This window comes from Varibaculum cambriense, assembly GCF_022133705.1.
Taxonomy (GTDB): domain Bacteria; phylum Actinomycetota; class Actinomycetes; order Actinomycetales; family Actinomycetaceae; genus Varibaculum; species Varibaculum cambriense_A.
On record NZ_JAKNHJ010000002.1, the window covers coordinates 1 to 177,800 of the forward strand.

At 52.9% G+C, this 177,800-nt stretch carries 149 protein-coding genes, 1 tRNA gene and 1 CRISPR repeat array; of the genes, 102 read left to right on the forward strand and 48 right to left on the reverse strand.

Annotated elements, in window-relative coordinates:
• Window positions 1–144 precede the first annotated feature (144 nt).
• The 4 genes from L0M99_RS00930 to L0M99_RS00945 all read right to left on the reverse strand — a co-directional run bounded on the left by L0M99_RS00930 (window position 145) and on the right by L0M99_RS00945 (window position 4,229).
• The gene (locus L0M99_RS00930; RefSeq protein ID WP_024059522.1) at window positions 145–435 is read right to left on the reverse strand and encodes a WXG100 family type VII secretion target; all 291 of its coding nucleotides are present in this window, start codon (window positions 433–435) and stop codon (window positions 145–147) included.
• A 217-nt stretch (window positions 436–652) separates the two neighbouring features.
• The gene (locus L0M99_RS00935; protein ID WP_024059521.1) at window positions 653–1,786 is read right to left on the reverse strand and encodes an HD domain-containing protein; all 1,134 of its coding nucleotides are present in this window, start codon (window positions 1,784–1,786) and stop codon (window positions 653–655) included.
• Window positions 1,787–1,884: 98 nt separating this feature from the next.
• Window positions 1,885–3,525: a sensor histidine kinase gene (locus tag L0M99_RS00940; RefSeq protein WP_024059520.1), complete on the reverse strand. Its 1,641-nt coding sequence runs from the start codon at window positions 3,523–3,525 to the stop codon at window positions 1,885–1,887.
• Complete coding sequence (locus L0M99_RS00945; RefSeq protein ID WP_024059519.1) at window positions 3,525–4,229, reverse strand: response regulator transcription factor; 705 nt, start codon at window positions 4,227–4,229, stop codon at window positions 3,525–3,527. Before L0M99_RS00945 ends, L0M99_RS00940 begins: the two co-directional genes overlap by 1 nt.
• Before the next feature lie 148 nt (window positions 4,230–4,377).
• Here L0M99_RS00945 and L0M99_RS00950 point away from each other — a divergent pair, with 148 nt between their 5' ends.
• From L0M99_RS00950 to L0M99_RS00985, 8 genes are all read left to right on the forward strand, one after another.
• Window positions 4,378–5,229: a pantoate--beta-alanine ligase gene (locus tag L0M99_RS00950; RefSeq protein ID WP_024059518.1), complete on the forward strand. Its 852-nt coding sequence runs from the start codon at window positions 4,378–4,380 to the stop codon at window positions 5,227–5,229.
• Window positions 5,230–5,279: 50 nt separating this feature from the next.
• Window positions 5,280–6,821 carry a lysine--tRNA ligase gene (gene lysS, locus L0M99_RS00955; protein WP_024059517.1) on the forward strand — a complete coding sequence of 514 codons (1,542 nt, stop codon included), beginning with the start codon at window positions 5,280–5,282 and terminating at the stop codon, window positions 6,819–6,821.
• A gap of 76 nt (window positions 6,822–6,897) precedes the next feature.
• Window positions 6,898–8,085, forward strand: a complete 1,188-nt coding sequence (locus L0M99_RS00960) for a cobalamin-independent methionine synthase II family protein (RefSeq protein ID WP_024059516.1) — start codon at window positions 6,898–6,900, stop codon at window positions 8,083–8,085.
• A 19-nt stretch (window positions 8,086–8,104) separates the two neighbouring features.
• Window positions 8,105–9,289 (forward strand): mannose-6-phosphate isomerase, class I, encoded by a 1,185-nt coding sequence (gene manA / locus L0M99_RS00965; RefSeq protein ID WP_024059515.1) that lies wholly within the window; start codon window positions 8,105–8,107, stop codon window positions 9,287–9,289.
• Entirely contained in the window at window positions 9,289–10,065 is a 777-nt protein-coding gene (locus L0M99_RS00970) for a TIGR03089 family protein (protein WP_024059514.1), read from the forward strand. The genes manA and L0M99_RS00970 overlap by 1 nt, the downstream gene beginning before the upstream one ends.
• Window positions 10,066–10,194: 129 nt before the next feature.
• Complete coding sequence (locus tag L0M99_RS00975; RefSeq protein WP_022864340.1) at window positions 10,195–10,488, forward strand: WhiB family transcriptional regulator; 294 nt, start codon at window positions 10,195–10,197, stop codon at window positions 10,486–10,488.
• 4 nt (window positions 10,489–10,492) lie between these two features.
• Window positions 10,493–13,930 (forward strand): glycosyltransferase, encoded by a 3,438-nt coding sequence (locus L0M99_RS00980; RefSeq protein ID WP_024059513.1) that lies wholly within the window; start codon window positions 10,493–10,495, stop codon window positions 13,928–13,930.
• Entirely contained in the window at window positions 13,927–15,255 is a 1,329-nt protein-coding gene (locus tag L0M99_RS00985) for a DUF5719 family protein (protein WP_024059512.1), read from the forward strand. Before L0M99_RS00980 ends, L0M99_RS00985 begins: the two co-directional genes overlap by 4 nt.
• Window positions 15,256–15,336: 81 nt before the next feature.
• Here L0M99_RS00985 and L0M99_RS00990 read toward each other — a convergent pair whose 3' ends face one another.
• On the reverse strand, window positions 15,337–15,687 hold the full coding sequence (locus tag L0M99_RS00990) for a metallopeptidase family protein (protein ID WP_238127504.1): 351 nt from the start codon (window positions 15,685–15,687) through the stop codon (window positions 15,337–15,339).
• Between the two features lie 131 nt (window positions 15,688–15,818).
• Here L0M99_RS00990 and L0M99_RS00995 point away from each other — a divergent pair, with 131 nt between their 5' ends.
• The 6 genes from L0M99_RS00995 (at window position 15,819) to hpf (ending at window position 22,554) form a co-directional block, all read left to right on the forward strand.
• Window positions 15,819–16,286 (forward strand): DUF3499 domain-containing protein, encoded by a 468-nt coding sequence (locus tag L0M99_RS00995; RefSeq protein WP_038109249.1) that lies wholly within the window; start codon window positions 15,819–15,821, stop codon window positions 16,284–16,286.
• Between the two features lie 104 nt (window positions 16,287–16,390).
• Window positions 16,391–17,074 carry an MtrAB system response regulator MtrA gene (gene mtrA / locus L0M99_RS01000; protein WP_038109247.1) on the forward strand — a complete coding sequence of 228 codons (684 nt, stop codon included), beginning with the start codon at window positions 16,391–16,393 and terminating at the stop codon, window positions 17,072–17,074.
• Window positions 17,075–17,080: 6 nt separating this feature from the next.
• Window positions 17,081–19,057: an MtrAB system histidine kinase MtrB gene (gene mtrB, locus L0M99_RS01005; protein ID WP_024059508.1), complete on the forward strand. Its 1,977-nt coding sequence runs from the start codon at window positions 17,081–17,083 to the stop codon at window positions 19,055–19,057.
• Complete coding sequence (locus L0M99_RS01010) at window positions 19,054–20,838, forward strand: LpqB family beta-propeller domain-containing protein (RefSeq protein ID WP_238127472.1); 1,785 nt, start codon at window positions 19,054–19,056, stop codon at window positions 20,836–20,838. Before mtrB ends, L0M99_RS01010 begins: the two co-directional genes overlap by 4 nt.
• Before the next feature lie 529 nt (window positions 20,839–21,367).
• Window positions 21,368–21,736: a ComF family protein gene (locus L0M99_RS01015; RefSeq protein WP_238127473.1), complete on the forward strand. Its 369-nt coding sequence runs from the start codon at window positions 21,368–21,370 to the stop codon at window positions 21,734–21,736.
• A 149-nt stretch (window positions 21,737–21,885) separates the two neighbouring features.
• On the forward strand, window positions 21,886–22,554 hold the full coding sequence (hpf, locus tag L0M99_RS01020) for a ribosome hibernation-promoting factor, HPF/YfiA family (RefSeq protein ID WP_024059505.1): 669 nt from the start codon (window positions 21,886–21,888) through the stop codon (window positions 22,552–22,554).
• A gap of 162 nt (window positions 22,555–22,716) precedes the next feature.
• Here hpf and L0M99_RS01025 read toward each other — a convergent pair whose 3' ends face one another.
• Both L0M99_RS01025 and L0M99_RS01030 read right to left on the reverse strand, forming a co-directional pair.
• Entirely contained in the window at window positions 22,717–24,159 is a 1,443-nt protein-coding gene (locus tag L0M99_RS01025) for a threonine/serine ThrE exporter family protein (protein ID WP_024059504.1), read from the reverse strand.
• 125 nt (window positions 24,160–24,284) lie between these two features.
• Entirely contained in the window at window positions 24,285–25,883 is a 1,599-nt protein-coding gene (locus L0M99_RS01030; protein WP_238127505.1) for an aspartate:alanine exchanger family transporter, read from the reverse strand.
• Between the two features lie 379 nt (window positions 25,884–26,262).
• On the opposite strand from L0M99_RS01030, the gene L0M99_RS01035 reads away from it, so the two are divergent.
• The 6 genes from L0M99_RS01035 (at window position 26,263) to ilvD (ending at window position 34,107) form a co-directional block, all read left to right on the forward strand.
• Window positions 26,263–28,047 carry an acetolactate synthase large subunit gene (locus tag L0M99_RS01035; RefSeq protein ID WP_238127474.1) on the forward strand — a complete coding sequence of 595 codons (1,785 nt, stop codon included), beginning with the start codon at window positions 26,263–26,265 and terminating at the stop codon, window positions 28,045–28,047.
• Window positions 28,048–28,052: 5 nt separating this feature from the next.
• Window positions 28,053–28,565 (forward strand): acetolactate synthase small subunit, encoded by a 513-nt coding sequence (gene ilvN / locus L0M99_RS01040; protein WP_024059501.1) that lies wholly within the window; start codon window positions 28,053–28,055, stop codon window positions 28,563–28,565.
• A gap of 2 nt (window positions 28,566–28,567) precedes the next feature.
• On the forward strand, window positions 28,568–29,593 hold the full coding sequence (ilvC, locus tag L0M99_RS01045; protein ID WP_024059500.1) for a ketol-acid reductoisomerase: 1,026 nt from the start codon (window positions 28,568–28,570) through the stop codon (window positions 29,591–29,593).
• Window positions 29,594–29,816: 223 nt separating this feature from the next.
• Window positions 29,817–30,872: a 3-isopropylmalate dehydrogenase gene (locus tag L0M99_RS01050; RefSeq protein ID WP_024059499.1), complete on the forward strand. Its 1,056-nt coding sequence runs from the start codon at window positions 29,817–29,819 to the stop codon at window positions 30,870–30,872.
• 107 nt (window positions 30,873–30,979) lie between these two features.
• Entirely contained in the window at window positions 30,980–32,137 is a 1,158-nt protein-coding gene (locus L0M99_RS01055; protein ID WP_024059498.1) for a branched-chain amino acid aminotransferase, read from the forward strand.
• A gap of 98 nt (window positions 32,138–32,235) precedes the next feature.
• Window positions 32,236–34,107, forward strand: a complete 1,872-nt coding sequence (gene ilvD, locus L0M99_RS01060; RefSeq protein WP_238127475.1) for a dihydroxy-acid dehydratase — start codon at window positions 32,236–32,238, stop codon at window positions 34,105–34,107.
• 140 nt (window positions 34,108–34,247) lie between these two features.
• Here ilvD and L0M99_RS01065 read toward each other — a convergent pair whose 3' ends face one another.
• The 3 genes from L0M99_RS01065 to L0M99_RS01075 are packed head-to-tail and all read right to left on the reverse strand — an operon-like array spanning window position 34,248 to window position 36,972.
• Complete coding sequence (locus L0M99_RS01065; RefSeq protein ID WP_024059496.1) at window positions 34,248–34,742, reverse strand: GtrA family protein; 495 nt, start codon at window positions 34,740–34,742, stop codon at window positions 34,248–34,250.
• Complete coding sequence (locus tag L0M99_RS01070) at window positions 34,739–36,334, reverse strand: xylulokinase (protein WP_024059495.1); 1,596 nt, start codon at window positions 36,332–36,334, stop codon at window positions 34,739–34,741. The genes L0M99_RS01065 and L0M99_RS01070 overlap by 4 nt, the downstream gene beginning before the upstream one ends.
• Window positions 36,334–36,972 (reverse strand): TetR/AcrR family transcriptional regulator, encoded by a 639-nt coding sequence (locus L0M99_RS01075; RefSeq protein ID WP_024059494.1) that lies wholly within the window; start codon window positions 36,970–36,972, stop codon window positions 36,334–36,336. Before L0M99_RS01075 ends, L0M99_RS01070 begins: the two co-directional genes overlap by 1 nt.
• 221 nt (window positions 36,973–37,193) lie before the next feature.
• Here L0M99_RS01075 and L0M99_RS01080 point away from each other — a divergent pair, with 221 nt between their 5' ends.
• The 5 genes from L0M99_RS01080 to L0M99_RS01100 all read left to right on the forward strand — a co-directional run bounded on the left by L0M99_RS01080 (window position 37,194) and on the right by L0M99_RS01100 (window position 44,045).
• Window positions 37,194–38,447 carry an SHOCT domain-containing protein gene (locus tag L0M99_RS01080; RefSeq protein ID WP_238127476.1) on the forward strand — a complete coding sequence of 418 codons (1,254 nt, stop codon included), beginning with the start codon at window positions 37,194–37,196 and terminating at the stop codon, window positions 38,445–38,447.
• A 3-nt stretch (window positions 38,448–38,450) separates the two neighbouring features.
• Complete coding sequence (locus tag L0M99_RS01085; protein WP_238127477.1) at window positions 38,451–40,001, forward strand: hypothetical protein; 1,551 nt, start codon at window positions 38,451–38,453, stop codon at window positions 39,999–40,001.
• A gap of 74 nt (window positions 40,002–40,075) precedes the next feature.
• Window positions 40,076–41,533 carry an aspartate aminotransferase family protein gene (locus L0M99_RS01090; protein ID WP_024059491.1) on the forward strand — a complete coding sequence of 486 codons (1,458 nt, stop codon included), beginning with the start codon at window positions 40,076–40,078 and terminating at the stop codon, window positions 41,531–41,533.
• A complete protein-coding gene (locus tag L0M99_RS01095) occupies window positions 41,530–42,576 on the forward strand; it encodes a class II aldolase/adducin family protein (RefSeq protein ID WP_024059490.1) in 1,047 nt (348 codons plus the stop codon). The genes L0M99_RS01090 and L0M99_RS01095 overlap by 4 nt, the downstream gene beginning before the upstream one ends.
• A 59-nt stretch (window positions 42,577–42,635) precedes the next feature.
• Window positions 42,636–44,045, forward strand: a complete 1,410-nt coding sequence (locus L0M99_RS01100; protein WP_024059489.1) for an aldehyde dehydrogenase family protein — start codon at window positions 42,636–42,638, stop codon at window positions 44,043–44,045.
• 88 nt (window positions 44,046–44,133) lie between these two features.
• Here the strand turns inward: L0M99_RS01100 and L0M99_RS01105 are convergent, their stop codons facing one another.
• Window positions 44,134–44,619 carry a beta-class carbonic anhydrase gene (locus tag L0M99_RS01105; protein ID WP_024059488.1) on the reverse strand — a complete coding sequence of 162 codons (486 nt, stop codon included), beginning with the start codon at window positions 44,617–44,619 and terminating at the stop codon, window positions 44,134–44,136.
• A 151-nt stretch (window positions 44,620–44,770) separates the two neighbouring features.
• Between L0M99_RS01105 and L0M99_RS01110 the strand changes: the two genes are divergently transcribed.
• The 4 genes from L0M99_RS01110 to L0M99_RS01125 all read left to right on the forward strand — a co-directional run bounded on the left by L0M99_RS01110 (window position 44,771) and on the right by L0M99_RS01125 (window position 47,594).
• Window positions 44,771–44,843, forward strand: a tRNA-Ala gene (locus tag L0M99_RS01110).
• 662 nt (window positions 44,844–45,505) lie between these two features.
• Entirely contained in the window at window positions 45,506–45,697 is a 192-nt protein-coding gene (locus tag L0M99_RS01115; protein ID WP_006681218.1) for a hypothetical protein, read from the forward strand.
• 565 nt (window positions 45,698–46,262) lie between these two features.
• Window positions 46,263–46,943: a GNAT family N-acetyltransferase gene (locus L0M99_RS01120; RefSeq protein WP_024059485.1), complete on the forward strand. Its 681-nt coding sequence runs from the start codon at window positions 46,263–46,265 to the stop codon at window positions 46,941–46,943.
• Window positions 46,944–47,096: 153 nt separating this feature from the next.
• Window positions 47,097–47,594, forward strand: a complete 498-nt coding sequence (locus L0M99_RS01125) for a PTS sugar transporter subunit IIA (RefSeq protein WP_038109233.1) — start codon at window positions 47,097–47,099, stop codon at window positions 47,592–47,594.
• Between the two features lie 301 nt (window positions 47,595–47,895).
• Here the strand turns inward: L0M99_RS01125 and L0M99_RS01130 are convergent, their stop codons facing one another.
• Window positions 47,896–48,717, reverse strand: a complete 822-nt coding sequence (locus tag L0M99_RS01130) for a hypothetical protein (RefSeq protein ID WP_024059483.1) — start codon at window positions 48,715–48,717, stop codon at window positions 47,896–47,898.
• A 152-nt stretch (window positions 48,718–48,869) separates the two neighbouring features.
• Between L0M99_RS01130 and L0M99_RS01135 the strand changes: the two genes are divergently transcribed.
• Window positions 48,870–49,193 (forward strand): hypothetical protein, encoded by a 324-nt coding sequence (locus tag L0M99_RS01135; RefSeq protein ID WP_024059482.1) that lies wholly within the window; start codon window positions 48,870–48,872, stop codon window positions 49,191–49,193.
• Window position 49,194: 1 nt separating this feature from the next.
• The gene (locus L0M99_RS01140; RefSeq protein ID WP_038109231.1) at window positions 49,195–50,304 is read left to right on the forward strand and encodes a VIT1/CCC1 transporter family protein; all 1,110 of its coding nucleotides are present in this window, start codon (window positions 49,195–49,197) and stop codon (window positions 50,302–50,304) included.
• Between the two features lie 5 nt (window positions 50,305–50,309).
• Here L0M99_RS01140 and L0M99_RS01145 read toward each other — a convergent pair whose 3' ends face one another.
• The 4 genes from L0M99_RS01145 to L0M99_RS01160 all read right to left on the reverse strand — a co-directional run bounded on the left by L0M99_RS01145 (window position 50,310) and on the right by L0M99_RS01160 (window position 55,114).
• Entirely contained in the window at window positions 50,310–51,119 is an 810-nt protein-coding gene (locus L0M99_RS01145) for a trimeric intracellular cation channel family protein (protein WP_024059480.1), read from the reverse strand.
• A gap of 338 nt (window positions 51,120–51,457) precedes the next feature.
• The gene (locus L0M99_RS01150; protein ID WP_024059479.1) at window positions 51,458–53,437 is read right to left on the reverse strand and encodes an MFS transporter; all 1,980 of its coding nucleotides are present in this window, start codon (window positions 53,435–53,437) and stop codon (window positions 51,458–51,460) included.
• 40 nt (window positions 53,438–53,477) lie between these two features.
• A complete protein-coding gene (locus L0M99_RS01155) occupies window positions 53,478–53,963 on the reverse strand; it encodes a MarR family winged helix-turn-helix transcriptional regulator (RefSeq protein ID WP_024059478.1) in 486 nt (161 codons plus the stop codon).
• Between the two features lie 359 nt (window positions 53,964–54,322).
• Window positions 54,323–55,114 (reverse strand): HNH endonuclease family protein, encoded by a 792-nt coding sequence (locus tag L0M99_RS01160; RefSeq protein ID WP_038109229.1) that lies wholly within the window; start codon window positions 55,112–55,114, stop codon window positions 54,323–54,325.
• A 94-nt stretch (window positions 55,115–55,208) separates the two neighbouring features.
• Here L0M99_RS01160 and hrpB point away from each other — a divergent pair, with 94 nt between their 5' ends.
• Window positions 55,209–57,869 carry an ATP-dependent helicase HrpB gene (gene hrpB / locus L0M99_RS01165; RefSeq protein ID WP_238127478.1) on the forward strand — a complete coding sequence of 887 codons (2,661 nt, stop codon included), beginning with the start codon at window positions 55,209–55,211 and terminating at the stop codon, window positions 57,867–57,869.
• 437 nt (window positions 57,870–58,306) lie between these two features.
• Here hrpB and pgm read toward each other — a convergent pair whose 3' ends face one another.
• Complete coding sequence (gene pgm, locus L0M99_RS01170) at window positions 58,307–59,977, reverse strand: phosphoglucomutase (alpha-D-glucose-1,6-bisphosphate-dependent) (protein ID WP_238127479.1); 1,671 nt, start codon at window positions 59,975–59,977, stop codon at window positions 58,307–58,309.
• Window positions 59,978–60,063: 86 nt separating this feature from the next.
• On the opposite strand from pgm, the gene L0M99_RS01175 reads away from it, so the two are divergent.
• A complete protein-coding gene (locus L0M99_RS01175) occupies window positions 60,064–60,666 on the forward strand; it encodes a nucleoside deaminase (RefSeq protein ID WP_238127480.1) in 603 nt (200 codons plus the stop codon).
• A 344-nt stretch (window positions 60,667–61,010) separates the two neighbouring features.
• Here the strand turns inward: L0M99_RS01175 and L0M99_RS01180 are convergent, their stop codons facing one another.
• Window positions 61,011–61,883, reverse strand: coding sequence for an N-acetylmuramoyl-L-alanine amidase (locus L0M99_RS01180; protein ID WP_024059473.1), 873 nt, complete (start codon window positions 61,881–61,883; stop codon window positions 61,011–61,013).
• 319 nt (window positions 61,884–62,202) lie between these two features.
• Between L0M99_RS01180 and L0M99_RS01185 the strand changes: the two genes are divergently transcribed.
• On the forward strand, window positions 62,203–63,705 hold the full coding sequence (locus tag L0M99_RS01185) for a CoA-acylating methylmalonate-semialdehyde dehydrogenase (protein WP_024059472.1): 1,503 nt from the start codon (window positions 62,203–62,205) through the stop codon (window positions 63,703–63,705).
• A gap of 14 nt (window positions 63,706–63,719) precedes the next feature.
• Here L0M99_RS01185 and pdxT read toward each other — a convergent pair whose 3' ends face one another.
• A complete protein-coding gene (gene pdxT, locus L0M99_RS01190) occupies window positions 63,720–64,289 on the reverse strand; it encodes a pyridoxal 5'-phosphate synthase glutaminase subunit PdxT (protein WP_024059471.1) in 570 nt (189 codons plus the stop codon).
• A gap of 32 nt (window positions 64,290–64,321) precedes the next feature.
• Window positions 64,322–65,236 (reverse strand): pyridoxal 5'-phosphate synthase lyase subunit PdxS, encoded by a 915-nt coding sequence (pdxS, locus tag L0M99_RS01195; protein WP_024059470.1) that lies wholly within the window; start codon window positions 65,234–65,236, stop codon window positions 64,322–64,324.
• Window positions 65,237–65,645: 409 nt separating this feature from the next.
• Between pdxS and L0M99_RS01200 the strand changes: the two genes are divergently transcribed.
• Window positions 65,646–66,512 carry a sugar phosphate isomerase/epimerase family protein gene (locus L0M99_RS01200; protein ID WP_024059469.1) on the forward strand — a complete coding sequence of 289 codons (867 nt, stop codon included), beginning with the start codon at window positions 65,646–65,648 and terminating at the stop codon, window positions 66,510–66,512.
• 252 nt (window positions 66,513–66,764) lie between these two features.
• Window positions 66,765–67,799 (forward strand): LacI family DNA-binding transcriptional regulator, encoded by a 1,035-nt coding sequence (locus L0M99_RS01205; protein WP_024059468.1) that lies wholly within the window; start codon window positions 66,765–66,767, stop codon window positions 67,797–67,799.
• 45 nt (window positions 67,800–67,844) lie between these two features.
• On the opposite strand, the gene L0M99_RS01210 is transcribed toward L0M99_RS01205, so the two are convergent.
• Window positions 67,845–68,936, reverse strand: coding sequence for a RelA/SpoT domain-containing protein (locus tag L0M99_RS01210; RefSeq protein WP_238127481.1), 1,092 nt, complete (start codon window positions 68,934–68,936; stop codon window positions 67,845–67,847).
• 69 nt (window positions 68,937–69,005) lie between these two features.
• On the opposite strand from L0M99_RS01210, the gene L0M99_RS01215 reads away from it, so the two are divergent.
• On the forward strand, window positions 69,006–69,452 hold the full coding sequence (locus tag L0M99_RS01215) for a Panacea domain-containing protein (protein WP_024059466.1): 447 nt from the start codon (window positions 69,006–69,008) through the stop codon (window positions 69,450–69,452).
• A 135-nt stretch (window positions 69,453–69,587) separates the two neighbouring features.
• Here L0M99_RS01215 and L0M99_RS01220 read toward each other — a convergent pair whose 3' ends face one another.
• From L0M99_RS01220 to L0M99_RS01230, 3 genes are all read right to left on the reverse strand, one after another.
• Entirely contained in the window at window positions 69,588–70,415 is an 828-nt protein-coding gene (locus tag L0M99_RS01220) for a MetQ/NlpA family ABC transporter substrate-binding protein (protein ID WP_024059465.1), read from the reverse strand.
• 180 nt (window positions 70,416–70,595) lie between these two features.
• Entirely contained in the window at window positions 70,596–71,336 is a 741-nt protein-coding gene (locus L0M99_RS01225; protein WP_024059464.1) for a methionine ABC transporter permease, read from the reverse strand.
• Entirely contained in the window at window positions 71,333–72,355 is a 1,023-nt protein-coding gene (locus L0M99_RS01230) for a methionine ABC transporter ATP-binding protein (RefSeq protein WP_024059463.1), read from the reverse strand. Before L0M99_RS01230 ends, L0M99_RS01225 begins: the two co-directional genes overlap by 4 nt.
• A gap of 337 nt (window positions 72,356–72,692) precedes the next feature.
• Between L0M99_RS01230 and L0M99_RS01235 the strand changes: the two genes are divergently transcribed.
• Window positions 72,693–73,997, forward strand: coding sequence for a TrpB-like pyridoxal phosphate-dependent enzyme (locus L0M99_RS01235; RefSeq protein ID WP_024059462.1), 1,305 nt, complete (start codon window positions 72,693–72,695; stop codon window positions 73,995–73,997).
• A 45-nt stretch (window positions 73,998–74,042) separates the two neighbouring features.
• Here L0M99_RS01235 and L0M99_RS01240 read toward each other — a convergent pair whose 3' ends face one another.
• The gene (locus L0M99_RS01240) at window positions 74,043–75,608 is read right to left on the reverse strand and encodes an AMP-binding protein (protein ID WP_238127482.1); all 1,566 of its coding nucleotides are present in this window, start codon (window positions 75,606–75,608) and stop codon (window positions 74,043–74,045) included.
• A gap of 425 nt (window positions 75,609–76,033) precedes the next feature.
• On the opposite strand from L0M99_RS01240, the gene L0M99_RS01245 reads away from it, so the two are divergent.
• The 3 genes from L0M99_RS01245 (at window position 76,034) to L0M99_RS01255 (ending at window position 80,495) form a co-directional block, all read left to right on the forward strand.
• The gene (locus L0M99_RS01245; protein ID WP_024059460.1) at window positions 76,034–77,125 is read left to right on the forward strand and encodes a 1,4-dihydroxy-2-naphthoyl-CoA synthase; all 1,092 of its coding nucleotides are present in this window, start codon (window positions 76,034–76,036) and stop codon (window positions 77,123–77,125) included.
• Between the two features lie 113 nt (window positions 77,126–77,238).
• Window positions 77,239–78,321: an o-succinylbenzoate synthase gene (locus L0M99_RS01250; protein WP_024059459.1), complete on the forward strand. Its 1,083-nt coding sequence runs from the start codon at window positions 77,239–77,241 to the stop codon at window positions 78,319–78,321.
• Window positions 78,318–80,495 carry a thiamine pyrophosphate-binding protein gene (locus L0M99_RS01255; protein ID WP_024059458.1) on the forward strand — a complete coding sequence of 726 codons (2,178 nt, stop codon included), beginning with the start codon at window positions 78,318–78,320 and terminating at the stop codon, window positions 80,493–80,495. Before L0M99_RS01250 ends, L0M99_RS01255 begins: the two co-directional genes overlap by 4 nt.
• Before the next feature lie 8 nt (window positions 80,496–80,503).
• On the opposite strand, the gene L0M99_RS01260 is transcribed toward L0M99_RS01255, so the two are convergent.
• Window positions 80,504–81,886, reverse strand: coding sequence for an isochorismate synthase (locus L0M99_RS01260; RefSeq protein ID WP_238127483.1), 1,383 nt, complete (start codon window positions 81,884–81,886; stop codon window positions 80,504–80,506).
• A gap of 397 nt (window positions 81,887–82,283) precedes the next feature.
• On the opposite strand from L0M99_RS01260, the gene rpsL reads away from it, so the two are divergent.
• The 21 genes from rpsL (at window position 82,284) to L0M99_RS01365 (ending at window position 98,906) form a co-directional block, all read left to right on the forward strand.
• The gene (gene rpsL, locus L0M99_RS01265; protein ID WP_022864284.1) at window positions 82,284–82,658 is read left to right on the forward strand and encodes a 30S ribosomal protein S12; all 375 of its coding nucleotides are present in this window, start codon (window positions 82,284–82,286) and stop codon (window positions 82,656–82,658) included.
• Window position 82,659: 1 nt separating this feature from the next.
• Complete coding sequence (rpsG, locus tag L0M99_RS01270) at window positions 82,660–83,130, forward strand: 30S ribosomal protein S7 (protein WP_022864283.1); 471 nt, start codon at window positions 82,660–82,662, stop codon at window positions 83,128–83,130.
• 21 nt (window positions 83,131–83,151) lie between these two features.
• Window positions 83,152–85,305, forward strand: a complete 2,154-nt coding sequence (fusA, locus tag L0M99_RS01275) for an elongation factor G (protein WP_238127484.1) — start codon at window positions 83,152–83,154, stop codon at window positions 85,303–85,305.
• Window positions 85,306–85,433: 128 nt separating this feature from the next.
• Complete coding sequence (gene tuf / locus L0M99_RS01280) at window positions 85,434–86,624, forward strand: elongation factor Tu (protein ID WP_024059455.1); 1,191 nt, start codon at window positions 85,434–85,436, stop codon at window positions 86,622–86,624.
• 493 nt (window positions 86,625–87,117) lie between these two features.
• Window positions 87,118–87,339: a type II toxin-antitoxin system RelB family antitoxin gene (gene relB, locus L0M99_RS01285; RefSeq protein ID WP_024059454.1), complete on the forward strand. Its 222-nt coding sequence runs from the start codon at window positions 87,118–87,120 to the stop codon at window positions 87,337–87,339.
• Window positions 87,336–87,602 (forward strand): type II toxin-antitoxin system RelE family toxin, encoded by a 267-nt coding sequence (locus tag L0M99_RS01290; RefSeq protein WP_024059453.1) that lies wholly within the window; start codon window positions 87,336–87,338, stop codon window positions 87,600–87,602. The genes relB and L0M99_RS01290 overlap by 4 nt, the downstream gene beginning before the upstream one ends.
• Before the next feature lie 61 nt (window positions 87,603–87,663).
• Window positions 87,664–87,882 (forward strand): hypothetical protein, encoded by a 219-nt coding sequence (locus tag L0M99_RS01295; RefSeq protein ID WP_238127485.1) that lies wholly within the window; start codon window positions 87,664–87,666, stop codon window positions 87,880–87,882.
• Window positions 87,883–88,398: 516 nt separating this feature from the next.
• Window positions 88,399–88,707, forward strand: coding sequence for a 30S ribosomal protein S10 (rpsJ, locus tag L0M99_RS01300; protein WP_022864279.1), 309 nt, complete (start codon window positions 88,399–88,401; stop codon window positions 88,705–88,707).
• An 11-nt stretch (window positions 88,708–88,718) separates the two neighbouring features.
• Window positions 88,719–89,387, forward strand: coding sequence for a 50S ribosomal protein L3 (gene rplC / locus L0M99_RS01305; RefSeq protein WP_024059452.1), 669 nt, complete (start codon window positions 88,719–88,721; stop codon window positions 89,385–89,387).
• A 2-nt stretch (window positions 89,388–89,389) separates the two neighbouring features.
• Window positions 89,390–90,034, forward strand: coding sequence for a 50S ribosomal protein L4 (rplD, locus tag L0M99_RS01310; protein WP_024059451.1), 645 nt, complete (start codon window positions 89,390–89,392; stop codon window positions 90,032–90,034).
• Between the two features lie 4 nt (window positions 90,035–90,038).
• The gene (rplW, locus tag L0M99_RS01315) at window positions 90,039–90,344 is read left to right on the forward strand and encodes a 50S ribosomal protein L23 (protein WP_024059450.1); all 306 of its coding nucleotides are present in this window, start codon (window positions 90,039–90,041) and stop codon (window positions 90,342–90,344) included.
• 14 nt (window positions 90,345–90,358) lie between these two features.
• On the forward strand, window positions 90,359–91,195 hold the full coding sequence (gene rplB / locus L0M99_RS01320) for a 50S ribosomal protein L2 (RefSeq protein WP_024059449.1): 837 nt from the start codon (window positions 90,359–90,361) through the stop codon (window positions 91,193–91,195).
• A gap of 14 nt (window positions 91,196–91,209) precedes the next feature.
• Window positions 91,210–91,491 carry a 30S ribosomal protein S19 gene (gene rpsS, locus L0M99_RS01325; protein WP_024059448.1) on the forward strand — a complete coding sequence of 94 codons (282 nt, stop codon included), beginning with the start codon at window positions 91,210–91,212 and terminating at the stop codon, window positions 91,489–91,491.
• Window positions 91,492–91,518: 27 nt separating this feature from the next.
• Window positions 91,519–91,887, forward strand: a complete 369-nt coding sequence (gene rplV / locus L0M99_RS01330) for a 50S ribosomal protein L22 (protein ID WP_022864273.1) — start codon at window positions 91,519–91,521, stop codon at window positions 91,885–91,887.
• The gene (gene rpsC, locus L0M99_RS01335; protein WP_238127486.1) at window positions 91,887–92,783 is read left to right on the forward strand and encodes a 30S ribosomal protein S3; all 897 of its coding nucleotides are present in this window, start codon (window positions 91,887–91,889) and stop codon (window positions 92,781–92,783) included. Before rplV ends, rpsC begins: the two co-directional genes overlap by 1 nt.
• Before the next feature lies 1 nt (window position 92,784).
• On the forward strand, window positions 92,785–93,204 hold the full coding sequence (rplP, locus tag L0M99_RS01340) for a 50S ribosomal protein L16 (RefSeq protein ID WP_024059446.1): 420 nt from the start codon (window positions 92,785–92,787) through the stop codon (window positions 93,202–93,204).
• Window positions 93,204–93,434 carry a 50S ribosomal protein L29 gene (rpmC, locus tag L0M99_RS01345; protein WP_022864270.1) on the forward strand — a complete coding sequence of 77 codons (231 nt, stop codon included), beginning with the start codon at window positions 93,204–93,206 and terminating at the stop codon, window positions 93,432–93,434. The genes rplP and rpmC overlap by 1 nt, the downstream gene beginning before the upstream one ends.
• Before the next feature lie 5 nt (window positions 93,435–93,439).
• Entirely contained in the window at window positions 93,440–93,724 is a 285-nt protein-coding gene (gene rpsQ, locus L0M99_RS01350) for a 30S ribosomal protein S17 (RefSeq protein WP_022864269.1), read from the forward strand.
• 301 nt (window positions 93,725–94,025) lie between these two features.
• On the forward strand, window positions 94,026–95,618 hold the full coding sequence (locus tag L0M99_RS01355) for an MFS transporter (RefSeq protein WP_238127506.1): 1,593 nt from the start codon (window positions 94,026–94,028) through the stop codon (window positions 95,616–95,618).
• Window positions 95,619–96,026: 408 nt separating this feature from the next.
• Window positions 96,027–97,226, forward strand: coding sequence for a Gfo/Idh/MocA family protein (locus tag L0M99_RS01360; protein ID WP_024059443.1), 1,200 nt, complete (start codon window positions 96,027–96,029; stop codon window positions 97,224–97,226).
• Window positions 97,227–97,316: 90 nt separating this feature from the next.
• Window positions 97,317–98,906: an MFS transporter gene (locus tag L0M99_RS01365; RefSeq protein ID WP_399336746.1), complete on the forward strand. Its 1,590-nt coding sequence runs from the start codon at window positions 97,317–97,319 to the stop codon at window positions 98,904–98,906.
• Window positions 98,907–99,178: 272 nt separating this feature from the next.
• Here the strand turns inward: L0M99_RS01365 and L0M99_RS01370 are convergent, their stop codons facing one another.
• Window positions 99,179–99,934, reverse strand: coding sequence for a sulfite exporter TauE/SafE family protein (locus tag L0M99_RS01370; protein WP_024059441.1), 756 nt, complete (start codon window positions 99,932–99,934; stop codon window positions 99,179–99,181).
• A 414-nt stretch (window positions 99,935–100,348) separates the two neighbouring features.
• Between L0M99_RS01370 and L0M99_RS01375 the strand changes: the two genes are divergently transcribed.
• Complete coding sequence (locus L0M99_RS01375; RefSeq protein WP_024059440.1) at window positions 100,349–101,476, forward strand: zinc-binding dehydrogenase; 1,128 nt, start codon at window positions 100,349–100,351, stop codon at window positions 101,474–101,476.
• 477 nt (window positions 101,477–101,953) lie between these two features.
• On the opposite strand, the gene L0M99_RS01380 is transcribed toward L0M99_RS01375, so the two are convergent.
• Window positions 101,954–102,184 carry a hypothetical protein gene (locus tag L0M99_RS01380; protein ID WP_024059439.1) on the reverse strand — a complete coding sequence of 77 codons (231 nt, stop codon included), beginning with the start codon at window positions 102,182–102,184 and terminating at the stop codon, window positions 101,954–101,956.
• A 394-nt stretch (window positions 102,185–102,578) separates the two neighbouring features.
• Here L0M99_RS01380 and L0M99_RS01385 point away from each other — a divergent pair, with 394 nt between their 5' ends.
• On the forward strand, window positions 102,579–103,382 hold the full coding sequence (locus L0M99_RS01385; protein WP_238127487.1) for an HAD-IIB family hydrolase: 804 nt from the start codon (window positions 102,579–102,581) through the stop codon (window positions 103,380–103,382).
• Here the strand turns inward: L0M99_RS01385 and L0M99_RS01390 are convergent.
• Window positions 103,372–104,781 carry a hypothetical protein gene (locus L0M99_RS01390; protein WP_238127488.1) on the reverse strand — a complete coding sequence of 470 codons (1,410 nt, stop codon included), beginning with the start codon at window positions 104,779–104,781 and terminating at the stop codon, window positions 103,372–103,374. The genes L0M99_RS01385 and L0M99_RS01390 overlap by 11 nt on opposite strands.
• A gap of 236 nt (window positions 104,782–105,017) precedes the next feature.
• Here L0M99_RS01390 and L0M99_RS01395 point away from each other — a divergent pair, with 236 nt between their 5' ends.
• Both L0M99_RS01395 and L0M99_RS01400 read left to right on the forward strand, forming a co-directional pair.
• Window positions 105,018–107,027 (forward strand): hypothetical protein, encoded by a 2,010-nt coding sequence (locus L0M99_RS01395; RefSeq protein ID WP_238127489.1) that lies wholly within the window; start codon window positions 105,018–105,020, stop codon window positions 107,025–107,027.
• Between the two features lie 117 nt (window positions 107,028–107,144).
• Complete coding sequence (locus L0M99_RS01400; protein WP_024059435.1) at window positions 107,145–108,332, forward strand: ADP-ribosylglycohydrolase family protein; 1,188 nt, start codon at window positions 107,145–107,147, stop codon at window positions 108,330–108,332.
• Window positions 108,333–108,414: 82 nt separating this feature from the next.
• On the opposite strand, the gene L0M99_RS01405 is transcribed toward L0M99_RS01400, so the two are convergent.
• The 3 genes from L0M99_RS01405 to L0M99_RS01415 form a co-directional block, all read right to left on the reverse strand.
• On the reverse strand, window positions 108,415–109,293 hold the full coding sequence (locus L0M99_RS01405; protein ID WP_024059434.1) for a polysaccharide deacetylase family protein: 879 nt from the start codon (window positions 109,291–109,293) through the stop codon (window positions 108,415–108,417).
• Between the two features lie 129 nt (window positions 109,294–109,422).
• Window positions 109,423–110,280 (reverse strand): 5'-methylthioadenosine/S-adenosylhomocysteine nucleosidase, encoded by an 858-nt coding sequence (locus L0M99_RS01410; RefSeq protein WP_024059433.1) that lies wholly within the window; start codon window positions 110,278–110,280, stop codon window positions 109,423–109,425.
• 12 nt (window positions 110,281–110,292) lie between these two features.
• Window positions 110,293–110,754: an S-ribosylhomocysteine lyase gene (locus L0M99_RS01415; protein WP_024059432.1), complete on the reverse strand. Its 462-nt coding sequence runs from the start codon at window positions 110,752–110,754 to the stop codon at window positions 110,293–110,295.
• 707 nt (window positions 110,755–111,461) lie between these two features.
• Here L0M99_RS01415 and nrdH point away from each other — a divergent pair.
• The 3 genes from nrdH (at window position 111,462) to nrdE (ending at window position 114,408) form a co-directional block, all read left to right on the forward strand.
• Window positions 111,462–111,710, forward strand: coding sequence for a glutaredoxin-like protein NrdH (gene nrdH, locus L0M99_RS01420; RefSeq protein WP_024059431.1), 249 nt, complete (start codon window positions 111,462–111,464; stop codon window positions 111,708–111,710).
• A 143-nt stretch (window positions 111,711–111,853) separates the two neighbouring features.
• Entirely contained in the window at window positions 111,854–112,267 is a 414-nt protein-coding gene (gene nrdI, locus L0M99_RS01425) for a class Ib ribonucleoside-diphosphate reductase assembly flavoprotein NrdI (RefSeq protein WP_238127490.1), read from the forward strand.
• On the forward strand, window positions 112,252–114,408 hold the full coding sequence (nrdE, locus tag L0M99_RS01430; protein WP_024059429.1) for a class 1b ribonucleoside-diphosphate reductase subunit alpha: 2,157 nt from the start codon (window positions 112,252–112,254) through the stop codon (window positions 114,406–114,408). The genes nrdI and nrdE overlap by 16 nt, the downstream gene beginning before the upstream one ends.
• Window positions 114,409–114,540: 132 nt before the next feature.
• On the opposite strand, the gene L0M99_RS01435 is transcribed toward nrdE, so the two are convergent.
• Both L0M99_RS01435 and nrdF read right to left on the reverse strand, forming a co-directional pair.
• Entirely contained in the window at window positions 114,541–115,317 is a 777-nt protein-coding gene (locus tag L0M99_RS01435) for an SDR family NAD(P)-dependent oxidoreductase (RefSeq protein ID WP_238127491.1), read from the reverse strand.
• A gap of 181 nt (window positions 115,318–115,498) precedes the next feature.
• Window positions 115,499–116,473 carry a class 1b ribonucleoside-diphosphate reductase subunit beta gene (nrdF, locus tag L0M99_RS01440; RefSeq protein WP_024059426.1) on the reverse strand — a complete coding sequence of 325 codons (975 nt, stop codon included), beginning with the start codon at window positions 116,471–116,473 and terminating at the stop codon, window positions 115,499–115,501.
• A 121-nt stretch (window positions 116,474–116,594) separates the two neighbouring features.
• Here nrdF and L0M99_RS01445 point away from each other — a divergent pair, with 121 nt between their 5' ends.
• Window positions 116,595–118,325 (forward strand): ABC-ATPase domain-containing protein, encoded by a 1,731-nt coding sequence (locus L0M99_RS01445; protein WP_024059425.1) that lies wholly within the window; start codon window positions 116,595–116,597, stop codon window positions 118,323–118,325.
• Window positions 118,326–118,696: 371 nt separating this feature from the next.
• Here the strand turns inward: L0M99_RS01445 and L0M99_RS01450 are convergent, their stop codons facing one another.
• The 3 genes from L0M99_RS01450 to L0M99_RS01460 form a co-directional block, all read right to left on the reverse strand.
• A complete protein-coding gene (locus L0M99_RS01450; RefSeq protein ID WP_024059424.1) occupies window positions 118,697–120,184 on the reverse strand; it encodes an amino acid permease in 1,488 nt (495 codons plus the stop codon).
• Window positions 120,185–120,551: 367 nt separating this feature from the next.
• Entirely contained in the window at window positions 120,552–121,031 is a 480-nt protein-coding gene (locus L0M99_RS01455) for a low molecular weight protein-tyrosine-phosphatase (RefSeq protein ID WP_278606081.1), read from the reverse strand.
• Between the two features lie 56 nt (window positions 121,032–121,087).
• A complete protein-coding gene (locus L0M99_RS01460) occupies window positions 121,088–122,527 on the reverse strand; it encodes a GuaB1 family IMP dehydrogenase-related protein (protein WP_024059422.1) in 1,440 nt (479 codons plus the stop codon).
• Window positions 122,528–122,701: 174 nt separating this feature from the next.
• Here L0M99_RS01460 and L0M99_RS01465 point away from each other — a divergent pair, with 174 nt between their 5' ends.
• The 3 genes from L0M99_RS01465 to L0M99_RS01475 all read left to right on the forward strand — a co-directional run bounded on the left by L0M99_RS01465 (window position 122,702) and on the right by L0M99_RS01475 (window position 125,276).
• Complete coding sequence (locus tag L0M99_RS01465) at window positions 122,702–123,232, forward strand: phosphoribosyltransferase (RefSeq protein WP_024059421.1); 531 nt, start codon at window positions 122,702–122,704, stop codon at window positions 123,230–123,232.
• 64 nt (window positions 123,233–123,296) lie between these two features.
• Window positions 123,297–123,797: a SprT-like domain-containing protein gene (locus L0M99_RS01470; protein ID WP_238127492.1), complete on the forward strand. Its 501-nt coding sequence runs from the start codon at window positions 123,297–123,299 to the stop codon at window positions 123,795–123,797.
• A gap of 87 nt (window positions 123,798–123,884) precedes the next feature.
• Window positions 123,885–125,276, forward strand: a complete 1,392-nt coding sequence (locus tag L0M99_RS01475; protein WP_024059419.1) for a serine/threonine-protein kinase — start codon at window positions 123,885–123,887, stop codon at window positions 125,274–125,276.
• 10 nt (window positions 125,277–125,286) lie between these two features.
• On the opposite strand, the gene hrpA is transcribed toward L0M99_RS01475, so the two are convergent.
• On the reverse strand, window positions 125,287–130,080 hold the full coding sequence (hrpA, locus tag L0M99_RS01480) for an ATP-dependent RNA helicase HrpA (protein ID WP_238127493.1): 4,794 nt from the start codon (window positions 130,078–130,080) through the stop codon (window positions 125,287–125,289).
• Window positions 130,081–130,770: 690 nt separating this feature from the next.
• Here hrpA and L0M99_RS01485 point away from each other — a divergent pair.
• The 6 genes from L0M99_RS01485 to L0M99_RS01510 all read left to right on the forward strand — a co-directional run bounded on the left by L0M99_RS01485 (window position 130,771) and on the right by L0M99_RS01510 (window position 137,984).
• Window positions 130,771–132,114, forward strand: coding sequence for an MFS transporter (locus tag L0M99_RS01485; RefSeq protein ID WP_238127494.1), 1,344 nt, complete (start codon window positions 130,771–130,773; stop codon window positions 132,112–132,114).
• A gap of 9 nt (window positions 132,115–132,123) precedes the next feature.
• Window positions 132,124–133,089 carry an acetyl esterase gene (aes, locus tag L0M99_RS01490; RefSeq protein WP_024059416.1) on the forward strand — a complete coding sequence of 322 codons (966 nt, stop codon included), beginning with the start codon at window positions 132,124–132,126 and terminating at the stop codon, window positions 133,087–133,089.
• A 70-nt stretch (window positions 133,090–133,159) separates the two neighbouring features.
• A complete protein-coding gene (caiA, locus tag L0M99_RS01495) occupies window positions 133,160–134,293 on the forward strand; it encodes a crotonobetainyl-CoA dehydrogenase (protein ID WP_024059415.1) in 1,134 nt (377 codons plus the stop codon).
• A gap of 9 nt (window positions 134,294–134,302) precedes the next feature.
• Window positions 134,303–135,514 carry an L-carnitine CoA-transferase gene (gene caiB / locus L0M99_RS01500; protein WP_024059414.1) on the forward strand — a complete coding sequence of 404 codons (1,212 nt, stop codon included), beginning with the start codon at window positions 134,303–134,305 and terminating at the stop codon, window positions 135,512–135,514.
• Window positions 135,504–137,084, forward strand: a complete 1,581-nt coding sequence (locus L0M99_RS01505) for an AMP-binding protein (protein ID WP_238127495.1) — start codon at window positions 135,504–135,506, stop codon at window positions 137,082–137,084. Before caiB ends, L0M99_RS01505 begins: the two co-directional genes overlap by 11 nt.
• A 21-nt stretch (window positions 137,085–137,105) precedes the next feature.
• Window positions 137,106–137,984: a MaoC/PaaZ C-terminal domain-containing protein gene (locus L0M99_RS01510; protein WP_024059412.1), complete on the forward strand. Its 879-nt coding sequence runs from the start codon at window positions 137,106–137,108 to the stop codon at window positions 137,982–137,984.
• 60 nt (window positions 137,985–138,044) lie between these two features.
• On the opposite strand, the gene L0M99_RS01515 is transcribed toward L0M99_RS01510, so the two are convergent.
• Window positions 138,045–138,677 (reverse strand): TetR/AcrR family transcriptional regulator, encoded by a 633-nt coding sequence (locus L0M99_RS01515; protein WP_024059411.1) that lies wholly within the window; start codon window positions 138,675–138,677, stop codon window positions 138,045–138,047.
• A 194-nt stretch (window positions 138,678–138,871) separates the two neighbouring features.
• Here L0M99_RS01515 and L0M99_RS01520 point away from each other — a divergent pair, with 194 nt between their 5' ends.
• From L0M99_RS01520 to L0M99_RS01540, 5 genes are all read left to right on the forward strand, one after another.
• On the forward strand, window positions 138,872–139,633 hold the full coding sequence (locus tag L0M99_RS01520) for an electron transfer flavoprotein subunit beta/FixA family protein (protein WP_024059410.1): 762 nt from the start codon (window positions 138,872–138,874) through the stop codon (window positions 139,631–139,633).
• 15 nt (window positions 139,634–139,648) lie between these two features.
• The gene (locus L0M99_RS01525; RefSeq protein ID WP_024059409.1) at window positions 139,649–140,518 is read left to right on the forward strand and encodes an electron transfer flavoprotein subunit alpha/FixB family protein; all 870 of its coding nucleotides are present in this window, start codon (window positions 139,649–139,651) and stop codon (window positions 140,516–140,518) included.
• 3 nt (window positions 140,519–140,521) lie between these two features.
• Window positions 140,522–141,817, forward strand: coding sequence for an FAD-dependent oxidoreductase (locus L0M99_RS01530; RefSeq protein WP_024059408.1), 1,296 nt, complete (start codon window positions 140,522–140,524; stop codon window positions 141,815–141,817).
• A gap of 1 nt (window position 141,818) precedes the next feature.
• Window positions 141,819–142,115, forward strand: a complete 297-nt coding sequence (locus tag L0M99_RS01535; protein WP_024059407.1) for a ferredoxin family protein — start codon at window positions 141,819–141,821, stop codon at window positions 142,113–142,115.
• Between the two features lie 69 nt (window positions 142,116–142,184).
• A complete protein-coding gene (locus tag L0M99_RS01540) occupies window positions 142,185–142,748 on the forward strand; it encodes a GNAT family N-acetyltransferase (RefSeq protein ID WP_238127496.1) in 564 nt (187 codons plus the stop codon).
• Between the two features lie 392 nt (window positions 142,749–143,140).
• On the opposite strand, the gene L0M99_RS01545 is transcribed toward L0M99_RS01540, so the two are convergent.
• Window positions 143,141–145,084 carry an OPT family oligopeptide transporter gene (locus L0M99_RS01545; protein ID WP_024059405.1) on the reverse strand — a complete coding sequence of 648 codons (1,944 nt, stop codon included), beginning with the start codon at window positions 145,082–145,084 and terminating at the stop codon, window positions 143,141–143,143.
• 372 nt (window positions 145,085–145,456) lie between these two features.
• Here L0M99_RS01545 and L0M99_RS01550 point away from each other — a divergent pair, with 372 nt between their 5' ends.
• From L0M99_RS01550 to L0M99_RS01590, 9 genes are all read left to right on the forward strand, one after another.
• Window positions 145,457–147,232 carry a sodium:solute symporter family protein gene (locus L0M99_RS01550; protein ID WP_024059404.1) on the forward strand — a complete coding sequence of 592 codons (1,776 nt, stop codon included), beginning with the start codon at window positions 145,457–145,459 and terminating at the stop codon, window positions 147,230–147,232.
• Window positions 147,233–147,246: 14 nt separating this feature from the next.
• Window positions 147,247–147,558: a hypothetical protein gene (locus tag L0M99_RS01555; RefSeq protein WP_024059403.1), complete on the forward strand. Its 312-nt coding sequence runs from the start codon at window positions 147,247–147,249 to the stop codon at window positions 147,556–147,558.
• A gap of 154 nt (window positions 147,559–147,712) precedes the next feature.
• Window positions 147,713–148,831, forward strand: a complete 1,119-nt coding sequence (locus L0M99_RS01560) for a phosphotransferase enzyme family protein (protein WP_024059402.1) — start codon at window positions 147,713–147,715, stop codon at window positions 148,829–148,831.
• Between the two features lie 99 nt (window positions 148,832–148,930).
• Window positions 148,931–150,640, forward strand: coding sequence for a hypothetical protein (locus L0M99_RS01565; RefSeq protein ID WP_238127497.1), 1,710 nt, complete (start codon window positions 148,931–148,933; stop codon window positions 150,638–150,640).
• Window positions 150,641–150,870: 230 nt separating this feature from the next.
• Window positions 150,871–151,815 carry a nucleoside hydrolase gene (locus tag L0M99_RS01570; protein ID WP_024059400.1) on the forward strand — a complete coding sequence of 315 codons (945 nt, stop codon included), beginning with the start codon at window positions 150,871–150,873 and terminating at the stop codon, window positions 151,813–151,815.
• Window positions 151,815–153,212 (forward strand): MFS transporter, encoded by a 1,398-nt coding sequence (locus L0M99_RS01575; protein ID WP_024059399.1) that lies wholly within the window; start codon window positions 151,815–151,817, stop codon window positions 153,210–153,212. Before L0M99_RS01570 ends, L0M99_RS01575 begins: the two co-directional genes overlap by 1 nt.
• A gap of 31 nt (window positions 153,213–153,243) precedes the next feature.
• Complete coding sequence (locus L0M99_RS01580) at window positions 153,244–154,236, forward strand: LacI family DNA-binding transcriptional regulator (RefSeq protein WP_024059398.1); 993 nt, start codon at window positions 153,244–153,246, stop codon at window positions 154,234–154,236.
• Window positions 154,237–154,263: 27 nt separating this feature from the next.
• Window positions 154,264–155,235, forward strand: a complete 972-nt coding sequence (locus L0M99_RS01585) for a ribokinase (RefSeq protein WP_024059397.1) — start codon at window positions 154,264–154,266, stop codon at window positions 155,233–155,235.
• Window positions 155,236–155,673: 438 nt separating this feature from the next.
• Window positions 155,674–156,426: a VIT1/CCC1 transporter family protein gene (locus tag L0M99_RS01590; RefSeq protein WP_024059396.1), complete on the forward strand. Its 753-nt coding sequence runs from the start codon at window positions 155,674–155,676 to the stop codon at window positions 156,424–156,426.
• Between the two features lie 216 nt (window positions 156,427–156,642).
• On the opposite strand, the gene L0M99_RS01595 is transcribed toward L0M99_RS01590, so the two are convergent.
• Entirely contained in the window at window positions 156,643–159,108 is a 2,466-nt protein-coding gene (locus tag L0M99_RS01595) for a DUF4143 domain-containing protein (RefSeq protein ID WP_238127498.1), read from the reverse strand.
• A 269-nt stretch (window positions 159,109–159,377) separates the two neighbouring features.
• Between L0M99_RS01595 and L0M99_RS01600 the strand changes: the two genes are divergently transcribed.
• The 7 genes from L0M99_RS01600 to L0M99_RS01630 all read left to right on the forward strand — a co-directional run bounded on the left by L0M99_RS01600 (window position 159,378) and on the right by L0M99_RS01630 (window position 166,401).
• The gene (locus tag L0M99_RS01600; RefSeq protein ID WP_238127499.1) at window positions 159,378–160,847 is read left to right on the forward strand and encodes a CRISPR-associated endonuclease Cas3''; all 1,470 of its coding nucleotides are present in this window, start codon (window positions 159,378–159,380) and stop codon (window positions 160,845–160,847) included.
• Complete coding sequence (gene cas3, locus L0M99_RS01605; protein ID WP_238127500.1) at window positions 160,750–161,943, forward strand: CRISPR-associated helicase Cas3'; 1,194 nt, start codon at window positions 160,750–160,752, stop codon at window positions 161,941–161,943. The genes L0M99_RS01600 and cas3 overlap by 98 nt, the downstream gene beginning before the upstream one ends.
• Before the next feature lie 199 nt (window positions 161,944–162,142).
• Window positions 162,143–162,343: a CRISPR-associated protein Cas5 gene (locus tag L0M99_RS01610; protein ID WP_337954200.1), complete on the forward strand. Its 201-nt coding sequence runs from the start codon at window positions 162,143–162,145 to the stop codon at window positions 162,341–162,343.
• A gap of 44 nt (window positions 162,344–162,387) precedes the next feature.
• Window positions 162,388–162,663, forward strand: a complete 276-nt coding sequence (locus L0M99_RS01615; protein WP_238127501.1) for a hypothetical protein — start codon at window positions 162,388–162,390, stop codon at window positions 162,661–162,663.
• A complete protein-coding gene (gene cas2e, locus L0M99_RS01620; protein ID WP_024059391.1) occupies window positions 162,663–163,067 on the forward strand; it encodes a type I-E CRISPR-associated endoribonuclease Cas2e in 405 nt (134 codons plus the stop codon). The genes L0M99_RS01615 and cas2e overlap by 1 nt, the downstream gene beginning before the upstream one ends.
• Before the next feature lie 71 nt (window positions 163,068–163,138).
• Window positions 163,139–165,729: a CRISPR direct-repeat array (repeat unit 28 nt; unit sequence AAATGCCCCGCACCTGCGGGGATGATCC).
• A 66-nt stretch (window positions 165,730–165,795) separates the two neighbouring features.
• Complete coding sequence (locus tag L0M99_RS01625; RefSeq protein WP_238127502.1) at window positions 165,796–166,020, forward strand: hypothetical protein; 225 nt, start codon at window positions 165,796–165,798, stop codon at window positions 166,018–166,020.
• Window positions 166,021–166,137: 117 nt separating this feature from the next.
• Window positions 166,138–166,401 (forward strand): hypothetical protein, encoded by a 264-nt coding sequence (locus tag L0M99_RS01630; RefSeq protein ID WP_024059389.1) that lies wholly within the window; start codon window positions 166,138–166,140, stop codon window positions 166,399–166,401.
• 438 nt (window positions 166,402–166,839) lie between these two features.
• On the opposite strand, the gene L0M99_RS01635 is transcribed toward L0M99_RS01630, so the two are convergent.
• The 7 genes from L0M99_RS01635 to L0M99_RS01665 all read right to left on the reverse strand — a co-directional run bounded on the left by L0M99_RS01635 (window position 166,840) and on the right by L0M99_RS01665 (window position 175,227).
• Window positions 166,840–168,255 (reverse strand): ATP-binding protein, encoded by a 1,416-nt coding sequence (locus L0M99_RS01635; protein WP_024059388.1) that lies wholly within the window; start codon window positions 168,253–168,255, stop codon window positions 166,840–166,842.
• Between the two features lie 217 nt (window positions 168,256–168,472).
• The gene (gene mnhG, locus L0M99_RS01640; RefSeq protein ID WP_024059387.1) at window positions 168,473–168,856 is read right to left on the reverse strand and encodes a monovalent cation/H(+) antiporter subunit G; all 384 of its coding nucleotides are present in this window, start codon (window positions 168,854–168,856) and stop codon (window positions 168,473–168,475) included.
• The gene (locus L0M99_RS01645) at window positions 168,849–169,199 is read right to left on the reverse strand and encodes a monovalent cation/H+ antiporter complex subunit F (protein WP_024059386.1); all 351 of its coding nucleotides are present in this window, start codon (window positions 169,197–169,199) and stop codon (window positions 168,849–168,851) included. Before L0M99_RS01645 ends, mnhG begins: the two co-directional genes overlap by 8 nt.
• Before the next feature lie 5 nt (window positions 169,200–169,204).
• Window positions 169,205–170,014, reverse strand: a complete 810-nt coding sequence (locus tag L0M99_RS01650) for a Na+/H+ antiporter subunit E (RefSeq protein WP_024059385.1) — start codon at window positions 170,012–170,014, stop codon at window positions 169,205–169,207.
• Window positions 170,007–171,719 (reverse strand): Na+/H+ antiporter subunit D, encoded by a 1,713-nt coding sequence (locus tag L0M99_RS01655; protein WP_024059384.1) that lies wholly within the window; start codon window positions 171,717–171,719, stop codon window positions 170,007–170,009. Before L0M99_RS01655 ends, L0M99_RS01650 begins: the two co-directional genes overlap by 8 nt.
• Window positions 171,716–172,144, reverse strand: a complete 429-nt coding sequence (locus tag L0M99_RS01660; RefSeq protein ID WP_024059383.1) for a Na(+)/H(+) antiporter subunit C — start codon at window positions 172,142–172,144, stop codon at window positions 171,716–171,718. The genes L0M99_RS01655 and L0M99_RS01660 overlap by 4 nt, the downstream gene beginning before the upstream one ends.
• On the reverse strand, window positions 172,144–175,227 hold the full coding sequence (locus L0M99_RS01665; RefSeq protein ID WP_238127503.1) for a Na+/H+ antiporter subunit A: 3,084 nt from the start codon (window positions 175,225–175,227) through the stop codon (window positions 172,144–172,146). The genes L0M99_RS01660 and L0M99_RS01665 overlap by 1 nt, the downstream gene beginning before the upstream one ends.
• A gap of 309 nt (window positions 175,228–175,536) precedes the next feature.
• On the opposite strand from L0M99_RS01665, the gene sucC reads away from it, so the two are divergent.
• The gene (gene sucC / locus L0M99_RS01670; RefSeq protein WP_024059380.1) at window positions 175,537–176,703 is read left to right on the forward strand and encodes an ADP-forming succinate--CoA ligase subunit beta; all 1,167 of its coding nucleotides are present in this window, start codon (window positions 175,537–175,539) and stop codon (window positions 176,701–176,703) included.
• A gap of 29 nt (window positions 176,704–176,732) precedes the next feature.
• Window positions 176,733–177,665: a succinate--CoA ligase subunit alpha gene (sucD, locus tag L0M99_RS01675; protein WP_024059379.1), complete on the forward strand. Its 933-nt coding sequence runs from the start codon at window positions 176,733–176,735 to the stop codon at window positions 177,663–177,665.
• Window positions 177,666–177,800 lie beyond the last annotated feature (135 nt).

A 177,800-nucleotide genomic window follows, 5' to 3' on the forward strand; every position in this document is an offset into this window, starting at 1 on the left:
CCCCCCCCCCCCCCCCCCCCCCCCCCCCCCCCCCCCCCCCCCCCCCCCCCCCCCCTTGTCTATCCATTTTGGGGTGCATGCGGGCTAATGCCCATTTCCGGCTCCATATTCGGGTTAATACCCAAGTTAACCCGCGGTTAGGTATTAACCGGCGAACATGGCGGCCGCCCCACTTTCAGCTTCTTCGTAACTTACAGAGGCAGCCTGCAAGGCCTGACCAATAGAATCTAAAGCCGCCTCCATCTGGGCTTGCGCCGCGCGCCAGCGAGTTGCGCAATCCGCAAAGGAGCTAGCAGCTGCCCCGGTCCAAGATCCTTGCAGAGCCTGCACTTGCGCCATCATGGCAGCGGCATCGGTGCGCAGTTGCCCGGCGATTGCTGCTGCCTGAGCTCCGGCTGCCGATACTTGCCCGGAATCTACATTGAACTGTGCCATCTTGGTTTCTCCTTAAAATAACTGATTGATTGGCTATCGCCCTCAATCTAGAACCTGACTAGCCCCGCTCAAACCTGCCCGATAATAGTTTCAGAAAACTAAATCCTTAGCTGATCCTGGGGACAAAATAATAGCCAGGGGCAGGGCTCATAAAGGTTGCCATCGGAAGATCGAATCATCTGGTGCCGGTAATTTTGGACGACCAGAAAAGTAATCCCTAAAATTCGGTCAGCGAATCCTCGTCATCAGCGGAAGAATACATGGTCTCTTCTACATCTTCATCTGTGGAGACGGTCGGTGTTTCTTCCTCTTCAAATTCTTCTTTCTCGGGTTCGGTGCGGCGATAATCGTCATTTTTAATAGTGACTTTCCGCATCGTAAAAGTGGAAAACTGGTCAGCCACATTTTCCATTGAAGAAAGACCATTTTCGCTATCATTATCGACATTTTCAGCTTGTAAGCGGGCGCTGCGCGCTTCCAGGTCTTTTCTCTCGGTCGCCGAAATCTTTCTTAGGGGAGTCGTTAAAGAACTCGGGTTTTCTCCCCCGTTTAGAATAGGTCGTCGCGCAACTGTCCGCGGGGATGCCCTCTTGATAACCACAGTCTCGGAAGTATCTGCGCTGCGGGTTTTTTCTTTACTGCGAGGACGCAGGCCGGAACGCTCTTTCCCGGAAGTATTCCCGGGGATCAACGTCGATAGCTTCGCGTATTCGCCCTCTAGATTTTGCCGGGCGGCATTTTCGTTACCGCTGCCCAAAGGAGAAAGAAAAATAGCATCGCGCGCCAATAACTTTGAGATTAGTGACCGGCGTAACCGCGCATAGCGCAGCGGTTCCATAGTGTCCATTTCCGCTTGCATTAACTGGCAATAGCCTCGGTAATCCTGAGGAGAAGCTCCCAGATACGACATGGAGGCGTCAACGAATACACAGGCGTCCAGATCATCGGGCGGTGGCTGGCGCCCTTCCAGCATTAAAATCAATTCCCCGACCCGGGTAGCCAGCTCTTTTGGTAGTCCCATTTCTGCGAGGCGGGTAAGCGCAAAATCAGCCGAGGCGGGATAGTTTTCGTAGTTAGTAGTGTTTTTTGCGCGTGTTTGCGACTGGGTAATTACTCCGTGATACCAGGCGGCAACCGTTAATACCGCTGGCTGTTGGGAAGTGTTCGTATAATGATCCAAACAGGTAAGCAGACGGATTAAATGGTTCTTGGTATGGAATTGGCGCCCGGCAGACTGCCACATTTGCAGCAGCTTATCCGCTTCTTTGCGCAATAGGGTATCGTCGGTGATCCCCAGCTCTCGCATAGCTTTGACGAATCCCGTCTGCAGCCAAGATGGCGCACCTGGCATAGCCTTCGTACCCCCGACGATTGAGTGTTGCAGTGGTTATCCTACGGCTAAAATCGCTTTAGAGAAAATACAATCAAAAACAGCCCCCGCAGCTGCAACTATGCTTCGATATTTTTCGGCATATCGGGCTGTGTGCTTCGCGTAGCTTTCTTTCCCGCGCCTTTCTTAAAAACTTTTGCGATTTTCTTACTCGCTTTTTTCTGGACGGCAGGAGGAGGTAGCGCCGGGAAAGACATTCGTATCGTTAGCCCCCCGCCGGCAGTGGGCAGCGCCTGGGCAGTTCCGCCATGCACCGCGGCGATAGCCGCCACGATCGAGAGACCCAGACCGGTACCGCCGGTTTGCCGCGAACGCGAACCGTCACGGCGGTAAAAGCGTCCAAAAATCTCCTCAAGTTCTTCTTCGGGAACTCCCTCGCCGTGATCACGTACTTCTAATACTGCTTCACCAGAGTTAATCCCGGCCAAGATTTCTACCGGTACCTGGGGGTTGGTGTAGCGTTCCACATTGCCGATTAGATTGGTCATCACTTGGGTTAGTTGATCGCGATCGGCTAACACCAGGGCGCTTTCCCCCTCATCTAACTCCAATGCGGAGCCATCTAGATGGAGTAAACTAATGTCTCGCTCTGGCGAAAGTGCCGATAAATCTAATGCTCCTGCCGCCGCTATCCGGTAAAGATCTACCGCCTCCATTTTTATTTTCCGTCCTTCGTCCAGACGCGCAAGCTTTAGTAGATCCTCTACCAGAAGTCCCATCCGGGTGGCTTCTGACTCGATTCGCCCCATAACTTCTTCCACCCGCTCGGGGGGTACCCCGCCCATTCTGTACAGTTCCCCGTATCCGCGGATGGCTGCTAAGGGGGTGCGTAACTCGTGAGAAGCATCAGAAACAAACTGGCGGACTTTTTGCTCGTTACGCTTTTGAGTAACAATAGTTTCTTCAATCCGAGAAAGCATAAAGTTGAGCGCAGAAGCCAGCGAAAGCACTTCTCCGGCACGCACCTGGGATAAATCAATACGTTCGTGCAGGTCCCCCGAGGCGATTTTCCCGGCAACCTCCTCCATTTGCCGCAGAGGGCGCAGGGAGACTTGCACTAATACATAGGCTAAAACCCCGCCGACCAAAATAATGATGAGCGAAGTGCCCAGAACGTTAATCCCGGTAGCGGTAACTGTTTGGGTAACGGTTTGCAGCGGCAGCGCCACTATTAAGGTCCCGGTGATCTTGGGGGTTTGGTCGCTACGAATTGGCAGCATAATGGCGCGCCAAGATGAAGAGGATTCGCCTGCGATCGTAAAGGGCTTTTCCCACTTGATGTCGCGGGAACGCTCTGCCAGCTCTAGAGCTTTAGAGTCTGGGCGTCCTCTATCTACCGCCGCGGCAGAAGAGGTAGCTTCGGCTACCTGTCCGGCGTAGTTGACTCTCACAAAATAATTGGTGGGCTGATTGCCTTGGAAAGTCCCTTTATCTAGTAGATCTACTAAATCGTTAGTTTTTATCCGCGAGGCGGTAGCCTTCAGATTGGAATCTATCTGCGCGGTCAAATGCGAATGCAAGATCCCGAGCATGGCGGCTCCAGTTCCGCCCAGCCCGCCAGCCAGCAGTGCCATGATAACCAGCACTAAACGCCAGGTGAGCGGGATTCGTTGCCAATAGGTACGGTGCTGCTTGCTGTCTTTTGGCGCCGGATTATCCGCAGAAAACTGCTCTGCTTTACCGGGGACTTCTGGGGTCATTAGTGCTTTCCGGTGCGAATCATGTAGCCGATGCCCCGGCGGGTGGTGATGATATCTCCACATGACCCCGGCACATCTAGTTTGCGTCGCAGATAGGAAATATACGATTCCACAATCGCCGCTTCGCCGTTCCAGTCGTATTCCCACACGTGGTCGAGGATTTGGGCTTTCGAAACTACTCGCCCTTCGTTAATCATTAGGTAGCGTAGCAATTTGAATTCGGTAGGGGAGAGGTCGATTACTTGGCCGGCACGCCGGACTTCATGAGCGTCCTCGTCTAAAGCAATATCGGCCACCCGGATGACCGCGTCTTCACCCGCAAGCCCCCGGGTGCGTCGGAGGATTGCGTTAATCCGTGCCACCACTTCCTCGAGGCCGAAAGGTTTGGTTACGTAATCGTCCCCACCTACGGTCAGACCCTGAACTTTATCACTCATGTCGTCTTTTGCGGTCAGGAAAAGAATGGGGGTGGTGAAGCCATTTTCGCGCAGGCGGCGAGTGACAGTGAAGCCGTCCACGTCGGGCAACATTACGTCTAATACGATCAAATCCGGATCGGTAGATTCGGCCTGTTTTATCGCTTCGGAGCCGTCAGCAGCCGTGAAAACTTCGAATCCGGTATAGCGCAAGGAAGAGGCTAACAAATCGCGGATATTGGGTTCATCGTCTACTACTAGTAGGCGAGCAGTGTCATTAGCAGTCATAGCAGGAATTATTACCGAGAAAACTGGATGATAGCTGAATAGACTCTGACAGCTAGGTGGGTAAAAGCTTAGGGCGGGCAGGTGTTAATCTCGGCTCTCGACAGGTAGAATCAAGCCAGCAACAACAAGATAACCTGAGGGAAATAGCGTGAATAAAGCGAAAGAACCGCTGGTAGTACATGATCGTCAAACCTTGGAGCGGGTAGAAAGAAATGCCGGAACCGTGGGGCTGGTGGTCACTCGCGGTAACTGGCATCCCGGGCATCAGGCTGCTTTTGCTGAGGCCAGCGGGCGGGTAGATACCCTGGTGGCCTCGGTTTATACCGATCCGGTAGGGCCAGCCTTTGAGACTACCTCCGATATGATTAGCGCTGCGGATTTAGAGTTAGCGGCGCGCAGTGGGGTAGATATTATTTTCGCGCCCTCAACTGAGGCTTTTTACCCTTTCGGGGCGGCACTAACGGTGTTAGACCCCGGGCAGATTATCCGCCAATATGAAGGTGCGCACCACCCTGAGCAGGCACGCGATCGCCTAACCCAATTGGTGAAAATGTTGGGTATCGTCCGTCCTCATAAAGTATTTATCGGGCAATGCGATGCCCAGTTTTTAGCGGCGGTGCGCCTGGTGGTGCGGGATTTGGATATTCCGGTATCGGTAGAGGCGGTTCCTACTTTCCGGGATTTAGATGGACTCACCGTTTCCCAGATCACCCAGGCTCTTTCCCCTACGCAGCGCGAGGATGCTACTTACTTCGCGAAAGCCCTATTTGCGGGAGTGCAGGAGGCAGCATCCTCAGGCTCTGGGGCGGCAGTGCTTGCGGCAACCCGGCAGGCTCTGGGGGAAAGCGGCGCCGAAATTGAGTATCTTGATTTGGTCGATCCGATTTCCTTCGAATCCTGGCAGGCAGATGGCCCCAGCACTGCCTGCCTAATCGCAGCGGTAAAGCTAGGTGACATCCGTTTGAGCGATAACCAGTTAGTGGTACTTTCCCGTCCTTAAACCCGGGTTTAAGCTAGCGAGATTGAACCGGTTAACCGCTCATAGCTAACATGGAATGCGTGAGTGAAGCTAATAACCAAAGTGTGCCGGAACAGATTCGTATTCGCGCTGACAAACGTCAGCGCCTGATTGATGATGGTCGCAACCCCTATCCCATCGCAGTACCTATTACTCATACCCTGAGCCAGGTGCGGGAAAAATACCCGAACCTAGCAGCTGGGGAAGAAACTGAAGACTTCGTGGGGGTCGCCGGGAGGGTAGTGTTTTCCCGTAATACCGGTAAGCTCTGCTTCGTAACTTTGCAGCAAGGCGATGGCACTCGCTTGCAAGCTATGCTTTCTGCCGCCCAAGTGGGTAAAGATTCCCTCAGTGATTACAAAGCCGATGTAGATCTGGGGGATCACCTGTTTGTTTACGGACGGGTAATTGCCTCCAAACGCGGGGAGCTTTCGGTCATGGCACAGCCTGGTGAGGACGGACAACCCGCCTGGCAGCTCACTTCCAAGTCATTGCGTCCGCTGCCGAAAACTTTTAAGACCGAGGACGGGCAAGAGGTTTCTCTGTCTGAAGACCAGCGAGTGCGTCACCGGGAAGTAGATATGATCACCCGGGAAGCTGCTCGCGAAATGGTGCGCACCCGCGCGAAGGTGGTGGCTTCCCTGCGCGAAACTTTATCCGGGCAGGACTTTATCGAAGTGGAAACCCCGATGCTGCAAACTCTGCACGGTGGGGCAGCTGCCCGCCCCTTCGTCACTCATATGAACGCCTATGACACTGACCTGTATTTGCGGATCGCCCCGGAACTATTCTTAAAACGTTGCCTGGTAGGCGGGATTGATCGGGTTTTTGAAATCAACCGCAATTTCCGCAACGAAGGTGCAGATTCCTCGCATTCTCCCGAGTTCACCATGCTAGAGGCTTACCAGGCCTACGGGAATTATCGCCAGATTGCCGAACTTACCCGCCAGCTGGTGCAAAATGCGGCGCAGGCTGCCCTGGGAACTACCGTCGCAACCTTGCCGAACGGAGAATCTTATGACCTGGGGGGACAGTGGGAATGGATTGACCTGTATGGTTCCCTATCAGCGGCTTTGGGGCAAGAAATTACTCCGCGTACCCCTCGGGAAGAATTGGTGAAACTGGCTAAGGAGCGCGAGATTGAAGTCGAAAAGTTCTATTCTCCCGGCAAAATCGTGGAGCTGCTATGGGAAGAGGAAGTCGGGGACGCGCTCTATGCTCCCACTTTCGTAGCGGACTTCCCTGAAGACACCTCCCCACTGGTGAAATCACATCCCGAAAAACCCGGCCAGGTGCAAAAATGGGATCTGTATGTGCGCGGATTCGAGCTGGCTACCGGCTATTCGGAACTGAATGATCCGGTGATTCAGCGTGAACGTTTTGAAGCGCAATCTCTTGATGCCGCCAACGGCGACCCGGAAGCTATGCAAGTAGATGAAGAATTCCTGCAAGCGATTGAAGCGGGAATGCCGCCAGCTGGGGGCATGGGAATGGGGCTTGACCGCCTGCTAATGGCGATTACTGGTCTGGGGATTCGCGAAACCATTACTTTCCCGCTGGTAAAGCGGATTTAAATAGTCTGGTTGCGGCGGAAATCCGCCGGCACCCTCCAAAAATCTTATTGTTAAGTAACTAGGGAAGGGGATAATAATGCCCGTAAAAACTACCCATGTGGGGTCACTGCCGCGAACTCCGCAGCTGCTAGAAGCCAATAACCTGATGTCCGCTGGGAAAATCAGCCCCCAGCAGTTCGAAGAAATTATCGAACGCGCCTCCGCGGAAGTGGTAGCCAAGCAACGCGAAATCGGTATTGATATTGTCAATGAGGGCGAGTACGGACACGTTACCTCGGGGGCGGTCGACTATGGCGCCTGGTGGAACTATTCTTTCTCTCGCCTGGGGGGACTTACCCAAACCGATGAGGATCGTTGGGCAAAAACCGAGGTTATTCGCTCCGAGCCCGGCAATATCCGGCTTACTACTTTCACTGACCGGCGCGACCGCAACCTATTTCGCGAAGCCTATGAAGATCCGGACTCGGGAGTTCTCGGTAATCGCAACTCCGTAGGTAACCCGGTGATTACTGGTCCGCTTAGCTATATCGGGGCTGACGCTGCTCGCCGGGATGTAAATCTGTTGCTCAAAGGGCTGCAAGCTAATGGCCTGGATGCTTCTTCCGGCTTTATCGCCGCTCTTTCGCCCGGATCTTGCGCGCGGGTAGATAACCGTTATTACCGCACCGATGAGGAAGTAGTCTGGGCATGTGCGGATGCGATGCGCCAAGAATATAAGATCATCACCGATGCCGGTCTCACGGTGCAGATTGATGATCCCTCTATCGCGGAATCCTGGGATCAAATCAACCCGGAACCTTCGCTAGAGGACTACAAAAAGTTCATCGGGGTGCGCATCGAGGCTCTGAACTGGGCGTTAAAAGATATTCCTACTGAACTTACCCGTTTCCACGTGTGTTGGGGGTCTTGGCACGGTCCACACACTACCGATATTCCCTTCGCCGATATTGTGGAGGACGTGTTGCGGGTCGATGCGAGAGGCTACACTTTCGAGGCCTCTTCGCCGCGCCATGCCCATGAATGGCGTATTTGGCACGAATACCAGTTGCCGGCGGACAAGGTGCTCATCCCCGGCGTGGTATGTCATTCCACCAATATCGTGGAACATCCTCAGCTGGTAGCCGATAGGTTGTCGCGCTACGTGGCGGCAGTTGGCCCGGAGCGGGTAATCGCTTCTACTGACTGCGGGCTAGGCGGGCGCCTGCATTCCTCAATCGCCTGGGCGAAATTAGAGTCCCTGGTGGCTGGGGCACAGCTGGTTTAAGGCCGGGAGGGTTTCTACCTTGCTGAGGCTTTCCGGAGCGGTTAAAGATTACGCTTGGGGATCTCTCCGCGCTATCAGTGATTTCACGGGGATTGATTTTGAGGGTCGGCGAGTGGCCGAACTCTGGTTTGGTGCTCATAGAGGAGCGCAGACTCTGGCGGAAGCGAGTCCCCTTTCGGAAGTAATTGCCGCCGATCCTGCGGGGATGCTAGGGGAAGATGTTTCGGCGCGCTTTGATGGGCAGCTTCCCTTTCTGCTGAAGATAATTGCTCCCGAGCAGCCATTATCTTTACAAGTACATCCGGGAAAACAGCGGGCAGAGGCCGGTTTCCAAGCAGAAGAAGAAGCGGGAATTCCTCTAGATAGTCCGCGGCGAAACTATCGAGATCGTAACCATAAGCCGGAAATGATTTTCGCGCTTACCACTTTCGAGGCCTTCGCTGGGTTTCGCGCGCCGCGTCGGGCTAAAGAAGTCTTAGACAATTTGAATGCCCCGCTAGCACGGGAAATGCTAGAAACTTTGCGTGCCTATCCCGGTTATCGTGGTTTACGGGCAGTGGCGCGTAAACTTTTGGCGCCCTTAGATGAGGAACGCCGAATTCAAATAGAGGCGGTAATCACCGCTTGTCAAGATCGCTTAGATCGAGGCACTTCCCCCTCGCTGAGGGTAGACCGCCAGGCAGTAGCGCTCGCGCGTACCTATCCTGGTGATCCGGGAGCCGTCTTATCCTTGCTGCTTAACCCGGTTACTTTACGGGCGGGGGAGGCGCTTTTTATCCCTACCGGCGCGGTGCATGCCTATGTATCGGGATTGGGGATTGAGATCATGTCTGCTTCCGATAATGTGTTGCGTGCCGGGCTTACCCCTAAACATATTGATGCCGGTGAGGCCTTGCGGTGTATGGATTTTCACGGCGCGCCCCCGGTACGGATCGCTCCGGAAATGAATGGGCGAGGCACTGGGATCTACTATGCGCCAGTGGATGATTTCGAACTTTCAGTGTCCGAGATAACTGGTGGGGAATGGATTCCGATTCCCGGTTTCGGTCCGCGAATACTATTAGGGGTCTGCGGTGATTTAGAAGTCGGAGTTGGCGGGGAAGTAGAAACTATCTGTACCGGACAAGCAATTTTTGTTTCTGCAGCTGAGGGGACAGTGCGCGTGCGAGGAAACGGAAAACTAGTGCAGGCGGGAGTACCGTAATGGAGATTAAATCTTTTTGGGATAACTCTTGGGTCAGTGCCCTGTTGGGTTACTCTTCTCCTTGCCTTACCTGGTACGGACAGGATCGTATAGAGCTCTCGGGGCAGGTAGTCAATAACTGGGTTACGAAGACTCAAAATCTTTTGGCCGGTGACCTAGCAGCCGAACCTGGCGGGGTTTTAGCTCTGGGATTGGGGCTTTCCTGGCGTGATCTCCTGTGGCGAATCGCCGGGTGGGGGTTAGGGCTCACGGTGAAGAATCTGACAGCTGATGCCCCTGGCAGTAAAGAGCTGGCAGATCTGATTGCAGATCCGGATCTGGTTGCCTGTGCAATCAGCGACCCGGCGGCCGGCTCTGGCTTTGTGGAAAGCGGAATTGAAACCTATCTTGTCAGCCTGTCTCCGCTGGCTTGGCGTTACCCGGAGGCTTTGCCCGCCGGATTACTAGACGGTAACCGGGAAGTGCTCGCTCAAGCTGATCAACTACTGTTCCCTTTACCTAGTGAAAACTTTGCGTTGGCAGATACCGATTTTCGGGTAAGCGTAGACGGAAAAGCAATCGCAGATTTTTCCCGCTGGTGTGAACAAAAGGTTCCGGGGCGCCGAATCTTGATCAAAGTAGCTGAGGATGCGACTCCACAATCCTTGGCGCTGGTGGTCGGGCAGATTTGGCGTTATCAGGGCGCAGCAGTAGTCCTAGAGCCAAATTGTGGGGAAATCGAGAAAATTTCTTCTGTGGAACATATTGCGGAATTTATTGAACTGAACTGCAGGTAGATAAGATTTCTAATCTTTAATAAGCGCAGATGCTACAAAAAATCTATACCATTTTTTTGGGTGACTTCCCCGAATGACACGCTTGTAGTTTATACTCTTATAGACACCTATTTTTGCGAGGAGATTAATATGTGGAACATTTTTGGCGAGGGACCCATCTCGTCTAATCCGCAATCCTGGCAAATTGGGCAGGATGACCAAGGCCCCCTCTCCTGGCAAGAACAAGCGTTATGTGCCCAAACCGACCCCGAGGCGTTTTTCCCCGAAAAAGGGGGTTCTACTCGGGAAGCCAAAGCGGTTTGTGAGCTCTGCGAGGTTCGCGATGAATGCCTCAGTTATGCCTTAGAAAATGATGAACGCTTCGGAATCTGGGGCGGTCTTTCAGAACGGGAACGGCGCAGATTGCGGCGCAATGTAGGGTAGCCCAGTGGCCTGTGCCTCTGAACCAACCGCTTCCTACCAGCATCCCAGCGTTCAGGTTTTTATCGCCACGCGGGGTCTTACTCCCTACCTGAAACAAACTTTAACCGCGCTGCGTGCATGCCGTTACCCCATAACCTCCTTGGTAGTCGTAGATACTGCCGCTGATACTACCCTCACTCCCGCTCAGCTGCGTCCCTATGCGCCTCTACATTATTCCCAGGTAAAAGCCAATAACTTGGGGCAGGCGGTACGCCTTGCCCGCGCCAACAATCTGGAGGCCGTCGACTATCTGTGGATGCTGCATGATGACTCTGCCCCTGACCCGGAATGTCTGGGGCAACTTGTCCAAGCGTTCGAGAACTCGACTACCTTGGGGATTGCCGGTCCGAAAGCCCTGGATTGGGATAAACCGGAAACGCTGGCCTCGGTAGGTATCCACGCTACTCGGGGCGGCGAGCGCCTTACTCCTTTCGATCCGGGCGAGGTTGACCAGGGGCAATATGACGGTATCAGTGATGTGCTGGCGGTAGGAACCGCAGGACTATTGATAAAAGCCCAGCTTTGGGATCGTTTGCGGGGTACTAACCCGCTGCTAGGAAAATTTACTGAAGGATTAGAACTGGGACGGCGCGCGCGCATGGCTGGCTACCGCGTTTGCCTGGTGCCAGCAGCCCGTATTTACCACGCGCAAGCCGGACTCTTCGGGTTACGCGAATATCTGGAGCATCAAGACTCCGCTAGTGGGATTGCCGATACCAGGAACGAAGATACCGAGGAGAAGCAGGATACAAAGTCTCCCGGAGTAGGCAACCAGGTGGAAACGCCAGCGGATAAGTCCGCGCCGCTAACGGAAAACCTGTTGACAGCGCAGGCGCCCTCATCACCAATGGGGAGCAGGCAGGAGGATCGACAAAAAGAGCGTATCCAAGGGGAAGAGGAAAACGCCACTGAGGATTACGAACAGCTGGACACTGAAGAGGATGGGCAGCCGGCAGAACCGGATTCTCCCGTTCCTCACCAGCCAGTTTACGTTTATGATCCGGTTCCGGTTACCCCACTGGTTCTAGAGGCTCCCCGGGAAAAAGAAAACTCCTATCCGGAGCGGCGCGCCGATAAGTACCTCTATCGTGCCCTAACTATCAGCTCGGTGCTTCTGCCATTATGGCTTTGTTTACTACCTCTAAAATCGCTGATGATAGCCCTGATGTGGGTGCTACGCTCTGCAGGTCAGCGAGCAGCAATAGAGCTCAAGGCGGCGAACCGAGTATGGGGATCGCTAGGGAAAATCCTGGCGGCGCGGCGGATTCAGCGGCGACAATCCCAGATCTCGCGGCGCGAACTTGCCCGCCTGGAAGTACCAGCTAGCAGGGTACGGGAAAACCGGCGTCTGATTCGGCGGGTAGACCGCGAAAGCGGACAGGAAGTGCTCAAACTAGGGACAGTAGCGAAATCCCAGTTGGACAAGGTAACTTGGCACGCCCAAATCATCGCGTGGCTACTCGCCCTCTTCTTCCTTAGTATTAGTCTTTTCGGGATGCGAGATTTCCTTGGTGGAATGCACGGAGGATTCTGGAGTGTTCTGCCCGGAAGCTGGCATGACTTTTGGATATTGGCAACCAACTCTTGGCGTACTTTTTCTACGGGGATTATCGGTCTCCCGGATCCGATTGCCTATCCGCTGCTGGCTATTACCGCGCCTTTCGCTATTTTCGGCATTGCTCCCACCACCGTATTGCGTTGGTTACTGGTTTTGTCCCCACTGGGCGCGGGAATGGGTGCCTGGCTGGCATCGGCAGCCCTAACCCGAGTAAATTCGGTGCGTGCCCTGATCGCTCTTAGCTGGGGCGCAGCGCTGCCGTTCTTGGTTAGTGTGCAGGCAGGAAATATTGCTGCTGTCCTCGGCCATGTCTTCCTTCCTCTGGCAGTATGGGGAATTATTTCGTTCTTTGACCTGCGACGTCCCTACCTGCTGGCGGGAGTGCTGGGAACAGAGACTTATCTACCAAACTATTCGCGCCGCCTCCCCGCCGGCCTTGCAGCGCTATCCCTAGTAGCGGTGAGCGCCGCCGCCCCCTGGCTGTGGTTAGCTGCCTTAGTGTTCGTACTAGTTTGCAGCCTGAGCGTAACGGTAAAGAAGCATTTACCCTGGCGGCGTAGCTGTGCTTACCTGGGAGGCGGACTAGCGATACTGGTTCCCGCCTTGGTAACGCTCTTACCGTCTTTTATTTGGGCGTTACGTACCCATAGCATGCGAGCATATCTATTCCTGACGCCCTCGGCGCCTACCCCAATAGTAATTCGCTCTCAGCTGCAGCTTTGGGGGCAAATACTATCTGGCGTTCCGTTATATCTTGGAATAGCTGCTCTCAGTTGCGTGGCAATAGCCGCGGGCGGAGCTTTATTTACCGGACGAGAGTTACTGGCCACCCGTATAGCGTGGGCATTTACCCTGGCAAGCGTGGTAATCGGAATGCTTGCGCTGACACAAACAGTGGCTCCCGGACAAAGTCCCTGGCTGCTTTCGGTATTTTCGGTAGCGCTAATGGGACTACTGGTGTCCACCTCGCTGGGATGGAGTGCGATCCAGCCTCCCAAACGGCTGCGTTACCTGCTGGCAAGCTTAGTTACGCTGGCGCTGGTACTTCCTCTGGCTACCATAGCTACCTGGGCGCTGCCCTCGGCGAATACTCCCTTGCAGGCCGGTTCTGACCGCTCACCAGTCGCGTTTTCGATTTTATCGGCATCGGAGAAACGAACCCGGATGCTGCTGATAGATAAAGACGGGGATCGCTACCAGGTGGCGATGCGCCGGGAAGCCGGACCGGGACTACTGGCCACCAACTGGCAGATTCGAACCCAATCCCCTGCCCAACACACTTCCCCCGAAAGTGGGGTGCTGGCGGCGCTAGTAGCGGGAAATGACCGCCAAGCTGCAACCAAGTGCGCAGATTTAGCGGTAGAACAGTTACTGGTTACTAAGCAAGCCGCCGCTGACGGACTGGACTCCAAACTCATCTCTTCCAGCTATTTTCATCCGGTAGCTACCAATGATGATTACAGTGTGTGGCGTCTGGACACTTCCAGTTTTATTCCCGCTCGCTCCGATGCGCGAGTGAGAATCGGTGACGGAAAGCGCCAAGAAACGGTTCCGGCAGCAGTGCTAAGTGCAAAGAAGTCTCTCGCGCCCTCCTCGAAGAAACGTGAGCTTTTACTGGCAGAATCAGCTTCGCCGGCCTGGAAAGCCCAAATAGCTGGGCGGGATCTTCAGGCTCGATCTAAGGGAGGGCTGCAAAGTTTTACTATTCCGGCCGGCGGGTCCGGAAATCTCCAAGTCTACTTCGCTAGTCCAGGACGTTATCTGGTGATAGGACTATTCCTGCTGGTTTACCTCGGTGCTGTAGCCACCTGCCTGCCGTTGGGGGACAGGAGGAAACAAAAATGAAAAAACCCGCCTTTAAATCTGTGGTTTCCCTGTTCTCGGCGCTAGCGATTCTGCTAGCTGCCTTGGCGCTTGCTTTGCTGATTCCCAAAACGCTTCCCGCCACCTCTAGTCCTAGTAATGGCGACCGCGAGGTGGCAGTTCCGGCAGGAATCCAGCAAGTTATCTGCCCGACTTTGCCCGGAGAGGGCGCGAAGGCCTGGGTGGAAGGGATCTCGGAAACGGGATCTGCGCCGCTAACCGATGCATCCGGGAACGCGCTGGCAAAGGACGCTGCTCACTCAGTGGGTAAATCTGGGTTGACACTACAGGTGAAACCAGTAGCAGGTAAAAATGCCGCTGCCTTGGGATATGTTAGCAGCAACGGGAAAGAGGACGAGAACGGATTTTTCGCGGGCCTGTGCGCTGCCCCCACTAATCGCGCCTATTTTCTGACTCCCGGCACTACCACCGGAAATGCTTCTACTTTGCATTTGCTTAACCCGTCCGGAGCGCCCCTTACTGCTCGGATTCAGATTTGGACGGAACAGGGTCCCTTGGCAGCTAAAGTCACGCAAAATATCCCTGCCCGCGCTAGCAGCTCTCTGGTTTTAGATGGGCAAGCTCCCGGGTATAACCGGCTCGGGGTGCTAGTAGAGGCCGAGGGGAAGGGGGTGAGCTCTTGGGTCAGTTCCACTTTGGCGACTGGAGCCCAAAAGGCTGGCGCTGTGCATTCGCCGGCTCTAGCCGCCCCTTCCCAAGAAGTACTGATTCCAGCAGCTAAAATTACTGGTAAATCCAGTTTGCGGGTGCTGAATCCCAGTAGGGAAGTGGCGAATTTGCAGGTATCCCTCCTGGATGTAAAAGGGGAAACCCCGGTGCCCGCCCCCAATAAGTTGCAGGTCGCTACAGGAGCAGTTTTCGATATTCCTCTGGCAGGAGTAAAAGACGGCCTGGCTGCGGTCAAGGTTAAATCAGATCAACCGGTAGTGGCCGCGGTCTTCGCCCCGGAGACCTATGCAAAGAAGGATACGCTGGCAGTTTATCCCTCTGTGTCGCCCAGTACTTCGGGAGCAGTGCTGAGTAATCAACAGGCGGCTAATCTGGCTTTCGAAAGCGGGAAAGAACAAAAAATTGTTTTATCTTCCGCCGGGAAAACCCAGGAGGTAGCGGTAAAACCGGGCGTGTTGACCTTAGTGAAAGTACCTGCGGGTGTTTGGCAATGGCAAAGTGAAAATGCGCTGCACGCCGGTCAGCTGGTGGGAGATCCTGCCGGAACTTTTCGAACTATTGGGGTCGGAAAAGCAGCTAGGGAAATAGCTGCGATTACAGTAAAAACTAACCCCTAGCCGCTAATAAGGGTCGCAATTGGGTAAATCCTGGCTAAAAGTATCCCAAATATACTGTTCGAAAAATTCTTGCGCTAATAACTAGAAGTATCCGGGGAATACCTCTTCGGGTAAACAGCCAATTTCAGTACTGAGGTGTTCCGCCAGCACCGCTTTAACTGCTTGTTCTAGTTCCTGACCGCTGCGACAACGCCACTGGATCGGCAAGCGGTAAACCACAATTCGAGTAGCCAGCTTCCCGCCCTTATCTGCGGGAAATAACCGTCCTAAGACCGCCTGTGGAGATTCCCAGTCAGCTGGATCCGAAGGAGGAATATCTTCCACCCCAAATTCGATACGGTTTACTACCTCATGCTTGCGGGCAGCCTGGGTAGCCAAATCCACTACCAGCTGATCAAATTTTTCCCGCCGCGTCCTCCAAGCTGGGATCATCGGCAAGAAAGTCACTCCTCGTGCTCCGCGCCCGTGGCGATCTCGCCTATTTCGTGTCAAACCCCTCACGAGAACGCACCTTACCGCGAGTTAGACTTGGGTTTTATTTCCCGCGCCGCTAACGTGCAATTGTGCGGGTAACTAGATCTTGTTCAAAAAATGGCTGCAACCAGGTGGCAGCCGCTACTTTAACCTATGTGTATAAGGATTCCACTGCTGTCCTTGGCCCCCTTGCTACCCAGGCAGAACCGCACGCCTATGATCTTTGCGCCGAACACGCAAACAATTTGACCGCTCCTCGGGGTTGGCAGGTTGTTCGGTTAGCCAGTGAGTTTACTCCTGCCGAGCCCAGTGATGACGATTTAGAGGCCTTGGCAAATGTGGTGCGGGAAGCTTCTAAGCGGCGACATCTTCCCACTGCGAAAGTAAATAAGAACTGGGATGGGCGGCTGAGCCCCGAAGCCACCAGCGGAGGCCGCGGACATGTAGGGCACGAGTACGATGCGAGCGTTAAACAGGGACTGACTGCGGAGCGTCGTAAAGTGCAAGAGCAGCGCCGCGGACATTTACGCCTCCTACCGGGAGGATTGCCGGATTAAACCAGCCAATAGGTTACACATAGATTCTACCGATCGAGCCTATAAATAAAGCAACAGTCTAGCAATAGCGCCAAAAAATGCATCGGCGTGGCACAATAGAATTCATGACCGTGAAAATTTTGGTAGTGGACGACGATGAGGCACTTGCAGAGATGGTGGGCATTGTGATGTCAACCGAGGGCTATAAGTCAGTGTTTTGTCATCACGGTGATCAGGCTTTTGATATTTTTCAGGAAAGTCAACCGGATTTGGTGTTGTTAGACGTAATGCTGCCCGGCAAAGACGGAGTGGAAATCTGCCGACAGATTCGCACCGTATCCGATCTGCCGATTATCATGCTCACCGCTAAATCAGATACAGCCGATGTGGTGGCAGGGCTAGAAGCGGGAGCCGATGACTATATCCCCAAACCTTTTAAACCCAAAGAACTGGTAGCCAGGATTAAAGCGCGGTTGCGGGGACGTACTAGCGAGGGTCAGGACGAGGACGTAGATCTGGGGGATCTTCATATCAACGTGGCGGCTCACGAAGTTTTCCGTGGCAATGAACGTATCGATCTGACTCCTTTAGAATTCGATTTATTGCTAACCTTGGCGCGCTCGCCGTGGAAAGCTTTTAGCCGGGAAGAATTATTAGAAGATATTTGGGGATACCGTCACGCGAATACTGATACTCGTTTAGTGAATGTGCACGTGCAGCGGCTGCGAGCCAAGATTGAAGAAGACCCGGAACATCCCAAGATTGTGCGCACCGTGCGAGGAGTTGGCTACCGTGCTGGAGGCAACTAGGCGGCTATGAGCAGCCAACCCCCAGCCCAGGAGGCAGCGGTCAAAGAATCATCCGGCAGCTTTTGGGGATTGCTGCGGGACAAACAATGGCGATCGGCTTTTAGCTACCTGGGAAACCAAGTCGCGAACTGGCCGATAGTGCGTTTTTTTCTGTCTTCGATTTCTGCGCGACTAACCGCACTAATGGCATTGGCCACCGCGATGATGATGATCATCTTGATTGTTTCCGTAACCTCGCATGTATCTAATGGGGTTTTTCAAAAACGTTTAAATATTGTGCTGCAAGATGCATCTTTGCGCACAGAAAGTTTGCAATCTGCTTTTGATGCCACGGTGACCGATTCCGTCAGTGGGGTACAAGATGCGGCCTATACCTTAATGTCAGATCAACGAGATGCCTTGACCGGTGCAGGCGGGGTAGGAGCGATGCTGCTGCGGGATCCAAATGAGACTCGCCCCCTAGCGATCAACGAAATTATTGACCCGGAACAACGCGTTTTAATCACTCCGCAGTTACGGAAAGCGGTTGAGCAAAAGGGCGGACTTCACTGGCAATCAGTGTCTTTGAAAAACTCGCAAGAGCAGAAAACTCCCGGTATCATTGTGGGTTCGCGAGTGTTTCTACCTGTGGTGGGTAGCTATGAATTCTATATGGTCTATTCCTTAGCCTATGAGCAACAAACCATTTATATGGTGAACCAGGTACTAATTTTTGGAACAGTGGTGCTGCTCGGGGTGTTAACAGTCCTGATGGCAGCGGTTTCTTATTCGACTATGGCGCCTGCGCGGCGAGCAGCAAAAGCAGCGCGCAAAGTCTCGGCCGGTAATCTGCAGATTCACCTGCCGGTACGCGGTAGGGATGAGTTAGCACAGCTATCCCAAGCGTTAAACGATATGGCCAGCTATCTGCGAGAACAGATTAGCGACTACGAAGAGCTGTCAACTTTACAGCAGCGATTTGTATCTGATGTTTCCCATGAGCTACGTACCCCGCTAGCCACTATTAGGATGGCGTCCGATTTGATTTATGATGAACGCGACCAGCTTTCGCCGACTAATGCCCGCTCCGCCACGATTCTGCACCGCCAAGTTGACCGTTTCGACAAAATGCTGGCGGATCTCATTGAGATTTCCCGAATTGATGCCTCCGTGGCCAAGCTTTCATTATCCGAGGTAAATCTGGGTTCTTTAGCGAGTGGAATTCTAGATTCTAATCGCACTCTCGCAGAAAACATGGGAGTAGAGGTAGTTTTAGAAACCTACGGGGATACCGTGGCGCAGGTAGATGAAACTCGCGTCAGCCGGATTGCCCAAAACTTGCTGGTGAACGCGATCGAGTTCGCGGAAGGTAAACCAGTGAAGGTTACAGTCGCCGGTTCAAAAACCGCAGTGGCTTTGCAGATCCGCGATCATGGTGCCGGTATGACTGACGCGGTTGCGCAACATGTTTTCGATCGTTTTTACCGGGCGGATCCTTCCCGTAAACGTACCACTGGCGGTACCGGCCTGGGGCTCGCAATTTCTGCCGAGGACGCGGCTTTGCACTCCGGATTACTCACGGTTTTATCCTGCCCCCAGCAAGGTTCTGCTTTTACTCTGCTATTGCCCCGCCAGCAGGGAGAAGAAATTGCGGATTTGCCAGAAGAAGTTGAAAACCAGGATTTGATTACCGCTCGCTCCCAGTGGGCTATCGACCATCCAGAAGACATTATTTTGTCGGAGGATCTAGAGGATACTGCTTTGGAAGTGCGCCACTTGGAGGCGAGTGACAGCCCTCAGCAGGAAATTCCCGTGAGTGCAGCAGACAGCCTACCCCGAATGCCGGCTGAGCTGCCTGCCGATATGAAAGAGTCAACTGCCGCTCAGCCATTGCCGCATATGCCAGCGCCCGACACGGTGATTGATGTTCAAGAGCGGATTAAGAATCTGGAAGGTGATGACGCTGCGCAAACCAGCCCGGAGGGAAAGGCAGAGACTCAATGAACTGGTTTAGTCGTGAGCTTCGGCATTGGGAAAAGCAATTGCTGCGGAGGTGGCGAAAAGATTTACCCGCGTCTTTGCGAAAGTCTGCTGCGTCCTCGAAAACCTTAAGAAATGGGAAAATCAGCGGGAGGAAGCGGCTTCGCTTGGGGATCCTGTGTACCTGCCTAGCTTTCACTTTGGCGGCTTGTGCATCCCTTCCTGACGCCGGGCCGGTGCATGAAGGCGAGGTGAATCCGGATTCTCGTAACCCGCTCGCCCAGTTGGCTACGGGACCGATTGATGGATCAACTCCCGAAAAACTACTGGCGGATTTCCAACAGGCCTGTGCCGCAGGTACTTACGATGACTATGGAATTGCTAAACAGTTCCTAACCTCTGGTACTCGTCGCAGTTGGCAACCGAAAACTCAAGTAACCGTGCTGAAACCGAAGACGGAACTAAAAATAGTTTTTGCTGATGGATCGAAATTGGCTACCGGAAGTGGACAACCGGTATTGCGGGTCAACAAAGTGGGAATGAGGCAGAGTTTCCGGCAAGAGGAAACCGTTAAATACGAGTTGACGAAGGAGGGCGGACAGTGGCGGATCAGTTCGCTGCCTGACGGAGTGGTGTTAACCAATACGGCGTTTAAGAATGCTTATTCGAAGCGAAACGTTTACTACTGGTCGAGTGATCATCGCTTTTTAATTCCTGATCCCCGGTGGGTGCCGCGTAAGAACATTGCCCAATACTTGCTGACGGCACTGTTTTCTGCCCCTACCATTGATCTTGAAGGTGCGGTGAGTGCGACAGAGCCGATCACCAAGATTCCTTCTAACTTGGTTACTATGCAAGGTCGCAAAGCCATGGTCGAACTGCCCGACACTTTGCGATTACGTTCTGAAACGGAAATGGCAAGGATATATCAGCAAGTAAATGCCACTTTATTGGGGATTGCTGGGATTGATGAGGTTACAGTTTCGCAAAACGGTAAAGCTCTACCGGATCCTGCTGAGCAGTCAGCCCCGGTAAAGAAACAGATGATGCTGGGGGTTAAGAATGGGGCAGTAATCGAGGAATCCGATACCCGCTCCGGGGTATTTACAACGGCACAAGACCTGGGCGGGGAAATTACTTGGCCTACTCCCGGGCCAGTCGGCACTGATTTCCAGGTAGCGATTCGCGGGGGCAAAGAACTGGTACGCTTGCAACGCGGAAAAGCCCCCCAGGTTCTTTACCGAGGCGAGAATCTGCGGGTTCCGCAAGTTGACCCTTGGGGCTGGGCATGGACTGGGGACGCTTCCAAACCCGGGGATATGGTGGCAGTAAATAGCCATTTTCAGGTGGCGCGAGTGAAAATCTCTGAGGGTGAAAACTGGAAAATCCCGTTTTTTGCGCTCAGTGCTCCCGGGGTACGCGGCCTAATCTTATGGCAGGTGGGATACAGTTTCCAAGGTAGAATGGCAACCGTGATCCGAGCAGAAGATGGCACCCCTACCCAGATAAAGGTGGGCAAGCTAGGTACCGATATCTTGTCTGAGGTAGCTTCGGCAGCTTGGATTGATTCGGGCCAGGTAGCAGTTCTACAGTCCGGAGGTAACCCGAAAATACAGGTGCTGGCGGTGAACTCGTACGATGAAACCTTTGAGGCGGCGCCGAAGTCTCAATACTTGGTGCCCAATCCTTCCAACGGGAATGTGCAGGTAGTTAACGAGCTAGGAACGCGGCTGGGGCATATCCAACAGTCGTGGCGAGTACTCGGAAATGGGGTTTCTTATCCCGCATTTGCGGCAAGCAGTTAGCGTTAACATCAGTTCGCGTCTAGTTTCAGATTTTTCTTAGCTTTGATGGTTTCAGGTGCTTTGGTTCCCAAGGCCAAGCGCTCCAAGTTTTCCAGAGAGAATTTTTTTCTGAAAACATCACTGCAGTTGAAGCTAGCAAGCTGTATCTATGGCAGACCATCTTCTTTCCAGCCATCCTCAAAAACTATCTACTCTAGTCGGAGCGCAGGTGGCTAAAACCTATCGAGATTTTTCTACCTTGATATTTCCGGAGAGTTGCCCCGGTTGTGGGCAGTTGGATACCCGGTTATGTGATCGGTGTAGAGGGATATTTTTGCGCGCTCCCATAACAGTTAGTGCAGCTATTCCCCTTGATGCAGGTATAAATGAGATTTGGACTCTCAGCGTTTACCGGGGTTCAGCTCGCAAAGTTGTATTGGCGATGAAGCACTCGCGATCTGCCTATTACCAAGAGCTACCACTCTTTTTTGGAGCGGCAGCCGGTAAGAGCCTCGCTGCCAGTTTTCGGAGGCCGGTTATAGTATGTCCTGTGCCGTCAACTTTTCGGTTTGGCAAAACTGCGATCTCTTCTACCGCTGGCAGGTTGGCTGCCGGAATTGCCTCCTCGTTGGAGGCCGAAGGGGTAGCAGTAGGGTTATCGGGCTTGTTAGAGCTCAAAGCAGGTAGTAAAAAGCAGGCGGGACGCAGTTTTGAGGAGCGGGTTCGCGGGCGGACAGGAAGTATGCGGCTGGCAGCGGGGGCAGATTTTGATTTTAGTAAGGAAGTGTTGCTAGTCGATGACGTGATTACCACGGGAGCGACCATTCGGGAGGCAGCTCGGGTAATAAATGGGGAACACGCACAGGTGAAAGCAGTGTTCTCATTTAGCGTAGCGGAAGGCAGCCTCAAAACCCCTTAATCATTCCCGGTAATGCGGTAAAATTTTGGTACTTGAAAAGCCCAAAGATGGGCGAAAGGGGGTGGTAGCTGCAATCACCGCGACCGGAATGATCCGGATCGCATCGATTCGGGATCTTTGATCCCCATACTGTGCCCTGGAGGACACCAATGGAAATTATCGTTGAAGCACGAAATGCTGAAATCCACCCCAATTTCCGCCAATATGCCGAGGAAAAAGTCGCTAAGGTTGAACAGTTTTATCCGCGAGTACAGCGGGTAAATGTGGAACTCACTCACGAACCAAATCAGCGGCAAGCAGATACTTCCGAGAAAGTGGAACTGACAGTTTTCGGAAAGGGGCCGATTATTCGCGCTGAGGCCAGTTCTTCTGACCGTTACGCCTCAGTAGATATTGCTTGTGGCAAACTATATGAGCGGCTGCGTCGCGCCCGTGACCGGGCTAAGGATCATCGTCGCCACCGGGATTCGCACCGTCAAGAAGAGCCTTTAAAGATTGAGGAACTCAATTTGAAAGATGCGGCGAAGGCGGTCACCCCGAAAGATGATGAGTTTTCTCCCGATATTGCGCGCGAGAGGAAAATCGGGGTAGCTGATGAAAGCCAATTAGGCGATTCTCCAGTGGTGGTGCGGCAAAAACTACACGAAGCATCAGTGATGACTGTTAGTGAGGCGCTCTACCAAATGGAACTGGTAGGACACCCGTTCTTCGTGTTCATCGATTCCGAAACCATGCAACCGTGCGCGGTCTATCACCGTCGTGGCTGGACTTATGGGGTTATTCGCCTGGATGCCACCGCGACTCCCCGGGAAAAATAGTCGCCGTAGTTGCCGATTATTTGCATTTAGTGACTAGTAGCTAGCTAGAACAGTTGGTTTTTAATCTATAGCCCGTGGCCTAGACACCTAGGAACAGGTAATAAATCCAGAAAATCAGGAGGGGGTCGCTGACGATCGTCAGCGACCCCCTCCAACTATTAGTCAGCGCATCTGGAAACGGCGATTGCCGTCATTCCACCCAGTTTTTTCCAACAGCCGGGGCTGCGCGGTATCACGGTCAATGCGCCAGCCGGGATCAGTGAGCATTCTAGAAATCGCTAGCCCCACTCCGATGGATAAAACCACAAAAAACACTTGGACAAGAGCGGCGGTGGCTTGGGGAATATCACCATTCGAAAGGTGAGTAATCGCGGCGTAGAGGGGCACTCCGGGAATCATAATCACCACTGCGGGCACTGTCAGTGAGGTACGGGAGAACCGGAAACCGCTGAGGCGAGAAATAAAATGTGCCACGATCCCAATAGTTAAAGCCGCCAGACCTACAGCTGCCTGCGGTAGCATTCCCTGTGACACCAGAAACAGTCGTCCCACATTGGCAAATCCCGCAACCAGGGCAGCGCAAATTGCCACTTGCGGGCGGATGGAAAACAGCACGGCGAAACCAAAAGAAGCCACCACCGAACAGGTAAATTGCAGCAAGTATAGAGCTACTCCGGTGACCGGGAAAGCCGTGGGTGGGTCAATATGCCACTGAAATAAGGTGGCAATCATCCAAACCGATATTCCGGCTGAAATCACCAACATAATAACGTAGGTCATGCGGGAAATCCCGGCTAGGAAATCCATTCTTACCAAGTCTAATATCGCGGTTACCAGCGGGAATCCTGGAACCAGAAACAATACTGCGGAAATAATTCCTTGCGGGTGGCCAACCGAAACCAGCCCAGTCAACACCAATGCTTGACTAACTCCCATGTAGATCAAGGAAGCAAGCAGACCACAAAGCATCCACACTCCAAAATGGTTGGCGTGACGTTTTAGCATCGCGCGGCGCAATATCTGTCCGCAAAGAGCCGCAATCGCCACCACTAAGCATTCGACCAGTCCGCCCCGGTTAAGGAAACAAAAGCCTGCGCAGGCAACCCCGGAGGCTAGGCAGTTAATAACGGCAGGATAAGGCGGCTTGCGGTGGACAATTTCGTCGATACGCTGTTGGGCGTCCTCCACTAGCAGCCCCGGTTTTAAAGCGCGTACAAACAGGCGTAAATCATCTAGTCGCGCAGCGTTAGTCCCGAATGTACGTTGCTCATGAGACTCAGTTCGGAAAGTTCCATGAGCATAAACCGAGGTGACTATCTCGGAAAAAGTTACTTGCGAGTGTTGCGCTTCAATCCCGACAGCGTTGGCCAGCCTGGCCATCGAAAATTTAACCAGATAGGCACTAGCACCCGCCGCTAACAGAGTGCGTCCCAGGTGGGTTACTACTCCAGATTGGGCAGCTAGCCGGTCGCGTAAGGCGCGAAGCTCGTCATGCTCGCTACCGTGGGGATTAAGAGTATCCCCTTTGGACTGGCGTAAAGCGTCGTCTGAGGAAGATTCGTGTCTGTCAGCACTGATGTTGTTTTGGGCGGATTCTTGCTTCATAAGATAATTATCTCCCCGCACCTCCGCAAGTATCCAGGACGAAAGAGTTAAATCAGGGGCGATAATTATTACAATGCGCCAGCCCGGTTAGGGCTGACGCATTGTAAAACTAAAGTATCGACAGGCTACAGACCACCGATGATTTGGGCGATTAGGATCTTACCCACCATCGCCAAGGGGTAAACCAGGGAGTAACCAAGCGCCACTCGCGGATCAAAGTTAGTGCGGTTATTCGCATAGGCGAGGACGGCCGGCTGAGTTTGCGCCCCAGCCAATAGACCAGATAGGCGGGTTCCACCCATCTTGAACGCGTAGCGCATCACGAAATACAAACCGAAGCCTACGGTGAGGGTAACTGCCATACCTACCAGTAGAATCCCTAGCCAAGCCCCGGAGGTAAAGGCTTTCATAATCTGTCCGCCAGCGTTATACCCGGCTTGTGCCAAGAACACCAGCAGACCAAACTCGGCAAGCACCTGACAGGCGGTATAAGGCAAAGCGGTGGGGAAGGGGCCGATCCGTCCTACTCGGCCAAATACCAGCCCTACTAGCAGCGTTCCAGCTGCAGAACCAATCGTGAAGTATTCGCCACTAGGAGTAAGGATGGGGAACTCGCCGATTAGCAGTCCCAAAACCATACCAATACCTAAAGCTACCGGGTTAATAGAGGTCAAACCGGTAGTAGAGTCCCCAAAGTACTTAGATAGCTCTTTAAGGTTCTTGGTGGGCGCCACAACCCGAACCCGGTCTCCCATCTGAAGTACCAGGTCAGCGCGCCCTAACATATCGGTGTCGCCACGCCGTACCCGCGACACAGTCGCTTGGTAACGTTCCTCCAGGCCAAGCTCCCCTAAAGTGCGTCCAGCCAGCTTCGGATCAGAAATAGTTATCCGGCGATAGTCCCAATCCCGCCGGTCGGCAGCAAGGGAAATAGAGGAATCATGCCCCAACTCAGAAACCACTTCAACTACCAAATTCTGCGGACCAACCACGGTCACCAGGCAGCCTTTACCGAGTTTAGTGTCGGCAGTGGGGCGCACAATCGGCCCGTCCTCGGTTTCCCGAAGCCGAGAAAACCGCACGTTTTCGCCAACATGGGCACGAATATCGCGCACCGAAGGGAGGTCATCCCGCTCAACTCGCACCGTGCGAGAAACCAAAGATGCGGGGCGGTCTTTATCGTTCTTGCCATAGTTGAGAGCTAAAGTAGCTACGATTAGCATTCCGAAAACGCCAAACAAGTAGGCAATGGAATAGGCAACTGTTGCCGACTGCTCATCACCTGAGGCCGCGCCGGCAGCAGCTAGAGCGGGGGTGTTAGTAATTGCGCCCGCAAAAGTACCGCCGATAGTGGCCGCATCCATTCCCGCGATTTTGCCTAGCAGGCAGGCAACTACGCCCCCGCCGGCTAACACCGCGAAAGTAGCGGCCATAATCCCTAAAGATTTCTTCAGAGAAGCAAAGAAAGAATTACCCGAGTTAATCCCGATAGCAAAAGCAAATAGAGCCAGACCGAGCTTTCCGAACTCATGCGGGAATTTGGAAACCATATCCACGCCATAGGAAGTGCCCCAGGCAGAGATCCCGATCGCTAGGAAGAGGACGGCAGCCGCCCCCAAACCGATTCCTTTGATCCGGAAATGACCCAGGTACATCCCGATCCCGATTAACCCGAAAAGTACAAGTACCGGCTGTTCTGCCAGGTATTGGAAGACTGTCTGCACGGTTCCTCCTTGTAAAGCCATACGACAGTATCCATCTTGTCATAGCCTCTCCTAGGACTGTCAGACCAAAGTCCATTTAAGAGGTGAAAATAGGGAGGAGTGGGTCACCATTACGGTGAAAATCGATACTTGTCCGGTAGACGAACTTAGCTTCGCGTATCAAAACGTGAGACGAAGCCCAGTGCAGAGGGTGTGGGACGTAGAGTTTAGCCTGTTATGACGAAACGAATTATTGAGCTAGTCGCCCTAGTACTGCTGGTACCAGGGAGGGCTAGACACGTCTAAAATCGTTTCGAGACGTAGCAAGCCCTAGGTAACAGCACCTAGGGCTTTTTTATTTATAAAAATCAAAGAAATATTTACCAGAACGGGGAAAACGATGAGCAACAAGGAGCAATCACCGGGCGCGGCGCCTCCTCCCAAAAGGATGAGTGGAGCGCGGGCAGTGGTCGCTACCCTGGAACGCCTGGGAGTGACCGATGTGTTTGGTTTACCCGGCGGGGCAATCATGCCGGTTTTCGATGCGCTCTATGACTCGCAGATCAACCAGATCGTTGTGCGTCACGAACAAGCCGCGGGACATGCGGCGGAAGGTTATGCACTCTCGAGCGGGAAAACCGGAGTAGCAATCGTAACTTCGGGGCCAGGAGCCACCAATCTGATGACCGCTTTGGCGGATGCCCATATGGATTCGGTGCCGCTGCTGGCAATCTCGGGGCAGGTGGCTGCCAGTGCTATCGGTACTGACGCTTTCCAAGAATCTGACGTAGTCGGAGTGTCGATGCCGATTACCAAACACAATTATTTGGTAACCGAGCCGGAAGAGATTCCGGTTACTTTGGCTAAAGCTTTCCATTTGGCCTCCACTGGCCGTAAAGGCCCGGTGCTGGTAGATATTGCCAAAAATGCCCAAGTTGGCGAACTTGATTTTTCTTGGCCGGTAACAGTGGATTTACCCGGATACAAGGTGCCGAGTAAACCACACGCCAAGCAAATAAAAGCCGCTGCGAAGTTGATGGCGCAGGCAGAGCGCCCCGTCCTCTATGTGGGTGGAGGAGCGCTGGCTGCCGAAGCGACGGCAGAGCTAAAGGAACTGGTGGAAGTTACCGATTTTCCGGTGGTGCTTACCTTGACCGCGCAGGGAGCCTTCCCGTCCTCGGATCCCCATTGTCTGGGAATGCCGGGAATGCACGGTTCGGTGCCGGCAGTGACCGCCTTGCAACGCGCCGACGTGATGGTGGCGCTAGGGACACGTTTCGATGACCGGGTAACTGGGTGCCTGGATGCTTTCGCTCCGGATGCGAAAGTGATACACGCCGATATTGACCCCGCCGAAATCTCGAAAAATCGAGTAGCGGATATACCGATAGTGGGAGACCTGCGGCAAACCCTACAGGGACTACTGCCGAAAGTTAAAGAGGAAATGCAGCGTAACCCGCGAGACATTTCCGGTTGGAAGCACCATTTGGATTACATCTGCGAGCGATACCCGCTTGCCTATGATGAACCAGATGACGGTCTCCTCCCCGCCCAATATGTGGTCAAACGGATCGGGGAAATGGTCGGTAAGGACGCCATTTATTGCACTGGCGTGGGGCAGCATCAGATGTGGTCACAGCAATTCTTGCCGCACGAAAACCCGCGCGGCTTCCTCACTTCCGCTGGTTTAGGGACGATGGGGGTAGCAATTCCCGAGGCGCTCGGAGCGCAAGTAGCTAACCCCGGGGCGCAAGTCTGGGCGATTGACGGGGACGGCTGTTTCCAGATGACCAATCAAGAACTCGCGGTCGCTACCTTAGAGAATCTACCGATTAAAGTGGCGATTATTAACAACTCGGTGCTGGGAATGGTGCATCAGTGGCAGGAACTATTCTTTGACTCGCGCTTTTCGGGCACCTTGCTACAAGACGGAGAGGGCGGAAAAGATATTCCCGACTTCGTGAAACTGGCAGAAGCCTACGGCGCGCTAGGTTTGCGGGCTCGCACCAAAGAACAAGTCGACCAGGTAATCGCGCAGGCCATGGAAACTAATGATCGCCCGGTGGTGATTGATTTTCGCGTCTCTACCGATTCCCAGGTCTGGCCGATGGTGCCGGCCGGGGAATCGAATAGCAATGTTATCTATGCAGGCGGGCAGGGCCCGGTCTGGGAAAATGAGGAGTGATAGTGATGGATAATCGCCACACCCTTTCCATCTTGGTAGAAAACCAGCCCGGCGTCCTCGCGCGGGTAGCTGCCCTGTTTACCAGGCGGGCTTTTAATATTCATTCCCTAGCGGTCGGAGAAACCGAAGAACCAGCGATTTCTCGGATAACCGTACAGGTAGATGCGGAAGATTTGCCTTTTGAGCAGGTAACTAAACAGTTAAATAAACTGATAAACGTGTTGAAAGTGGTGGAGCTACACCCCCAGGACTCGGTTACCCGCAAGTTTGTGCTGTTCAAAGTACAAGCGAATGCAGACAACCGTTCCCAAGTGCTACAGATAGTGGATCTATTCCGCGCTTCGGTAGTAGACGTCCACCGCGAATCCCTGGTTATCCAAGCTGCCGGGGTGCAATCCAAACTGGAGGCACTGATGGAGACCTTAGCGCCTTACGGTATCAACGAAATCGTGCAATCGGGGGCGGTCGCCATTGGCCGTGGCCCGCGTTCAATCACAGATCAACTAAAGGAGAAGTAACAATGGCTGAAATCTTTTATGACACTGACGCGGATATGGCCGCACTTGCGGGTAAGAAAGTTGCCATTATCGGTTACGGCTCGCAAGGTCACGCCCACGCCCTCAACCTGCGGGACAGCGGGGTGGAGGTAGTCGTGGGGCTGCGGGAAGGCTCGTCCTCGGTAGCTAAAGCTAAAGAGCAGGGGCTAGAGGTCAAATCGATTGAGCAGGCAACCTCCGAAGGGGATATCGTGATGATTCTTGCTCCCGACCAGGTGCAGCGGACGGTTTATGCGCAGCAGATTTCCCCGAATCTGAAACCGGATGCCGCGCTTTTCTTCGCCCACGGCTTCAATATCCGTTTCGGTTACATTCAACCCGGTGCTGGCCACGACGTATGTATGGTGGCTCCGAAAGGACCCGGTCACAAGGTACGTGCCTCCTACGAGGCTGGCTACGGTACTCCGGCAGTTATCGCGGTGGAACAGGACGAATCCGGTAACGCCTGGCAAGTAACTAAAGCCTATGCTAAAGCTCTGGGGGCAACTCGGGCAGGGGTAATTCAGACTACCTTTACCGAGGAAACCGAAACTGATCTTTTCGGGGAACAGGCAGTGCTCTGTGGCGGGGTATCGCACCTGATTCAAGCCGGTTTCGAGACATTGACCGAGGCTGGTTATCAACCGGAGATTGCCTATTTTGAGGTTTGCCACGAAATGAAACAGATCGTGGATCTGATCAACGAGGGCGGAATCACCAAGCAGCGTTGGTCCTGTTCGGATACCGCCGAATACGGTGACTACGTGTCGGGGCCGCGAGTGATTACCGATCAGACCCGCCAGGCTATGCGCGACATTTTGTCCGGTATTCGCGATGGTTCATTCGCGCGGCGTTTCATCGATGACCAAAACAATGGAGCTCAGGAGTTTAAACAGATGCGTGCAGCAGAAGAAGCCCACCCCATCGAGAAAGTAGGACGCGAACTGCGTGCCATGTTCTCGTGGAATCAAAGTGATGATGACTACCAGGAAGGGCAGGCACAGCGCTAAGGGCGGACTTCGCATGATGACCGTAGCTGCTGTAGCCGGTTCCCGAAAAGTGTTCGGGGGACCCCGGTGAGCCTTGCTTCGCTCGGCTCAAGCCCCCTCTCACATCTTTTCGGGAACCGGCCAGTGGTAGCTCGGGAACCTTGTTTACTGGGATAAGCAGGTAAAGGGAAATCAATCAGACGGATAGTCCGCCGCGTAGCGTTGAGGAAGGTTAGTAAGAACTGTGGAGAAAACCATTAAGCTCGCGGTTATTCCCGGGGACGGGATTGGCAAAGAGGTAGTGGCCGAAGGGCTAAAGGTCATGGACGCTGCCTTGACGGGTAGCGGAATCACGGTTGATAAAACCGAGTTTAATCTGGGGGCTGCTCGCTACCTGGAGACCGGAGAGATCCTGCCTGAGGCAGAGCTAGACAGGATTAAAAAGCATGACGCGATTTTGCTGGGGGCGGTCGGAGACCCCGCGGTTCCCTCGGGAGTGCTAGAACGCGGCTTGCTGCTCAAGCTACGTTTCAGTCTGGATCACTATGTGAATCTGCGTCCGGCTCGCTACTACCCAGGAGTCCCCACTCCACTGGCTAACCCCGGCGAGATTGACTTCGTGGTAGTGCGGGAAGGTACCGAGGGCTTGTACTGCGGTAACGGCGGGGCGATTCGGGTGGGTACCGATCAAGAAATCGCCACCGAAGTTTCCGTAAACACTGCCTTTGGAGTAGAGCGGGTGGTGCGTTTTGCCTTTTCCCAGGCTGCCAAGCGGCGCCAGCACGTTACCTTAGTGCATAAACATAATGTGCTGGTTCATGCCGGGCATTTGTGGAGACGAATGGCAGAGCGGGTAGCGGAAGAATATCCTAAGGTTACCTGGGATTACGCGCACGTAGATGCCGCTACTATCTACCTGGTGCAAGACCCGGGACGGTTTGACGTAATCGTTACCGACAACCTGTTCGGCGATATTTTAACCGACGAGGCAGGCGCGATTACCGGGGGAATTGGGCTGGCGGCCTCGGGAAATATCAACCCGGATCGTACCTTCCCCTCCATGTTTGAGCCGGTACATGGTTCTGCTCCCGATATCGCAGGTAAAGGGATTGCGGATCCCACGGCCACGATTTCTTCGGTAGCAATGCTGCTAGAAAACGAGGGTGCAGGGCAGCAGGCAGACAATATCCGCGCCGCGATCGCTGCCGATATGGAGGAGCGCGCCCTCGCCGCCGAGCAAGGTCAGCCTTTGCAGCGCAGTACCAGCCAGATTGGAGATGCGATTGCTGCCCGCCTCTAGGGTGGAACGAAAATCCGTACTCTGTTGAGAAAAATTGGTCACCCAGTGACCTTGAAAAAAATTTTAACCCCAGAATAGGCTTCCCAGGAGCCGGAAAGAACATAATCATGAGCGAGAATGGTTTAACCCATGTGCCAACCAAGTTAGAGGAAGCATCGCAGGTACCGCTGCCGAGCGCGGATGAATTGGCGGGGCGCTTTACTTTGCAGCCCAACCAGCATCCAGCCAGCGACAAAGAATACCGCGCGATTATGGATTCCTTGTCTTTTGGCAGAAAGTTCGGCGACCATATGGCGGTTGCTGACTGGAAAGCAGGTGAAGGGTGGAGCGGACACCGCGTCCAGGCCTTCGAGAACTTGAGTCTGTCGCCAGGAGCTGTAGTGTTCCACTATGGTCAAGAAGTTTTTGAGGGTCTAAAAGCCTATCGCCATAAAGATGGCTCGATCTGGGCTTTCCGTCCTCGTTATAATGCTGCGCGCTTGAATGCATCGGCGCGGCGTCTGGCACTACCGGAAATCCCGGAAGAGGACTTCGTAGCTTCGGTAGTTGATTTGGTGCGCGCCGATAAACGCTGGGTTCCCACCGCGCCAGGCACCTCTCTCTATCTGCGCCCCTTTATGATCGCAACTGAGCCCTACCTGGGGGTACATTCTGCCAGTGAAGCGAAATATCTGGTGATTGGTTCTCCGTCTGGCTCCTATTTCTCGGGTGGGGAAGCCAAAGGAGTCTCCATTTGGGTTGACCGCCACTACCATCGGGCAGGTCCCGGCGGAACTGGGGAAGCGAAATGTGGAGGCAACTATGCGGCCTCGCTGCTGCCCCAAAATATGGCGGCCGAAAAGGGTTATGAGCAGGTGTGTTTCTTAGATACCACCCACACCAACCTGGAAGAGCTAGGTGGCATGAACGTGTTCGTGGTGCGTAAAGACGGCTCGGTACATACTCCGCGCCTGACTGGCGTAATCCTGGAGGGTGGGACTCGCTCGGCAATCTGCCGGTTGCTGCGTGATAGTGGCACTCCGGTTTTTGAACGCGATATCTCCCTAGAGTCGCTGGTAGCAGATATTCGCTCCGGTGAAGTCAGCGAAGTATTCGCCTGCGGGACCGCGGCGGTAGTAACCCCGATTGGCCGGCTCGGCTCCGATGATTTCGAGGTGGAAGTGCCCTGCGGACCGGTCACCGCCAGCATTCATCAGCGCCTGGTAGACATTCAAAATGGGGAAGCGCCCGATCCTTACGGTTGGACGTATCAGCTTTGCGACTAGTTGCAGTGAGGGCGCCGGTTCCGCTGGTAGCAGCGGGATTGCGTACTCGTCCTCGTAACCATATCCCCACACCTGTAGACAAAACCTTTGGGAGAAAAATGGCTTATCCACTTCGTTCAAGAGCTTCCACTGCCGGTCGCAATATGGCAGGTGCCCGCTCACTGTGGCGCGCCACCGGCATGAGTGACAGTGATTTCGGGAAACCGATTATCGCCATTGCCAACTCTTTTACCCAATTTGTGCCGGGGCATGTACACCTAAACCAGGTGTCGCCACTGGTAGCGCAGGCAATTAAAGATGCCGGTGGGGTGGCAAAAGAGTTCAACACCATTGCTATTGATGACGGAATTGCCATGGGGCATCAAGGGATGCTCTATTCTTTGCCTAGCCGGGAGATTATCGCGGACAGTGTGGAATATATGGTGAATGCTCACTGTGCGGACGCCCTAGTCTGTATCTCTAACTGCGACAAGATTACGCCGGGAATGTTGATTGCCGCCATGCGGCTCAACATTCCGACGGTGTTTGTCTCCGGCGGTCCTATGGAGGCCGGGCGCGGAATCGACCCCAAAATGATTGTGGGACCGTCCCAAAACGGTCACGGCAACCTGATTACCGTAATGAATGCCACTGCTGACCAGGATATTTCCGACCAACAGCTGAGCGAGATTGAAAAAGCGGTTTGCCCCACCTGTGGTTCTTGTTCAGGAATGTTCACCGCTAACTCCATGAACTGCCTGACGGAGGCGCTGGGCTTGGCGCTGCCTGGAAACGGTTCTACCCTGGCGACGCATATTGCGCGCCGCGACCTGTTTACCCAGGCTGGCAAGCTCATCGTGCAGCTATGTGCGCGTTACTATGACCAGGAGGAGGACGCGGTTTTGCCCCGGCAAATTGCCTCTCGCGAAGCCTTCCTTAACGCCATGAGCCTAGATATGGCAATGGGGGGTTCCTCTAACACGGTGTTGCACCTGTTGGCGGTTGCCCGCGAAGCCGGGGTGCGTTTTGACCTGGAAGATATTGCCCGCCTGGGGCGCAGTGTCCCTTGTCTGTGTAAAGCGGCACCCAACCACAATGATTACCATATGGAGGACGTGCATCGTGCTGGAGGGATTCCGGCATTGCTGGGAGAACTTGACCGTGCCGGACTGTTAAACCGCGAGGTCACCTCGATCCATGCTCCCTCGTTAGAAAAATGGCTAGCCGATTGGGATGTGCGCGGCGGGTCTGCCACCGACCGGGCTGAAAAATTGTTTAAAGCGGCTCCCGGGGGAGTGCGCACCACCGAGCCATTCTCGACTACTAACCAGTGGAAAGACCTGGATACCGATGCGGTAAGTGGTTGTATCCGCGATACCGCTCACGCCTATTCCGCCAATGGGGGACTGACGGTTTTGCGGGGAAATCTGGCAGAAAAAGGCGCCATTATTAAAGCCGCCGGAATCGACAGCGACCTGTACCATTTCCGCGGTAACGCCATCGTGATGGAATCTCAGGAAGAGGCCATCGAGAAAATCCTAGACCATAGCGTTAAGCCTGGTCACGTGGTAGTGATTCGCTACGAAGGGCCAGCGGGTGGGCCGGGAATGCAGGAAATGCTGTACCCGACCTCCTTCCTAAAAGGGCGGGGTCTGGGCAAAAAATGCGCCCTCATCACTGATGGGCGTTTTTCGGGGGGCACCTCTGGGATCTCGGTGGGGCATATTTCTCCCGAGGCCGCTGATGGGGGCTTAATTGCCCTAATCGAGGACGGAGATGAAATCATGATTGACGTCAATACCGAATCCTTGACCTTAGAGGTTCCGGAGGCGGAGCTTAATCGCCGCCGCGAACAGATGGAGCAGCGTCCTCGCCCCTATACGCCGCGTAGCCGCAAACGCACAGTCTCGGACGCCCTGAAACTCTACGCTGCCTGCGCTCTCAGTGCCGACCAGGGCGGCGCGCGTGATGTATCCAGAGTGACCGGGTGACGGTCTCAAGTACCAGTAAATCTAGTACGTAAATCCGGGCTGGCCGGCAAAAAGTACTCGGGGGACCCCGGTGAGCCTTGCTTCGCTCGGCTCAAGCCCCCTCTCGCATCTTTTTGCCGACCAGCCCTGGTGTCGACGAGCTACTTACGTGCCAGGTCGTTAGTGTTTTCGGTGCCGCGGAACACTACCCACTTCCACCAGGCGAATTCGCCAATGAAATTAAGGATCATGGTTACGCCTTTGATGATGAAGTCGTTGACGCCTGCACTGGCAGCCAGCGCCCCGAGCCACATAGTGATGGGGATAAAGAAGGCGTAGAAAACCGCGACTTTGACCATTGCAATCGGCACGTTATTGGCGGATTTGAAGGTGTAACGCCGGTTGAGGGTGAAGTTATAGATTACCGAGAGGGTAATGGAAATAAAGTGGGTCCAGGCGTAGGGCAGGGGAGTTAACCACTCTAAAAGGGCGAAGCTGGCCGCCTCCACCAGCCCGGCGGAGATCGACAGCAAGGTGAACTTTAGAGCTTGGATAGCTGCATCTTTGCCTTTAGCAGCCTCGCCAGGCAGAGGCGTTTTTGCGGTAGCTGCGGGTTCGCCTTCTGTCTCCGAGGGAAGATTTCCTTCTGAGTTCATCGAATCGCCTCCAATTGCGCGAAAATCTTTTTATTTGCCGGATAAATATCTTTAAAAGCCGCAAACATCTGGTCATAGCGGTCTTTAAATTCGGGATTCGGCTCATAGGAGGCGGTAATCGGAACTAGGGAAGAGGCCTCCGCTAACGAAGGTATTTCTCCTAATCCGGCGGCTATCACCAACGCTGCTCCTACCGCTCCTACATCTTGCGGATTGGCTACTGTATCCACGGGTTTTCCGGTAATATCCGCGAGAATCTGGCAGGTCACCGGGCTGAGTGCCCCGCCGCCTACAAACCGCAGTCGGGGAGCAGTCTTGACTTTCTTATCTTGGGTTTCCAGGAACCAGCGCACGTGGTAGCAAACGCCCTCCGCCACTGCGCGCAGCAGCTCAGTTTTCCCGGTTTCTAAACCAATTCCGATAAAGGTGCCACGAGCATTGGGGTCTTCGAAGGGGCAGCGGTTGCCGTGTAGCCAGGGCGCGAATAGCACCCCACCGGCTCCGGCGGGTGCGGAGTTGATTATGACTGACATGTACTCATAGAGGGAATGGAACTCGCTCTCGGGATCTTCCGCCACATCTCTCTGGTCCAGGTAAATATGGATTTCATCTTTAGCGAGGTGGTCACGCACCCACTCCAGGCATTTTCCGGCAGTTTCCATTTCTGCGAAATAGTTATAGTTTCCGCTGATAGCTCCTACCACGGTGGCGATCATGGCAGAAGTGTCAATCGTGATCTTGTCGGTGACGGTTTCCACCCACCCGGAAGTACCCATATACACGTGGGTGTCGCCCTTCCTAGCAGCCCCCGCCCCTACCGGTATCAGGGAGGCGTCCCCTCCTCCCGAAAAGACCGGCACCCCTGCTTTTAGCCCGAGTTCTCGGGCTTGCTGAGGGCGAAGCTGCCCCACAATATCGGTGGAGGCCACGATAGGCGGCATTAGCTGCGGGTCTACCTGCAGCATCTTCAGCATTGCGGGGCTGAAACGCTTTTCTGTTGAGCGAATATCGTACAGCAACGTAGAAAACGCGCTGTCTTCACTCATCGTAAATTCGCCGGTCATCCGGGCAATGATCGCATCTTTAACGTCTAGCCATTTGTGGGCTTTGGCTAGTTCCTGCGGACGGTTTTCTTTCATCCAATGGTATTTCCATACCGGGTCTTTCGCCGAGGCAGACACGGCGCCGGTATGGTAGAGGCTGCGCAGTAGTTTCACCAGGTTTATCCCAGCTATCCGGGGTGCCTGGCCAGCTATTTTTCGCAGCTGGGGGCCGCCGCGCTGATCCATATAAGACATTGAAGGGTGTACTGGACGAGCATTTTTATCTAGCAGTACCAGGGACTGCATTTGAGAACAGAAACTGATCCCTTTTATCTGTGCCAGCTCCGCCTCAGCCTGGGCTTTTATTTGCGCGGTAGCGTTAGCCATTGCCTGCCACCAGTCATCGGGGTTTTGCTCAATGCCGCCGCCGGGAACTACTTGCAAACCGTAGCCTTCACTGGCACTGGCTACGGGGCGAATCTGGTCGCTGACTTCAAATAAACAGGTTTTAACCCCGGTAGTTCCCACGTCATAGGTTAAGCAGTACATTATTGCCTCTTTTCTAGGGTGGACCAGAGGATTTCCGTCATCTGTTCGGCGAATTCTTTCGCTGGTGCCATCTGATATAGCTGGGCGCGTCCTTTGAAATAAGGGGTAGATAGCGAGTACTGCATCATCACCATAGTGTTATCCACGGTGAAAGCCAGGACTTCCGCGGGTAAATCCGTGCGGATCTCGCCCCGCTCTTGTCCTTGTTTAATTAACTTCACTAGCCCAGCTGCGCTATAGCTTTCTAATTCGCGAGCGATATCCAAGGTTAAGTCCCGATTCCCGGTAGCGGTGATCTCATGGTAAAGCTGCTGGTATTCGGGGTATTGTTCGCAGGAATTTACGGTTAGCAGCATCAGTTTATGGAGTTTTTCCCGCCCGCTGATCTCATCTTCTAGTATCTGGCCGATATCGGTTTCGATAATCCCGACTCCTAAATTAATCACATACCGGAACAGGTTTTCCTTAGTTTTGAAGTACTGAAACAGTGATCCGACGGAGATTCCGGCAGCTTTCGCAATCTGATTGGTGTTGGCCGCTTCATAGCCTTTCTCTGCGAACTCGCTGACGGCAGCGTCAATGATCCGCCTTGCTCTCTTAGGATCTAACTGCTGGAAGCGCTGCATTGCCCATTCCATTTGATTTCCTCTTTTCGGTGAGTGAGCTCTCACATATCTGGCGTGATAGTAACACGTCTTCCGTGTCCTAGGGGCTATTTCGCTAATTTTTCGTGCTATTTTTCTCCTGCCGCATCCCTTCGCGGAATCGACCGCTGATCCCTATCTGTGGCGAGCTTCACCGCCGGCCCATATAATTTTTCTATAGGTTAGTCCCAACTCATTACCACTGGAGGTTCCAGGTGGGTTTCATTCAAGCGTTTACCGGCTCGATCGGCGGTTCCTTTGCGGATCAATGGCAAGACTTTTATGCTCCTCAACCGGGCATCTCTCCCACTGCAGGCATTTTTTCGGGCGTTCCCCTGGGCACGAACAATGCCCGTGGCTCCAACACTCGCGGCAGCGCCAATGTAATCACTAATGGTGCTCGAGTGATCGTTCCCGAAGGAACCGCTCTGGTGACCATGCAAGAGGGGGCGATTACTGGGCTGATTACCCAAGCAGGCGGATATATATACTCCAATGACGACCCCAACTCGAAATCAATTTTTGTTGGTGACGGTGTAAAGGCTGCTCTAATCAAGCAGTCGTGGGAACGTTTTAAGTTTGGGGGAATACCCGCAGCTCAGCAGCTCTTCTTTTATGTGAATCTGCGTGAAATTCCCAATAACAGGTTCGGTACCCAATCTCAGATTTATTGGGATGATGCCTACCTCGGTACCCAGGTAGGGGCGATAACCCGCGGCACCTATACCCTGAGAATCGTAGATCCGATTCTGTTTATCAAGAACTTTGTGCCCGTTAACTATCTGGTGGCGGGAGCGCCTCAGTTCGATTTTTCGGATATGGATAATCCTGCGGGAGAACAGCTCTTTAACGAGGTTGTGAGTAGCTTATCGGCGGCATTCTCGCACTACACCAATGATCCCAGTCGCGGTAACCGTATGAGCGGCATTCAAGCTGATCAGATCGGTTTCGCTTCCTCCTTGTCGCAGGCGGTTGAATCGGGCTACCAGTGGAGCAGTGTGCGCGGCCTCGAAATCGTAAAAACCGCGATTTTAGCAATCGAATATGACGAGGGTACGCGGGCGCTTCTTGAGGACGTGAAGAAGGCAGATGCTCTGGCAGGTTCGCGGGGTAATACCTTCTTCCAGCAATCCGCTGCGCGCGGTATCCAAGCTGGTGGCGAGAACGGTGGTGGTGCCGGGTTGGCGTTCATGGGTATGGGGATGGGCGCGGTGGGCGCGGCTTCGCAGGGAATGCAGCAGCCTACGGAGCCTAGTTCCTATCACCCTAACTTTGCGCAACCGTTGCCAGCGCAGCCGGTAACTGCAACGCCACCTGAGACATCGGCTGCGGCAGGAACTTCTCAGCCAGGGAAGCAACCGGCAGAAGACCCCACTACCAGGCTGCTAAATCTGAAGAAACTCTTGGACGCGGGGGTCATTAGTCAAGAGGAGTTCGACCGAGCAAAATCAGACTATTTGGGATTCTAGGATATGGGTGACCCAGGCTACCTAGAGCCAGAGGGGAAGCCCGCAGCGTTTAGGGCTGACCCTAAGGCCAGGAATGGGCAGTTCAAATGCCCAAAATGCGGCGCAACCGACATTGTCACCAATTGTCAGACCGGCAGGTTGCGGTGTTGTTATTGCCGCTACGAGTTTTCACCACAGTTGCTGCCCACCAATGAGGATATCGCGTCATTACGTGGGGTAACCACGGGGTTAGGGTCGCAAGACATTATCGTTAACTCCTCTGAGGTGCTGACCCTCAAATGTGAAAGCTGCGGAGCAGAGGTGGTGATCAACACTGCCTACGCGATGCAGGCGCGCTGTCACTGGTGCCGCCATAGGCTGTCGATTAATCAACAGGTGCCTAATGGGGCAGTTCCGGACGCGATTTTGCCTTTTACGGTTACCAGGGAGGAAGCGAAGAAACAGATCGCAGAGTTTGTGGAAAAACGAAAATTCTTCGCGCATCCCGCTTTCACCAGACAGTTCACTGCAGATAATATTTCCGCAGTCTATTTCCCTTACTTCATTTCCGACATTAATGCCAACGATCGCCTGTCGGGAACCGGCGGGGTGGTGGTCAGGAAATATACCGTCAAGCGGGACAATCGCCGGGAAACCCGATATGACGTTGATGAATATCAGGTAGAACGCGACTTTGATATCGCTATCGATGACCTCACCATAGAAGCCAGCGCCGATAAGTTAAATGTGACGGCCAAAGATAAAACCACAAATGTCATTAACGCGATTATGCCCTATGACACCAAGAACTGTGTCAGGTACAACGCCAACTATTTAAGAGGATGCACCGCCGAAAAACGCGATATTGATATTAGGCAGGTGCGCCCTCTGGTTCGCACGCAAGCACAAGATATTGCCAGGTTGTCGGCAAATAAGACGCTACGCAGATACGACTATGGGGTATCTTGGAAAAAAGAGGATTTCGCAATCAATGGCGAGTCATGGTTATCTGCTTATTTTCCAGTCTGGCTTTACAGTTACCTGCAGGTAAGTGGTTCTAAACGGCAATTGCATTATGTGGCAGTTAACGCTCGCACGAAAGAAACTATGGGTAGCGTACCTATAAACATGACCAAACTGATTGTTACTTCTTTCCTGTTCGAGTTTTTTAGTTTCTTCCTGGCACTGTTCTTAGGTAGTGACTTAGTTGGCTGGGATGATGATTTTCGCTGGCTGCTACTGATACCGGGGTTGTTCTTCTTTAGCTTCGTGTATATGAAATACCGAAACGCGGGGGAGCGGCACGCCTATGAGGTGGAAACCAAACGAAGTGTGACCAACCTGCGGGTAGTGGATAAATTCTCCAGACACCGCTATGGCTTAAAGGGGTCTAGGATTGCTGGGGGTAACAACCAGGTGATATATGGACGCAGGAACCATAAAGGTTTAGAAAGCATCCCTTACGATCTGCTTAATAGCAGCATAGATGTAAAGCAGTTACAAGAAAAAGCTGAGAAACTTGTACAGCAGGGGAAAAACCTGTACCAAAACCGCCCCGGGCAGTCTGATCATTGACAGAATTGTCTTTGAGGATTAATCTAAATCACACTGTTGTGAGTAAGCGCTCACATTGTCTAATGGGGGTCAAAATGGATATCAATCGTCCAGGAGCGCGACAGGTAACGCGCGAGCTAGATGAGCTAATCAAACAACCGGTTTACTCGATTTCTCCTTCTGCTTTACGTGAGTATGAGGACGAATATTTTGCAAAAAAGTGCACCAAATCGCGGACGATGATTCGGGAAGCACAGGAGGTTATCCCGGGCGGGGTGCAACATAATCTGGCGTTTAACCATCCCTTCCCCCTGGTATTTACGGGCGCTAACGGCAATAAGCTGACTGATCTGGACGGTAATGAGTATCTGGATTTCCTGCAAGCGGGCGGACCCACCGTCCTGGGGTCTAACCCCCCGCAGGTGCGGGAAAAAGTTATTGACTTACTTAATACTTGCGGCCCCTCCACCGGGCTTTTCCATGAATATGAGTACCGTCTGGGCGCGCTAGTGCGGGATCTGATTCCCTCCGTGGATATGTTCCGCGCTTTCGGCTCCGGAACCGAGGCCTGTATGGCCTCCATCCGGGTGGCGCGCCTAGCCACTAAGCATCGCCACGTCCTAAAAATGGGCGGCGCCTACCATGGCTGGTCAGACCAGCTTGCCTACGGTATCCGAATTCCGGGGTCAAAGTTCACCCAGGCCAGCGGGATTCCCCTGCGGTGTATGTCGCTGACTGATGAGTTCTTCCCCGGTGACCTAGAAGATCTAGAACGCAAGTTAAAACATAAGAAACTCACTGGCGGCACCGCGGCGATTATGATCGAGCCGATTGGACCGGAGTCCGGCACTCGCCCGATTACCCAAGAATTTTTACGAGGCGCGCGGACGCTGGCGAACAAATACGGGGCGCTACTTATTTTTGACGAGGTCGTGACCGCCTTCCGGATTTCTGAGCATGGGGCGCAGGGTTACTTTGGTGTAATGCCGGATCTAACCGTGTTCGGTAAAGTAATCGCCGGTGGCTATCCCTCTGCAGGGGGTCTGGGAGGACGCAAAGAGTATATGCGCTACCTCGCCGCGGGGATCCAAACCGGAGATAAAGTAAAGAAAGCCCTGGTCGGGGGAACCATGACCGCAAATCCGTTGTCTTCGCTGGCCGGTTACTACACCATTAAGGAGATCGCTGAGACCGCGGCGTGTGACCGCGCCGCCAAGATGGGGGATCGCTTAACCGATGGTCTGCGCGCCCTCATCAAGCAATATCGCCTGCCGTTTGTAGCGTTTAACCAGCGCAGCGTGTGTCACCTAGAGACCGTGGGGACTATGCATTTTGCGATCAACTGGAAGAAACCCTGGGAGATTCCGAATGTTTTGAAAGCGACCAGCCAGCGGAAGAAAGAAATGGAGCATATGGGCGCGGCCTATATGGCAGAAGGCATTGTGACTTTGGCCGGATCGCGTTTGTACACTTCCGCTGCCTATAACGAAGAGGATATCGACCGGGCGCTTGCCGCCTTCGAACGGGTATTCCAAAAGGTGGTAAAGCTGTGAACTGCGACGAAGATACCAAGCGCGCGAAACTAGTTGAGCTTTCGCATCAGCTGCTTTCTGATGGGTTAGTGGTGCGCACCTGGGGTAATTTTTCGGTGCGCGGCAGCGCGGACGACTTTTTGATTACCCCCTCGGGGCGCCGTTACGAAACCATGACTGAGGAGGAGCTGCCTTTATGTACCGGCTCTAAAGATTGGTCTGGCCCGTATAAGCCTTCCTCGGAGTATCCGATGCACGCCCTCACCTATCGGTTATTTCCGCAGGCGCGGTGGGTGATTCATACCCACCAGCCCTATGCCTCTGCGCTGTCGCTGGCGAAAAAGGATTTCCCGCTGGACGAAGAAGCGCAAGCAGCATTGGGACAAGAGGTGCTGCCGGTGGCTCCCTACGGGTTGCCCTCGACGAAGAAGCTACACCGCGGGGTGGAAGAAACCCTGCAGCGCACCGGGGCGCAGGTGATTTTGATGAAAGCCCATGGCGCCATGATTTGGGCTGAAAGCGCTGAGGGGGCGCGGCGGCTCGCAAATGCTTTAGAAAAGGTAGCCAAGGATTTATATCAGCGCGAGCTCTCCTGCTTGCCGCCGCTGCCGGCGCGTTCGCTTACTTCCCGGCGTGAGGGGGAGGATGACGCCCTAGTCTGGGGTGATGACCAAGGCCGCCCTACCACCCCCGATGCGGCCACGCAGACGAATCACTCGCGGATCTATCAGGAGCGCCCCGATGTCGGCGCCATTATTACCTGTCACCACGCAGAGGTAGCGGACTTTTTTGGAGGAAAACTACCTGCCTACCTGGATGATTTTGCTCAGATTATCGGGCTGAAAGCTGATGGAACTACCCGAGGGAATGCGGTGCTGACCAACACGGCGGCCTATTGCCTCGGCGCGGATCTGGATGCTGCTCATAGCGCCCAGATAGTGCTAGAAAAGAACGCCTTAGCGGCGCGTTACGCCCGCGTTTGCGGGGCAAAGCCGTTAAAAAAGGCGGAGGCGCTGTTGATGCGGGAAATCTATCGCCGTAAATATTCAAAACAGGCTAGTTGATAGCAAAATAATAGGGAACCGGATAGGAAGTAGGTGTTAGGAAGTAGAAAGGGGCAGGCATGAGCAGTTCGCAAGAGCAAGCCATTAGGCGGGCGGTCGAGAGTGCTCGTAGCTGTTTTAACGCCGGAACTACGATCCCGATATCCGGGCGGCAGAAAAATCTAACTGCCCTGTTACGGGAAATAGAAAAATCACGAACAGAGATTTATAGCGCCCTCAAGCAAGACTTGAACAAGAGTCGTACCGAAGCCTATATGAGCGAAATTTCCCTGGTGAAAGCAGAAATAAGACATCTGCGGCGTCGCCTACCTTGGCTGGCGATGCCTCGCTCGAAACTACCTGCCCTTTCCCAACTTCCCGGGTGGTTGCAGGTGCAACGCGAACCCTACGGGGTGGTGTTGGTGATGAGCCCTTGGAACTATCCTTTCCAACTCACGATGGAACCTATTGCTGCTGCTATCGCCGGCGGAAATACGGTGGTAGTCAAGCCCTCTGCCTATACCCCGCATACCTGTGAGGTGATTGAAAAAATCTTGCGCCGCGCCCTCCCGCCCGGAATGGCGAGCGTTATCCGTGGTGGTCGCGCCGAAAACACCGCTCTGTTAGAGCAACGCTTTGACCATATTTTCTTCACCGGCTCCCCGGCGGTAGGACGGGTAGTAATGGAAGCCGCATCCCGATACTTGACCCCGGTAACGTTGGAGCTGGGCGGAAAATCTCCCTGTTTTGTGGATCGCACCGCCGATATCGAAAAAGCGGCACGCAGGATTCTGTTCGGAAAACTGCTTAACGCAGGGCAAACATGCGTCAGTGTCGATTATGTTTATGTACACGAGGACGTGCGGGAGCAGTTAATCGCTGCGTTGCAGGCGGGAATCGCCCGCGCTTTGCCGAGTGAGCAATACCGAAAATCTGCGTTTGTAAAAATCATTTCTCCCAAGCATTTTTCGCGCCTGTCGGGGCTGCTAGCGGAACAAAGACTATTGGGCGCGAAGGGAGGAGGCCACGCGGAAGATTTTCTTGACCGACAAACCCAGCAGATCAAGCCGGTGATCGTGGATAATCCTTCCTGGGATTCTCCGGTGATGTCGGAAGAAATTTTTGGTCCGATTTTGCCGGTTCTTCCTTTTACGGATCTGGAAGCAACTTTGGCGGACTATGAAGAGCGCGAACACCCCCTGGCGCTGTATATCTTTACGAAAGATCGGGGCTTTGCCCGGCAAGTGATGAGTAAAGTGAACGCCGGGGGAGTATGTATCAATGACACTTTGCTCCATATGAGCTCTTCGAAGGCGCCTTTTGGGGGCGTAGGTAACTCGGGGATGGGAAATTATCACGGAGACTGGTCGTTTAAGGCCATGACCCGGGAGCAAACGGTTCTCCGTAAATCTTGGCTTTTTGATATTCCGGTGCGTCACCACCCCTATGGAGAGAAATCTTTGAAAATCCTCCGTTCCCTGCTGCGTTAGCACCTAGAGGGCGGTGGAGCTAAGTGACGCTACCCTTTCATTACTGCAACAGGTAGTAATGGCAGCGTGCGGGAACATCTGTTCCGGTCTAGAGGGTTACTTCCTCTAGGCGTGCAGTCTTTACGTCGAGGACGAATCCGCGGACAGCGCCTCCTACAAAGGGACTGTCTAGCAGTTTCTTCATATTGTTTCTAACTGATTCGCGCACGTCCTTGAAGCCTCCGGGTTTCCAGGTGGGACGCTGCCCGGTGTCTTTTTCGAGTTCGGCGAGGAATACTTCGTCATTGGTCTTCGACATTCCGCAATCGGTGTGTTGAATCAGCATCACGTACTTGGTTCCCAAGCTGCGCTGGGAGGCGGCGAGGGTGCGGATGGTGTCGGGGGTGACCAGGCCGCCGGCGTTGCGGATCACGTGGATTTGTCCGGGTTCCACCCCCAGCATAGTTTCCACGTCGATCCGACAATCCATGCAGGTTACTACCGCTACCTTCATCTCGGGTAGGTGGGGGGCCTCTCCGGGAAACTTTTCGGCGTAGGCGGCTTCATTCTTTAATAACTGCTCGATGGGATCCATGGTTGCTCCTGTTTTTCTGATGGTTAGTTAAATGGTATTAAATCTGCCTGGTTGGCGGGGGCGTAACCAAGTCATTTTTCTTGAGCGCAATCCCACACCCTCATAGTTTGCAAATTTGTCTGTTACCAGCCTAGGCTTTTGAGAGTACCTAGGGGCTATGGCGCAGTTGGTAGCGCGTCTCGTTCGCAATGAGAAGGTCAGGGGTTCGAATCCCCTTAGCTCCACTGAAGGGACGCTCATTTTGATACAAAGTGGGCGTCCTTTTGTATGCCCGAAATCTGAACGAAAAGCCAGGTCAGAGAGGATTTGGTTTCGTCTGGTCTGTTGGGCGGTGCCTGCAGGTAGGGGAGTAGGGCAGCCGAATTTCGGGTACTCGTGCTGCCTGGTGCGTGCCCGCAGGTCTGTCTTGGACATGCGGAAGGACTGCTTGACGTACCACAGGTCGTGGCAGGAACTGATCACCTCCCGACTTGCACAGTTTTTGTGTGTCATTTCGCCAGAGCATTGAGGATGTGACGCCAACTTCGAAATTTTATTCGTGCGCCGCAGCTCCGCGTTCTCCTGACGCAAACGCTTGAGTTCGGCGCTTTCCTCAGTGGAAACCCGAGGACGGACTCCGGCATCCACACGCGCTCGCATCACCCAGCGCCGAAGAGGTTCCCTCGACGTCCCCAACTTCATCGCGGTATCGGCGATCACGCGGGTTTCAGACACTCCCAGATTATCCCGCAGACGATCCTCAACAAGCCTGACAGCCCGCTCCCCAAAAGCTTTTATATAGTTCCTTGGCATACGAAATCCTCTCACAAAAACCTCGGAACAAAACCCGGTATGCTTCAACGCCGAATCCTTGCTGTGCGGGGGGAACCTTGTGAGATACTAAATTATGACTATCGCTGAATGGATTGTGCTCGCGGTTCTCGTGCTAGTTGGATTTGCCATTTGGTGGCATTTCTCTCTGCGAAGGAGAATTGACAAGAGAATGCATGAAGCTCCGCCCGAAGAGCGTGAAGCTTTGATGAAAGTTCAACGAGATATTGATCGTGGCAAGGCGGCGCGCCAGGGATTCTTCTTCTAGGTACCGTAGGCTGCGACTCGTCTACAAGGAATGTCTGATGACTGGGCTTGGCCAGGATCGCGCTAACCAGAGACCTGTTGCAGCCAAATTAGTTGATCCGTCTGTGTGAGTATTCGGTAGTCACGATAGGGCGCCCAACGCATGAACTTTGGGTTCGGACACGAGAGTTCTTCTCGGAGGTCTCTTGATACCCTAGTCTGCGCTCTGTGGGGCTACTCGTTCGAGAACGAGATCCGGGTCAACGCCGGACGCACTCACTTCGATGAGTCTTTCACCACCCTCTCAGCACAATTGAATCGAGTAGTTCTTAGTGAGTGCTGGGATCTGTGCAGAGTATGAAGAAATCCAGAACATAAGAATAGACCTGCAAGGAGACCCCATAGGAGTTCTTGAAGGAGCGATTGCAACTATGGGAAGAATTGGGACTATCCCGGAAGAAATCTCGCAACGGTATCAAAAGTACATAGACCTGGAAATCTTACAACCCTAAACCTAGAGTCAATAAGATAACCTGCGGACTATCACCAGTAATAATCCTAACTAGGTTTTGGGCTAGGGTTGAGGGGTGCAGATCGAGTATCAAAACCACCTGGAACCGGGGCAGGAAGAAATCCTAGTTCGTGAACTTTTGGAACAGGCTTTTGGCCCTGAAGAACTGGGGGAGCCGGAAGATTTAATCGCCCAGCTGCAGACGGGGCAGTTTCAGACTTTATCCGCGTGGGAGGGGACGCGCCCGCTAGGGGCAGCGATAGCATGGCCGGCAACCAGCGAAGTGACCTTGCTGAGCTGGCTGGCGGTTAGTCCCCGCACTCGCGGTCACGGGGTGGGCTCTAAACTCTTCCGTCAAGCGATTTCCGCTCTGGAATCTAGCAATAACCCCCTGTTGATCCTGGGAGAAATTGAGGATCCGCAGCTCCACGCGCCCTCGGAAGATAGAGGGGATCCGCAGCGGCGTTGGGCTTTCTACCAGCGCCTGGGAGCAAAACACCTGGACTTTCCTTTCGTAATGCCGCGCCTTAGCGCGGATGTGCCAGTGGGGGAGGATATGTGGCTTATCAGTTTCGGAGGACGCGCTCACGCGAGGATCGAGGATAGTACCGGCAGTCTTGCGGGGCAAGGCTTGGGTCGTCCTCTAGAAAAATTCTTGAAAACCTACCTAGCAGATAGCGGCGAAATCCGGAACGCCGACGGAAAATACCGCGAAGAGATTGAAAAAATGCTGGCAGCCGCCGCCAATCTAGATTAATCCTCTGGAGAAAATCTAATGCTAACGCCCCAACGTTACCTGTAGTGATTTGACGCGGTTTTCGCTTGCTCGGAAATAAGGTTTTCCTGGAGGGCGCGGGCGGGCTAGGCTGGTTTAGGGAAGATGGTTTTCTTTTGGTAGTGGGGTGAATCAGTGGAAGAACAGTCCGTGCAAGTGGGTGCGCCGATTCCCGGGCGCATAGTGAGCTTGCGGCAGGTACCGGATTTGGTGTTCTCCGGCATGATTGTGGGGGCGGGGGTAGCCTTGCGTCCGCTGCCGGGATCGAAAGAAGTCACTGCGGTAGCTCCCATTTCGGGGCGCTTAGTTAAGTTGTTTCCCCACGCCTTTATGATTACCAGCGGGGAACAAACGGTATTAGTGCATTTAGGGATCGACACGGTAAAGATGCGGGGGGATGGTTTTAGCTGTCACGCCCTCGAAAATGAAATGGTTAAAGCCGGAGAGCCCATAACCACTTTCTCGGTTAAACAAATTGAAAAGGCGCGCTACTCGCCGCTTTGCCCGGTGGTGGTATTGGATTCCACCCCCTCTGACCTGGAAAAGCTCCGTGCGGAAGGCAGTCAGGTCGAAGTTGGGGATTTACTGTTTGAAATTAGCGCTGCTCCTGCCGGAGATCCCAATCAGTGGTGACCCCTGCACCCTGGTTCCCGTAGACAGAGAGTGGGGGCGGATTCCTTTGGAATCCGCCCCCACTTTTGTTCCCCATCTCAAGCAAATAAGGAGATATCAATACGCTCAATCCTTATTGCTGGTATTAACTCTAAGCTACGTTCCTGGAAGGGAATATAAACGAACCTGGAAGTAGCCTCTACGTTTGGTAAAGACTGCAGATCAAAACGGTTCCTGAACGATTTCTCTATTTTTCCCAAGAAGTTTCTGGAAGCTAAAAGCGCTGGTAGTGGCAATAAAATGTAAGTTATTGTTTGTTAACTTAGTGATCTGCAGGTGGCACTAGGCGACTAACCCAAGCGACTATCTGGTCACGTAGAAAATCAACTTTTTCCGCATTCGCGAAACTGCCATCAGGTTTGCGGTAGTTGGCAGGAAGCTGTCCGTAAAGGCTGAGCTTTTCTAGGAACAGTAATTCGCAATTGGGAGGTAGCAGCGCTTGAGGATCCTCAATTAGGGGCGCAAACCACTGGGAAGCCAAGGTTTGGGGGTCTACTACAAATAAAGCTGGGAGCGCAATATCGTGCAGTAACTTCTCGGTGTCGACCATGGTTAGTTCCGCCAGGGTACGTTTGCCGATTACAAAATAAGGCCGACCCTCACCTTGGTCATTAGGAATCCGAGTATGCCCTACCCGCTCTAATTCAGCTAGTTGGGAGGAAGAGAACACGTCCTCCCAAGGAACCTCGGCGGGGCCAAGAATCGGGGCGGTTAATACTAGCGCCTGTACCTTATCTGGCACGGCGCGTAACGCTACCAAGGCACCCGACCCATCTGCATGCAGCACCTGTTGGTCAAAACCGCGTTCAGACAACCAGCCACAAGCTGCCTTTAGATCCTCGATCTGATTTTCCAAACTGATCACATCATCCGAGCTATTTCCACAACCCGAAAAATCTAATTGCAAAGTGCTATACCCAGCAGCGCGATAGGATTTTGCGAAGGCATCAAACCATCCTAACCCGTGCCGATCAAGCAAAAACGAATGCGCGAAAATCACTGCGCGGTTACTGGCGTCCACTGGAACTACCAAGTCGGCCGCCAAAGTTACCCCTCGAGAAGTGGGGATGCTGATTTCACTCATATATCCACCGTAAACGGTGAGGCATAAAAAATGTTGTGAAAAAATACAAAAAAGACTTAAGGGAAGCTTTTGCTATTTCCGCATAAGACCGTGATAGATCCGTGAGATAGAATAGCTAACAGTTGGGCTAATCGACATGAAAGGTGTTGACCGTGGGGAAAAAACTGTTGACCGTCCTCGGTATTGGTGCTGGTATTGCGCTAGTTTGCCGCGAAATTCGTGAGAATCCAGAGGGTGGGGTAGCTAAAACCGTTAACGCGGTGACTTCCAATCCCCAGGTACGCCGGGCAGGGGATGCCACCAAGCAAAAAGCTTCCGAGATTTTTCGCCGTCAAGGGGAAGCTGTTACCGACAAGATTGCGGATGCGGTCAAAGAACGAATCTTTGGAGTAACGCCGGCCAGTAAATCGGAACCGGAATTTGTAGATGTTGAGATTGAGGAAATAACCGTTGAAGGACCGGATTCCCGACTCTAAAATGACTGACTCAGTTGTTAATAGTGCAGATACTGATTCAGGTAAAGTATCTGCAGTTTCCAAAAAACAACTGCGGCGGTGGCGCAAATATCTCGCGGAAGAACGTCTAGAGGCTGATACTTACCGCTACCTAGCACGGCGGCGGAGCGGAGATGAACGGGAAGTTCTCCAAGAATTATCAATCGCCGAAGAACGCCACGAGCAGTATTGGTTAAATCTATTGGGAGAGGACGCGCTCCCTACCCCCCGGGCAAGCATGCGTTCGCGCCTCCTCAATTTTTTCACTCGGATTTTCGGAACCATCTTTATGTTGGCGATGATGCAGCGGGCAGAGCAGCGTCACGACTATGAGGCTGACCTGGATGTTCCCAAAGAAATGGTCGCGGATGAAAAAATTCATTCCGAGGTGGTGCGAGGCTTAGCAGCCCGCCAGCGTGCCACAATTTCGGGTAGTTTCCGAGCAGCGGTTTTCGGCGTCAACGATGGCTTGGTGTCTACCTGTGCCCTCATTTTGGGTATTTTTGGTACTGGAGTTTCTAAAACCACCATTATCGCTACTGGTTTGGCCGGATTGCTTTCGGGAGCGTTGTCCATGGGGGCAGGGGAGTACGTTTCGGTACACTCCCAAACTGAACTTTTGGCTTCTTCTTCACCCGACCCTGAGTCCGAGCACGCCATCGATAAATTGAATATGAATGAAAACGAATTGGCGTTAGTGTTTCGGGCACGGGGAGACGATGCCGAAACTGCAGACCGGAAGGCTGCTGCCGCTTTTTCCAAGATTAGAAAAGGTGGACATGCCTATTTAGAGTCGAATAGTCAGGAATACGAAGAAATCGGTACCGGTATGAAAGCGGCGATTTCTTCATTTACTTTTTTCGCTATCGGAGCGTTCATTCCGCTTTTCCCGTTTTTGCTGCCAATCTCGCCCCTGCAAGGTGCGGTAGTGGCCGTGATTTTAGTAGGTTTGGCGCTAGTGATCGTGGGCGGAATTGTGGGGCTATTGTCGGGAGTGAATCCGGCTCCGAAAGCATTGCGACAACTCTTGATTGGGTATGGAGCCGCGGGAGCCACCTATCTGTTGGGGTTAGGGATCGGCACCCAGCTCTAAGCAGCTTAAATCCCGCTGTCGGTAGCTGGACTGTTAGCCGAATTCTCCCGGGAGTCGGTGGCTTTAGGATATCCGTTCCCCTCACTGCTCAAGTCATCGGCACCTGTAGTTTTTCGAGCGTTATTTTTATCGCGCCACCGTAAAATCTGCCGAAGCTGACGGGGAGTGAGGGTGATCCTAATGTCCGGAGCCTCGGGAAGTACCCAGCCTCGCCACTGAGATAAGAGCACGAACACCAGGGCGGTAATAATTGAAAGCGCCATTCCTAGTACTGGCATCCCCAGTTTAAAGAAGACCACCATGATTACTGCGGAGGTCGCAGCAGGCGTGGCATAAAGGTTAGCTCCCCCAAAAATCTTGGGGATTTTTCCCACCATCACATCCCGGATGATGCTGCCGCCTACGGCCGTGGTTAGTCCCATCATTAGTGCAGGCATTATTCCAAGTCCGAGGGCGAGAGTTTTTTGAGCGCCGGTGGCCGCCCAGCATCCGAGGCAGAGGGCGTCAGCTACCGTTATCAGCCGGTTTGTCCATTTTGCTTCTAGGCGCCAAAAGAATGCCACAGTCGCCCCCAGGAGGGCTCCCCCTAGATAAAAAGGGTCGGTGAATGCCACCGGAATTTGTTGTAGCAGTACGTCTCGAGTCATCCCACCCCCTAGTGCGGAAATAACCGCGAGGGTAGCGAATCCGACCGCATCGAAATGGCGTTCCCGTGCAAGTTTTGCTCCAATTATCGCGGCACAAAACACTCCGGTCACATCAACTGCCCGGAATGCGAGCTCGAGAACTTCGGGGCCAAAAGAACTTGTGGGCATACCTATATTTTTGTCTTTTTCTCCCTAGTTTTTCCACTCCTGGATTTATCGCCGCACTGGCTCTCCCCATCTTGAGGTACGCAAATAAGCAGGAGGGGCTTTTACCGGAGTTTAGGCAGGCCGGCGAGCAGGCGCGATGGCTATGGGAAAGAGTGTGCGCGGAAGGCTTATTACCGCAGCGGGAGATTTTATCCGAGCAGGCACGGTGGGAGCGTAGGGGTGGGTTTTATCCGAGTAGGTGCGGTGGGCATAAGAATTCAGGAAACGGCGCTACGTTTTCCGAATTCTTGGGCAGGAGGGAAAACCCACCCCTACGTGCCGAAATAACCGGAGTGTTTTTACCGAGCCAGACCCAAATCCGGATCGGGATTGATTATGGCATCGATTTTGCGCTTCGAAGGTAGTCCCGCCAACAGTAATACCCCAGCTAAGGACAAGATAGTATAGAACCAGAACAGGCGAGAAAACCCTTCGTTTAACCCCATCTGGAACGCAGTCTCGATCTGTTCGCGGTGGGATTCAATATCTTGCAGATACCTAGCTCGCATCTGTTCCACAGTTGGAGGCACCGTTCCCATCTGGGCTTTTATCTTCGCTTCTTGTTGATCAAACATATAGTTCGCGATGTCTTTACTGCGATCTACTATGTTGGTGACGTCAGCGGTTTTGACCTTATCTTGGACAGAAGCCGGCATATCGGACATCTTGAATTCCATATCTGTTTTCGCCTTAGGGTCGGCTGCTTTCGGGCTGGTTTTTTGTTCTGGGGTAGGTGCCTGCACACTAGGGGGCATGGTCTTCTCCTTAGCTTGCCCCCGGGGAGGCATCCCTGAAGGCGTTTTTTCGCTAGTATTGGGGGCTGTCTGGGTCATTGCGGGCATCGCGGGCATTTCCATAGCGGGCATGGCGTCCATGACTTTACCGGAAAGTCCTCCCATCGCGGTGGCGAGTAACCCTACTAAGATCGCGGGAGCCAAAGTGGTGCCCAGTGAGCGAATCAAAGACAGTGTTGCTTGTCCGGAATTAGCATCAGACTCGGGAATCAAATGCAAGATTAGGTAGGTTAGCGGTGCACCCATTAGGAATCCTAGTCCTAGCCCCATCACGAAAATGGAAACCGAGTTTGAAATAATACCGGGGTGAGCGCTTGCCCAGTAGATCAGCATGAAGCCGGCGATTTCCGAAATCAGTACGCCTACTCCGAGCACTGCTCGCGGGCCGAAGCGGTCAGTTAGCCGTCCACTTAATGGTGCCCCGATAGCTGAGGCCACGCCAATAATAATCGTGGGGTAACCACCGGCTCCCGAGGGTAGTCGCAGGCAGTTTTCTGCGAATTGGGGGATGAACATGACGGTCATCATTAAGATGCCAGACACTGCCCCGAACATTAGGGTGCAGCCCACGTTGATCGTACCGAAATACTTGAAATCGATGAGGGGATCGCGGGCGCGTTTTTCTGCCACCCAAAATACTGGCAGTAAGATTACGAAAAACAGTAATCCCACCCAGACGTCACGATCCTGGATCGACTTGCTAATGTTGGTGAAGTCGAGATTCTGAAAAGCCCACAGTAGGGCAGTAATCATTATTACCAGGATAAATACGCCTGGTAAGTCTAGTTTTCGATCTGAACTTTGATTCTCTTGCGGCAGTGCCCAAATTCCGAGGGCGACTACGATTACCGCAATCGGAACGTTAATGTAGAAAATCCATTGCCAGTTTTCTTGTCCGGCGATATCCAAAACTAAAGAACCTGCGGAACCACCGAATACTGAGGCGACGCCGTACACCATGCCGACTAGCCCCAGAGCCATTCCTCGTTTGGAGGGAGGAACAATGGTTCCTACTGCGGCCGTTGCCACCGGCATCATCCCGCCACCTCCGATTGCTTGAATCGCCCTAGAAGCGAGCAGCAGCCCTAAAGAGGAGAAATCTTGCGATAATCCACATCCGAGAGAACCTAGTCCAAATAGCCCGATAGCCAGTACGTATACCGGCTTGCGGCCAATAATATCCGCGATTTTTCCGATTACTGGAATCGCTGCCGCATATGCGAGGGTATAAATAGTAAAGACCCAAACCCCAACCTTGTCATCTACCCCGAGCCCGTTTTGAATAACCGTGCGCGCCGGGTTCACGATCCCCATATCTAGGGCGCCCATGCCGATTCCTGCTAAGTAGAGGACGAGGACGAGTTTCCAGCGCTTAGGAGCGGTAAAGTCGGTGCTTGCGGCCTCGACTTTCCCCTTTACCGCTGCAGTGGTTTCTTTCGCTTCTGCTTTCCCTGCGGTTTTCGCGGGATTAAGTTCAGTGCTCATTTCAGATCCTTAGTTTTGCCAGTGATTTCTGGCGATAGTCTTAATCTTCGAGGTCGTGGGAAGTGTCCAAGGATTCCACGAAGTCTCGGAGCATTTCGGTAAAGATGGCTAGTTCGTTCTGGCTGCGTTCGGCAAATAAACCGCTGAGACCGGCCTCCATGGGGGCGGTAAAATCGTGACCGATCTTTCCGCCTTTTTCCGAGATGCGCAGAACCGTCTTGCGCCGGTCGGCCTCATTACTTTCCCGGTTCACATAGCCTGATTCCATAAGCCGATCGGTTAGGTAGCTAACTGCCGCCCGGGTGATATGCAATTGTTCAGCTAATTCCGAGGGGGAGAGGGGAGTTCCTGCCAGTTCCGCCTGCCAAATTTGTAATAACGCTTCCCCGTCTTTTCCATGTAGTCCCATTTTTGAGGAATACCGGTTAATCAGGTCATTTGAAGCAAACACCATTCTGTGCAGTTCGTAGAGGAGCTGGTCGATGAGTTCCTCGCGTCCCTTAGTAGAGTGTGCAGCACTATTCATATAGTTAAGTATATTAACAATTAAGAAACTTAAGTAACTGGAATTTAAAATTACCTACCCCGCGCAGCCCCTGTCCCACTGGGGTTGCCTTTTTGGAAAGCAAGTATCATCGGGATTGTTGCTTGCGAGGACCGTTTTTATCCGAGTAGGTGCGGTGGGGATGTGAGCCGCGGCCGGTAAAAGACACGAGAGGGGCTTGACTGGAATGTACGTTCGCAGGGGTAGATTTTATCCGAGCAGGTGCGGTGGGCATAAGAATTCGGGAAACGCCGCTACGTTTTCCGAATTCTTGGGCAGGAGGAAAAATCTACCCCTGGGGCATGGGGCTACCAACACTCGCTGATTATTACCGAACCAGGCTAATCAGCGGGAAGGGGCTGCGCGGGGCAGGAGGCTGCCACTGCCGCCATCGCCCGTTTTTCCTCCGGGGTAACCCACAACTGCCATTTCTGTTTAATCGCAGTCTGTAAAGCCACATACTGGCATTGGAACCCTTTGTTAGGGGGCAGCCAACTTGCGGCATCTTTGTCTTGTTTATCTTGATTGGAAGGGCCATCAACTGCCAGCAGATTCAAGGGGTCATTAGCGAACTGTTCGCGAGTCTTGGCATCCCACCGGCTAGCTCCGGTTTTCCATGCATTGGACAGGGCGACTACATGATCTATTTGCACCTTGCTGGAACTTTGGCCTCCCTTGCGAAACTGCTGGTAGTGACCGGTGTAGGGTTCGGTAAATTCCCCGGAAATCACCACGCAATCATGGGTTCCGGCCTTGGTCTGTACCTGAGAAAGGTCACGTTTTAAAATATCGTTTCGGGTATCGCAACCATTGCGATCAATATCTGCCCAGCGGATCCCGAATTGGGAACGCTGATAGGGGGAGGCGCTTTCCCACTCGCCCTCAGGTAAGGAGGCAACTGCCTTGACTAAATCGGTTTGCACCGATTCGGAGAGGATTTGATCCGCGCTTTTTCCCCAATCTGGAAGCGTTAGTTTGGGGGCTCCCTTGGTGGAGAGTCCCGCTAAATCAGGGCCTAGACCAGGAATAAAAGCCCAGGCTAGCAAGGCAAGAATAAAGGTGACGATGATGCGGTTTCCCCAGGAACCCTTGCTTGGCTGCCGCCAGCGTCTACCGTGCCTTCTATAACCCATATGTCTATTGTGCTGATGTTGGGTACGCATTCCTACTTAACCGTACCGCTGTCGGAAGTATTGGCTTTTTTCTCCCACGGTGCACAATAGAACCATGTTCACGCTTTCCCAGGCAGGTGCCCTCGCTCCGGAGCTTCCGGCGACTAGTGTTTTGCCGGAGCTGAAAGGCGCCCTCGAAACCGTAGGAAAAGCAATTGTTACGGCAGCACCCGGATCTGGGAAAACTACTTTGGTTCCTCCTTTTTGCTGGGCTCTTGAGGACGCGCGGGCAAAAACTAGCGCCGAGGCAGCGGGGGTAATCGTGACTGAGCCGCGCCGGGTGGCTGCGCGAGCGGCGGCCAGTTACCTGCAGGCATTGCTGCCCAAAAATGAGGATAGATTAGCAGCTCAAGTCGCATTTTCAGTCAGAGGAGAATCTACTCGCGGTCGCAATACCCGCCTAGATTTTGCGACTGCCGGCCTGTTTTTGCGTCGTCTGCTGGCAGATCCGGAAATCTCGGGCATCGGCTCCGTGATCATCGATGAGGTGCACGAACGATCTTTAGAGACTGATATTTTATTAGCTCTACTCTGCGAAGTGCGCCAGTTGCGCCCGGAGCTGCGGATAGTGGTGATGTCTGCGACTTTAAATAGCGATCTTTTCCGCCAGGTCTTAGGGGAAGATACCCCCGTTTTAGAGGCCGAAGGCAAGCTTTTCCCCTTGCAAGAAGTATTCGCACCGCCACCAGCGCGAGTGCGGCGGATTAGTGAGCGAGGTACCTCTTGGGAGTTTCGCGACTATTTGGCCGACCTGACGTTAAGCCATCGTATTCAAGCAGACACTTTAGTATTTGCCCCTGCAATCGCAGATGTAGAGGCGATTGCCAGTGCCTTGCGGTCGCGTGCCAGTCACCCGGAACGAATCCTGACCTTGCACGGGCAGTTATCTCCCCGCGAACAGGTAAAAGTACTCTCCCAGGGCGCTTCTGCTGCTAGTGAGGACGCCCTGAAACCCGGGGAAGGCAGGATAATTGTGGCCACTTCGGTGGCAGAATCGGCACTGACTGTTCCCGGGGTTCGCCAGGTGATTGACAGCGGATTATCGCGGGTTCCGAACCGGCGTTTGCGCGGAAATGCCGCCGGACTAAGCACCTTGAGTTGCTCACGAGCCGCGGCAGCTCAACGCGCAGGACGCGCCGCGCGCCTGGGACCTGGATATGTAATTCGTGCCTATGACCAGCAAACTTATGCGCGGATGGAACCCGATACTCAGCCGGAAATCTTGAGCAGTGATTTGACTCAGACCTATTTGCAGCTGGCAGATTGGGGGCAAACTGACCTGGAAGTTCTGGCGCTGCCGACTCCCCCTCCGCCTGCTGCTTGGCAGCAGGCGGAGAAGGATTTGCAGGCTCTCGGCGCTTTAGATGCTGACTGCCGGATTACTGCTTTTGGGCGCCAGCTGGTGCAAATTCCCGCGCACCCGCGCCTGGCACGTGCCCTGATTTTGGGGGCGCGTCTGGTAGGTGAGCACCGCGCCGCCCAGGTGGTCGCGGCTTTACAGGCAGATTTGCGCATTCCAGACGGTGATTTGTGGGCAGCGATTCAGCGTGCGGAACGTCAAGGAGATAAAACTTACCGCACTGAGCGCAGCCGCTTTGAAAAATTGGCGCGGCGTTATCAAGGTATTGATACTGGTAATGGGGGTTTTGTCTCTTCGCTGTCAGATCGGGGCAAGCAGTTAGGGCAAGGCAACGCGAACAACCAAACTCCAAGTTCACCAGCTAATTTGCAAAAACTTGCAAGCGATTTAAGCGTAGGGCTAGTGGTGGCGATGGCTTTCCCTGACCAAATAGGTCGGTTAACCAGTAAATCCGGAGCATATCAACTGTCTGGTTCGGGAGCGGCTCACCTAGACAATGACAGTTCTTTATCCACCAGTAAGTGGTTGGCTATCGCCGAAATCGGGATGCGTAAAGGAGGGAACGATCAAATTCGTTTAGCCGCACCTTTGACTGAAGAATTGGTCTTAGAACTGGGTAAACATTTAGTGCAAGAGAAACTTGTTGCAGAATTTCGGGACGGAAAAATCGTTGCTTGGAAGCAACGGTCTCTAGGAGAAATCCCTCTGCAGCGTCAAAAAACGATAATCCGGGAACCTGAGCGCGTCCTCGAAGCCGAATATCAGCGGGTGGGGCTAGATTTTCTATCTTGGAATCCTAAAGCCGCTCGCCTGCGTGCCCGCCTGCGCTGGGCGGCGCACTATTTGCCTGCTATCCCGACAGTTGGTGACCAGGATTTACACGACAATCCCCGCTTTTGGCAGGTATTGATCAGTTATTTTGCAGATGGAAAAAGCGCTGCGAATGCCCCGGTAACTGCCTGGCTGGAGGGGGTGCTGGACTATGGCACGCGGCGCACCTTGGAACAAGAGGCACCCAACGAATTCTTACTTCCCTCCGGCCGGCGTGCCGCTATTAGGTATCCCGAAGATATCACCAGCGGTCCGCCTCGGGTACAGGCGAAACTACAAGAGTTCTTTGGCCTGCAATCCACGCCGAGGATCCTGGGCGGAAAGGTGAACCTGGCGATGGAGATGCTATCGCCAGCTGGGCGTCCACTGGCGTTAGTTACCGACTTGGATCATTTCTGGGATGAAGTGTATCCGCAGGTGCGTGCGGAAATGCGCGGTAGATACCGCAAGCACCCTTGGCCGGAAGACCCCCGCGCCGCTATCGCGACTGCCGCCACTAACCGCCAACTTCGTTCCCGTCATTAAGGACGAGGATTACTTTTGTCTCCCGTTATAGGGGCGGGGGCTGGATATTCCTCCCGCTCCGCTAGGGGGACGAGGATTACTTTTGTCTCCCGCCCAAAGAACTTGGGTAATACCTGAGGTATTACCCAAGTTCTTACGCCCGCCTAGCCTGATCGACAAAAAGTAATCCTCGCCCTTAGCGTTTTGCGGGAATACCAGCAAGTTCCAGCAGTAAATCAGGTGTATCCGCGCGGAGCTGTTGCGGGGTGGGGGGCTAGGTTTTATCCGAGTGGGTGCGGTGGGCATAAGAATCCGGTAAATACCTTTGGTACTTACCGGATTCTTGGGCGGGAGGAAAAACCTAGCCCCCCACCCTTACTTGGGCGGGAGACGAAAGTAATCTCCGCCCACATTGTCGAGACAGGAGGAAAAACCTAGCCCCCTACTTATTAAGTGCTTTACGAGAGGGCAGCGCCTACTACCTCTTGCGCTTCGGAAATCACTTGATCCACGTGCTCATCACCCTGGAAGGATTCCGCGTAAATCTTGTAGATATCTTCGGTACCCGAGGGGCGAGCCGCGAACCAGGCATCTTTAGTGACCACTTTCAGCCCGCCGATTTCGGCATCATTACCGGGGGCACGCACCAGTTTGTCGGTGATATCCTCCCCAGCTAGTTTCAGGGCAGTCACGTCCTCGGAAGAAAGCTTCTTGAGCTTGGCTTTCTGCTCTGGGGTGGCCGCGGCCTCGAAACGCTTATAACTGGATGCTCCGAAACGTTCCACCTGCTGTTTATGTAGCTGCGAGGGAGAAGAACCAGTGACCGCCAGGATTTCCGAGGCGAGCAGCGCCAAAATAATGCCATCTTTATCGGTAGTCCAGACAGACCCATCTTTACGTAAGAAAGAGGCACCGGCGGATTCCTCGCCTCCGAAACCGATAGTTCCCGAAAGTAATCCCGGCACGAAATACTTAAAGCCCACTGGTACTTCCACCAGTTTGCGCCCCATATGGGCTACTACCCGGTCAATTAGCGAGGAAGAAACTAAGGTTTTACCAACTCCGCACCCCTCGCCCCACTGCGGGCGGTGCGTGTACAGGTATTCAATCGCCACCGCCAAGTAATGGTTGGGATTCATCAATCCATCTGGGGTAACAATCCCGTGGCGATCCGAATCCGCGTCGTTACCGGTAGCAATATCGAAAGGCGTAATCCCGTCCTCGTCAGGAGCCATCTTTTGCCGCAGGGAAGCCATTGCATAAGGCGAGGAGCAATCCATCCGGATCTTTCCATCCCAATCCAAAGTCATGAAGCTGAAAGCGGGATCCACATCCGGATTAACTACCGTCAGGTTCAGGTCGTGGCGTTCTGCAATCATGCCCCAATAATCGACTGAAGCGCCCCCAAGGGGATCGGCACCAATGCGCACGCCTGCAGAGCGAATCGCATCCAAGTCAATAACGCTGGGGAGCGCATCCACATATTCTCGCAGGTAGTCATGGGGGTGTACGCAATCTGCTCGGGATAAATCTGACAAAGTTGAGCGGGGAACATTCCGCCAGCCATCCTCAAGAATCTGGTTAGCGCGGTCGGCAATCCAGCCGGTCGCGTCCACATCGGCGGGTCCACCGGTGGGGGGATTATATTTGAAGCCACCATCACGGGGAGGGTTGTGGGAAGGGGTGATTACGATCCCGTCTGCCACATCCGCACCCGAGGTGCGTACCTTGCCAGGCGCCCCATTGGCCTGCAAAATAGCCAAGGAAACCGCCGGGGTGGGGACGTAGGAGTTCCGCGAATCAATCCGTACGTCCACTCCGTTAGCTACCAGCACCTCTAGGGCGCTGCGGTGGGCAGGTTCGGAGAGGGCGTGAGTGTCGCGTCCGATAAATAACGGCCCGTTAATTCCCTGGTTGCGGCGATACTCTACGATTGCCTGGGTGATAGCTACGATATGAGCTTCGTTAAATGCATGGTCGAAGGCACTGCCCCGGTGTCCCGAGGTGCCGAAACTTACCCGTTGGCTAGGTTCGGTAGGATCTGGCTCCAGGTCATAGTAGGCGGCTAGGAGGTCATCGACATTGATTAAATCTTCTGGTTTGGCTTTCTGCCCGGCTCTTTCAAACATATATTTAGTCTCTCACTTATTTGGATTTCTGTCTGGAAAAGTCCATAGGTTTCAACCAGGTGGCGGTTCTCTATTAAATTTGGAGTGTGCATCGATTCGATTGGGCTATTCGGCAAGCTATGCAGCTGGCAGCCCTTGCCGGTGAGGGCGGGGATGTCCCGGTGGGCGCGCTGGTACTCGCTCCCCGGGCGGGTGGAACGGGAGCCCTTAATGCTTCCGACGGGGTTATCTTCGAGGACGAGGGCGAGCGAGGGATGAAAGCTATGCGCTCTTCCTCGGGCAAAGCTCAAGGTGATAGCTTTTTCAATGTTCCAGAAGAATCCGAGTTAGAGGATTGGCAAATAATCGGACGCGGCTTTAACCAGCGGGAGGTTTCCCCGTTTGACCCTACTGCTCACGCCGAGATTGTGGCTTTGCGTCAGGCGGCAAGGAAGCGTAGCAGCTGGCGGTTGTCAGATACTACTTTGGTAGTGAATTTGGAGCCCTGCACGATGTGTGCCGGAGCAATCGTGAATGCCCGGGTTTCGCGGGTAGTGTTCGGCGCTTGGGATGATAAGGCAGGCGCTGCCGGATCTGTCCGGGATGTGCTGCGCGATAGCCGCCTAAATCACCGTGTAGAAGTTATTGGCGGGGTTTTAGAGGACGAGTGCGGCGGGCAGTTAAAAGATTTTTTCACTAGTCGGCGCTAAAGGTTTATGTATTTACGTCATAATCTCTGACAGTTAGTATCTTTGCCCGCTGGCGCTAAGAGTTTTAGTCACCTGCGGCAAAGTTACTGTCCTCAGACCGGGTATTCGCGGGAGTTTTCTGCTGCGCCACCTACGCCCTCTCCGGCGGGTTATTGTCTGCTGTCGGTTCGGATAAACCTGTGTCCTGCTACAACTTTGCACCGCACGTCCTCCTCATAATTCCCAATTCCGGCAAACAGGTGGATAACATTCCGGCAAATAGGAAGATAACTTTCCGACAAATAGGTGGATAGGCTAAATGAAAATAGGCTGAACTGCTTAAATGCTTTTACTCTGAACTGGCATTAACTGGCGGAAAGAAAACTAATGAGTCCTTTTGCTAAACCGGAAGCGTACTGTTGTTGCCCTTGAGGGCTGGATAATCTTTGAGCATCTTGCGGGTTACGCATTTCGCCAAGCTCCACCATTACTGCTGGTACTTTCGCAAAATTTAGGGTGGCGAGGTCGGAGCGAGGGGCGGGATCTGCCCCAAAAATCGTGGAGGGGGTAAGCCCTGCGCCTCTAAGTCCTTCGGAAACCGCCCGTGCCAGCTTCCGGGACGGTTCGCCTTGTGCAGAGTTTAACGGAGGATTGGAAACCATTACGAAGAATCCGTGAGGGGCAGACGACTGGGAACCATTGGCGTGAATAGATAGGAACGCATCGGCGTGTTTCTCGTTCGGGATTTGTCCGCGGCGATCGACACAGACCTTATCTGCATGGTCATCTTTTTTGGTCAGATGAACAGTTGCCCCTTTTTCTTGCAGCTCAGCCTGTAGAATCAGGGCAACTTTCCAGTTGGCGGTATGTTCAGGGTATCCGCTGTTTGTTGCGGTTCCGGAGGTATTGCATATTTTGCTCCCTCCGCGTCCATCAGGGACTTTGTTGGTTAAATGTTGCCCGTTAGAGTGCCCGGGATCTATTACGATAGTTTTTCCTGCCAGTATCTTTTTAGGTTCTGGACTGGGAGTCGAGGGCGAGGCGGAAGGGAGAGTCGGGCTAGGGGAAACCTTGTCGGTAGCGTTAGGGGTAACGCTGCTAGCGGTTGTGTCTTTTGCAGAGAAATCGTGGTGCTCGGTTGCGGGACTGCAAGCAGTAAGGGTTAAAGTTCCCGCGGTGATAGACGCCAATACTAAGGGCACGAGTTTGTCGAGACTGCCGGGATGATGGAGAAACATGTTCTAACCCTAACCCCATTTTTATTAGGCATTCCGCTAAACGCTAGCTGAGCACGTGCTTTTCAGGCTCTCTTAGGTTTCAACACTTGATTCCAATGATTGACCATCTGGCCTGGGAGAGCTTTAACCGCGCTACGACCACTGCGCACCCGGAGTGTCAAGGAGGTTTGTCTGCTCCTCTTGTGTCTGGGACTTAAGTCGATTAGAGTAGGCTTTGTAAGGACAATTAGGCCAGTCACGGTAATGCTAGTAGCGGTAATGCTAATAGCTTAGGCATGGCCGGCGATAAGGTCAGCGGAAATCGAAGGAGATACTGACAATGGTAAAACAGCTGCAACACTGGATTAACGGTGAATATGCGCAGGGTAAACCTGCCGGAGAAATTGAAATTGAAGATCCGGCGCTAGGTGAAGTAGTAGCTACTGTTCCCTCCGCATCAAGTGAAGATCTGGATCACGCAGTAGAAATTGCTAAAAAAGCTCAAAAAGAGTGGGCAAAACTCTCACTAGCCAAACGCGTGGACATTATGTTCAAGATGCGGCACCTGGTTTTGGAAAACCAGGACAAGATGGCACAACTAATCGTGCAGGAACACGGCAAGAACTACTCGGATGCGATCGGGGAAATCCAGCGCGGCCGGGAAACCCTAGATTACGCCTGTGGAATTAACGCCAATATGAAGGGAGAACATTCCTACCAGATTTCTACCGGCGTTGATATCTTCACCGTGCGGCAACCGGTGGGAGTAGTAGCGGGTATATGCCCGTTCAACTTCCCGGCAATGGTACCCATGTGGATGCACCCGCTAGCTATCGCTACTGGTAACGCTATTATTATTAAGCCTGCCTCCTCCACTCCTTCCGCTGCCCTCTTGACCGGCGAACTATACAAACAAGCGGGACTGCCGGACGGTATTTACCAGGTATTGACTGGAAACCGTAACCTAGTTACCTCGATTCTGGAGCACCCCGGAATTGACGCGATTTCGTTTGTGGGATCCACTCCAGTTGCCCATATCGTGCAGGACACCGGGGTTGCTCATGGCAAACGCGTTCAGGCGCTGGGCGGGGCAAATAACCACGCGATTGTGATGCCGGATGCAGATATTGATTTCGCCGCCAAACATATTTCGGCTGCTGCTTTCGGTGCGGCTGGTGAACGCTGCATGGCGCTACCGGTGGTAGTCGCAGTTGGCAGCGCTGGGGAAAAACTAGCCGAGAAAGTTAAAGCTCACGCAGATCAGATCCATGTGGATCAGGGCATGGTCGAAGGCTGTGAGATGGGGCCGGTGATTGACAAGAAGGCTCAGGAACGTATTGAAGGGCTCATTACTGATGCTGAGGAACGCGGGGCAACCATTGTGCGTGATGGTCGCGGCTTCCGACCGGAGGGCTACCCGAACGGTTACTTCGTAGGGCCGACCATTATCGATAACTGCCCCAAGGATGCGCCCGCATATTACGAGGAAATCTTTGGTCCGGTGCTGGTGATTACCCGCGCCGATACCTATGAAGAAGCCATCGAAATCGTTAACTCTTCGCCCTTCGGTAATGGCTCTGCCATCTTCACCAATGACGGCGGGGTAGCACGCAAGTTTACTCTCGAGGCAGAGGCCGGAATGGTGGGCGTCAACGTCCCGATCCCGACCCCGGTTGCCTACTACTCCTTCGGTGGCTGGAAAGACTCCCTGCTTGGTGATACTCATATCCACGGTCCTGAGGGCGTGAAATTCTACACCAAGGCCAAGGCGATTACTACCCGTTGGCCGAGCGAGTCCGGACACTATGAAGCCACGATGAGCTTCCAGCGCGAAGAAGGCTAATAGTAGCTAAAAAACTAAAGGTTCAAGAACATTTGATGTAGGCGCGGGTCGCCGGTCAGTTCGGGGTGAAAAGTGACCCCGATTTGGCCTCCGGCCCGCGCTCCTACAATTATCCCATCTACTCGTCCGAGTTCTTCTACGCCCGGGCCGAGCTTACTGATGCGAGGAGCGCGAATGAAGGTCATTGGCAGATCGTCCATCCCCGCAAAGGCAGCCCGGGTATTAAAGGAACCAAGCTGGCGTCCATAGGCATTACGTTCCACGGTCACGTCCAAGGTGCCGAGCGCCATGCGATCGACATCGCGCTTACCCATAATCTGCTTGGCCAACAAGATTAATCCGGCACAGGTTCCGAGCACCGGCATCCCGGCTTTAATCATGTCTCGGAGTCGCTCCGCCATTCCCAGCTCAATTAGGAGTTTTGATTGCACCGTGGATTCCCCACCCGGCAATACCAGGCGGTTAAAACCGGTCTTTAGGTCTGCGGCCTCGCGTAGCTCAACTACCTGAGCCCCCAGTTTTTCCAGGCATTGTTCATGTTCAATGAAGGCACCTTGAACTGCCAGGACGCCAACTTTTTCCATTGAGTTTTTCTTACCGTTTCTGTTGCCGGGACTTACTTTCCGCGCTCTGCCATCAGCAGGTCAATTTCGTTTTCGTTGATCCCCACCATGGCTTCGCCCAAATTCTCGGACAGCTGCGCAATTAGTTTCGCGTCCTTAAAGTTGGTGACCGCCTTGACGATAGCGTTAGCGCGTTTAGCGGGATTGCCGGACTTGAAAATGCCGGAGCCTACGAACACGCCCTCGGCGCCCAGCTGCATCATCAAAGCCGCATCAGCTGGGGTGGCTACCCCACCCGCAGCGAAGTTTACTACCGGTAGACGCGAGGAATCGTGTACTTCTTTCAGTAGTGATAGCGGGACTTCTAGTTGTTTGGCAGCTTCGAAAAGTTCATCTTCACGCAGGCTGGAAATACGCCGAATTTCGGCGTTCATTGCGCGCATATGGGTAACTGCCTGCACAACGTCACCAGTTCCCGGCTCACCCTTGGTGCGGATCATGGTCGCGCCCTCGCCAATACGGCGTAGCGCTTCACCCAGGTTACGTGCCCCACACACGAAAGGTACTTTGAACTGAGTTTTATCAATGTGGTAGATGTCATCGGCGGGGGAGAGCACTTCGGATTCATCGATATAGTCAATTTCGATAGCCTCCAGCAGTTGTGCTTCTACAAAATGCCCTATGCGGCACTTCGCCATTACCGGGATAGAAACTGCTTCTTGGATACCCTTGATCATTGCCGGGTCGCTCATCCGGGAAACACCGCCGGCGGCACGGATATCGGCGGGGATGCGCTCAAGTGCCATAACGGCTGCCGCGCCCGCATCCTCTGCGATCCGCGCCTGCTCTGGGGTGGTAACGTCCATAATTACGCCGCCCTTTAGCATTTGCGCTAGTTGACGATTGAGTGCCACCCGGTCGTTTAAGTCGTCTGTATGCTGGACCTGGGGAGCATTTGCGGTTTCCATTTCCGTTCCTTCTTTCTGTGCCTAACGCTTAGGGTGCCTAATAACGCGGGAAATTACTCTCTAGTTTTATAGCTTACAAATTAACCCAGCAAAATAGTTATTTATTTTAAGAAACAGGGGCTGCCAGCGAAATACCTACCTCGGATATCTTCCTGCATTTCGGAATATAACTAAGTTCGCATATCCTAGACAACCTCGCTTAACGCGCGTTAAATAGCGGTAGGTGATTATTTGTCGTAAAAGCTTGGCAAAAAGAAATACCTCGAGCACCCTAGATTAAGCGAAACGTTTCGGGTAAACTGGGAGTGCCGCCAGATCGGGTGGAGCAATGAGGCTAGCGCTTCGACAGAAGAAGACTCAAGACCGCCCTACGCAAGATTGCTACGTCTACAACAGAAGGAATGAATAAATGGTCAAGATCGCCCTCGACCCCAATATGTATTACTGGTTTATGCCAGTTTCGCAAACCCTGCATAAAGCACGAGAACTTGGGTTTGAATACGTGGAGTTGTCGCCCACAGCAGATTTTCACTTTTGGCATCACTACCCCAAAGCCGATGACGCCTATATTGCAGAACTGAATAAAGCGCAAAAAGAATCTGGGGTCAAGATCGCTACCTTGAACCCGGTTTTCAACTGGTCGTGCGTAGATGAGGAAGAACGGCAAGCCCAAGTGCGCAATTGGCGCAGGCTGCTAGAAATTGCCGATCAGCTAGACGTACGCGAGATCGTTTCAGAGTTTTCGGGCGACCCTAACACTCCGCGGCGCTGCGAGCATCAATGGTACAAGTCCATTGAAGAGCTTACTCCTGATTTTGAAAAGTATGGTATCCAGCTGCATATGGAGGCGCATCCCTATGACTTCGTGGAGCTGCATGATCCCGCCATCAACCTGATCCGCGGAGTAAATAAGCCTTGGATCGGCTACGAATATTGCGCCCCGCACACCTTCCACCTTTCAGACGGTAAAGGTGATGTGGAACGGATGCTGCGTTCTGCCGGTGACCTACTCAAAGAAGTACATGTCGCCGATGTATTCAACCACAAGGCATTCGATGGTAACCGCTACGTAATTAATCCTCCGGGAGTTGACGCCCGGGTACACCAGCACAACGAGATTGGCATGGGTGAGGTTCCGTGGGACGAGCTGTTTAGTACTCTGCGGGATATGAATTTTGATGGCGTGTTGTCCCTGTGCGTATTCGGGTGGCACGATCGCGCTGACGAAATCAACAAAAAGATGATCGCTCGGGTAAAGAGCGAGTTCGGACAGTAACAGTTATTTGGTAAACGGAGAGGATTTGGTTTTTTCCGAGGGCGTAGCCGACGTCCTCGGAAAAACTATCCTTTAGGGTTGCTGTCCTTGGGAGATAGCAGTCAAAGAGATTAAGTTCTCCAGATTAACCTGTGGGTATTCGGATAAAAGCAATGTGTGTTCTAGGAAGCTATCCATCGATACCAAAATCTGGTTTAGCGGTTACGATTCGCCGTTTCTAGGGTTATTTAGCGATAATCTAAGAACAACATTATGAAACAAAAACTAACTATCTCCGATGTAGCCAAGGAAGTGGGAGCCTCCATTTCCACGGTGTCTGTTGCGTTGTCTGGACGACCCGGAGTCTCAGATAAGCGACGCGCGGAGATTCAGCGCGCCGCTTTTGAAATGGGGTATCGACCCGATCGGCAGGCTGCGCTTATTCGCCTGGAACGTACCCATCTGTTAGGTGTGGTGTTCTATATGGAGCAAGAGTTCCAAATATCGCTGATGGATCCGCTCTTTCGTTACGCTGAAAAACAAGGATATCGCCTGGTGGCAGCCGGTTGTGTAGGGCAGCGCAGCGAAATGGATTGCATCGAGTCTTTGATGCAAGATCGCTGTGAAGGGATTGTGCTAATAGGCACCAAGCTCTCTGCCGAGTATTTAGAAAAAATTGCGGCGGTGATTCCCCTAATTACCCTATGCCAAGAAGTTGGCTCCACCAGTGTGGATGCCGTGGTCTCCGATGATGCCTATGGGGTCATAAAGTCCTTTGAGCACTTGTGGCAACAGGGGTTTCGCGACATTGTGCATATCCGGGGGGACAATCAAACCAATGCGCAGGTGCGGGAAGCTACCTTTCAACAATGCCTGGAAGAGTGGAGCCTCGCGTCAGATGAGAATCCTGCGTTGCGGATCTATCAAGGCGGGCAAAATACCGGTGATGGGGCACGGGTTGCCGATCAAATATTACGACAGGTCCGCGCCGGCGAACGGGAGATGCCGCGCGCAGTGATGTGCTTTAACGATCTGTGTGCGCAAGGATTCATGATTCGGATGTGGCAAGAAGGTGTAAATATTCCCCAGGAAATCGCAGTGATAGGTTTCGATGATACCCCGATCGCATCCGAACCTTATGTGGAGCTAACCACCGTGCGCCAAGACCGGGAAAAACTGGCCAATCTAGCTGTCGAACGCCTAGTAGAGCACGTGGAGTTCTTCTTCGATAAAGAAAACTATGGCAAACAATGGGATGCGGTTGAAAAACAGGTAGAAACCCGCCTAATTGTGCGCAAAACTGCCTAAGACATGGTAGTTAGCGCTGCAAGTAAGTTGCGTTGCTTTTTGCGGTTAATTATCTAAAGCAGGACAGTTCTGCGTTATCAGTTTTAGATACTCTTTAATATTTGCCGAATAGTTCGGATAGGCCACTTTTAGCTGTTCCGGATCATTGACGTGCACCAATACAATATTCTGATTAGGAGCTATCAAACCATTTTTATTGTTTTCAAACACTTCGTCTTCAAGCCTTGAATATTCGCTGAGGGATTCGTCCATTTGATTATTGGCATAAGAATGAACAATCAAGTTCTGTTCGTCTTTTAGGAACTGTAAAATAAACACGCAAGCATCTTCAGGGGCACAATGCTTCTCATCAAGTCTTAAGACATCGTCGTATACACGGGAAAGTCTGCTAATGATTTCAGAAGACAACGGCAAAGTTTCAATTTCTGAGACAAGATCATCTATGTTTTTAGGGGTACCTGGAACGGTAGGACTTTCTTCGATGCTTGCGATTAAAGAAGAGGTCAGCTGATTGTAATATAACCGAGTTCTGGTATCAGTATCACCCAATAAAACATCTGTATTGGTAGTTTTAATCTCTCTTCCTTCTATTTCATCTATAATTTCTAATGCAGTTGCCCAATAATGTTGAAGTTGCGTTCTTAACTGGATTTCAACACGGTACTTACGCTCACAGCTACCCTGTTTAGTCAGTAGGTGACAGGAGCGATAGCCACTACTTTTCGGAGAATCAATGTAATCTTTAGTTTTGGTGATTTCAGAAGAGGTTCCAGCAATCTTATCTTCTATTCTTTTCTGAATTAGCCGTAGATCTTTAATGCTTTTAGTAATTACCCGGCATCCTCCAATATCATCCAAAGTGTTTAACAGGTGATTATGGTTAGGACGCTGTATTTTTTGGACAATAGAAGAGACTCTCTTTAGACGATAAGTGATGATTGCCCCGTCCACTCCTTTGCAACACTCTAGGAGAGTCTGAAAGCATTGACGGGTAGCCGGAGCGTAGCGAGCTCTCCACCTTTGCACAAAGTCGATAGCCTCTTTGCTTTGTTCCGCGTCATCGGAAATAGTCTGCTTCAAGATTTTGCTATAGCGTTTTGCCTGGCTAGTTGAGAGAGGAATCTCACCAGAGTTCACAGGTCGCGTATTCGCAGGTACAATCATAGAGGTATTGGCTTTTCAACTATGGTAGAGGAGGCTTCAAAAATGGCAACGGTTGTTGATGTTGCAGCATATATTCTAAATCGTTCTAAGCCTCTTTCCACGATGAAGTTGCAAAAGTTAACTTTCTACTCCCAGGCGCACGCTCTGGCAACTGCCGGCACCCCGCTGTTCCAAGAAGACTTTGAAGCTTGGCGAGGTGGTCCGGTATCTGCCGAACTATTCGAAAAGCATCAGGGGCTTTTTATCATCGAGTCTGGGCAGCTGCAGTCAGATAGCAATAATCTGAGTGATAAAGAGAAGCAGATTATAGATGTAGTTTTTGATCAGTTGGGAAATCTCACCGGAAATGAACTTAGCGAACGGACTCACGCAGAAGCTCCTTGGAGCAATGCGAGAAAAGGGCTAAACCCTAGCGATCCCAGTAACAATGTCATTTCCCAGGATTCAATTAGGGAATACTATATGAAAAATCCGGTTGTGAGCCGGTAGTTTCATTAGTAGCCTATGTTCCCCGCGGGGAACATCTTCTGGCATACGTAAGGGGGGCGGGTTCGAAGATTTTCTTCGAACCCGCCCCCCTAGATTTCAGGCGATCAGATTTTTAAAGCCACTAGGTGAGTGGGATTAAAAACCAGGTAGCACTGCCTTGTTCGGCCAGGTTTTCTCAATGAAAGCCTTGACTTCCGGAGAGTGCAGTAAAGAATCCAGTTTCTTGATTGCCTCTACCTTTTCGGAATCCTTCTTCCAAACCAGGATATTCAGGGAAGGATTATTCTCGGTGGATTCCAAGATCAAGGCGTCAGAGGGCTCCTTGCCTCCAAGCTGAGCAAAGTTACCGTTGATGACGGCGATATCTACGTCGGCTAGGGCGCGTACCAACTGCGGCCCTTCCACTTCAGGCAGCTCAAAGCCGCGCGGATTGTATTCTTTGGATTTGGCAATCACCGATACTTTCTGCTGTTTTTCATCTTTCGGTAGCTTAATCAAGCCATTGTCAGCCAGTAAGTTTAGGGCACGTGCCTGGTTAGTGGGGTCATTGATGATCCCAATCTTGGCGCCGTCCTTCAGATCCTTAATATCCTTGAGCTTTTCAGAATAGATTCCTAGTGGCTCTAGGTGGATTCCCTTGCCGTGCTCGAACTGCCAGTTATTCTTGGCGGTCTGATCATCGAAGTAGGGAACCGTCTGATAATAGTTGGCATCCAGATCCCCAGAGTTCAGGGCTTCATTCGGCTGGACGTAGTCGGTGTATTCTTTGACTTCCAACTCAATGCCCTGCTTTTCAGCCAAGTTATCGGCCACGTAACGCAAGATCTTCGCATGCGGATCAGGGGAAGCCCCAACGATCAGTTTGGTGTCGCCGCCAGCAGAATCGCCGCCACCGCAAGCCGCAAGTCCCAGTGCTAAGCCAGCAGCTCCCGCTGCGGCCACAAGTTTCTTCCAAGTTTTCATTTTAAAATTCCTTATAAGTAGTTTTTTTAGGTAGTTTACAAAGTCTTATTGTCCGCCCTCGCCGGCGTCTACTAAACGGACGAGGGCGGGGCGTTTCCCCGGATACCTAGAGCAGAGCCAGGGCACAAAAGTTTTACCGAAAACCGCTAAGAGCGGTGAAAATCTCCGACTGGTTTTCCCTTAGCGGTGATCTACCAGCCGGCTAAGCATATCGCCTAGCCACTGCACGATAACTACAATCAACAGGATGTCGATCACCACGATTAGCATCACGTCACCCATAAACTGGTTGTAACCATAGTTTATGGCGAGAGCGCCCAGTCCGCCGGTACCCAAAGTACCGGCCATCGCGCCGTAACCAATCAGCGAAATCAAAGTAACGGTAACTGACTGGATGAGGGCGGGTAGCGCCTCGCGCACCTGCACCCCCATCATGATCTGCCAGTTAGAGGCGCCGGCCATTTTCGCGGCCTCTAGTTTGCCGCTTTCTACCCCTTGCACATTGGATTCCACCAGGCGGGCAAAGAACGGCGCCGCCGCCAGGGTTAACGGCACTACCGCCGCTTTCCACCCCAAAGTGGTGCCTACCAGTAGGCGAGTAAAAGGAAGAATCGAAATCATCAAAATGACGAAGGGTAGGGAACGCCCCACATTCACGATAAATCCCAGCACCGCGTAGAGTACGCGCGTGACTTTGGTACCTGAAAGTAGCCCCGCGGGAGCAGTCGCCACCAGCAGCAGGCCGATTGGCAATCCCAGCAGGATTGAGAATAATCCCGACCAAAGCGACATATAAATGGTTTCTAAAGTGGCCTCCAGCAGATTATTAGTAATCACCGGATTGGAAAACCAGCGTCCCGAGGCATCCGCAGCTAAGGGCATCATAGTCACAACCTGTGAGGTAGTAGCGATAAGACTCATGCTCGCACCTCCGTATAGATGTGATGATTTTCCATTTCGCGGATAAAAGCGTCCAGTCCTGTAGATTTCACCCCTACAGCTAAGCGGCCAACTTGCGTGGTTCCCACAGTCTCAAAGGTTCCGGCCACAATATCGCCACCCAATTGCGCCACCAGATCCATAACTTTCGACCCGGTGGGCACGCCCGGCGAGGAAGTAAAAGCAATATCCACTACCGCGGCGGGTTGACCATCTAAAGTTACTTCGTCATCAACATTGGGTGGCGGTACCAGGTCTTTTGCTAACCGTGAGGAGTGCGCCTTGACTACGTCCTCCACCGAACCGGTCTGCACAATTTTTCCGCCTTCTAGCAAAGTAACGTGAGTGCAAATCTCGCGGACTACACTCATCTCGTGGGTAATAATCACCACGGTTACACCCAGACGGTCATGTACATCCTTAATTAAATGCAGAATCTGCTGGGTGGATTCGGTATCCAAAGCGCTGGTGGGCTCATCGCACAGTAGCACTTGCGGTTCATCTGCAAGCGCGCGGGCGACCCCTACTCGTTGCTGCTGTCCCCCGGAAAGCTGGGAGGGATAAGAAGATCCCCGGTCATGCAGCCCCACCAAATCCAGAAGCTTTTGTACCCGATCATGGCGATCCCCGCGTTTTTGTCCCGCTAAATACAGGGGGTAGGCGATATTGCCGGCGGCAGTACGTGAATCCAGCAGGTTAGCCGCCTGGAACACCATGCCAATAGAGCGGCGCGCCTGACGCAAATGCTTTTCCGAAAGGGTGGAAAGATTCTGCCCCGCCACCAGGATTTCCCCCGAAGTAGGATGCTCCAGGGCAGTTAGGCAACGAATCAGCGTAGATTTTCCGGCCCCTGATTGCCCCACGATGCCGTGGATTTCTCCAGCACCAATTTTTAGGGAGATACCGTCGAGGGCGTGCAGCTTGTCCTGCTTCTTGCGGGGATAAATTTTATAGACATCCCGCAGCTCAATCAGCGGATTATCCGCTTTAGCGTTGCTCATAAGTTCCTTCCCATCGGTCCTGGCATTAGCACCGTCTTATCGGTTGCTGCAGTGCGCGAGCCAGGTCTCTGCACTGCTCTTGATGGCTACGTTCAGATTAAAGCCCCGAAAAGCAAAACACCAATTATTGAGACGGCTTGTAGTTGCTTTCACGTTTTCGTTAGCATGGAGCTATGAAAGAAACAGCGATCAAATCGATTCAGTGGTGGTGGCTCGCCTAGGCGGGTCCTTTCTTTCAGGCATTTATAGAACCCGCCAAGTGGCGGGTATTTTTTTGTCTCCCGCCAGCGGAAACTATTTAATAGAAGTGATATTTCATTGAGGAGCAAGAGAAGAGATGACTGATAACTCTAGAATCCAACCTTTAGGATTTCCGATCGATAGCCACATCCCTGCTCGCTGGTACAACCTGGCTGCGGACTTCCCGGAGCCGATGCCTCCCTATCTAAATCCGCAGACCCGGGAGCCCATCACCGCGAAAGATTTAGAGCCGTTATTTGCGCCCGGGCTCATCGAACTAGAGATGAGCAAGGAACGCTATATTGATATTCCCCAGCGAATCCGGGAACTGTACACCAATTTCCGTCCCGCACCCCTTTATCGCGCGCATAATCTGGAGCAAAAACTAGGCACTAAATGCCGCATCTACTACAAATATGAAGGCAATTCTCCGGCCGGGTCCCATAAACCGAACTCGGCATTAGCACAGGCCTACTACAATGCGGTGGCCGGGATTAAACGGCTCACCACGGAAACTGGTGCCGGGCAGTGGGGTGCTTCCCTGGCGATGGCCTGCTCCATGCTGGGAATGGACTGTGAAGTATGGCAGGTACGTTCCTCCTATGATCAAAAGCCCTATCGGCGGATGCAAATGGAAACCTACGGCGCGAAATGTTGGAGTTCGCCCTCCGATCGCACCGAGGCCGGGCGCCGTATCCAAGCCGAAAACCCCGATACTTCCGGTTCTCTAGGGATGGCGATTTCGGAGGCAGTCGAATCTGCGGTTTCGGACCCGCAAGCTCACTACGCTTTGGGCTCGGTAATGAATCAAGTGATTATCCACCAGACGGTGATTGGTCTGGAATCACAAGCCCAACTGGCGAAAGCCGGGGAATCCGGCGCAGACTTCATTTTCGGTTGCGCTGGCGGTGGCTCTAACCTGGGCGGTCTGGCTACTCCCTTTATCGGCGAGAATCTGCGCGAAGGCAAGAACGCCCGGGTAGTGGCTTGTGAACCGGCTGCCTGTCCTTCGCTCACACAAGGCGAATATCGTTATGACTTTGGGGATATGTCGGGGCTGACGCCGCTAATGAAGATGTATACCCTGGGGCATGAGTTCGTACCGGATCCTATTCACGCTGGTGGTTTGCGTTATCACGGGATGGCACCGATGGTGTCTCACGCCTATCACTTGGGATTGATGGAGGCACGTGCCTATCCGCAAGAAGAAACCTTTGCAGCTGGCCTAGAGTTCGCGCGTGCCGAGGGGATTATTCCGGCTCCCGAATCTACCCACGCGATTGCCGGCGCGCTGGACTTTATCCGTTCGGGGGAGGCTCGTGACGGCCAGGTACTCTTGATCGGACTTTCCGGTAACGGGGTGCTCGATTTGGCTGCCTATCACCAGGTGCTAAAGAAGTAACTGAACTTACGGCAGCGGCGGCGGGGTTTTCCTCGCCGCCGCTAGCTATTTGCGCCAGGTGCGATTTTGTTTATCGAGGACGCGAACGGCTGCTTCTAGGGCGAGACGATCTAGTTTTCCGCTGGGCAGCAGAGGAAAGTGAGGGAGCAGCACCGCCGCGCGGGGCAGATGTGAGGACGGCAAGTACTCTCTAAGGGATTCCCGCAGGTTGCCGCCTAACTGGGCAAGGTTGGGGGCAGCGGTGGGTTCTGCGGCAGGCAAAGCGGCAGAAGAAAAAACAGCGCAAAGTATCTGTCCCCATTCCTCATCCTTAAGGGCACAAAACTCGATCCCGGGAAAACCTACTTGTTCGGCAGCGCGGGTCACCAGCGGTAAAGAGATATTTTCCCCACCAGAAATAATGGTGTCATCCAGGCGGCCGAGCACCTCTAAATGAGCAGGGCTGGACATGTCGATAATGACAGCCCCCTCCCCGAGCGATTCTTGGGGATGTTTCCTTCGTTCGTTCCCAAAAACTATCTTGCCCGTATCATTGGTGGCCAGCCAGGATGTACCGGAAAACTCGCGGATTTCTGGATCCGATTCTGCCTCCAAATAACCGTTCATCAAAGTGGGGGTAGCCAGCCAAATCCTGCCCGCGTTGACCGCCACTTTAACTCCGGGCAGGGGAACGCCGTCATAGACGCAGCCCCCGCAAGTTTCGGTCATCCCGTAGGTGGTGACCAGGTTTAACCCCGCCTCGCGCCCAGCGGAAAGTAGTGAGGAGGAAATATGGGCACCCCCAACCAGGATTGCAGAACATATCCGCAAAGCTGCAGTTGTTTCTGTATCGGCGAGGGCGCGGCGCAGCTGAGTGGGAACCAGCGATAGATAGATGGGAAGGTTACCCGAGGGAATGATTTCCAGTGCTTCCCGGAGTCGCGAGAGCTTAAAACCGCCGGTCATATCGATAGTTACCGGTTCAGTTCCGCCCGCGTAAGCGCGGGCAATCACCTGGAAACCGGCGATATGGTCACGCGGGAGCGCCGACACCCAGATACCGTTACCCCCCAACCGCTGGGCGGTCGCCTGATGGGATGCCCGCAAAGCCTCCAGGGATATCCCCACCAAGCGTCCTCCGGGTTTCGTAGACCCCGAGGTGGAAAGTATAAAACTGACCTGGCTAGGCAGGCGGCGTAGACGCTGTGCTTGCTGGAGCGCCCAAGAGCGGGACAGGCGCTCGGTGCGCGCCGGGAAAAATACTGGGTTGTAATCAGCCAGTATCCTTAACGCGAAAAAAGGTTTCGCAGGTTCGGCAACCGCTGATAAATCAATAGTGGGTAGGGAAGTGAAACTATCCGGCCAGAGGGCGGCGCGCAGCGCGGTAAAGAACAATTTATCCCGATCGGGGTTATCGGATACCGGTAAGAAAACCAGCGGCCGCGCGGCAGAATCCTCAGCGTTTTCTCCCAGTTCCTTCCCTGCACTCAGTTCGCTTTGCAACCAGACAATCTGCGGAACAGCTTCTTCGCTAATCTGGATAGCTTTATCGCTATTGTCGCCCTGAGGAGCTAATACTTCACAAGCTGCCCGAGCCTTAATGCTCGGTGGGGGAACAATGCGCAAAGTCAACCTCCGAAAATAACCGTTACCGCTCAGTCTATCGCCACTCCCGGCTATCCGAATTCAAGTGCAGGGGCTAGGTTTGCCTTCCGCAACGGGTCGGGCCGTAAAAGCGCTCGGGGGACCCCGGTGAGCCTTGCTTCGCTCAGCTCAAGCCCCCTCTCGCATCTTTTACAGCTCGACCCTTACGTAGGTCATACCAGCCAGCGTGGAGCCTAGGTTTTATCCGAGTGGGCGCGGTGGGCATAAGGATTCGGAAAACGCCGCTACGTTTTCCGAATTCTTGGGCGGGAGGAAAAACCTAGGCTTTGCGCGGAAAATGTGGGAGGAAAAACTTCTCTTCCCGCGCACAGAGCGCGAGGCAAAACCTAGGCTCTGCGCAGAAATGACAATACAAGGAAATCGGGTAGCAGATTGCGCGATAGGGTGGGGGTATGAGCCAGCTTGCACATGTTTCTGATACTTTCGACGCGCAGCGTTGGGTTCCAGTTCCGGGCTTTGAAAAGCTAACTGACCTGACTTTTCACCGGGCGGTCGTGAAAGCGGGAGGGGCGGATAATCCTGCTTTAGCGTCCTCGTGCGACTTGAAAGAGCATCAAAAGCCCTATAAGCCGGGGCGGGATCGCTATCAGCTAACTGACTTAGCCGCCACCGAATTGGCTGATCGCGGAGAAAATGGGGGTAAACTTCCAGTTTTGCGAATTGCGTTCGATCGCCCGCAGGTGCGTAATGCTTTCCGTCCGCATACGGTAGATGAACTGCTGGCTTGTCTGGAATATGCGCGCAGCGCCGCCGATGTGGCAGCGATAATCCTCACCGGGAATGGGCCAAGCGACTCCGATGGTGGCTACAGCTTTTGTTCCGGTGGTGACCAGCGGATTCGCGACCGAGGCGGATATCGCTACGAGCAGGAGGGCGCCGATCCGGATGTGGAAGTTTCCCAGCGGCGCCAGAATTTAGATTTGGCACGGACTGGACGCTTGCACATTCTGGAGGTGCAGCGCCTGATTCGAGCGATGCCGAAACCGGTGATTGCAGCGGTTCCCGGGTGGGCTGCCGGGGGCGGACACTCCCTGGTGGTGGTATGTGACCTGGCGCTGGCCAGCGTAGAACATGCCCGTTTCAAACAAACTGACGCGAATGTAGGATCCTTTGATGCCGGATATGGTTCAGCATTACTGGCGCGGCAGGTCGGGGACAAACGCGCGCGGCAAATCTTTTATCTGGCGAACACCTATGATGCCCGGCAAGCCGAAGAATGGGGAGTTATCAACGCGGCAGTGCCGCATCTCCAACTAGAGACCGTGGCGCTCGAGTGGGCGCTGACTGTAGCCCGCAAATCCCCGCAGGCTATCCGGATGTTGAAATATGCATTTAACCTGGCAGATGATGGTTTGCTGGGGCAGCAACTATTCGCCGGGGAGGCAACTCGTTTGGCTTATAGCACCGATGAAGCCGAGGAGGGGCGGCGTGCCTTTTTGGAGCATCGGGAACCGGATTGGACATCTTTCCCTTATTACTATTAGGTTTTTTGACGCAGATAGGTCGACAATAGGAAACGTTAGAGTTAACCGGTCAGTGCCAGGTCAAGTGCTATTTGTGTAAATAGAAGGATTCGAAAGACAACAAGGAAAACGTGATGGCAGGAAACATAAGCGACCCGATGCTAGTGGAGGTACCGCAGGTACAAGTCAGTGACCTGGGTAAACTATTTGAAAACTCTGAGTTTCCCGCGATCGACATTGACCAGGCGTTGGTATATTCCTTGCCGCTGGTCAACCGCTTCCGCCGAATAATTGTGCGCGAGGGCGTGCTGTTGCGTTCCGGCAACCGGTGGGGAGAGTTCGCGCCTTTTTGGGATTATGGGCCGCACGAATCAAAACGATGGCTATGGTCAACCGTCAACGCCCTCACCGAGCCTGAGCCGCAGATAGTGCGAGACAGTGTTCCCGTGAATGTGACCGTGCCGGTGGTATCCCCTAAACGCGCCACGGAAATTGTGGAGCAAAGCGGAGGCTGCCGGACTGCGAAAGTTAAAGTAGCAGATCGGGGCACGGAACTTGCCGATGATGTAGAACGGATAAAAGCCGTGCGCGCCGCCCTCGAAAACCAATTCGGCGGAAACTATCGGATTCGGGTAGATGCTAATGGCGCGTGGAACCTGGCGGAAGCAAAGGAAGCGATAGCGGCCTTAGACGAGGCAGCTGGAGAATTGGAATATGTAGAGCAGCCCTGCAAGAGCGCCCGGGAACTACTGGAATTGCGGGGCGCAACTTCGGTGCCCATCGCGGTTGATGAGCTGATTCGCCGCTCCCCAGATCCACTCGCCGATTTGCCGGCAGGCTGTGCGGATGTGATGGTGGTGAAAATCCAGCCCCTGGGGGGAGTCTCGGCGGTTATTGATTTGGCGAAGAAAGCCAATGAACGCGGCCTGGAAGTGGTGGTTTCTTCCGCAGTTGATAGTGCGGTAGGTATCGGATTAGGGGTGCGCGCCGGAGCAGCAATGACCCGGCTTCCCCATGCCTGTGGCCTGGCCACCAGCCAGCTACTAAAATCCGATGTTTCCCGCCAGCCCTGGCAGGTACGGGACGGTCAACTAGAGGTACGGGAAGTAGAAATAAACACCGACTTAATTAGTGCTCCTGACAACGATAATCGCCGAGATCTGGTTAACCGTTGGAGTCAGCGGATGCGGGACGTAGCGGAGGTAGCTAGTCGGTGAGCGACGTTTCTTTTCCCTCCACCTCCTCGTGTAGCTCCCAAAATAATCAATCCCCAGACCTGGCGGGAGGGCACCTAGAATCAGCCACCTCCTTGGCGCGCCTAGTGCTCAGCGAGTTGGTGCGCGCGGGGGTGCGTGATTTCGTGATTTGTCCGGGTTCTCGTTCTGCGCCCCTAACCTATGCTTTGGCAGCGTTAGAACAGGCAGGGGTGGTGCGTACCCATGTGCGCCTGGATGAGCGTTCTGCGGCTTTCTTCGCGCTGGGACTGGCCAAATCCGGTATCTATAAGGACGAGGACGCAGCTTACAATCCGGTAGCCCTAGTGGTCACTTCGGGGACTGCAGTGGCGGAGTTGCATGCCGGATTGCTGGAGGCTTTCCACTGCGGTATCCCGCTGATTGTCTTGAGCGCCGATCGTCCCCGTACCGCTCGCGGTACCGGAGCGAACCAAACTACCTGGCAGGAAAGGATTTTTGGGACTGCCTGCCCGGCGGCTCTAGATATCGACGCTAGCGAGGACGCCCTGCCAGTAGTAAAAGACCGTTTGAATGCAGCTCTCGCTCAGGCCGGGGGACCCGGGGAGGGCGGACACGGGCAGCGCTGCCCGCTACATATCAATTTGTGTTTTGCGCCGCCCTTGGTGACTTCAAATACTTGGCAGATTCCCCCCGAGCTGCAAGCTCTTACCTTAGAGCAAGGGCAAAGCGCGCCCTCCTCGCAGTCATCTTGGAAAAATCAGATAGTTGCGGATGGTGAGGGTGAACCTCCCCGAAAAAACGCAAAAACCGTGGTGGTTTTGGCCGATCAATGTCCTCCGCAGGTGACGCGGACAGCGCAAAGTTGGGGGCTCCCGGTGTTGGCGGAACCAACAGTTACCCTGAAACCGGGCAACGCGGTGCAGATCGCGCATGCTCCGCAGGTGCTTCCTGCCCTCGCTGATGAAATAGAGCAGGTGATTATAGCTGGTCATGCCACTTTGTCGCGTCCGATAAGTGCGTTGCTTTCCCGGGACGATATTCCTATCTATTGCCTGCCTAGTTTAGGAGCGAAAACTAATCTCACCGGAGAATATGTTTCTACCACCACCGCGCAGGTAGATTCCGTTTTTCCCGCGGCCGCTAGCCCTGCCTGGTTGGCACGATGGCGCCAGGCAGCGCAAGCGGTCGAACGTGCCTACCGCACAGGTGTTGATCGTCGGGCAGTAACCGTGTGGCAAAACGCCAACTACGCGGCGATCGATCCCCGAGAATTGCCGCAGGTAGCGAAGGATATACCGGTTACGCCCTCGGAAAAAATACCTAATCTCGGTTTTGCTACCGCCGGTGAAGAGAAACACGGCGAGAATGAAGCTGCCCACCGCCTCCGTATGTCCCTTCCCGAAAGCGCTCCGGAACTAGAAGGTAGCCTGCGGGAACTGGAAATGGGGATCGATCCCTACGCTTTCGCCCGTATTTATGAGGATGTGTATGACGCGTGGGTTAACCGTGACCCTGATTCAGCTCGGGACAGTGGAACGAAGGCTAAAAAAGCTCTAAACGGCGCGGATAATCTCCTGGATAGCGGCGCCGTAGGCAGCGGTGAGAGCATACCTGCCCAGCTAGACGATAAGCAGGTGAGTGCTGCCGGTGCTCCTCCGCTGACTATGCTCGGTGCCTCTAATACGATTCGTGCTTTCGATTTGGCAGCGCGGGGAGATCGGGGGATTACCTATTGCGCGAATCGCGGCTTGGCAGGGATCGATGGAAATATCGCGACTGCCTTGGGACTAGCCTCCGGAACCGGGCAGGCGGTGCGGCTGATCGCCGGAGATTTAACTTGCCTGCATGATTTAACCGGGTTGCTCACCGGGGCATTGGAGGCCGCGCCGGTCTTACAGGTGTTGGTACTCAGCGATGGGGGAGGACGCATTTTCTCTACCCTTGAACACGGTGAACAGGAGAACCAGAAAGTCTTTGACCGCTATTTTTTGACGCCGCAAGATTTCGACCTTTCCTTGCTCGCGGCTGGTTTGGGTTGGGATTACCGCTGCGCAAACGACATAGAGGAACTGAAAAGGATTCTGTGCGAGAATCCGCGCCGGGAAATCGTGGAGATTAATGCTTATTTGCCGGATTTGCGGGCTCGCCGTGCCGCTTTAGAATCTGAAATCCGCCGGGAACTAGCTGCCCTTTGACCCAAGTTTTACGCCTGGAGGGCGCGGTAGAGAGGTGACATTTTGGTTTCGGTTTCGGCCAGTTCGCGCTGGGGATCAGAATCTGCCATGATTCCCGCCCCAGCTATCAGTCGGTAAGTGTCAGCGCGAGCAGGGTTGCGCTGCGCGCACCGCAGGGCAATCGCCCACTCGCCCTCGCCACCAGCATCCATCCAACCGATTGGGGCGGCGTAACGGCGCCGATCCATAGCTTCGAGGGCGGACAGACGTTCGGCAGCAACTTCGCGGGGTTTGCCACAAACTGCTGCCGTGGGATGGAGCGCCGCTGCCGCACGCAGAGAAGTAACTGCCTGTTCTGCAAGGTTCTCGGCGGTAATATCGGTTGCCAAATGGGTAACATACCCCAGGTGCAGCAGGCGCGGGGCAGGTACCTGTAAATCTAAGTTCAGTTCGGTCAGCGATTCCTGGGCGCTTTGTACCGCTAAGCGATGCTCTAACTGCTCTTTGGGGTCGTTTAACAGACGTTGTTCCTGGGAAGGAACGGCGGAGCCTGCGAGGACGCGACATAGCAGCTTCCCTTCATTTACACTAGCTAGCATTTCGGGGCTGGCTCCCACCAGGTCACCAATCGCATAAGTCCAGCAAGTAGGGTATTTGTCGGCCAAGTATTTGGTGACCCTGGTCAAGGAAACATCGCGGTCAAAGGCTAGTTCTTTATCCCGGGCAAGCACGATTTTTTCCGCGCTTCCGGCGCGGATTTCTGCTACCGCGCGCCCGACTGCCGCCTTCCAGGCTTCTGGTTTTAAATGGGGGTACGTTTCGCGAAGTACCTGCGCCGGGCTGGAAGGCGATAGCGGGGATGATTGAGCAGTATGCGCTGCTGTAGGCTTCTCCGCTTCCTGTGCATTCGCCCGGCGTCCTTGGAAATCTGCTTGCCTTGCCTGCCAGCGAGCTTGCCACAGCCAGGTGTGAGAGCCGCTGGAAACTACCGCTAAAGTCGGCACTAGTAGCAGTGAGGGGGTAGTGGCAGTAAATCCGAAACTGCCCAAAACTAGCGGCCAGTTTAGCTTTCCTGCTTCCGTATGCTTGACCCCCGTACTTCCCTCTGAAATGTCGCTCGAGTTACCAGCAGTATTCTGAGCGTGCTTGCACAAATCCCGCCACGCGTCCTCGGCTTTAGAAAAAGCATTATCGCCGCTAAAACTGGCCTGCCAAGCGATTCCTAAACCTGCTAACTTGAGCCTCGACCCGCTCCAAACGGTAAAGGTATCCGGGGAAGTGCTTTCCGTTGAAACTAGCCGATGGTTTTGCTCTAAAAGCCCTATTACCTGCTCTAAGTGGCATTCATAATCGCTTAGCCGGGAGACACGGTATTGCAAAACTCCGTTTACAGGCAGGCTAGATGGACGCACGATTCCCCATAATATGCCAGGAAGCTAGCCGACACGAACCTACCGGTAATATCGGCAAACGATCCCGGAACTCTAGCTTTGCACATGTAATCAGTCACAAAAGAGCGGTTATTGTTTAATCCGGTTTGACCAGCAATAGGGGGGCTGACTAACTTTAAACATGGTGCCCGCGATACCGGGCTCCGAACTAGCCGGATTTTCTGGCGCGGGCTCTTTTCCGTTGAGCTCCGGACGTTAAGGGTAAGTCAGTTAGGCGCGATCCGCTGACCACCTAGGCAAGCATCCTGTGCAGCCTTAACCTGGCGGGCCGGCCCCGGCGGTGCAGCATGCCCGTTTTCGGGGCTGATATCTTGGTACCGCGTGGCAAGTGTTTCGACATTAAGTAACAGGAGAAGTAGTGCCTACCATCCAACAGTTGGTCCGCAAAGGACGCTCAACTAAGAAGGCGAAGAGTAAAACTCGTGCGCTAAAGGGCTCGCCCCAGCGTCGCGGCGTTTGCACTCGTGTTTACACCACCACCCCGAAGAAGCCGAACTCGGCATTGCGGAAAGTGGCGCGTGTTCGCCTGTCTAGCGGCATTGAAGTGACCGCTTACATCCCCGGCGAGGGACACAATCTGCAAGAACACTCCATTGTGCTGGTGCGCGGTGGACGTGTAAAGGATCTGCCCGGTGTGCGTTTCCACATCGTGCGCGGCGCGCTGGACACCCAGGGTGTGCGTGACCGTGGCCAGGGTCGGTCCAAGTACGGCGCGAAGAAGGAGAAGAAGTAGTATGCCTCGTAAAGGTCCAGCTCCCAAGCGCCCTTTGGCAGTTGATCCGGTTTATAACTCGACCATTGTTACCCAGTTGGTCAATCGGGTGCTGCTAGACGGCAAGAAATCTTTGGCGGAACGTATCGTTTACGGTGCGCTCGAGGGCGTACGTGAACGTACCGAGCAGGAACCGGTAAGCGTGCTCAAACGAGCTCTAGAAAATGTTCGTCCTGCTCTAGAGGTTCGTTCTCGCCGTGTCGGTGGCGCCACCTATCAGGTACCGGTGGAAGTGCGCCCGGCGCGCGCGACCACTTTGGCGCTGCGTTGGCTGGTTGATTTTTCGCGGCAGCGCCGCGAAAAAACCATGACCGAACGCCTCATGAACGAAATTTTGGATGCTTCTAACGGCTTGGGTGCTGCGGTGAAGCGTCGTGAAGATATGCACAAGATGGCGGAGTCCAACAAGGCTTTCGCTCATTACCGCTGGTAAACCTAACCGGAAGGAACGATTGTGGCATTAGAAGTGCTTGCTGACCTATCTCAGGTTCGCAACATCGGCATCATGGCACACATTGATGCTGGTAAAACCACTGTAACTGAACGCATCCTGTACTACACGGGCATCAACTACAAGATTGGGGAAACCCATGATGGTGCCGGCACCATGGACTGGATGGAACAGGAAAAAGAACGCGGAATCACCATTACCTCCGCGGCAACTACCTGCTTTTGGAACGGTAAGCAGATTAACATCATTGATACCCCTGGTCACGTTGACTTTACTGTTGAGGTAGAGCGCTCCCTGCGCGTCCTCGACGGTGCAGTTGCCGTTTTCGACGGCAAAGAGGGCGTAGAGCCCCAGTCGGAAACCGTTTGGCGTCAGGCGGATAAGTATGACGTTCCCCGTATTTGCTTCGTCAATAAGATGGACAAACTGGGTGCGGACTTCTACTACTCGGTTAAGACTATTGAAGACCGTCTGCACGCCAAGCCGGTAGTGATGGTACTGCCGATTGGTGCTGAGGCCGAGTTTAAAGGGGTTGTTGATTTGCTGGAAATGAAAGCAATCTACTTCCCCGAGACTTTCAGCGCCGAGCAGGCTGAGAAAGCCGGCGGTAAGGTTAAAGAAGGCGACCCCACATTGGGGGCAATCTTAGAATACGGCGAGATTCCTGCTGATCTGCAGGCTCGCGCGGAAGAGTACCGCGAGAAACTGATTGACGCGGCCGCGGAAGCTAACGATGAATTGATGGAGGCTTACCTGGAAAACGGGGAGCTTACCAACGAACAGATCATCGCGGGTATTCGCGAACTCACTTTGAAGAGCGAAATTTACCCGGTGTTCGCGGGTAGCGCTTTCAAGAACAAGGGTGTACAGCCGGTTCTCGATGGCGTTTTACGTTACCTGCCTTCGCCGTTGGATGTTCCCGCTCTTGAGGGACATCTACCCAGCGATGAAGAAAAGACGGTGCTTTGTCCTCCGGATAATGAGGCTCCTTTCGCTGCTTTAGCGTTTAAGATTGCCGCGCATCCTTTCTACGGCAAACTGACATACGTGCGAATTTATTCTGGGCAGATTAAGGCCGGGTCTAACCTGGCCAACGCCACCAAGGATAAGAAAGAGCGCGTTGGCAAGATTTTCCAGATGCACTCCAATAAGGAAAATCCGATTGAGGTCGCACATGCCGGTAACATTTACGCCTTCGTGGGTTTGAAAGACACCACCACTGGCGATACCTTGTGCGACAGTGACCATCCGGTAGTTTTGGAATCTATGAACTTCCCGGATCCGGTTATTCACGTGGCTATCGAGCCTAAGACCAAGGCTGACCAGGAGAAGCTAGGCATTGCGATTCAGCGCCTGGCGGAAGAAGACCCGACCTTCACCGTCCGCCTAGATGACGAGACCGGCCAGACCGTGATTGGCGGTATGGGCGAGCTCCACCTGGACGTACTGGTAGACCGGATGAAACGCGAGTTTCACGTGGAAGCAAATGTGGGCGCACCGATGGTTGCCTACCGCGAAACCATCCGTAAGACGGTCGAGGATGTAGAGTACACTCACAAGAAGCAGACCGGTGGTTCCGGCCAGTTCGCAAAGGTACTGGTCACTTTCGAACCGCTCCCTACGGATGCGGAAGAACCATACGAGTTTGTAAACAAGATTACCGGTGGACGTATTCCTCGCGAATACATTCCTTCGGTAGACCAGGGCATTCGCGAATCCATGGAGGGAGGCGTCTTGGCTGGTTACCCGCTAACCGGTATTAAGGCGACCTTGACGGATGGTGCTTACCATGACGTCGACTCTTCGGAAATGGCATTCAAGATTGCCGGTAACATGGTTTTGAGGGAGGGTGCACGTCGCGCTAAGCCCGTATTGCTCGAACCGATTATGGCCGTTGAGGTCAGAACTCCGGAAGAGTACATGGGTGACGTGATGGGCGATCTTTCCTCTCGCCGCGGATTTATTCAGTCCATGGACGATGTCAATGGAGTGAAAGAAGTCCGGGCAAAGGTTCCGCTGTCGGAAATGTTTGGGTATGTGGGCGACTTGCGTTCAAAGACGCAGGGTCGCGCCGTTTACACGATGCAGTTTGACAGCTACGATGAGGTCCCCCGCTCAGTTGCTGAGGAAATCATTGCTAAGACCCGAGGCGAATAGCCCTCGCGGGTGCCTTTTATTTTGTTAAAAATCACAGATAAACCCGTAGGAGATCATTCGCGTTGGGTGTTAACCTTTACTTTGACAACCAAGCGATAGATAACTACCCGAGTCCAGGAGGACATTAAGTGGCTAAGGCTAAGTACGAGCGGACTAAACCGCACGTTAACATTGGTACTATTGGGCACGTTGACCACGGCAAGACCACCTTGACCGCGGCTATCACCAAAGTGCTGCATGACACCTATCCGGAACTGAATGCATTTACTCCTTTCGAGGACGTAGACAACGCTCCGGAAGAACGTGAACGCGGGATTACCATTAACGTTTCCCACGTTGAATACCAGACTGAGAAGCGTCACTACGCACACGTAGACGCCCCCGGTCACGCCGACTACATCAAGAACATGATTACCGGCGCAGCCCAGATGGATGGAGCCATCTTGGTGGTTGCCGCAACTGACGGCCCCATGGCTCAGACTCGTGAGCACGTACTGCTCGCTCGTCAGGTGGGCGTTCCCGCCATCCTGGTCGCTCTGAACAAGTGCGACATGGTTGACGACGAAGAAATGCTGGAACTGGTTGAGGAAGAATGCCGCGACCTGCTGTCCAGCCAGGACTTCGATGGCGATAACGCTCCGATCATCCAGGTGTCTGCTTTGAAGGCGCTCGAGGGCGACGAAAAGTGGGTTGGCCAGGTTCAGAAGCTGATGGAAGCGGTTGACGAATACATTCCGGAACCGGTTCGCGATCTGGACAAGCCCTTCTTGATGCCGGTTGAGGACGTATTCACCATTACCGGTCGTGGCACTGTGGTTACCGGTCGTGTTGAGCGCGGTACCCTTCCGCTGAACTCCGAAGTGGAAATCCTGGGTATTCGCGATCCTCAGAAGACCACCGTTACCGGTATCGAGACCTTCCACAAGTCTATGGATACTGCTGAAGCTGGTGACAACACCGGTCTGTTGCTGCGTGGTATCAAGCGTGAAGACGTTGAGCGCGGCCAGGTTGTGGTTGCTCCCGGTTCTATCACCACCCACACCAAGTTTGAAGGTCAGGTCTACATTCTGAAGAAGGACGAAGGTGGCCGCCACAAGAGCTTCTACTCTGGCTACCGTCCCCAGTTCTACTTCCGTACCACCGACGTTACCGGCGTTATCACCCTGCCCGAGGGCAAGGAAATGGTTATGCCCGGTGACACCACCGAAATCTCGGTAGAGCTCATTCAGCCTATCGCTATGGAGGTTGGCCTCGGCTTCGCTATTCGTGAAGGTGGCCGCACCGTTGGTTCTGGTCGTGTAACCAAGATCGATCTGTAAACTAATCAACGATTAGTTTCTAATCTTTTCAGTTGTGCCTGGGAGTTAACTCCCAGGCACAACTTTTTTAATTGTCCTTCAGTTGGGGCAAGCGGCGGGGGATAGTTTTTCCTCCCACCCAAGAATTTGAGAAACGTAGCGACGTTTCCCAAATTCTTATGCCCACCGCACCTACTCGGATAAAACCTCCCCCCGCATGCGGTACGGTGTTCTGCACCCGTAAGTGCTGCGGCTGTAAATGGGCTGACCAGGTAAAAATGCGAGAGGGGGCTAGATCCGAGCGAAGCAAGGCTCACTGGGGTCCCCCGAGCGCTTTTACAGCGGCAGCCCCAATGTCAGGTGGGGATTATCTCCACTTTTGCGCGAGATAATACCCCTACCGCCACGATGTCAACCCGGTTACGGCACTATGTCATTGGAAAAAAGCCGACACCCTTGATGTGTTTGCCCATAACCGGAATACTATGAAGTTAAGGAAAGGGGAGATTGTATTATGCCGATATCTATTAGTTTGACTGACGAAGAACAACGTCTAGCCTCCAGCTATGCGCGCATTCATTCAATCTCTCTTGGCGATGCCTTTAAACAGGCGTTCTTTGAGCGGCTTGAAGATGAATACGACTTACAAATAGCGCGCGAAGCTCTTGAAGAATACGAGCGCGATGGCCGCAAATCACGTCCCATTGAAGAACTATGGGAAGAGTGCGGTCTATGAGATGGACCCTGCAAACATCGAAACGCTTTGATAAAGACTTTAAAAAGCTTGACCGTAACACACAACGCATCATAAAGGGATGGATCACTAAGCATATTTCCGGTACCGAAAACCCACGCGCCCTCGGAAAAGCTTTAACGGGAAATCTAGCTGGATTATGGCGCTATCGGATTGGGGATTATCGGCTTATAGTCGAAATCAAAGATGACCGCTTTGTTATTCTTGCACTCTTCATAAGACATCGGCGCGAAATCTATCGCTAACCCCCACAGCAGGAGTTGATGCCCAGCATCTGTTAATTCCTGTTACTTCAAAGCGGCGTTTATGCGCGGAAATTTTCGCCAAGGGAAACGCGGGGGAGGGGAAAATGGCGATATTTATTCCGAGGACGAGTTGGAGGTGGCGGCGACCTGTCGGAAATTCCGACAGGTCGCCGTTAATGAGAGCAAGAAAGGTCGAGCGCGGCGCTCCCTGATTGCGGCAGACAGTTTCACCGCGCCCACTCGGATAAATTTTTCCCGCTCAAGTATGGTGCCTGCGTAAGGGTATTTCTTGGCAGGCTGCGCGGGAACTAGGTTTTATCCGATTAGGCTAGGCGGGCGTATAACTCTGAAAATGCGTAGAGCATTTTTAGAGTTTTTGGGCGGGAGGAAAAACCTAGTTTCCGCGCAGGATATTACTAAAAGCAACCCTTGCGCGGCAGAAAATAAGTGCTGCGACACGCCCGGATGCGGGGACGTGGGGTCATTCACATGAGTGCAGCTTGAAAGGGTTCGAGGCGGCGCGTTAGAGTTGTTTACTGGCTCTAGTTGAAAGGTGCGCAGCGCGTACCCGCTCTCCTAGCGCCCGGTAGCAAGAACGCAGGAATCGATTCGTGCCTGGTGAAACAGTTCGCCGGGGAGCACGCAGATCACCTCCCTAATATGTTTTAGGGCTTTTTGCGCTTGTCACCGGCTAAGTTCGCCCCTGCGGGCTTGGCGCAAGCAAGGGAGGAAATCCCCTGGCAGGCCCGGGATAATCACCGGGGAAACATCTACGGAAGAAGAAGAGGTAGACGGAATGGCGGGACAGAAAATCCGCATCCGGCTGAAGTCATATGACCATCAGGTCATTGACTCGTCCGCGAAAAAGATCGTGGAAACGGTCCAGCGCGCGGGCGCCACAGTGGTAGGCCCAGTACCTTTGCCGACCGAAAAGAACACGTTCACCGTGATTCGGTCGCCACACAAGTACAAGGACAGTCGTGAGCAGTTTGAAATGCGTACGCACAAACGACTCATCGATATTGTCGACCCGACGCCTAAGGCAGTCGATTCGCTAATGCGTCTCGATTTGCCCGCTGACGTAAACATCGAGATCAAACTCTAAGGATAATAATTATGACCACGCAGACCCAGCCGGCTGCCGCAGTACCCACCAGGGCACTTCTCGGCCGCAAGCTAGGCATGACGCAGGTTTGGGACGAAGACGGAAAAGTCGTTCCCATCACCGTCGTGCAGGTCGACAAGAACGTGGTGACGCAGGTCCGTGACCAAGAAACCGATGGCTACACAGCCATTCAAATCGGTTTTGGCCAGATTGACCAGCGCAAAGTCACCAAGCCCCTTGCCGGCCATTTCAATAAAGCAGGCGTCAGCCCCCGTCGCCACCTGGTAGAGGTGCGCACTGGCGGAGATGACGAATTCACTCTTGGCCAGGAACTGGCTGCCGACATTTTTGAAGTCGGCCAGAAAGTGGATGTTACCGGAAAGACCAAAGGTAAAGGCTTCGCCGGGGTTATGAAACGCCACGGCTTTGCCGGTGTTTCTGCCTCCCATGGTGCTCACCGTAACCACCGTAAACCTGGTTCTATCGGCGCTTGCGCCACCCCCGGACGCGTATTCAAAGGCCTACGCATGGCCGGACGCATGGGTGGGGATCGCCGTACCATCCAAAATCTTAAAGTTCAGGCAGTCGATGCCGAAAAAGGCATTGTCTTGGTTACCGGGGCTATTCCCGGCCCCAAGGGCGGCATTGTCCTGATTCGTAGTGCAGTGAAAGGTGCGTAACTATGACTAATCTTTCGCTAAACGTAACTGATCCCGCTGGTAAGCAAGTTGGCAGCGTTGATCTGCCCGCCAGCATTTTTGATCGGGATCCCAATATCGCTTTAATGCACCAGGTAGTTAACGCCCAGCTGGCAGCGGCTCGTCAGGGTACTCACTCCACGAAGACCCGTGGTCGGGTGCGTGGTGGCGGCAAGAAGCCGTGGCGTCAGAAAGGCACCGGCCGGGCTCGTCAAGGCTCCATTCGCGCACCGCAGTGGCGTGGTGGCGGAGTAGCCCATGGCCCACAACCGCGCGACTACTCCCAGCGTACCCCCAAGAAGATGAAGGCGGCGGCTCTAGCTTGCGCTTTGTCTGATCGGGTACGCAAGGATCGTATGCATCTCGTATCTCAGTTGGTGGCCGGGGATACCCCTTCCACCAAAGCGGGTCGCGAACATATCGAATCCCTGGTAGATCAGCGTTACGTTCTGGTAGTGCTGAGCCGCTCGGAAGAAGAACAGGTATTGTCAGTGCGTAACCTGCCGCAGGTACATCTGCTCATGGTTGACCAGCTCAACACCTATGACGTACTCAACAATGAGGACGTTATCTTCACTGAGGCCGCGATTCGCCAGTTCATCTCCGACAAGACCGGACAGGAGGCGTAAAGCAATGGCACTCGAGGTTACTAAGAACCCGCGGGATATTATTTACCGCCCGATCGTCTCGGAAAAAGCCTATGGCCTAATGGATCAGGGTAAATACACTTTCGAGGTAGACCCCAAAGCCAATAAGACCGAGATTCGGATTGCCATCGAAAAAATCTTCGATGTGAAAGTAAAGACCGTAAATACGATTGCGCGCAAAGGTAAGCGGGTACGTACTCGCACCGGATATGGCAAGCGGAAAGATGGCAAACGCGCCATTATTACCCTCGCTGAAGGCACAATCGATATCTTCAACGAAGCGTCTGCGTAAGGGGTGAACAAGTAATGGGTATTCGTAAATACAAGCCGACTACTCCCGGGCGTCGCTTCGCGTCGGTTTCCGATTTCGCGGAAATCACCCGCGACCATCCGGAGAAGTCTCTGCTGCGTCCTATCCACAAAACCGGTGGACGTAACAATGACGGCCGTATCACTTCCCGCCGGCGTGGCGGGGGACATAAGCGCCGTTACCGCGTGATCGATTTCCGTCGTCACGACAAAGATGGGGTGCCCGCAAAGGTTGCCCACATCGAATATGATCCGAACCGCAGCGCCAATATCGCCCTTCTGCACTATGCAGATGGCGACAAGCGTTACATCATTGCCCCCAATAAGTTGCATCAGGGCGACCGGATAGAACAGGGGCCGGCTGCTGATATTAAGCCTGGCAATTGTTTGCCCCTAACCAACATTCCGTTGGGTACCGTGATTCACGCAGTGGAAATGCGTCCTGGCGGGGGAGCGAAGATTGCTCGCAGCGCGGGAGTTTCCGTGCAGCTGGTGGCGAAAGAAGGCAAATATGCCCAGCTGCGGATGCCTTCCGGGGAAATCCGTAACGTGGAGGCTGCTTGCCGCGCCACCATCGGCGAGGTTGGTAACTCTGACCACGGCAATATCAACTGGGGTAAAGCCGGACGGATGCGCTGGAAGGGCAATCGTCCCAAGGTACGTGGTGTGGTAATGAACCCGGTTGATCACCCGCACGGTGGCGGCGAAGGCCGTACTTCCGGTGGTCGTCACCCGGTTAGCCCCTGGGGTAAGCCCGAGGGTCGTACCCGCCGTCCGAATAAAGCCAGCGATCGCCTGATTGTGCGTCGTCGGCGGACCGGCAAGAAGCGTTAGGTAGGAGATAAATCATGGCACGTAGCCTAAAGAAGGGTCCTTTCGTCGACGACCATTTGATGAAAAAAGTCGACGCTCTGAATGACGCCAATAAAAAGTCGGTTATCAAGACCTGGTCACGCCGCTCTATGATTACCCCCGATTTTATTGGGCACACTATCGCGGTACACGACGGACGCAAACACGTTCCGGTGTACATCACCGAAAACATGGTTGGTCACAAGTTGGGCGAATTTGCTCCTACTCGTACCTTCCGCGGACATGACAAGGACGACCGAAAGGCACGCCGCCGCTAGGCGCGCCGGAAGAGAAAGAAGGCAAAGATGGAAGGCATGGCGAAAGCGCGTTTCGTGCGCTCTACGCCGCAGAAGTCGCGTCGCGTCGTGAACATGATTCGCGGCAAGAACGCCCTCGAGGCCTACGACATCCTGCGTTTCGCTCCGCAAGCGGTCGCAACTGATGTTCGCAAGGTGCTTCGCAGCGCAATGTACAACGCCGCCGCTAAAGCAGATCGGTCTGGCGACAAAGAAACGTTTGCGGAACTGAAGGTTTCGCGGGCATACGTAGATGAAGGCCCCACGATGAAGCGATTCCGTCCGCGCGCGCAAGGGCGTGCTGGGCGAATCCTTAAACGGACCAGCCACATTACGATCGAAGTTTCTGACGGCAAACAGGAAGAGGAGAACGACTAATGGGACAAAAGGTTAGCCCTACCGGTTTTCGGCTAGGTATTACCACCGATCACCGTTCCCGCTGGTTCTCGGACTCCACTAAGCCGGGACAGCGTTACAGTGATTTCGTAGATGAAGATGTGCGCATTCGTAAGGTCATGGAAAGGAGCCTGGAGCGCGCCGGGATTTCGCAGATCGATATTGAACGCACCCGCGATCGGGTACGGGTTGATTTGCATACCGCTCGCCCCGGTATCGTTATTGGCCGGCGTGGCGCTGAGGCAGATCGCCTGCGTGGCGATTTGGAGAAGCTCACCGGTAAGCAGGTGCAGCTGAACATCCTCGAGGTTAAGAATCCCGAGATCGATGCGCAGCTAGTGGCGCAAGGGATCGCGGAACAGCTTGCGGCACGCGTATCGTTTAGGCGCGCAATGCGTAAAGGTATGCAGTCGGCGCTACGCGGGGGAGCCCTCGGGATCCGGGTGCAGTGCTCTGGCCGTCTGGGCGGGGCAGAAATGTCACGTTCAGAGTTTTACCGCGAAGGTCGGGTGCCGTTGCATACGCTGCGCGCCCTGATCGATTACGGCTTCTATGAAGCTCACACCACTTTCGGACGCATCGGCGTGAAAGTGTGGATTTATAAAGGCGATCTCACAGAAACCGAATTCGCCCGGAAACAGGCGGAATCCGGTGGACGCGGCGGACGCGGAAGCGGACGTCGTGGCCGCGCAGGTCGGGATGGCGGACGCGGCGGCCGGCGCGGACGGGGCGAGGGCCGGCAAGAGGCCGCTGCCCAGGCACCGGCGGGAAACGCCGAGGCTACGTCCTCGGAAAAAGAGGCACCCGCGGCTGAGGCTCCTGCTGAAAAGCCGGTAGCCGACGCCGAGAAGCCGCAAGAAAACGGAACGGAGGAGTAACGTGTTAATTCCTCGTAGGACTAAATGGCGCAAACAGCATCGCCCCAACCGTAAGGGCATGGCTAAGCGCGGTACCGAACTGGCGTTCGGCGAATACGGCATTCAGGCTCTCGATCACGCCTATATCACCAACCGGCAGATCGAAGCCGCTCGTATCGCGATGACACGCTACATTAAGCGCGGCGGTAAAGTGTGGATCAACATTTTCCCCGACCGTCCGCTGACCAAGAAGCCGGCTGAAACTCGTATGGGTTCTGGTAAAGGCTCTCCTGAATGGTGGGTGGCTCCGGTCAAACCTGGTCGCGTACTGTTCGAATTGGCGGGCGTGTCTGAAGACATCGCTCGGGAAGCTATGAGCCGCGCGCAGCACAAGCTGCCGATTAAGACCCGGTTCATTAGTCGTGAAGGCGGTGATCAGTAATGGCTAAGGGCCTTAAAATGTCTGATTTGGATTTGCTGGACGAAGAACAGCTTTCCCAGAAACTAGACGAAGCTAAGACCGAGCTGTTCAATCTGCGTTTCCAGCTGGCCACCGGTGCTGGTGAGGATCGCGGTCAGATCGGGCAGTTGCGTCGCGATATTGCCCGCATTTACACCATCGCTAGAGAGCGGGAGCTCGGTATTCGTACCGCTCCGCAGGCTGAGGAGTAGGATTCATGAGCGAAGAAACAGAGAAAACCGCTACGGTAGAGCGTAATCACCGCAAGGTGCTGCAGGGCTACGTCGTATCTGACAAGATGGATAAGACGGTAGTTGTGCAGGTCGAAGATCGCGTTAAGCATCGCTTGTACGGCAAGGTGATTAACCGCCGCAAGCGCTACAAGGTGCATGACGAGAATAATGAATGCGGCACCGGCGACTTGGTACGGATTATGGAGACTCGTCCCCTGTCCAAGACCAAGCGTTGGCGGGTTAGCGAAATTATCGAGAAAGCCAAGTAGGTTTTCGATAGCTTTTTAAAGGGATCGCTAAGGCCTAAGATCTGGCAAGATTTTTCGTCGGGTTCCTGATAGCTGTAAGGCGCGGGGAGAGTTTAATCGGGTAAGTGCCCGGGTAAACTCTCCCCGCGCCTTTGGTATTTTCTTGCCAGTAGGGCAAACCTGATGAGGAAATACCTTTATGTTAGTTCCGTAGCAAGATAAAATAGATAGCTTCCTTTTTCGATCACAGAAGGTTTCAGCAGTGGCAAATTACCGTGGGAAAACTCCGCTGGCGCAGTTAAGTGAAGAAACACTGCGCCAGATGGTGCAGGAAACTCCGCCTGCAGGCAAAAAGCGCGGAGTTATTAGCTTAACCGTTTTGGCCGCTCTGGAATCTTTGGTTTTCGGCTACGATATCGGGGTTATTTCCGGAGCCTTGCCCTATATGTGTATGCCGTATGGAGCTGGCGGGATGAGGATTACCCCTGCACAAGAGGGCGCTATCGGCGGTATTCTTCCCTTGGGCGCTGCATTTGGGGCGCTATTGGGAGGACGGCTGTCGGATCGTTACGGGCGTAAGCACGCCATGATCCCACTAACGGTGCTGTTCGTGGTAGGCACCCTCGGGAATGCCTTTGCCCCCCATATTTGGGTGATGTATCCATTTCTCCTAATCCTAGGGTTTGCAATTGGAGCTACTTCGGCTATTGTGCCGGTGTTCTTGGCAGAATCTGCACCCCAGCGCATCCGGGGTACCATTTTAGCGGTTAATCAGCTGATGATTGTAACGGGACTGCTATTGGCTTTCTCGATGAATGCGATTATTAATTTCTGCTACGGCGGGCCTCGGATCATCGTGAAATCGGATCCGGCGGGAGTAGTAAAGACCGGTGAATATTCCTGGGATACGTTGAACCGGTTGGTGGCTAACCACCTGGGCAGTGATGACGTGCAAAAAGTGCACGATTTTCTTTCCAATATGGTGATTGCCGGCGGTAATGGGACTGCCTGGCGCTGGATGGTTGTCGCCTGTTCTGCGCCGGCAATCGCCATGTGGCTAGGAATGCAGCTGATTCCAGAATCTTCACGCTGGTACCTATTACAGCAAGAGGTTTATGCTGCTATCGGCTCCCTTAAACGGGTCCGTGACCCGAAGAAAGATGGGGATCTCGCTATTGAGCTCCTGGAAATGGTACAGGCTCGTCAACGCCAAGGTCTTGGGAAAGAAGCTACTTTCCGGGAGGTGATCGGCACTCCCTGGCTGCGGAAACTGATGTTCGTGGGGATTTTTCTGGCAATTGCCAACCAAACCACCGGGGTAAATACGGTTTTGTATTACGCGCCGAAAGTTCTCAACGTTGCGGGCATGGGAAGTTCTGCTGCGATTTTCGCGCAGGTTGCGAACGGCTTAATGAGCGTCGTGGGATCGGCAATCGGTTTGATCCTGATTACCAAGTTCCGCCGGCGCACTATTTTGATCTGGGATGTGGCCTTAGTTGGCATTAGCTTGCTTGGAATCGCCTTGGTCTTCCAGTTTGCGATTACTCCGCATATTTCCGACTCAGCGGTGCCTGCTTGGGCAGGTTACCTAGTCTTGGCGTTGATGTCGATTTTTTTGCTGGCGGTGCAGTCTTCGAACGGCACCGTGGTGTGGACGATGCTAGGTGAAATGTTCCCCGCGGATGTACGGGGGATTATGAATGGTACTGCCATTTTCTGTATGTGGATCGTCAGCGCCTTTATTACCTGGACCTTTCCCCCGATGGTAGCTGCTTTGGGGCCAGGACCAACCTATGCCTTATACGGGGTATTGAACCTGATCATTGCGGTGGTGCTGTTCAAGATAATGCCGGAAACATCTGGGCGTTCCTTGGAGGAAATCGAATCCTATATGCAGCACATTTATAGTAAGTAACTGCTAAATCTCCAGGTGAAAATCTGTAGGTCAGTTACCTGATACGTGGGGGCGAGCTGAGCTCGTCCCTACGTTTGCGTGTGCTGGTAATCCCGAAGAAACCGCTTATGGGACTAATCCCTAGTTCATCTGCGAATAGCGATGAAATGCAGGGAAATGGAGCGCGAGGGCATTAACTGCCAATGCGCGCGGGGAGAGTTTAATCGGGTAAGTGCCCGGGTAAACTCTCCCCGCGCCTCTTTGTTTTTCTTCTTATATACTCGTCTCACCATTAAATGTAACAATGTTAAGTCAAATGCTGGACAAAGCGAAATAATTCGGTTACATTGAATGGCGTGCGTAATAGAGCAGGGAGGCTCCGACGCGCTGAATGCATGACGGCCGATGGTGGCTGGGTAAGGAGTTTAGATGTCCGATAAGAAAAAAATTGGCGTAGGGGTAATATCCCTGGGCTGGATGGGGCGTTTGCATACGCGTTCCTATAAGGCGATGGCTGAGCGTTTCCCGGAGTTGGGAGCTGAGGTGCGTTTGGTGGTTGCTTGTGATCCGATCGCTGAGACCCAAGAGCTGGCAACTAAAGCTTTGGGCTTTGAGAAAGCGGTTGCTGATTACCGGGAGGTGCTCTCAGATCCGGAAGTGGATGTGGTCTCTATTTGTTCGCCCAACTTTTTGCATCGTGAGATCGCGGTTGCGGCGGCGGAGGCTGGTAAGCCTTTCTGGATTGAAAAACCAATGGGGGTAAGTGCTACTGAGTCTCGGCAGATAGCTGAGGCTGCGGCTAAGGCGGGGGTTAATACGGCGGTTGGTTTTAACTATCGCCATACCCCGGCGGTTGAGCAGGCGCGAGAACTGATTGCGCAGGGGAAGCTGGGGCGGATTACCAACGTTCGTTGTTGGTTAATCGCTGATTATGCTGCTAGTCCTGATGGGCCTTATACCTGGCGTTATGACCGGGATAAGGCAGGTGCTGGTGTGGTTGGTGACCTCATGAGTCATGGGGCTGACCTGGTGCAGTATGTGTTGCGTGATCGGATTAGTCAGGTGTCGGCGCTTACTGACACGTTTATTAAAGAGCGTCCTATTCCTACTAAGACTGGTGTGGGTCATACTGGTTGGGAAGTTTCTGATGAAAAGAAGGAAGTCGGGAACGAGGACTATGTGGCCATGATGGTGCGTTTTGATTCCGGCGTGGTGGGGACTATGGAGTCTTCTCGCGTCAGCGTGGGGCCGCGCGCTGAGTATATTGTGGAAGTTTATGGTACCGAGGGTTCGGTGCGTTGGAACTTTGAATACCTCAATGATCTGCAGGCTTGTATTGGTCAGGATAATGGGGTTATTCACGGGTATGTGCGTTCGATGGCTAATCCTCACTATCCGCATTTCTCGCGTTTCCAGCCGGGAGCGGGTACTTCGATGGGCTTTGACGATATGAAAGCGGTCGAGTGTTTCCAATTCTTGTCGGGTGTTTTAACCGGTGAGCAGGTGGCGCCGTCAGTGGCTGATGGTTGGTCTGCAGCCGAGATCGACCAGGCAACCGTGGCCTCCGCCGCAGACGGTAAATGGCACGATGTCCCTAAAGTAAGCGGCATCACCACTTACGACAAATAACCTATCTCTTCAATATAGAAAGTTCTAGCAATGGAAATTAATAAGAAAAAAACTCCTCTTAATGAGTTGAGTAAAGATGAACTGCGCGAAATGGTGCAAGAAGCGCCAGCCTCCGGTAAACACCGGGGAGTTATCGCCGTGGCAGCAGTGGCTACGCTAGGCTCCCTGCTATTCGGGTATGACACCGGGGTTATCTCCGGAGCCTTGCCCTATATGTATATGCCACATGGTGCAGGCGGCATGGGGATTACCCCGGCTCAAGAGGGTGCGATTGGCGGTATTCTTACCCTTGGCGCAGCCTTCGGAGCGCTATTTGGAGGGCGGCTCTCCGACCGTTATGGACGCCGGCACAACATCATCATGCTGGCGATTCTGTTCCTGATCGGCGCCCTCGGAAATACTTTCGCCCCCAATATTTGGGTAATGTATCCGTTCCGCCTGATCCTGGGGCTAGCCGTAGGTGGCGCCTCGGCAACCGTGCCGGTATTCCTGGCGGAAACTGCGCCTAAGCGTATCCGCGGTACCATCGTGGCTGTTGACCAGCTGATGATTGTGGTCGGCCAGTTGTTAGCCTTCTCGATGAATGCCATCATTAACTCTGCTCACGGCGGCCCGCAGATTACCGTCAAATCGGATCCTGCTGGGGTAGTGAAGGCTGGAGAATACTCCTGGGATGCCTTAAACCAGATCGTTTCTAAGCACCTGGGTAGCTCTGATGCCCAAGCAATCCACGAATTCATCTCGAATATGGCGGTTTCCGCCGGTAACGGCTCTGCCTGGCGTTGGATGATTGTGTTGTGTTCTGTGCCTGCCGTTGCTCTGTGGCTAGGGATGCACCTGATGCCGGAGTCTTCGCGTTGGCATGTACTGCAGCAGGAAGTCTACGCCGCTATTGGATCCTTGAAGCGGGTACGTGACCCCAAGAAAGATGGGGATCTTACCGAGGAACTATACGAGATGGTCGAGGCTCGCCAGAATGAAAAACATGGCAAGAAGGGTACTTTCCGCGACGTAATGAACACGCCGTGGCTGCGTAAACTAATGTTCGTTGGTATATTCCTGGCGATTGTCAACCAGACTACCGGGGTAAATACCGTTATGTATTACGCCCCGAAAGTCTTGGGTATTGCCGGTATGGGAACTTCTGCCGCGATTACTGCGCAGGTAGCTAACGGCGTGATGAGCGTGGTGGGTTCGGCAATCGGCTTGATTCTGATTACCAAGTTCCGCCGGCGCACCATTTTGATCTGGGACGTCACCCTGGTAGGTATCCTGCTGCTGGGAATTGCTGTAATCTTCCAGTTTGTGATTGCTCCGCATGACGCAGCCGGCAGCGTGCCGGTGTGGGCAGGGTACTTGGTGCTGCTAATGATGTCGCTATTCATGCTGGTGGTGCAGTCTTCGAACGGTACCGTAGTCTGGACGATGCTGGGTGAGATGTTCCCCGCGAATGTACGCGGAATTATGAATGGTACTGCCATCTTCTGTATGTGGATTATGAACGCCATCATTACCTGGACCTTCCCGCCGATGATTGCCGCTCTGGGCGGTGGACCCACCTACGCAATGTACGGGGTACTAAACCTGATCATTGCAGTGGTGCTATTCAAGATCATGCCGGAAACCTCCGGACGGTCTTTGGATGAAATCGAAACCTACATGGAGCACATGTACAGCTAATAACTGCTAAATCTACAGCTGAAAATCTGTAGGTCAGTTACCTGATACGCGGGGGCGAGCTCAGCTCGCCCCCGCGTTTGCGTGTGCTGGTAATCGAAAGCCACCGAATTGTGTTTGCGCGGAGAGAAAATAGGTTTAGGCGCCGGGAAAGGTTTTATCCGAGTGGGCGCGGTGGGCATAAGAATTCGGAAAATGCCTGAGGTGTTTTTCCGAATTCTTGGGCGGGAGGAAAACCTTTCCTGGCGCGATCGGATTACGCGGCGCACTCGCGGTTAGAGCAGCAGGAACACTGCGGAAACGATGGTTAGGACAGTGACAATGGGATCGAAGATTTTGTTGTCGATGCGCCCTATCCACCAGCGCCCCAGGAGGGCTGCCCCTAGAACTAGAGGAGCGAGGCATAGGGCGATCAGTAGCATTTGCCGATCAATCAAGCCAATACCGGCGGAAAAAGGTAGTTTTAGCAGGTTGACGATAAAGAAAAACCAGGCTTGAGTGCCCATGAAGCGGCGGACTTCAAAACGGGAGGCCAGGAAGTAAAGGGAGACCACCGGGCCTCCTGAGTTCGCGGCCATAGTGGTAAAGCCCGATAGAGAACCGTAAAAAAGCCGCGCGGGTAGGGAAGTGCCCATAGAGGTCGCCAGGTCACGTCCGGTGCGGCGCGCATACCAGATTAGTCCCAGGGTGAGGGCAGTCAACGCCAAAATAATAATCCCGATAGAAACTTTCATCACCTGGTTAGAGACTTTTGCCAGAAAAACTGCGCCGATAGCTACCCCCACGGCTACCGGTGGAAACAGGCCGCGCAGAACTTTCCAATCAGCATCTTTACGGTAAGTCCAGATGGCCAGCAGGTCTCCGGTCAGCAGCATCAGCAGCATTAGGGCAGTGGAGGGGCGGGTAGGCATTACTGCTGCCAGGATGGCGACCGGGATGCAGGCTAGTCCCGGAAGGGCGGTTTTTGCCAGTCCGCACATTAAAGCACAGGCGACCAAGATAGCGATTAGCCCAGGAGTGAGGTCAAGCATGGTTTCCTTTCTAGGATCCGATAGATGCTGGAGGTGTTCGTGGCACCATCGCGACGGCTCGGGAGTTAGAGTCAGTATCTGTAGTTTGTTGCCTCTAAGGGGTACGGTTAAGGAACCCAGGAAGCTTCGGTAAGCGCAAACCAATAGAGCTATTGTTATTACATTTATATAGTAATACCAACGCATGCCGGAACTGGGTTAAATCTTCTTATGCAGCGTTTTTACTTGTGTCTATAGTCCCGTCCGTGTCGTCTTTAATATAGTCTTTAGGTAAAAAAATCACTTTTTGTCAAAATGTATGGACAAAGATGTGGATCTGTACGATACTGGAAGTGAGTGACAGGAGCAGCTTCTAGGGCGCACCTGTCAAGGCTGTAACAAATTCGGATATAAAAGCTAGCAAAGGAGCAGGATATGACGATTCCCGAGACAATGAAGGCCGCAGTTCTTCGTGATGTTGAGAAGGGACTGGAAGTAAATGAGATTCGTACCCCCCACCCCAAGGCGGGCGAGGTGCTCATTAAAGTCGCTGCCTGCGGTCTTTGCCATTCTGACCTGCATGTAATCGGGGGAGCCATCGACTTCCCTAAGCCCTGCGTCCTCGGGCATGAAGTTGCCGGACAAATCGTGGAGCTGGGCGAAGGCAATGAACATACCGGGCTGGAAGTTGGACAGTATGTTTCCGGAGCCTTCCTGATGCCGTGCGGTCAATGTGAAGCCTGTGCTTCTGGACGCGACGATTTGTGCGCGCCTTTCTTTGACCTCAACCGTTTGCAGGGCAAGCTCTATGATGGCACCACCCGGCTGGCTGATCTAGATGGCAGCGAAATCGCCATGTACTCCATGGGTGGACTCGCCGAATACGCAGTAGTGCCCTCCACCTCGGTAGCAGTGGTGCCTTCTAGTATGGATTTGGTTTCCTCGGCGATTATTGGTTGTGCCGCGATGACCGCCTATGGAGCGGTACGTCGCGGTGCTGACCTGCACTTTGGTGAATCCGTGGCGGTAGTTGCCACCGGAGGCGTGGGGTCTAACATTATTCAGATCGCTAAAGCCTTTGGTGCCAGCCAGATTGTGGCAATCGATATTTCCGATGACAAACTCGCCAGCGCTAAAGAACTGGGTGCCACCGACGTAATTAACTCGGTCACTCAGGATGCGCGCGGCGAAATCCTCAAGATTACCGGTGGCAAGGGCGTAGATGTAGCATTTGAGGCGCTCGGGCGTCCGGAAACCTGGACCACTGCCTTGGATGTACTTAAAGATGGAGGCCGCATGGTGCCGATCGGCCTGGGGGCTGGAGTGCAAACTGCGCAGGTAGAGATTAATCGCCTAGTCCGTCGCTCTCAGCACATTTTAGGATCGTACGGTGCCCGTACCCGTCAGGATTTGCCGGAGGTAATCCGGATGGCTGATCTGGGAATGATTGATTACCAGAAGATTGTTACCAAGCGGATTCCGCTAGAAGAAGCCGGCGCCACCTATAAGCTGCTTTCCCAGGGCAAGGTGCAAGGTCGCGCAGTGGTTGATATGTCGCTATAAAGCAAGTTACTACTGTTGAGGCGATTAAGTATCTGCTAGTTGCCGCAACTGGGTGGGCAGGTTCTTTTGAAAAGAAGAACCTGCCCATTTTTTATTTAGCTGTTTAATTTGTCTTTGCTCCCTGGGGTAGGGAGGATCTGAGATGGTTGGCTGCAGTAGTTGTAAAATCCGCGGCTGGAGATGTTGCCTGAAAATATCTGCTTAAGGGAAAAGTGAGGGCATCGAAACTCGGCGTGAAAATAGAAAAGCGGGGCGGATGGAAATCCATCCGCCCCGCAAAGGTAACAGTCTTGAGAGAGCCTGCCGAGACAAGAACTATTAGGAGGCTGTCCAGACCATCTTGACGCCTAGCGTCTTAAGTACGCTAGCGTCTAGACTTTCCGAGATTCTATTCAGCTGTTATATCTAGCTCAGCGAGACTTTAGGCGTCGCTGGCGGCGACGCGCATATGGTTTTTAGGCGTATGCCAGGTAAAACCTATTCTCCCTTGAGCTGGAAATAAACATTAGACCAGGCGAAACCAAATCCGCTAACCGCAGTTAGGAGTCCGCCCAGGATTGCGGTGACCGCGTAAGCGGAAAATGCACCGATCAGAGTAATCGCTACACCAGCTACCATCAGGGAGATGAAAGCGATGTAGGCAACCATCTTCGGCTCTTCAAGCCGAGTAGAAGACAATGAAATCGAAGGAGCAACCAAAGTAGCCATTTTTATTTTCTCTCTTTCTGTTCTAGCGATTCGAAAAGTTCGATTTGAACTTTCTCCCTCGTGGAAACGTTTACATGTTTACTATACGAGGTTTTTTTGAAGAGCGTCAATGTCAGGACAAAAAATATGAGAAATTTTGGTGGTGTGCGGCTTTTGTTGTCAATAAAATACCTGGTAGAACCGGTAATTATTAGATTAGAATCGCTATTGTGAAAACGATTACACGCTGTCGATGGGAGGCTTAAATTCTCAAGATACGCTATTTTTAGATCTTTTTGGCTCTGCTGCCGTAGCAATACCTGACAAGCGATCCTGGGCTCCGATTGGCCGGGGGTAAATTACTAAACTAAGTTGCCTCAGGTAAATGCAGTTCCGACTCGTTTTTAGCTCTACAATGGCTTTTTGGTTAACTTATGGAACCGCGCAAGAAAGGCAACGAGTGGGCGTGATTAAGGCGATGATATTTGACCTGGATGGCACTTTGGCACCCTCGAAACAGGTGATGCTGCCCGAAATGGCGAGCGTCTTCGCGCGTCTTACCCGCGTTTTACCTACCGGGGTGATCAGCGGGGGTTCCTTCCAGCAGTTTTCCCGCCAGCTCTTAGATCCTTTAGCGGAGCATGATTTCTATCCCCAGCAGCTACATCTGCTGCCCACTTGCGGTACTCGTTATTATCTATTTGCAGACGGGGACTGGAGGGCGCAGTATGTGCTGAAAATGGCGCCAGAACAGGTGCACAAGGCGCGGAGGGTAATCGAGGAAGTTGCTCGCTCCCTCGGGTATTGGTGCGAGAATCCGGCGGGGGAGATAATTGAAAACCGAGGTTCGCAGCTAACCTATTCCGCCCTCGGGCAACAGGCAGCCAGGGAAGCAAAAGATGCTTGGGATCCCAGTGGGGCTAAGCGGGCGGAGCTTGCTGCCCGTGCCGGTAAGCTTCTGCCAGAGCTGACGGTGCTTTCGGGAGGATCTACGTCTGTGGATATTACGATGCGCGGGATTGATAAAGCCTATGGGGTGGAGAAGTTCCTAGCGCAAACAGCGCTGGAGCCGACCGAAGTGCTATTTGTGGGGGACCGTCTCGACCCGGATGGAAATGATTATCCGGCGGTGCGAACTGGGGTACAAACCCGCTCGACTTCCGGGCCGCAGGAGACCCAAGAAATAGTCGCGCAGGTTTTGGCCTCCGTTAGCAGTTGACGCGGATCGGACGGTTGTCAATCACGTTCTTGCGAATCCTCCAGCCTGCTATCACTAAAACTAGCGACAGGATTGTTACTGTGCCTCCAAGGGTACCGGTACTAGCCAAAGCCGGATCGTTGTTGGAGTTTGCTGGCTTAGTAGTCGCCTTCGCTGGCTTTGTTTTGTTTGGGGTGGCGCCAGTAGATTGTGGCCTGGTCACAGTATCGTTTTGAGACTTTGCTGCTGGGGACTTTGAGTTAGGTTGGGTTGGTTTTTCTTTTTGGGTAGCGGCTGCCGCTTTCTTTGCCTCTGCCGCCGTTGCCTCCTGCTGAGCTTTTTCATGCTCTGTGGCCTTTATAGCAGCGTTTTGAGCGGCCGCATCCTTCGTAGCCTGGGAACTATTTTCAGGCTTGGAATTGCTAGCCAACTGGGGGCTGGTAGTGGCTTGAGGATTAGCAGTTGTAGCAGTGCTGGAGGATCTAAAGCTCGCCAAGCCTACCTTTTGGGTGGCGTTAGCGTTGCTGCCAGTAGCCGGGGTGCTAGTCACCTGTTCCTTGGCGGCTTGGGCTTTGGTGTTATTGGAAGTGCCGGTGTATCCGCCCTCAGGAACCACGACTTTCTTATTGGGTGTGGCTGCAGGAGCTGAGCCTCTTGGGTCTCCGAACCAGCGTTGATAAATGTTGAAGAAATTGTAGTTACCGTCAGAAGAACACCGGTCAGGCTTGCCGGATAGCAAAGCTTGATTCGGCTGGTAAGGGGTGTAATTGTAGAGCGATGCTGTGGCCTGGTTTTCTAATCTGACTGTTGAAGCCCCGCATCCGTTTTGGTAAGAAAGCTTGATATTGGCGGTTTTGCCGCCCCGGTAACTGTAGTATCCCGGCTTGAGACGGTATCGCTGCAACTGGTGCGCCGCCTGATAGATTTGATTTTGAACCCCATAGTATTGCTCATTGCAGGGCTTGCCGTCTGGGCATCCGTAGCCGGTAAGTTTATTTTGGCTAACAGTTGACAGGTTGCGAGTAATTCCGGATTGTTCTTTTTGAATGGTCACCAGTAAAACCTTCGGGCTGATTTGGCAAGCCTGGGAAATCTTGAAGATAACCTGTGAAACTGGCTCATTGTTTGCTCCCCGGTAACTGCCCTTGCAGTAGTTGTCGGCGTTAAAAGACCGGGTATTTAGGCGCATATTTTTCAAGCATCCATTGCCGCGACAATCTGCGCCTTGGGTCTCCAGGAATTTTTGAATTTCTGCCGCTGACATGGAGGGGATCTTCTGATACATGTTGGCATCAGAAATAATGTTTCCCGCCCGGAAACCAGTTTTGCCAAACGCCGATGAGAGGGGAACTGAAAGTATTGCTAACGAGAGGGCGAGGATGCCAGCTGCTATTTTAAAAATATTTTTCTTACTAACCATTGGGACCATCTTGTTATGTAAGTTACGAATGTTGTAAATGTTTCTATTGTGATTAAAGTATATTATGGGTGATTTGTCCAGCTGTTTTACAAAAAGTAAGTAACACTCTCGGGAAGATAGTACTTTCGCTTCCGCGAGTAGCTGCGGGATTGTCCCCAAGGCGATTTGGTTTCCCGATACCCTGAAAATGTTTTTTGGATCTGGCTTACCTCCTTCCCAAAGCGGAATCTATGGGTATGGAAACAGTAAAAAATAGCGGTAATACTCCCGCCAGAAATAGTCAGATACCCGATCCTTCCTCGAGAATCAGTCCTCGCCGTCGACGACGAGCCCAAAGACGAAAACATCTCGGTATCCTCGGGCTCGCCGCCGCCATCGCCATGATCAGTTCCGCTATGGTAGTTACCGATCAGGGTACTTCCCAAGCCGCCGGACCTGGGGCAGCCTGGAAGAGTTATGGGGACTCAAAAATGGAGTTGAACGCCCGAAAGTCTGCAGACGATAGTAAAATCGCAGTCTGTGCCACAGATCGGCAGATCAACTCGCCGCGAAACAAATGGATTACGTATGAAGGGCGCAGAGTAATCGGTGCGGGAAAAGAGTATCGCTCCAACAAAGCTACTTTCGAAGTTAAAGATAAGGTCAAGGGGACTGCCGTAATCTTTCCGGCATCGGCACAATATCGGGTGGCATATCTGGCTGGCCAGCTGCGAAGCGCTATCGCTAAAGGAAACCCGGAACTGGGAGCCACAGTCTATGCAATTCACTCTCTGTCCGGACGTCTAACCACAAAGCAAAATGGCTCCGCCCCAATCAAGCAGAGAGCAGCCCAGCTATTGCAGCAAGCCGCTGCCTATGCCGGTCCCTACCGGATGGGAAAACCAGAAATACAAGTAAAGCCGGGATCCAAGCAAGGAACCGTGCGCTTGCCAGTGCCCCAAAGCGCAGCCGGCCGCCCTCTCAATGGCTTCAAAGAAAGCATCACCTTATCGGGGGCGGCACATTTTTCCAGTAAAGGCCAGCCTAAAACCCTAATTACTTCCTCCGAAGCTACGGTCAAAGAGATCCCGATTGAGATAACCGGCCCGGGAAAAGTCAGTGCCCAGGTTGAGGTGGCAGGACTGCCGCCAGTTACTTACGAGGTATGGGAACACCAGCGTTGGCAGGATTTGCTGATCGCCGGCCCGAATTCGCAGCTAAGCGCCATCGCCACCACCAATGCTGATCCTCGACAATTCTTTGCGGTAAAAACACAGACTAAATCGAAAATGAATCCGCTAGAAGGAGGATCCGAGTTAACGGACACTATTTTGGTGACAGCCGAAGAAAAATGGGGGAAGAACACCGGAAAAGATAGCTGGCAAACAGTAATGATCGACTTGTCGCTTTACGGCCCTTTTAGCTCTGCGCGTGGCCCGGGACAGATTCCAGCTCAGGCTCAGCCATTAAAAACCTGGAAGTTACCCGCGACTCCCCAAAATGAGCAAGAGGCAGAAAAGGGCGTTACTATCTCAAATGAAACTGATCCCTTCAAGATAGACAAATCCGGTTTCTATACTTTTGTCGCCGCCGCTCACCGGGATCTGCAGCCGGAGAATACCTATTTGAAAGCTGACTATGTCCCCAATTTTTTCGAGGAAGACGAAACGCAAGTACTGCCGTTTTTCCCCGGGGTAAAAACTCAGGCAAAAGTAGTAACTGATAAAGAGGACAAAATATTGACCGATCAGGTAGAACTGAGCGGATTCCCCGACGACCACTTGGAATTTACCGGCAGCGGCAAATGGAAGGGCGATGAACGGGTAGTCCGCAATGACCTTTACTGTTTGCCCCAGCCCATTAAAGACCAAGATGCCCAAGGGAAAGAACCCCTAGCGAGAATTGAGTTACCGGCTAAGAACGGAACCTATATTGTCGACAAAGATAAAGAGGGAACCCCGCTCAGCCTGGAACGCTTCGAATGCAAAGATACCTATGTGTTTGTCACTAGCTATGAGGGCGACTCTCGGACACAGGCTTTTAGAAGTTCGGAAACCGAAACGGATGAACAATATACCCTACCCCAGGCTCCACCTCCCACTACTCCGCCGCCATCTACTCCACCACCGTCTACCCTGCCTCCTACTTCAGTGGAACCGACTGTGCTTTCTGAAACCGGTGCCAGTCCCTCTGCTCCGCTGTCGGTGGCTCTAATAGCGCTCGGATGTGGGGGACTGCTAGTTTCCTATCGTGCCCGCCGCAAGTGAGCAGGCCGGCTGAAATAAACAGGTTATTCGCGCCCAACCCCTGGCTATTACGCCCACCACGCGTTCTAGCCAGGGGAATCTCGCTTATCTGGTAGTAGGTGCATTAAAGTTGAAAGGGTGGCTGAAGCGCGTGATAAAAATCCAGAACGCACCGATCAAGCACATAACTTGATTCGGCGCGGCGGACAAGCCCCCCTCGCCATCATGGCAGATCGGGCAAGCGGCGTCCTCGTAGGGCAAGCATGCGGTAACGCTTTAGGAGTTGGCTACGAATTTAAAACTCCCACTCTAGAAGGAATTCCCCGAATGCAGGGAGCCAACGGACGGTTAAGTCCGGGAGAATGGTCGGAAGCCACCCAGCTGGGGATCTGTATAGCAGAAGTTGCGGTCACCGGAATCGATTTGACCACAGAAGAAGGCTTAGATGCAGTCGCTACTCGTTTTTTAGCCTGGTACCACGGGGGAACCCGTAAAATAGATGCGCCCACCAGAGTGGTGTTAGAAACTACCAGCAATGACATTTCCAATATGAATCCCGCCCGAAAAATGCGTTCGGCCGCTGCATATTTTCACTTGCGTACCCGGCGTACTTCCGGAGCCGGTACGCTCAGCCGTTGCGCTATTTTGGGGCTTACCCGAATAAAAGATCCCCAATGGACAGCAGAGTCAGTACGGGCAGTATCCGAACTAACCCATGTAGATCCCTTAGCCAGTGAAGCAGCGGTTATCTATGCGGAAGCGATCCGCCGAGCCGTTACCGATCCGCTCCCCGGCGAGGAAACCTGGGTAAACCGGATCAACCTGGGGGCGGGAATAGCGCTACTACCCACAGCTCGCCGCGAACAGTGGCACGAATGGTTACAACAAGCCGAGGAAACCTACTTCAAACCTCCGCGTGACAACACCTATGCAGTTACCGCTTTACAAGCAGTGGCAGGGATTTTACAGGCCGTGAAAATCGAGCATGCCGGGATGCCGCTCAGCGGACAAGATGCCTTCCGGCGCGCTACCTCACTCGCGGTACAACTAGGAGGAGCAACTGACACTATTGCCGGTTTAGTGGGGGCATTATTTGCATCCGGAATTGGGCTCGCGCAAATACCTGCCGATCTGCAAACGAGGTTGCACGGCTGGCCGGGACTAAAAGCTGACGCTCTTTCCGAAATGGGGTTAGGAACTGCGCTAGCGGGGGTAGTGGGCACCCACGGAATGGCACGTATGATTGCCTCCGCCTCCTCACTTAACGATCTGATCGCCGCCCATCCTGATGCGGAACTAGATACTGTGACCACCCCGGAGCCTTAAAGCTTAAACAAATTAGTAATTAATCCCGGGGATAGATAAAGAATCTCTGAGTAAGCCTGCAAGAAAAATCCCGCGGCGGCGACTAACCGCGAACCATATTTTGATCAAGATAAATCTTGCCGGGAGTAAGCGATCCCCCGAATAATTCGGGAACCGTCACCATCGTGAATCCTTGCGAGCGTAGATATTTAATAATCTCAGGTACTGCTTGAATGCTGGTGGGGTGAATATCATGCATCAAAATAATTGACCCTGGTTTAGTTTGCTGTTTTACCTGAGTTAGTACCGCATTCGGGTCACGATGCTTCCAATCTAAGGTGTCAACATCCCAGATCACAGCAGCATGATTCAAGGATTTCAAGACAGAAATTACCCGGGGGTTAAAAGCTCCATAGGGTGGGCGGGTAAAGGTAATCTGCGCATTCGGGGCAGCTTTCTTGATCGCATCTGCCGTGCTGGTTATTTCGTTGACTATTTTGTCGTCAGGAAGCTTCGTTAACTGCGGATGGTTCCAGGTGTGAACACCCAGGGAGTGCCCCTCTTTGAACTCTCGTGCCACCGTATCCGGGTAAGTGGCAACCGACTTGCCCACCAGCAGGAAAGTAGCGGGAACATTTTCCGCCTTTAAAGTATCCAAGAGTTTCGGAGTGTCGGGGCCTGGTCCATCATCAAAAGTTAGAGCCACACATTTTTCTTTAGTGCAATCTACCGGAGGACGAGTGAGAGTGGGGGTGGAAGTCGGGCTGGAAGTAGTAGTGGGGGGAGTAGTGGTGGTGGGAGCGGTTTTGGAAGGCTTAGTTTTAGTAGGGGTCGTTTTCGAAGTTGAGGTGGAGGCTGTTGCTTTCGGGGTTCCCGAATCCCTGGTTGCCGCGTAAGCGACCACCATAGCCGAACACAATAACGCCACCCCTACGATTACCCCGAGCATTACTTTGAAGTTACGAGGACGCGACAAGCCCATCTCAATTCTCCCACTGCAATAAGACTACATGGATATCCTAACCTGCTGATTTTTGAACAGCCCTAATAAGGGAGAAAAAGCGGTAAAAATCTCGGTAAAACTACGATTTTATTGGCGCTTTGTATGGAATTAGCAGGCGCTAAGTAGGCAAATGGTGGCCGCAGCCGCAATCGCCCCGCAGACAGCGGCATTGCCATGGTAGACGTCTTGCCCTTCCGGGGAGCACAGATCAGAAATGCAGCGCACCGCCAAGAAGGGAACCTGGGATAAAAATGCCACTTGGGCTGCGGCGGCTGACTCCATTTCTGCGGCTAGAGCGGTAGGAAAGGCCGATCGTACTGCATTTACATTGGAGTCAGTAATAAAAGAATCTCCCGTAGCTATAGTGCCGCAACGTGCCGGGATCTCTTCTAAAGCGCCTGCAAGTTCCGTCTCTGCAGTAAAAATCGGATTTTTAAATGTAACAGCACCGGTTGCAGTACTTGAATCCTTTTTATCGCTAGCAGTCAATAGGCTACGGGCACTAGCTAGTAATCTTTCGTTACCTGCGTAGGAGGGAGGCATCCCCGGCAGCTGCCCGCGCTGATAACCAAAAGCGGTAGCGTCTGCGCTGTGGAACACATAGTTGTCGCCGAAAACAACTTCCCCCACCTGGCTGTCTTTGGCTAAACCACCAGCGGTGCCTGAATATAGCACTTGGCGTGCCCCTAATACCTCAATCGCGATCGCAGTGGTGCGGGCGGCATTAACCATTCCCACCCCGCTTTGCACGCCCAGAGTTTTCCCGGGGATTTCCGGCAGATCTAGGGAATAAAACCGCAGTCCCGAGAGCTCTTTACCAGGAGTGGGGAATACTTTTTCGGGATCTGGTGGCTGGCAAGAGTCCTCAAAACGGTGAGCCAGGCACTCCTGTAGCCACGTTCGGTTGACGAAGGGCGCCAGTTCGGTCAGTTCCGCGCAAATAATAACAGTGTCACAGCTGTTCATAGCGGTTTTCTCCTAACGATAAACCTGATTCCAGCTTTCTCGTGCTGCCAAGAAGTGAGCGGTAGCTTCTTGCGCACCTTTCAAACTATGGTGAGCGCCCCACCCGCATTGGCGTTCGTTCGCCGCGGGAACCTGGTCGGCACTTTGAATATCTTCAAAAGTTGTGGCCAGTAGCTGGATGAACTCGTCAGGTTCTACCCCCAGCATCAGGGCATAAAACCCGGTTTGGCAACCCATAGGCGAAAAATCAATCAACTTATCGGTGTGGTTGCGCATCAGTTCCGCGCTTAGATGCTCAATCGAGTGCACGGTGTCCATTTCCAAGTGTTCCTGGTTTGGTTGACAAAAACGCACATCGTATTTGACCAGTTCATCTCCGCCAGGTAGTTGTTTGCGGTCGGCTACCCGCACAAAGGGAGCCGCCACTTTCGTGTGGTCTAGGTTGAAAGATTCCACGTTCATGCGCTCGCTCATCGCCTACTCCTTAATTCTCAGCTGTTCTGGATACCACCTTATCTACAATCATTCGCGTGTGGGGGCTAGCTTGCCGTCGTTGCGGGTCTGGCTCGGGTTGCGCGGGGGATAAGTTTTTCCTCCTGCCGTTTTCCGCGCGGAGCCTGGGTTTTTCCTCCTGCCCAAGAATTCGGAAAACGTAGCGGCGTTTCCCGAATTCTTATGCCCACCGCACCCACTCGGATAAAACCTAGGCTCCCCGCTCGCTGGTACCGCCTACGTACGGGTCGGGTGGTAAAAGATGCGAGAGGGGGCTTGAGCCGAGCGAAGCAAGGCTCACCGGGGTCCCCCGAGCGCTTTTACGGCCCGACCCGCTACAGGAGGTAAAGTCCGGCCGGGTGCGCGGACGACTGCGACACGCCGAAGGAAGTTTTTATCCACAATTTTGGTGGAACTGCTCACCAATCATCTCGAACTAGATTTCACCCTAAAAGGCAGGCAGGTGCCGGGTGTCCAGCTAGTAGATTGTTCGGGGTCGCGGGGTATCCCCAGAAATTCGCCCTCTTTCCACCGGTTATCCCCAAACACATTATCTTGGGGTGCTGGTGTTGAGTCACTACTAGGTGTAGTGTTTACTTCATCGCCTAAATGTGGCGGCATAAAAACTACACTGATGTTATTCTTTGAATAGCGCAGACGAACAAAGCCAAATTAAGGAGCGCAGAAACATGTCGGTCACCGTTTACTCTAAGCCCCGTTGCGTACAGTGTGATGCGACCAAGCGCGCCCTCAAAAAGCAAGGAATTGCCTACGCGGAAGTTGATATGAGCCAGGATCTGGATGCGCTCGAGCATGTAAAGTCTTTAGGTTTCGTACAGGCTCCGGTAGTGGTCACTGATACCGATTCTTGGAGCGGATTCCGTCCCGATAAAATCAAGGGGATAGCGGTTGCTGCGCGTGCGGCAGCTACCGCCTAAGGCAGGTGCGTCCTCTAAAACTTGTAATCTAGTTCCGAATACTTCCTGCTCTCCAAGAGGGGCGCGGTATTGCGGAGCAGATAATAATGGTTCATCCCAAAGCAGGTATTAACGAGAATAGAAAACAGTAAGGCAGGTCAAAGGTGAGTAATGCAGAACCCCTGCTAGTCTATTTTTCTTCCGCAACGGGTAACACTAAACGCTTCGTAGAAAAACTTGGCTTTCGCAATAAAAGGATTCCGCTGCGTCCTCGTGACGAATTCCTTTATGTAAACGAGCCCTACGTGATTGTGGTTCCTACCTATGGGGGTGGAAACATCAAAGGGGCTGTACCTAAGCAGGTAATCAAGTTCTTAAACGAAAAGAGCAACCGAGATCACTGTGTAGGGGTTATAGCCAGCGGAAACACAAACTTTGGCAAAGCATATTGCCTTGCCGGCGATATCCTCGCCCAAAAACTGAAAATCCCGTTTATGTACAAGTATGAACTCCTGGGAACCCCTCAGGACGTTGAGATATGCCGTAAAGGACTGAGTGAGTTTTGGCAGAAAATCTAACTGACACCGGAGTAGAAACCGCGCCCGCTCCCGAGCTGGACTATCACGCTTTAAACGCGGAACTGAACCTGTATGACAAAGAGGGCAAGATCCAATTTTGGGCAGATAAAGAGGCAGCCCGCCAGTACTTTCTGCAGCACGTAAACCAGAACACTGTCTTCTTCCACGACCTGGAAGAAAAAATGAAATACCTGGTAGAGCAGGGGTATTACGAACAGGAAGTGGTAGACCAATACCAATTCCAGTTTATTAAAGACCTGTTCAAACGAGCCTATGCCTATAAATTCCGTTTCCCCACCTTCCTGGGGGCGTTCAAATATTACACTTCCTACACCTTGAAAACGTTCGACGGTAAACGCTACCTGGAACGCTTCGAGGATCGGGTATGCATGGTGGCACTTTACCTGGCACGCGGGGATGAAGAACTGGCAATAAAGCTAGTAGACGAGATCATGACTGGTCGTTTCCAGCCGGCTACCCCCACTTTCCTAAATGCGGGCAAGAAAGCCCGCGGAGAACTGGTTTCCTGCTTCCTGCTGCGTATCGAGGACAATATGGAGTCGATCGCGCGGGGTATCAACTCTGCCCTGCAGCTTTCTAAGCGCGGAGGAGGGGTGGCCCTCTCGCTTACTAACCTGCGGGAAGCGGGGGCTCCTATTAAGAAAATCGAAAATCAGTCCTCCGGGGTAGTGCCGGTAATGAAACTGCTCGAGGATTCGTTTTCTTACGCCAACCAGTTGGGGGCGCGGCAAGGTGCCGGGGCAGTCTATCTAAATGCCCACCACCCCGACATTATGGAATTCTTGGACACGAAACGGGAAAATGCGGACGAGAAAATCCGGATTAAATCGCTGTCCCTGGGGGTGGTAATCCCGGATATTACCTTCCACCTGGCACGCAATAAAGAACCCATGTACCTGTTTAGCCCTTACGATATAGAGCGGGTCTATGGGAAACCGATGAGCGATATTTCCATCACCGAGCATTATCGGGAAATGGTAGAGGACGGGCGGATCCGCAAAAAGAAGATTGACGCGCGCCGTTTCTTCCAGACCCTGGCAGAGATCCAGTTCGAGTCGGGCTATCCCTATATCGTTTACGAGGACACCGTTAACCGCGCTAACCCGATTAAGGGTCGGATCTCTATGTCCAATCTGTGTTCCGAGATTCTGCAGGTATCCGAAAAGAGCGAGTTCAACGAGGACCTCACCTATGAGCAGGTGGGTAAAGATATTTCCTGTAACCTAGCTTCGCTAAACATTGCGAAGACTATGGATTCTCCAGACTTTTCCGCCACCATTGAAACCGCGATACGTGGCCTGACCAGTGTGTCTGATTTGTCAAATATCCGGGCAGTGCCTTCGATTGAACGCGGAAATGCGATGAGCCACGCCATCGGCCTCGGGCAAATGAACCTGCACGGCTACCTGGCACGGGAAAAGGTATTCTATGGCAGTGAAGAAGCCCTGGATTTCACCAATATGTATTTCATGACCGTGGCATTTGAAGCCATTAAAGCTTCGTGCAAGATTGCTAAGGAGCGCGGGGAACGCTTCGAAGGGTTCGAGGATTCGCAGTATTATTCCGGGCAGTATTTCGAGAAATATATTAACGGGGATTGGACTCCCAAGACCGAGAAATGCCGTCAACTGCTAGAAAAATCTTCCATCAACGTACCTACCAGCGAAGATTGGAAAAAACTGGCGGAAAAAGTCCGGGAATACGGAATGTACCACCAGAATCTGCAAGCGGTACCCCCAACCGGATCGATTTCCTATATCAATAACTCCACTTCCTCGATTCACCCGATTGTGGCCAAGATTGAAATTCGTAAAGAAGGTAAAATCGGGCGGGTTTACTATCCGGCTCCCTATATGGATAACGATAACCTGGAGTATTACCAGGATGCTTACGAGATTGGTCCCCAAAAGATTATCGACACCTATGCGGTGGCCACCCAGCACGTAGACCAAGGGCTCAGCTTAACCCTGTTCTACCCGGATACGGTCACTACCCGCGAGGTAAACAAGAACTATATTTATGCTTGGCGTAAAGGCATTAAGACCCTCTACTATATGCGTCTGCGTCAGCACGCCCTACAGGGAACCGAGGTCGAAGGCTGCGTATCCTGTATGCTCTAAGGCGCTGGAGGGCGTCGTAGCAGAGTCGGGAGACCATTTGTGAGCTTGCTCCGGTGCGGGGTTAGCGGCCGGGACAGTCAATCCTAAAGGCTGCCGGCAGGACTGAGACTTGCACCCAGCGCCACCTGCAGTCTAATCCTGAGAGCGAGCTATCAGAGTGTTGGTTGCCTGGGCAACCGGACGGATAATAACCCGGTCGATATTCACGTGTGGCGGACGCGATAGGCACCAGCTGATTAAATCCGCAATATCCGCGGCGACTAAAGGTTTTTCCACCCCGCGATAGACCTGCTCCGCGGCCTCTCTCGAGCCCAGGCGATTCAGAGAAAACTCGGGGGTTTTCACCATGCCCGGCGCGATTTCGATCAAGCGTACCGGCTCGCCCACCAGTTCTTGACGCAAAGTCAAGGGAATCATCTGTTCGGCGTGCTTAGCGGCCACGTACCCGCCGCCACCGGGATAGGTGTCGAGGGCGGCAGTAGAAGTAACATACAGCAAGTCGCCACCATTTTCGCGCAGAGCAGGCAGAGTAGCTTGGGTGACATTCAATGCCGTAACCACGTTGCGCTGGTACATTTCTTCCCAGTCCGCTACTTTGCCATCCGCTACCGAATCGGTGCCGATAGCGCCACCCGCGTTATTAACCACCGCGGTGAGCGAACCTTTTGATAACAGTTCAGCGACCATTTCCTCAACCGCCGCGCGGTCAGTTAAATCGCAGGCAAAGAACTCACAACCGGTTTCCGCCGCTAGTTTTTCCAGGCGTTCACGCCGGCGCGCTACCGCGATTACTGCCCAACCGCTAGCACGTAGTTGCCGAACCGTTGCCTCGCCAATACCGGTAGAAGCACCAGTAACTAATACGCGGGAAGCGGGACGAGGCTGCGGGTAAGTAGGAATATCACTCATACCTTTACGATAACCCGATTAAGGCAGTTGTGGGCAAAGGGGTTAAGAGATAAACCGGTAAATGTTTTGACCCGCCTGCTTATAAGACAGGCGGGTCAAAAAGCATTGTTTAGATCTGGCGCCGGGACACGAGGTCATGATCCATAAGAATCAGCCAGCGTCCTCGCCAAACGAAATAAACCTAGAAGTCCCAGTCGTCGTCCTCGGTATCTACGATCTCTCCGATCACGTAGGAAGAACCTGACCCGGAGAAGAAGTCATGGTTTTCATCCGCCGACGGTGAAAGCGCCGCCAAAATCGCGGGGTTCACATCGGTAGAGTCCGCTGGGAATAGCGCCTCGTAACCCAGGTTCATCAGGGCTTTATTGGCGTTATAGCGCAAGAACTTCTTTACGTCCTCGGTCAATCCCAGGGGATCATACAGGTCTTCAGTGTAGGCTTCTTCATTGTCATAAAGCTCTGTCAACAGGTCAAAGGTGTAATCCTTGAGTTCTTCTTGCCGCTGCGGCGAGGACTCGTTGACCGCTAACTGGTATTTATAGCCAATGTAATAACCATGCACCGCTTCGTCCCTAATGATCAGACGAATCAAATCCGCGGTGTTAGTCAGCTTGGCGTGCGCCGACCAGTACATAGGGGCGTAAAAGCCGGAATAGAAAAGGAAAGACTCTAGCAGGGTAGAAGCCACTTTACGTTTTTCCGGATCATCACCCTGATAGTAGTTCATGATGATATGCGCTTTACGCTGTAGGTTCTCGTTTTCTTCACTCCAGCGAAAAGACTCATTAATCTCGGTGGTAGAAAGCAGAGTGGAGAAAATCGAAGAATACGACTTCGCGTGCACGCTCTCCATAAAAGCAATATTGGTGTAGACCGCTTCCTCGTGCGGGGTGCGCGCATCCGGAATCAGCGAAACCGCGCCCACGGTACCCTGCAAGGTATCAAGTAAGGTCAGGCCAGTAAATACCCGGTTAGTCATGAGCTGTTCTTCCGGCTTCAAGGTTTTCCAGGAAGGTAGATCATTCGACAACGGAATTTTTTCCGGCAACCAAAAGTTTCCCGTGAGTCGATCCCAAACTTCCATATCTTTATCATCTTCGATATCGTTCCAGTTGATCGCTTGGATCGTATCAACCAGTTTCAGCTTGTCAGTCACGAAAAATCCCTTTCATCCTCTGAGTTAATTCGCGCAGCCGCCTCGTAAAGTTTGGGAGTTGCCCCGGGGCTACCATGCCAGTCTACAAGGCAAAGTAAAGTGCGGCATAGAATAGGAAACTATGCGGGATGCAGATGAGCTAATTCGAAAAACAAAATCACTAGACGGTCGCTCCTATGGGGGCTATAAACAACTGCTTGGGCAATGGAGTTTCGGGGACTTTAGTTTCTCTATCGACCGGGTACAGTCTGATCCCTTCGCCCCGCCTTCAGCCTGCCGGATATTGGTGCCATTGGATACTGCCCAGATCCCCTCCGAGATCGCTCTAGATAAGTTAGCGCGGATAGCTGCCGGTGATTTCTTGGCACGGCGCGCCCGGAAGATTTTTGGGGCGAGGCGTTCGGGTGGGAAATCTGAAGCACAACTGCGGATCGCGCCGGTAGGGCAAGAAATCCTCCCGCGCTCCTCGGTAACCTTGAATGAAGAAGGGATGGAACTGCGCGTCCAGGTACCGTTTCCGGCGGCAGGCCGGCGGATTCTAGGACGTAATTTTGCGCGTTTCTTGGACTATGACCTGTGCGAATTGGTTTATAAAACCGTATGTTTTGGCGAGGACGACGGCCCAGATTTAGCTGACCTTACTCGCCATATTCACACGCTCAAAGATCATGCGGCACTGCAAAAGATTCTTCATGAGCGTGGCTGGGTGGCTTTCGTGGCGGATGGGGCGCTGCTGGCTCGAGCCTCCGGGATCAGTGATTTACCGATGACAGACGCGGTGCCCTTCCAGCTACCTAAGGTATTAGGGGAGGATACGCCCTCGTCCCTGGTGCAAACTATAGAGCTGCCCTATAGCGGGAAAATATCCGGAATGGCGATCCCCAAAGGAATCACTGTGATTGTAGGGGGTGGCTATCACGGTAAATCTACCCTGCTAGAAGCCTTAGAGCGGGCGGTTTATCCCCATATTCCTGGGGATGGGCGCGAACTGGTAGCCACTTTACCCGATGCGATAAAAGTGCGCGCCGAGGATGGAAGGGCTATAACTGCCACTGATATTTCCCTATTTATCGGCGCGTTGCCCGGCGGGGCTGATACGCGACAGTTCTTTACTGAAAATGCCTCGGGTTCAACTTCACAGGCCGCAGCGATTACTGAAGCCATAGAATGCGGTTCGCGTGCGCTACTGATTGACGAAGATACCTCGGCTACCAACCTGTTGTTGCGCGATAGTCGGATGCGGCAGCTGGTGCGCAGCGAGCCGATTATTCCCCTAATCGACCGGGTAGGAGGCATTCGGGAGGAACTAGGGGTGTCCACCATTATGGTGATGGGAGGATCGGGAGATTTCCTGGATTTAGCCGACCAGGTGTTATTACTGGAAAACTATATTCCTTACGATGCCACCGCCAGGGCGCGGGAAGTAAGTAGGGGAGAGGCCGCGGCAAGTAGTACGGATAGCGCAGCCCCTGACTGGCCGCAAGAGGCAGTGCGCAAACGGCTCCTGCTATCTTGCCCGCCTCCACCTGCGGGGCGACGCGAAAAAACTCGCGCGGAAGGCACCGCCACTTTGCGTTTGAATCGGGAAGAAATCGATATTTCCGCCCTTGCTCAAGTAGTGGATCCCGGTCAAGCAGAAGCGATTGCTTACGCGATTCGAGCTTTGGTTACTGATGCTAACGGCAAAGAAACGATTGCGGATGCCTGCTCCCGCTTCGCTGCCGAGTTTACTTCCTCTAGCTGGCAGGCGTTCGCCGCTGGGCGTCACCCGGCGTTCCTGGCCGCGCCCCGACTCCAAGATATTTTCGCGGCGCTTTGCCGTTACCGGTACCTAAAAGCCCGCTCTGCCTAAGTCTCTCGTTAATTCCCCCGCGAATGTCGGGTCGCGGCCGGTAAAAGCGCTCGGTTGAGCGCGGAGGTGAAGTTTTTCCTCCTGCCGTTTTCCGCGTGGAGCCTGGGTTTTTCCTCCCGCCGTGTGCGCGGGGGAGAAGTTTTTCCTCCTGCCCAAAAATTTGGAAAACGTAGCGACGTTTTCCAAATCTTGCGCCCACCTAGCCTGCTCGGATAAAACTTCTCCCCCACGCATAAGGGTCGGGCGGTAAAAGATGCGAGAGGGGGCTTGATCTGAGCGCAGCGAGGATCACCGGGGTCCCCCGAGCGCTTTTACCACCCGACCTGAAGTAAGGTGTTAGATGAATTTCAGATGACTAAGGCGGGGGCAGGTTAGTTGGCTTGGTATTGCTGGGCGGCGGCTAGTTCTCGGCGGCGACGGTCAGCGAACTCGGCGCGAACTTTGGCATTATGCGGAGTGCGGCGTACCAGGAACGACACTGCAGCAATAACCCCAATCCACAGGAGGCTCGCCAACATGGCATACAGGGTTGCTGGATCGAGGGCGAGGACGAACACCATCGCCACGATAAACACACTGATTACCGCGATAGAAAAATATCCACCGGGCATGGCAAATATTGATGCTTCATGTTTTTGGGGCAGACGGCGACGAAACTCTACGTAGGCGGCCACTATCATCACCCATACGAACATAAATAGCACCGAAGCCACCGACGTTACCAGGGTAAATGCTTCCATTACCGTGCCGCCTACTGCCATCAGGGCAATGGAGGTAAGCAAGAACAGACAAGTGACTATCAGTGCATTTAAAGGTACGGAGCGACGGGAAAGCTTTCGGAAAAGCTTCGGGGCGTCACTGCGCAGCGCCATGGCGTACATCATCCGGGAGGTGGAATAAACTCCCGAGTTACACGAAGAGGCGGCCGAAGTCATTACCACCAGGTTCACTAGCGACGCCGCAAATACTAGCCCTACTAGGGAGAATAGTCCTACGAAGGGAGAGGATTCCGGGTCGAGAGAATCCCAAGGAGTAACCGACATGATCGCTGCTAACGCCAAAACATAGAACAACAACACCCGCAACGGAATCGAGTTAATCGCTTTGGGGAGAGATTTTTCTGGGTCTTTGGTTTCGGCGGCGGTAGTGCCGACCAGTTCGATTCCTACGAAACTAAAGATTGCTAGCTGGAATCCGCCCAAGAATCCGGATAAGCCATTCGGGAAGAATCCGGAACCAGTAACTCCCGGGTGTGACCAAAGATTAGTGATGGTGGCGCGCTGGCCATCGGGAGCAGTAAACCCGATAATCACCATTACGGTTCCGCAGCAGATCAGGGCAATAATCGCGATAATTTTTATCATCGAAAACCAGAACTCGGTTTCTCCGAAGGCTTTCACCGTTAGGGCGTTAAGGAAAAACAACAGCGCCACGGTAGCAATCGCGGGAATCCATCGCGGCAGGTCTGGCCACCAAAAATTGAAATAACCGGCAATCGCGATCACTTCGGCGGTTCCGGTAACTATCCAACACAGCCAATACGTCCATCCCACAACGAAACCGGCACCTGGCCCTAAAAGGTCGGTGATGAAATCGGCGAAAGTGCCATAGCGGTGATTGGAAACTAACAATTCCCCCATGCATCGCATCACCAGGAATAGCACGGCTCCGATAATGGCGTAAACCAACAGCACTGAAGGACCCGCCAAGTGAATCGTGCGTCCGGATCCCATAAACAGACCGGTGCCGATGGCTCCACCGATCGCGATTAACTGGATATGCCGATTCGAGAGGTTGCGTTGCAATCCCCCCGAATGACTATTAATAATGTCCTCAACCTCGACTGGTTTATTCGGCATTGGTGTTCCCTTATCGATCGCTTTTCGTTTCCTCGATTTTAAGCGCTAAAACCCAAAACTAAGCAAACTGATGCCCATGTGCGCGTGATTGGCTTTCCTCTGGTATCGGGTCGGGCCGTAAAAGCGCTCGGGGGACCCCGGTGATCCTCGCTTCGCTCGGCTCAAGCCCCCTCTCACATCTTTTACGGCTCGACCCTAGTGCGCGGGGGTTAGGTTTTATCCGAGTGGGTGCGGTGGGCATAAGAATTCGGAAAACGTCGTTACGTTTTCCGAATTCTTGGGCGGGAGGAAAAACCTAGCCCCCGCGCCTGCCACCTCTAGCTACGTAAAAGAAAATATCGAGGTTGAGGACATTCAGAGAGAAGGGTCAGGAGATCTCGGAGAGGACTTCTAGGAGAACCGGAGTTACCCTCTCGATTACTTCGAGGGTATCGGCAAACTCGCGTTCCCCGCCATACCAGGGATCGGGTACCTCCATATCGGCGGGGTTAGCCTCAGGATCAAATTCGCGGTAGAGGCGAATTTTGTTCTCATCTGCCCCCCAGCGCTGCGCCAGGCGGGTGAGGGCGCGTTTGTGTCCGCTAGTCATAGCTAGCAAGAGATCAAAATCGTTAAAATCACTGCGACTAATCTGACGGGCATGATGGTCTGGCGTCAGCCAGCCATGATCTTCCAAGATATGTACGGCACGGTAATCTGGGGGATTGCCGTGTTCTTCGTCAGAGACTCCCACTGAATCAAAAACTAGGTTATCGAGAGCTTCTTCTTCGGCCTTTTGAGCGGCAACTGCCTGCGCCATTACTGAGCGACAGATGTTACCGGTACATACGAACAGTACCCGGGTCAAGGTGATTCCTTTCGCTAGTTATCCGGTTCGGTGTCTGCTTGCCTTATTTAACAGGTTTACCAGGAGCTTTCGACGGGAGCGCCCTCTTTATATCCGGCGGCGCTTTGAATTCCCACGATTGCTTTTTCCCGGAATTCTGCCTGGTTAGTGGCGCCCGCATAGGTGAAGGAGGAACGCACTCCCGCCAAGATCTGGTCGATCAAGTTTTCCACCCCGGGACGGGCGGGATCCAGGTACATCCGCGAGGTAGAAATCCCCTCTTCGAATAGTTCTTTACGGGCACGTTCAAAGCCGCGGGAGGTGGCATTACGGTTACGAACTGCCCGGCGGGAAGCCATCCCAAAGTTTTCCTTATAGGGGCGCCCATTCCCATCGCGCACAATGTCGCCAGGTGATTCGTGAGTACCGGCGAACCAGGAACCCACCATCACGTTAGAAGCTCCGGCGGCCAAGGCTAAGGCCACGTCCCGTGGGTGACGCACGCCGCCGTCAGCCCAAACATGTTTTCCTAGTTCGTGAGCGCGGCGGGAACATTCGAGTACCGCCGAGAATTGGGGGCGGCCTACACCGGTCGCCATCCGAGTGGTACACATTGCGCCGGGACCAATGCCGACTTTCAAAATATCGGCGCCGGCAGCAGCCAATTCGGTTACGGCGTCTGCGGTGACCACGTTTCCCGCCACAATTGGCACCTCAACTGAGGTGGCTCGCACTGCCTTTAAAGCCTGGATGGTTTTATCTTGATAACCGTGGGCAGTGTCGACCACTAGGACATCTACCCCTGCTTCTACCAGTTGGCAGGCACGTCCCGTCACGTCACCGTTAATGCCGATTGCTGCGGCTACCCGCAGCTTGCCGTCTTTATCAGTGTTCGGGGTGTAGATGGAAGAACGCACCGCCCCTGGCGCGGTCATTACCCCGACTAGGCGTCCGTCAGTGTCTACTACTGCGCCGAGACCTAGGTGTTCTTCCGCTAATTGGCGGTAAGCGTCCTCGGGGCCGATCCCCTCCGGTAATAGCAAAGTGTGGGTATCCATTACCGTATGGAGCTGCGCAAAATGATCCACTCCGGTCAGTGCCGATTCGGGAACTACCCCTATCGGGTGGTTTTCTTGATCTACCACCAATACTGCGCGGTGGGAGCGCTTTGAAATCAAGGACAGAGCTGCCGCTACGGTGTCGTGCGGGCCGAGCACTACCGGGGTGTCATAGACCGTGTGACAGGCTTTAACCTCAGCAACGGTTTTCGCGATGATGTCACCGGGAACATCTTGAGGCAGAGTTACTAGACCGCCGCGGCGAGAAACTGTTTCCGCCATCCGTTTTCCGGCGACCGCTGTCATATTCGCGACGATAATCGGCACGGTGGTGCCAGTGCCATCATCGGAAGATAAATCCACGTCGAAGCGGGAAGCTATCCCCGAACGTGAAGGAACCATAAAAACATCGTCATAGGTCAGCTCATAAGGTGCCGACATTCCATTTAAAAAGTGCACGGCTACTCAGCTTAGTGCAAAGAAAGCAAAAGGGGGAGACCTTAATCAACCTAGAGAGTATTTCGAGGCATACCAGGGAGCGTTTTCCCTGATAAATAACTTGGGGAAGGTAAATCAGGAAAAATATTCGCTCGCAGTTTAAAAAAGTTTGCTAAAGGTAGCTAGGCTAGTTTTATGGCAGATATACACGATCGGGAAGTCCTTACCTGGCAAGGATTCGGAGATGCTACCCGAAAAATTGCGCAAAATATTGTAGATTCCGGGTGGATGCCCGAGTTAGTAGTGGCGGTGGCTCGGGGCGGATTGTTACCGGCGGGTGCGTTGTCTTACGCGCTAGGGCTCAAAGCAATCGGCACCATGAATGTAGAGTTTTATACCGATATCGAGGAAACTCTGCCCGAGCCGGTGCTAATTCCGCCGTTAATGGATGTTTCCGCCCTGTCCGGTAAGCGAGTATTGGTAGTCGATGATGTTGCCGACTCGGGGAAAACTCTAGAATTGGTGATGCGCTTGATTCGCGAACGCGGGATTCCTTCTGGGCAAGAAGGCGAGCGGGTAGCGGTTTCAGAAGCCAAATGTGCTTGTATCTATGTGAAGTCGCGGTCGATTATTACTCCCGACTATGTACTAAAGCATACCGATAAATGGATTAATTTCCCCTGGTCGACTCTGCCTCCGGTTACAGCGGAAGGGTTGGGACATTAGGGGCAATCGCTAGTTACCATCCTCGTTTTCCAGCGGGGTGAGGCTACTTTTGAAAGTAGACAGTTTGGAAGAGGTATTAGCATTAGCGCGCCGCACCTTGGATGCCTGCGGCCTACAGGACTGGGAAGTTGATCTAGATCATGCACGCCGCCGGGCTGGCGCCTGCCATTTTGGAGATAAACGGATTAGTTTTTCTCGCTATCTGCTCCCGCTCTACGATTCGGCTGCCGCGCGCGAAGTTGTTTTACACGAGGTCGCTCACGCGCAAGTAGGACCTAAGGTGGGGCATGGTAAGCGCTGGCAGCAGGCGGTTAAAGCCCTAGGAGGCAACGCTGAACGGACGGTATCCCCAGATGCGCCCTCCCTCCCGGCTCCCTGGATCGGGGTATGTAAAGCCGGACACCGTATTGAACGTTTCCGCACTCCCACCCGGGTTTTAGCCTGCTCTAAGTGTTCTCGTTACTTTAAAGCAGAAAACATTTTCACTTGGACCTACCGGGGAGCCCCTCCCCGTCACCACCGGGCATACCTGCGCGAACTCCGCAAGATTTGCGCCAATCAGTAAAATCAACATCGAGGTGACAGAAGGATTTTTCGTTCTGACCCCTTAAACTGGATGTTGAAAAGTTATCGACTAAGTTACAGGGAATGTATGGATAGTTATCAGACGGCACAACCCTCTGCCGGATCCCCCTTCCCTGTTGCCGGAAATTCAAAGAAGTCGGCGGTACAATCTTCCAACGTACAGACCGCGACGATCGCTGGTTATCGCCTGTTAAAGGCCTTGGGCTCGGGCACTATGGGTGAAGTGTGGAAGGTCGCTGATCCTTGGGGGAACTTATACGCCGCTAAGATTTTGCGTTCCAAATTGGCAATCAAGCCCGGGATTGTTCAACGCTTTCGAATGGAAAAAGATTTGGTCACCGGGGTGCGGCATCAAAATATTGTAGAGGTTTATGACCTGATCCAGACCCCGGAATATATGGCGATCATTATGGAATATACCGATGGCGGGGATTTGGGGGAGCTGCTGAAAAAGCAGGGTACGCTGCTGCCTTTAGATGCCGTCTACTATTGCATGGGTATTGCCGCTGGTCTGTCTCCGATTCATCATGCCGGAATTGTCCATCGTGACCTAAAGCCTTCGAATATTTTGTTGCAACTACAAGGGGGCTACCTGGTGCCCAAAATTGCGGATTTTGGGTTAGCCCGGTGGATTGATCCCCGTTACGAAATCCAGACTACGAAGCGTTCTGGAACCCCCTACTATATGGCTCCCGAAATGATTGAAGGCAAAGGGGTGAGCTCCAAAACCGATATTTATTCCCTGGGAGTGATTCTTTACGAGTTGCTCTGCGGAATCACCCCTTTTAGAGGTTCGGTGGCGGAAGTGTTAAACCATCAGTTCTACGATATGCCGGGAATGCTACCGGGAATTCCCAGCTCTTTGTGGAATGTGATTACCCAAATGCTGGCGAAAGAAACTTCGGTACGACCCAGTGCTGCCCAGACCCACGCCCTCTTGAAGTCGGTAGTTGACCAGGTTCGTTCCCTTGAAGCCCTGGAGGTGTTGAAGGAGCCCCCGCCTCCGCAACCTTTAGCCGATGTGGTGCGGGTTTCCCCGCCGGATGCTCAAACTTCCTTGGCCTCGGTCAAACCGATCATTCCCGCCCACGATGAGGCCGAAACCCAGTCGGGGCAGACGGCTCACGGGCGGGTGGAACCGGCGGCTCCCGTCTGGCAACCGGTGACTTTACCTCCGGCGATTATGGTAAACACCGAGGATGCTATCGGGGCAGGAGCGGGATCTCCCGGGGACTTTTCGCCGCCGAGGGAGCAGGAGGATTCTGTAAATGAGCAAACCCTGGGAGCCTGGATGAACAGTTCAGATTTTTCTGAGAATGTAGCAATAGTTTCTCCCCGACAGGGTGCGCTAACTCCCCGCCGGAGTGCAGCCAAAGAAATCGCCGGCGGAGTCGCGATCGGCTTAGCTGTTGGTGCTCTAATCACCCTGGTAGCAGCGGTAGTTTTGCTACTGTTTTAAGGGATCCAGCTTAGTCTTGCGCCTCTTTTAGAAGTTTGCTTAGGCGCGGTAGTGAAACGCGTTCGCGAGTACCCAGGGGCTGGGCAAACAGCGAGACCCGTAACTCTTCTATTAGCCAGCGGCCGTGGATGAGGGCGGCTACGGCAGTAGGATCTGCGGCTAGGTTTTCCTGGTTTTCTAGCTTTCCGCTTGCACCCTCCCAAATAGCTAGAGCCTGTTCTTCCTGTTGGCTTCCCTTGCTGCGCCCCTGACTTGCTTTTTGTAGACGAGTAGCTATCGCCTGTAAATAGCGTCCTAAATCCTCAGCTCCCTCACACAAGTCCCACAGGAACCCCGGGTAGATCAGCTGTGATAGTTGGGAGCGCACCTGGGTAACTTCCCCTAAGGCTGCGAGGGGGAAATGCGAGGATAGTGCGGCTGATACCTCCCGGTAGCTGGCACCAACCTCCCCAAGTTCGCGGGCGAGGACGTACACTTCGTCCTCGAAACGGTCACGGAAATCTGCAGCGAACTGCCGCAGGGTGGAAGAGTCCCGAACTGTCCAGGTGTCGGCCTGGGCTTTTTTGAGGCAGCGCCAGGTGGCAACCAGTTGCAGATCGGAAAGTAATGCTACTTTTTCGTAGGGCAGTGCCGCCAGGTTTAGCGCTAAACGAGCTGGCCAGCGCGTAAAGATGCGGCTAGGTGGTAAGTAAAGCTGGGAGCAAAGCAGGCAGGTAACCCCAAAGTGTTGGGCACGCTGAGCCTGCTGCAAGCTGTCGAAGCGCGCCACTCGCACCGGGAATATTGGGGAAGCGGGATCCTGCCGGCTATTGTTGTCGCCGCTTGATCGGGCAGAAGAGGGGTTTTCGTAGCGGTTTTTTTGCGAGCCAGTAAGCAGTGATAATCCGAAGGGACGCGGAAGACGCTGCGGCAGTAACCCCGGGAAGGATCTTCCAGACATCTCACCGGCAGAAATAGTTATTTCAGCAGGTAAAACTGCGTGTTGGTTGCGTATTTGCGGCCAAGCAGAAGAAAAATCTGTTTCCGGGAAACGCTGCTTGGAGGCCTTAGTAGCTTCCTGATTGCTACGCCTCGTTTGGGAAGGGACAGGGTTTTTCTGCCTGCTTTCGGCTTTGCTTACCTGCGAGAGCGCTTCCCGGATGACCTGTTTGCGGGCCGCGCGCCCTTTTTTACCGTAGCGCTTCTGCAGTTTTTCGAGGTCACGAGAATAAATCTGCTCTTTCCCTACGCGCAGCGCAAAACGAATGCGCAAATGGGCAGGTAAACTCGCGACCGCTTGGGAAAATTCTTGTTCGGTTACCTCCACGGCGCGCAGCTGGTCAAGAGCCGCAATGAAAAGTGAAGCCAGCGGACGGGAGGGGGCAGTGTGATTGTTATTGCTTGCGGCTTCGCCTTGGTCGCGGTGGCTATGATTTTCACCAGTGCTCGCAGCGTTAGCAGCAGCGGGGTTGTGGTCTTTTGAGGAGTGGCTATTTTTCTCGTGTCTTGCGTTAGGGTCAGGTGTTGCTGAGCTACCCTTGTCCTCACTGCCCATATTTCCCGTATCTTTAGGATTGGGGTCGCTGGGGGGAGTAGATTTATCGCCGTTATCAATCCCCGCCCAAGCAGCTAGGCGTCCCAGGGAAGCTTGTAGCGCTTCCTCTTGTTTAATCTGCACCGGGGTAGGTTCGTGGCTTTCGGCGGCGCCGGTAGCAGCCGTGGGATTAGCTAGTTCCCGCTCAATCCATCTGCTTACTTCTGCCCCCACCTGCGGGGCAGGTACTAGTTGGCGGCGTACCGCTTTCGGTAACGCTCGAATCAGCGCGGTGAATAGCTCTGGCCACAGCCCCGGAACCGTCCATTGGAATTCTTGCGGATTAAGGTAGGGCAGCTGCTCCAGTGTGACTTGGCAGGTAATGCCATCTTCTTCCTTGCCGGGAGCAAACTGATATTGCAGGGGCAAACTAAACTCTGCCCCTATCCAGCGGTCAGGGAAACCCGAAGTGGAAAGCTGGGTGAGTTTGCCCGCCAGATTGGTTTGGTTTCCAATCGATTTATCTGCGGCTTCACCGCTGGAGTAGTTGCGGGGAGCGCTAGTCTTGGCAGCAGACGGCAACAATACGTCCTCGGGATAATCCAAAATATGGGGGTCATCTTGACGTTTGAACCAGGCCGCAAAAGTTCCCGGATTGGTTACTTCTTTGCCCAAGCGGGCAGCGAAAAATGCCGCCAAAGCGTCCTCGCCGGCAACAATCCCGGCCTGGCGGGTACGTTGCTCAACTTCTAGGGCACGCTGCAGCAGCTTTTCATTGCGTTTTAAGAAGGGATAGTTTAAGGAGGCATCCCCTCTGACTAGTGCATTAGTGATAAAGAGGGCGCGTGCCCACTGCTTCGCGGTCTGCGGGGACTGCTCACCGGGCAGATTAACATTAGCTGCTACCGGTGATAGCGCAGGCATGGCTTTATTCCCGAGTCGAGACAGAGGTATCGGCACATCAGCAGCAATCGTGAGGCCATACAGGGTAATGCGCTCCGGTACCATTGCGGTACCTTTCCGGCTCGACCAATACGGTTCCCCATAGGAGCGTTTTACCAGGTGCTTTCCCGCATGAATAATCCAACCAGGATTAACCCGGGCAACGTTGCGGGCAAAAAGCCGCGAGGTTTCCACCAGTTCGGCAGCCATTACCCAATCGAATGTGCGGTTAGAGAGCCCAGAACCAGGCCAAATCGTGAAGCGAGCACCACGCGGAGCCAAATACTGTTTGGCGCGCTGATCCCAGTTACCAATCCCAGATAGCATTCCTACCAGCAAGGAACGGTGAATCGCATCCGTGTCGGAATGCTTGGAAGTCAGGCTTTGGCAAGCCGCAATCAGTTCGGTGGATTCCGGGTCTGGCCGGTAGCTTGAGCGGGAGGGCTTCGCTAGGGGACGCGCGTTAATTCCTAGTTCTTTTAATAGTTGCCGCAGTTGGTGGGTAAGGTCTTGCCATTCCCGGGTACGCAAATAATGCAAGAATTCGCGCTGGCACATTTTCCTAAAAGCACTCCCGGACAGGTCACGGGATTGAGTGCGCAGGTAGCGCCAAAGATTTAAGTAAGTCAGGAAGTCAGAACTGGAATCCAAGAAACGCGAATGAGCTTGATCGGCAGCTTCTTGGTGTTCTAGAGGGCGCAGGCGTACATCTTGCATCGACAGCGCCGAAACAATAACTAATGCCTCCGATACGCAGCCGCGCCGGTCCGCCTCCAGCAGCATTCGGGCTAACCGCGGATCAATCGGCAACTTGGCGAGGCGTTTGCCCAATTTGGTAAGGCGATACCCCTCGGAGTTTTCGCTCCGCTGCGAGAGCGCCCCCAATTCGTAAAGCAACTGCTCTCCGTCCCGGACTTGCCGAGGATCCGGGGCATCAATAAAGGGAAAATCGGCCACTTTCCCCAGGTTTAGCGAGGCCATCGCCAAAATCACTGAAGCTAGGGAAGTACGCAATATCTCGGGTTCAGTAAAACGCGGGCGTGCCAGGAAGTTCTCTTCCGAATACAGCCGGATACAAATCCCCTCGCTAATCCGCCCGCAACGCCCCGCCCGCTGGCGGGCGCTGGCTTGGGAAACTTCTTCAATCGGTAGGCGCTGTACTTTAGTGCGCTGCGAATAGCGAGAAATCCGCGCCAGACCAGGGTCAATCACATATTTAATACCCGGCACGGTTAGTGAAGTTTCCGCCACATTGGTGGCGAGCACAATTCGCGGATAAGGATGCGGGGCGAAGATGCGTTGCTGTTCGGCCGGAGACAATCGGGCAAACAGCGGCAGTATTTCCACAGCTCCCGGAGTGTTTGTACGTTCCCCGGCGCGCACGTACCGGGAACCCAAATGCGCGGCGAGGGCGGCCTCGGTGTCCCGAATATCCCGCTCACCGGGCAAAAACACCAAAATATCGCCGGGGTCGCCAGCAAAAAGTTCATCAACCGCCTGGCAGATTCCCTCAGTTTGGTCTTTCACTTCACCGCGGGCGGTTCCCGATTTCTGCTGTTCAAAAAGATTCTTGCGGTTCTGCCCAGGGGTTTCCTCTTCTCCTACTTCGTCCTCACCCTGAGTATCCGATCCCTCCAGGGGGCGGTAACGTATCTCAACCGGGTAGGTGCGACCAGATACCTCAATAATCGGCACTGGGTAACCGGGACGGGAAAAATGCTCGGCAAAACGCTGAGAATCAATAGTTGCCGAGGTAATAATGACTTTCAAATCCGGGCGGCGCGGCAACAGGCGCGCCAAATACCCCAAAATAAAATCAATGTTCAAGGAGCGTTCGTGGGCTTCATCCACAATGATGGTGTCATAGCGTTTCAGCAGGGGATCGGTGCGGATTTCCGCTAATAAAATCCCATCTGTCATTAACTTGACCATGGTTTTGCTAGAGACTACATCGGTAAAACGCACCTGGAACCCGATAGTTTGACCTAGCTCTTCCCTAAGCTCACTGGCAATGCGGGTAGCTACTGAGCGAGCCGCAATTCGCCGCGGCTGAGTGTGTCCGATTAATGCGCCGCGTCCTCTGCCTAGCTCTAGGCAAATTTTTGGCAGCTGGGTAGTTTTCCCGGATCCAGTTTCCCCGGAAACCACTACCACCTGGTTGTTAGCGATAGCTTCCGCGATTTCTTGCCGCCGGGCACTTACTGGAAGCTCCTCGGGATAGGAGATAGTAGCAGGCGCATTATTTAAGGTTTTCGCGTGGCGGCGGGCAGGATGCTTAGCTTCCTTATCGGGTTTTTTGGCTCGCGCAGGGCGCTTATCCTGCTTGCCAGCTGCGTGCTGCTCGCTCATCGCCCTCCCTTACCGCTGTGAAGCCAGTCTAACAATCCACAAGGCGAGGGTAATTTTCTGCTTCTGATTATTTTGCGAATCACTCGCTATTTCATCGCGGGAAGAGTTTGATTCCAAGGAGTTGGAGGGGAGCGAAGCCTGGTAATAATCAGCAGATATTTAAAGACTGCATGCGTCCATAAAACATGTTCTATCTCACAGTTAAATAATTTTTAAAAATTAGCATTAACTTATTGTGCAATATAAGTTAAATTGTTCCAGTTGGTAGAATTTTAAATTAATGTAAAGGTACTTTAGTCCCGCATTGGGACTCAGTAGTTTTGCCTTTATGAAAATATGAAAAGATTCTAAAATAAAATATCATAAAAATCCTTGCGGGACGCTAGGTGCTCTTGTAAACTTAGTTCGTGGCGTGGCTACAAAGGCCGGCTTGTAAAGTACGTAAAGGTGCGTACGAGCCTCACCGCCTCCGGGGCGGGGATTTGCGACTAAATAAAAGAGTTTTGGACTATTGGCGTCTGAAACTTTTTACTTTTCAATATGTAATTGAAAATCTAAAAATTGGTCTTTTAAATGGTAATTTCTATTATTTAATAGATCAAAATATTTTCTTCAGTGTCGAAGAAAAAAGGGTTTTATTCCGACCCTATCAATACCAATTTCCTCAGGGATAACTTGAAAGGATTCCGTATGAAAATGTTTAGAAGCGGCGAAGTTGTTGCCTTGGACCTTTCCCGGGGTAGACGCGTAATGCTGTTGGTATTAGTATCAATGGCCAGTTCAATGATTTATCTACCTCCATATATGAAAATAGTGTTTTATGACCCGTTGATGAAGGCGTTGAACTGCACGAATGCCGATCTTGGGGTGTTGATGTCCGCATATGCGACAACCGCTTTGATTTGTTATCTGCCTTCAGGGATAGTGGCTGACAAATTTAGAATGCGAACTCTGAATGCGGCCGGTTTGATCTCTACAGCCGCCCTAACCTTCGTGTTTGCTCTACTTCCGTCTGTTGGTACCTTGATGCTGGTCTTTGTCGCAATGGGGGTTACTACCATCTTGGTTTGGTGGGGAGTGCGCTTCAAACTGGTACGACTGATTTCTGAGGAGGAATCTTACGGGCGCAATATTGGTATTTCCTACGGTATATATGGAGCCGTGGGCCTCGTTTGTGGCTTTTTACAAATGGGAATTATCGGTCTGTTCGGGAAGCAATTTGACCTCGCGATTTCCACCACTCTGGCGGTAATCGGAGGATTGCTGCTACTAATGGGGATTCTTTCGATATTCTTGGTGCCCAAGTTTGCGGGAGAGATCGGCTCTGCAGATTCGTCTGGTTTTAATTTCTCGATGGTACTAACCGCCTTGAAAATGCCGGTAGTTTGGTTGTGTGCCGGAACGATGTTTTTCGTTTACTTCTATTACACCGGGGTTGCTTACACTACGCCTTATTTGCAAAACGTACTTGGTGCATCTCTGGGGGTAGTGTCTTTCGTATCGATAGTTCGCACCTATGCGGTAACCCTAATATCAGGACCAATTTTTGGGGTAATCACTAAACGGAATGGTTCTCCCTCGAAGGTCATTATTGGCGGTTCAATAATCGTGGTTTGTGGGATGCTCTCCTTGATGCTTCTACCCCACGAAGCTAGTTTCGCGGTAGTCGGAGCTATCGTAACTATCCTGCTGGGCTTTGTGGCTAACGGGGCTTATGGCATTGCTTCATCCCAGTTGTCGGAAGGTAAGGTGCCCATCTCAGTGTTCGGCACGGCTACGGGATTACTCTCGGTTATCGGTTTCGCCCCTGATACGTTCTCTTCTACGTGGTTTGGGGTGCTTATCGATAAACACGGTAACGGAGCATATCCGCAAATTTTCTTGATCCTCGCAGTTTCAGCTCTACTGGCGGTGCTATTTGCTGGTGCCCTGCTACTTTATGTGCGTAAGAATAAGGTCAAGCTGGAACAAGTAGAAGAAAAACTCGGAGAATCCGCCTTAGAGGACGATGCCCATTCAAAGAAGAACAACTAAGGAGAAGTTATGGTAAACAAACTTGATGTACCACATTTGTGGTCGCAAGAGACTGAGCGCGCGGTAGCAAAGCAAGAAGAATTAGCAAAGGGAGTCTATTCCACAGATCAGTCCTTCGAGGAAATGCGGATTGCTTATAACAAGGAACGAGCTTACTGGAACCAAGATCCCCCTGAAATGGTGGAAGTGCGCGATGACACGGTCCCGACCGATAAAGGCGAAGTTAGAATCAGGCAGTACCGACCGGTTGAGGCGAAGACGCTTCCCTGTGTCATGTTTTTCCATGGCGGCGGCTGGGTGTTGGGCAATCTTGACACCCATGACCGGATGGCCAAGCTAATCGCCAGGGAAACCGGCGCAGCTGTGGTAGCGACTGATTACTCGCTATCCCCAGAGGCTAAGTATCCCCAACCGATCGAAGAGGCAGTCCAGGTTTTCCACTATTTGCAAGACAACCATGAAGAGTGGGGGATAGATCCCAGGGACTTCTCATTCACTGGGGATTCTGGCGGTGCACATATTTCACTTGCTACTTTCTTAGCTTTGCGGGGGGAAGGAATAAACCTTAGTGATATTCGTGCATTACTGCTGTTTTATGGATGGTTCGGGCTCAGTGACTCAATGAGCTCCCGGCTACTAGGTGGATGGTGGGACGGATTGACTCAAGATGACTTCGATTTTTACAAGAGTCTCGCTTTGAAGGACATGTCGGAAACTAAACAGCCCTATGTTGATCTTTTCCGCAATGATCTGACCAAACATATGCCTCCAGTTTATCTGGCAGCAGCAGAACTGGATCCTTTGCTGGATGATTCCCGCCTGCTCTCAAAAATACTTGAGGCGAATAAAATACCGGTGCAGTTGGATGTATTTGCAGGGACAATCCATGCTTTCTTACATCACTCCCGGATGCTAAAAGCAGCTAACGAAGCTATCGAAAATGCGGGCAGGTTCTACCAGAAGTTTGCCCGATAAGACCAGAGGTTTCTGGGGCGCTGACAATCTTCCAGCGCCCCAGGCATAACCCCATTGAAAGGAGAGAGCATTGGAGTTCTCACTAAATGAAGATCAACAGATTATGGTTGATGCTTTTCGCGAAGTGATGGAATCTAGGAATTGGGAAACCTATTTTCATGAATGCGACGAGACCCATACCTACCCCGAAGAATGGGTCAATGCTATTTGTGAGGTTGGTTTTGATCGAATAACGATTCCCGAAGAGTACGACGGCCTAGGTTTGGACTGGGTAACCATGACCGCGGCCTATGAGGAACTGGGGCGCTTGGGTGGCCCCACTTACGTCCTCTACCAGTTACCGGCGTTAGAAACCGTTTTGAAAAACGGTACCGACGAGCAAAAAGAAGCTGTTCTTGCCTTCTTAGGTACCGGCAAACAAGTGCTGAACTATGCGATGACTGAACCGTCAGCAGGCTCGTCTTTTGAAGATATGCGAACCACCTACACTCGCCGTGATGGGAAAATTTACCTAAATGGTCATAAGACTTTCCAGACCTCGGGAATGCACGTCCCCTACATGGTTGTCATGGCACGTGACAGTGAGGACAGCAGCAAGTACACGGAGTGGTTTGTAGATATGGCGAAATCTGGCATAACCAAGGAGCCACTAGAAAAGCTAGGCCTCCGTATGGATTCATGTGCCGAGATATACCTCGAAAACGTGGAACTAGAGGAGTCCGATAGGTTTGGAGAGGAGGGCGGTGCCTTCCGCCGCGTAGTAGGTGATTTTAACCTAGAGCGTTTCTTGGTTGCCTTAACGAATTACGGAACCGCTTATTGTGCCTATGAGGATGCGGCTCGTTATGCTAATCAACGAGAGCAGGGCGGGAGAGCAATTGGAAAGTACCAGTTGGTTCAACTGAAGTTTGCTGACATGAAAGTAAAACTAACCAACATGAGAAATATGCTCTATGAAATTGCCTGGCGTCACGATCAAGGTTTACTCGGTCGCGGCGAGGGCTCAATGGCAAAGTACTACTGCTCGCACGCGGCATTTGAAGTGGTAGATGAGGCTTTGCAGGTGCTGGCGGGAATAGGTATCGCAGGAGAGCATCGGGTGCAGCGGTTCTGGCGTGATTTGCGGGTAGACCGGGTCTCTGGCGGAACCGACGAAATGATGATTCTGGACACCGCCTTTATGGCGCTGCGTCCTTACCGCTAGGGGGCAGAGATGAACACGGATAAGCCTTCATTCGGAGCGCTTGATGATGTCAGGGTGTTGTACTCTGCAGTCGAAATTGCCGCGCCAACTGCCGCGGCAATAATGGGCGAGTGGGGAGCGGATGTGACCTGGATGGAGAATATCTGGACTGGTGACTCCATGCGGGACACCAAGTGGGTCAAGGAAATGGAACGGCGAAATATGCGTTCTCTTTCTATCCATCCCTTTACTTACGAAGGTAAAGAGGTACTCGTACGGCTGATAAAAGACACCGATATTTTTATCGAGGCCTCTAAAGGTCCCGTGTGGAAGCGTAAAGGGATTACCGATGAGCAGCTGTGGGAGGTTAATCCGTCTCTAGTTATCGTGCACGTATCAGGGTTTGGTCAGTGGGGTGACTCATCGAGAATTAATGCCGCTGCCTATGATCTCACGGTTGCTGCTTATGCCGGTTTGATCGCGCAAAATGGAAGCCCCGAACAGCCTATGAACATAGCACCCTACGGTGCCGACTACTTTAATGCGTTGATGATTATCTCTGCCAGTCTGGCAGCCTTGCACAAATCCCGTTTAACCGGGCAGGGGGAAAGCATTGATGTAGCCATGTACGAAACGATTTTGCGTGTTGGTAGCTATTACATGATGGATTACCTAAATGAAGGGATAACTTATCCCCGACCTGGTGCCCGTCATCAAAACCTTTGTGCTATTGGTGAGTGGGAATGTAAAGATGGTTTCATCGGCCTTTGTGTATACGGGGTGCCGCAGAATAAGTATCTGCTCGAGACTATCGGCCTGGGAGATCTCTGGGGTACCGATGACTATCCCGAGGACACCTCTGCCTTGTGGCTGGACAGTCCGCAGGCTGATTTGATTCAGCGAAAGTTAGAGGAATATCTGAAAACGCAGTCCAAGTTCGAGGTTGAAAAGGACTTTTCGGCACACAAGATTGCGGCACAGGTGGTTAATGAATTCGATGATCTACTTAGGGAATCTCATGTCAAGGACAGAGAGTGTTTCATCGAATGGGACAACGCGCAAGGAAAGAGGGTCAAGGGACTGAATACTTTCCCGAAGTTTACTAATAATCCTGGGGGTTTCTGGCGACCGATGCCTGCGTTGGGTGCCGATTCCAGAGATGTATTGGAACGTGCCGGATTCAGCGCGGAAGATATTGAGCGTTTTAAAGAGTCCGGCAATATTAGATTCGATGGGGAGTGAAGAGGACGCGCCCAACGTTATAGGTGGGCGTAATCATTCGGCTATGTTTGACACCGCTAAGAATACGACGATTAGGGATCTGTGGCGACGGCAGTGCGCCACCTTCCCTGATCGTCCTTTCTTAGTATTTGTCAATACGGATACCCAGGAATGCGTCACCTACAGCTATCAAGATTTTGACCACCTTACGGAGCAATTTGCGGCTTTACTTGCCGAACGGGGATTACGAAAGGGAGATCGCTTGTGCGTCTACCTGGATAACTGTGTTGAATTCCTGGTCGCGCTACTTGCTGCCCCCAAAATTGGGGTGGTTATCGTACCGGTAAATGCAGCTTCGACAGTTAAAGAGTATCTTTACATCGTTAATAAAACTCGGCCACGTCTGGTACTTACGAGACAAGATTGCTATCGACAAGCAGGGCTCCCCGATTTTTCGCCTCCGGCTATCCTAGTTGACGATCCTGGCGAGGGGTCTTTCCTACGTGAGCTGCAAAAATCTAATAAGACGGTGCCAACATCAGAGATTGAGCCCCTTGATCTCTGGGAAATCATGTTCACTTCCGGTACCACTTCGTCCCCTAAAGGAGTAATGCTCACCAACGCCAATGCAGTTTTTTCTGGTCTGTATGTCAATTGGGAGTTGAGTATGACTTGTCGAGATCGCTACCTGACTTCGATGGTGGTTTCTCATGTCAACTTCCAACTTTCGGCGCTAGCCCCAGTAATCACTGCTGGTGCCACATTGGTCTTACAATCTCGCTACTCCGCAAAACGCTTTTGGGAGGAAGCCCGGATCCGCCACGCTACCTTAGCGCAGGGTATGGCCATGATTGTGCGGACAATGCTCCGACAGCCGAAGAAGTTGGAAGAGCAGAACCACTGTGTGCGAGAAATGCACTATTTTCTACCCATATCGATTGGGGAAAAACAAGAATTTTGTGCCCGATTTGGGGTGAGTTTATTTAATAACTACGGATTAACTGAAAGTCTAGTGGGGGTAATTACGGATTCGCCTCACGCAGAGCGACGCTGGCCCTCGATTGGCAAAGTAGGTCCTACTTATCAGGTGCGTTTAGTGGACTCACAGGGGGAGGACAATCCAGGTAAAGAGGGCGGAAGCATTGAAATTCACGGAACTCCGGGAATCAATTTGATGGCAGGCTACTGGGAGGATCCACAAGCAACCAGGCGAGTGCTTTCCGAGGACGGATGGTTAAGAACTGATGACTACGCTTTACAAGACCGGGATGGGTGGTATTACTTCCTCGGGCGGGACTCGGATCTTATAAAACGAGGCGGGGAAAATGTATCCGCGGCAGAAGTAGAAAATGTATTGATGCAATGCCCGGGGGTACAGCAAGCGGCAGTTATTGGGGTTCCCGATAGTATTCGAGACCAGGCTATCAAGGCTTTTGTTGTATTGGAGTCTGGTGTCAAATATAGCCAAGCGGAAATTATCAGTTTCGCGCAAGAAAATCTTTCATATTACAAAGTTCCCAGTTCTGTGGAATTTCGCAGGGAACTCCCGCAAGGAAAATACGGCAAAGTTGCAAAGAATAAGTTGGCCTAAAAGCAAATTCAAAGGAGAATCATGGCTCGTATAAAAACAGAAATGGTAGGCAAAGAGTTCGGTCCCTTCATTCGGGACTACAATTTCCGTGATCTTGAGTTATTCGCCTTAGGATGCGGAGCAGGTATCGATGGAAAAGAAGGACTGGAATATTTAAACGAGGGCGATCCCCGTTCACCCAAGCTAAAAGTACTTCCCATGTTCGGAGCAATGTTGATTGTCGATCAAGAGATAACTCGCACTATCGATTATGGGTATAACTATGCCGGATCTTTGCATTGGGGTTTTGATATTCGCTTCGAGCAGCCAATCACCAAAATGTCCGACCGCTTAGAAACTAGAGTGGTGCTGCAAGGGCTCTTTGATCGGGGTGAAGGTAGAGGTTTACTAGCTCAACATGTAGGAAGAACCTATGACTCAGACGGTAACCTTCTTTTCACTAATGAGTCCTGGGATTGCCTAATTTATGACGGTGGCTGGGGTGGCCCGAAAGCACCAAAAGACTTGGTTGAGATGCCCGAGCGTCCTGCCGATATCGAAGTTACGGAACGCATTCCCGAAAACCAAGCTCTGATCTATCGACTTTCTGGTGACTGGCATCCGCAACACATTGACTGGGAGTATGCCAAGGAGAACGGGCAGCCGCGTCCTATTTTGCATGCAATCTCATATGCCGGTATGGTCATGCGCCATGCCATTGCGCAATATTTCCCAGGAGAACCAGACAGGATAACTCGCTTCAAGACGAGGATTACCAGTCCCGTACTTCCAGGACAAGTTCTGAAGACTCAATTGTGGCAGGTAGGATCCGGAGAGTTGAGATTCCGTCTCGTTGATGAGGATGCCAAAACTACCGGAGCAAAACCCCATTTGAACTGGGGAATTATTGAGTTTAAGTAAGAAAGGGTGTCGATGATCGGGAGTCGTGTTCCCGGGTAGGAATCTATCCCGGGAAACTGGCTACGACACTAGGCGGCGATTATGGTCGGAATGGAGGTCTGAATGCAAGGAAAGTTGGTCAGATACCACAGACTCTGCGTATTCGCGGAACTCGGTTTTGAAGCAATCAATATTTGCAGGATCCAAGCAAAAAGCTCGCATCAGAACCGAGCCCTCAACTGCATCCAACAAACGAGTGATCGACTGGTCACCGGGAATAATTCCTGCTTGTTTAAACTTCCACAGTTTGCTGCGCAGCTGAGAAATCGGTTGATCGTAGGTAATCGAATGAATCTTGGCGATCACCGGTTGATCGCTGGAAGCCATTTCCACAAAGATTCGGCGCACGGCCTGGGAAGATTGGCCAAAATAGAGATCCAGTCGGTACTCAATTTCATCTAAAAGGAGGTCTTGGACGGTGTCACCAGTAGGAACGTGTTCGCTAACTAGGTGCTCGAACGCGGAAATCAGCAGGGTTTCGCGGTTACGGAAGCGGTTGTACATGGTGGATTTTCCTACGCCAGCTTCTTTTGCCACCTGGGTAAGATTGAAACCCGCCCACCCAGATTGTCCATATACCGTTAGGGCAGCGCGAAGAATTTTTCCATCAGCAAGTGTGTCGCGGGGGCGACCTATCTGGGGCTTCGGTGTCACCAGATCCTCCTCAAAATGGCTAGCTACCCTCACCGTAGCACAGGAAATGCACATTCTGGCGGAAAAAAATTTTATTACCAAACTAATTGTAAAAACGAAAAACCCGCGATGCAAGAGCGAGGTAGCAGTGTCATTAGACGGGCTTTCCCGTAGGCATGCCGTCGCGAAAGCATCACCTATGGAAGGAGAAAAACGTGAGTATTGTAGTTGCGTATAAATACGCGGCAAATCCACAAGATGCACTGGTAAAACCCGATGGAGAAGTTGATTGGAGCCGGGTAAAACCAGCACTTTCAGATTATGATCCGGTAGCGATAACTGTCGGACGTAGTCTAGCTGACGCCCTAGACACTACTTTGGTGGGGATTTCTGTCGGAGGGGAGAGCGTAGCTTCGTCTATGGCAAAGAAGACTGCGTTATCTCGGGGACTAGACAGTGCGCTGGTAGTAGCTGACGCGGCTACCGCAAGCTGGAATGCGAGTAAAACAGCATCTGCTCTGGCTGAACTGGTTGGCAAAGTGTCCGATGTGAAACTAGTGATAACCGGAGACTCCTCAATTGATGAGGGATCCCGGATAACCTCTGCTCTGATTGCTGGCTATTTGGGTTGGCCCTGTTTTCAAGACGTGTGTGCCGTAGAACCTGCAGGAGCTGGTTATCGCGTAAGTCAGATTGTAGCTGGAGGCGTAAAAGTTCTGGAGGTTTCCACTCCCGCAGTGTTGGCGATGAGCTCGGATGCGGCAGCGGTAAAACCACCTGCGATGCGGGAGGTGTTAGCTGCTAATAAGAAACCTCTCGAGGTTGTTCCGGTATCAGACCTGAACATTGTCTCTGTTGAGCAAGAGATCGTCGGCTCGAGCAAACCTGAATCTAGGATGCGTAAACAGCAAATCTTCTCTGGCGAGAATGCAGCTTCCGAGTTGATCACCGCACTACACTCCGAGAACGTCCTTTAGGAAAGGAAAAAGAAAATGTCTGATACCTGGATTATCGCTGAAGACGGCGCGATTTCGGCGCTGGTAGAAATTGGAAAGAACTACGGCGGAAAAACAAATGTGGTACTGGTAGGAGATGCCGAAATTAAGGGTGTAGATCGGGTAATTCGTATTCCCAAAACGCCCGATCAGCCGGTAGAAACGTTAGCTCCGGCAGTGGTGGCTAGCCTGCGACCTGAGTCAGAAGACATTATCCTGGCCGGCAATACTCCCGGCTCGCGGGTGCTAGCGGGAGCAGTAGCGGCAAAACTTGGAGTTCCAATATTTTTCGGGCTGCAAACAATTAGCCCGGGTGAAATAACTGTTTCCCGCTACGGGGGAATAACTTTGCAAACCTTCCGAATCAATGGATCGGTTGTGGCGGTAGTGGATGGGGGAACTGAAACCGAAGGAGATACCCCAATCCTCGAGGAGGGATCTACAGCTGCTTACGACGTTAAAGTTGTTTCGGTAGACAAATCCGAGAGTGTAAAAACTCCTTTGGGGGCGGCGCGCAGAGTTGTTTCTGCTGGTAGAGGTTTTAAGAATGCTGAAGACTTAAAGCTACTAGCGCAGTTCGCAGATTCAATAGGTGCTGAGGTTGCCTGTTCGCGGCCGCTTGCCGAAGGTGCTGGTTGGTTGGAACGTGACCGGTATGTAGGAATCTCTGGGCAGCATATTAGCCCCGAGTTGTATATCGCTGTGGGAATTTCAGGGCAACTCCAGCACACTGCTGGGATGTCTAATGCTGCTACCGTGGTAGTTATTAACAGTGACGAGCGGGCTCCCTTCTTCAAACAGGCAGACTACGGTATTGTGGGAGATCTGTACGAGGTAATACCCGCCCTGACGGAGGCAGCGAGATAAAACATGAGTGTGGAATACGATTTCGATGTCATCATCGTAGGTGGCGGCGTCGCCGGAACGGTATGTGCCTACCTTTTAGCAAAAGAGGATCACCAGGTCTTGTTGATTGAGCGCGGCTCGGAAGTGGGGGCTAAGAACCTTTCGGGCGGGGTGTTCTACTGCCAGGTAATGAACCAGATTTTCCCCGGCTTCATTGAAAAAGCCCCAGTTGAACGAAAAATCACCAAGAACATTCTTTCCTTCCTGAACCCGACCTCCGCCGTAAATATGGAGTATTGGGATCAAAGGCTAACTGATCCGGTAAACGCGGTCAGCGTTCTGCGCGCCAAACTTGACCCTTGGCTGGCGGAGCAGGCAGAAGCAGCCGGTGCCACCATTATGCCAGGCATGAAAGTTGATGAACTGGTGCGCGAGGGCGGCAAATTCTGCGGAGTGCGTGCGGGAGAAGACACCGTATACGGCAAAATAATCGTGGCAGCAGACGGGGTGAACTCCTTCCTCGCGCAATATGCCGGGATTCGCCCTAAAGAACCGCTGGGTCACCTGGGGGTGGGGGTAAAATCTGTTATCCAGCTAGGGGAAGAAACCCTGAAAGAACGCTTCAACCTGCAAGAGGGCGAGGGCGCGGCCTATCAAATGGTAGGGGACTGCACTCAAGGAGTAGCAGGCGGCGGCTTCCTGTACACCAACCGGGATTCGGTTTCTATCGGGATCGTGGCGATGCTAGATGACCTGAAGAAAAAACAGTTATCTTCCTCTGAACTGCATGATCATTTCTTACAGCACCCCTATATCGAACCGTTCCTGCGCGGAGGAAAACTGCTCGAATATGGCTGCCATCTGGTAGCCGAGGGTGGTAAATCCATGCAACAAGGACTGGTACATGACGGGCTGATTCTGATAGGCGACGCCGCCGGTTTCACCCTCAACACCGGGTTCACGATTCGGGGAATGGATTTGGCAGCCGGATCTGCCCAAGCCGCCGCCAGCGCCATTGATACCGCACTCAAAGCAGAAAACTATAGCGCGTCCTCGTTAAATAAATATCTGGAAAACTACCAGGCGTCTTTCGTTGGTAAAGATATGGAAACTTTCGCGCGCGCGCCGCAGTTCCTACACAACCAGGAACTATACGGCCAGGTAGGACGGCTCGCGGCGGACGTGTTCCACGGGGTCTATAACCTGGATACCACCCCGCGACAGCGGCTATTACCAGTGGCGCGGGCAGCGTTGAAGAAATCGCCACTGAGTATGCGCCGCCTGGTGAAGCTCGGTTTACAAGCAGTGAGGTCGATTTAAAATGACTGATTACCTTCCCGAATCCGTATCTGAGAGACTTAGCGCCAATATTTATGAGGTTGACGAAGAAGAATCCCATATCGTTATCGACCAAGAACTAGCGAAAGCCACGGACGCCGGCAAACTTCTAGAGCGCGTTTGCCCCGCTCATGTCTATACCGCCCGCGAGGACGGAACAGTCGATATCGAATACGCCGCCTGCCTAGAATGTGGCACCTGCCTGGCAGTCGCTCCTCCCGGGGTGCTCAAATGGCGTTACCCGCGCTCCATGATGGGCATTAGTTACCGGGAGGGTTAAGTAATAGTAATCCGAAAGTAATCCCGCGGAAGTCGGATCGACTCGCAAAAAATAGTTATCCTTAAATGCATGAGTACCCCTATGCAGATTCGTCAAGCTGAGACCGCCCGCGACATGTTAGATATTTTTGCGACTCGTCGCGCGGTTTTTCACCTGGAACAAGGCATCTCTTTGGATCGGGAAATAGACGATATCGACTTCGCCCAGGGAACTATCCACCTTTTAGGCGAGGACGCCTCCGGCACTATCGCGGCCGCCAGAATCTCCCCGCCCAAAATTGGTATTCCTTCCGACCTGGCAGAAATGTTTCCCCAGCTGCCACGGGACACTATTACCGGGAAGCTAGGACGTTTTGCCGTACTGCCTGCCGCCCGCGGATGCGGTAACGGTAAAGAACTGGTACTCGGTGCCGAACGTTTAGCGCTTAGTAATTGGGGGAGTTCCGAGGGCGGCGGAGTGGTGTTGTTGCAAGTCGCGGCGCAGGCTCCAGTAATCGGGTTCTATCAAAAACTCGGCTACCGGCTAGTTACTTCCCGCGACCCCTACCTGGATGCTGGAATCGAACACCGCGACCTGGTGAAGCTGGTGGAGCCGCAGGCCAGTGTGGTGCAGTTTCCCGGCCGTTGGCTTTAGGCTGCGCGGGGGATTGGTTTTATCCGAGTGGGTGCGGTGGGCATAAGAATTCGGAAAATGCCTGCGGTCTTTTTCCGAATTCTTGGGCGGGAGGAAAAACCAATCCCCCGCGTATCCACGCCAGTCATTTGCGGTAGCGCGCTGCCTGTTGTGTCTTGGTGCGGGGCGGCTGGCTCGGTAAAAGCACTTCGGGGTTCTGTCACCGGCTTTGTAGGGGTGTCGCGAGGAGGAGGATTTTGCCTCCTGCCCAAAGAGTTAGAAAAGACTCCAGTCTTTTCTAACTCTTACGCCCACCTAGCCTAATCGGCATAAATCCTCCTCCCCGCTTTCGCTACTTAACGTGTCCCTCCCACATCTTTTACCGGCCGCGGCTCGTGTGCTTTGGAAATCCTCTAGGCAGAAGCCTGTTTCTTTGCGTAGCGGTAGCCCCAAAGCGCTATAGCGACGAAGATAACCAGCCCGACCAGGGAGGACGTTCCTGACCAGGAATCAGGTACTATTGCCAGCGGCTCTCCGCTGCCAGTGCCTCCCACAATCGCAGCGTAAACCACGCCCCACAGGCTTTCCCCTACTATTAACCCGGTGGCGAGCAAAGTTCCCATTCGGGAAGCCGCCTCCGGATTCTTTCGAGTCTTAGCCCAGCGGTTAAAGAGAACTCCGCAGGTAGCGCCAACCGGAATCAAGATGGTGAGGGTGATAGGCAGATACATTCCCATCCCCACTGCGATTGGAGGCAGCGAGTAACGAGATGTGGTGTGCTTTAGAATCTCGTCTATTAAGATGATGGCCACCCCGATCAATGCTCCAAGACCCAGCAGACTCCAGTCAATATCGCCTCCAAAGACCCCTTTGGTAAGTTCAGCAATCAGAGACGCTTGCGGAGCAGCCAGCGCATTCTTGCCCGCACCAGGGGCTCCTTGAAATCCGAAAGCCGTGTTCATCAGCTGTAACACCGGTGGAATTATTAAAGAGCCGAAACCTACCCCTATTATCAGCGCCACCTGCTGTTTCCAAGGGGTAGAGTTCACCAATTGACCGGTTTTAAGGTCTTGTAAGTTGTCGTTAGAAATAGTGGCAATACCAAATATGATTGCCGCCGTGAACAGGGTGTACGCGACAAGGGTCTTAGGGTCGGCACCGGCCGGAGTCGCTAGTTTAATTACCAGAGCCGTCAGAATTGCTACCAAGATTCCCACCCCAGAAACCGGGCTGTTTGACGAACCTATCAGTCCCGCCATATATCCGCAGACGCTGGCAACTGCGAGCCCAAGTGCCAAAATGAACACGATTGACAAGAAAATTAGTCCACCCGTGTGATGCTCTAAGGAACTGCCCCGCAAAAATAGCCACAATAGAACCCCGATAGGAATCATTAAAGCTAAGGTGATACCGATAACCCAAGACGCTGGCAGGTCTCGTTCTTGTGGGGGGACAGTGAATCCACCTTTACGTTTACGAGACGCACTAATGGATTCGCGCATTCCTTGAAAAATCGGTCCAATAATTTTTAGGAACGTCCAAATCGCAGCGATAGCGATGGTGCCAGCGCCTACGAAACGTACATCGGAAGCAAAAATTCCTTGCACGCCCTCGGCAATATCCCCGCTGCCGAGCTGACCAGAAGAGAAGTAAGGAAGCAGCACCCCATAGCTGATTAGCATGCCGCAAATCATGGCGATACCGACACCCAGACCTACCAAATGTCCAATCCCGATAAGCGCTAATGACAGGCTAGTTCCCACCATAGTGCCACCCGCTCCCACTTTAAACGCGGTGGTGACAGAGGAAAGCGCGACTTTAAGATTAGTAAGCAAACTGAAAAATGCGGAAGAAATAGCTCCCCAAACGATCACGTGCAGACCCCGGCGGTTGTCGGCGGCGCCTTCGCTAGTGTCCCCAACTTTTAGGACTTCCGCCGCCGCTACGCCCTCGGGAAAAGAAAGGTCAGAACCGGTTACGAGGGCGCGCCGCAAGGGAATAGAATAGGTAACCCCCAAAATCCCTCCCAGGGCGCATAAGAGGGCGGTAGTCCAATAGGGGAAGCCGGTCCACCAGCCGACCATGATTAGGCCAGGTAGCACAAAAATGATTGCCGACAAGGTTCCGGCTGCCGAAGCAATGGTCTGTACGATGTTGTTTTCTTGCACGGTATGATCTTTGAAATACCGCAAGATTGCCATGGAAATAACGGCCGCCGGAATTGAGGTGGCAAAAGTCAGCCCCACTTTTAACCCTAAATAAACATTTGCGGCTGTGAAGATTAAGGTGATGATTCCCCCGATAATCACTCCGCGAATAGTTAGTTCTTTTACTGCTGTTTTCGATTCAGTTGTCATCGTAGGCCGATCTCCTTGGTCACATACGCCAAGTTCAGGATACGACCTGACGGGAGATTTAAAAAACGGGGTTAATACCTGACTTACGTGTATAAAATCGTTGTTTTTGTGGTTTGATCAGGGGGTATGATGCTTTGAATATGCTTTGAGAGGCAGCGTGCAAATCAAGTTAGTTGTAAAACAAAAAGGAGGTTATAAACGAAACATCCACTAGCGGGTAAAGATGGAGAAAAAAATTAGTAAAACATACTTTTGTGGTGAGCTGGTCGCAGTATAGTGGCAGATAGCCGCCAAAGCCCGGGTGATTCCCCTCTCGGATAATCACCTAAGCTATGACGGGATAATAATGTCTTTTCTTATAAGGGGGAGGGAATGATCCACCCGATACTTATGCCCAATGAGGTAACTACCTTGATTGAGCCCAAGTTTTACGACTATTTCCCAATTATTGTTTACTTCGCGTTTGTAGTGGCCGTTGGGTTCATGATGAAGCGAAAGGCCAGTTCATCTGATGAATTCTTGACTGGTGGGCGTTCGTTACCAGCCTGGGTGACTGGTCTGGCTTTCGTGTCTGCCAACTTGGGCGCAGTTGAGATTATGGGAATGAGTGCTAACGGTGCACAATATGGTCTGCCCACGTTCCATTATTTTTGGCTGGGCGCGATCCCGGCAATGCTGTTCCTAGGTATTGTGATGATGCCGTTCTATTACGGTTCGAAAGTCCGCTCGGTTCCTGAGTTTATGCTTAAGCGGTACGGAACTGCCGCTCATCTAATCAACGGGCTTTCCTTTGCCCTCGCGCAGCTGCTAATCGCCGGGGTAAACCTGTATTTGCTAGGTAAAATCGTTAACGGAATGTTGGGAATCCCGTTATGGATTTCCCTGATTATTGCTGCGCTAATCGTGCTGACCTATATCAGCATCGGCGGTCTGGCGGCCGCCATTTACAACGAAGTTTTGCAGTTCTTCGTGATTGTCGCCGCGCTACTGCCGGTGACTTTGATTGGCTTATATCGCGTAGGTGGCTATCGAGGATTAACCGAGAAAATCACCAAATGGGCAAATGAGGCCACTAATCCGGTGTATCAGGATCCGAATAACCAGCTGCATTCATGGCCGGGCACGCTATTGTCGGGCTTCAACTCGCCCGCAATGTCAATATTTGGCTTGGTTATGGGGTTAGGGTTTGTTTTGGCTTTCGGTTATTGGACCACAAACTTCGTGGAAGTCCAACGGGCGATGGCTTCAGATTCGATTTCTGCCGCCCAAAAGACTCCGATTATTGGAACCTTCGTGAAAATGTTTATTCCATTCCTGGTGATTATCCCGGGTATGGTAGCTGGGGTATTGATTCCGGAAATTGTAAAGCTCAAGGGCGGGCCAGATTTTATGGGGGTAGGCGAGGAAGCGCTCGCGAACCTATCCTCTCACGTCCCGGCGGGTTATGAAGTCAGCTACAACGATGCCATGCTGCTCATGATGCGGGATTTGCTACCTAATGGTTTGCTTGGTTTGGCGATTGCCGGTTTGCTGGCTTCCTTTATGGCAGGGATGGCAGCGAACGTATCTGCTTTTAACACGGTGTTTACGGTTGATATTTATGAGGCCTATTTCAAACCGAATGAATCCGATGAGCACTACCTGAAGGTGGGACGCAACGCCACTATTGTGGCCTGTACCGTCGCGGTATTTACTGCGTTGATTGCCTCCCTGTACCCGAACATTATGGACTTGCTGCAGCAGTTGTTCTCTATGTTTAACGCGCCGCTGTTTGCCTGTTTTATTATCGGTATGCTCTGGAAACGGGCAACCCCCTCGGGAGGCTGGACCGGTTTGTTGTTTGGTACTTTAGCCGCGTTATTGGTTAACGTCTTGTGCTGGAACAAGATCTTAGAGCTGCCCGGCCAAGGCCAAGCGTTCATTGCTGCGGGCGCGGCCTTTGTAGTCGGCGTGCTGGTAAACGTGGTGGTTTCCCTGTTTACCAAACCCAAGGATTATGCAGAGTTGGAGGGCTTCGTTTGGTCGCTTACTCCTAAAGAACGCCGCGTTGACCCGAACTTACATAAGTTGCCGGTAATGCGCCGTCCTATTCCACTCGCGATAGTAGCCGGTGTGCTGGTGATCGCCTTGAATACGTTTTTCCACTAGGGGAGGTAAGACAAATGAAGCAAAAGAAGATCCACCTTTACGATATTCGAGTTGTTTGTGGCCTGGTGCTGGGGATTATCGGATTGTTCCTGATTGTGTGCGGTCTGGTAATTGAGCCGGCTACCGTTCCGGACTATGTGGAAAATAATCTAGAAGGAATAAATAACACCCCGATTAATGCCAATATGTATTCCGGCGTAGGGCTACTGATTACTGCTCTGGTGTTCCTGGCCTGGACTTGGTTTAATCCCAGTGCCGGTATGGGGAATCCGGATGAGGACACTAAACCCGCCCACGAGAACGTTACTTCGGGGGATCCGCGCTAGTAATCAGTTTGTTTACCCCTTCCAAGAGCGAGCACGCAATGTAGGCATAGAGCATGGTTGCGTGCTCGCTCTTTGAAAACGGTGAAAAGTCGGGCGGTAATATTGTTGCGGGGTCTGTCATGGCTGATTGGCCAACGGTAGCTAAAGGAACTAGATGATGCAGGATTTACAAGTTGCGCAGGTGCGTCGGGCGGTTGAAAACTTTCGGGTTAAAGGTGATTTCCTTACCGCTACCCCTTACGGTTCGGGACACATCAACGAGACTTTATTGGCCAAATGTCGCCTGGAAGACGGCAGCGAACTGCCACTGACTTTGCAGCGTATTAATACTGATATTTTTACTAATCCCGTGCAGTTAATGGAAAACGTTGCGGCAGTTACCGAGTTCTTACGGGAACGTATCCAACAGGAGGGGGGCAATCCAGATCGGGAGACGCTGCGAATAATCCGCACATTTGACGGATACCCTTGTTACCACGATCCGGATGGGAACTGGTGGCGGATGTACAGCTATATTGACAATGCTTTCACCCTAGATTTGATTGAGGATCCGCAAGATTTTTATCAGTCTGGTTTAGCTTTCGGCAGTTTTCAGCGTCGCCTGGCGGATTTCCCAGCAGATTCTTTACATGAAGTGATTCCGCGCTTCCATGACACTGTTGACCGCTTCGCTCAGTTTGAGCAGGCGATAGCTCTTGATCCTTTAGGGCGCGCCAACCAAGTTGGGGAAGATATTGACTTTTATCGCCGATACGAACATTTGGCGCACGCATTTGCTGATCTACAAAAAGCAGGAAAGCTACCTTTGCGGGTAACCCATAATGATACCAAGCTAAACAATGTACTAATTGATGCGGACACCGGTAAAGCAATCGCGGTTATTGATTTGGATACCGTGATGCCAGGACTGGCGATAAATGATTTCGGGGATTCGATTCGTTTCGGAGCTTCTACTGGTGCGGAGGACGAGACTGACCTTACTAGAGTGTCGTGTTCTATGGAGCTGTTTACCGCGTTTACTAAAGGGTTCTTAGAGGGCGTACAAGGAAGGTTAACTGATTTAGAGATTGAGTTGCTTCCTCTGGGTGCCCAGGTGATGACCTATGAATGCGGAATGCGGTTTTTGACTGATTATCTGCTGGGGGATAAATACTTTAAGATTCACCGCCCAGAACACAATTTGGATCGATCTCGTACCCAGGCCAAACTGGTTCGTGATATGGAAAGTAAATTCTCGATGATGCAACAGATAGTTGCGGAAAACGCCGCCTAGATTACCTGGGTGGTTCAGACTGTTTGGTTAACGGAAGGCTGTAAACAGACCCGGTAGTTAGATACAGTAATGGTTCTACCTATAGATACAGAGAGGCGCATGATGAAGGCGGTAGCGGGCAGGGATTACTATGTCTCTGATAGTTGCGGAAATGATAATAACTCAGGAACCAGTTGTGAACAGCCATTTAAATCCTTGGCGAAAATAAACGATATTAAACTCCAGCCGGGCGATAGGGTTTTGTTGAAACGAGGAGACACCTGGAACGGTCAGGCTCTCCGTATTAAGAGTGGTTCTGCCGGATCTGCACAGGCACCTATTGAAATCAAACCTTATGGTGAGGGGAACGCGCGTCCAGTAATTAACGCTAACGGGCAGGGACGGTGGTACCAGGATTATCACGCCAGTATTGAGCTGCATCGCAATAAAGCAGAAATCTCTAGTGCGGTACTCCTCAAAGATGTTAATTATTTGGAGATTTCTGGTTTGGAAGTGACCAATGACCGGGAAATGAATCCCGATGCTGATCCGAAAGAGTTTAACGACGGTTTAGCACTGGATCGTACGGGAATAGCCGGCATTGCCGAGGATGGGCCTATGCGGCACATTGTGGTCTCGGATATGTATGTTCACGATGTCGACGGCAATATCTACGATAAACACCTGGCTAATGGCGGTATTTATTTCATTGCTCACTATCCCCAATCGGGAAAACCGGCGACTGCAGAAGAGGAAATTGCGCGTTTTGATGATTTGCAGATACTGAATAACCGGGTAGAAGATGTTAGTCGTTGGGGGATAGCTGCAGGTTACACTGCCTATCAAAATCTAATTGATCAACCGCAAGATGGCCCAATTCCCGATGAGGTTATCGCAAAATATGGTTCTAGTCGGGTAGTGATTCGCGGCAATTATGTTAGGGACGCAGGTGGAGATGCGATCACTACTATGTATTGCGATCGCCCTTTGATTGAATACAACGTTTCTGAGGGAGCCGCCAAGTTCATTAACGACTCCGACTATTTATATCCCTGCAATATCGAGGGACCGCAGGAGTCTGACTGGGGTCGGGTAGCCGCCGCGATCTGGCCTTGGCGCTGTAAGAATGCGATTTTTCAATACAATGAGGCCTACAATACCAGCAACGCATATAACGGGAATGGAGATGGCCAACCTTGGGATGCTGACTATGGTGACGGAACCATCTACCAGTACAACTATTCCTATGGCAATAGCGGTGCCACCATTATGTTTTGCGAAAAAGGTTCCCTACATAACGTATTTCGCTACAACATTGCCCATAGTGACGGGCGTGGGGCTTTAGATTTATCGGGACAAATTGATGCCCATGTTTATAACAATACTTTTATCCTCGCGAGTGGTTCTAGCGTGATTACCAGGGGAGATGCGCCGGCGATAATAGAAAATAATATCTTCTATAAGCCGGACGGGGTTACACAGGTAACTGAGAACTGGGAGGCAGGAAACCAGACCTATGACTACAACTTGTATTATAACTTTTCTTCATTGCCTGAAGATCTACATAAACAAGTAGTCGCCGCGAGGTCTGCGCTATTATGCGACGACTCGGCAGTTCCTATTGCAGCTGACCGCAAGGCGCGCCCTCATGACGGTTCTACTAGTAGTACCGTTTTTGATGGTTTCAAGCCGGCTGCTGATTCTGCAGCTATCCACGCGGGGAAACCGATTGTAGATGCCAACGGCTGCCCGGTAGAAAAGGACTTCTTAGGTAACCCTGTTGCGGGTCGTCCCACAATCGGTGCCATTGAAGCTGTTAGTAACAAGTAAACACGCTGATAGTGGCTTGTTGGTAGTGAATGCCTGGAGTCGATAATCCTTATCTGATTAGCGGATCGACAGAAGGAAATGTTGGTAACGCGCCAGTTAACCCCTAGGGTGACGCGAAGGCGCATCCAAATTTTTCTACAAATACCCTTGCGAGAGCGGAGGAGGTGTGTTAGCTTTATTTTACGCAAACGTTTGCGTAACGATTTAAGAATCGCTCTAAGGAGACAAAGATGTCGCGAAAAATCATCCTGGACTGCGATCCCGGGCATGACGATGCCATTGCCATGCTGCTTGCTCATGCTAGTCCCGAGATTGAACTATTGGCGGTTACCACCGTTGGAGGAAACCAGACTCTGGCGAAGGTCACCAATAACGCCCAGCGTATAGCCACTGTTTATGGTATGCAGGGGGTGCCGATCGCCTCCGGTTGTGATCGCCCGTTGGTTCGTAAGCCCGAAGTGGCCCCCGGGCAACACGGAGAATCCGGCTTGGATGGGGTGGAACTGCCCGAGCCGCAGCCGCTGGTTAATCAACATGCGGTAGACCTGATCATTGACACTATTATGAGTCACGAGCCAGGAGAAATTACCCTGGTACCTACCGGTCCGCTCACCAATATTGCGATGGCAGTGCGCAAAGAGCCGCGCATTGTAGAACGGGTGCGAGAAGTCGTACTTATGGGTGGTGGTTACCACGTAGGCAATTGGTCGGCGGTCGCCGAATTTAATATCAAAGTCGATCCCGAGGCGGCGCATATCGTGTTCAATGAGCCTTGGGAAGTGGTGATGGTGGGATTAGATCTAACCCACCAGGCACTCGCTACCGATGAAATTACCACGAAGATCCAAAAACTTGGTGGCCCGGTTGCCCAGTTCGTGCTGGATCTGTTCGTATTCTTCCGTAAGGCATATCAAGACTCGCAAGGCTTTGACTTCCCACCAGTACACGATCCCTGCACCGTGGCCTATTTAATCGACCCCTCGATCGTGAAAACCGTGAGAGTGCCCATCAATATTGAGTTGCGTGGAGAGCTAACCGTGGGAATGACTGTTGCCGACTTTAGGGAACCGGCAGGGGAAGGATGCCATACTAAGGCAGCCACTGACCTTGATTTCGAACGTTTCTGGGAGCTAGTTATCGACTCCATTGACCGGATCCAGAAAGGGGACTGCTAATGAAAAAAGTACGTTCCGTAGGCGCGGTGATGACCGCGCTGCTAGTAGCTTGTTTTGCGTTTCAGCTAAACGCGTCTATGCTTTCACCTGCCCTGGTGCTGATGGAAAAAGAACTTCACACCACCGCGGCGATGATTGGCTTAACTCAGACCGTGTTCTTTACGGCGGCTGCTCTTTTCAGTCTGTTCCTACCGCGACTCGGAGATATGATCGGTCGGCGCAAACTGTTGACCGCTATGATGGTGCTCACTGCTATAGGGTGTGCCATCTCTGCCCTAGCAGGAGTTACCGGTTCAGTTGCGCTACTGTTCATTGGCCGCACCATCCAAGGTGTTGCCGGGCCGACAGTCCCCCTATGTTTGATCATGCTACGAGTTGCTGTACCTGATCCGAAACGCTACGGCACCCTCATGGGCGTTATTACCGCAGTTAACGGCGGTATCGCCGGAATAGATGCCATTGCAGGAGGCTGGCTGGCGAAGAATTTCGGATTTGCCTCAGTCTTTTGGACGATGGCAGTGATCGCAGCGATCGCCGCAGTGGCAGTACGCTCGCTAACCGATGAATCAACAGTGGACAGTCCGCAGCCAATGGATTGGCTGGGCACGCTTTACCTGGTGGTGGCAGTAGGTGCCGCCTTAACCGCCATTAACGAGATCGCTAAACTAAAAGCGGCAAACTGGCTGCTAGTTATCATCCTCGTGCTTGCCAGTGCCCTATGTTTCTTGCTGTTCTGGCGTCAAGAAGGCAAAACCGAACATCCGCTGGTTACCCGTCACTATCTGCGGTCGCGCAGTACCTGGGCTTTGTTGCTGACTACCATACTTACCATGACTGGCATCTTCGCGATCATGAACGGAATCGTGCCCTCTATTGCCCAAGATGCTAAGTTTGGTGCAGCGCTGGGTGCAGACGTGGTCTCTTTTTGGACGCTCACTCCCTATGCAATCGCTGGCCTAGTGATGGGGCCGGTAGCGGGTACCCTCGCGGGACGCTTCGGATATCGCAAAGTATTACGGTACGGGCTTATTGGTTCTCTGATCTCCCTAGCGATTTTGGCGCTCACTATGAATGGCGCTGCCGCCTGGGTGCTGCTAGTAGTATCTATACTTGCTGGTCTAGCCTATGCTGGTACCGCAAATATTATGCTTAACGGTCTTGGAATTGTACTATCACCCTCCGATAATCCTGGTTACCTTCCCGGACTTAACGCGGGAGCTTTCAACCTGGGTGCGGGTATTTCCTTCGCAGTGCTCTATGCGGTGATGACCTCATTAGGAGGAGGCTACGGAGGGCATTTAGGCGCTATTATTGCGGGTGGCATCCTTCTGGTTTTGGCTCTCGGATCATCCTTCCTAATCCCGCAGCCAACTGGCCAGGACGAAATAGCCAGTTAGCACGCAGTTTGATGTCTAACGAGGGAACGCTATGACTACTATTAGACAAATCGCCGAACAACTAGGTGTCAATGTCTCAACGGTCTCGCGTTCCCTCAACGATTCCCCCACTATCCCAGATAGTACTAAGCAGCGGGTACGCGAGATAGCTGACCAACTTGGCTATCGTAAAGATATGAGAGCAGCGTCAATGCGTGCCGGTAAGAGCCTGCTCATCGGGGTGGTAGTGGGGGATATCGTTAACCCTTTTTTTGCCGAACTAGCTGATCGCATTGAACGCCAAACCCGAGCCAAGGGCTACCAAATCATGCTTGGTAATGGCGGAGAAGAACCGGGGGCTCAAGAAAAAATAGTGGAAACTATGCTGTCGCAAAATATCGATGGCTTGTTGTTAACTCCTGCTGGAAGACCGACCTCGAAGATGCTTTCCCACATTAAGGAAGTGCCTACTGTGGCGGTTGACCGTAAGATTACCGGAGCCGAGATCGACAGTGTCGGCTGCGATTTCAGTCAAGCAGTTACGCAGTTAGCTGCACATTTTGCGGCGAATGGTTACCAATCAGTGGCAGTGCTGTCAGGTCCAGAATCCACCAGTACCGGGGATAGTCGGCACCGGATGCTGAGCGCAGCGCTCGCGGAAGCCGGTATCTCCAGAGTGCAAGCATATTCGAGCCCATTCCAAGAGACCGGAGGAGACGCGGCGATAAAGCAGGTGCTAGCAAAAGGGACACCGGATGCCCTGGTATGTGCCTCTGGGGTTATTGCCTTGGGAGCGATGCTAGGACTAAAAGCGTGCCAGATTCGTCCCGGATTAGATATCGGGATCGCCACGTTTGACCGTCTGAACTGGTTAGAGGCGATGACGCCCTCCGTGACCATGATTGATACTGACATTTCCAAGATGGCTGACCTGGCAGTGAATCTGCTGCTGAAAAGAATAGCTGGTAGAGGCGGTGAACCAGTAGAAAAAAACACTACCGCGAAACTACTGCTGCGGGAATCAACTCCAAAGCTAGCAAACTAACTATTACTAAAAACTTGGGGAGACGACATGAAAAACTCGAAGGATATAGTGGCTACCGCCCAGCAGGTGCTGTCCTCTATCGGGGCACCAGTGACGGTGATGGGGTCGATCAATGCTGATTTGACGGTGGAAACTGAGCGGCTTCCTCGGCCAGGTGAAACCGTGATCGGCGGGCCGGTAGTTACTCTCCCGGGAGGAAAATCTGCTAATCAGGCAGTAACTTGCTCTCTTTTAGGGGCAAAAACCAAGCTGATAGGGGCTTTAGGTAACGACAGTCACGGTGACCTCCTGCTGGATTCTTTAAACAAGGCGGGAGTAGACACTGCTGGGATTCGGCGCTGCGAGGAGCCATCCGGATCTACCATGATTACTGTGGACGCGGCGGGAGAAAACACTATTGTTTACTCAGCCGGCGCGAATGCACTGGTAAATGCAGATTTCGTGCGGGAAGAAAGTCAGATAATTACTTCGGCGAAAATCCTGGGCTTATGTTTGGAAGCTCCGCTGGATGCGGTGGAGGAAGCGGCAAGAATAGCCCACGACGCCGGGGTACAGGTGGTGCTGAACTTCTCGCCCATCACCCAGGTGCCGGAATCGTTGCTGAAACTGGTTGATGTGCTGATTGTTAATCAGCATGAACTGGCGGTACTGGGAGGCCAAGAAATTGACGTGACTAACCTGGACGAGCTGCGTAAAGCGGTTGCCGACCTCGGGTTCGAACAGGTAGTTCTAACTTTAGGTGGTAGTGGGTCTTTGGTGCTAGATTCCGGCGAAGTAACCCGGATCCCTATTTTTGAGGTCGATACTGTAGATACCACCGGAGCCGGGGATTCCTTTATGGGCTCTCTGCTGAGCGCGTTGGCTGCAGGATGTTCACTTTCTGAGGGCGCCTGCCTGGCGGCGGCAGTTTCTTCACTGGCAACCGTCAGAATGGGGGCACAATCCTCTTACTGGAGCGCCCGTGAAGTTCGTGACTTCTTGTCGCAACAGACAAGGTGAGCCGCGGGTATTATGCAACGGGGTGGTTTCCTTAATCGCGCAACCTGGACGCTAGGAAAGTGATATTTGCGCCGGCTAAAGAGGTTTTAGTTATAACTGTGGGGTCGGATTGTAACTAAGGTAAGCCCCACTTTCCTTCATGAGTGTCGCCGCTCGATCCGGTGATGCTGAGTGCCAAGAACTAAGCGCCGCTAGGTAGCTACTTCATCTCGGCGCGTCCTTTTTATCCGTTGTTTCCGAAGACTTTCTGAGGGCAACGGTTTAGTTTTCCTATGGCTCGCCTTCCCTTAGAGGCATTGCTTTGCTTTCCGAGGGCGAAGCTTTTCCTGCCTCTTTTACCTAGTCCCTTGCTGTCCAAAATCTTTTGTACTGCTAAGGTGACCGTGAAGTTACAAAGAATGCCGAGAGGCAAAATGCGCAGATAAACGGAGGTGCCCAATGAGTCTGGCGGGCGAAAGATTACTAGGCAAATCTTCCGATTCACGGCAGCGAGATGAGCATACCGATGAAAGCGTAAAGACGGCCTCCAAGCTTAATTGGTTGCGTGCCGGGGTTCTGGGAGCTAATGACGGTATCGTTTCAACCGCCGGCGTAGTAGTCGGGGTGGCAGCTGCTGACCCGCAGAACAATATCGCGATCTTTACCGCTGGGATGGCGGCCGTGGTCGCGGGGGCTATTTCCATGGCGGCCGGCGAATATGTTTCCGTATCTACCCAGAAAGATACGGAGCAGGCGCTGGTTCATAAAGAAAAGACGCGGTTGAAGAAAGATCCCGAGGCCGAGTTTGAAGGACTGATTAAGGTTTACGAAGCCAAAGGGTTATCTGCTGAAACTGCCCGGAAAGTAGCGAGCGAATACTCTGCGATTGATCCGGTAGCGGCGCAGGTAGAGGCGCGTTACTCAATTGATTCGGAAGAATTTGTTAATCCCTGGAACGCTGCTTTTTCTTCTGCGATTTCCTTTGTCTTAGGCGCAGTGCTGCCGATGCTGGCCATTCTGCTGTTCCCGCCGGCCTCCAAGTTTATCGCCACCTTCATTTTGACGCTGGTGGCGCTAGGTTTAGCGGGATACACCTCCGCTTGGCTCTCAGAAGCTCCCCGAGGACGTGCCGTCATCCGGGTGATTATCGGAGGCGCCCTCGCCATGCTGATTACCGGCGCAGTCGGCCACTTGGTGGGTCTTTCGCTGTAATCGGCCTGCTACCTCTATTTCGACTTGTAGTAACGGGGATGACTATATTCCTGTCTCCCTGCGACCTTTGCGGAGCAAAAAACTTGAGGTGAAACGGTACCAGACCAGTTCACTGACTTGGTGCAGAAGCGGGAGCTCCAGTACGTTTCAGTTTTCTGTTTCTCTGGTTCATGGTCACCATGTTCACTTGGTTATTTCAGTGCCAGGTGCTGTGCCTTATTGTCGGGACTGGTTTGCATAATCGCGCAGGGCGCTGACTTCGGTGTGGATGCTTTCCAGGGCGCGAAGCGCTGCCATAATTGACTGTTCTGTGGGGCGGAGCAGTCGGGAGATTCGTCCAAGTAAGGGCAACTTCTGCTTCAAGGTGTCCAGTTCCGGCACGCGAGTTTGGGCAGCAAGCTGTTCCAGGGAGATGCTGAGATCTTGTAAAAGATCCTCTTCCCCTATTGTTGACAGGTCTTTGCCTATTTCTAGGGAGCCATTAATTCGTTCTCTAATCATTCCCCAGTCGTTTGTTAATCTAGAAGCTGCATCTTCCAGACGATTTGCTTGCGGATCTAAAAGGCGGGCGTGCTTAGCTATGATGGCGGGTTTAAATTCTCCGACGGTAATGGCTTCGATACTTTGGTTTAACTGGTCACCTAAGGTGTCTATTTCTTTGCCAAACGTTTCTGCGTCTGCATTGAAGGTTTCAGAGACTTCCTGTATTCCTTCCAAGATCTCTTCAAGGGTAATACGGGTTTGGGGTTCGTCGGGTTTTTGCCTGGTGTGCAAGGCAGCGGTAGTTGCCGCGAGTTCTTGCCTGGATTCAACTGTCTGCTGCAGGCTAGTCGAGATTTTGTCAGCCACCTCGTCTAGCACCTGTCGGTTCTCAGACCTAAGGTCTGTAACGCTGACTTCTTCATACTGGTAGCTTTGAAGTTTTTTCCATAGCGAATCTTGTTGCAATGCTTGAGGAATAGCTTGAATGAGTATGGGAAGAATGGCTTTATAGCTGGCTTTTTCGGCTGCAGTTGCAAATCTCTCAACTTCTTTGCGGCAATCAGGGGATTTGAGGTAGCGAGGGCTGACAAAACTCAGTAGGAACGCAGTTGTCTCCAGTTCAGACATCAGGACATTTTCCCATGATTGCCCCCATTTCACGTCACGGTCTGTAAAGATGCTAAGGGTTTCGCCGGTTTTCATTTCGTATTGGTCAGCAATTTTTTCAACGAGTTTAAGTAATCCACCGTATACGGTTTCATTGTCGGCATGCGCGTAGCTAACAAAAATAGTTGCGGCAGGGGACTCGGTGCCAGTTTTTTGTCCGGGGGAGAGGATCACTTCGGTTGGTTTCAAACTTATTCTTTCTACAAGGGATTTATTTTGGGAAGCTAACACGCTAGGTTTTTTACCTAGCTCTTCTGGTGAGGGCGCAGGGTAATCTCCCAAGAGCTGGTAAGGGATTGCCCACATACCATCCTCAATTTCCCTTACTCGTTCGCAAGTACAAACTACAAAACCTCTGCGAAACTTTCTCCCGGCCTTGCCGCAGTCCTCACGAAAACGGCGTAAACCGCGAAAATCTGAACTGTTAGGAGTGCTGGTGAGTTTGACTTCCACACCCACTGCCCCAGAAGTGTCATTTAACAGAACTAGGTCGACCTCGTCATCACGATTCCCTGTCCGTACCCGCCAATACCCCAACTGGTAGCTGGTGCTTGCCCAGCCAATCTCCGCTCTGATCTGATTAGCAACCCAGTTCTCCAAGACCTGACCGGCGGTAGCAGGGAAAGAAGAAATATCATGCCCGCGACGCGATAAGGACTCGCAAACCGTGGAGGTGTCCACTGCGTGCATTTTTGGAGCTCCCCGCCCCACACTCGCTGCCGAGCCTCGAAAGTTAGCCAAACTATATACCAAAAAGCGTTCCGTTAAAATATCTAGATAACGCCCCACTGTACGGACATCCATCTTTAGCTCGTTGGCTAAACGATCTTTGTTTAAAATGCCACCAGGATATGCTAGGAGCGCGTCGAGAAGCGCTCTCGCCCGCAAAATATCCACGGCCTGACCCGGAACTAACTCACGTCCCAACGACATCTCATTTTCAGAAAAAACTTGCTGGTTTACCTGCGCCAAATTTATTATCCCGGGATTTGCCCCCGGAATGCATAGCGAGGGCATACCCCCATAACGCAAAACAGCGATCAAATCCGCATCGGAGGAAGCAAAACTTTGCTCAGCTGCCGGGGCCCAGTCCCCGTAAAACAACGCATCAGCCAGGGAATAACCGTCGGAAAGAGAACGCCCGGCAAGCTCACTAGCAGTAAAAGGCAGCAGCTCAAGGCGCTGCGCTCTTCCTGTTAGCCAATCCGCCTCTCCCGGCCGAGACCGCCCAATACCGGCCGAGCCGCATAGAATGAAACGGTGTTTATCCTCGACCCGGTCTACAACTGCCTTCACATGCTGGGTCACGTCGGGCAAAAGTTGCGCCTCATCAATAACGCTATAGTTTGGCAAACGTGACAACCATTCCTGCGGGTCACGCTTTGCGGCGCGCAAAGATTCTCTATCCGTAGAAAAACTGAAATACTCCGGTCTTTCCCCGTTAGCTAAGGTGAGATTTTGCAACAACGTGGTCTTTCCCACCGCACGTCGTCCCTCTAAAATCTGCACCGGCAGACTAGAGCTAGCTGCCAATCGCTTTGCCAAACCCCTGGGGAAAAAAACACCGGCCATGTATTAAATCCTACATTAAATGGGTAAAAAAAACTACATTGAGAGTAGTTTTTTAGTTATTTTCAGATAGGGACTTATTTATCTTTCCCTGGGTGAGCGCGGGCGCTACCTGCGATCTGATTTAATTTACTTCCTTACGCGAGCCACGGAGATGGTATGACCGTTGCAGCGGTCAAAGGATAGGTCATAAAACCCGAGATATTCGCCCTCCTAAGGGGTTTACTAAAAGAGTGGTCTCAGATTTTTTTCTTTCCGAAACGGCGTTGTCAATTTGGGCAAAAACTAATTTTTGGCATTCGGCTCCTCCCGAGGACGTAAATAAGCAATGGTTGCCACTCGCTGTGCATATGGCAGATTCGGGAGAAGTTGCTGAGCTGATATGGGATAACTATCTGTCCCCTCGACAGCGGAAGCTGTTGGTAGAACCGTTACCGCGGGTAGAGACGATTGAACAGTCTTCGCGAAACGCCTTAAGCTTAGTAAAGCTAATCGTGGGCGCCCATGACATTGGGAAATGCTCCCCTATGTTCCTTACCCAGAACACCGAGCTTTATGAGCGGATATTTGAAAACGGCGATGACTCCCTAACTAAATACCAGCGGGCAGATGAACTGCGAGGAAATAGCCCACACTCTTGGATAGGCGAAATAGCGTTTGAAAGATGGCTAGAATCGCGCTGGAATCCGGATATACAATCCAAGAGAAGTGTCAAACAACTGGGATCGATAATCGGTGCTCACCACGGGCGTCCGGTGTCTCAGCAGCGACATCGTTATATGGAGAATCCCAATCTTCCTGGGGAGGTTAGCGGCGATGACAGCTGGAGGCGGATCCGCCGGGAGCTACTAGAATGGTGGATGAACTGGACTGGCAGTCAAGAAATTGTAGATCAGTGCCAAGGGCTGATTTTCCCAACTACCTGGCAAAGCTTGGTGGCAGGGATTACCGTGATGGCCGACTGGATTGCTTCGAATCAAGAGCTTTTCCCTCTGGTTGACTGGAACGAGCTATATCCGAAAAGGTTGCTATCTCCTGATCACCATCGCGATCGCACTAAAGCTGCGTGGGAGAAGCTGCATTTGCCGCCCTCCTGGCAACCGGAAATACTATCTCAAGACCCCGATGAACTGTTGCAAACCCTGTTCGCGTTAGACGCTGATGCTCATGCACGCCCCGCGCAGGTGGCAGCGGTAGAAGCCGCTGAAAAAATGACTCTACCCGGCATGATGATAATCGAGGAGGTGATGGGGGCAGGCAAGACTGAGGCGGCGTTAATGGCGGCCACCATTTTGGCGAAGCGGGCAGGAACTTCTGGGGTGTTGGTGGCTCTACCGACAAAAGCTACTACGGATGCCATGTTTTCTAGAGTTGTCGAATGGGCGCAGACCTCGGCGAAAAGTGGTTTTAGCCTAAAACTTCAACACGGAAATTCCGGCGATGCGGAAACCGGTAGTCGTGGGAGGAAATCAAGTCGCAGCGCAAGCCAAAGGGGAAGGGGCGGGTTCGTCCTCGCAAACTCCCATATATCCAGCGCTTTCTTACTCGGATGGGCCAGGAGTTCAAGTTCGCCCTCTGCCGGTATTAACTACCAAAGAGATCGAAGTGGAGCATTGGGAAGGCGAGGCTGGGCTGGTCGCAGATCTGCAAACGCGACTCCAAAATGGGGGATGTGCCCTGGTAGTACGCAATACGGTCGCTAATGCGCAACGTACCTATGAAACCTTGCGGACAGTATTCGGAGAGGACGTTCGTTTGGTGCATTCGCGTTTTACCCAGCAAGATCGCCAAGATAACGACGAATGGCTGGTGCGTACCTTTGGAAAACCCGGAAAATCTCGCCGCCCCAAGCGGGCAATCGTGGTGGGTACCCAGGTGGTTGAGCAGAGCCTAGATATTGACTTCGATGTCCTTTACAGTGATCTAGCACCGATTGACCTGGTGTTTCAACGTATGGGGCGGGTTCATCGTCACCAAAGAGACGCTCGCCCGCATCTGGTTTCCCACCCGCGCTGTATCCTAATGGGGATCCCCACTAAAGGTAGTTCAAAGCCGCAAGTTGATCGGGGCTCAACCTATGTTTATGACGAGGACGTGCTGCTGCGAACTGCGGCTTATGTTCTTGATAAAGAGGGCAAGGGGGAGGTCTGGCGGATTCCTGAGGATATCGGGACGGCGGTAGCTGCTGTGTACGAGGAAACCGGGGTCACCCCCGATTTGTGGAGCGACACCTTAGAACGGACAAAGAAGAAAAAGGAAGATAAAGCGCTTTCTAAAACCGAGGGCGCAGCTATGGGACTGTTAGCATCGCCGGCTAATAGTGCTACCGCCTCCTTGATTGGCTGGCTTGGCGGCGATAATCCGGATGGTGATCCCGATGAAATGGGAATCGTTGGGGTTCGGGATGGCGATTCCGGAGTGGAAGTGCTGCTGGTAGAACAGCGCGGAGAAAACATTGGGGCGATTCCTACTGATCGCCACCCAGAATCTCGAGAAATCGATTTACAAGAATTACCGAGCGGCGCACTGCGGGAGCGGCTAATGCGGTCTTTAGTGTCTATACCGTCCACGCGCCTGCGGGTGAAAGGCCGAGGTCTTGAGGAGGTCATCGATGAATTCGTTCACGAGCTGGAAAAGAAAACTCGTGATCTGGGGGTCAATTGGGAAAAAGATTTTATGCTGCGAGGCCAAGTAATCTTGCCACTGCAGGGTGGGGAATATCGAACCGGGTTTGGGAAAACTATTTCCTACCGGAGAGAAGTGGGTCTGCAAATTTTTGATACTGATTCGGATGTATAAACCGGTATTTAGCTGTAGCTTTAATGGTGTGTAATCGGTGTGGATGATCCCCGCAAAGGCGGGGCAGGGGTGTTGCGTGGTTCCCACACACGGATCATCTCAAGTTTTCTCGAGCTCTGCTTATGTTATCAGCGATGATGGCTAGCTTGAGCGAAGTGAGCGAGACTATTTTGAAAGAAAATAAAGAAGAATCATCGGTCTGCTAGCGGCAGCGCAAGGACGCCGCCGGGTGGATCCTGTTGAGGATTTAGTAGACCTGAAAATGGCGGTTCGCATCGATCAACCGGGAACTCGGGAACGGGATTTTCATACCACCCATTCCTTTGATGGCGAGACTTCCTATCCTCTGTCTGACCGCTATTACCTGGCAGACTGGGGTGTTCGCCGGGACTCGGCATAGTGCATACTGGGCATTCGCGCTCCTTTGTGTTTGATATTGCTGATTTGTATAAGGCTGAATTTGTGATTCCGCTGGCATTCCAGATTGTTTCCGAGGGCGAGCAGGACGTTGCCACCAGAATGCGGATTAAGCTACGTGACCAGGTCTTTCAAAGTAGACTGCTGAAACGGTGTGCGCAAGATATTATCTTTTTGCTTACCGGGGAGCGAGATGCTTCGGTAGAAGTTCAGGAGAACCGTAATCGGTTGTGGGATTACTATCAAGGAAATGTCGAGGGCGGGTCTAACTATGCAGCTGAGGCGGGGGAGGCTCCGTTTTGATGGTTTTAATCTTAACGGCCTGCCCTCCGGGGCTGCGCGGATATCTAACGCGCTGGCTGTTAGAGGCTTCACCGGGAGTATTCGTGGGGAGGCTGTCTGCCCGGGTGAGGGAGAACCTGTGGGATTTAGTGGTTGCGGAGCGGAAACAGGGTAAGGCGCTGCTGATATATAGCACCAATAATGAGCAAGGTTGTGCTGTGCGCTCGGCTGGGCATAAATGGAATCCAATAGAACTCGAGGGGATGACATTGCTGCAGCATCCCGAGCGAATCAAAAGTAATAGTTCAGCGGGGGATGGGCGGCGACGGGAACCGGGATGGCAGCAAGGGAAAACTAGTGATAATGAAGGCTATGGGTGGTCGATAGCTGCCAGGCGCAGAAGAATGCGTAAACGTAAACCCTAAAAATTGAGGTAGCTACCTATAGGATGGCGTTAGAAAGGAATATTTTGGATCGATATTCCAGCTCAACGAGTAAATGCCCCGCACCTGCGGGGATGATCCTACGAAAAGAGACCCAAAATGACTGACTACGAAAAATGCCCCGCACCTGCGGGGATGATCCCTCGATTAAAGTCACCTCCAACGCTCTAAAGAGAAATGCCCCGCACCTGCGGGGATGATCCCCAATGCTCACATGACGAAATCCTGGGCAGATGAAATGCCCCGCACCTGCGGGGATGATCCGCCGGGTAGTTTCCGCCGCGCGGTATGGGAAGTAAATGCCCCGCACCTGCGGGGATGATCCCTATTCCAACGTGACCGCATACAGCCGGCAGCTAAATGCCCCGCACCTGCGGGGATGATCCGAACACTAGTAGGCGCGCCCGCCGTTAACCTCAAAATGCCCCGCACCTGCGGGGATGATCCCCAAACTTCGATAGGTATCGAACACGCTAACAAAAATGCCCCGCACCTGCGGGGATGATCCGGTGCGGATAAAGTCCAAGAACTAGCATCTATAAAATGCCCCGCACCTGCGGGGATGATCCTGAGCAGCTCGCGAAAAAGCAGCAGCCCCAAGAAAATGCCCCGCACCTGCGGGGATGATCCCCAGGCGACCGGCTATATGCGCGCGGTGTGGACAAATGCCCCGCACCTGCGGGGATGATCCGAACCCCCGGTTGAGGATCAGCCCCCACTTGATAAATGCCCCGCACCTGCGGGGATGATCCCGAGCCGGAAAGGTAACTAATGCAGCCTGAACTAAATGCCCCGCACCTGCGGGGATGATCCCGTTCTGGTGATCTGGCGGGCTCTATTCGGGTGAAATGCCCCGCACCTGCGGGGATGATCCGTTTCTAGTTTCTGAGGGGCGCCCGGCAACTACAAATGCCCCGCACCTGCGGGGATGATCCCCGTAATACTCAGCTGAACACCCCTTTCCGTCCAAATGCCCCGCACCTGCGGGGATGATCCGGCTCTCGCTGGGGCAGTTACAGCTGATAGGAAAAATGCCCCGCATCTGCGGGGATGATCCAACCACGGCAGATGTAGCCCAAATTACCGGCAAAAATGCCCCGCATCTGCGGGGATGATCCTGACACGCGCGCCGGGCTAGGCCAAATCTTAGGAAATGCCCCGCATCTGCGGGGATGATCCCCGCATCCCGCCAAAACCAAAACGGTCAATGGGAAATGCCCCGCATCTGCGGGGATGATCCCCAGTTTGCTCCGGTGGGGGTGTAGGAATGGCGAAATGCCCCGCATCTGCGGGGATGATCCCCGGAAAAAGTTTAAGGGGCACCTGGGAACCTTAAATGCCCCGCATCTGCGGGGATGATCCGATTCGACACTACCCACCAGGGCGCTTGCCGAAAAATGCCCCGCATCTGCGGGGATGATCCCTCTTGGCGAGATAATGCCTCATGTTATAGCGCAAATGCCCCGCATCTGCGGGGATGATCCCTGCGACGGTTACCGGAGTTTCTACCCTGGTTTAAATGCCCCGCATCTGCGGGGATGATCCGTTGCGAGATTTGCTAGTGGCTGGAGGTATGTCAAATGCCCCGCATCTGCGGGGATGATCCCCCTGGCTAGGGAAGTCACCAGCCGGAAAAACCAAATGCCCCGCATCTGCGGGGATGATCCCTGAGGGAGCTATCGTGATCCATGCAGTAGAAGCAAATGCCCCGCATCTGCGGGGATGATCCTGGGGCCGGCTGCTCTTGGGGTGTGGCTCATGGAAATGCCCCGCATCTGCGGGGATGATCCCCCCACCATCCGTAACTCACTAGGATATATGGGAAATGCCCCGCATCTGCGGGGATGATCCCCTCGACTAGAGAGCCACCAGCAAGAAAACCAAAAATGCCCCGCATCTGCGGGGATGATCCGGGCTTAGGCAAGAACTCTTTTAAGGCGCTCGAAAATGCCCCGCATCTGCGGGGATGATCCCAGGGCGATGCCGGGCGTCTCGAAATCGACTGAAAATGCCCCGCATCTGCGGGGATGATCCCAAATCCGCAACCTTTAGAACCGTTATTACCAGAAATGCCCCGCATCTGCGGGGATGATCCAATGGTTAGTCGCGAATACATGGACACCATGCGAAATGCCCCGCATCTGCGGGGATGATCCCCCACTGCTCCGCAGGGTCAGTGGTTCCACGGCAAATGCCCCGCATCTGCGGGGATGATCCGGCAAGGCTATTGTGCAGGGGATAAAGGAACCGAAATGCCCCGCACCTGCGGGGATGATCCCCGTAATACTCAGCTGAACACCCCTTTCCGTCCAAATGCCCCGCACCTGCGGGGATGATCCGGCTCTCGCTGGGGCAGTTACAGCTGATAGGAAAAATGCCCCGCATCTGCGGGGATGATCCTCTTTGCTATTCAGCTCCTGTAGAACATCCTGGAAATGCCCCGCACCTGCGGGGATGATCCGCTAGTTAGTAGGGACATTGATTCACCAGGATGAAATGCCCCGCACCTGCGGGGATGATCCTCTTAGCTAGATTTTCCAGCCAAGAAGCTTATTAAATGCCCCGCACCTGCGGGGATGATCCCGGTGGCTAGTTCGTTGTAGCTGTTGGCTGATAAAATGCCCCGCACCTGCGGGGATGGTCCTTTATCTGAACTTATGTGTGCTATGGTAAACGGGACTATGACGCCTGCCGGCTGTTTTTAGGATTAATGATGACCTACGATGAGCTTTATGTAACTTCGCGTGCTTTCTTCGAAGCTCATGCTACCCCTGAACAAATAGCCTTTTTAGATAGCCACGAAAAGTGTGATGGGGCTGGTTTCGTTGATTCCATCCTGTTCTTTATTGATCTGTTCCTTGGTGATATGCCGGGCGTGCCCGAAAAATTAGCCAATTGGCAAGCATCGCTAGATGCTCTTCCAGAATACGATTAATCGAAATCGCCCCGGATAAAGATTTACTCATAGCGCCGGGAAGGTTTCTCTTTAGATAGAGCCACATCTTTACCGGGAAGCGATACGTCTAAGTATTGCTAAAGATAGGATTATTTCGTGCTAACCTACTTTGATTTATATAAACGGGTTCGGCGTCACCTCGAAAAAACAGCTAATCCCGCAGTGCAACAATTGATAGCAGATTACGAATACGGCGAGGGTGAAGACCTGGATTTTATTGTTTCGCTCGCTTTTGAGGAACAGGGCGAGCTACCGGAAATCCTCTGTAAACAGCTAATAGCCTTACAAGATGATTATGCTAAGACCGGTGATTATCCCTTGCCTTTGTCGAAAGTAACCCGACAATATTTAAGGCAATAATCTCGCGGATTATCTAATTGGAGACTGTAGCCTTTAAGGCTTCCATCCCTGTGGGGGAGGAAGTGTTTGCATAGAGAAATGCCTAAATAATCCTGTCTAAGCGCCCGCACCTGCGGGGATGATCCCTCCTTGACTGGCAGGCAGATTGGTTTGCCCTGAAATGCCCCGTACCTGCGGGGATGATCCCGCCCCGGATCGGTATAGCCACAGGTGAGCCGTAAATGCCCCGCACCTGCGGGGATCGTGCCTGGGTGGCACTATGTTTGTCATGGCGAACATGGATATAACGGTTAGTGACTATTCCATGGATGAAAACGATGACATACGATGAGCTTTATGCTTCTTCGCGCGCATTCTTTTAAGCTCATACCCCCCCGAACAGATAGCGATTCTAGATAGTCACGAAAAATGCTCTGACCAGGTCTCGCAAACCTGCAGCTATTTTTCTAGGAAACTGTGTAGCCTCACGTCCTCGCGTCCTTGCGCGTGGCGGGCTAATTCGGGGGTAAATCCTGACTTTGCGTAGACAGCGTAGCGGGGTGTCTTGTGGTGTTTGACTAATTTACTGCGGTTTTCTAGGGTTTTCAGGACATCAGTGCCGACGGGTTGACTGGACCACTTAGCTTCGATAAATAGAGTAGATTTATTCCCTCCGGCGACTAGATCGATTTCTTCGGATTGATGCGTTTTCGGGTCGCTACCCCACCAGCGGGCACGATTTTGGTACAGCTCGACTAGCTTTCCAGCGGCATTGTCGCGGTCGAAAAGATCCGCGACAATCTGCTCGAAGCCCAGCCCCATGAAACTGTTGAGTCCGGGAATAACGTTCGCTTCCAGAGCTGCTAAACCCGCACCCAGCTCGATAGTCGACAGGTTGGGCTGCACGAATTGGTACCAAAAACGGAAACAGCCGTCTTGAATCCGATAAATGGTTTTTCGCCCGCCCATTTTCATTGTCGCATTCCAGGGAATTTGTTTATCCACGATACCCAGATCCATTAAGGCGCCAAGGTAGTTCGTGAGAACCCCGGTAGGAATCCCGGTTTTGGTAGCGATTTGATTGTGTTTTGAGGCTCCGTCAGAAATCGCTCGCAAAATAGAGCTATAGCGTTTTGGCTCTCGCAGTTCTTGTTTTAGTAGGTTTCCTGGTTCTTCCACCAGGCGGCCACTGGGATCAAAGAATAGTTTCGCCAGGTTCTCGGAAACGCTGGTACTGGTGTCAATAAAGTCGAGGTATTCCGCCACGCCACCGGTAGCAGCGTAAAGAACTGCGGCATCCAAACGGGGGAGAGGGGAGAGAAAATCCTCGGTATCCAAAAAATCAAAAGGTTTCAATCGAATCTGACCGGTACGCCGCCCATACAGAGGACTTTTCGCGGAGAGGACTTGCCGCTCCATGAAACTCATCGACGACCCGCACAAAATCAGATGCAGTCCGGTTCCTGCCCATTGAGAATCGCAAAACTTCTGCAGTAACGAAGAAATCGGCGGCCAACCCGCCGCCAAGTACGGAAACTCATCGATTACTAGTACAAACGGCGTCCGGCGAGCCACATCTGTCATGTCTGCAAACAGATCCTCAAAGGAGCCATAATGTGCCCGCGAGACCGTTAAACCTGGCTCGTTCAAGGCTTGGAACTGGGAAAATGTACGGGAAAAACTGTTCAAGTTTGTCTTCTTATCGGCCTCCAACGCCATAAAATATACAGCGGGCTTGTCAGCAATATATTCCCTAATCAGACGAGTTTTTCCGACCCGGCGGCGCCCATAGACAACGGTGAACTCGAAACGATCACTGCCCCACGCTCTCTCCAGCGCTTCTAGCTCGCGTTCGCGCCCGATAAAACGCTCCATCACTCACCCCCGATTCCAGAAATGCAGCTCATTCCCAGGATAGCCACCGTGTCAGAGATTAGCAATATCGTAAACATGTATATCGAGATATTGTTAGCAAGGTGATTTTTGCTTCAGGGTCAGGGAAAACAGCATTTAGGTATCAAATACAGCATCCAATGCATAATAAAAACTACATTGAGAGTGCTTTTTATTATGCTTACGGGTGTAGATGAATTTATCTGTCGCGGGTTACTGTAGGCGCATCCTTACCAGGAAGTGGCAAATGTAAGTGGCGATAAACCGTTTCACCAGCATCTTTGATTTCGCCGCGTTGCTTAGCCGTTCTGCCGATCAAGTGAGCACCAATCGGTGCCGTCAGAGTTTGCAGCACAATCGCTAGCAGCACTACAGTCAGCCACGACCAGGTTTGTCGAATCGCCACCAAGCCCAGACAAGTCAAAATAAACCCGGTTAATTGCGGTTTTGTGGCAGCGTGTTGCCGTTGCAGCAAAGTTGGAAGCTTCACCACTCCAATGGCAGCAATCAGAGTCAAAGCAGAACCCAAGGTGAGAATCGCTATCCCCAGGTAGGTGAGGGCGTTGGACCAGCTTTCACTCATCACGTCCTCCTTTCCCAATAACAGCGTCCGTTTTTGGTTCCGGTTTCTTAGCCACGTTCGGATCGGCATCTTGTGCCTGTTCGGCTGCGGAACGCTGCCCAATAATCCGCGCTACCGCGGTGGCAGTCAAGAAACTCACCAAAGTCAACACCAGTAAAACCTGCATAGTGTCATCGCGCTCCCCGGTCACTGACACCAAACAAATAATCCCGATGGTGATCGCGGTTAATAGATCCAAGGCCACGGTACGATTCAAAATTCCTGGTCCGCGCCACAGCACGTACAAAGCCAGCAGTTCAGCGACACTGAGCATCGCCCAGTTTAAAACAAAAATCCAAGTCATAGTGCCTACTGCCTCTCACCATCGGGTCGTAGTTGGGCGTCCTCATCAATGACATACCGGCTCCGCGCAGAATAGGGGATTTTACCCGCCGCTACCAACTGCTCGTAGCGTTGTAAACGCTCCTGAGCTTCTTGAATCTCTGCCTTACTGCCCAAAGCTTTCACAATTCTCATTTCGAGGGCGTGTAAAGATTTCTCTACCCCGCGCGCCCCTTTAGATAGGTCACGATCTAACACATGCAAAGTTACTCGCGAAGGGTTTATCCGAGCCCTCACCACTAAAGAACCTGGCACCAGGCAGGTCATCGCGGAAGCCATGGTTAAATAAAACTCTGAGCGGGTCACCATCTCCACTTCTACCATCTGCGGACGAGCAGGTTTGTTTCTGAGCACCACATAAGCTACTTGCAGAGCAGAAGCCAAAAGATCCCAACCGAAGCGGAGCGCCAGCCAAGCAACCTGCAAGGGACGGAATCTTTTTACCGGATTAACATGCGGCATCGGGAAAAATATTTGCAACCCCACCGCGATCAGCACGCCACCGCCGATAGAAACAGCAGACAGGTCACGAATCAGCAGCATCCAGACCGCAAACAACCAGGCACTCATCCCTAGGGAGCAGCGCCGCGGTAGTCTTCTTAACCGCTGTTTCAGACTTGGGCGCGAAGAGGCAGCGTTGACGGGGGTAATCTCGCCCTGGTGCTTCCTATTCTTTTGGCTCGCGCCAGATCTTTCTGGTAACTGAGACCCCTTAGCCGGGGCAGGAGTTGCAGCTATAGTTTGCTGAGCCCTGTCATCGCGGCTGTCACTAATCATTGCTACCTCCCCTCACTGGTAGAGATCCATATGATTTTCGTGGGGACAGTGATAAAGCATCAAAAAGAACGCTCTTGGTAGTGGTTTCAGCCGCAGCGGTATCCGCTTGGTTCCCGTCCTCGTTTAAAAAATCTTCCCGATTCCCCGAAGAAAGCTTCGAGATTCCGTGCCCGCGTCCGTCTTCTCCCAAAACCGCGCGTTGATATTCAGCGCGTGTCATAGAGATAGTGGCGCGTTCGGTGAAAGTGTAGACCGGCCCGGCAAATACCGACAGGCCAATCGTTACCGCGGTTAGGAAACCGGTTGCCGCCCAGACTCCCCGGGGGATGCGGGCAGCAGGATTCAAGGTATCTACGGCTTCCTCTTCTTCACCGCCACTTTCTTGCGCAGATTCACGTCCCTGCCAGAAAGTTTGTAGCCAGATCTTGACCACCACATAGAGCGTCAGTAGGGAGGCAACTAGTCCCGCAGCCAGCAGTGCCCAGGCCAGGGGAGTATTGCGGGCCGCCGTCGCCTCAGCTAGCCCTAGTTTGCCCAAAAAACCAGTCAAAGGTGGGAAACCCACCAGGTTGAAAGCCGGAATCAAATACCAGATCGCTAGTAGCGGTGAAATCTTAGCTAAGGAGTGCAGACGGCGCAGCGAGGTCGAACCGCCGATTTTCTCCATCATGCCTGCCACTAAGAACAAGGTGGTTTGCACCAGAATATGGTGGACAGCGTAAAACACTGCCGAAGCGATCCCCAGGGTGTTAGCTAGAGAAATCCCCCAAATCATGAAACCGATATGGGAAACCAAGGTAAAAGAAAGCAACCGTTTAATATCGTCCTGGGCAACCGCCCCCAAGATTCCTACGATCATAGTGAGAATCCCGACTATCGCCAGTACCACATCTACCGGGGAGGTCGGGAAAATAAGTACCTGCATCCGGATAATCGCATACACCCCAACTTTGGTTAGCAATCCCGCAAATACTGCGGTGATCGGGGCGGGAGCTGTGGGGTACGAGTCTGGCAACCAAGCGGAAAGCGGGAACACTGCCGCCTTCAAACCAAAGGCTACCAGGAATAATGTTTGGATCAGCATGGCGACTGCCGGATCGATTTCAGTTAGCCGCATAGAAAGCTGTGCCATGTTCATGGTGCCGCAAGCGCCGTAAAGGCTGGCAAGTGCTACCAGGAAAATCGCTGACCCCACCATCGAAACTGCCACGTAAACCGTGCCGGATCGGATGCGATCCCGGGTGCCTCCCAGAGTAATTAACACAAACGAGGAGGTGAGCAGAATTTCTACCCCCACGTAGAGGTTAAACATATCTCCGGTGAGGAACGCGTTATTTACTCCGGCGCATAACACCAGGTAGGTGGGGTGGAAAATCGGAGTAGGAATATCCTGTGATTCGTGGACGGTACCTTCTGAGAGCGAATAAGCCAGTACCGCCACCATTACCACTAAGGAAGTACATAGCATTATTGCCGCGAGACGGTCAGCTACCAGGGAGATTCCAATCGGAGCCGCCCAAGACCCCACATCTAAAACCAGCGTCGCTTTATCAGTTAACCCTAGAATCGCCAGGGCAAAGATTAAAGAAAGCGACAGCGTCACAAAGGCAACCGCCGACTGTATCCGGTAATGCCTCCCTAATCCCAAAGTTAAGGCTGCCGCTAGCAGGGGAAGAAGAACTGGTAACGCTAAAAGAAAGTTCACAGTTCCCTCCGTTTACGGCCACGTTTCTTATCTAGCTCATCCAGATCCAGGCGTAGGAAGCGTTCGGTGTCGCCAACTTTCTTCGCTAAGCGCCGATCTTCCAGGTCATCGGTGACCTCGTCATGTCCCGATAGCCTCCAGGAACGGTAGGCAAGTGCCAATCCGAACGCTGTAGTGGCCATCGACAGCACTATCGCAGTTAGAATCATTCCCTGCGGCAAAGGATCTGACATTTTTGACAGGGCAGTACCCAGGATTGGAGCTGTACCAGCGCGTCCTCCCTGGGACAGCAGGAATAAATTAATCCCATTACCCAGTAGCCCTAATCCAATAACGATCCGGGTTAAAGTACGTTCGGTGACCAGGTAAACCCCGCAGGCAACCAGAAATCCGGCAGCCAACAACAGGCAGAGAGAAACGCTCATTACTTTGCCTCCTGCACTTTAGAAACGGACACGCTATGTACCAGGTTCTTTTCTTTTTCTTCCGAGGGCGCGTCCACAGTTTCCTCTTCATCATCGGGTAAGCCAACGGCATGATCCACCGGATCTTGCCGGCCGGTAATATCGGCTTCGGGCAGCTGATGCCCCGCAGATTCGCCCTGGCGGTCAATCTCCGAACCCAGAGATTGCAATAAATCCAGTACTACCCCGATAACCAGCAAATACACCCCAATATCTAGCCCCATTGCCGATGTAAAGTGCAGTTCCCCCAAAATCCCTAAATCAAGATGAGCTTCTACGCTTTGTAAAATGGTGTAGCCAAACGCTAGCGGAATCAAGGCGCTAACTACCGCGGTGGTCATGCCGAACGCAATAATCCCGCCCGGTCTGGCCGGAACCGCCTCTAAAAGTTCAAAGCGTCCTCCCGCAAAATAACGGATCGTAATCCCAATCCCGGCAACCATGCCTCCAATAAAGCCTCCGCCGGGGTTGTTGTGGCCGATAAACAATAGCCATACCGATACCAGCAGTAAAGTGTGGTACAAGATCCGGGTAGAAACTTCCAGCAGAATCGAGCGGCGGCGCGGACTAATTAACGTAGCAACCGCCAGCCAAGTTTGTTGGGGGCCAGCGGAAATCTTACGTAAATGCCCCCGACGCCGCCGCGCCCTCATCAATAGTCGGCGCCGGCGTGCACGATGGGAACTAGCCAGGGCGCTAGATAGCCCACGCAGGTAGATCAGGGCAGTAACCCCGGTAGCGGCAACTAGGAGTACCGAAAGTTCACCCACAGTATCCCAGGCTCTAACGTCTACCAACAAGATATTGACCAGGTTTTGTCCCCCGGCAAAAATACTTCCTTCGGTAGTGACCAGGTTCGAGACTGGTTCATGAATGCGGGCAGAGGACGTGGAAAGCCCCAATAGCACGATGCCTACTCCGCAGGCAGCGGCTATTAAAACCCGATAGCCGGGAGCCCAGCGGCTCACTCGGCGTGAAAACCGGGCTGGTAGGCGTCGCAAAACCAGTAAAAACAATGTAAGAGTGACCGCTTCTACCACCAACTGGGTAAGCGCTAAGTCCGGAGCCCCCTGCAGTACGTAAATGGCGGCCACAGCGGCTCCGCAAGCCGACAGCGCCAGTACTGCATTCAGGCGGCGCTGGGCAACAACACAGATGGCAGCCATGCCGATCAGAGCGAAACAAATGAATGCTTGCCCGAAGGAATCTGCGAAATGCCAGCTGTGCATATCGTTAATTCCCAGTAGGCATACCCCAGTTGCCACTGCCGAAACCGTAAATATCACTGAAAGGTCAGCCGGAAGAGAACCGGTTTGTACCTTACCTGTAACCCAAGCAGCCCCCTGCTCCAAAGCACGGATAGCCCGCGAATACAGCCCCTGGGCACTCCATCGCGGCGAAAAAGCTAACCGTCGCTGCAGTCGTGCCAGCCGTGCCCGCTTCCAAAACAAGCCAAAACCAGCCGCCAAGATAAAGACAGTTACTAAGGCAGGCAATACTCCCGACCAAAGATGTAGATTCCCCGGATCTTGCTGATAACTTTGGATCGCGGTTGGCCGCAAAAAATGGTCAAGGACGCTCGGCAAGAATCCGAGAATTACCGAAAGCCCGGTAAGTATCCCGGGGATCGCCGTGAGCATCTTGCCGGTTGCGCGCAATTTTTGCCGATGAGGACAAGTTCCTTTACGGTCATGCTTATGACTGAAAGCACCCCAAAAATAGCGTAGTGAATAGGCAAAGGTTAATGCGGAGCCCACAATCAGCGCTGCGAAAACTATCGCCGATTGCCGGTTGCCTGCCGAACCCACCAGGGTGGTAATCGCATGTTCTTTCCCCAAATATCCGCTGGTAATCGGGATTCCGGACATAGACAGTATGCCCGCTAAGGCGCAGGTAGCCAAGGTACGAGAACGCTCTCCCAAGCCGCACAGGCTGGGGAACTCGCGGGTGCCGGTTTGTTTTTCTATCGTCCCAGTAGTCAGGAATAATCCGGATTTAAAGGTGGAATGGGCAGTCAGAACACACAAACCAGCCAGGTAAAGCTGGGGGCTGCCCGAACCGATAAGCATTGTCAGGAATCCCAGTTGGGATACAGTTCCAAAAGCCAACACTAGTTTAAGGTCGGTTTGTCGCAACGCCGCGTAGCCTCCTAGCAGCATTGTCGTTGCCCCTAAAATAATGATTGCCCAGGTAAGTGCGGGGAAGAGGGCAAATGCGGGCGCAAACCGGGCGATTAGGTAGATCCCCGCTTTTACCATGGCGGCCGCGTGTAGGAACGCCGAAACCGGAGTGGGAGCGGCCATCGCGGAGGGGAGCCAGAAGTGAGTCGGGAAAATCGCCGACTTAGTAACTGCCGCAAATAAAATCAAGGCTAATCCACAGCCAGCCGCAACCGGTTCTACCTGAGTGCCCAGGGCAGTCGGGGAGGACAAAACGGTTAAGAGGTCGCTAATCCTAAAGGAGCCCCCCGGCATGATCCCCAGGATCACAAACCCCGCGAACATACTTAAAGAACCGGTGGTGGTCACTAAGATTGCTTGGCGGGCAGCGGCGCGGGAGGCGCGTTCCTCAGCTTCGTGACCGATCAAAATAAAGGAACTGAAAGTAGTAATTTCCCAGAAGAAGTAGAGGGTCATGGTGTGATCTGCCAAGACCAGACCAGACATCGAGGCTGCAAAACCCAGGAAAGCGGCAATGAATTGGCCAAGCCGGGGAGAATCCTTGGAGAAATACTGTGCGCAGTACACCAGGATTAGCGAGCCGACCAAGTTAATTACTATAAGCATTAGCCAAGATAAACCAGTGAGTCGAAACCCTATTTCCAGATCTAGCGCGCTTGACCATTGATAAAACTCCGCTATTTCCTGAGATCCAGTGCCGAACGCTTCCCGGGTGTGAGATAGCGTCCAGACGAGGACGCTAAGGGGTATGAGGGCAGCAAAGTAAAATGTGCGTTGCCTAAAATACTTAACTAGGAAGGGGATGAGCAACGCCGCCAAGAAGTAGCACCCAATCAGCGGGGCGGCGTGATCCCACAAGAGCATAGCTAGTTCCAATCCACTTCTAGGTTTTCCGTCCAACAGCTTCTAGGTGAGTACTCATCGTATCGTGAACCGAAATTATTGGGGAGTTTCGCCCCAAAAGCGACAGTAGTTTGCGCGGGAGGGAGGACGCTTCCTCTTTAGGTTCTCGTGGGGATTACTATGGTTTTTGATTAGCTGAATCTTGCTTGTTTACGATTAAGTCGAGCTTTCAAGTGATGGAGAACACTTTCTCGTGACGTAATAAGTGGGAATATGCGGTACTATAGTCCTATATCTTGATGTCAAGGTACTTAATGAGAGGACGTGCAAGTGGACCTTTACGAATACCAGGCTCGCGACCTATTTGAGGCGCACGGGGTTCCCGTGTTAGCCGGAATCGTGGCCGAAACTCCTGAAGAAGCTCAAAAAGCTGCCGAGAAACTCGCCCAGCCCCTGGTGGTGGTAAAAGCTCAAGTCAAGACGGGTGGCCGTGGGAAAGCCGGCGGGGTTAAACTAGCTCGCAGTCCCCAGGAAGCACGCGAAAAAGCCGAAGAAATCCTGGGTATGGATATTAAGGGACATACCGTACACCGGGTGTTAGTTGCCGCTGGTGCCGATATCGCTTCTGAATACTATTTCTCGATTCTGCTTGACCGTTCAAATCGCCGCCACCTGGCCATGTGCTCCAAAGAAGGCGGTATGGAGATTGAGCAACTGGCCAAAGAACGCCCAGAAGCCTTGGCGAAGGTACCCTTGCCGGTTACTGGCATTGACGGAGAGGTCGCCCGCAAGATTCTTGCACAGGCCGGTTTTGAGGATGAAGAAGTCATCAGTAAAGCCGTGCCGGTGCTAGAAGAGCTCTGGGACGTATATCAGGGTGAGGATGCCACGCTAGTAGAGGTAAACCCCTTGGTGTCCAGTGAAGAGGGCGAAATTATTGCCTTGGATGGGAAAGTTACCTTGGATGATAACGCCCGTTTCCGTCATCCCGGTCATGAGGAACTGGTGGATAAACGCACAGAAGATCCCCTGGAAGCCAAAGCGAAAGAAAAAGGCTTGAACTATGTACACCTAGAAGGTCAGGTAGGAATCATCGGTAACGGCGCTGGTTTGGTGATGTCAACTTTGGACGTGGTCGCTTACGCCGGCGAAGAATACGGGGTAAAACCAGCGAACTTCCTCGATATTGGGGGCGGAGCCTCCGCGCAGGTAATGGCTGATGGGCTGGACGTGATTCTGGGTGATCCCCAGGTCAAGTCGGTATTCGTAAACGTATTCGGCGGAATCACTGCCTGTGATCAGGTGGCTTCCGGAATCGTTAAAGCAATTGAAATCTTGGGGGATAAAGCCACTAAGCCGCTGGTGGTACGCCTAGATGGCAACTCAGTAGAAGTTGGTCGCAAGATTTTGGAAGAAGCGAACCTAGAGCAAGTGACCATGGTAGAAACTATGGACGCTGGCGCCGCCCAGGCAGCTAAACTCGCAGCTGGCTGTTAAGAATCGGTAAAAGAATAAGGAGAAACCAAATGTCAGTATTCCTTGATTCCTCAGCCCGGATTGTCGTACAGGGCATGACCGGTTCCGAGGGACGCAAACACACCCGATTAATGCTAGGGGCCGGTACCAACGTGGTAGGGGGAACCAACCCCAAGAAAGCCGGGCAAACGGTCGATTTCGATATCGTCCCCCTAGGCGAGGCCGCAGAAAAGAAAGGCATTCAAGCCGGAACAGTTTCGGTGCCGGTATTTGGCACCGTGAAAGAAGCCATGGAAAAAGAGGGCGCGAATGTTTCGGTAGTATTCGTTCCCCCGCGTTTTGCTAAGGGCGCAGTATTAGAGGCCGTAGAGGCCGGGATGCCGCTGATTGTGGTGATTACCGAGGGGATTCCGGTACAAGATTCCACCGAGTTCGTAACTGCCGCCCTGGAAAAGGGCTGCCGGATTATCGGTCCGAACTGCCCGGGGATTATTACGCCGGGACAGTCAAATGTGGGCATTACCCCGGCAGATATTACCGGTTCCGGCCCCATCGGGCTGGTTTCCAAATCCGGTACTTTGACCTATCAAATGATGTTTGAGCTGCGCGATATTGGCTTTACCACCTGTATGGGGATCGGCGGTGACCCGGTGGTGGGCACCACCCATATCGATGCGCTCGAGGCCTTCGAAAAAGACCCCGACACCAAAGTAATCGTGATGATTGGCGAGATTGGGGGAGATGCGGAAGAGCGCGCCGCCGACTATATCGCCGCTAATGTCACCAAACCGGTGATCGCCTATGTAGCAGGCTTTACTGCTCCTAAAGGTAAAACCATGGGGCATGCGGGGGCTATCGTCTCCGGTTCCGCCGGGACTGCCCAAGCCAAGAAAGAAGCCTTGGAAGCCCATGGCGTAAAAGTCGGGAAGACTCCTTCCCAAACAGCCGAGCTGGCGCGGGAGGCATTTAAGGCTCTTAGCTAACTGACGGTTAGTGCCAAATAGCCAGGTTACCTGCTGTTGACAGGCGGATTGCTAAAATCTAGATACCTATAAATGTCGCATGTTCTTTTTGATTGTCGTGAGCATCCAGGAAGTAGACCAGTCCCGAAAGTACCG

Bases quoted from the DNA above. Each gene is read 5' to 3' on its own strand.
- L0M99_RS00930 (WP_024059522.1), bottom strand. From the start codon at position 435: ATGGCACAGTTCAATGTAGATTCCGGGCAAGTATCGGCAGCCGGAGCT.
- L0M99_RS00935 (WP_024059521.1), bottom strand. From the start codon at position 1,786: ATGCCAGGTGCGCCATCTTGGCTGCAGACGGGATTCGTCAAAGCTATG.
- L0M99_RS00940 (WP_024059520.1), bottom strand. From the start codon at position 3,525: ATGACCCCAGAAGTCCCCGGTAAAGCAGAGCAGTTTTCTGCGGATAAT.
- L0M99_RS00945 (WP_024059519.1), bottom strand. From the start codon at position 4,229: ATGACTGCTAATGACACTGCTCGCCTACTAGTAGTAGACGATGAACCC.
- lysS (WP_024059517.1), top strand. From the start codon at position 5,280: ATGGAATGCGTGAGTGAAGCTAATAACCAAAGTGTGCCGGAACAGATT.
- L0M99_RS00960 (WP_024059516.1), top strand. From the start codon at position 6,898: ATGCCCGTAAAAACTACCCATGTGGGGTCACTGCCGCGAACTCCGCAG.
- L0M99_RS00970 (WP_024059514.1), top strand. From the start codon at position 9,289: ATGGAGATTAAATCTTTTTGGGATAACTCTTGGGTCAGTGCCCTGTTG.
- L0M99_RS00975 (WP_022864340.1), top strand. From the start codon at position 10,195: ATGTGGAACATTTTTGGCGAGGGACCCATCTCGTCTAATCCGCAATCC.
- L0M99_RS00985 (WP_024059512.1), top strand. From the start codon at position 13,927: ATGAAAAAACCCGCCTTTAAATCTGTGGTTTCCCTGTTCTCGGCGCTA.
- L0M99_RS00990 (WP_238127504.1), bottom strand. From the start codon at position 15,687: ATGATCCCAGCTTGGAGGACGCGGCGGGAAAAATTTGATCAGCTGGTA.
- mtrA (WP_038109247.1), top strand. From the start codon at position 16,391: ATGACCGTGAAAATTTTGGTAGTGGACGACGATGAGGCACTTGCAGAG.
- mtrB (WP_024059508.1), top strand. From the start codon at position 17,081: ATGAGCAGCCAACCCCCAGCCCAGGAGGCAGCGGTCAAAGAATCATCC.
- L0M99_RS01010 (WP_238127472.1), top strand. From the start codon at position 19,054: ATGAACTGGTTTAGTCGTGAGCTTCGGCATTGGGAAAAGCAATTGCTG.
- hpf (WP_024059505.1), top strand. From the start codon at position 21,886: ATGGAAATTATCGTTGAAGCACGAAATGCTGAAATCCACCCCAATTTC.
- L0M99_RS01025 (WP_024059504.1), bottom strand. From the start codon at position 24,159: ATGAAGCAAGAATCCGCCCAAAACAACATCAGTGCTGACAGACACGAA.
- L0M99_RS01035 (WP_238127474.1), top strand. From the start codon at position 26,263: ATGAGCAACAAGGAGCAATCACCGGGCGCGGCGCCTCCTCCCAAAAGG.
- ilvN (WP_024059501.1), top strand. From the start codon at position 28,053: ATGGATAATCGCCACACCCTTTCCATCTTGGTAGAAAACCAGCCCGGC.
- ilvC (WP_024059500.1), top strand. From the start codon at position 28,568: ATGGCTGAAATCTTTTATGACACTGACGCGGATATGGCCGCACTTGCG.
- L0M99_RS01055 (WP_024059498.1), top strand. From the start codon at position 30,980: ATGAGCGAGAATGGTTTAACCCATGTGCCAACCAAGTTAGAGGAAGCA.
- ilvD (WP_238127475.1), top strand. From the start codon at position 32,236: ATGGCTTATCCACTTCGTTCAAGAGCTTCCACTGCCGGTCGCAATATG.
- L0M99_RS01065 (WP_024059496.1), bottom strand. From the start codon at position 34,742: ATGAACTCAGAAGGAAATCTTCCCTCGGAGACAGAAGGCGAACCCGCA.
- L0M99_RS01070 (WP_024059495.1), bottom strand. From the start codon at position 36,334: ATGTACTGCTTAACCTATGACGTGGGAACTACCGGGGTTAAAACCTGT.
- L0M99_RS01075 (WP_024059494.1), bottom strand. From the start codon at position 36,972: ATGGAATGGGCAATGCAGCGCTTCCAGCAGTTAGATCCTAAGAGAGCA.
- L0M99_RS01085 (WP_238127477.1), top strand. From the start codon at position 38,451: ATGGGTGACCCAGGCTACCTAGAGCCAGAGGGGAAGCCCGCAGCGTTT.
- L0M99_RS01090 (WP_024059491.1), top strand. From the start codon at position 40,076: ATGGATATCAATCGTCCAGGAGCGCGACAGGTAACGCGCGAGCTAGAT.
- L0M99_RS01100 (WP_024059489.1), top strand. From the start codon at position 42,636: ATGAGCAGTTCGCAAGAGCAAGCCATTAGGCGGGCGGTCGAGAGTGCT.
- L0M99_RS01105 (WP_024059488.1), bottom strand. From the start codon at position 44,619: ATGGATCCCATCGAGCAGTTATTAAAGAATGAAGCCGCCTACGCCGAA.
- L0M99_RS01115 (WP_006681218.1), top strand. From the start codon at position 45,506: ATGACTATCGCTGAATGGATTGTGCTCGCGGTTCTCGTGCTAGTTGGA.
- L0M99_RS01130 (WP_024059483.1), bottom strand. From the start codon at position 48,717: ATGAGTGAAATCAGCATCCCCACTTCTCGAGGGGTAACTTTGGCGGCC.
- L0M99_RS01140 (WP_038109231.1), top strand. From the start codon at position 49,195: ATGACTGACTCAGTTGTTAATAGTGCAGATACTGATTCAGGTAAAGTA.
- L0M99_RS01145 (WP_024059480.1), bottom strand. From the start codon at position 51,119: ATGCCCACAAGTTCTTTTGGCCCCGAAGTTCTCGAGCTCGCATTCCGG.
- L0M99_RS01150 (WP_024059479.1), bottom strand. From the start codon at position 53,437: ATGAGCACTGAACTTAATCCCGCGAAAACCGCAGGGAAAGCAGAAGCG.
- L0M99_RS01155 (WP_024059478.1), bottom strand. From the start codon at position 53,963: ATGAATAGTGCTGCACACTCTACTAAGGGACGCGAGGAACTCATCGAC.
- L0M99_RS01160 (WP_038109229.1), bottom strand. From the start codon at position 55,114: ATGGGTTATAGAAGGCACGGTAGACGCTGGCGGCAGCCAAGCAAGGGT.
- hrpB (WP_238127478.1), top strand. From the start codon at position 55,209: ATGTTCACGCTTTCCCAGGCAGGTGCCCTCGCTCCGGAGCTTCCGGCG.
- pgm (WP_238127479.1), bottom strand. From the start codon at position 59,977: ATGTTTGAAAGAGCCGGGCAGAAAGCCAAACCAGAAGATTTAATCAAT.
- L0M99_RS01180 (WP_024059473.1), bottom strand. From the start codon at position 61,883: ATGTTTCTCCATCATCCCGGCAGTCTCGACAAACTCGTGCCCTTAGTA.
- L0M99_RS01185 (WP_024059472.1), top strand. From the start codon at position 62,203: ATGGTAAAACAGCTGCAACACTGGATTAACGGTGAATATGCGCAGGGT.
- pdxT (WP_024059471.1), bottom strand. From the start codon at position 64,289: ATGGAAAAAGTTGGCGTCCTGGCAGTTCAAGGTGCCTTCATTGAACAT.
- pdxS (WP_024059470.1), bottom strand. From the start codon at position 65,236: ATGGAAACCGCAAATGCTCCCCAGGTCCAGCATACAGACGACTTAAAC.
- L0M99_RS01200 (WP_024059469.1), top strand. From the start codon at position 65,646: ATGGTCAAGATCGCCCTCGACCCCAATATGTATTACTGGTTTATGCCA.
- L0M99_RS01205 (WP_024059468.1), top strand. From the start codon at position 66,765: ATGAAACAAAAACTAACTATCTCCGATGTAGCCAAGGAAGTGGGAGCC.
- L0M99_RS01215 (WP_024059466.1), top strand. From the start codon at position 69,006: ATGGCAACGGTTGTTGATGTTGCAGCATATATTCTAAATCGTTCTAAG.
- L0M99_RS01220 (WP_024059465.1), bottom strand. From the start codon at position 70,415: ATGAAAACTTGGAAGAAACTTGTGGCCGCAGCGGGAGCTGCTGGCTTA.
- L0M99_RS01225 (WP_024059464.1), bottom strand. From the start codon at position 71,336: ATGAGTCTTATCGCTACTACCTCACAGGTTGTGACTATGATGCCCTTA.
- L0M99_RS01230 (WP_024059463.1), bottom strand. From the start codon at position 72,355: ATGAGCAACGCTAAAGCGGATAATCCGCTGATTGAGCTGCGGGATGTC.
- L0M99_RS01235 (WP_024059462.1), top strand. From the start codon at position 72,693: ATGACTGATAACTCTAGAATCCAACCTTTAGGATTTCCGATCGATAGC.
- L0M99_RS01245 (WP_024059460.1), top strand. From the start codon at position 76,034: ATGAGCCAGCTTGCACATGTTTCTGATACTTTCGACGCGCAGCGTTGG.
- L0M99_RS01250 (WP_024059459.1), top strand. From the start codon at position 77,239: ATGGCAGGAAACATAAGCGACCCGATGCTAGTGGAGGTACCGCAGGTA.
- rpsG (WP_022864283.1), top strand. From the start codon at position 82,660: ATGCCTCGTAAAGGTCCAGCTCCCAAGCGCCCTTTGGCAGTTGATCCG.
- relB (WP_024059454.1), top strand. From the start codon at position 87,118: ATGCCGATATCTATTAGTTTGACTGACGAAGAACAACGTCTAGCCTCC.
- L0M99_RS01290 (WP_024059453.1), top strand. From the start codon at position 87,336: ATGAGATGGACCCTGCAAACATCGAAACGCTTTGATAAAGACTTTAAA.
- L0M99_RS01295 (WP_238127485.1), top strand. From the start codon at position 87,664: ATGCGCGGAAATTTTCGCCAAGGGAAACGCGGGGGAGGGGAAAATGGC.
- rpsJ (WP_022864279.1), top strand. From the start codon at position 88,399: ATGGCGGGACAGAAAATCCGCATCCGGCTGAAGTCATATGACCATCAG.
- rplC (WP_024059452.1), top strand. From the start codon at position 88,719: ATGACCACGCAGACCCAGCCGGCTGCCGCAGTACCCACCAGGGCACTT.
- rplD (WP_024059451.1), top strand. From the start codon at position 89,390: ATGACTAATCTTTCGCTAAACGTAACTGATCCCGCTGGTAAGCAAGTT.
- rplW (WP_024059450.1), top strand. From the start codon at position 90,039: ATGGCACTCGAGGTTACTAAGAACCCGCGGGATATTATTTACCGCCCG.
- rplB (WP_024059449.1), top strand. From the start codon at position 90,359: ATGGGTATTCGTAAATACAAGCCGACTACTCCCGGGCGTCGCTTCGCG.
- rpsS (WP_024059448.1), top strand. From the start codon at position 91,210: ATGGCACGTAGCCTAAAGAAGGGTCCTTTCGTCGACGACCATTTGATG.
- rplV (WP_022864273.1), top strand. From the start codon at position 91,519: ATGGAAGGCATGGCGAAAGCGCGTTTCGTGCGCTCTACGCCGCAGAAG.
- rpsC (WP_238127486.1), top strand. From the start codon at position 91,887: ATGGGACAAAAGGTTAGCCCTACCGGTTTTCGGCTAGGTATTACCACC.
- rpmC (WP_022864270.1), top strand. From the start codon at position 93,204: ATGGCTAAGGGCCTTAAAATGTCTGATTTGGATTTGCTGGACGAAGAA.
- rpsQ (WP_022864269.1), top strand. From the start codon at position 93,440: ATGAGCGAAGAAACAGAGAAAACCGCTACGGTAGAGCGTAATCACCGC.
- L0M99_RS01355 (WP_238127506.1), top strand. From the start codon at position 94,026: ATGGTGCAGGAAACTCCGCCTGCAGGCAAAAAGCGCGGAGTTATTAGC.
- L0M99_RS01360 (WP_024059443.1), top strand. From the start codon at position 96,027: ATGTCCGATAAGAAAAAAATTGGCGTAGGGGTAATATCCCTGGGCTGG.
- L0M99_RS01365 (WP_399336746.1), top strand. From the start codon at position 97,317: ATGGTGCAAGAAGCGCCAGCCTCCGGTAAACACCGGGGAGTTATCGCC.
- L0M99_RS01370 (WP_024059441.1), bottom strand. From the start codon at position 99,934: ATGCTTGACCTCACTCCTGGGCTAATCGCTATCTTGGTCGCCTGTGCT.
- L0M99_RS01375 (WP_024059440.1), top strand. From the start codon at position 100,349: ATGACGATTCCCGAGACAATGAAGGCCGCAGTTCTTCGTGATGTTGAG.
- L0M99_RS01380 (WP_024059439.1), bottom strand. From the start codon at position 102,184: ATGGCTACTTTGGTTGCTCCTTCGATTTCATTGTCTTCTACTCGGCTT.
- L0M99_RS01385 (WP_238127487.1), top strand. From the start codon at position 102,579: ATGGCTTTTTGGTTAACTTATGGAACCGCGCAAGAAAGGCAACGAGTG.
- L0M99_RS01390 (WP_238127488.1), bottom strand. From the start codon at position 104,781: ATGGTTAGTAAGAAAAATATTTTTAAAATAGCAGCTGGCATCCTCGCC.
- L0M99_RS01395 (WP_238127489.1), top strand. From the start codon at position 105,018: ATGGAAACAGTAAAAAATAGCGGTAATACTCCCGCCAGAAATAGTCAG.
- L0M99_RS01405 (WP_024059434.1), bottom strand. From the start codon at position 109,293: ATGGGCTTGTCGCGTCCTCGTAACTTCAAAGTAATGCTCGGGGTAATC.
- L0M99_RS01410 (WP_024059433.1), bottom strand. From the start codon at position 110,280: ATGAACAGCTGTGACACTGTTATTATTTGCGCGGAACTGACCGAACTG.
- L0M99_RS01415 (WP_024059432.1), bottom strand. From the start codon at position 110,754: ATGAGCGAGCGCATGAACGTGGAATCTTTCAACCTAGACCACACGAAA.
- nrdH (WP_024059431.1), top strand. From the start codon at position 111,462: ATGTCGGTCACCGTTTACTCTAAGCCCCGTTGCGTACAGTGTGATGCG.
- L0M99_RS01435 (WP_238127491.1), bottom strand. From the start codon at position 115,317: ATGAGTGATATTCCTACTTACCCGCAGCCTCGTCCCGCTTCCCGCGTA.
- L0M99_RS01445 (WP_024059425.1), top strand. From the start codon at position 116,595: ATGCGGGATGCAGATGAGCTAATTCGAAAAACAAAATCACTAGACGGT.
- L0M99_RS01450 (WP_024059424.1), bottom strand. From the start codon at position 120,184: ATGCCGAATAAACCAGTCGAGGTTGAGGACATTATTAATAGTCATTCG.
- L0M99_RS01465 (WP_024059421.1), top strand. From the start codon at position 122,702: ATGGCAGATATACACGATCGGGAAGTCCTTACCTGGCAAGGATTCGGA.
- L0M99_RS01475 (WP_024059419.1), top strand. From the start codon at position 123,885: ATGGATAGTTATCAGACGGCACAACCCTCTGCCGGATCCCCCTTCCCT.
- hrpA (WP_238127493.1), bottom strand. From the start codon at position 130,080: ATGAGCGAGCAGCACGCAGCTGGCAAGCAGGATAAGCGCCCTGCGCGA.
- L0M99_RS01485 (WP_238127494.1), top strand. From the start codon at position 130,771: ATGAAAATGTTTAGAAGCGGCGAAGTTGTTGCCTTGGACCTTTCCCGG.
- aes (WP_024059416.1), top strand. From the start codon at position 132,124: ATGGTAAACAAACTTGATGTACCACATTTGTGGTCGCAAGAGACTGAG.
- caiB (WP_024059414.1), top strand. From the start codon at position 134,303: ATGAACACGGATAAGCCTTCATTCGGAGCGCTTGATGATGTCAGGGTG.
- L0M99_RS01505 (WP_238127495.1), top strand. From the start codon at position 135,504: ATGGGGAGTGAAGAGGACGCGCCCAACGTTATAGGTGGGCGTAATCAT.
- L0M99_RS01510 (WP_024059412.1), top strand. From the start codon at position 137,106: ATGGCTCGTATAAAAACAGAAATGGTAGGCAAAGAGTTCGGTCCCTTC.
- L0M99_RS01525 (WP_024059409.1), top strand. From the start codon at position 139,649: ATGTCTGATACCTGGATTATCGCTGAAGACGGCGCGATTTCGGCGCTG.
- L0M99_RS01530 (WP_024059408.1), top strand. From the start codon at position 140,522: ATGAGTGTGGAATACGATTTCGATGTCATCATCGTAGGTGGCGGCGTC.
- L0M99_RS01535 (WP_024059407.1), top strand. From the start codon at position 141,819: ATGACTGATTACCTTCCCGAATCCGTATCTGAGAGACTTAGCGCCAAT.
- L0M99_RS01540 (WP_238127496.1), top strand. From the start codon at position 142,185: ATGAGTACCCCTATGCAGATTCGTCAAGCTGAGACCGCCCGCGACATG.
- L0M99_RS01545 (WP_024059405.1), bottom strand. From the start codon at position 145,084: ATGACAACTGAATCGAAAACAGCAGTAAAAGAACTAACTATTCGCGGA.
- L0M99_RS01550 (WP_024059404.1), top strand. From the start codon at position 145,457: ATGATCCACCCGATACTTATGCCCAATGAGGTAACTACCTTGATTGAG.
- L0M99_RS01555 (WP_024059403.1), top strand. From the start codon at position 147,247: ATGAAGCAAAAGAAGATCCACCTTTACGATATTCGAGTTGTTTGTGGC.
- L0M99_RS01560 (WP_024059402.1), top strand. From the start codon at position 147,713: ATGATGCAGGATTTACAAGTTGCGCAGGTGCGTCGGGCGGTTGAAAAC.
- L0M99_RS01565 (WP_238127497.1), top strand. From the start codon at position 148,931: ATGATGAAGGCGGTAGCGGGCAGGGATTACTATGTCTCTGATAGTTGC.
- L0M99_RS01570 (WP_024059400.1), top strand. From the start codon at position 150,871: ATGTCGCGAAAAATCATCCTGGACTGCGATCCCGGGCATGACGATGCC.
- L0M99_RS01575 (WP_024059399.1), top strand. From the start codon at position 151,815: ATGAAAAAAGTACGTTCCGTAGGCGCGGTGATGACCGCGCTGCTAGTA.
- L0M99_RS01580 (WP_024059398.1), top strand. From the start codon at position 153,244: ATGACTACTATTAGACAAATCGCCGAACAACTAGGTGTCAATGTCTCA.
- L0M99_RS01585 (WP_024059397.1), top strand. From the start codon at position 154,264: ATGAAAAACTCGAAGGATATAGTGGCTACCGCCCAGCAGGTGCTGTCC.
- L0M99_RS01590 (WP_024059396.1), top strand. From the start codon at position 155,674: ATGAGTCTGGCGGGCGAAAGATTACTAGGCAAATCTTCCGATTCACGG.
- cas2e (WP_024059391.1), top strand. From the start codon at position 162,663: ATGGTTTTAATCTTAACGGCCTGCCCTCCGGGGCTGCGCGGATATCTA.
- L0M99_RS01625 (WP_238127502.1), top strand. From the start codon at position 165,796: ATGATGACCTACGATGAGCTTTATGTAACTTCGCGTGCTTTCTTCGAA.
- L0M99_RS01635 (WP_024059388.1), bottom strand. From the start codon at position 168,255: ATGGAGCGTTTTATCGGGCGCGAACGCGAGCTAGAAGCGCTGGAGAGA.
- mnhG (WP_024059387.1), bottom strand. From the start codon at position 168,856: ATGAGTGAAAGCTGGTCCAACGCCCTCACCTACCTGGGGATAGCGATT.
- L0M99_RS01645 (WP_024059386.1), bottom strand. From the start codon at position 169,199: ATGACTTGGATTTTTGTTTTAAACTGGGCGATGCTCAGTGTCGCTGAA.
- L0M99_RS01650 (WP_024059385.1), bottom strand. From the start codon at position 170,014: ATGATTAGTGACAGCCGCGATGACAGGGCTCAGCAAACTATAGCTGCA.
- L0M99_RS01660 (WP_024059383.1), bottom strand. From the start codon at position 172,144: ATGAGCGTTTCTCTCTGCCTGTTGTTGGCTGCCGGATTTCTGGTTGCC.
- L0M99_RS01665 (WP_238127503.1), bottom strand. From the start codon at position 175,227: ATGCTCTTGTGGGATCACGCCGCCCCGCTGATTGGGTGCTACTTCTTG.
- sucD (WP_024059379.1), top strand. From the start codon at position 176,733: ATGTCAGTATTCCTTGATTCCTCAGCCCGGATTGTCGTACAGGGCATG.